Origin of the sequence: uncultured Ruegeria sp. (assembly GCF_947504215.1) — a bacterium.
Lineage (GTDB): Bacteria > Pseudomonadota > Alphaproteobacteria > Rhodobacterales > Rhodobacteraceae > Ruegeria.
Map to the genome: position 1 here is coordinate 1 of NZ_CANNGO010000001.1, position 229,131 is coordinate 229,131.

The 229,131-nt window shown below is 55.9% G+C and carries 216 protein-coding genes, 4 tRNA genes, 3 pseudogenes and 1 other annotated feature (1 of these 224 only partly in view); of the genes and pseudogenes, 118 read left to right on the plus strand and 105 right to left on the minus strand.

The genetic code is table 11. From position 1 onward, the window contains the following. Together Q1B21_RS00005 and Q1B21_RS00010 are read right to left on the minus strand one after the other, a co-directional pair. Nucleotides 1-77 (minus strand) — tRNA-Asp (locus tag Q1B21_RS00005). A 42-nt stretch (nt 78-119) separates the two neighbouring features. Beyond that, nucleotides 120-196: transfer RNA gene (locus Q1B21_RS00010), tRNA-Asp, on the minus strand. Between the two features lie 213 nt (nt 197-409). Between Q1B21_RS00010 and Q1B21_RS00015 the strand changes: the two genes are divergently transcribed. Then, nucleotides 410-484, plus strand: a tRNA-Val gene (locus Q1B21_RS00015). Between the two features lie 132 nt (nt 485-616). Here the strand turns inward: Q1B21_RS00015 and lon are convergent. From lon to Q1B21_RS00035, 4 genes are all read right to left on the minus strand, one after another. Further along, nucleotides 617-3,025 (minus strand): endopeptidase La, encoded by a 2,409-nt coding sequence (gene lon, locus Q1B21_RS00020; RefSeq protein WP_299884401.1) that lies wholly within the window; start codon nt 3,023-3,025, stop codon nt 617-619. Between the two features lie 223 nt (nt 3,026-3,248). Further along, entirely contained in the window at nt 3,249-3,656 is a 408-nt protein-coding gene (locus Q1B21_RS22325; protein ID WP_367277437.1) for a DUF6636 domain-containing protein, read from the minus strand. Between the two features lie 91 nt (nt 3,657-3,747). Then, the gene (tgt, locus tag Q1B21_RS00030; RefSeq protein WP_299884407.1) at nt 3,748-4,878 is read right to left on the minus strand and encodes a tRNA guanosine(34) transglycosylase Tgt; all 1,131 of its coding nucleotides are present in this window, start codon (nt 4,876-4,878) and stop codon (nt 3,748-3,750) included. 63 nt (nt 4,879-4,941) lie between these two features. Then, nucleotides 4,942-5,853, minus strand: a complete 912-nt coding sequence (locus Q1B21_RS00035) for a nucleoside hydrolase (protein ID WP_299884410.1) — start codon at nt 5,851-5,853, stop codon at nt 4,942-4,944. Nucleotides 5,854-6,028: 175 nt separating this feature from the next. On the opposite strand from Q1B21_RS00035, the gene Q1B21_RS00040 reads away from it, so the two are divergent. The 3 genes from Q1B21_RS00040 to Q1B21_RS00050 all read left to right on the plus strand — a co-directional run bounded on the left by Q1B21_RS00040 (nt 6,029) and on the right by Q1B21_RS00050 (nt 7,655). Next, nucleotides 6,029-6,919 carry an SPFH domain-containing protein gene (locus Q1B21_RS00040; protein ID WP_298932178.1) on the plus strand — a complete coding sequence of 297 codons (891 nt, stop codon included), beginning with the start codon at nt 6,029-6,031 and terminating at the stop codon, nt 6,917-6,919. Further along, a complete protein-coding gene (locus Q1B21_RS00045; protein WP_298932180.1) occupies nt 6,919-7,197 on the plus strand; it encodes a hypothetical protein in 279 nt (92 codons plus the stop codon). Before Q1B21_RS00040 ends, Q1B21_RS00045 begins: the two co-directional genes overlap by 1 nt. A gap of 95 nt (nt 7,198-7,292) precedes the next feature. Beyond that, nucleotides 7,293-7,655 carry an SUF system Fe-S cluster assembly protein gene (locus tag Q1B21_RS00050; protein ID WP_298932182.1) on the plus strand — a complete coding sequence of 121 codons (363 nt, stop codon included), beginning with the start codon at nt 7,293-7,295 and terminating at the stop codon, nt 7,653-7,655. A 247-nt stretch (nt 7,656-7,902) separates the two neighbouring features. Here the strand turns inward: Q1B21_RS00050 and Q1B21_RS00055 are convergent, their stop codons facing one another. After that, nucleotides 7,903-8,244 (minus strand): hypothetical protein, encoded by a 342-nt coding sequence (locus Q1B21_RS00055; RefSeq protein WP_299884415.1) that lies wholly within the window; start codon nt 8,242-8,244, stop codon nt 7,903-7,905. 219 nt (nt 8,245-8,463) lie between these two features. Between Q1B21_RS00055 and Q1B21_RS00060 the strand changes: the two genes are divergently transcribed. After that, the gene (locus tag Q1B21_RS00060) at nt 8,464-8,829 is read left to right on the plus strand and encodes an iron-sulfur cluster assembly accessory protein (RefSeq protein WP_298932186.1); all 366 of its coding nucleotides are present in this window, start codon (nt 8,464-8,466) and stop codon (nt 8,827-8,829) included. Nucleotides 8,830-8,967: 138 nt separating this feature from the next. Beyond that, nucleotides 8,968-9,717 (plus strand): triose-phosphate isomerase, encoded by a 750-nt coding sequence (gene tpiA, locus Q1B21_RS00065; RefSeq protein ID WP_299078780.1) that lies wholly within the window; start codon nt 8,968-8,970, stop codon nt 9,715-9,717. Nucleotides 9,718-9,740: 23 nt separating this feature from the next. Here tpiA and Q1B21_RS00070 read toward each other — a convergent pair whose 3' ends face one another. From Q1B21_RS00070 to Q1B21_RS00100, 7 genes are all read right to left on the minus strand, one after another. Beyond that, the gene (locus Q1B21_RS00070; RefSeq protein ID WP_298932190.1) at nt 9,741-10,187 is read right to left on the minus strand and encodes a nucleoside deaminase; all 447 of its coding nucleotides are present in this window, start codon (nt 10,185-10,187) and stop codon (nt 9,741-9,743) included. Nucleotides 10,188-10,263: 76 nt separating this feature from the next. Then, the gene (locus tag Q1B21_RS00075; protein ID WP_299884421.1) at nt 10,264-10,575 is read right to left on the minus strand and encodes a multidrug efflux SMR transporter; all 312 of its coding nucleotides are present in this window, start codon (nt 10,573-10,575) and stop codon (nt 10,264-10,266) included. Nucleotides 10,576-10,729: 154 nt separating this feature from the next. After that, nucleotides 10,730-12,106 carry a TRAP transporter large permease gene (locus Q1B21_RS00080; protein WP_298932193.1) on the minus strand — a complete coding sequence of 459 codons (1,377 nt, stop codon included), beginning with the start codon at nt 12,104-12,106 and terminating at the stop codon, nt 10,730-10,732. Further along, nucleotides 12,106-12,783: a TRAP transporter small permease gene (locus Q1B21_RS00085; RefSeq protein ID WP_299884425.1), complete on the minus strand. Its 678-nt coding sequence runs from the start codon at nt 12,781-12,783 to the stop codon at nt 12,106-12,108. Before Q1B21_RS00085 ends, Q1B21_RS00080 begins: the two co-directional genes overlap by 1 nt. A gap of 114 nt (nt 12,784-12,897) precedes the next feature. Continuing rightward, on the minus strand, nt 12,898-13,899 hold the full coding sequence (locus Q1B21_RS00090; RefSeq protein WP_299078774.1) for a DctP family TRAP transporter solute-binding subunit: 1,002 nt from the start codon (nt 13,897-13,899) through the stop codon (nt 12,898-12,900). A gap of 297 nt (nt 13,900-14,196) precedes the next feature. Continuing rightward, the gene (locus Q1B21_RS00095) at nt 14,197-15,426 is read right to left on the minus strand and encodes a sigma-54 dependent transcriptional regulator (RefSeq protein ID WP_299886708.1); all 1,230 of its coding nucleotides are present in this window, start codon (nt 15,424-15,426) and stop codon (nt 14,197-14,199) included. Then, a complete protein-coding gene (locus Q1B21_RS00100; RefSeq protein ID WP_299078771.1) occupies nt 15,423-17,156 on the minus strand; it encodes an ATP-binding protein in 1,734 nt (577 codons plus the stop codon). The genes Q1B21_RS00095 and Q1B21_RS00100 overlap by 4 nt, the downstream gene beginning before the upstream one ends. 47 nt (nt 17,157-17,203) lie before the next feature. Between Q1B21_RS00100 and Q1B21_RS00105 the strand changes: the two genes are divergently transcribed. Continuing rightward, nucleotides 17,204-18,385: a cytochrome P450 gene (locus tag Q1B21_RS00105; RefSeq protein WP_299886711.1), complete on the plus strand. Its 1,182-nt coding sequence runs from the start codon at nt 17,204-17,206 to the stop codon at nt 18,383-18,385. Nucleotides 18,386-18,390: 5 nt separating this feature from the next. Here the strand turns inward: Q1B21_RS00105 and Q1B21_RS00110 are convergent, their stop codons facing one another. Further along, complete coding sequence (locus tag Q1B21_RS00110; protein ID WP_298932198.1) at nt 18,391-18,870, minus strand: Lrp/AsnC family transcriptional regulator; 480 nt, start codon at nt 18,868-18,870, stop codon at nt 18,391-18,393. 144 nt (nt 18,871-19,014) lie between these two features. Here Q1B21_RS00110 and cobA point away from each other — a divergent pair, with 144 nt between their 5' ends. From cobA to infC, 7 genes are all read left to right on the plus strand, one after another. Beyond that, nucleotides 19,015-19,791, plus strand: a complete 777-nt coding sequence (gene cobA, locus Q1B21_RS00115) for a uroporphyrinogen-III C-methyltransferase (RefSeq protein WP_366525390.1) — start codon at nt 19,015-19,017, stop codon at nt 19,789-19,791. Continuing rightward, nucleotides 19,791-20,105, plus strand: a complete 315-nt coding sequence (locus Q1B21_RS00120; RefSeq protein WP_298932200.1) for a DUF2849 domain-containing protein — start codon at nt 19,791-19,793, stop codon at nt 20,103-20,105. The genes cobA and Q1B21_RS00120 overlap by 1 nt, the downstream gene beginning before the upstream one ends. Nucleotides 20,106-20,170: 65 nt before the next feature. Continuing rightward, nucleotides 20,171-21,835, plus strand: a complete 1,665-nt coding sequence (locus Q1B21_RS00125) for a nitrite/sulfite reductase (RefSeq protein WP_299884432.1) — start codon at nt 20,171-20,173, stop codon at nt 21,833-21,835. Continuing rightward, a complete protein-coding gene (locus Q1B21_RS00130) occupies nt 21,825-22,586 on the plus strand; it encodes a phosphoadenylyl-sulfate reductase (protein WP_299884435.1) in 762 nt (253 codons plus the stop codon). Before Q1B21_RS00125 ends, Q1B21_RS00130 begins: the two co-directional genes overlap by 11 nt. Continuing rightward, nucleotides 22,583-22,990: a DUF934 domain-containing protein gene (locus Q1B21_RS00135; RefSeq protein ID WP_299884438.1), complete on the plus strand. Its 408-nt coding sequence runs from the start codon at nt 22,583-22,585 to the stop codon at nt 22,988-22,990. Before Q1B21_RS00130 ends, Q1B21_RS00135 begins: the two co-directional genes overlap by 4 nt. A 106-nt stretch (nt 22,991-23,096) precedes the next feature. After that, the gene (locus Q1B21_RS00140; protein WP_299886714.1) at nt 23,097-23,930 is read left to right on the plus strand and encodes a ferredoxin--NADP reductase; all 834 of its coding nucleotides are present in this window, start codon (nt 23,097-23,099) and stop codon (nt 23,928-23,930) included. Nucleotides 23,931-24,087: 157 nt separating this feature from the next. After that, nucleotides 24,088-24,636 (plus strand): translation initiation factor IF-3, encoded by a 549-nt coding sequence (gene infC / locus Q1B21_RS00145; RefSeq protein WP_366140857.1) that lies wholly within the window; start codon nt 24,088-24,090, stop codon nt 24,634-24,636. Nucleotides 24,637-24,657: 21 nt separating this feature from the next. Here infC and Q1B21_RS00150 read toward each other — a convergent pair whose 3' ends face one another. From Q1B21_RS00150 to Q1B21_RS00160, 3 genes are all read right to left on the minus strand, one after another. Beyond that, nucleotides 24,658-25,065 (minus strand): hypothetical protein, encoded by a 408-nt coding sequence (locus tag Q1B21_RS00150; RefSeq protein WP_299884441.1) that lies wholly within the window; start codon nt 25,063-25,065, stop codon nt 24,658-24,660. Between the two features lie 77 nt (nt 25,066-25,142). Beyond that, a complete protein-coding gene (locus Q1B21_RS00155) occupies nt 25,143-26,459 on the minus strand; it encodes an aspartate aminotransferase family protein (protein WP_299884444.1) in 1,317 nt (438 codons plus the stop codon). Next, nucleotides 26,456-27,250: a 3-keto-5-aminohexanoate cleavage protein gene (locus tag Q1B21_RS00160; protein WP_299884447.1), complete on the minus strand. Its 795-nt coding sequence runs from the start codon at nt 27,248-27,250 to the stop codon at nt 26,456-26,458. Before Q1B21_RS00160 ends, Q1B21_RS00155 begins: the two co-directional genes overlap by 4 nt. A gap of 87 nt (nt 27,251-27,337) precedes the next feature. Between Q1B21_RS00160 and Q1B21_RS00165 the strand changes: the two genes are divergently transcribed. Beyond that, nucleotides 27,338-28,237, plus strand: a complete 900-nt coding sequence (locus Q1B21_RS00165; RefSeq protein ID WP_299884450.1) for a MurR/RpiR family transcriptional regulator — start codon at nt 27,338-27,340, stop codon at nt 28,235-28,237. 49 nt (nt 28,238-28,286) lie between these two features. Here Q1B21_RS00165 and Q1B21_RS00170 read toward each other — a convergent pair whose 3' ends face one another. The 6 genes from Q1B21_RS00170 to Q1B21_RS00195 all read right to left on the minus strand — a co-directional run bounded on the left by Q1B21_RS00170 (nt 28,287) and on the right by Q1B21_RS00195 (nt 34,984). Further along, nucleotides 28,287-29,078 carry a xanthine dehydrogenase family protein subunit M gene (locus Q1B21_RS00170; protein ID WP_299884453.1) on the minus strand — a complete coding sequence of 264 codons (792 nt, stop codon included), beginning with the start codon at nt 29,076-29,078 and terminating at the stop codon, nt 28,287-28,289. A gap of 94 nt (nt 29,079-29,172) precedes the next feature. After that, the gene (locus Q1B21_RS00175) at nt 29,173-31,533 is read right to left on the minus strand and encodes a xanthine dehydrogenase family protein molybdopterin-binding subunit (RefSeq protein ID WP_299884456.1); all 2,361 of its coding nucleotides are present in this window, start codon (nt 31,531-31,533) and stop codon (nt 29,173-29,175) included. Nucleotides 31,534-31,612: 79 nt separating this feature from the next. Beyond that, nucleotides 31,613-32,098: a (2Fe-2S)-binding protein gene (locus Q1B21_RS00180; RefSeq protein WP_299078741.1), complete on the minus strand. Its 486-nt coding sequence runs from the start codon at nt 32,096-32,098 to the stop codon at nt 31,613-31,615. Nucleotides 32,099-32,247: 149 nt separating this feature from the next. Next, nucleotides 32,248-33,249, minus strand: a complete 1,002-nt coding sequence (locus tag Q1B21_RS00185) for a molybdopterin-binding protein (protein WP_299884460.1) — start codon at nt 33,247-33,249, stop codon at nt 32,248-32,250. Further along, nucleotides 33,246-34,214, minus strand: a complete 969-nt coding sequence (locus Q1B21_RS00190) for an XdhC family protein (RefSeq protein WP_298932224.1) — start codon at nt 34,212-34,214, stop codon at nt 33,246-33,248. Before Q1B21_RS00190 ends, Q1B21_RS00185 begins: the two co-directional genes overlap by 4 nt. Nucleotides 34,215-34,438: 224 nt before the next feature. After that, entirely contained in the window at nt 34,439-34,984 is a 546-nt protein-coding gene (locus Q1B21_RS00195) for a hypothetical protein (protein ID WP_299884464.1), read from the minus strand. Nucleotides 34,985-35,025: 41 nt separating this feature from the next. On the opposite strand from Q1B21_RS00195, the gene Q1B21_RS00200 reads away from it, so the two are divergent. Further along, nucleotides 35,026-35,430 carry a hypothetical protein gene (locus tag Q1B21_RS00200; protein ID WP_299884467.1) on the plus strand — a complete coding sequence of 135 codons (405 nt, stop codon included), beginning with the start codon at nt 35,026-35,028 and terminating at the stop codon, nt 35,428-35,430. A 10-nt stretch (nt 35,431-35,440) separates the two neighbouring features. Here the strand turns inward: Q1B21_RS00200 and Q1B21_RS00205 are convergent. The 3 genes and pseudogenes from Q1B21_RS00205 to Q1B21_RS00215 form a co-directional block, all read right to left on the minus strand. Then, nucleotides 35,441-36,190 (minus strand): annotated as a pseudogene (locus tag Q1B21_RS00205) (DDE-type integrase/transposase/recombinase); the annotation flags it as partial. After that, nucleotides 35,890-36,006 (minus strand) — a sequence feature (AL1L pseudoknot). It overlaps the preceding pseudogene by 117 nt. A gap of 618 nt (nt 36,191-36,808) precedes the next feature. Beyond that, nucleotides 36,809-38,038, minus strand: coding sequence for an L-rhamnose isomerase (locus Q1B21_RS00210; RefSeq protein ID WP_299884470.1), 1,230 nt, complete (start codon nt 38,036-38,038; stop codon nt 36,809-36,811). 12 nt (nt 38,039-38,050) lie between these two features. Then, entirely contained in the window at nt 38,051-40,153 is a 2,103-nt protein-coding gene (locus Q1B21_RS00215; protein ID WP_299884473.1) for a bifunctional rhamnulose-1-phosphate aldolase/short-chain dehydrogenase, read from the minus strand. Nucleotides 40,154-40,340: 187 nt separating this feature from the next. Between Q1B21_RS00215 and Q1B21_RS00220 the strand changes: the two genes are divergently transcribed. The 9 genes from Q1B21_RS00220 (at nt 40,341) to Q1B21_RS00260 (ending at nt 48,952) form a co-directional block, all read left to right on the plus strand. Next, nucleotides 40,341-41,144, plus strand: a complete 804-nt coding sequence (locus tag Q1B21_RS00220; RefSeq protein WP_298934040.1) for a DeoR/GlpR family DNA-binding transcription regulator — start codon at nt 40,341-40,343, stop codon at nt 41,142-41,144. 46 nt (nt 41,145-41,190) lie between these two features. Beyond that, nucleotides 41,191-42,189, plus strand: a complete 999-nt coding sequence (gene rhaS / locus Q1B21_RS00225; protein ID WP_299884477.1) for a rhamnose ABC transporter substrate-binding protein — start codon at nt 41,191-41,193, stop codon at nt 42,187-42,189. Between the two features lie 74 nt (nt 42,190-42,263). Then, entirely contained in the window at nt 42,264-43,811 is a 1,548-nt protein-coding gene (locus tag Q1B21_RS00230; RefSeq protein ID WP_299884480.1) for a sugar ABC transporter ATP-binding protein, read from the plus strand. Further along, nucleotides 43,808-44,788, plus strand: coding sequence for an ABC transporter permease (locus Q1B21_RS00235; RefSeq protein WP_299884483.1), 981 nt, complete (start codon nt 43,808-43,810; stop codon nt 44,786-44,788). The genes Q1B21_RS00230 and Q1B21_RS00235 overlap by 4 nt, the downstream gene beginning before the upstream one ends. Beyond that, the gene (locus Q1B21_RS00240) at nt 44,785-45,768 is read left to right on the plus strand and encodes an ABC transporter permease (protein WP_299884486.1); all 984 of its coding nucleotides are present in this window, start codon (nt 44,785-44,787) and stop codon (nt 45,766-45,768) included. The genes Q1B21_RS00235 and Q1B21_RS00240 overlap by 4 nt, the downstream gene beginning before the upstream one ends. Then, nucleotides 45,768-46,082 carry an L-rhamnose mutarotase gene (rhaM, locus tag Q1B21_RS00245; protein ID WP_299884489.1) on the plus strand — a complete coding sequence of 105 codons (315 nt, stop codon included), beginning with the start codon at nt 45,768-45,770 and terminating at the stop codon, nt 46,080-46,082. The genes Q1B21_RS00240 and rhaM overlap by 1 nt, the downstream gene beginning before the upstream one ends. Next, nucleotides 46,079-47,455, plus strand: a complete 1,377-nt coding sequence (locus Q1B21_RS00250; RefSeq protein ID WP_299884492.1) for an FGGY-family carbohydrate kinase — start codon at nt 46,079-46,081, stop codon at nt 47,453-47,455. Before rhaM ends, Q1B21_RS00250 begins: the two co-directional genes overlap by 4 nt. A gap of 530 nt (nt 47,456-47,985) precedes the next feature. Beyond that, nucleotides 47,986-48,567, plus strand: coding sequence for a helix-turn-helix domain-containing protein (locus Q1B21_RS00255; RefSeq protein WP_299884495.1), 582 nt, complete (start codon nt 47,986-47,988; stop codon nt 48,565-48,567). Nucleotides 48,568-48,685: 118 nt separating this feature from the next. Then, nucleotides 48,686-48,952 (plus strand): hypothetical protein, encoded by a 267-nt coding sequence (locus Q1B21_RS00260; RefSeq protein ID WP_299884498.1) that lies wholly within the window; start codon nt 48,686-48,688, stop codon nt 48,950-48,952. A 168-nt stretch (nt 48,953-49,120) separates the two neighbouring features. On the opposite strand, the gene Q1B21_RS22330 is transcribed toward Q1B21_RS00260, so the two are convergent. Beyond that, nucleotides 49,121-49,243: an integrase core domain-containing protein gene (locus tag Q1B21_RS22330; RefSeq protein ID WP_366525392.1), complete on the minus strand. Its 123-nt coding sequence runs from the start codon at nt 49,241-49,243 to the stop codon at nt 49,121-49,123. Between the two features lie 97 nt (nt 49,244-49,340). Here Q1B21_RS22330 and Q1B21_RS00265 point away from each other — a divergent pair. The 3 genes and pseudogenes from Q1B21_RS00265 to Q1B21_RS00270 form a co-directional block, all read left to right on the plus strand. Then, nucleotides 49,341-49,579, plus strand: a pseudogene (locus Q1B21_RS00265) (IS3 family transposase); the annotation flags it as partial. Between the two features lie 103 nt (nt 49,580-49,682). Then, nucleotides 49,683-49,919 (plus strand): transposase, encoded by a 237-nt coding sequence (locus Q1B21_RS22335; RefSeq protein WP_366525389.1) that lies wholly within the window; start codon nt 49,683-49,685, stop codon nt 49,917-49,919. A gap of 601 nt (nt 49,920-50,520) precedes the next feature. Beyond that, complete coding sequence (locus Q1B21_RS00270; RefSeq protein ID WP_299884501.1) at nt 50,521-51,021, plus strand: hypothetical protein; 501 nt, start codon at nt 50,521-50,523, stop codon at nt 51,019-51,021. 4 nt (nt 51,022-51,025) lie between these two features. Here Q1B21_RS00270 and Q1B21_RS00275 read toward each other — a convergent pair whose 3' ends face one another. Next, entirely contained in the window at nt 51,026-52,282 is a 1,257-nt protein-coding gene (locus tag Q1B21_RS00275) for a VWA domain-containing protein (protein WP_299884504.1), read from the minus strand. A 58-nt stretch (nt 52,283-52,340) separates the two neighbouring features. Next, nucleotides 52,341-53,249, minus strand: coding sequence for a MoxR family ATPase (locus Q1B21_RS00280; RefSeq protein WP_299078726.1), 909 nt, complete (start codon nt 53,247-53,249; stop codon nt 52,341-52,343). 180 nt (nt 53,250-53,429) lie between these two features. Here Q1B21_RS00280 and pyrC point away from each other — a divergent pair, with 180 nt between their 5' ends. Continuing rightward, entirely contained in the window at nt 53,430-54,467 is a 1,038-nt protein-coding gene (pyrC, locus tag Q1B21_RS00285) for a dihydroorotase (RefSeq protein WP_299884508.1), read from the plus strand. Here pyrC and Q1B21_RS00290 read toward each other — a convergent pair. Together Q1B21_RS00290 and Q1B21_RS00295 are read right to left on the minus strand one after the other, a co-directional pair. Next, nucleotides 54,464-55,759, minus strand: a complete 1,296-nt coding sequence (locus Q1B21_RS00290) for an MmgE/PrpD family protein (protein WP_299884511.1) — start codon at nt 55,757-55,759, stop codon at nt 54,464-54,466. The two genes, pyrC and Q1B21_RS00290, sit on opposite strands and share 4 nt — an antisense overlap. A gap of 37 nt (nt 55,760-55,796) precedes the next feature. After that, nucleotides 55,797-56,243, minus strand: a complete 447-nt coding sequence (locus tag Q1B21_RS00295; RefSeq protein ID WP_299886718.1) for a type II toxin-antitoxin system RatA family toxin — start codon at nt 56,241-56,243, stop codon at nt 55,797-55,799. A gap of 72 nt (nt 56,244-56,315) precedes the next feature. On the opposite strand from Q1B21_RS00295, the gene hpt reads away from it, so the two are divergent. Both hpt and Q1B21_RS00305 read left to right on the plus strand, forming a co-directional pair. Then, entirely contained in the window at nt 56,316-56,858 is a 543-nt protein-coding gene (gene hpt / locus Q1B21_RS00300) for a hypoxanthine phosphoribosyltransferase (RefSeq protein WP_298932236.1), read from the plus strand. Then, nucleotides 56,859-57,032, plus strand: a complete 174-nt coding sequence (locus tag Q1B21_RS00305; protein ID WP_299884515.1) for a hypothetical protein — start codon at nt 56,859-56,861, stop codon at nt 57,030-57,032. It abuts the gene before it with no gap. A gap of 5 nt (nt 57,033-57,037) precedes the next feature. Here the strand turns inward: Q1B21_RS00305 and Q1B21_RS00310 are convergent, their stop codons facing one another. Together Q1B21_RS00310 and lipA are read right to left on the minus strand one after the other, a co-directional pair. After that, nucleotides 57,038-58,180, minus strand: coding sequence for an amidohydrolase (locus Q1B21_RS00310; protein WP_299884518.1), 1,143 nt, complete (start codon nt 58,178-58,180; stop codon nt 57,038-57,040). Next, the gene (gene lipA, locus Q1B21_RS00315; RefSeq protein ID WP_299078712.1) at nt 58,177-59,127 is read right to left on the minus strand and encodes a lipoyl synthase; all 951 of its coding nucleotides are present in this window, start codon (nt 59,125-59,127) and stop codon (nt 58,177-58,179) included. The genes Q1B21_RS00310 and lipA overlap by 4 nt, the downstream gene beginning before the upstream one ends. Before the next feature lie 262 nt (nt 59,128-59,389). On the opposite strand from lipA, the gene Q1B21_RS00320 reads away from it, so the two are divergent. Further along, nucleotides 59,390-59,938 carry a peroxiredoxin gene (locus Q1B21_RS00320; RefSeq protein WP_299884521.1) on the plus strand — a complete coding sequence of 183 codons (549 nt, stop codon included), beginning with the start codon at nt 59,390-59,392 and terminating at the stop codon, nt 59,936-59,938. Between the two features lie 45 nt (nt 59,939-59,983). Here Q1B21_RS00320 and Q1B21_RS00325 read toward each other — a convergent pair whose 3' ends face one another. Beyond that, nucleotides 59,984-60,907 carry a LysR substrate-binding domain-containing protein gene (locus Q1B21_RS00325; protein ID WP_299884524.1) on the minus strand — a complete coding sequence of 308 codons (924 nt, stop codon included), beginning with the start codon at nt 60,905-60,907 and terminating at the stop codon, nt 59,984-59,986. Between the two features lie 50 nt (nt 60,908-60,957). Further along, nucleotides 60,958-62,040 carry a DUF6456 domain-containing protein gene (locus Q1B21_RS00330; protein WP_299886722.1) on the minus strand — a complete coding sequence of 361 codons (1,083 nt, stop codon included), beginning with the start codon at nt 62,038-62,040 and terminating at the stop codon, nt 60,958-60,960. Nucleotides 62,041-62,280: 240 nt separating this feature from the next. Here Q1B21_RS00330 and Q1B21_RS00335 point away from each other — a divergent pair, with 240 nt between their 5' ends. Then, nucleotides 62,281-62,580: a DUF6477 family protein gene (locus tag Q1B21_RS00335; protein ID WP_299078700.1), complete on the plus strand. Its 300-nt coding sequence runs from the start codon at nt 62,281-62,283 to the stop codon at nt 62,578-62,580. On the opposite strand, the gene Q1B21_RS00340 is transcribed toward Q1B21_RS00335, so the two are convergent. Next, the gene (locus Q1B21_RS00340) at nt 62,581-64,125 is read right to left on the minus strand and encodes a trimethylamine methyltransferase family protein (protein WP_299884527.1); all 1,545 of its coding nucleotides are present in this window, start codon (nt 64,123-64,125) and stop codon (nt 62,581-62,583) included. 145 nt (nt 64,126-64,270) lie between these two features. Then, entirely contained in the window at nt 64,271-64,969 is a 699-nt protein-coding gene (locus tag Q1B21_RS00345) for an MgtC/SapB family protein (protein ID WP_299884530.1), read from the minus strand. A gap of 173 nt (nt 64,970-65,142) precedes the next feature. Between Q1B21_RS00345 and guaA the strand changes: the two genes are divergently transcribed. The 11 genes from guaA (at nt 65,143) to Q1B21_RS00400 (ending at nt 76,985) form a co-directional block, all read left to right on the plus strand. Beyond that, nucleotides 65,143-66,702: a glutamine-hydrolyzing GMP synthase gene (guaA, locus tag Q1B21_RS00350; RefSeq protein WP_299884533.1), complete on the plus strand. Its 1,560-nt coding sequence runs from the start codon at nt 65,143-65,145 to the stop codon at nt 66,700-66,702. Between the two features lie 538 nt (nt 66,703-67,240). Beyond that, nucleotides 67,241-68,071, plus strand: a complete 831-nt coding sequence (locus Q1B21_RS00355; protein ID WP_299884536.1) for a hypothetical protein — start codon at nt 67,241-67,243, stop codon at nt 68,069-68,071. A 130-nt stretch (nt 68,072-68,201) separates the two neighbouring features. Beyond that, a complete protein-coding gene (locus tag Q1B21_RS00360) occupies nt 68,202-69,107 on the plus strand; it encodes a DMT family transporter (protein ID WP_366525388.1) in 906 nt (301 codons plus the stop codon). Nucleotides 69,108-69,233: 126 nt separating this feature from the next. Then, on the plus strand, nt 69,234-70,358 hold the full coding sequence (locus tag Q1B21_RS00365; protein ID WP_299884539.1) for an OmpP1/FadL family transporter: 1,125 nt from the start codon (nt 69,234-69,236) through the stop codon (nt 70,356-70,358). 100 nt (nt 70,359-70,458) lie between these two features. Next, a complete protein-coding gene (locus tag Q1B21_RS00370; RefSeq protein WP_299884542.1) occupies nt 70,459-71,355 on the plus strand; it encodes a DMT family transporter in 897 nt (298 codons plus the stop codon). Between the two features lie 48 nt (nt 71,356-71,403). Continuing rightward, nucleotides 71,404-72,276, plus strand: a complete 873-nt coding sequence (locus tag Q1B21_RS00375) for an ATPase (protein WP_299884545.1) — start codon at nt 71,404-71,406, stop codon at nt 72,274-72,276. Nucleotides 72,277-72,314: 38 nt separating this feature from the next. Then, on the plus strand, nt 72,315-73,232 hold the full coding sequence (gene metA / locus Q1B21_RS00380; RefSeq protein ID WP_299078682.1) for a homoserine O-succinyltransferase: 918 nt from the start codon (nt 72,315-72,317) through the stop codon (nt 73,230-73,232). Then, on the plus strand, nt 73,222-74,175 hold the full coding sequence (locus tag Q1B21_RS00385; RefSeq protein ID WP_299078679.1) for an alpha/beta hydrolase: 954 nt from the start codon (nt 73,222-73,224) through the stop codon (nt 74,173-74,175). Before metA ends, Q1B21_RS00385 begins: the two co-directional genes overlap by 11 nt. Before the next feature lie 49 nt (nt 74,176-74,224). Further along, complete coding sequence (ppk2, locus tag Q1B21_RS00390) at nt 74,225-75,094, plus strand: polyphosphate kinase 2 (RefSeq protein WP_299884550.1); 870 nt, start codon at nt 74,225-74,227, stop codon at nt 75,092-75,094. A 130-nt stretch (nt 75,095-75,224) separates the two neighbouring features. Next, a complete protein-coding gene (locus tag Q1B21_RS00395) occupies nt 75,225-76,256 on the plus strand; it encodes a sterol desaturase family protein (protein WP_299884554.1) in 1,032 nt (343 codons plus the stop codon). Between the two features lie 114 nt (nt 76,257-76,370). Then, nucleotides 76,371-76,985 carry a TetR/AcrR family transcriptional regulator gene (locus Q1B21_RS00400; protein ID WP_299884557.1) on the plus strand — a complete coding sequence of 205 codons (615 nt, stop codon included), beginning with the start codon at nt 76,371-76,373 and terminating at the stop codon, nt 76,983-76,985. 304 nt (nt 76,986-77,289) lie between these two features. Here the strand turns inward: Q1B21_RS00400 and Q1B21_RS00405 are convergent, their stop codons facing one another. The 10 genes from Q1B21_RS00405 to pyrH all read right to left on the minus strand — a co-directional run bounded on the left by Q1B21_RS00405 (nt 77,290) and on the right by pyrH (nt 88,921). Continuing rightward, entirely contained in the window at nt 77,290-78,171 is an 882-nt protein-coding gene (locus Q1B21_RS00405; RefSeq protein ID WP_299884559.1) for a DUF1989 domain-containing protein, read from the minus strand. Between the two features lie 373 nt (nt 78,172-78,544). Beyond that, nucleotides 78,545-78,634: transfer RNA gene (locus Q1B21_RS00410), tRNA-Ser, on the minus strand. 158 nt (nt 78,635-78,792) lie between these two features. Next, entirely contained in the window at nt 78,793-81,228 is a 2,436-nt protein-coding gene (locus tag Q1B21_RS00415; RefSeq protein WP_299884562.1) for a DUF3772 domain-containing protein, read from the minus strand. Continuing rightward, nucleotides 81,228-82,262 carry a cysteine synthase A gene (locus tag Q1B21_RS00420; RefSeq protein ID WP_299884565.1) on the minus strand — a complete coding sequence of 345 codons (1,035 nt, stop codon included), beginning with the start codon at nt 82,260-82,262 and terminating at the stop codon, nt 81,228-81,230. The genes Q1B21_RS00415 and Q1B21_RS00420 overlap by 1 nt, the downstream gene beginning before the upstream one ends. A gap of 68 nt (nt 82,263-82,330) precedes the next feature. Further along, nucleotides 82,331-83,446: an NUDIX domain-containing protein gene (locus Q1B21_RS00425; RefSeq protein ID WP_299884568.1), complete on the minus strand. Its 1,116-nt coding sequence runs from the start codon at nt 83,444-83,446 to the stop codon at nt 82,331-82,333. 29 nt (nt 83,447-83,475) lie between these two features. Then, nucleotides 83,476-83,916: a TrgA family protein gene (locus tag Q1B21_RS00430; protein ID WP_299078662.1), complete on the minus strand. Its 441-nt coding sequence runs from the start codon at nt 83,914-83,916 to the stop codon at nt 83,476-83,478. Between the two features lie 15 nt (nt 83,917-83,931). Beyond that, the gene (locus Q1B21_RS00435; RefSeq protein WP_299884571.1) at nt 83,932-85,140 is read right to left on the minus strand and encodes a cyclopropane-fatty-acyl-phospholipid synthase family protein; all 1,209 of its coding nucleotides are present in this window, start codon (nt 85,138-85,140) and stop codon (nt 83,932-83,934) included. Nucleotides 85,141-85,209: 69 nt separating this feature from the next. Beyond that, nucleotides 85,210-86,634, minus strand: a complete 1,425-nt coding sequence (locus Q1B21_RS00440) for a deoxyribodipyrimidine photo-lyase (protein WP_299884574.1) — start codon at nt 86,632-86,634, stop codon at nt 85,210-85,212. Nucleotides 86,635-86,682: 48 nt separating this feature from the next. Further along, a complete protein-coding gene (locus tag Q1B21_RS00445) occupies nt 86,683-87,909 on the minus strand; it encodes an aminotransferase class V-fold PLP-dependent enzyme (RefSeq protein WP_299884577.1) in 1,227 nt (408 codons plus the stop codon). Nucleotides 87,910-88,168: 259 nt separating this feature from the next. Then, nucleotides 88,169-88,921 carry a UMP kinase gene (pyrH, locus tag Q1B21_RS00450; protein WP_299884582.1) on the minus strand — a complete coding sequence of 251 codons (753 nt, stop codon included), beginning with the start codon at nt 88,919-88,921 and terminating at the stop codon, nt 88,169-88,171. Between the two features lie 97 nt (nt 88,922-89,018). Between pyrH and miaA the strand changes: the two genes are divergently transcribed. From miaA to Q1B21_RS00475, 5 genes are all read left to right on the plus strand, one after another. Further along, a complete protein-coding gene (gene miaA, locus Q1B21_RS00455) occupies nt 89,019-89,912 on the plus strand; it encodes a tRNA (adenosine(37)-N6)-dimethylallyltransferase MiaA (protein WP_299884585.1) in 894 nt (297 codons plus the stop codon). A 347-nt stretch (nt 89,913-90,259) separates the two neighbouring features. Continuing rightward, nucleotides 90,260-91,930, plus strand: a complete 1,671-nt coding sequence (locus Q1B21_RS00460) for an ABC transporter substrate-binding protein (RefSeq protein ID WP_298932286.1) — start codon at nt 90,260-90,262, stop codon at nt 91,928-91,930. 137 nt (nt 91,931-92,067) lie between these two features. Next, nucleotides 92,068-93,114 carry an ABC transporter permease gene (locus Q1B21_RS00465; RefSeq protein WP_298932288.1) on the plus strand — a complete coding sequence of 349 codons (1,047 nt, stop codon included), beginning with the start codon at nt 92,068-92,070 and terminating at the stop codon, nt 93,112-93,114. A gap of 12 nt (nt 93,115-93,126) precedes the next feature. Continuing rightward, nucleotides 93,127-94,590, plus strand: coding sequence for an ABC transporter permease (locus Q1B21_RS00470; protein WP_299884589.1), 1,464 nt, complete (start codon nt 93,127-93,129; stop codon nt 94,588-94,590). A 92-nt stretch (nt 94,591-94,682) separates the two neighbouring features. Beyond that, entirely contained in the window at nt 94,683-96,770 is a 2,088-nt protein-coding gene (locus tag Q1B21_RS00475; protein WP_298932292.1) for an ABC transporter ATP-binding protein, read from the plus strand. Nucleotides 96,771-96,891: 121 nt separating this feature from the next. On the opposite strand, the gene Q1B21_RS00480 is transcribed toward Q1B21_RS00475, so the two are convergent. From Q1B21_RS00480 to Q1B21_RS00490, 3 genes are all read right to left on the minus strand, one after another. Further along, nucleotides 96,892-97,878: an MBL fold metallo-hydrolase gene (locus tag Q1B21_RS00480; RefSeq protein ID WP_299884592.1), complete on the minus strand. Its 987-nt coding sequence runs from the start codon at nt 97,876-97,878 to the stop codon at nt 96,892-96,894. A gap of 129 nt (nt 97,879-98,007) precedes the next feature. Next, nucleotides 98,008-98,970 carry a LuxR C-terminal-related transcriptional regulator gene (locus Q1B21_RS00485; protein ID WP_299884595.1) on the minus strand — a complete coding sequence of 321 codons (963 nt, stop codon included), beginning with the start codon at nt 98,968-98,970 and terminating at the stop codon, nt 98,008-98,010. Between the two features lie 98 nt (nt 98,971-99,068). After that, nucleotides 99,069-99,647 (minus strand): lytic transglycosylase domain-containing protein, encoded by a 579-nt coding sequence (locus Q1B21_RS00490; protein WP_299884598.1) that lies wholly within the window; start codon nt 99,645-99,647, stop codon nt 99,069-99,071. Between the two features lie 205 nt (nt 99,648-99,852). Between Q1B21_RS00490 and ssb the strand changes: the two genes are divergently transcribed. Then, a complete protein-coding gene (gene ssb, locus Q1B21_RS00495; protein ID WP_298932298.1) occupies nt 99,853-100,350 on the plus strand; it encodes a single-stranded DNA-binding protein in 498 nt (165 codons plus the stop codon). A gap of 18 nt (nt 100,351-100,368) precedes the next feature. Next, on the plus strand, nt 100,369-101,439 hold the full coding sequence (locus Q1B21_RS00500) for a site-2 protease family protein (protein ID WP_299884602.1): 1,071 nt from the start codon (nt 100,369-100,371) through the stop codon (nt 101,437-101,439). Nucleotides 101,440-101,451: 12 nt separating this feature from the next. Here Q1B21_RS00500 and aroB read toward each other — a convergent pair whose 3' ends face one another. Together aroB and Q1B21_RS00510 are read right to left on the minus strand one after the other, a co-directional pair. Continuing rightward, nucleotides 101,452-102,564, minus strand: coding sequence for a 3-dehydroquinate synthase (aroB, locus tag Q1B21_RS00505; RefSeq protein ID WP_299884605.1), 1,113 nt, complete (start codon nt 102,562-102,564; stop codon nt 101,452-101,454). Continuing rightward, a complete protein-coding gene (locus tag Q1B21_RS00510) occupies nt 102,565-103,152 on the minus strand; it encodes a shikimate kinase (RefSeq protein WP_299884608.1) in 588 nt (195 codons plus the stop codon). Nucleotides 103,153-103,231: 79 nt separating this feature from the next. Between Q1B21_RS00510 and Q1B21_RS00515 the strand changes: the two genes are divergently transcribed. The 9 genes from Q1B21_RS00515 to Q1B21_RS00555 all read left to right on the plus strand — a co-directional run bounded on the left by Q1B21_RS00515 (nt 103,232) and on the right by Q1B21_RS00555 (nt 114,823). Beyond that, the gene (locus Q1B21_RS00515) at nt 103,232-103,381 is read left to right on the plus strand and encodes a hypothetical protein (RefSeq protein WP_298932306.1); all 150 of its coding nucleotides are present in this window, start codon (nt 103,232-103,234) and stop codon (nt 103,379-103,381) included. Next, nucleotides 103,371-104,891 (plus strand): hypothetical protein, encoded by a 1,521-nt coding sequence (locus tag Q1B21_RS00520; protein WP_299884611.1) that lies wholly within the window; start codon nt 103,371-103,373, stop codon nt 104,889-104,891. The genes Q1B21_RS00515 and Q1B21_RS00520 overlap by 11 nt, the downstream gene beginning before the upstream one ends. Nucleotides 104,892-104,893: 2 nt before the next feature. Next, on the plus strand, nt 104,894-105,850 hold the full coding sequence (locus Q1B21_RS00525) for a site-specific tyrosine recombinase XerD (protein ID WP_299884614.1): 957 nt from the start codon (nt 104,894-104,896) through the stop codon (nt 105,848-105,850). Nucleotides 105,851-105,913: 63 nt separating this feature from the next. Next, nucleotides 105,914-107,221, plus strand: coding sequence for an HlyC/CorC family transporter (locus tag Q1B21_RS00530; protein WP_298932312.1), 1,308 nt, complete (start codon nt 105,914-105,916; stop codon nt 107,219-107,221). A 146-nt stretch (nt 107,222-107,367) separates the two neighbouring features. Beyond that, nucleotides 107,368-109,785, plus strand: a complete 2,418-nt coding sequence (locus Q1B21_RS00535; RefSeq protein WP_299884618.1) for an FAD-dependent oxidoreductase — start codon at nt 107,368-107,370, stop codon at nt 109,783-109,785. Between the two features lie 31 nt (nt 109,786-109,816). Then, on the plus strand, nt 109,817-110,416 hold the full coding sequence (locus tag Q1B21_RS00540; RefSeq protein ID WP_299884621.1) for a nucleotidyltransferase family protein: 600 nt from the start codon (nt 109,817-109,819) through the stop codon (nt 110,414-110,416). A gap of 748 nt (nt 110,417-111,164) precedes the next feature. Further along, complete coding sequence (locus tag Q1B21_RS00545) at nt 111,165-112,601, plus strand: Do family serine endopeptidase (protein ID WP_299884623.1); 1,437 nt, start codon at nt 111,165-111,167, stop codon at nt 112,599-112,601. Nucleotides 112,602-112,779: 178 nt separating this feature from the next. Continuing rightward, nucleotides 112,780-113,460, plus strand: coding sequence for a response regulator transcription factor (locus Q1B21_RS00550; protein ID WP_298932320.1), 681 nt, complete (start codon nt 112,780-112,782; stop codon nt 113,458-113,460). 49 nt (nt 113,461-113,509) lie between these two features. Next, complete coding sequence (locus tag Q1B21_RS00555; RefSeq protein ID WP_299884626.1) at nt 113,510-114,823, plus strand: ATP-binding protein; 1,314 nt, start codon at nt 113,510-113,512, stop codon at nt 114,821-114,823. Here the strand turns inward: Q1B21_RS00555 and Q1B21_RS00560 are convergent. The 3 genes from Q1B21_RS00560 to Q1B21_RS00570 are packed head-to-tail and all read right to left on the minus strand — an operon-like array spanning nt 114,820 to nt 117,563. Then, nucleotides 114,820-115,287 carry a CYTH domain-containing protein gene (locus Q1B21_RS00560; RefSeq protein ID WP_299884629.1) on the minus strand — a complete coding sequence of 156 codons (468 nt, stop codon included), beginning with the start codon at nt 115,285-115,287 and terminating at the stop codon, nt 114,820-114,822. The two genes, Q1B21_RS00555 and Q1B21_RS00560, sit on opposite strands and share 4 nt — an antisense overlap. Beyond that, complete coding sequence (locus Q1B21_RS00565) at nt 115,284-116,039, minus strand: ParA family protein (RefSeq protein ID WP_299884632.1); 756 nt, start codon at nt 116,037-116,039, stop codon at nt 115,284-115,286. The genes Q1B21_RS00560 and Q1B21_RS00565 overlap by 4 nt, the downstream gene beginning before the upstream one ends. Nucleotides 116,040-116,042: 3 nt before the next feature. After that, nucleotides 116,043-117,563 carry a CHAD domain-containing protein gene (locus tag Q1B21_RS00570; protein WP_299884634.1) on the minus strand — a complete coding sequence of 507 codons (1,521 nt, stop codon included), beginning with the start codon at nt 117,561-117,563 and terminating at the stop codon, nt 116,043-116,045. Nucleotides 117,564-117,709: 146 nt separating this feature from the next. Here Q1B21_RS00570 and Q1B21_RS00575 point away from each other — a divergent pair, with 146 nt between their 5' ends. After that, nucleotides 117,710-118,057: a TfoX/Sxy family protein gene (locus tag Q1B21_RS00575; protein WP_299884637.1), complete on the plus strand. Its 348-nt coding sequence runs from the start codon at nt 117,710-117,712 to the stop codon at nt 118,055-118,057. Nucleotides 118,058-118,121: 64 nt separating this feature from the next. On the opposite strand, the gene ndk is transcribed toward Q1B21_RS00575, so the two are convergent. Continuing rightward, nucleotides 118,122-118,544 carry a nucleoside-diphosphate kinase gene (ndk, locus tag Q1B21_RS00580; protein ID WP_058273797.1) on the minus strand — a complete coding sequence of 141 codons (423 nt, stop codon included), beginning with the start codon at nt 118,542-118,544 and terminating at the stop codon, nt 118,122-118,124. Nucleotides 118,545-118,659: 115 nt separating this feature from the next. Further along, entirely contained in the window at nt 118,660-119,862 is a 1,203-nt protein-coding gene (locus Q1B21_RS00585; protein ID WP_299884642.1) for a multidrug effflux MFS transporter, read from the minus strand. Between the two features lie 107 nt (nt 119,863-119,969). Here Q1B21_RS00585 and Q1B21_RS00590 point away from each other — a divergent pair, with 107 nt between their 5' ends. The 7 genes from Q1B21_RS00590 (at nt 119,970) to Q1B21_RS00620 (ending at nt 126,724) form a co-directional block, all read left to right on the plus strand. After that, a complete protein-coding gene (locus Q1B21_RS00590) occupies nt 119,970-121,823 on the plus strand; it encodes an ABC-F family ATP-binding cassette domain-containing protein (protein WP_299884645.1) in 1,854 nt (617 codons plus the stop codon). Beyond that, complete coding sequence (locus tag Q1B21_RS00595; RefSeq protein WP_299884648.1) at nt 121,820-122,215, plus strand: ACT domain-containing protein; 396 nt, start codon at nt 121,820-121,822, stop codon at nt 122,213-122,215. The genes Q1B21_RS00590 and Q1B21_RS00595 overlap by 4 nt, the downstream gene beginning before the upstream one ends. Then, nucleotides 122,212-122,832, plus strand: coding sequence for a MarC family protein (locus Q1B21_RS00600; protein ID WP_299078582.1), 621 nt, complete (start codon nt 122,212-122,214; stop codon nt 122,830-122,832). Before Q1B21_RS00595 ends, Q1B21_RS00600 begins: the two co-directional genes overlap by 4 nt. A gap of 42 nt (nt 122,833-122,874) precedes the next feature. Beyond that, nucleotides 122,875-123,456 (plus strand): TIGR02281 family clan AA aspartic protease, encoded by a 582-nt coding sequence (locus tag Q1B21_RS00605; RefSeq protein ID WP_298932344.1) that lies wholly within the window; start codon nt 122,875-122,877, stop codon nt 123,454-123,456. 153 nt (nt 123,457-123,609) lie between these two features. Then, nucleotides 123,610-124,824, plus strand: a complete 1,215-nt coding sequence (locus Q1B21_RS00610; protein ID WP_299884652.1) for a CynX/NimT family MFS transporter — start codon at nt 123,610-123,612, stop codon at nt 124,822-124,824. Continuing rightward, complete coding sequence (locus Q1B21_RS00615; protein WP_299884655.1) at nt 124,821-125,417, plus strand: YceI family protein; 597 nt, start codon at nt 124,821-124,823, stop codon at nt 125,415-125,417. Before Q1B21_RS00610 ends, Q1B21_RS00615 begins: the two co-directional genes overlap by 4 nt. Nucleotides 125,418-125,497: 80 nt before the next feature. Then, nucleotides 125,498-126,724 (plus strand): MFS transporter, encoded by a 1,227-nt coding sequence (locus Q1B21_RS00620; protein WP_298932349.1) that lies wholly within the window; start codon nt 125,498-125,500, stop codon nt 126,722-126,724. Here the strand turns inward: Q1B21_RS00620 and Q1B21_RS00625 are convergent. Next, the gene (locus tag Q1B21_RS00625) at nt 126,721-127,188 is read right to left on the minus strand and encodes a MarR family winged helix-turn-helix transcriptional regulator (RefSeq protein WP_299884659.1); all 468 of its coding nucleotides are present in this window, start codon (nt 127,186-127,188) and stop codon (nt 126,721-126,723) included. The genes Q1B21_RS00620 and Q1B21_RS00625 overlap by 4 nt on opposite strands. 74 nt (nt 127,189-127,262) lie before the next feature. On the opposite strand from Q1B21_RS00625, the gene Q1B21_RS00630 reads away from it, so the two are divergent. Continuing rightward, entirely contained in the window at nt 127,263-127,484 is a 222-nt protein-coding gene (locus tag Q1B21_RS00630; RefSeq protein ID WP_298932352.1) for a hexameric tyrosine-coordinated heme protein, read from the plus strand. Between the two features lie 65 nt (nt 127,485-127,549). Here the strand turns inward: Q1B21_RS00630 and Q1B21_RS00635 are convergent, their stop codons facing one another. Further along, nucleotides 127,550-129,220 carry a flotillin domain-containing protein gene (locus Q1B21_RS00635; protein ID WP_299884662.1) on the minus strand — a complete coding sequence of 557 codons (1,671 nt, stop codon included), beginning with the start codon at nt 129,218-129,220 and terminating at the stop codon, nt 127,550-127,552. A gap of 34 nt (nt 129,221-129,254) precedes the next feature. Beyond that, nucleotides 129,255-129,971, minus strand: a complete 717-nt coding sequence (locus Q1B21_RS00640) for an OB-fold-containig protein (RefSeq protein ID WP_299884665.1) — start codon at nt 129,969-129,971, stop codon at nt 129,255-129,257. Between the two features lie 255 nt (nt 129,972-130,226). Here Q1B21_RS00640 and metG point away from each other — a divergent pair, with 255 nt between their 5' ends. The 3 genes from metG (at nt 130,227) to Q1B21_RS00655 (ending at nt 136,536) form a co-directional block, all read left to right on the plus strand. Then, nucleotides 130,227-131,945 (plus strand): methionine--tRNA ligase, encoded by a 1,719-nt coding sequence (metG, locus tag Q1B21_RS00645; RefSeq protein ID WP_299884668.1) that lies wholly within the window; start codon nt 130,227-130,229, stop codon nt 131,943-131,945. Between the two features lie 268 nt (nt 131,946-132,213). Next, the gene (locus Q1B21_RS00650; protein ID WP_299884671.1) at nt 132,214-133,395 is read left to right on the plus strand and encodes an efflux RND transporter periplasmic adaptor subunit; all 1,182 of its coding nucleotides are present in this window, start codon (nt 132,214-132,216) and stop codon (nt 133,393-133,395) included. Between the two features lie 3 nt (nt 133,396-133,398). Beyond that, nucleotides 133,399-136,536: an efflux RND transporter permease subunit gene (locus Q1B21_RS00655; protein WP_299884674.1), complete on the plus strand. Its 3,138-nt coding sequence runs from the start codon at nt 133,399-133,401 to the stop codon at nt 136,534-136,536. A 99-nt stretch (nt 136,537-136,635) separates the two neighbouring features. Here Q1B21_RS00655 and Q1B21_RS22340 read toward each other — a convergent pair whose 3' ends face one another. The 3 genes and pseudogenes from Q1B21_RS22340 to glpD all read right to left on the minus strand — a co-directional run bounded on the left by Q1B21_RS22340 (nt 136,636) and on the right by glpD (nt 138,998). Continuing rightward, nucleotides 136,636-136,986 (minus strand): DUF2087 domain-containing protein, encoded by a 351-nt coding sequence (locus Q1B21_RS22340; protein ID WP_366525391.1) that lies wholly within the window; start codon nt 136,984-136,986, stop codon nt 136,636-136,638. Then, nucleotides 136,976-137,044, minus strand: a pseudogene (locus Q1B21_RS22345) (hypothetical protein); the annotation flags it as partial. The pseudogene Q1B21_RS22345 and the gene Q1B21_RS22340, both read right to left, overlap by 11 nt. A gap of 364 nt (nt 137,045-137,408) precedes the next feature. Then, a complete protein-coding gene (gene glpD / locus Q1B21_RS00665) occupies nt 137,409-138,998 on the minus strand; it encodes a glycerol-3-phosphate dehydrogenase (protein ID WP_299884680.1) in 1,590 nt (529 codons plus the stop codon). A 259-nt stretch (nt 138,999-139,257) separates the two neighbouring features. Between glpD and Q1B21_RS00670 the strand changes: the two genes are divergently transcribed. From Q1B21_RS00670 to Q1B21_RS00695, 6 genes are all read left to right on the plus strand, one after another. Continuing rightward, nucleotides 139,258-140,019 carry a DeoR/GlpR family DNA-binding transcription regulator gene (locus Q1B21_RS00670; protein WP_299884682.1) on the plus strand — a complete coding sequence of 254 codons (762 nt, stop codon included), beginning with the start codon at nt 139,258-139,260 and terminating at the stop codon, nt 140,017-140,019. 116 nt (nt 140,020-140,135) lie between these two features. Then, nucleotides 140,136-140,291: a DUF5993 family protein gene (locus tag Q1B21_RS00675; protein WP_298932371.1), complete on the plus strand. Its 156-nt coding sequence runs from the start codon at nt 140,136-140,138 to the stop codon at nt 140,289-140,291. A gap of 9 nt (nt 140,292-140,300) precedes the next feature. Next, nucleotides 140,301-140,870, plus strand: a complete 570-nt coding sequence (locus tag Q1B21_RS00680) for a disulfide bond formation protein B (RefSeq protein ID WP_298932372.1) — start codon at nt 140,301-140,303, stop codon at nt 140,868-140,870. Nucleotides 140,871-140,904: 34 nt separating this feature from the next. Then, a complete protein-coding gene (locus Q1B21_RS00685) occupies nt 140,905-141,261 on the plus strand; it encodes a DUF3302 domain-containing protein (protein ID WP_298932374.1) in 357 nt (118 codons plus the stop codon). A 21-nt stretch (nt 141,262-141,282) separates the two neighbouring features. Further along, nucleotides 141,283-142,428: an HlyD family secretion protein gene (locus tag Q1B21_RS00690; protein WP_299884686.1), complete on the plus strand. Its 1,146-nt coding sequence runs from the start codon at nt 141,283-141,285 to the stop codon at nt 142,426-142,428. 11 nt (nt 142,429-142,439) lie between these two features. After that, nucleotides 142,440-144,002: an efflux transporter outer membrane subunit gene (locus Q1B21_RS00695; RefSeq protein WP_298932377.1), complete on the plus strand. Its 1,563-nt coding sequence runs from the start codon at nt 142,440-142,442 to the stop codon at nt 144,000-144,002. 3 nt (nt 144,003-144,005) lie between these two features. On the opposite strand, the gene mprF is transcribed toward Q1B21_RS00695, so the two are convergent. Both mprF and Q1B21_RS00705 read right to left on the minus strand, forming a co-directional pair. Next, entirely contained in the window at nt 144,006-146,615 is a 2,610-nt protein-coding gene (gene mprF / locus Q1B21_RS00700; RefSeq protein ID WP_299884691.1) for a bifunctional lysylphosphatidylglycerol flippase/synthetase MprF, read from the minus strand. 142 nt (nt 146,616-146,757) lie between these two features. After that, the gene (locus Q1B21_RS00705) at nt 146,758-147,186 is read right to left on the minus strand and encodes an Lrp/AsnC family transcriptional regulator (RefSeq protein ID WP_298932381.1); all 429 of its coding nucleotides are present in this window, start codon (nt 147,184-147,186) and stop codon (nt 146,758-146,760) included. 86 nt (nt 147,187-147,272) lie between these two features. Here Q1B21_RS00705 and rocF point away from each other — a divergent pair, with 86 nt between their 5' ends. Genes rocF through Q1B21_RS00720 form a run of 3 tightly spaced genes read left to right on the plus strand, consistent with a single transcriptional unit; the run spans nt 147,273 to nt 150,163 of the window. Next, nucleotides 147,273-148,193 (plus strand): arginase, encoded by a 921-nt coding sequence (gene rocF, locus Q1B21_RS00710; protein ID WP_298932383.1) that lies wholly within the window; start codon nt 147,273-147,275, stop codon nt 148,191-148,193. Beyond that, nucleotides 148,193-149,113, plus strand: coding sequence for a citrulline utilization hydrolase CtlX (gene ctlX / locus Q1B21_RS00715; RefSeq protein ID WP_299884696.1), 921 nt, complete (start codon nt 148,193-148,195; stop codon nt 149,111-149,113). Before rocF ends, ctlX begins: the two co-directional genes overlap by 1 nt. A 9-nt stretch (nt 149,114-149,122) precedes the next feature. After that, nucleotides 149,123-150,163 (plus strand): ornithine cyclodeaminase, encoded by a 1,041-nt coding sequence (locus Q1B21_RS00720; RefSeq protein ID WP_299884699.1) that lies wholly within the window; start codon nt 149,123-149,125, stop codon nt 150,161-150,163. 49 nt (nt 150,164-150,212) lie between these two features. On the opposite strand, the gene Q1B21_RS00725 is transcribed toward Q1B21_RS00720, so the two are convergent. The 3 genes from Q1B21_RS00725 to Q1B21_RS00735 form a co-directional block, all read right to left on the minus strand. After that, the gene (locus Q1B21_RS00725) at nt 150,213-151,616 is read right to left on the minus strand and encodes a TRAP transporter large permease (RefSeq protein ID WP_299078529.1); all 1,404 of its coding nucleotides are present in this window, start codon (nt 151,614-151,616) and stop codon (nt 150,213-150,215) included. A 3-nt stretch (nt 151,617-151,619) separates the two neighbouring features. Beyond that, a complete protein-coding gene (locus tag Q1B21_RS00730) occupies nt 151,620-152,249 on the minus strand; it encodes a TRAP transporter small permease subunit (RefSeq protein WP_299884703.1) in 630 nt (209 codons plus the stop codon). Nucleotides 152,250-152,311: 62 nt separating this feature from the next. Next, complete coding sequence (locus Q1B21_RS00735) at nt 152,312-153,328, minus strand: C4-dicarboxylate TRAP transporter substrate-binding protein (protein ID WP_299884706.1); 1,017 nt, start codon at nt 153,326-153,328, stop codon at nt 152,312-152,314. A 429-nt stretch (nt 153,329-153,757) separates the two neighbouring features. Here Q1B21_RS00735 and acs point away from each other — a divergent pair, with 429 nt between their 5' ends. The 8 genes from acs to Q1B21_RS00775 all read left to right on the plus strand — a co-directional run bounded on the left by acs (nt 153,758) and on the right by Q1B21_RS00775 (nt 163,189). Beyond that, nucleotides 153,758-155,722, plus strand: coding sequence for an acetate--CoA ligase (acs, locus tag Q1B21_RS00740; RefSeq protein WP_299884709.1), 1,965 nt, complete (start codon nt 153,758-153,760; stop codon nt 155,720-155,722). A gap of 7 nt (nt 155,723-155,729) precedes the next feature. Continuing rightward, nucleotides 155,730-156,413 carry an adenylate kinase gene (locus tag Q1B21_RS00745; RefSeq protein WP_299884712.1) on the plus strand — a complete coding sequence of 228 codons (684 nt, stop codon included), beginning with the start codon at nt 155,730-155,732 and terminating at the stop codon, nt 156,411-156,413. 181 nt (nt 156,414-156,594) lie between these two features. Continuing rightward, a complete protein-coding gene (locus Q1B21_RS00750) occupies nt 156,595-156,876 on the plus strand; it encodes a DUF4212 domain-containing protein (protein ID WP_299078517.1) in 282 nt (93 codons plus the stop codon). 5 nt (nt 156,877-156,881) lie between these two features. Then, nucleotides 156,882-158,666 (plus strand): sodium:solute symporter family protein, encoded by a 1,785-nt coding sequence (locus tag Q1B21_RS00755; protein ID WP_298932401.1) that lies wholly within the window; start codon nt 156,882-156,884, stop codon nt 158,664-158,666. 109 nt (nt 158,667-158,775) lie between these two features. Continuing rightward, on the plus strand, nt 158,776-160,599 hold the full coding sequence (locus tag Q1B21_RS00760; protein WP_299884717.1) for a DUF294 nucleotidyltransferase-like domain-containing protein: 1,824 nt from the start codon (nt 158,776-158,778) through the stop codon (nt 160,597-160,599). Nucleotides 160,600-160,665: 66 nt separating this feature from the next. After that, nucleotides 160,666-161,184: a hypothetical protein gene (locus Q1B21_RS00765; protein WP_299884720.1), complete on the plus strand. Its 519-nt coding sequence runs from the start codon at nt 160,666-160,668 to the stop codon at nt 161,182-161,184. A gap of 2 nt (nt 161,185-161,186) precedes the next feature. Continuing rightward, nucleotides 161,187-162,599 (plus strand): 3'-5' exonuclease, encoded by a 1,413-nt coding sequence (locus Q1B21_RS00770; RefSeq protein WP_299884725.1) that lies wholly within the window; start codon nt 161,187-161,189, stop codon nt 162,597-162,599. Nucleotides 162,600-162,688: 89 nt separating this feature from the next. Next, nucleotides 162,689-163,189 (plus strand): flavin reductase family protein, encoded by a 501-nt coding sequence (locus tag Q1B21_RS00775; protein WP_298932409.1) that lies wholly within the window; start codon nt 162,689-162,691, stop codon nt 163,187-163,189. Here the strand turns inward: Q1B21_RS00775 and Q1B21_RS00780 are convergent. The 3 genes from Q1B21_RS00780 to Q1B21_RS00790 are packed head-to-tail and all read right to left on the minus strand — an operon-like array spanning nt 163,186 to nt 165,418. Next, complete coding sequence (locus tag Q1B21_RS00780; protein ID WP_299078509.1) at nt 163,186-163,665, minus strand: DUF6505 family protein; 480 nt, start codon at nt 163,663-163,665, stop codon at nt 163,186-163,188. The genes Q1B21_RS00775 and Q1B21_RS00780 overlap by 4 nt on opposite strands. Beyond that, nucleotides 163,662-164,360, minus strand: a complete 699-nt coding sequence (locus Q1B21_RS00785) for a biotin/lipoate--protein ligase family protein (RefSeq protein WP_298932413.1) — start codon at nt 164,358-164,360, stop codon at nt 163,662-163,664. Before Q1B21_RS00785 ends, Q1B21_RS00780 begins: the two co-directional genes overlap by 4 nt. Next, entirely contained in the window at nt 164,357-165,418 is a 1,062-nt protein-coding gene (locus Q1B21_RS00790) for an Mrp/NBP35 family ATP-binding protein (RefSeq protein ID WP_298932414.1), read from the minus strand. Before Q1B21_RS00790 ends, Q1B21_RS00785 begins: the two co-directional genes overlap by 4 nt. Nucleotides 165,419-165,526: 108 nt before the next feature. Between Q1B21_RS00790 and Q1B21_RS00795 the strand changes: the two genes are divergently transcribed. Then, a complete protein-coding gene (locus Q1B21_RS00795) occupies nt 165,527-166,255 on the plus strand; it encodes a cytochrome c (protein WP_299884729.1) in 729 nt (242 codons plus the stop codon). Here Q1B21_RS00795 and Q1B21_RS00800 read toward each other — a convergent pair. After that, nucleotides 166,249-168,204 carry a 4Fe-4S binding protein gene (locus Q1B21_RS00800; protein ID WP_299884731.1) on the minus strand — a complete coding sequence of 652 codons (1,956 nt, stop codon included), beginning with the start codon at nt 168,202-168,204 and terminating at the stop codon, nt 166,249-166,251. The genes Q1B21_RS00795 and Q1B21_RS00800 overlap by 7 nt on opposite strands. Nucleotides 168,205-168,464: 260 nt before the next feature. Here Q1B21_RS00800 and Q1B21_RS00805 point away from each other — a divergent pair, with 260 nt between their 5' ends. From Q1B21_RS00805 to Q1B21_RS00850, 10 genes are all read left to right on the plus strand, one after another. Beyond that, complete coding sequence (locus tag Q1B21_RS00805) at nt 168,465-169,019, plus strand: DUF3305 domain-containing protein (RefSeq protein ID WP_298932420.1); 555 nt, start codon at nt 168,465-168,467, stop codon at nt 169,017-169,019. Then, a complete protein-coding gene (locus Q1B21_RS00810) occupies nt 169,016-169,594 on the plus strand; it encodes a DUF3306 domain-containing protein (protein ID WP_299884733.1) in 579 nt (192 codons plus the stop codon). The genes Q1B21_RS00805 and Q1B21_RS00810 overlap by 4 nt, the downstream gene beginning before the upstream one ends. 4 nt (nt 169,595-169,598) lie before the next feature. Beyond that, nucleotides 169,599-170,210, plus strand: a complete 612-nt coding sequence (locus Q1B21_RS00815; protein ID WP_299884735.1) for a molecular chaperone — start codon at nt 169,599-169,601, stop codon at nt 170,208-170,210. Between the two features lie 57 nt (nt 170,211-170,267). Next, nucleotides 170,268-170,456, plus strand: a complete 189-nt coding sequence (locus Q1B21_RS00820; protein WP_299884739.1) for a ubiquinol-cytochrome c reductase iron-sulfur subunit N-terminal domain-containing protein — start codon at nt 170,268-170,270, stop codon at nt 170,454-170,456. A 105-nt stretch (nt 170,457-170,561) separates the two neighbouring features. Continuing rightward, nucleotides 170,562-173,456, plus strand: a complete 2,895-nt coding sequence (locus Q1B21_RS00825; protein WP_299884742.1) for a formate dehydrogenase subunit alpha — start codon at nt 170,562-170,564, stop codon at nt 173,454-173,456. Nucleotides 173,457-173,471: 15 nt separating this feature from the next. After that, nucleotides 173,472-174,068 (plus strand): formate dehydrogenase FDH3 subunit beta, encoded by a 597-nt coding sequence (gene fdh3B / locus Q1B21_RS00830; RefSeq protein ID WP_039530246.1) that lies wholly within the window; start codon nt 173,472-173,474, stop codon nt 174,066-174,068. Between the two features lie 73 nt (nt 174,069-174,141). Continuing rightward, nucleotides 174,142-175,350, plus strand: coding sequence for a formate dehydrogenase subunit gamma (locus tag Q1B21_RS00835; RefSeq protein WP_299884746.1), 1,209 nt, complete (start codon nt 174,142-174,144; stop codon nt 175,348-175,350). Then, on the plus strand, nt 175,351-176,607 hold the full coding sequence (locus tag Q1B21_RS00840; protein WP_299884749.1) for a c-type cytochrome: 1,257 nt from the start codon (nt 175,351-175,353) through the stop codon (nt 176,605-176,607). It abuts the gene before it with no gap. A 19-nt stretch (nt 176,608-176,626) separates the two neighbouring features. After that, a complete protein-coding gene (locus tag Q1B21_RS00845) occupies nt 176,627-176,752 on the plus strand; it encodes a hypothetical protein (protein ID WP_299884752.1) in 126 nt (41 codons plus the stop codon). Beyond that, the gene (locus tag Q1B21_RS00850; RefSeq protein WP_299884755.1) at nt 176,753-177,625 is read left to right on the plus strand and encodes a helix-turn-helix transcriptional regulator; all 873 of its coding nucleotides are present in this window, start codon (nt 176,753-176,755) and stop codon (nt 177,623-177,625) included. Nucleotides 177,626-177,637: 12 nt separating this feature from the next. Here Q1B21_RS00850 and Q1B21_RS00855 read toward each other — a convergent pair whose 3' ends face one another. The 10 genes from Q1B21_RS00855 to Q1B21_RS00900 form a co-directional block, all read right to left on the minus strand. Continuing rightward, nucleotides 177,638-178,456 (minus strand): substrate-binding domain-containing protein, encoded by an 819-nt coding sequence (locus Q1B21_RS00855; protein WP_299884758.1) that lies wholly within the window; start codon nt 178,454-178,456, stop codon nt 177,638-177,640. Between the two features lie 21 nt (nt 178,457-178,477). Beyond that, a complete protein-coding gene (locus tag Q1B21_RS00860) occupies nt 178,478-179,212 on the minus strand; it encodes an ATP-binding cassette domain-containing protein (protein WP_299884761.1) in 735 nt (244 codons plus the stop codon). Beyond that, nucleotides 179,205-179,918 carry an ABC transporter permease gene (locus Q1B21_RS00865; RefSeq protein ID WP_299884764.1) on the minus strand — a complete coding sequence of 238 codons (714 nt, stop codon included), beginning with the start codon at nt 179,916-179,918 and terminating at the stop codon, nt 179,205-179,207. The genes Q1B21_RS00860 and Q1B21_RS00865 overlap by 8 nt, the downstream gene beginning before the upstream one ends. A 154-nt stretch (nt 179,919-180,072) precedes the next feature. Continuing rightward, entirely contained in the window at nt 180,073-181,062 is a 990-nt protein-coding gene (locus Q1B21_RS00870) for an ABC transporter substrate-binding protein (protein ID WP_298932442.1), read from the minus strand. A gap of 62 nt (nt 181,063-181,124) precedes the next feature. Next, nucleotides 181,125-181,970, minus strand: coding sequence for an ABC transporter permease (locus Q1B21_RS00875; RefSeq protein WP_299884769.1), 846 nt, complete (start codon nt 181,968-181,970; stop codon nt 181,125-181,127). Beyond that, nucleotides 181,967-182,884, minus strand: a complete 918-nt coding sequence (locus Q1B21_RS00880; RefSeq protein ID WP_299884771.1) for an ABC transporter permease — start codon at nt 182,882-182,884, stop codon at nt 181,967-181,969. Before Q1B21_RS00880 ends, Q1B21_RS00875 begins: the two co-directional genes overlap by 4 nt. Next, on the minus strand, nt 182,881-183,312 hold the full coding sequence (locus tag Q1B21_RS00885) for a GNAT family N-acetyltransferase (RefSeq protein WP_299884774.1): 432 nt from the start codon (nt 183,310-183,312) through the stop codon (nt 182,881-182,883). The genes Q1B21_RS00880 and Q1B21_RS00885 overlap by 4 nt, the downstream gene beginning before the upstream one ends. Continuing rightward, the gene (locus Q1B21_RS00890; RefSeq protein WP_298932450.1) at nt 183,312-184,109 is read right to left on the minus strand and encodes an ABC transporter ATP-binding protein; all 798 of its coding nucleotides are present in this window, start codon (nt 184,107-184,109) and stop codon (nt 183,312-183,314) included. Before Q1B21_RS00890 ends, Q1B21_RS00885 begins: the two co-directional genes overlap by 1 nt. Nucleotides 184,110-184,164: 55 nt before the next feature. Then, a complete protein-coding gene (gene hydA / locus Q1B21_RS00895; protein ID WP_299884777.1) occupies nt 184,165-185,619 on the minus strand; it encodes a dihydropyrimidinase in 1,455 nt (484 codons plus the stop codon). Between the two features lie 93 nt (nt 185,620-185,712). Next, nucleotides 185,713-186,963: a Zn-dependent hydrolase gene (locus tag Q1B21_RS00900; RefSeq protein ID WP_299884780.1), complete on the minus strand. Its 1,251-nt coding sequence runs from the start codon at nt 186,961-186,963 to the stop codon at nt 185,713-185,715. A 170-nt stretch (nt 186,964-187,133) separates the two neighbouring features. On the opposite strand from Q1B21_RS00900, the gene Q1B21_RS00905 reads away from it, so the two are divergent. Then, nucleotides 187,134-187,742, plus strand: coding sequence for a TetR family transcriptional regulator C-terminal domain-containing protein (locus Q1B21_RS00905; protein ID WP_299884783.1), 609 nt, complete (start codon nt 187,134-187,136; stop codon nt 187,740-187,742). A 52-nt stretch (nt 187,743-187,794) separates the two neighbouring features. On the opposite strand, the gene preA is transcribed toward Q1B21_RS00905, so the two are convergent. The 4 genes from preA to Q1B21_RS00925 form a co-directional block, all read right to left on the minus strand. Next, nucleotides 187,795-189,099 carry an NAD-dependent dihydropyrimidine dehydrogenase subunit PreA gene (gene preA, locus Q1B21_RS00910; RefSeq protein ID WP_299884786.1) on the minus strand — a complete coding sequence of 435 codons (1,305 nt, stop codon included), beginning with the start codon at nt 189,097-189,099 and terminating at the stop codon, nt 187,795-187,797. Between the two features lie 20 nt (nt 189,100-189,119). Beyond that, nucleotides 189,120-189,956 (minus strand): methyltransferase domain-containing protein, encoded by an 837-nt coding sequence (locus tag Q1B21_RS00915; protein ID WP_299884789.1) that lies wholly within the window; start codon nt 189,954-189,956, stop codon nt 189,120-189,122. Nucleotides 189,957-189,999: 43 nt separating this feature from the next. Beyond that, the gene (locus Q1B21_RS00920; protein WP_299884792.1) at nt 190,000-191,334 is read right to left on the minus strand and encodes an NAD(P)-dependent oxidoreductase; all 1,335 of its coding nucleotides are present in this window, start codon (nt 191,332-191,334) and stop codon (nt 190,000-190,002) included. 158 nt (nt 191,335-191,492) lie between these two features. Beyond that, nucleotides 191,493-192,125 carry a cupin domain-containing protein gene (locus Q1B21_RS00925; protein ID WP_299884795.1) on the minus strand — a complete coding sequence of 211 codons (633 nt, stop codon included), beginning with the start codon at nt 192,123-192,125 and terminating at the stop codon, nt 191,493-191,495. Nucleotides 192,126-192,269: 144 nt separating this feature from the next. Here Q1B21_RS00925 and Q1B21_RS00930 point away from each other — a divergent pair, with 144 nt between their 5' ends. From Q1B21_RS00930 to Q1B21_RS00940, 3 genes are all read left to right on the plus strand, one after another. Beyond that, nucleotides 192,270-193,265 (plus strand): hypothetical protein, encoded by a 996-nt coding sequence (locus Q1B21_RS00930; RefSeq protein ID WP_299884797.1) that lies wholly within the window; start codon nt 192,270-192,272, stop codon nt 193,263-193,265. A 72-nt stretch (nt 193,266-193,337) separates the two neighbouring features. Continuing rightward, nucleotides 193,338-194,630: an O-acetylhomoserine aminocarboxypropyltransferase/cysteine synthase family protein gene (locus Q1B21_RS00935; protein WP_298932467.1), complete on the plus strand. Its 1,293-nt coding sequence runs from the start codon at nt 193,338-193,340 to the stop codon at nt 194,628-194,630. Between the two features lie 2 nt (nt 194,631-194,632). Continuing rightward, nucleotides 194,633-195,343: a GNAT family protein gene (locus Q1B21_RS00940; protein ID WP_299884801.1), complete on the plus strand. Its 711-nt coding sequence runs from the start codon at nt 194,633-194,635 to the stop codon at nt 195,341-195,343. Between the two features lie 2 nt (nt 195,344-195,345). On the opposite strand, the gene Q1B21_RS00945 is transcribed toward Q1B21_RS00940, so the two are convergent. Beyond that, nucleotides 195,346-196,047, minus strand: coding sequence for an SIMPL domain-containing protein (locus Q1B21_RS00945; protein WP_299884804.1), 702 nt, complete (start codon nt 196,045-196,047; stop codon nt 195,346-195,348). Nucleotides 196,048-196,205: 158 nt separating this feature from the next. Here Q1B21_RS00945 and Q1B21_RS00950 point away from each other — a divergent pair, with 158 nt between their 5' ends. Beyond that, the gene (locus Q1B21_RS00950; protein ID WP_299884807.1) at nt 196,206-198,314 is read left to right on the plus strand and encodes a hypothetical protein; all 2,109 of its coding nucleotides are present in this window, start codon (nt 196,206-196,208) and stop codon (nt 198,312-198,314) included. Continuing rightward, nucleotides 198,307-198,939, plus strand: a complete 633-nt coding sequence (locus Q1B21_RS00955; protein WP_299884810.1) for a bifunctional 2-polyprenyl-6-hydroxyphenol methylase/3-demethylubiquinol 3-O-methyltransferase UbiG — start codon at nt 198,307-198,309, stop codon at nt 198,937-198,939. Before Q1B21_RS00950 ends, Q1B21_RS00955 begins: the two co-directional genes overlap by 8 nt. Here Q1B21_RS00955 and hppD read toward each other — a convergent pair. After that, the gene (hppD, locus tag Q1B21_RS00960) at nt 198,936-200,033 is read right to left on the minus strand and encodes a 4-hydroxyphenylpyruvate dioxygenase (protein ID WP_299078419.1); all 1,098 of its coding nucleotides are present in this window, start codon (nt 200,031-200,033) and stop codon (nt 198,936-198,938) included. The two genes, Q1B21_RS00955 and hppD, sit on opposite strands and share 4 nt — an antisense overlap. Nucleotides 200,034-200,180: 147 nt before the next feature. On the opposite strand from hppD, the gene Q1B21_RS00965 reads away from it, so the two are divergent. Together Q1B21_RS00965 and Q1B21_RS00970 are read left to right on the plus strand one after the other, a co-directional pair. After that, nucleotides 200,181-200,636, plus strand: coding sequence for an Lrp/AsnC family transcriptional regulator (locus Q1B21_RS00965; protein WP_299884813.1), 456 nt, complete (start codon nt 200,181-200,183; stop codon nt 200,634-200,636). Between the two features lie 19 nt (nt 200,637-200,655). Continuing rightward, on the plus strand, nt 200,656-202,536 hold the full coding sequence (locus tag Q1B21_RS00970; protein WP_299884816.1) for a monovalent cation:proton antiporter-2 (CPA2) family protein: 1,881 nt from the start codon (nt 200,656-200,658) through the stop codon (nt 202,534-202,536). A 31-nt stretch (nt 202,537-202,567) separates the two neighbouring features. Here the strand turns inward: Q1B21_RS00970 and cobT are convergent, their stop codons facing one another. Next, a complete protein-coding gene (gene cobT, locus Q1B21_RS00975) occupies nt 202,568-203,578 on the minus strand; it encodes a nicotinate-nucleotide--dimethylbenzimidazole phosphoribosyltransferase (RefSeq protein ID WP_299884819.1) in 1,011 nt (336 codons plus the stop codon). A gap of 78 nt (nt 203,579-203,656) precedes the next feature. Here cobT and cobS point away from each other — a divergent pair, with 78 nt between their 5' ends. Further along, nucleotides 203,657-204,421 carry an adenosylcobinamide-GDP ribazoletransferase gene (cobS, locus tag Q1B21_RS00980; protein WP_299884822.1) on the plus strand — a complete coding sequence of 255 codons (765 nt, stop codon included), beginning with the start codon at nt 203,657-203,659 and terminating at the stop codon, nt 204,419-204,421. Nucleotides 204,422-204,518: 97 nt separating this feature from the next. Here cobS and Q1B21_RS00985 read toward each other — a convergent pair whose 3' ends face one another. The 5 genes from Q1B21_RS00985 to Q1B21_RS01005 form a co-directional block, all read right to left on the minus strand. Then, the gene (locus Q1B21_RS00985; protein WP_298932484.1) at nt 204,519-205,034 is read right to left on the minus strand and encodes a CarD family transcriptional regulator; all 516 of its coding nucleotides are present in this window, start codon (nt 205,032-205,034) and stop codon (nt 204,519-204,521) included. A gap of 285 nt (nt 205,035-205,319) precedes the next feature. Beyond that, nucleotides 205,320-205,658: a ferredoxin FdxA gene (gene fdxA, locus Q1B21_RS00990; protein WP_170608293.1), complete on the minus strand. Its 339-nt coding sequence runs from the start codon at nt 205,656-205,658 to the stop codon at nt 205,320-205,322. A gap of 65 nt (nt 205,659-205,723) precedes the next feature. Beyond that, nucleotides 205,724-206,095, minus strand: a complete 372-nt coding sequence (locus Q1B21_RS00995) for an RNA-binding S4 domain-containing protein (RefSeq protein ID WP_299884827.1) — start codon at nt 206,093-206,095, stop codon at nt 205,724-205,726. Between the two features lie 5 nt (nt 206,096-206,100). Next, nucleotides 206,101-208,941, minus strand: coding sequence for a helicase-related protein (locus Q1B21_RS01000; protein ID WP_299884830.1), 2,841 nt, complete (start codon nt 208,939-208,941; stop codon nt 206,101-206,103). A gap of 21 nt (nt 208,942-208,962) precedes the next feature. Further along, complete coding sequence (locus Q1B21_RS01005) at nt 208,963-209,571, minus strand: tetratricopeptide repeat protein (protein WP_299884833.1); 609 nt, start codon at nt 209,569-209,571, stop codon at nt 208,963-208,965. Between the two features lie 30 nt (nt 209,572-209,601). Here Q1B21_RS01005 and Q1B21_RS01010 point away from each other — a divergent pair, with 30 nt between their 5' ends. From Q1B21_RS01010 to ampC, 4 genes are all read left to right on the plus strand, one after another. Continuing rightward, nucleotides 209,602-209,892, plus strand: a complete 291-nt coding sequence (locus Q1B21_RS01010) for an SCP2 sterol-binding domain-containing protein (protein WP_298932496.1) — start codon at nt 209,602-209,604, stop codon at nt 209,890-209,892. Next, a complete protein-coding gene (locus tag Q1B21_RS01015; protein WP_299884836.1) occupies nt 209,892-210,869 on the plus strand; it encodes an alpha/beta hydrolase in 978 nt (325 codons plus the stop codon). The genes Q1B21_RS01010 and Q1B21_RS01015 overlap by 1 nt, the downstream gene beginning before the upstream one ends. Before the next feature lie 82 nt (nt 210,870-210,951). Continuing rightward, nucleotides 210,952-212,772 (plus strand): M3 family oligoendopeptidase, encoded by a 1,821-nt coding sequence (locus Q1B21_RS01020; protein WP_299884839.1) that lies wholly within the window; start codon nt 210,952-210,954, stop codon nt 212,770-212,772. 323 nt (nt 212,773-213,095) lie between these two features. Next, nucleotides 213,096-214,250: a class C beta-lactamase gene (ampC, locus tag Q1B21_RS01025; RefSeq protein ID WP_299884842.1), complete on the plus strand. Its 1,155-nt coding sequence runs from the start codon at nt 213,096-213,098 to the stop codon at nt 214,248-214,250. Between the two features lie 227 nt (nt 214,251-214,477). Here the strand turns inward: ampC and Q1B21_RS01030 are convergent, their stop codons facing one another. Together Q1B21_RS01030 and Q1B21_RS01035 are read right to left on the minus strand one after the other, a co-directional pair. After that, entirely contained in the window at nt 214,478-214,747 is a 270-nt protein-coding gene (locus Q1B21_RS01030; protein ID WP_298932504.1) for a DksA/TraR family C4-type zinc finger protein, read from the minus strand. Between the two features lie 57 nt (nt 214,748-214,804). Beyond that, on the minus strand, nt 214,805-215,779 hold the full coding sequence (locus Q1B21_RS01035) for a Gfo/Idh/MocA family oxidoreductase (RefSeq protein ID WP_299884846.1): 975 nt from the start codon (nt 215,777-215,779) through the stop codon (nt 214,805-214,807). Between the two features lie 146 nt (nt 215,780-215,925). Between Q1B21_RS01035 and Q1B21_RS01040 the strand changes: the two genes are divergently transcribed. Beyond that, complete coding sequence (locus tag Q1B21_RS01040; protein ID WP_299884849.1) at nt 215,926-217,104, plus strand: membrane dipeptidase; 1,179 nt, start codon at nt 215,926-215,928, stop codon at nt 217,102-217,104. Nucleotides 217,105-217,229: 125 nt separating this feature from the next. Here Q1B21_RS01040 and rpoH read toward each other — a convergent pair whose 3' ends face one another. Both rpoH and Q1B21_RS01050 read right to left on the minus strand, forming a co-directional pair. After that, on the minus strand, nt 217,230-218,126 hold the full coding sequence (gene rpoH / locus Q1B21_RS01045; protein WP_299078389.1) for an RNA polymerase sigma factor RpoH: 897 nt from the start codon (nt 218,124-218,126) through the stop codon (nt 217,230-217,232). A gap of 145 nt (nt 218,127-218,271) precedes the next feature. Beyond that, nucleotides 218,272-219,306 (minus strand): RluA family pseudouridine synthase, encoded by a 1,035-nt coding sequence (locus Q1B21_RS01050; protein WP_299884852.1) that lies wholly within the window; start codon nt 219,304-219,306, stop codon nt 218,272-218,274. Between Q1B21_RS01050 and Q1B21_RS01055 the strand changes: the two genes are divergently transcribed. After that, nucleotides 219,305-219,607 carry a DUF6476 family protein gene (locus Q1B21_RS01055; RefSeq protein ID WP_299884855.1) on the plus strand — a complete coding sequence of 101 codons (303 nt, stop codon included), beginning with the start codon at nt 219,305-219,307 and terminating at the stop codon, nt 219,605-219,607. The two genes, Q1B21_RS01050 and Q1B21_RS01055, sit on opposite strands and share 2 nt — an antisense overlap. A gap of 30 nt (nt 219,608-219,637) precedes the next feature. Here Q1B21_RS01055 and Q1B21_RS01060 read toward each other — a convergent pair whose 3' ends face one another. The 4 genes from Q1B21_RS01060 to Q1B21_RS01075 form a co-directional block, all read right to left on the minus strand. Beyond that, on the minus strand, nt 219,638-221,545 hold the full coding sequence (locus Q1B21_RS01060; RefSeq protein WP_299884858.1) for an ATP-grasp fold amidoligase family protein: 1,908 nt from the start codon (nt 221,543-221,545) through the stop codon (nt 219,638-219,640). A gap of 27 nt (nt 221,546-221,572) precedes the next feature. Further along, complete coding sequence (locus Q1B21_RS01065; protein ID WP_299884861.1) at nt 221,573-222,625, minus strand: glycosyltransferase family 2 protein; 1,053 nt, start codon at nt 222,623-222,625, stop codon at nt 221,573-221,575. 22 nt (nt 222,626-222,647) lie between these two features. Continuing rightward, entirely contained in the window at nt 222,648-223,319 is a 672-nt protein-coding gene (locus Q1B21_RS01070; protein ID WP_299884864.1) for a class I SAM-dependent methyltransferase, read from the minus strand. A 102-nt stretch (nt 223,320-223,421) separates the two neighbouring features. After that, a complete protein-coding gene (locus Q1B21_RS01075; protein ID WP_299884868.1) occupies nt 223,422-225,302 on the minus strand; it encodes a glycosyltransferase family 2 protein in 1,881 nt (626 codons plus the stop codon). Nucleotides 225,303-225,603: 301 nt separating this feature from the next. On the opposite strand from Q1B21_RS01075, the gene Q1B21_RS01080 reads away from it, so the two are divergent. The 3 genes from Q1B21_RS01080 to Q1B21_RS22350 all read left to right on the plus strand — a co-directional run bounded on the left by Q1B21_RS01080 (nt 225,604) and on the right by Q1B21_RS22350 (nt 228,234). Further along, complete coding sequence (locus Q1B21_RS01080) at nt 225,604-226,662, plus strand: glycosyltransferase family 4 protein (RefSeq protein WP_299884871.1); 1,059 nt, start codon at nt 225,604-225,606, stop codon at nt 226,660-226,662. 39 nt (nt 226,663-226,701) lie between these two features. After that, nucleotides 226,702-227,484 (plus strand): FkbM family methyltransferase, encoded by a 783-nt coding sequence (locus Q1B21_RS01085; RefSeq protein ID WP_299884874.1) that lies wholly within the window; start codon nt 226,702-226,704, stop codon nt 227,482-227,484. Between the two features lie 450 nt (nt 227,485-227,934). Beyond that, nucleotides 227,935-228,234 carry a DUF4156 domain-containing protein gene (locus Q1B21_RS22350; RefSeq protein WP_367277438.1) on the plus strand — a complete coding sequence of 100 codons (300 nt, stop codon included), beginning with the start codon at nt 227,935-227,937 and terminating at the stop codon, nt 228,232-228,234. Between the two features lie 261 nt (nt 228,235-228,495). On the opposite strand, the gene Q1B21_RS01090 is transcribed toward Q1B21_RS22350, so the two are convergent. Both Q1B21_RS01090 and Q1B21_RS01095 read right to left on the minus strand, forming a co-directional pair. Continuing rightward, complete coding sequence (locus Q1B21_RS01090) at nt 228,496-228,777, minus strand: hypothetical protein (protein ID WP_299884877.1); 282 nt, start codon at nt 228,775-228,777, stop codon at nt 228,496-228,498. Between the two features lie 100 nt (nt 228,778-228,877). Continuing rightward, nucleotides 228,878-229,131, minus strand: partial view of a hypothetical protein gene (locus tag Q1B21_RS01095; protein ID WP_299884880.1) — the 3' portion only. 67 nt of this gene lie beyond the right edge of the window; 254 of the gene's 321 nt are visible here — the last part of the coding sequence; its start codon lies beyond the right edge, outside the window; it ends in the stop codon at nt 228,878-228,880.

Consider the following 229,131-nt stretch of genomic DNA (forward strand, 5'->3'; position numbering starts at 1 on the left):
TGGCGCGGTTGACGGGGCTCGAACCCGCGACCCCCGGCGTGACAGGCCGGTACTCTAACCATCTGAGCTACAACCGCGCATTTTCGTGATCCCTAGGCCCGGATCCAGGCTGACAGCAGTGGCGCGGTTGACGGGGCTCGAACCCGCGACCCCCGGCGTGACAGGCCGGTACTCTAACCATCTGAGCTACAACCGCCCGCTGCCCGTTCATTGCTGAACGTTGGGGTGTATTATGGGTCCGCCCCGGTATCGTCAAGCGGCGTTTTGAAGTTTTTTGCGCTCAGCTGATTTTTTCCCAAGCTGTTAGTCGGAGGAACAAGATCAGGTTGAACTATTCCGCTCTGGTAGCGCAGTTGATCGCCCACCGGTCTTGCGCAATTCCCAAAGCCGCTGTAGAAGCGCGCCGCGCGGGTGATTAGCTCAGTGGTAGAGCGCTTCGTTCACATCGAAGATGTCAGGAGTTCAAATCTCTTATCACCCACCAAGCCTTCGCTGTTAAATCTCTGACTTTATTTACCTTTCCTCGATCAACTACCAGATGGCCGGTTAGATGTATCGTGAGAAACAAAAAAAGGCGCACCCATAAGATGCGCCCTTTCGATGGTCTGAGATTGATTTAATGGGCCGTAGCAGACGGGCTTGTACTTTCTGCTGCTTTGGCTGCAGCCGCGGCTGCTTCCTCAGCGGCTTCGTCCCACTCGATCGGCTCAGGTGCACACACCAAAGCTTGTTTCAGAACCTCCGAGACATGCGCCACCGGGATGATGTCCAGACCTTCCTTAACGTTGTCCGGAATCTCGGCCAGATCCTTTTCGTTTTCCTCGGGGATCAGAACGGTCTTGATACCGCCACGAAGCGCCGCCAACAGCTTTTCCTTCAAACCGCCGATCGGCATTGCGTTGCCGCGCAACGAGACCTCACCCGTCATGGCGATGTCCTTGCGCACCGGAATACCGGTCAGCACCGACACGATCGAGGTCACCATTGCCAGACCCGCACTTGGGCCATCTTTTGGCGTTGCGCCATCCGGCACGTGGACGTGGATGTCCAACTTATCGAACTTGGGTGGCTTCACCCCGATCTGAGGCGAGATGGAACGCACGTAGGAGGAGGCTGCGTCGATGGATTCCTTCATCACATCGCCCAGCTTACCTGTGGTCTTCATCCGACCTTTGCCGGGCAGTTTCAGAGCTTCGATATGAAGCAGATCACCGCCCACTGACGTCCAGGCCAGACCGGTGACAACACCGACCTGATCGTCCTGTTCAGCCAGACCGTAGCGGAACTTGGGAACTCCAAGGAACTCATCAAGATTATCCGGAGTCACCTTAACGGTTTCCGCCTCTTTCTTGATGATCTTGGTCAGCGATTTTCGAGCCACCTTGGCGATCTCACGCTCAAGATTCCGCACGCCCGCTTCACGGGTATATGTGCGGATCATCTTTTGCAGGGCCTCATCGGTCAGTTCAAATTCCTTGTCCTTAAGGCCATGGTTTTTGACCTGCTTGCCGATCAGGTGTTGCTTGGCGATCTCGCTTTTTTCGTCCTCGGTGTAGCCGGCCAGCGGAATGATCTCCATCCGGTCAAGCAAGGGCCCGGGCATGTTGTAGCTGTTGGACGTGGTCAGGAACATTACGTTCGACAGGTCGTATTCGACCTCAAGGTAGTGATCCATGAACGTGTTGTTCTGTTCCGGGTCCAAAACCTCAAGCATGGCCGAGGCCGGATCGCCACGAAAGTCCTGCCCCATCTTGTCGATTTCATCGAGCAGGATGAGCGGGTTCGTGGTCTTCGCCTTTTTCAGCGCCTGAATGATCTTGCCAGGCATTGAGCCAATGTATGTCCGACGGTGACCGCGGATCTCGGATTCGTCGCGCACCCCACCCAGCGAGATGCGAATGAACTCGCGCCCCGTCGCCTTGGCAACGGATTTACCCAAGCTGGTCTTACCCACGCCCGGAGGGCCAACAAGGCACATGATCGGGCCTTTTAGCTTTTTCGAACGCTGCTGAACTGCCAGATATTCGACGATCCGTTCTTTGACCTTCTCAAGGCCATAGTGATCGTCATCCAGGACTTTCTGCGCGCGACCCAGATCTTTCTTGACGCGAGACTTGGTGCCCCATGGCAGCGACAAAATCCAGTCCAGATAGTTGCGCACGACAGTGGCTTCAGCCGACATCGGGCTCATGTTGCGCAGCTTCTTCAGCTCACCTTCGGCCTTTTCGCGCGCCTCTTTCGACAGCTTGGTCTCGGCGATTTTCTCTTCCAGCTCAGCAACTTCGTTCGAGCCGTCTTCGCCATCACCAAGTTCCTTCTGAATGGCCTTCATCTGCTCATTCAGATAGTATTCGCGCTGCGTCTTCTCCATCTGGGATTTGACGCGGGTCTTGATCTTCTTCTCGACCTGCAGAACCGACATTTCGCCCTGCATCAGGCCATAGACTTTCTCAAGCCGCTCGCTGACGCTGAGCGTTTCAAGCAGCTCCTGCTTTTGCTCAACTTCGATCCCAAGATGGCCGGACACAAGATCCGCCAGCTTGGCGGGTTCAGTGGTTTCACCCACAGCGGTCAGCGCTTCTTCGGGGATGTTCTTGCGCACTTTTGCATAGCGCTCGAACTCATCTCCGACGGTGCGCAGCAGTGCCTGCGTCGTGGTCACGTCGCCGGGCATCTCTGTCAGGTATTCCGCGCGGGCTTCAAAGAAGTTGTCGTTTTCCAGAAATTCTGTGATCTGTACCCGCGCCTGACCTTCAACCAGCACCTTCACGGTGCCGTCGGGCAGCTTCAGCAGTTGCAGAACGTTGGCCAGAACACCGGACCGGTAAATACCATCAACATCCGGATCATCGACGCCTGGGTCGACTTGGCTGGACAACAGAATTTGCTTGTCATCCTGCATCACCTCTTCCAGCGCGCGGACCGACTTATCGCGGCCGACAAACAGCGGCACGATCATATGTGGGAACACCACGATGTCGCGCAGCGGCAGGACGGGGTATGAGGAATTCAGAGGCTCTTGCATGCTCTATCCTTATCGTTGGCAAGACGGCTCCGGTCCCTCATCGAGGCAACACTCGGCCATCTCCTGTCTTGGACGATAAAGGTGGGGCCGCATCGCCCTTTTTCAACCTTACCGCCATGTATCAAAATTCAGAATGACCCGAGGTGTTACCGACTGCAAGACGTCCGCGGGACATATCCACCGAAAACTGTCAAAACACGCGACTAAGTTATTCGCCCTGTCCTCAAAAGATCCGTTGAACCGCCCGGGACAAAAAGAACCCGTGACCATCCTGGTTTGTGCACTCCAGCCCCTTTTTTGATGAATGGCACACAAATCCGCCAAACTGGCCTGTTACGCCGTATTCAGCCCGGTGATACCCGTCGCGATGGCGGCTAAGGGCCGCGCATACCATCTGGACGTTGCCCGTGTTGTTCATCAAGAATTCATGCCCCCAATCAGCCTGACAGTTCGCGGGTCGCGGCAAGGCCGGTGGGCCATTGCGTTCAATGATCGTACATTGAATGTCGGAAAATCCCGCACTTTCACCAACTGAGCATTGTATGTTTTCTGACGGGGTTTCAAATGTCCAGATATCAGAAAACGCGGGCGTGGCGCATATAATCATCGCGCCGATCAGTGGGCGGAACATCAAAGCCTCCGGGGTCAAATCGCAAAAATACACTGTAACAATCTAGAAACAGTGTACCGTTTTTAAGCTGTATTGTCACCGAAAAGGATGGTCAAACTGGCGCGATATCGCCCTGCGCGCGCTGTGTGTGGAACTGCTCCTGCCACCGCTCAAACGTCCCTGCGGAAATCGCATCGCGCATATCCTGCATGATCTCCTGAAAGTAATGCAGGTTGTGCCATGTCAGCAGCATGCCCGATATCATCTCATTCGCGCGGAAGACGTGGTGCAGATAGGCACGTGAGTAGTTCGAGCATGCAGGACACGAACATGCCTCGTCCAAGGGACGCGGATCATCGGCGTGCCTTGCGTTTTTGATGTTCACAACGCCAAACCGCGTAAACACCTGGCCTGTGCGGCCAGACCGCGAAGGCAGCACGCAATCCATCATGTCAATGCCACGTGCAACCGCCCCAACGATATCATCAGGCTTTCCGACACCCATAAGGTATCGCGGCTTGTCTTCGGGCAGGAAACCGGGGGCGTAGTCGAGGCAGGAGAACATCGCCTCTTGCCCTTCACCTACGGCCAGACCGCCTATTGCATAGCCTTCAAACCCGATGTTTTTCAAAGCTTCGGCGCTTTCCTCGCGCAGATCACGCTCTAACCCGCCCTGCATGATGCCAAACAGCGCGTGCCCCGGACGGTCGCCGAACGCTTCACGGGACCGGTCCGCCCATCGCATCGACAGGCGCATAGATTCGGCAATGCGATCACGATCGGCTGGCAAGGCGGGGCATTCGTCGAAACACATGACAATGTCAGACCCCAGCAGGCGCTGAATCTCCATCGACCGTTCCGGTGACAATTCGTGTTTGGAGCCGTCAATATGCGATTTGAAGGTCACGCCCTTCTCGGTCAGCTTGCGCAGGCCCGCCAGTGACATGACCTGAAACCCGCCTGAGTCCGTCAGGATCGGTCGATCCCAGTTCATGAACTTGTGTAGCCCGCCCAAACGGTCGATCCGTTCCGCGGTTGGACGCAACATCAGGTGGTAGGTGTTACCCAGCAGGATATCCGCGCCCGTAGCACGCACGCTTTCGGGCATCATTGCCTTGACCGTCGCCGCTGTCCCAACGGGCATAAAGGCTGGTGTGCGCACGTCACCGCGCGGCGTCTTGATGACACCATTACGGGCCTTGCCATCCGTGGCTTTCAGTTCAAATGAAAATCGCTGGGTCATGTTATCAACTCGGAGCGCGGAACCGGGCAGCATTTGCCCGATCAACCCGCCCAATGCAACCCGTCAGGGCAATGAGGCGACGCGGTCCGTAAATAGTCGCACCACTCCTGCCCCGTCTACATTGCGGCAAACAGAGATCGACGGACGAGACGGATCCGGCCGCGTCGCCCCCAATTCAGGTCCGTGCGCGATGACTTGAAGGCCGATTGAAGCCATGTCGAACATCGGATCATGTGTGCAGGCGATCACTGCCGTTGAATCATGCAATCCGCACCCTTCTAACCCACCAATTTCCTTGTAGAATTTCAGATAGAACCGAGAGATATCGTGCAGGAACGCCCCCATATGAGGGGATCGACTGGCCAGCGCTTCGAAATCGGCGGCCTCGTACAAGGTTTTCAGCGTCACATCCAAACCAACCAACACGGTTTCCGGTGGGGTCGCAAAGACTTCGTTTGCGGCCGCAGCATCGTGATAGATATTCGCCTCTGCATGTTCAGTGATATTGCCAGGGCAGAAAACCGCACCGCCCATGATCACCAGCCGCTTCAGATTCGACGGAAATTCGGGATCAAGGCGGATTGCGTCCGCAATATTGGTCAAAGGCCCAATCGCACAGACTACCAGTTCGCCTTTGTGTACACGGGCCATTTCGGCAAGAAACTCAGCCGCAGGCAAAGCATGGTTGTAACCGATTTCCGGAATGTCTGTCAGATCACCAAATCCCTCGGGCCCATGAACATGTTCGGAGGGGGTATGACTGTCCGATCCGCGCGGGAAAGACGCGCCTTGCGCCACCGGGATAGATAATCCCAATTTATCCAGCAAATACCGTGCATTACGACTGGATTGGTGCACATGCGTATTGCCAAAAACGGTGGTCAGGCCAACCAGCTCAATTTCAGGCGCCGCAGCAGCATATGCGATGGCCATTGCATCATCGATGCCAGGGTCAGTGTCGATTATCAGTTTCATAGCGTCCCGATATCTTAGTCTGATATGGATGCAAAGCGGTCACAATGCATAAATTCGGCCAAAAATTATCCCATTTGAACGTTTGCATCCGTCTTGTTTCCATCCATACCAGAGTTGAAATCATGCGACTCAACCCTTAAATGTATACCATCGTACACAATAAAAGAGGACAGATATGACCGAAGACCAGATTATTGGGTTGCTATCGTCAAACATCATTTACGTCTTGGCCGCCGTTTTGGTGGTTATCGTTATCCTCAAGGGCATCAAGATCGTCCCGCAATCCGAAAAATTCGTGGTCGAACGCTTTGGTCGCCTGCACTCGGTCCTTGGCCCCGGCATCAACTTTATCGTGCCATTTCTGGATGTTGCGCGCCACAAGATTTCGATTCTGGAACGTCAGTTGCCGAACGCAACCCAGGATGCGATCACCAAAGACAACGTTCTGGTGCAAATCGACACTTCGGTCTTTTATCGAATTCTTGAACCGGAAAAGACCGTTTACCGTATTCGGGACGTCGACGGAGCAATCGCCACCACCGTAGCTGGCATCGTCCGTGCAGAAATCGGGAAAATGGATCTGGACGAAGTCCAGTCAAACCGCTCGCAACTGATTAATCGTATTCAGGAAAGTGTCGAAACGGCTGTGGACGACTGGGGCATACAGGTTACCCGCGCTGAGATTCTCGATGTGAATCTGGATCAGGCGACTCGGGACGCCATGTTGCAGCAGTTGAATGCCGAACGCGCACGCCGCGCCCAGGTGACTGAAGCTGAAGGTCTGAAGCGCTCGGTCGAGTTGCAAGCCGATGCCGAATTGTACGCGGCCGAGCAAACAGCCAAGGCCCGCCGTATCCAGGCTGACGCCGAAGCCTATGCCACAGGTGTCGTTGCCAAAGCCATTCAAGACAACGGTATCGAAGCGGCACAATATCAGGTTGCACTGAAGCAAGTTGAATCGCTGAACGCACTAGGCAACGGTTCTGGAAAACAGACGATCATCGTTCCTGCAAACGCAATTGAAGCCTTTGGAGATGCGTTCAAGATGCTTAAAGGAGGAAAGTGATGGCGGACCCCGTTTGGCTAACTTGGTGGATTTGGCTAGCCGCCGCACTTGCGCTTGCGATCCTTGAGGTCGCCCTGCCCGGTTTCATATTTCTGGGCTTTGCAATTGGTGCGGCGATCACGGGCCTTCTACTGGTCATTCCGGGGTTTGTACCGTCTTTATCCTTTCTGTTACTGATATTCGCGGTTCTTTCCTTGGTGGCCTGGCTTATCCTGCGTCGAATGTTCGCTCGACCGCACGGTCAGGTGAAAACCTTTGAACACGATATCAATGACTAAACAGCTTTGGCGCCAAACTTGGCGCCATTGCCCCACTGGACGCTGTGGCGGGCATTCCCTATATAATCACTCAGGCAACTGACCCCGAGGCACCAATGACCCACCCAAGCGAACAGTTTGAAGGCACACCGCTGATTGCGCCATCGACAATAGAACACCCTTTGTACGAGCTTGTGGTTGAAGCGTGCCGGACGGTCTTTGACCCGGAAATCCCCGTTAACATCTACGACCTTGGGCTGATCTATACGATCGATATCGCCAGCGACAACGCCGTGAAGGTGATCATGACCTTGACCGCACCCGGCTGCCCGGTTGCTGGTGAGATGCCTGGATGGATCGTTGAAGCCATTGAACCAGTCGCTGGCGTAAAAGAAGTAGATGTCGAACTGACCTGGGAACCTCCCTGGGGTATGGAAATGATGTCAGACGAGGCTCGACTGGAACTCGGCTTCATGTAAGTGGGCGGCATCTGCTCGCATTCCGAACACTTGTCACAAAACGGTTGTTTATCTGTTACTTAACTGTGCAGAGGCTGTCACATAGTTGCGAGACATATGTGGCGCGTTGACGCCGCAATGACCGTTTCGCGTTATATGCACGGGCCGACTGACCAACTGCCGCCCCCAAAAGACCCTGGCCCAGAATACGGACCGTTCTTGCCCGAGAACGGTCCTTTTTCATGGAAACGTCTCTTGCTGCCAGATGCTATTTCAGACCACAGGTCGATTTGATTTCGGCGGATCGTGCATTAAGCTGTGTAATGTAATCCCCTGACAACATTTTAAGCCTTTTGTTCTCAGTTCCCGTGACCAGACCCAGCAGCGCCCCAGCAGGTGTAATGGCCGCCACACTCTCAAGTTGCTTGTCCTCGGCATGCTTTTTTTCTGCATCAATGGCGCGCAAATCACCTTCAGCTGTTGCGCAGTTAACCGGATGCCTGTCGGTGTCCGAGGCGGCAAACGCTGGGCCGATTGCCATAACACCAGCAACACAGAACACAGGCACCAGCTTTGCCAATACACTCACCTTGATGTTTAGTGCGTTCATTCCATGTCACCTTTCTTGTCGGGTTGCGTTGCAGCTTTCAATGAAAGTGGGTCGTACATTGGCAAGCTAAGTCGATCAGTACGGCCAAAACAAGCCATCGTTTCAGAAACATCAGAAAAGTCATAATCGGTGTGAAAATCCGTTCTTTTCCACACACATACTTGAGCCTCACCTAAGTCGGCCCTAAATTGTAGGTAACGTGCGACGACGGAGACTCAGATGTTTGGCATTCCCGGCAAGCAGGCCGTGACCATAACGCCCAAAGCTGCAGAGCAGATTACCCGCCTGATGTCATCCGGCGGTCACGCGGGGTTGCGCATTGGCGTCAAAAAAGGCGGATGCGCAGGCATGGAATACACCATGGAATATGTTGATCAGCCTGACCCGCATGACGAAGTTGTCGAACATGACGGCGCGCGTGTGATGATCGCCCCAATGGCGCAGATGTTCCTGTTTGGCACTGAAATCGACTATGAGGTCTCGTTGCTGGAAGCTGGTTTCAAGTTTAAGAACCCGAATGTTGTCGATGCCTGCGGCTGCGGGGAATCGATCAAATTTGATGAAAACCTTGCATCGCAGGGCTGAATTCTTCTGCAATAGTCTTGCGTTTCGATTGGGCTGACCTTCAGGCGATACTCGTGCAATCTCCAACCGGAATTGTCAGGCCTTCCAGACGATGTTATCCGATCTATCAAATGACATAGCGTTACGAGAGGATTGGATATGCGGCGTAAGCTGGCGGCTGGAAACTGGAAAATGAACGGAACCAGCGCTGCGCTGAGCGAGCTTGAACGGCTTGCGGCCCTTCATCCCTCTCCTTCCCTCGATATCCTGATTTGTCCCCCCGCAACCCTGCTTCATCGCGCCGCCGCTGCGGTCGAAAATACCGACGTTTCGGTTGGCGGTCAGGATTGTCATGCGGACGCCTCGGGTGCTCATACAGGCGATGTCAGCGCTGACATGCTGAAGGACGCAGGAGCAAGCGCAGTGATCCTAGGTCATTCCGAACGTCGCGTGGATCACGGCGAACAAAACGAAGATGTGCGCGCAAAAGCACGGACAGTTATGGATGCCGGGTTGCAGGCGATCATCTGTGTCGGTGAAAGCCTGGAGCAGCGCGACGCGGCCAATACATTGGACATCATTGGCGGCCAATTGTCCGGGTCTGTCCCGGATCAGTCGACAGGTGAGAATCTGGTGGTTGCCTATGAGCCGATCTGGGCCATCGGCACCGGCAAGGTTCCGACACTGGAAGAGATTGGTGAGGTTCACGATTTCATCCGCGCCCGGTTGGAACGCCGATTTGGCGAAGGCGTCGGTCGATCGGTGCGCCTGCTGTACGGTGGGTCCGTCAAGCCAGGCAATGCCACCGAAATCTTCGGCGTTTCAAACGTCGATGGTGCTTTGGTAGGCGGCGCGAGCTTAAAGGCCGAAGATTTTTCGGGCATTATTCAGGCGCTGGAGAGCATCTGAACACTACTCAAAAGGCATACGCCTTATTCCGCAATGTCTTCAGCCCAAAGCTCGGGCTTTTCTTCGATGAACCGCTTCATCAGTGCAATGCAATCGGGGTCCTCCGCCAGGATGACCTCGACACCTCGTTCACGCAGGAAGTCTTCGTTACCCCCAAAATTCTGAGTGTCGCCGATAACAACCCGCGGAATGCCAAACTGAACGATGGTTCCGGAGCACATCATGCAAGGCGACAAAGACGTATAGAGCACGGTGTCCCGATAGGTTCGCTGACGCCCAGCTTTGCGCAGCGCGTCCATTTCGCCATGCGCAATCGGGTCGCCACGTTGAACGCGTTGGTTGCGCCCTTGTGAGACAACCCGCCCATTTCGGGCCAAAACCGATCCGATCGGGCAGCCACCTTCTTCAAACCCCGCCTTAGCTTCGTCAAAGGCGATACGCAGCAAACCAGCGTCGGTTTCGGTAAGCATGTCGGAGGTTCCTTGTTCGATCCCTGCGATCATCCTGCCGAAGGCGCCAGAATGCGTCAACGGCAGGATGATTCAGTTAGGATATCTTCATGACAACAAGACCTGAGACAATCAAAACCGCAGCCAGGATGCGAATTGGCGTTATGGCCTCACCCAAAAACATGATGCCAACCATAAACGCACCAACGGCGCCGATGCCGGTCCAGATGACATAAGCTGTGCCAAGCGGCAAAGTGCGCATCGCCAGCGCCAGCAGGCCAAATGATCCGATCATCGACACACCCATGATTGCTGTAGGCCACAAACGCGTAAACCCGGCTGATTGCTTCATGGCAACCGCCCAAACGATTTCCAGCAAGCCGGCGAACAAAAGAAAAATCCAGGACATAAGAACACCTCAGAACAGGTCGGGTCGTCCCGACTGATTTCCCGGTTTGGGGAGGTCGTCCTCTGACTGTTAGATAATATCTGAAAATACCGGTTCAAGACACAAGAAGACCGGGCGGTTTCAGACGCCCGGTCGATTGCTAAGCACGTACCGGCTAGTTGGTTATGATTTCGGGCCCCATGAAGGTGTTCGGCAGGAATGTCGAAATCCAAGGTATGTATGTCACCATGATTAGGAAAACGAACAACACGGCCAGAAACGGCAGTGCCGCTCTCACAACACTCATCATCGGCATTCCAGCGACGCCTGATGTGACAAACAGGTTCAACCCGACCGGAGGCGTGATCATCCCGATCTCCATGTTTACCACCATGATGATACCGAGATGGATTGGATCAATCCCCAGTTCGATAGCTATCGGAAAGACCAGTGGTGCAACAATCACCAACAGGCCCGAAGGTTCCATGAACTGACCCCCGATTAGCAGGATCACATTGACCACAATCAGGAAAGTGACAGGCCCAAGACCCGCAGACAACATGGCACTGGCGATATGCTGCGGGACCTGTTCATCTGTCAAAACATGCTTGAGGATCAGCGCGTTGGCGATGACGAACAACAAGGTTACTGTCAGCTTACCCGCCTCAAACAAAGTGTGCTTTGTATCCGGATGGAACAGCGCTGTTGCCAAAGCATAAGGCTTGGACAGCAGGGATCGGTTTGGCGTTCCGTCTTCGGTGCTCAGCGGGCCCATGTCCTTGTAGACGAAGCTTGCAATGAAGAAGGCATAAACCGCGGCCACCGCAGCAGCTTCGGTCGGCGTGAAGATACCGCCATAGATCCCGCCCAGAATGATCACGATCAGAAACAGGCCCCAACCGGCCTCGCGGGCCGAAACGAAAATCTCGCCCCACCCTTTCCAGTCGCCCTTGGGCAGGTTTTTAACCTTGGCCATGACGTAGATTGTGATCATCAGCATCAACCCGGCCAAAAGACCCGGAATCACGCCAGCCAGAAACATGCGACCGACCGAGACTTCGACAGCCGCCGCGTAAACAACCATCACGATTGAAGGCGGGATTAGGATGCCCAAAGTGCCCGCGTTACAGATCACACCAGCCGCGAATTCCTTGGAATACCCCACCTGCCGCATGCCCGCGATAACGATGGACCCGATGGCCACAACAGTCGCCGGAGAAGAGCCAGACAAAGCAGCAAACAGCATGCACGCAAATACACCCGCAATCGCCAACCCTCCGGGCAAATGCCCGACGCAAGCGATCGAAAAGCGGATAATCCGCCGCGCCACGCCGCCCGTAGTCATGAAGGACGACGCCAGAATGAAGAACGGGATCGCAAGCAAGGTAAAGTGGCCTTCGAACGCCTCAAAAAGCGTACCTGCGACCGAAGCCAGCGAACTGTCGGAATAAATCAGCAGGAACAGGGTCGAGCTGAGGCCCAATGCGACCGCAATCGGAACACCAATTAGCAGCAGACCGATGACCATCGAGAAAAGAAGAACAACATCCATCAGTCGTGTTCTCCCCGCTGGGCCCGAACTTCTTCGATCTCGTCCTCAACCTCGTGGCTGGCAACCAGGCGGTCGGTTTCGCCGCGCCAAATCTGCATTGCGACTTGAATAAAACGAATGACCAGCAAAAGCATCGACAGTGGAAGAATGAAGTAAGGCACAACCTTTGGCAGCTTTTCGTAGTATTCGCCGTAGTTGATCATCTCTTCCAGAAAACGCAGCGGTGCGATCATTGGGATGTCATCAACTTCATAAAAGCTTTGACTGCGGGCATCGAGATTGAACCCGGTCGGGAACCATCGCCCCGAGGTGGGCGGCAGATCCGCAAAGACGGCCCAGTAATCATAGGCGCCCTTCAGCATCAGCAGTGAAAACGCCAGACAGCACGCGACGGAAACCAGTGCAAGGATCCGCCTTGGCGCAGGTGCCAGCATGTTCAGGATCGCATCCACACCCAGATGGGCATGTTTTTTCACCGCATATGACGCACCCAGAAGAACCAGCCAACCGAATGCAAAAACGGTCAGCTCCAGCGCCCATAGGATGTTGGAATTAAAAACAAACCGCGCAATTACGTTGGCGAAGGTTATGGCCGTCATCAGGCCTAGCAACAACGCAATCAGGGTTTCTTCGATATGGTCGACCAGCCCGCCTTGGCCGGATTTCGCACCAGACATCTCTCTGTCCCCGCATTTTTTGTGATGAGAGTTAAAAATGGCGGGCCTAATCCGGCCCGCCCGACCTATGCGCCCATAACTCCCCAGTCCCCGGACGCGCGGTCTGTTCTGGGATCAGAACCCGGCGTTGATAGCTTGGGCCGCATCGATCTTGTCCTGACCGACGTCACCAGAGAACTGGTCCCAAACAGGCTTCATGGCATCAACCCATGCCTGACGCTGTTCCGGGTTCAGATCACGAATGATACCACCCGCATCGGTGATCGACGCTTTTGCGGCTTCGTTTACCGAGAATGCCTCTTTATTGCGGGTTTCAGTCACTTCGCTCAGGATCGTCAGGAACTGATCACGCACTTCCGGATCAAGGCTGTCCAGCCAGTCGACCGAGGTCACAACCAGATAGTCGATGATACCGTGGTTGGTTTCCGTGATGCCATCCTGCACCTCAAAGAACTTCTTCCCGTAGATGTTCGACCAGGTGTTTTCTTGGCCGTCTACAACACCCTGTTGCAGGGCACCGTATACTTCCGAGAACGCCATTTTCTGTGGGCTTCCCCCGATGGCTTCCATCTGAGCGACCAGAACGTCCGACGATTGAACACGGAACTTCAGGCCTTCCGCATCAGACGGATCCATCAGCGGCTTGTTCGCTGACATCTGCTTCATACCATTGTGCCAGAAGGCCAGCCCCTGAAGGCCGCGGCGCTGCATGCTGTCTTTCAGGGCTTGACCGTCATCCGACGCCTGGAACGCGTCGACCGCATCAATGTTCTTAAACATGAATGGCAAATCGAAAAGGCGGAACTGCTTGGTGAACTTTTCGAACTTTGACAGCGAAGGGGCAGCAAGCTGTACGTCGCCTTGCAGCATCGCCTCGAGCACTTTGTCATCGTTGTACAGTGTGGAGTTCGGATAGACCTCCACACACATCACGCCGTTCATCTCGTCGTTGACGCGCTGTTCCAGCAAGGACGCAGCGATGCCCTTAGGGTGTTTGTCGGTGTTCGTCACATGTGCGAACTTCACGACGATCTCGCCATCGTCGCAGGCTGCTATGCCGGCGGTCGCGGTCACAGTCAACACCAGCGCGGTTGCGGCTGTTGTCAGGATTTTCATCTGTTTTTCCTCCCAGACTTCTTTGAACCTTCCCATTGGCGCTTAGTCAGCACCAGACGGCGGAAGTGAAGCGAATCAAACCCGACCGCACAACGGTTCGATCTACCGAACTAGTACGTCGCTTTTTTATATATAAATCATAACGTTATAAGCAATTTTGCAATCGATCGCTTCGTTGACCGCTAACAGAGTGCGGAAAACCGCACACGCCAGAGCAGGTTTGTGCGGATTTCCGCACTCCTAACGAATCGCTTAGGCGAATCGCTGCGCAATAAATCTGCTGCAGCCACAGTCCGTTTACCTACGATAATCTTCTGGTCGAATCTGATAACGGGCCAGCTTGTCGTAAAACGTCTTGCGAGGAAGCTTGAGTGCCTTGGCCGCATCTGAGGCTTTACCATTATGTCGGCCCAGTGCCGCGATCAGCAAAGACCTCTCGACCTGCGCCATTTGCTCGCTCAACCCAAGGTCCCCGGCCTTTGCCACTTCTTCCGGCATACCAAGAACAAACCGCATCGCCGCTGACATCAGGGATCGCGCGTTGCCCGGCCAATCGCTGGCCATAAGGGCAGCCAGATGCTCGGATGTGATTTCAGGCTCAGCGATCCCCGCCTGTTCAGCAGCTTGTGACACATAGTGACGGAAGATGACCGGAATGTCCTCAGGACGTTCGGCAAGCGAAGGGATCAAAATGCGCATCACGTCCAGTCGGTAGAAAAGGTCTGCGTTGAACTGCCCCTCGGACGCCAGGGCCGACAAATCCGCCGTCGTCCCCGCGATGATCCGCGCATCAGTGCCCCGCTCGACCAACTCGAGCGCGGTGTATTGCGTGGCCTGCGGCATTGCCGAGACTTCATCGAGAAACAAGGACCCACCACTCGCGTCCTCACAGGCAAGGGCCAGATCTTCCGGGCTGAGACCCGAGGCCTGGCGTTTGACGAAAGGCCCCTGCCCAACAGCTGACATCAGGTGAACCACTTCGGCGACTTTGGATATCCCACTTCCGGGCGGGCCGTTGACCAGAACCTCGGCGCCGGTCAGAGCGACATTGCGTACCCGATCACGTAACGCTTCTGCTTGATCGGACAGCCCAAACAATAAGCGCGCCGCAGGGTCGCCGCGTTCAAGTTCGGATTTAATCACGCGTTGTTCGATAACATGTCTGCGGGCGGTGAATGCCCTCTCTAACACAGCCAACAAGTCAGATGCGGCGCAAGGTTTTTCCAGAAAATCAAACGCCCCCTGCCCCATGGCCTGAACGGCCATTGGAATATCGCCTTCTCCGGTCAAAAGGATAACTGGAAGATCCGGGTCGATGTCACGGGCGTATGACAATAGATGGAACCCGTCCCGCCCGGGCATTCGAATGTCCGAAACAATTACTCCGGGAAAGTCGGCACGGATGTGATCCTTGGCGGCGACAAAAGACCCGGCGGCGACAGGAGCGTAATCCGCCAGCTCTAGCGTCTGTGACAAAGCCTCACGTACAGCAGCATCATCATCAACCAACAAGACCTTCCGCATTATGCAGCATCTTCCTTCTCAAAAGGGTCCAGTTCCACCGTGAACTCGGCCCCGTCTGCGGTATTTGAACCACGAATATCGCCCCCAAAGCTTTGAACCAGACCGTAAGAGATTGACAGGCCCAGCCCCATCCCATCCGAAGAACCAACGCTTTTGGTCGTATAAAACGGCTCGAACACGCGATCCGGGTCGGCGATTCCGGGGCCAGTGTCGCGCACCGAGACGCGCAGCCGCGTTTGCCCGGACAAAGCGATCGTGACCTGTCTGCGCGAGCGATCCTCCATGGCATCCAACGCGTTGTTGATCAGGTTAACGAACACCTGCACCAGACGCACTTCGCCCCCCCAGACATAGACCGGATTGGCGGGCGGGTCCCAATCCAATGACGCGCCTTCCTCGCGCATGCGCGCTTCGGTCAGTTCAACGGCGGTATTGAGGATATGCACCAGATCGACCCGTCCCGCAGGCTCACTTTCGTTTCGGGCGAAAGCGCGCAGGTTCTTGATAATCCGCGCCATGCGCGACGCCATTTCTGAAATGCGCCCCAAATTCTCGCCGGCTTTCTCGCCTTGGCCACGGGTCATAAAGGCCGTTCCATTGTCGGCAAACTGCCTGATTGCCATTAGGGGTTGGTTAAGCTCATGACTGATACCAGCAGACATTTGTCCCAGAGCGCTTAGTTTGCCGGCCTGAACCAAATCAGCTTGCGCTTGTTTCAGCGCCGCTTCGGCCTCTTGCCGTTCCGCCACCTCGCGTCGCAGGGCACTGTTAGCAACCGTCAAATCCCGCGTGCGCTTGGCGACACGGCTTTCGAGAACGGTATTCGCCTCGGCCAAGGTGCGCCGCCGCTCGGTCGCCAGAAAAAGCAACGCTCCAAAGGCCAGGCAAATCGCGGCAACCGTAGCCGCCTGCAATCCCGCCAGTCGCCGCGCCGGAGCAACATCCACCAGAACCTCGGCCGTCATGCCGATCACCGGCAGATCAAGCGTATGATGCAGCGCGTGGCGCGGAAGGTATCGACCCCAGTTCAGCGTCCACAGCTCATATCCTCCGACCCAGGATGAGGCGAATTCAACCGCCTGATCATCAGGTGGCATCAGCCCCGGTTGTCCGCCAGCGCGACGCCAGAACAGAAGATCAGACCGGTTTGAGATAAAGACTACACCATCCGTATCGACAAAAAAGATCGCTTCGGTACTGCCGCGCCAGGTCTGCTCAACATCTTGCACATCAGCGACGACCATCAACGCCCCTTCTACCTGCCCTTCGGGACCAAAGGTCGGGGCCGCGTAGGTATAAATGCGTGCTCCGCTGAGGGGCTGAACACCGCGCGCGCTGCCCATTGCGCCTTGCAAAGCACGCTCAAACGCCGGATGCCCGGCCATACTGCGCTGAGCCACCGGTTGGGCCGAGGCCAGAATCTGGCCGTTCAGGTCCAGATACATCATGTTCACGGCAGCTGTTTTGTCAGCCACATCCAGAAGCACTTTTTCTGCGTCTTGACGCTGTTGGGGTGTTTCTATGCCGCGCAGGGTGGGATGGTTCGCCATCAGCACCGCAAGTTCCTGGTACACTTGCATCTGAGTGCTCAGCCGGTCCGCCGCCAGCTCAAGATCAGCCTCGGCCTTTTCACTCAATTGCGACACAGCCTGCCGGTAGCCATAGGACCAAACCGCCGCTGACAACAGCCCGACGGCAAACAGGAAACCGACAATGACCCAAATCCTTTGCATGACATAGGGTCTTGCATTCACAGCGACGCATGGCAAGTCTGCGCCGCATGAAGACTTTGTACCAATCTCCTACTGATCCCGGTTTCGTACAAGATCCATACCCGTTTTACGACGCGGCGCGGGATTGCGGAGATCTGGTGTACTGGAACGACTACAACATGGTCTCAGCCGTGTCTCATAATGCTGTTCATACGTTGTTTCGCGATCGCCGGTTTGGTCGTGAAGTTCCGCCCGAATTAGCGCGTATTGGTCCAGACCACCTCGCGCCGTGGCTTACAGTAGAGGCACATTCGCTGCTGGAAGCCGAACCACCCAGGCACACGCGTCTGCGCGCTTTGGTCATGCGGGCGTTCACGTCGCGCGCCATCACGGCGCTTACGCCATCCATCGAAGATCTTTGCAACACCCTTATCGATGCTTTCCCTGCTGGACCATTTGATCTGCTGGAAACCTACTGCACGCAGGTTCCGGTCATTACGATCTGCCGTCTGCTAGGCGTCCCCAAGGATATGGCGCCCAGCCTGCTTCGCTGGTCGCATGACATGGTCGCGATGTATCAGGCCAGCCGCACACGCAAGATCGAAGACAGGGCCGCGCAATCTGCGCAGGACTTCACCAGTTTTCTCGACGACTACATTCGAAGCCGGCGCAGTGATCCGCGAGACGACTTGATCACCCGACTAATCGCTGCCGAAGAGGAGGGCGAAAAGCTCTCTCGGGACGAGTTGGTGGCGACCTGCATACTTATTCTAAATGCGGGCCACGAAGCCACGGTCCATTCCCTTGGCAACGGGGTGAAAACGCTGTTGCAGACCGGAACCGGCCCGCAAGCGTTCGCGGCCGATGCCATCGACAAAACTGTCGAGGAAGTCCTGCGGTATGACCCGCCTTTGCACATGTTCACACGCTACGCTTACGAACAGGCCGAACTATTTGGGCACTCCTTCAAGCGGGGGGATCAGGTGGCTCTGCTGCTGGGCGGGGCGAATCGTGACCCTGCAATCTGGCCAGATCCAAACAGGTTCGATCCGGCGCGTGCGATTCAAACCAACACCAGCTTCGGCGGAGGATTGCATTTCTGCGTCGGTGCACCGCTTGCTAGGCTGGAAATGCGGATTGCTCTGCCGGTTCTGTTCCAAAGATGCCCAAATCTGCGGTTGTCGGAACAACCTGTTTATTCAAACAGCTATCACTTTCATGGCTTAGAACGCCTTTTGGTGCAGGCCTAAGCCTATCAAGCCTCAACCAACGCATTCAGCGGCAGCATTGTGGTCGACTTGATCTCCTCCATCGACAGCAACGCCGTTACGTTGTGGACCCGTACTTCTGAGATCAGAGACTGATAGAACTGATCGTAAGCACGGGCGTTTTTAACCCTGACCTTCAGGATGTAGTCGATGTCCCCTGCCAGCCGGTGCGCTTCTTGCACTTCCGGGTGATCCCGCAAGGCTTTCAGGAATTTGTGCTGCCATTCCGCCTCATGCTCGGACGTTCGGATCAACACGAAAAACGTCGCTTCGAATCCCAGCGCTTCGGCATCCAGCAAAACAGTCTGCTGACCGATGATCCCGGCCCCTTTCATTTTGCGAATGCGATTCCACACCGGTGTCTTGGAGCTGCCAACCTGGGCCGCGATTTCATCCAGTGACTGACTGGCATCACGCTGCAGTTCGGCCAGAATTTTCCGATCCATGTCGTCTATGCGCACCGACATTCCAAATTTCCTTCCGTTTCGAAACCAACGTCCCGATGCATCCGCAAGTTAGAACATATGTTCTTATTTCGACGGACATATGGCGCTTTGGTGGGAATATTTCCTATATTGAGAGGCAAGTCAAACCAAGCTCGAGACGATCCGATGCAGCATTCACATGAGACAAAAGACACAGGACATGTCGACTTTGTTGGCGCCGGCCCCGGTGATCCGGAATTGCTGACGCTCAAGGCCCTGTCTGCATTTGATCAGGCGGAGATTGTCCTGCATGACCGTTTGATCAGTGATGAGGTTCTTGCGCTGGCAGGCCAAAATGCGGCGCTGGTCGATGTTGGCAAAGCTGGGTTTGGACCGTCCTGGAAGCAAGAAGATATTGATCAGCTTCTGGTCGAACATGCCTTGCGGGGCAAGCGCATTGTGCGCCTGAAATCCGGGGACCCCACTGTATTTGGCCGCCTGGACGAAGAAATCGAAGCGGTTGAGGCTGCTGGTATCCCCTGGCGTATCATTCCCGGCATCACCGCTGCATCCGCAGCAGTTGCGGGAATAGGTCAGAGCCTAACCCGCCGTGGCCGCAACTCTTCTATCCGGTTCCTGACCGGGCATGACATGAAAGGTTTTGCCGATCACGACTGGGCCGCGCTAGCGCGCGCAGGTTCTGTTGCTGCCATCTACATGGGCAAGAAGTCTGCCCGTTTCATTCAGGGTCGCTTAATCATGCATGGCGCAGATCGCGCCACGCCGGTCACTCTGGTCGAAAACGCATCGCGCCCTGATCAACGCATTCTGCCCACTACGCTGGATCGACTACCGGCCGATCTGGCCGCCGCCGAAATGGACGGCCCCGCCCTGACATTTTATGGCCTTGCGCCGCGCGATGCGGCGCAGGCTGCCACCGAATTCAATAAGGAGCTTGCCTGATGGCCCGCGCTTTCACCCCCAAAGTCGTCACTGCAAACGATTTGCTAGAGGGCGATGTGATTTATCAGACCGAAGATGACCGCTGGTCGCGTGACCTGGCCGAAGCAGAGCTGATCACGGACGAAGCACACGCACAGGTTCGCCTGCTTGATGCGGCTCGTCAGGCCAGCAAGATCGTCGGGGCATACCTCGCCGACGCAGCAGCCGGTGAAAGCGGCCCTGAACCCACCCATTTCCGGGAAGACTTCCGCCGGACTGGCCCGTCCAACTATGCCCACGGCAAACAGGAAACTTCCCAGCAGCCCCGGACCTGACCTCAGGCCCCTCTCTCCCCTTTCAAGGCCCCCAGGTTTGGGGCTGCACCTAAGGACAGCTAGACATGTATCGCTACTCCGAATTCGACACCGCATTCCTGGCAGAGCGCAACGCACAGTTCCGCGCGCAGGTCGAGCGCCGCATTGACGGTTCGCTGACAGAGGATGAATTCAAACCGCTTCGCCTGATGAACGGTCTGTATCTGCAATTGCATGCTTACATGCTGCGGGTTGCCATTCCCTATGGCACACTGAACAGCGCGCAGATGCGTCAACTGGCCCTGCTGGCCGAGAAGTGGGACAAGGGCTATGGCCATTTCACCACGCGGCAAAACATCCAGTACAACTGGCCTAAATTGAACGACGTGCCAGATATGCTGGACGCGCTGTCCGAGGTTGGAATGCACGCCATTCAGACCTCAGGCAACACCATCCGCAACGTGACCGCCGACCACTTCGCCGGTGCCGCCGCAGATGAGGTCGCAGACCCGCGCCCCTATGCTGAATTGCTGCGCCAATGGTCCACCGACCACCCGGAATTCCAGTTCATGCCGCGTAAGTTCAAGATTGCCATCACGGGATCCGAAAACGACCGCGCGGTGATCAAAGCACATGATATCGGCCTGCAACTGGTTGAACGCGATGGCGTTCTGGGCGCGCGCGTTATCGTTGGCGGCGGCCTGGGCCGTACCCCGATGATTGGCAAGGAACTGTCGGACTTCGTCGCCTTTGACGATCTGCTGGCTTACCTTGAAGCAACCGTTTCGGTGTGGAACCAAATCGGTCGCCGCGACAATAAGTACAAAGCGCGCATCAAGATCACCGTGCACGAGCATGGCATCGATGCGATCCGCTCCAAAGTCAATGAGCGCTTCCTCCAGACCCGCCCCCAGTTCAAAGGTGCGGACATGAACCTGTTGGAAGAGATCAAAGGCCACTTTGCGCCGCCAACCTATCGTGACGGTTCGGTGGTCTCGTTTGAGAGCGCCTATACCAATGATCCGGTCTTCCGGTCTTGGGTCGACACCAACATCGCGCCGCACAAAAACGCGGACCATGCGATCATCACGATCTCGATCAAGAAGCACGGTGCTACACCCGGTGATGCGACGGCTGAACAGATGCGCGTGATGGCCGATCTGGCCGAAGAATTCGCCTATGACGAGTTGCGCATCAGTCATGAGCAGAACGTGATCCTGCCGCATGTCCACAAATCCGACCTGCCCGCGATCCACGCCAAGTTGAAGGAATACGAACTGGCAACCGCCAATATCGGCTTGATCAGCGACATCATCGCCTGCCCCGGTATGGACTACTGCGCGCTGGCGACAGCCCGTTCAATCCCGGTGGCACAGCAGATCGCAACCCGTTTCGACGAGTTGAAGCTCGAGCATGACATCGGACATCTGAAGATCAAGATCTCGGGCTGCATCAATGCCTGTGGTCACCATCACGTGGGTCATATCGGCATCCTGGGTCTGGATCGTGCAGGCGTTGAGAACTACCAGATTACTTTGGGTGGTGACGGGACTGACACCGCTGCAATCGGCGACCGCACAGGTCCGGGCTTTGCCTATGACGAAATCGTGCCCGCTGTCGAACGCATCGTCGAGGCTTATCTGGAACAACGTGAAAGCGCCGAGGAAACTTTCCTTGAAACCTACCGTCGGGTTGGAATGGCACCGTTCAAAGCGGCCCTCTACCCCGAGGCGCAGGCCAATGCCGCTTGACCTGATCCAGACGGAACTGGGCAAAGATCGCGCTGAGTTGACCGAAAGGGTCGACGCGCTGAACGCCCGGTTCCGCCATCACAGCGCCCATGACGTGATGCATGGTGCCATAGAAGAAATCGACGAGCTTGCCTTAGTTTCAAGCTTCGGCGCGGAATCGGTGGTGTTGCTTCATATGGCAGCGGTGGTCGACAAGATGACGCCGGTGCTGTTCATCGACACGCAGATGTTGTTCACCGAAACACTGGAGTACCAGCAAGTGGTCAGCGAGCGTCTGGGATTGCGAAACGTCAAGATCATCCGAGCGGATGATGAAGATGTGGAGCGCGAAGACCCCTATGGCGCGCTGCGGTTGCGGGATACGGATGCGTGCTGCAACCTGCGCAAGACCTTCCCGCTGCAACAGGCTTTGTCGGGCTATTGCGGTTGGATCACCGGGCGCAAACGGTTTCAGGCGGGCACACGCACAACGCTCGAGTTCTTTGAGGTCGAAGACGGCACCGGTCGGATCAAGGTCAACCCACTGGCGCATTGGGCGCCCGAAGATGTGCGCACCTATATGGACGAAAACAACCTACCCCGGCATCCGCTGGTGGCGAAAGGATACCCTTCGATCGGCTGTGCGCCCTGCACCTCGCCGGTCAAAGAAGGCGAAGACCCCCGCGCCGGACGCTGGCGCGATCAGAGCAAAGAAGAATGCGGCATCCACTTTGTTGACGGCAAAATGGTGCGCGCAGGAGAGAAAACATGACTGTAGTTGTAACCGATGAAGGGTTCACCCCCGATGACTGGACCAATGGCTATGTGACATTGGAAGACGCCGCAAATGACGTTGTGGCGCTGGATGTCGCCTCGGACACGGACCCCGATGAGTTGATCGACCGTCTGGGCAGCGCTGAAATGGTTCGGGTGGATTTTCCCTCTTTTGCGGATGGGCGTGGTTTTACCATTGCCCGCACATTGCGCCTGAAAGGATATACCGGACGGTTGCGTGCCAAAGGGCATGTGCTGGCTGATCAGTACGCGATGGCCCGCCGTAGCGGGTTTGACGAGGTCGAAATCGACCAGGATCTGGCCTCTCGCCAACCAGAAGATCAATGGCTTGCGCGCGCCAATTGGCTGGACAACAACTATCAGGCCCGCCTGCGCGGTTAACTCACCGCCCGCCAGCTTGTGACACAAGGGGGCAATCCGCCCCCTTTTCATGACCTGAATCAAAGCTTAAACGGAGATGTTGGTTTAACAGACCGACAGTGAAATGATGACAGAGATGATGCCCGTGACCGAAGCCACCGCCGTTAAGGCCCCTGTCCTGCCGGACGCCCAGACCGTGACCGATGTGAAGCATTGGACTGACAGTCTGTTTTCCTTCAAGGTGTCCCGCCCCGCCAGCTTGCGTTTTCGCTCGGGCGAGTTCGTGATGATTGGCCTGCTGGGCGACAACGGCAAGCCACTTCTGCGCGCCTACTCGATCGCCTCGCCATCCTGGGACGAAGAGCTGGAGTTCTACTCGATCAAAGTGCAGGACGGCCCGCTGACATCGAAGCTGCAGCACATCAAACCGGGTGACCAGATCATCCTGCGGCCCAAGCCTGTTGGTACGTTGGTGCATGATGCATTGCTGCCCGGCAAACGCCTGTGGTTCTTTGCCACCGGCACCGGATTTGCACCATTCGCCTCGCTGCTGCGCGAGCCGCAGACCTATGAAGATTATGACGAAATCATCATCACCCATACCTGCCGAGAAGTGGCCGAGCTGGAATATGGTCGTCAGTTGATCGAACACATCCGTCAGGACGAGTTGCTGGCCGAACTGATCGGCGAAGGATTTGCCGACAAGATCCGCTACTACCCGACCACCACCCGGGAACAGAGCCCAAAGATGGGACGTATCACCGAGTTGCTGAAAGACGGCACAGTGTTTTCGGATCTGGGTGTCGAAGGTGGCATCAAGCCCGAAACAGATCGTGCCATGGTCTGTGGATCACTGGCGTTCAACCTCGATATCAAAGCGATACTGGAAGAATTCGGGCTGCGTGAAGGTGCGAATTCTGACCCGAAGGAATTCGTTATCGAAAAGGCATTTGTCGGCTGATCTGCGTGGCTGGCCGGGAATTCCACACTCAGCCAGCCAAATCCCGCTATAAATCCCTGGATTTTCGTGTTTCCCGGCACTTATGTTGCTTGAAACAATGCGCGCACCAGTCTAAATTCCGGGCTCGAAATTCTGCAATAATCAAAGGAATGAACCAATAGCTCGCAGACCCCACAACGCGCCGCCGCAACGAGACACTGGCCCACGCGTAAACGACAAGATCCGGTCCCCCGAAATCCGCCTGATTGGCGCTGAAGGCGAAAATGTCGGGGTGGTTCATCCCGCCAAAGCTATGCAGATGGCCGACGAAGCCGGCCTTGATCTTGTAGAGATCTCTCCGAACGCAAATCCCCCGGTCTGCAAGATCATGGATTTCGGCAAGTTCAAGTATGAGACGCAAAAGCGGGAAGCCGAAGCGCGCAAAAAGCAGAAGATCATCGAGGTGAAAGAGGTAAAATTCCGGCCCAACACCGACACGCATGACTACGACGTCAAGATGCGCAATGTGTTCAAGTTTTTGGAAAACGGCGACAAGGTGAAAGTCACCTTGCGTTTTCGTGGCCGCGAGATGGCCCACCAGAATCTGGGTCGCGAATTGCTTGAACGCGTTGCGGAAGACACCAAGGACATTGGCAAGGTCGAGAACATGCCAAAGATGGAAGGTCGTCAGATGATCATGATGATCGGTCCACTGCCGCAGAAGTAACCTGCCGTCAGCTGTCGTTTTCTAAAGCTCTCGCCCATTGGCGGGGGCTTTTTTGTTTGCCAGCCACCGGGCCGCATCCCGAATATCAAAGGCAAGCGAAATGACATCTACAACAAACAGGATCACAAGAAACCCAAGATAAGTCGATCGCAATTCCGCGCCGCTCAGCAATAGGCCAATGACGATCACAACCATAGGTGTCCAGAAAACAATGTGTGGCAACGCCATCGCACCAGACATACTGCGGGTCACCAGCATGATCGGTATGTTGAACGCCATTCCTGCAATCGCAAGAACCGCGATCAGAATCCCCAGCGGCTGATCCAGAAACGCCAACGGTATCAAGTTCACTGGGACCAGAATGAATGACACCCAGATCTGAACCCACAAAGGCAAGTTCCGAAAACTCGTCCAGATATCTAGCAGCATGTCATAACCCCAAGTCAGTGAGCTGTGAGACACAACTATATGGTTCTTCCTGAACCGGAAGGCTGGTCACATCATTGTCAGATCACAGACGTCAGCGCACGCGCCAATTTTTCGACCAGTTCTTCAACCTGTTGATCCGCAATGATGAACGGCGGGGCCAAAAGAATATGATCCCCGTTCCTGCCGTCTCGGGTCCCTGACATAGGGTAACAAATCAACCCCTCGGCCATGGCAGCCTTTTTGATCTTTCCAGCGATCCCCAAGCCGGGATCGAACGGAGTTTTCGCCTCTCGGTCGGCGACCAACTCAATGCCTCGAAACAACCCTCGCCCCCGGATATCGCCGACATTCGCGTGCTGTCCGAAAGCGGCCTGCAACGCGGATTGCAATTGTTCTCCCATGACACCGGCGCGTGAGGGCAGATCGCGCGTTGTAAGTTCGGTCACAACCGCCAAAGCCGCCGCAGTCGCCACTGGATGGCCGATATACGTATGCCCATGCTGAAAGAACCCCGACCCATCCCGAATCGCGCCATAAATCTGACCCGAGCACAGCATGGCGCCAATTGGTTGATACCCTGCCCCTAACCCTTTGGCGATACACAGAATGTCTGGTGCGATACCGTCGTGATCGCAGGCAAACAAATGCCCGGTTCGCCCCATGCCGCACATGACTTCGTCTAGGATCAACAGCACACCGTATTGATCACAGATTTCACGCACACGCTTGAAATACCCCTCAACCGCCGGAACCGCGCCAAGTGTCGCCCCCACAACCGGTTCAGCCATGAAAGCCATAACCGTTTCGGGGCCCAACCGCAGGATTTCTTCCTCCAACTCATCGGCAACGCGCTGGCCATACTCAAAACTGCTCTCACCGTCGGGCTTTTCGGCATATTCATAACACGGGGCAATATGCGTCATCTCGATCAACATCGGGGCAAATTGCGCCCGCCGCCATGCGTTCCCGCCTGCCGACAAAGCCCCCAAAGTGTTTCCGTGATAGCTTTGGCGTCGGGCAATGACGTGGTGACGCGCGGGCTGACCGATTTCAAGGTAATACTGGCGCGCCAGCTTGATTGCCGCCTCAGTTGCCTCTGACCCTCCGGACACGAAATACACCCGATCCAGATCACCCGGCGCGTGTTGGATCAACAGATCAGCCAGTGCTTCTGCCGGCTCAGAGGTCATGAAACCACTATGCGCAAATGCGATCTGTTCCACTTGTTTCTGAACAGCTTCAATCACGGCCGGGTTGGAATGACCCAGACAAGACACAGCCGCGTCGCCACAGTCCAGATAGCGTTTGCCCTGCGTATCGATCAGATAACACCCATCACTGCCTGCAGCGACCGGCAGTTCGGCTTTGGTATGCCTTGGAAAAACGTGGCTCATACTAGCGTCCTTTCAATCCTGGAGATCAGCGCTGCAACAGACTCGGCGTTGTCGGCCCAGGGTCGACCGGTTGGATCGGTCAGGCTGTTTTCAAATCCTACGCGCACATCACCTCCACGCAAGGCGGCTTCTTGCAGACAAACATGTTCTTGAGACCCAAAGGCGCACACCATCCATGGTTCTGCGTCCTGAGGGAAAAGATCGATATCTTCCGGGGCTGACACCTGACGGGTCGCATACCGACCCAACACAAACAAGCGATCAGCCTGCCCGGCCCGAACGATCTTGTTGGCTTTCCAATGCTCTAACAGCTTCGCATCCTCCGCATCGTACAGGATGTGCTGAACCCGAGTGCCCTGTTCCTTGCAAAGACCATAAACACGCTCGGCCAATTGGGGCGCGCGCGCGATTTCGCGCACCGAAATCGACGCCCATGTCGGTTGAACCTCCAGAAGGCAATCCAATTGTGCCTTAACGTCAAAGACACCCGCAGCCTCAGTCGAAATCTGCACATCCATGTCTGGAACGATCGAATGAAGCGCAGCAATCGTCTCGCGGTATCGCCCGGCGTCCAGCGAATGCTGCCCCTGATCATCCCGAACATGCAAATGCAAACCTTGCGCACCTGCGTCAAAGCACGCGCGTGCAACGTCTACGATCTGGTCGACGGAAACCGGAAGCTGAGGATGGCCCAGCCGGTCCAACCGCGCCCCGTTTGGGGCAACCATTACATAGGGCCTTTCAACGGACGCCCAGGAGCTGACTTCTTGTCGTCGAAGCGGATTTGACATTGCTGGTTCTCCTGCCGCCCTTGTCATACAGCCACCTACCCGGCGTTTTCTATTTTCAAATTTCAAAACATATGTTTTTCTTTGGTAATGACGAATACATCCATACAATTGGTCAAACTCTTACGTCGCAATATCGATCAATTTCCACCGCAGCTTCAAGCGGCGGCCAAGTACATTATCGATCACCCCGCGGATTTCGGCATCGACCCCATTCGGGTCACTGCAGAAAAGATCGGCGCCAGTTCGAACGTTTTGGTCCGGCTGGCCCAACGGCTGGGCTTTGACGGTTTTGATGCTCTCCGACAGCCATTCCGACAAGCGCTCGTCACCGACAAAGAGGACAGCCTGCAACAGGATTGGTTGGCGGGCATGAGGTCAGCCGATCAACTAAGCCAAACTCAGGCATCCCTTGCTCAAAACGAGCTGAATGTGGTCACAAGATCGCTGCGCCTGATGGACCCCAAGAAGATCAGGCAAGCCACAGATTTCATTCTTGGTGCCCGCCGGTGTTTCGTCACGGCCACCCGCGCCAGCCATGCGTTGGCATACTATTTTCACTATGTCGGTCGTATGGCCCATCCGGATCTACACCTAATCCCACGCCACATGGGATCGGCGATTGACGATCTGTTGGACGCAGACAAAAACGATTGCCTGCTTGCCATGACCGTTCACCCCCATTCCGCGGATACAATCCGGTCGATGCGCTTTGCGCGGGACAAGGGCATGCGGATCATCCTGATCTCTGACAGTGATCTCATCGCTCCCGGTATCAAACCCGATGTGACTTTTCAGATCAGCACCCGGTCAATGCATCACTTCTCCAGTTTTTCCGGGGCAATGGCGGTTCTGGAATGCCTGCTGGGCCATCTCTTCGCTGCGGGCGGGGATGCCGCGCGCCAGAGGGTCGAAGATTACGAAAAAGCCCGAGAAGACACCAACGCCTATTGGCAACCATCAAAACTTCCCAAACTGCGCAGGCCTTAAAGCCCCGGTGTTTTGACCGGGGCTCTAACCTACTTTCTGAGATTCGTATTTAGATGGTCGCTTGTACGGCGCGTTTGGTCATGACCTTGACCAGATGTGCGCGGTAGTTTTTGCTACCGTGCAGATCGGCGATCATGTTGGCGGGGTTGATATTCAGATCCATCAGCGCGTCTTCGCGGAACTCTTTGCTCAGCGCCTGTTCGGCCTCGGACCAGCGGAACACGCCGTCTTCGCTGGCGCCGGTGACAGCAACACGCACACCGTCTGCAAACCGGGCCAGGTACACACCCACCAGCGCAAAGCGTGATGCCGGTTGCAGGAATTTCTGATAGCTGGCCGCCTGCGGCACCGGGAACCGGACACTGGTGATGATCTCACCCTCATCCAGCGCCGTGGTGAACATGCCCTGAAAGAAGTCATCTGCTGCGATCTGCCGGGTATTGGTGACAATCGTAGCCCCCGATCCCAACGCGCCCGCAGGGTAACAGGCCGCGGGATCATTATTGGCGATCGAACCGCCAATGGTGCCGCGATTACGCACCGCCGGATCGCCAATCTGACCGGCCAGCGCTGCCAGCGCCGGATAGCTGCCAGCCGCATCAGCGGCCACCGCCGCATGGGTCGTCGCGCCGCCAATTGCGACCGAGCCATCATCCTCGACGCAGACCCCTTGCATCTCAGCAATACTGCTCAGGGACACCAGCGACGACGGGGCTGCCAAGCGCTGTTTCAGCGTCGGGATCAGGGTTTGCCCACCTCCCAGCGCCTGCGCATCTTCGCTCCCCAGTGCCGCAACCGCATCAGCAATGGTCGAGGGCTTCTCAAACTCGAAATTGTACATTTCGTCTTCCTTTCCAAAGAGCACCCTTCCGCTCTTCATCTTTTTGGAAATACTCCGGGGGTCTGGGGGCGGCGCCCCCAGTCTTCCCCATAACTCACCCGTTCATCGCCGCCCAGACACGCGACGGGCTAACCGGCATGTCGATATGATCGACCGCCTTGCCACCCGAGTTCAGCGCATCCAGAACCGCGTTGACCACAGCCGGTGGCGAGCCGATTGCACCGGCCTCGCCACAACCCTTCACACCCAGCGGATTGTGGGTACAGGGCGTCTGGCTGGAATGGTCAACACCATAGAACGGCACGTCATCGGCACGCGGCATCGCGTAATCCATGAAGGATGCGCTTAGCAGTTGGCCATTCTCGTCGTAGGCGCAGTTCTCAAGCAACGCCTGACCAATGCCCTGACCGATGCCACCATGCACCTGACCGTCCACGATCATCGGATTGACGATATTGCCAAAGTCATCCGCCGCAGTGAACGCCTCGATGCTGACCTGCCCGGTCTCGGGGTCAACCTCGACTTCACAGGCATAAGCGCCAGCCGGGAAGGTAAAGTTGGCCGGGTCGTAAAACGCGGTCTCTTCCAGCCCTGGCTCAACTTCCAGAGGGTAGTTATGCGGCACATAGGCCGTCAGGGTTACATCCCCCCAGGCCACCGATTTGTCGGTGCCGGCCACGCTGAACTGACCATCCTTCAGCTCGATATCCGCCTCGGAGGCCTCCAGCAGGTGGGCGGCGATCTTCTTGGCCTTGTCGATCACCTTCTCGGTCGCCTTGACCATGGCCGAGCCGCAAACAGCCAGGCTGCGCGACCCATAGGTGCCCATGCCAAACGGGATCTTCGAGGTGTCGCCATGTACGATCTCAACCATCGACTCGTCGATGCCGATCATGTCAGCCACAACCTGCGGGAACGCAGTCTCGTGCCCCTGCCCGTGGCTGTGTGCACCAACCATCACGCTGATTGATCCGGTGGCATTCACCCGAACGGTTGCGGCATCATAAAGACCCGCACGGGCCCCCAGCATGCCAACGATGTTCGACGGCGCAATGCCGCAAGCCTCGATATAGCAGTTGATGCCCAGACCACGCAGCTTGCCGTTGGCCTCACTGGCCGAACGACGCGCGGCAAAGCCTGTCAGATCGGCAGCAGCTTCAAGCTTGTCCATGGTCCCGTTGTAGTCGCCGGTGTCGTAGGTCAGCGCGACCGGAGTGTCATATGGGAATTGGGTTACAAAATTCTGTCGCCGCAATGCAATCGGATCGACACCCAACTCGCGCGCGGCCTTATCGACGACGCGCTCCAACTGATAGGTCGCCTCGGGGCGGCCTGCGCCGCGATAGGCATCCACCGGCACCGTATTGGTGAACATCGCCTTCACATTCACCTGAATGACCGGGGTCTTGTAATTACCCGCCATCAGCGTGCCATGCAGCCAGGTCGGAACCGAGCTGGAGAAGGTCGACAGATAGGCACCCAGATTGGCGTAAGTGTTGGTACGCAGGCCGACAAAGTTGTTATCCGCATCCAGAGCCAGTTCGATCTTACTGACATGATCGCGGCCATGGGCATCCGACATGAACGCCTCGGATCGGCTGGACGTCCATTTGACCGGGCGGTTGCAGGCCTTGGCGGCGAATGTGCAGAACGCCTCTTCGGCATAGTGGAAGATCTTGGTGCCAAAACCTCCGCCCACATCGGGCGCCACCACACGCACCTTATGTTCCGGCAGACCCAGCACAAAGGCGCACATCAGCAAGCGGATCACATGCGGGTTCTGCGAAGTGGTATAGAGCGTATAGTCCTCGGTCGCGCGGGCATATTCCCCCACCGCCACACGGGGCTCCATCGGATTGGCGACAAGACGGTTGTTGACCAGATCCAGAGTTGTCACATGGGCCGCATTGGCGAACACCTCGTTAACCTTGGCGTCATCCGTCTCGCCCAGTTGCCAATCATAGCAAATGTTGTTCTTCAAATCGTCATGAACCAATGTCGCGCCATCCTGCGCAGCAGCCTTCATGTTCATGACCGCAGGCAGTTCCTCGATGTCCAAATCGATCGCCTCAGCGGCATCGCGCGCCTGTTCTAGGCTATCGGCCACTACGGCTGCGATGGGATCGCCTACATGACGCACTTTACCCTGCGCCAGAATTGGGTGCGGCGGTTCCTGCATCGGCGCGCCGTGCTTGTCGGTGACCTCCCAACCGCAGGGCATACCGCCCACGCCTTCGAAATCCTTGCCGGTGAAGACTTTGACGACACCGGGCATGCCCTCGGCCGCCGAAGTGTCCACTTTAGTGATCCGGCCATGTGCGATGTCGGACCGCAGGAAATACACATGGGCTTGACCATATACGTTGATGTCGTCGGTGTAGTTGCCTGCTCCGGTCAGAAAGCGCACGTCCTCGCGCCGCTTGGAACTGGCTCCGATGCCACTGTCTTTGGGCATTGCTTGTTCTCCTCCCATAAACGGATGCTATGCATCCTATGTCATCCCACGGGCGTCTCCCCTGACGCCCGCAGCGGCATCATTCGGCAGCGATGCTGCTGACGTCCTGACCGGATGCGGCCATGATCGCTTTGACGATATTGTGATATCCGGTACAGCGGCACAGATTGCCTTCCAGGTACTTGCGCACCTCTGCTTCGGTTGGGCGCGGATTGTCCTTCAGCAGCGCAGCCGCGCTCATCACCATGCCTGGCGTGCAAAAACCACACTGCAGGCCGTGATGATCTTGAAACGCCTGCTGGATCACATTCAAGGACCCATCTGCATTCGCCTGACCCTCAATCGTGCCAACATCAGCGCCATCCGCCTCAAGCGCCAGCATGTTGCAGGATTTAACCGCCTCACCATCCACGTGCACAACACACGCGCCGCATTGGGCCGTGTCACAACCGACATGCGTTCCGGTCAGTGACAAGTGATCACGCAGAAAGCTGGAAAGCAAAGTGCGGCCTTCGACGTCGCCGCTCACAGACTTACCGTTCACGGTCATAGAGACCTGTGTCATAGATTCCTCCCATTTTATATTTTTGCTTGTTTCGAGTTAAACACGGGAATTTTCGTTTGAGAACAAAAATCTTGTCGCAATACGCAAGACAAAAGTCGCAAAAGTTTCACGGGCAATCAACGCAAAGCCAGCGGTATACATCAGCCGCGTTACTTCTTCCGTTGTGCGCGCGGTTGCGGTCGGGTCGGGATTTCCTTGAGCAAACCGCCAACACCCATCCCGGCGATATCCGTTCCCGTCGTCTCAATTCCGCACGCGACCCGGGACAGAACCCAATCAGCGCCGTTCAATGCCGGAGACCGTGCACATCCCGGCAGTCCAATCACCGGACGTTTCCCAAGTGCGCCCAAAAACAGAAGGTTCCCAGGATCGACAGGCATGCCGAACCGATCTACCGCGCCCCCTGCGACGCGGACGGCCGCGGGCGCAACATCATCAAAATCCGAAGTAGCAGAGCCGGTCAGGATCAGCACCAATTGCCCATCTACGCCCGAGATCGCGGCCGCAAGCGCCTCAGTTTCATGCGGTACGATCTGGACATCACACAAATCCATGCCCAACGCCTCGACCCGCCCCCGGATCGCTGAAACGCCTTTCTCGTTTGGCGGGCCGCCGGGAATATCCGTGACAACCAAACCGGCGCTCTGATGCACCGGGCGGACAAGACGGATAACGTCCCGAGCCAAGTTCGCGGCACGCATTACGTCTGCTCTGGGCACGGCGTAAGAAATAACTTTTATGGTCGCCACCATGCCCGCCGCGCCCATTTGCTGGTACTGCGGAACAGTTGCGACTGTGATCATCGGATTGACCTGATTGAACTGCTCTAACGCTGCCACATCCAGCACGGCCACGCCGGGCCCATCCGCCAACAGGTTTACACGACCGGTGAACGCTTCGGTCACCCGAAGATTAGCAGATGCGGGGTCCGTCGCCAGCGCTTTTGCCAGGATACGTGCGGCTTCGTCCTCATGACAGTCGCCGGGCTCCAACCGGGCTACGATGACCTCTTCGACGCCCGCTTTGGCCAGTTGAGCCACATGTTCAGGCAAAAGGGACAGGCCCTTGCGAAGCTTCCGGCCAGCGGCTGTTACAGAATGCGCCAGGATTGCGCCTTCGGATTGTGCAACCGGGATCGGTCCAAATTTCATACCCTTCCTCTCAGCACGGCGGTCATCTGCGCCAGGATCGCTACCGCGATTTCTGCAGGGTCCGATGCGCCGATATCCAGCCCAACCGGCCCATAAATCCGTGAAATCTGCGCGTCGGTGATGCCCGCATTCTGCATTCGTTCGACGCGTTTTGCATGGGTTCGCTTGGACCCCAGCGCACCAATGTAAAACACACCTGCCCGCAGCGCGGCTTGCAGCGCCGGGTCATCTAGTTTCGGATCGTGGGTCAGAAGAACGACGGCCGTGCGCGAATCCAATCCCAATTTGGCGACGGCCTCATCCGGCCAGTCCGTCAGGATCGTTTCGCCGGGGAACCGGTCGTCAGAGGCAAACGCCTCGCGCGGGTCAACGATGGCCGGATCATACCCCGCAATTCGCGCCATCGGCACCAAGGCCTGCGCGATGTGAACCGCCCCAACGACGATCAAACGCAGCGGCGGGTTGTGCACGGCCACAAAAGTCCTGCCATCCTCTTCAAAACCAGAGCGATCCATGCGCAGCCTTTGGCTATAGCCAGTTCGGCGCAAAGCGCGGCGGCCGGTGTCAACATTGACCTCATAGGCCAGCGGTTCGCGTGCCGCCCGCGCCTCGACCAGTTCGGCCAGCATTGGTTCGGGCAAGACCTGACCAATGGGCTCAACCAAAACCCGAATGGTCCCTCCGCAAGCAAGCCCGACAGCGAAGGCATCTTCGTCGCTTACGCCGAACTCAAGCAGGCGGGCTTCGCCCTCGTCGATAGCTTCCAGCGCTTCAACGATTACGGCGCCTTCTACACAGCCGCCCGACACAGACCCTTCGATCCGACCGTCTCCGCCAATGGCAAGTTGCGCGCCAACACGGCGCGGCGCACTGCCCCAGGTTTCAACAACGGTGGCAAGGGCGGCGCCGCGGCCACTGCGAAACCATTCCAGCGCTGTCTCTGGACTGTTGTCGAATCGATCCATCGAACCCTCCCGGCGTGTTCCGATCCAACATAAGGCGCTTTGAGGCAATAAAAAGTAAGATCAACCCAAGAAAGTGAAGCGTCGAAACCGACTTCGCGGCAAAGTAGTGAAAGAACGCCGCCACATTCCCGGAGGCAGAGCATTGAATGTCAATACCCCAGGCTCTAGCCTGCCGGTAAAGCAGATATTGTGACTTTCCCTTTATGTCGGCGTCCGGTGAAATTTTAACCCACTGATAATGAGCAATTATTTGCATTTCTGCCATTTAGAGGCGAAATTTTATCCGGGCAAAACCTGACTCTGATCGACAATAGAGCAAAGAAAACGCTGCTCAACGCGGAGTGATTGTCGAGATGCGGCGCGGCGCTTGTCGCCGTTCGATGCTTGTCCATGGAACGACCCAGTACGTTCCAGCCCGTGACGGAACAATGCGGATGGCCCCGCGTTGAGAGGAAGCGCGGCTGCAAACGAAGTTGCCTGAGCGTCTTCAGTTCACCGAATGTCAGATCCAATTGTCTGACCAATTCGCGCGGACCGATGCCGTCATCAGTGAATATCTCCATTGCACCGCACAGTTCATCGCAGTCAAGCCGTACCGCAGCAAAATCTGATGATCCTAAAAGCTGAACCGAGCGTGTTACCTGGCCACCGATGAGCAACCTTGCGATCTTTGCTGTCGTGGTCGTCGGTTGGAAGCACGCCTCAGGAATTGAACAAAAATTTGCTGGCAAGGTCTCGACACGACTATTCGTAATGCGATCCAAGAGCATCCGAATATGATGGGGTCGGATGTCATGAACCGTCGTTTTTCGTGACTGAGGTTCCGCATTTTGAAGGCCGCACCACAATCAATCAAAGGCTCGAAGCCCCTAATGCCAATATTCAGCCTTGCAGCGCTCTTTGTTGCATCAAGGCTGTTGACGACGGCGTTGATCTACCTTCGGCGACGCTTCCTATCAGCCCTCGGGTCACGGGTCAGCGGCAAGCCGGTTTGAGCGAGCAAGCGTTCTCGCTGCAGCGCTTTGCGAACCCAGACCGCAAATCTATTGGTGTGCTGGGCAAGTTCGGCAATTTGATTGTTGGCGAAGTGCTCTTCTGTTCATGCCGATGCCAGGTTGACCAAGTGAAACCGTCCCTGTTTGAACATAGCTCTTTCATTGGTTGTCGAACGACCTTTCTTACTGACGGATTCGCGGATTTCGCAGCCCATCTTTGAACCTAGCGCGGCCTACAGACGGCTCGATCTCGGCTTCAGCCAAACGCTCTGTGTATCGTATGGAGAGGGATAGCCCGCCACGGCCCGAGTGGTGGAACAATCCATCTTTCTGAACAGGTCGTCGATCATGCAGGGCTTGTTCCAGAGCATCGAGAACAAGCTCTGTCTTGGCAGACCGCGAGACCCGCCATTCCACGATGCGGTCAGCGAATGTGTTGCTGACGAAGGCGACATAGACAATAGCTTGCCAGGTCGACGTACTGGTAAAATCATCAACCCACAACAAGTTTGGCGCTGGGGTCCGGAACACGCGGCTCACCTTATCACGTGGACAAGGCGCTGACGTGTCCAAGACCGTCCTTTTGACCACCGTTCCGCGAACGGCACCCCGGATGCCAATCTGTTTCATTCGGCGCTCTACCGTGCAGCGCGGCATGCAAGTTGATGATAGCAAGTTGACGGCGCAAACAGCAGCACCCTTCAGATCGCCTCGACACGGCAAACAACGCGTTAACCTTCATTGAAGGCGATCATCGCTTCAGTGGGCGGTCGAATTCCGCCTGCGCAGAATACGCGCTTGCCTTGCACAGGATCTCATTCGCTTGGCTTAGCTCGCGGAGTTCACGTTTGAGAGTTTTGATCCGCTCCCGTTCCCCGGTCGTGATACCGTCGCGCATACCGCTTTCTTTCTCGTCCTGCTTGACCCATCCGCTCAAGGTCTGAGGAACACAGTCGATCTTGGTGCGATAGCCACGATCGCGGTGCGGCTTCCTTCTAGAGCTTTTCAAATGTCCGCATTGACCAAGATGACATTGAAACTTTGCATCTGCAGCGAAGGGCTGCTTCCCTGAAGGTTTTCGGCAAGTGGTTGCGGCGCGACGTTTTCTTTTAACGCTGAGGGCGGCCCGCGTTGACAAACCTCTAAACGAGGAAGCCGCGAAGGTCTGGGACCTGGCTATTGGGAAAGCGCTCCAGCGGTTGACGTCGACGCTACCACACGCGCGTCGCGGGTGTGTTGGACGCACCGGTTTCAGCCGTTCTTCTCCACTTTGGTGGCGTGTATTCCGTGGACCGAGCTGGCGCGATGCACTCGTCGCTGTCATTTCGAGCGATGGCCGTAGGAGATTTCAACCGATCGACCAAAGATGACCGGTACATTTTGAGTTGGATTGGGTGAAGTTCTGCTCTGGCAGAAGTGGCAGACCATAGTGAGGTCAAAAAATTCAGCGAAAGCCTAGGAATATAAGAGGTGCGCGCGCCATAACCGGTCACATTAGGTTGGAACGATTGCGCACCATAGAGGACCGCAATTGCCCCAGTCCAAAAGAAAGAGTGCCGAGTTCATGGCTCATGTGACGTCGACTCTGGCGGGCGCAGGTTATCTGTCGGCAACCGAATTTTGATAGGCCTCGAGTCTCGCAATCAATTCTGTACCAACCGACACTTGGTTTCTTGCACAGAACTCTGCCCAAACGGCGCCATAAGGAAGGTCCTTGAGCTCCTCGGTTAGGGCCAGTCTGGCGGAGAAATCTAGCTTGTCCTCTGCTGCCCGTAAGGTCTCCCACGGTTTAAGAAGAGCTTGCAACAAGGCTTTTTGCATGTTGCGGGTCCCAATTACCCATGCGGCTGTACGGCTAATCGTGGCGTCAAAAAAGTCCAACCCGATGTGAGTGCGACCAAGAAGGTCTGCACTGACCAATTCGTGGGCCATTGCGAGTATGTCATCGTTCAGGAGGATTACGTGGTCACTGTCCCATCTCATGGGGCGCGACACGTGCAACAGGATCTCCGGCATTGAAAGCGATACTGCTGACAGCTTGTCGGCGATGTCTTCAGTGGGATGAAAGTGCCCCATGTCCAGACACAATAGCGTGCCCTTTCGGATCGCGTAGCCGAGATAGAATTCGTGGCTGCCCACCGTGCAGGCCTCGACACCAATGCCGAAGAGCTTGGATTCAACGGCGTCCAACATGTTGTCCTTCGCTTGCAACAGCATTGAATCCAACGAAGCCTCAAGCCGCGCCCTGGCCGCCATACGGTCGACTGGGATGTCCTTGTAGCCATCGGGCACCCAAATGTTGTTGACCGATGGCGACCCGAGTTCCTCGCCCATCTTTGAAGCGATGTCGCGTGTGCGACGACCGTGTTCGATCCAGAAGTCACGGATGCCCTCGTCAGGGTGAGATAGCGTAAGATTGTCGTCGGATTTGGCGTGCGCAAAGAAGGTTGGGTTAAAGTCCAGTCCGATGCCTTGGTTCTTCGCCCAGTCGACCCAAGGGGCGAAATGGCGGTATTCGATTTCGTCGCGATCAGGGGTCTCTTCTGTGTCCAGATACATGGCGTGCAGGTTGAGCCGGTGCTTGCCTGGAATTTGCGAATAGGCGAACTCCAAATCGGCTCGAAGTTCATCGGGATTGCGTGCCCGCCCGGGATGGTTTCCCGTCGCTTGTATGCCACCGCCGGACGAGCTGGTCTGGTTTTCAAATCCGACAACGTCGTCGCCTTGCCAGCAATGTACCGAAATCGGGATGTCCTTCAGGCGATCGATTGCGGCCTCGGTATGAACGCCCCAATCCGCAAACTGTTCTTTAGCGCTCTCGTAACCCATTCTCTTACCTCTTTACCGCGTGAACGCCTGAACATTACCTGAGTCGACGTTCAGGATATTTCCGGTTGACTTGGAGGAGGTTTCGGCTGCGAAGAAATAGCAAGCCTCCGCAATGTCCTCTGGCAAGACGGCGCGCTTTAGCATCGACCGGTTGCGATACATCTCCTCAAGGCCTTCCTTGTCGGTGCCATAGGTCGATGCACGCTGGTCCAACCAATCGCCTTCCCAGATCTTAGAACCTCGCAGAACAGCATCCGGGTTCACGACATTGACCCGGATCCCGGCTTCAGCGCCCTCAAGAGCAAGACAACGAGCGAGGTGGATTTCCGAGGCCTTAGCCGTGCAATAGGCCGACGCGTTAGGCGATGCCGCAAGCCCGTTTTTCGAGGCGACGAAGACAATCGACCCGCCCATGTCCTGCACTCGCATCACCTTGAAGGTCTCGCGGCTGACCAGGAAGTAACCGGTCGACAAAACATCCATGTTCCGGTTCCAAAGCTCCAGCGAGGTTTCCTCGACCGGAGCGGAAGACGCGATGCCTGCGTTCGAGACCAGGATGTCGATACCGCCGAATTCGACAGCTGTTTCGGCAATGGCGCATGCCACAGCAGCTTCGTCGGTCACATCCATTAGGGTAGAGCGCAGCACATCCTTACCGAATCTCTGCTTCAGAGCGTTTTCCGTGGATGCAAGACTGTCAGCGTTGATATCGGCGAGCATTACGCACGCGCCCTCTGCCAAGTAACGCTCCGCCGTTGCCGACCCAATCCCACCCGCGCCGCCCGTGACCATCGCCACGCGACCGGCAAGCGATTTGGGCTTGGGCATGCGTTGAAGCTTAGCTTCTTCCAAGAGCCAGTATTCGATGTCGAAGGCTTCCTGTTCGGGTAGCCCGCAGTATTCGCTCACCGCGCTTGCCCCGCGCATCACGTTGATTGCGTTGACATAGAACTCGGCAGATATCCGGGCGGTCGCTCTGTCCTTGGCAAAGGTGATCATGCCGACACCCGGAATCAGGTAGACAACCGCGTTAGGGTCTCGAAGTTTGGGCGAATTGTCGTGTTTGCAACGCTCATAATAAGCCGCGTAGTCGTCGCGATAGGCGGCGACTTGCGCCGGAAGGCCGGCCAGAACCGCGTCGATGTTTTTCTTTACAGGATCGAAGCCGACAACGAGGGGGCGGATTTTCGTCCTAAGAAAGTGATCAGGGCAAGAGGTGCCAAGCGCCGCGAGGGGTTCCATGTCCTTGGCATTTACAAACTCAAGCACGGCATCGCTGTCGCTGAAATGCCCAACCATATGCTGATTGTCGCTCACGAACCCGCGGATTGCAGGCATTAGGCGCGCAGCAATGGCGCGACGCTCAGATGGTGCAAGGCTCTCATGCTTTTCGCCACCAAAAGCTGGAACATCAGATGTGCGCTTTGCCAACCAACCGGTTGCGACATTGATCACGTCGATCGTACAATCGTAGCAGTCCTTGGCGGTATCAGCCCATGTGAAGAGACCATGGCTCTCCAGAACCACACCGTCGGCATCAGGGTTTTCAAGGCAGTATTTCTCCAGCCAAATGCCTAGCTCATAGCCGGGGCGCTTCCAGGGCAACCAGCCAATACGGGTTCCAAAAATTTCTTGGGTCAGTGCACGTGAGTTTCGTGATGCCGCAATTGCAATGATCGCGTCTGCGTGGACGTGATCAACATGTTTGCGTGGCACATAGGCATGCAGCGGGGTGTCGATGGATGCCGCCCGCGGATTTAGTTTGAAGGTGCAGTGCGGCAGGTAACCGACCATCTCGTCTTCAAACTCCACACCTCTGTAGAGCCCTTTTAAAGCAGTCAGCTTATCCATGTAGAGCGTCGCGAATCCATCAAGCTTCATCGAACCGATGTCACCCCCGGATCCTTTGACCCAAAGGACTTCGACATCCTTGCCACTCAACGGATCGGTCTCGATGATCTTCGCTGAAGTGTTCCCTCCGCCGTAGTTCGTCACGCGTTTGTCTGATCCAAGGATATTTGAGCGGTACAGCAGTAAGTCCGATTCGGACATTCCTGCCGCAACACTCTCATCCCACCGGTTCTCCAGAAGCTGATTCTCTACCGATTTCAACATGTTGCCCTCGCTGTTGCCTGGATTCGGCGGTGACTTTGTGTTCCGTTTAGCCTTGCCTTGATCCGGCAATATGTCAATCAATAACGATCAATATCGGTCATGCTGCGCCGCAGAATGATCGATATTGACTGAAAATGATTGACAGATGCACCGAATCTGCGCACCGTTCAAGACATGGGAGGCCTACTTGCACGAAAAAGAACGACATAGGATTATTCTCTCGGCGATTCAGGATCGGCCAGTCGTGACCGTCGTGGACTTGTGCAGCCTGACGGGCGTGTCTGAGGCGACCATTCGGCGCGATATCTCGACTTTACACATGCAAAAGAAGCTCCGCCGTGTTCGCGGAGGCGCTGAGGCTATCACACCACCGCAGTTCGTTGGACTTGCCGGTCGCCCGTTCTCGGTCAACGAGACTTTGAGAATAAACGAAAAGCGGGCCATCGCCCGGGCCGCAGTAGAGATGTGCGAAGATGGCGACAGCATAATCATCAACGGCGGTACAACGACATTCCAGATGGTGCACCCGCTTGCCAATCGGCGGCTGCAAGTTTTCACCAACTCGTTCCCGATAGCCGAACATCTCCTGAAGCACTCTAAGAACACAGTCATGCTGTCGGGCGGAACAATCTACCGTGAGCAGAACATTATTCTGTCCCCGTTCGACAACGACGTGACCCGCAACTTCTACGCCAAGCGAATGTTCATGGGCGCGCAGGGCCTGGGACCAATTGGCCTGATGGAGGCTGATCCTCTGCTGATCCAGGCCGAGCAGAAGCTAATCGGCCAAGCTGACGAACTCGTCGTTCTCGTCGACAGCTCGAAGTTCAGCCAGCGGTCCAGCCTGGTTCTTTGCCCGCTCGATCGCATCAGTACCGTCATTACGGATGATGGCGTTTCTGACAAAACGGCGGCCATGCTGGCGGCCGCAGACGTAAAACTCATCGTCGCTAATTCTGGCAGCATTCAAGAGAAAGGGGCGGCCTCCTGACCACCTCATCGACTAACCATAACAAGCCACCTTAAGGGAGAATCAAATGAAACGTCGAACTTTCACTTCAGTCGTTGCCGGGCTTAGCCTAGCGGCAAGCATGTTGGGATCAACGGCTATGGCGCAGGAAAACATGCGCATTGCGCTGGTTGTAAAAGCCCTGGGAATTGGATTCTTCGAGGCGGCCGCCGAAGGCGCTGAAGAGGCTGCTGGAGAGCTCGGCAATGTCGAGATCATTTATACCGGTCCGACCGACACTACGGCGGAAGGTCAAATCGAGGTAATCAACTCGCTCATCGCGCAAGGCGTTGATGCCATTGCGATTTCAGCAAATGACCCTGACGCGGTTGTACCTGCGCTCAAAAAAGCAATGGAGCGCGGCATCACTGTGATTTCGTGGGATTCGGGCGTCGCCCAAGAGGGACGCCAGATGCATCTGAACCCATCGTCGACACCGTTGATCGGCAATACCATCATCAAGCTTGCCGCTGACCATATGCCGGACGGCGGTGATGTTGCGATCCTTTCCGCGACTGCTACAGCGACTAACCAAAATGCTTGGATCGAAGCCGCAAAAGCGGTTATACCCGACTATGCAGGCGTGAACCTTGCCGCGACTGTCTACGGTGATGACCTGTCCGACAAATCCTACCGAGAGGCTCAAGGCCTTATGTCCACCTACCCGGACCTCAAGGCGATAATCGCACCAACGACTGTTGGGATTCTCGCGGCATGCCAGGCCGTTACAGACGCAGGCAAGATTGGTGAAATCAACGTTACTGGTCTGGGTTTGCCATCTGAAATGGCGGGCTGTGTAGACTCCGGCGCGACCAAGAGCTTCGCGATCTGGAATCCGATTGACCTAGGTTACTCCGCAACCATGTTGGCAGCGGCGATCGCCAACGGCGCTGAGGCTGCTCCGGGCGCTGAGATCCCGATGGGTCGGATGGGAGCCGTAACGTTGGACGATACCAATACAGCGGCCATGGCTGATCCGTTCACCTATGACAGTTCAAATATCGACCAGTTCAAATCGATCTTCTGATCTGAACGGTTTCCGGCGCGGGCTTTTGATCCGCGCCGGTACAATCACAATCTCTTAAAAACCCAATCGAGCCCATGCAGTTGGAGATCAGACCAAACGTGTCTAGCCGAACCGCCCCAGACATCGATCCCCTGCTGTCGCTTTCGGGGATTACGAAGACTTTCCCGGGTGTGCGGGCGCTGTCGGACGTGTCTCTGAAGCTTTTCCCAGGAAAAGTGACGGCATTGGTTGGCGAAAACGGCGCGGGCAAATCGACCGTCGTCAAGGTTCTGACGGGAATTTACCAGCCAGACGAGGGCGGCATCCGGATCGGCGGCCAACCGGTGCGCTTCCCGACTCCACAATCGGCAGAAAACGCCGGCGTAACAGCTATCCACCAAGAAACCGTTCTGTTTGATGAATTGTCGGTCGCCGAAAATATCTTCCTTGGGCACGCCCCGAGGAGCAAGTTCGGACTTATCGACAAAAAAGCAATGGTCGCGCGCGCCCGCGAGATACTGTCGGGCATCGGTGCCAAGATCGACCCTGGTGCAACGCTTAAGGATCTTGGAACTGCAAACAAACATTTAGTGGCCATAGCTCGTGCGCTCTCTATCGATGCTAGCGTCGTGATCATGGATGAGCCAACAGCAGCATTGAGCCAGAAGGAAATCGAAGAACTCTACGAGCTCGTTGAGAACCTGAAGCGTCAAGACAAGGCAATCATGTTCATAAGCCACAAGTTCGATGAGATCTTCCGTATAGCGGACTTCTACACTGTTTACCGCGACGGCCAGATGATCGGCGAAGGCGCCATCGAAGACGTCAATGAACCAGAACTTGTAAAGATGATGGTCGGGCGGGACGTAAGCCAGATTTACCCAGATCGAGATCATAACATTGGTGACGAGGTGCTTGCAGTCGAAGGCTACGAGCACCCGACGGAGTTCGCGAACATCGGGTTTACGCTCCGGCGAGGTGAGATCCTGGGGTTTTACGGGCTGGTTGGAGCGGGCCGTTCGGAGTTCATGCAGGCCCTCTTTGGTATCACCCGTCCCTCTGGCGGCAGTGTAGCAATCGACGGCGCGTCGATCACCATCCGCTCTCCAGCAGAAGCAGTGGCGAGCGGTATCGTTTATGTTCCTGAGGACAGGGGTAAGCAAGGTGCGATTGGCACTTTACCAATATTTCAAAACGTGACGTTGCCGTCGCTGGCACGCACGTCGCGCTATGGTTTCCTCAAACTTGCCGAAGAATTCAAACTAGCGCGCGAGTACACCGAACGCCTCGATCTGCGCGCTGCGTCTTTGGACACCAATGTGAACAATCTTTCGGGCGGAAATCAACAGAAAGTCGTGATCGCTAAATGGCTCGCCACTCAACCCAAGGTGATCATCCTGGATGAACCGACCAAAGGTATCGATGTTGGGTCAAAGGCGGCGGTGCATGAATTCATGGCAGAGCTTGCGGCTCAGGGCCTCGCGGTCATCATGGTCAGTTCGGAGATCCCAGAAATCGTTGGCATGTCCGACCGGGTTATCGTGATGCGCGAGGGACGGATTGAAGCCGAGCTGGATCGCAAGGATATCACTCCGGAAACGCTAGTTACTCACGCCGCCGGAATCAGTGAGGCAGTGCAATGAAGCAGATACTTGCCTCTCGTGAGCTTCTGCTACTTACCGCGATCGGATTGCTGCTCATGCTGATTGCGTGGCGCTTTCCGGGTTTCGTCGTCCCCTCAAATCTTGTTGTTGTCTTTAATGACACCTCGCCGCTGATCCTGCTGGCGATCGGCCAGATGATTGTCATTCTGACCAGGTGTATCGACCTTTCCATCGCTGCAAACCTTGCTTTGACAGGCATGGTCGTTTCGCTGGTCAACATTGCCGTGCCCAGTTTGCCAATCATCGTCATCGTATTGATCGCAATTGGGTCCGGCACAGTCTTGGGAATGTTGAATGGCATTTTGGTTTGGAAACTCGCCATCCCGCCAATCGTCGTGACGCTTGGCACACTGACCATTTTTCGTGGCATCATCTTCCTTCTTACCGAGGGCAAATGGGTCAATAGCCACGAGATGAGCGATGCCTTCAAGGCCGTTCCACGAACGGATATTTTCGGCTTACCGGTCTTGAGTTGGATCGCAATCGCCGCAGTGATTTTGTTTTCAGTCATAATGACGCGAACAACCCTAGGGCGCGCCTTCTACGCCGCAGGAGGCAATCCTCACGCCGCCACTTATGCCGGGATCAACGTTGGTCGAACACAGTTCTGGGCTTTCACGATATCGGGGGCCATAGCGGGCCTAACAGGATATCTCTGGGTCTCCCGGTTTGCCGTTGCCTATGTAGATGTCGCGGGCGGGTTTGAGCTAACTGTCGTTGCGGCCTGCGTTATTGGTGGAGTGTCCATCATGGGGGGCATAGGTACAGTGCAGGGTGCACTTTTGGGTGCGCTGTTTCTCGGGATCATCGCAAACGCGCTGCCGGTCGTGAACATTTCACCCTTCTGGCAAATGGCCATCTCAGGCGGTGCGATCATTATTGCCGTCGTCTTGAACGCGCAGGCCAACCGCACGCCCGGTCGCATCATCTTGAAACGCGCGGAGCATGCGACATGAGTTCCACTCGTAGCATCCCCGATCGCCTGCGATCGCCAATAGAACGAAACCTTAAGAGCTGGGAAAGCCTGCTGTTGCTAGTCGCCGTCGGCATATTTATCGCCAACTCGTTCGCGTCTCCTTATTTCCTGAACGCCTGGAACCTCTCCGATGCAACGTTCAACTTCACGGAAAAGGCGATGATCGCGTTTGCCATGGCTCTGCTCATCATTTCTGGCGAAATCGACCTTTCTGTCGCAGCTATCATTGCATTGGCATCAACGGCTATGGGGGCAGCGGTGCAAGTTGGCGTCGGGACCCCCGGTTTGATCTTTATTGGGATTGCTGTCGGCCTATTGTGCGGCGCGTTTAATGGTGTTTTAGTCACGGGTCTTGGGCTGCCGTCTATCGTCGTCACAATCGGTACCATGAGCCTGTTTCGTGGCCTCAGCTTCATTATACTTGGAGATCAGGCCTATCGGGGCTACCCGCCAGATTTCGCCTTCTTCGGGCAAGGGTACGTTTGGTGGGTGATCTCGTTTGAGTTGACGCTCTTCGCAATCATCGCGGTTATCTACGCAGTCCTTTTGCACATGACCAATTTCGGGCGTGCGGTTTATGCGATCGGCAACAATTCGACGGGCGCGCTGTTTTCCGGGATTCGCGTCGGCCGCATAAAGTTCATCTTGTTCCTGCTAACCGGCCTTATGTCCGGGGTCGCGGCGATTTGTTTGACGTCACGACTTGGCTCAACGCGGCCATCCATCGCCTTCGGGTGGGAACTTGAGATTGTGACCATGGTCGTTCTCGGCGGCGTTAGCATCCTCGGCGGCTCGGGATCTATCCCCGGCGTTGTCATTGCAGCATTTGTCATGGGGCTGGTGACTTTCGGGCTCGGCTTGCTGAATGTGCCAGGGATCGTAATGTCGATCGTAATCGGCGCGCTCTTGATTTCGGTTATCGCGCTGCCGAGGCTCTGGTCGATGTGGAGATCTGCCTAATGGAAAAATACGCCTTCAAGATGCATCTCAATCCGGGCTGCAAAGACGAGTACAAGACACGCCACGACGAGATCTGGCCCGAGCTTGTCACCTTGCTGAAGGATGCAGGTGTGTCAGATTATTCGATCCACCTGGACGAAGAGACCAACACCCTTTTCGGCGTTCTTTGGCGGACCGAGGAGCATACGATGGACGCCCTGCCCGGACACGAGGTCATGCAGCGCTGGTGGTTGCATATGGCAGACATCATGGAAACGAAACCCGACAATGAACCGGTAGCGGAGCCGCTAACGCCCGTGTTTCACATGCCATGACAGCCCGCCACGTCGCTGTCATCGACATCGGTAAGACCAATGCGAAGCTTGCTCTAGTAGACACATTTGATTTGTCCGAGATTGCCGTTGTCACTCTGCCAAACACTGTCCTTGATCGGCCTCCATATCCACATTTCGATGTCGAGGGAATCTGGGTATTCCTCCTCGACTCGCTTGCCGAGTTTCATAAAGAACAGGGTGTCGATGCGATCTCTATTACCACTCACGGCGCATCCGGTGCCCTGATTGCCGCCGACGGGAGCCTTGCAGCACCGATACTCGATTACGAGCATACAGGGCCCGACAGTGTGGCCGCGGACTACAACGCGCTTCGATCCGCCTTCGAGGAAACCGGATCGCCAAGGCTGCCGGTGGGACTTAATCTTGGCGCGCAAATCCACTGGCAATTCACCCGGGACACTTCGCTTCGCGACCGCACGAAAGCCATCATCACTTATCCGCAATACTGGGGTCATCGGTTGACCGGAGTTCTCGCCAGCGATGTGTCGTCCCTGGGCTGCCACACTGACCTCTGGAACCCCTACAAAGCGGAGTTTTCTTCACTCACCGACCATCTCGAAATCAGAGACAAGCTGGCTCCGGCGCGAAAATCCACCGATGTTCTCGGTTCTTTATTGCCGGATATTGCATCCAGAACCGGCCTCAGGCCCGACACACCTGTCCTTTGCGGTATTCACGACTCCAACGCATCGCTCCTAACTCATGTAATGCGGCGCAATCCTCCGTTTTCAGTGGTGTCGACAGGGACATGGGTCATAGTCATGTCCGTCGGAGGGCCCAAAGTGGTGTTGGACGCAACCCGCGACGCCTTAATCAATGTGAGCGGTCTGGGCGAACCAATTCCTTCCGCCCGCTTCATGGGCGGTCGAGAGTACGAAGTGATCCGGGCTGGCCAAAGCGCGACTTGTGATGCAGCTGTGCTGAGCGCAGTCGCGGAAAACGGCCCTCTACTTATGCCTGCTGTCGTACCTGAGAGCGGCCCTTTTCAAGGGCGCGTGCATCATTGGATTGGGTCAGAACCCGAGCAGGGTACGCCAGGACGCATCGCCGCACTTAGCTTCTATCTTGCATTGATGACGGCGGAATGCCTGTCGCTAACAGGGCATCGGGGCCCGATCGTCGTCGAAGGCCCTTTCGCCACAAACAACGGCTACTGTGAAATGCTCCGCGCAGCAACAAACTGGCCCATTTTTGTCTCCGAAAGCGCAACTGGGACAAGCCAAGGTGCTGCTCTGCTATCATTGAAATCGCACGCGCTTCCAGACAGCCTAGAGCCGAGTCCATTCAGGTCGGCCAACGACCCCGCTTATCGCGCATACGCGGAGAGGTGGCGGAGGGCCACAGTTATCTGAGGTGCTGTCGAGCGCTCTGTCCAAATCGGGGAAGCCATCGGCACCGCTTCGACACCTGAATTCTACGAGCTGATGAATGGCCATTGTCGGTCGGCGCGTATTTCATGCGCGCCCGCTGGTTCTTCTGGCTGCACAAGCGCTTCTTTCCAATATTCTACAGTGCAGCTAATGTCTGCCTTGGAAAAGCAGTATGGAAAGGCCAAGGACGCCGCGACGACCAGAAAGGACCATCGCGACGTATTGCGAGGACAACACTCTACTGATTCCAGATGGCCTATTCGACTTCGAAGATGCCCACCAGGTGATGGCCCAAAGAGGCGCAAGTATCTTCCAAAATTTATTCAAAAGAACGTGCTGGGTGTTGAGTTTTTCACAAACGCCCCGTGTCTGGCCTACGTAGTGCGTGGTCAAGAGACAATCTACGACTTTGATGGGGCGGAGATACGCGTCAGCGCTGGCGACATGCCGATGATGCCTCGTCACCACCATATGATCTCTGACTTCACAAACGCAGATGGACCCCTCGAAGCTTGGCTGTTCGTTTCAACGATCAGGTCATTGAAGAGTTCCTTCAGGTGACGTCCGCAACCGGCGCACAAACCGCCCCCTGTATGCCATCGCTTTTTGTCGGCAAACCTTGCCTAAAGGCCTATGAAGCGGCGCTGAAGGAGGTCTATGCTGGTCTGGACGCTCCTTTTGCGCTCATCAAAGCAAAGCTGCTCGAACTCCTTCTTTTGTTGGATTTGCACGACGATCAACACCAACTTAAACGATTTCTTCTAAATTCCGACCGCACAAAAGGACGACGCAACATCAAGCAGCTGATGCGCTGTCACGTCGACCACGGACTTACCGTCGCCGATTATGCGTGTTTGTCTGGACGCTCGCTGTCGTCGTTTCAACGGGATTTCAAAAGGACCTTTGGGATGGCGCCAGGGTCTTGGCTACGAGAAGCCAAGTTGGCCAAAGGCCGGGAATTGGTGGAAAGTTCGACGCTGTCCATCGAAGAGGTCGCCCATGACATTGGGTACGCTGACGCGTCACACTCCATTAAAGAAATCCGCCGTGATTTCGGCGAGACGCCAAAACAGATGCGCCTGAAACTCGCATAACCTTTTGACCGAATATCACGATTTTTGGGGTAAAGCTTACATCAATACCGCCCAATTCTGATCAGTCTCCACGCAACCAAAGCTGGAGACTAAAATAAGTATTTGGGTAACACTGGAAATGACCGTCAAAGTCGAAGCGTTCGACGCACTGTCGGTCTTCTTGCGAGAAAACTTGCCAAACGTTCGTGGCTTTGCGGGAGCGTTTCTTGTCAATCTGTTCTACGATCCCGAGACGCGCACGGTCCTGCTTCAAGAAGAATGGGCCAGCAAGGAACATCATATGGCTTATCTTAGCTTCATCCAAGACGCTGGTGCCATGGACGCGTTGCTTGGCTTCGTGGAGGGTGCCCCTGAGGTAACATACTATGAGCGGTTGGTGATGTGATGCTGCGAAGCTCAGAAAGAAGCATCTCGAGACGGCACGCTACTGGTGCCTTTGGGGGTGACCAGCATGCCTGCGCTCGGCTCATCCGTTCCAAGGCCGAGGGCGCATGTTTATGGCCTGATGCGGTCGGGCACGATTGTGCTGTCTGAGCCAGGTATTGATGACGACCTAGGCCTTTTTGGTCGTGTGGAACCACCCGGCATTGAGAACTTCCCGGCGCGATGTTCCATTGAAACGCTCATTGTTCCCATTCTCCCAGGGTGACCCGGGATAGATTTGGACCGGTTTGATTCCTACCTTTCTTGTCCGATATCGTCACCTGCGGGTCTGATTGGGGGATTTGCATAACGGAAGGCTTCTGGCTCATCAGAACCGTCAAGGAGTGAAAATGAGAGGGAAAGCGGGAACCAAAAAACCGACGGCCGGTCGGGTCGTCAAAGACATCCGCCGCAAGACGCGCAAGTATCGCTCGACGGACGGAAGATCCGCATTGTATTGGAGGGCCTGTGTAGCAAGGAGAGTATCGCTGCGTTGTGCTAGAGTGAGGGAATTGCCACGAAGCTCTACTATTCTTGGTCGAAGGAGTTGCTGGAGGCGGGAAAAAAGCGCCTTGCTGGTGACACCGCAAACACGCCGCATAATCAAACCAACAAGACGCGCCAAATTCTCAATTAGTTCGAGCAGCCATATGTTCGAAAATCTCTGATCGCGGACACAGAGAGATGAACTGATGCACGCTGCTAAGCAGAACACATTGGCACGTTGCCTTTTGACAGTGCCGGGAGTCGGTCCCATCGTCGCGCTCAACCTCTTTGCGACAGTCGATGATACAAGTAGGTTCCACAGGTTGACCGATATTGGTTCCTTTTTGGGTTTGACGCCAAGACGAAATCGAGCCGGTGAGATCAATAGATCGTGTCATATCTTCAAGTGTGAGTATGCCGAGATGCGACACCCGCTTGTGTAAACAGCCACATCCTCGATGACGCAGTTCAGGCGGTTCTTACCTTTCAAACCTTGGGCAATCCGGCTTAGCGCGCGCAAAATCGCCGTGTCCTCCGCGCCATCTGGCTCGACGGGACAGTGTTTGACTGGACAAAGGTGTCTCTCACCTGGCAAACAGACTACCCGGCTGAGGAAAGGGCGAGTTTGGCGTCCTCCGCGACGGGGGCAGACCGATCTCGGGAAAAACGGTCGAGGTGGCGCACCCAGCATCTACCTGGTGAAAGACACTCCAGACGATCAGTCCTGGATGCCATCACGAAGCAGCACCACCCGACTTCGGAATGAGCCAAGACCCCGGCGGGCAACAAGCCCAACGCTCTTGGCATTCCCGCGATCAGAGAACCGCTTCCCGCCCGAGGTGTCGACTTTAGTAGATCATAATCTCAACTTTTGGAGCGATTCCATGAAACCGAAAAGTGGGTAGCCTAGGTTGATCAATGGGGTGGAAAACCTTACCAATGTTGAGGGTTGCTTTCTTGGTCGACAAAAGTTGCGTTTGTCGCCAGACGACGTAGACCTTCAACCCGCTGTCCGCTTTGAACATTTTATATCGGAGACAATAGTTGAAACGCATTCTTACACTGGGAACGGCGATAGCTCTTTTGACCTCAACCGTCGCATGGGCTGATACATTTGAACGCTTTGGCGAAGTCGAGGGCTGGAAAGTTTTTATCGACGTTGAAAAGAAATCCTGCCTGATAGAAGCTGTCGACGATGCTGAAAACGTGGTCCAGATGGGTCTGACCGAGGACCGTGGCGTTGGTTACGTAGGTGTTTTCACCAAAGCCAAAACCAACATCAAACGCGGTGAGAAAGAGGCTGTGGCGATCCTGTTGGGTGACAACATCTATCTGGGCGAAGCGACCGGCATGAAAGGTAACATTACCAAAGGGTATTCCGGCGGTTACGTCCTTTCAGACGACCCCCAATTCGCCGATGATCTGGCCAAGAAAAAGGTCATGATCGTTTTCCCCGAGAAAGAGTTCGCTTTCACGGTAGATCTGATAGGCACCTATAAAGCCATCGAAATGGCGCGCGAGTGTAACGAAAAGCAGCTTGGATAAAAGTTCAGGCAGAAAGCGCGGACATCAACCGCGCTTTCTCACCCACGTCGTCAGGTTTTGAAATAACAGCCGCCAGATTTTCTAGCGAGGCGATTGAGTGTCCCGCGCGGAAACTATCCACATGCGGCAACATTGATACAATTCCCTGCGCCTTGGGCGCAAACTCATCCCAGCGCAGAAGCGGGTTGAGCCAGATCAGACGATGAGAGGACAGGTGTAACCGCTCCATCTCTTTCGCCAACGCATCGGGTTCGCCCCGGTCCAGACCATCCGAGATCAACAGAACCACAGCACCCTGCCCCATGACACGGCGTGACCAATCCCGGTTGAAGGCATGCAGACACTCCCCGATCCGTGTTCCGCCTTCCCAATCCTGAGCCTCTGAGCCCGCCGCAGCCAATGCAGCGTCCACATCACGTTGCCGCAGGTGACGGGTAATATTTGTCAGCCGAGTTCCGAACGTGAATGCGTGAACCTTGGCCCAGCCCGCGCCTTTGGTGTTCGAGACGGTATGCAAGAAGTGCAGAATAATGCGGCTGTACTGGCTCATCGAACCCGAGATATCACACAGAGCCACCAGATTGGGCCAGCGCGGCTTGGGTTTCATTCGGGCAATGTCGCGTAGCTCACCCCCCTGCCGCATGGCAGCGCGCAACGTGCGCCCCCGGTCTATGCGATGACCCAGATGACTGGCCTGCCCCCTGCGACTGGCAATAGGTTTGACGGGCAAATTCAATTGCGCCAGCAGACGTTTGGCCTGCGCAACTTCTGCGGTACTCATCTGTTCAAAATCAAGGCTGCGCAAACGTTCCTCGGATGACGCGGTTTGCGACGCATCGATTTCAAGCTCGGTCTCGCCTTCGTCTTCGCGGGACTCGGGAGGGTCGCGTTCCACACCATCCAACAAAGCTTCGGCCGCGCGCTTTTCTCCGGCATCGGCCTTGCGGTCCTTTTGCACCCCGCGAATTGCAGGCAGCATCATGGACATCATATGTTCAAGGTAACGTGGATCACGCCAGTAGAGGCGGAAAACCTGTGCGAAAACCGTACGATGCTCGGGGCGATTAACGAAACAGGCGTGAAGCGTCCAATAGAAATCCTGTTTCTCGGTGAAGCCCGCCACCTGAACCGCACGAATGGCGTCAACGACGCGACCTGTACCAATGGGCAATCCGGCCTTCCGCAAAGCCCGCGCAAAATGCGTTATATTCTGTGCCAGTTTCGGGTCGTCGGGGATATCGATTGGGAGTTGTTCTGCCATCATAAACCATGGGGGCGCTGCCCCCATACCCCCGGAGTATTTCGAAAAAGGTGAAGCATCATGCCGGTTCGAGCGTGGCTTTCGCCTGATCCAGAATTCGCTTCGCCTCGGACCCTTGCAGTTTTTGAATGTCGTCTTGGTATTTCAGGATCGCCCCCAAAGTGTCGCCGATGACTTCCGGGCTCAGATTAATGACATCCAAGGCCAGCAGGCATTTGGCCCAATCGATCGTTTCTGCCACGCCTGGTTTCTTGAACAGATCCTCGGTGCGCAGGCGTTGAACGAAGGCTACGACTTCGCGGCTGAGCGCATCTGCAGCTTCGGGCGCGCGCGCGTGAAGAATTTCGATTTCTCGTTCAAAATCGGGATAGTCGACCCAGTGATACAGGCAGCGACGCTTCAATGCATCATGCACTTCGCGGGTGCGGTTCGAGGTGACGATCACGATAGGCGGTTCCGGGGCTTTCACAGTTCCGAGTTCGGGGATGGTCACCTGAAAATCACTGAGCGCTTCCAGCAGGAAGGCCTCGAACGGTTCATCGGTTCTGTCGAGCTCGTCGATCAGCAAGATCGGCGCACCATTTTCGTCGGGCCGCATGGCCTGAAGTAACGGGCGTTCAATCAGATACTCATCCGAGAACAGTTCGGTCTGCAAACTGTTGCGATCTGCCCCGCCAGACGCCTCAGCCGTGCGAATTGCCACCATTTGTGCAGGGAAGTTCCATTCGTAAACGGCCGAGGACGCATCCAGACCCTCGTAGCACTGAAGGCGGATCAACCTGCGCCCGAGACCGCTGGCGAGTGCCTTTGCAATCTCGGTTTTTCCGACACCTGCCTCACCTTCCAGAAACAAAGGTCGGCCCAGTTTCAGGGCAAGAAACACCACCGTCGCCAAGGCCCGACCGCAGACATAGCCTTGGTCGCCGAGAACCTGCTGAACGGCATCAATTGATTGGGGTTGGTGCATGTGGTTTCTCCTTGGGCCTAACAGGTCACGACGCACGTCATGCGTCAAGTCACTGATCGATGAACCACTTACGACGATCCGATTGCTTGGCAAGTTTCAGGCATGCCCGCGCCTTGGCTAGGTCTATTTGCTGCAACGCGGCTCTTTAACGAGGCAAGCGGCTGTGTTAGCGGATGGCTCATGACCGATAGCATCACGATCCGCCGCCCCGACGACTGGCATCTGCACTTGCGCGATGGCGCTATGCTGCAGGCTGTCCTGCCCGAAACCGCGCGCCACTTTGCACGCGCGATCATCATGCCCAATCTTGTGCCCCCTGTCGTGACAGGCACACAAGCTGCCGCGTATCGGGAGCGTATACTGGCGGCACTTCCGGACGGCATGACATTTGAACCGCTGATGACCCTATATCTGACCGAAGATACAGATCCCACTGACGTCGAAGCTGCACATGCCAAGGATTTGATAAGTGCGATCAAACTGTATCCTGCCGGCGCGACAACAAACTCGGCCTCGGGCGTGCGGGATTTCGACAAAGTGCGCCCGGTGCTTGAGAAGATGGCCGAAATCGGCCTGCCCCTTTGTGTGCATGGCGAGGTCACAGATGCTGAGATCGACATTTTTGACCGCGAAGCGGTATTCATTGATCGTGTCCTGGACCCGATCCGCAAGTCGACGCCTGGCCTGCGAGTGGTCATGGAACACATTACGACCAAGGACGGTGTAGACTACGTCAAAGCCAATGATACCGATCTGGGCGCAACAATTACCGCGCACCACCTGATCATCAATCGCAACCACATTCTGGTTGGCGGGATCAAGCCGCATTACTACTGCCTGCCCGTTGCCAAACGCGAAGAGCACCGATTGGCGTTGCTCGCCGCGGCGACATCGGGCGATAGTCGATATTTTCTGGGCACCGACAGTGCACCTCATACCGATGACAATAAAGAAATGGCCTGCGGATGTGCCGGGTGCTTCACCGCGACCAATACCATGTCCTTGTTGGCGGAGATGTTCGAGCGTGAAGGCGCGTTGGACAAGTTAGAAGGGTTTGCGTCGCTTAATGGGCCAGCTTTTTACCGGTTACCCGCAAACGCAGACACGCTGACCCTAACCAAGGGCGGCCCGGTGGATTACCCGGCCAAAATCGAAACAGCTGACGGACCGGTAACCGTTTTTGATCCGGGCTTTCCTTTGCATTGGCGCGTCGATTAATCCGTCAGTCTTTCCGCCAGATCGCGGGCGCGTCCTCCGGTGCGCAGCATCGACCAAATCGCGTCCGCCTCGTCGCTGCCAATCAACTTGGCGGCCTTGCCGCGCACGCGGTCTTCGCGATCAACCAGCGACACTGGTGCCAATAGGTCATGCGTCGCTTCGCGGCGAACTCCGTCACGACGCAACAGCGAAAGATGGGCTTGGGTTTCGGAAAGAGTATCGTCGGCTTCGACTGTGATGCGATCCCCCAGGGACGTGATACGCGGATTGGCGCAGACCTTCTTGGAGTAATTGGTCGGTAAGGCTGTATCAAACCCCAAGGCTTGCATCGCGATAACGGTGCGGTAGGAGAATTTGGCGCCCAAACCAGTTGTCGGAGCGACCTGATTGCAGACGCTCATCCATCGTGGGTGCGTTTTGATCCTAATTTCAGCCACTTCCGGCTCGGCAATGTCGAGATCCCGCGCAGCCTCAAGCGCGGCATGCAAACCGTGGCAGCAGGCGTGCAGTTTGTGACTGACGGATTCGAACAGCCACTTTTCACCTAGGCCGTCTAGTGCCGCGTCCACATCGGATGCACCTTGATGGGTGGATCCAAACCCGTATTGACCTTCTAAAGCACCAGCATTTGCCTCAAAACCGCGTTGTACCAGAAGGGCAGCCTCGACCCCGGCAGAGGACGCAAGTCCCGCATTATATGGTTTGCCCATGGTCCCGAACTGCGTTTTCAATCCTGCTGCACGTGTTGCCGTCAGTCCCAGGACGTTCTGCATCTGCTTCTCATCGAACCCAAACACCCGCCCAACCGCAACAGCCGCGCCAAAAGCACCGGCCGTCGCAGTTTGATGGAACCCGACCTGATAGTGTCCACGTCCAAGCCACAGCCCAATTCGGATTGAGGTTTCCATCCCGATCAAAGCGGCTTCGAGAAGGTCCACCAATATGCGGTCATCCCATTCCGTAACCGCCAGCGCTGCGGGCAAAACAGCCACTGAAGGATGGCCGATATGGGCGAAATGCGTGTCGTCATAATCCAACGCGTGCGAAACAGTACCGTTAACTAAAGCCGCTGCCCGTAGCGGGGCAGCACCGCCGCCAAAAAGATGCGCCTGGGCTGCGCCTTCTTCACCCATAACCAAATCCCGAACAGTGCTTGAGACGGGTTCGGCCGCACCCGCACGCCCTACAGCGATCCAGTCAAGCGCTGACAAGGAGGTAACAATACGCGCCTGGGCGGATGTCGTTACAGGACCGGCAGCAAAGGCTGCCAAAGATGTGGTCAGATCACGCATGCGCACAGTCTAACGTGCGCGAAACATTGGTAAAGGCTTAGCTATAGAGTTCTTTGGCGCGGGCTTCGAACGCACGAACGATCCGCTGCATGGCTTCGTTGAAGACAACACCGATAATGCCTTGCAGGATGGCGTTTTTGAATTCGAAATCGACGTGGAACGAGATGTCACAGCCACCATCCGCTGCATCCGCGAACTGCCAGTCGGATTTCATGTATTTGAATGGGCCATCCAGATATTCAGTGTCGATTCTCTTTTGATCACCAAACAACGTAACCCGGCTGCCAAATCGTTCGCGAAACACTTTGAACGAAATGACCAGATCGGCCTCCAGCACATGGGACTCGCCGACTTCGTAGGTCTTCCGGATGCGCGCCGCAGCGCACCAGGGTAGAAACTCGGGGTATTTGGCCACGTCTGCGACCAGATCATACATCTGCTGAGAGGTATAAGGTAGGTGACGTGTTTCCGAATGGATAGGCATGGCGTCCGGTATTTTCAGATGACAATGGCGCGTCATGTCGTATGTTGCGCGCCAAAGATCAAGGGGGCTGGGATGAGTGACCGCGCATATGTGATAGATGAGATGATCTCGGCCAAGGCGATTGCCGCCCGGATTGAGGAGCTTTGCCGCGAAATAACGGATGAGTTTGGAGACACAGACAAGCTTGTTGTTGTCGGCCTTTTGCGCGGCAGTTTTGTCTTCATTGCCGATCTTGTGCGCGAACTGGACCTGCCGATCGAGGTGGACTTCCTTGAAGCTTCATCTTACGGCGACTCGATGGAGAGCAGCAGAGAGGTGCGTATTCTCAAGGACTTGAGAGGCGCAATTGAAGGGCGTGATGTGCTGGTGGTCGAAGATATTGTAGACACAGGCCACACCCTCAACCACGTCACGAATCTGTTGATCAGCCGCAGTCCGAAACGTCTGAAATCCATCGCACTTCTGGACAAACCCAGCCGACGAGAGGTTGATTTCCGCTCTGATTGGATCGGATTTGAAATCCCGGATGAATTTGTCGTGGGCTACGGGATCGACTACGCTCAGCGTAACCGCAACCTGCCCTTCATCGGCAAGGTCAGATTCACCGAGGCATAGATGAACCCGCGCCACTTCCTGCGCATGTCCCAATGGGCCAGAAACCCGCCGTCGAAACGACGAGTACAACTTGTATTCGGGATCATTCTGCTGTGCTTGCTAGTTTACGGGGTCGAATACATGGGCTGGTGGCCCGATTGGGCCATGGGTGAATGGACACGCGCCCCGCGCTGATCCGACTACCCCAGTATGCGACGGATCACGGCCAGAAATACCCCTGTGCCGATTGGAATGAGCGCGTCCGGAAAATCATAGTCCGGGTTGTGGAGCTGCGGGTGATCCGACCCCGAACCCAGCCAAAACATAGCCGTTTTTGCATTTTCGCCGAATTGCCCGAAGTCTTCCGAGAATCTTTGCGGTTCGTTCACAAGACGAACCGGTACATTTCGTTCCACGCACGCCTGATTCAGAAAGTTTACGGCGTCGGTATGATTTGCGCAGGCTTCAAAGACGTCATCATAGGTGACTTCTGAGCTCACACCTTCAGCCTGCGATGTCTTTGCAACCAACGCCTCTGCTTCGGCAATCAGCTCTGCCATACGCGTGTCCCTGACCGTGCGCAGGGTCACCCACAGTTCCGCTCGTCCGGGTGCGACGCCAAATGTCTGTTCCCCAAGGCTTGCATGGGTCACGGTGGTCAGCGCGTAGTTTTGATCCAGCGGCCCTCCCTGCCCCAGTTTTGTCAGAGCAGGCATAAGCTTCGACAGTGCAGCAGCCGGAGAAATCCCGTCCTGCGGCGCAGCGGCATGCGAAGTTTTGCCCGTCAAAACAATCCGCATCCCACGTGACGCGCAATTGGCGGGCCCATCACAGATTTCAACGATGCCAAGATCCAGCCCCGGCAGGTTGTGCAGGGCAAAAACATAGTCGGGGGCAATGTCTGAAAACCGAGGGTCACTGCGAACCGCAGCGGCGCCTTTGCCGGTCTCTTCCGATGGCTGGAAGATCAAAACCACGCGGCCTGTTTGTGGGCGTGCAATACCCAAAGCCTCAGCCGCGCCCACTACCATCGCCATATGCCCATCATGGCCGCACAGATGGCCCTTTCCAGGAATACACGATGTGTAAGGAAAATCGGATTCTTCTTGAATTGGCAACGCGTCCAACTCGCAACGAATTCCGATACCGGGTCCGTCTATGCCACTATCAAACACGGCCACAACGCCATGCCCGCCTAGCCCCGTCAGGACCAAATCAGCGCCCGCGTTCCGCATCAACTCAGCGATCCGCTCGGCTGTTTTTTGTTCCTGACCGGACACTTCAGGGGATTGGTGCAGCTCTCGGCGCAGGGCCGTAAGGCGCTTGACAGTTTCCGGCGTCACGCTTGTCCCAGTTTTGCCTGCCGTGCGGCCCGCAAACGGGCGAAATCATCGCCCGCGTGATATGAGGACCGGGTCAATGGTGTCGCCGATACCATCAGGAACCCTTTGCCATAGGCTGCTTTTTCGTACGATGCGAACTCTTCCGGTGTGACAAAGCGGTCCACCCCGTGATGCTTGGGCGTTGGCTGCAAATACTGGCCGATGGTCAGAAAATCGACATCAGCCGCACGCATGTCGTCCATCACCTGTCGTACCTGCTGTTCGGTCTCACCCAAACCAACCATGATGCCGGATTTGGTGAAGATCGACGGGTCCAGCTCCTTGACCCTTTGCAGCAGACGCAGCGAATGGAAATAGCGCGCGCCGGGTCGCACCTCGAGATATAGCCCCGGCACGGTTTCAAGATTATGGTTGAATACATCGGGCTTGGCTTCGACCACGGTCTCCAGAACCTTGGCGTCGCATTTTAGAAAATCGGGCGTCAGAATCTCGATCGTCGTTTTCGGAGACCGATGCCGTATGGCACGAATGGTCTGGCCAAAATGTTCCGCACCACCATCCTTGAGATCATCCCGATCGACCGAGGTAATCACAACGTGGTTCAAGCCCAGCTTTTCGACGGCATGAGCCACGCGCCCCGGTTCGAACACATCCAACGCATCCGGACGACCTGTTGCGATGTTGCAGAAGGTGCAACCGCGCGTACAGATTTCGCCCATGATCATCATAGTCGCGTGACCCTGGCTCCAACACTCTCCGACATTGGGGCAGCCGGCTTCCTCGCACACCGTGACAAGGTTATTGTCGCGCATTATACGGCGGGTATCGGCATAGCCTTTACCACCGGGGGCTTTGACGCGAATCCAGCTGGGTTTCTTAGGCTGTGAGTTATCCGGACGATGGGCTTTTTCCGGGTGACGTTGTTCGGGGATCTTCAGATCGCGCACGGGCAGTTTTCCTGACTTTGGGTCAACTTTGTGTACCTATAACATAAACCAGTCGTTGTGATTACACCAGCAGCGCATATCCGCTATGCAATCGTACTTTGCGCTTGCAGAAAACCTCTGACTACGAGGGTATTTATTCATATTTTTCAGCCAGTAATGAACGTATCCACAAATTTGCAAATGCGGCATTTCATCAATTGAAGGCAGTTTCGAACTGAACTAGGTCTCGGTCTAAACACATGTGAATCACAGGAGATTGAACATGAAATCCGGTGCCAAACTGCCCGATGTAACCTTTCATACCCGCGTTCGCGACATCTCGCTCGAAGGGCCCAATCCGTTTCGCTGGGAAGACATGACAACAGCAGATTTCTTTGCCGGCAAGCGTGTGATCCTGTTCTCGTTGCCCGGTGCGTTTACGCCAACATGTTCGACCTATCAATTGCCGGGATTTGAAAACGGGCACGCTGATTTTACGGCCAAGGGAATTGATGAGATCTACTGTATGTCCGTGAATGACAGTTTCGTCATGAACAAATGGGCAAAGGACCAAGGCTTGGAAAAGGTCAAGGTCATTCCCGATGGATCTGGTGAATTTACTCGCAAGATGGGGATGCTGGTCGACAAGGACAACCTTGGGTTCGGCATGCGGTCTTGGCGCTATGCAGCCATCATCAATGACGGTGTTGTTGAAGCGTGGTTTGAAGAGCCTGGTCTAATGGACAACTGCCCGGACGATCCATACGGCGCTTCATCCCCCGAAAACCTGATGGCACATCTGGAACGAGCCGCTGAACCAGCGCTGACTTAAGCAAAGACAACATGTTGATTTCAGGCCCGCTCTTGGCGGGCCTTCTTATGCGCGCGTGGCTGATACGATCTTTTCGCCCACATCCTGAATGACCTGCGCCAGTCGACCTGACCAATCCTCCTCAGACGTTGAATTGCGCAGCACCAACCCTACTGTGCGGGCCGGCTGCGGAGCGCCGAAGCGCAGCAGTTTCAAACCGGACACAGCCTCGGTTTCCGAGCGCGCGGCCAGTTCCGGCATCAACGTCAGGCCAAACCCTTCGGCGACAAGGCGCGACAGAGTCGCCAACGACGATGCCCCCATGTTGATCTGCCCACTACCGCGGTCCTGACCACAGACCTCCAGCGCTTGATCCGTCAAGCAATGCCCGTCTTCCAACAGCATCAATTGCGCCGCCTTTAGATCCAGGGGCCGCAACATCTCAGGGCTCGTGGTCACCCTTTCTAACCGCGCCGCACTTCCAGCTAGCAAAAACTGGTCCTGAAACAACGGAATCTCTTGAAACTCACGTCCACCTGCTGGCAATGCCAGAACTGCGGCGTCAATATCGCCACTGCGCAAAAGCGCCAGCAAACGGTCGGTCCGTGCCTCTCGAATCTGCACTCTGAGCGAGACGTCACCGGCCCGCAATCCCGCCAAAACACCGGGAAGCAGATAGGGCGCTATCGTTGGAATGATTCCGATCGAAAGCGATCGATGCCCGCCGGAATGGTCCCGGGCAAACTGATCCAACCGATCCGCAGCACCCAGAACCTGGCGCGCATGATCCAGCACATCGCGCCCCAGTGGGGTCAGCAAGATGTCCCTTGCCTGACGTTCAAACAGAATACCACCCAGAGTTTCCTCTAACGCTTTGATCTGCACAGATAGCGCTGGCTGTGATACATTACATAGCTGAGCCGCTCGACCAAAATTTCGTTGTTCGGCAACGGCTTGAAAGTACTGGAGCTGTCTTAGTGTGAAACCCATAATCCCTGATTATCAATCCAGCGCAAATTCGCAAGCGATCCAAATGGATTTCACCCGATCATGCAATCACGCTCGGCTTGATCCTCGTAGTGGCGCTTGAGACGTTGCAGTGCGATACGAAGCACGATTTTTCCGGATCTCGCAGACCATCCCATTCGCTTTTCTGCCAGCTCCAACCCTTCGAGATAACAGCAACACCTGAGGGCAACATCACTCAGACCCGGACCAAGATCACACAAGGCACGCGCGACCCGATCCCTTGCATCAGATGACCCTTGCCTGCCGTGAGAGGCACTGTCAAAGCTTCCTCGGGTACCCCCTGTCAGAAAGCTGTCCCAGTTTTGTGCGACCTGCGGGCCAATTTGCGCCAGCTCAAAATCTTCACGAAGACGTTCGCCAGCGCTGACCAAAGCCTCATCCAGAAAAGGTTTTCCATCGCGATCCCGGCGGCGAGACAAGGCGATCAGCGGGCTTTCAGCCGCACTGTAGCGCATGCGCCGGACACGGTCAGGTTGCGCACCCGACGTGTTCGCCTGAAATGGGCTTTGCACCTCGGCCATTCCGAATTCATTGCGCGCGCGCGCCTTGTTCTCTGCCTCGGCCACCAACAGACTCAACGCGGTTCGACCAGACGTTGATATGCGATATCGGGATATCCGCCCGGGATTGTCGCAGGAAATCCAATCCTTCAATGCCAGAGCCTGCGCAATCTTGCATTCTACAACGGCCGTTCTTGTCGCCCCCGCCTCACCGGTGTCGCGTACAACCACGGCCTTGTCCATATCCTCGGCCACCGCAAGAACCGACCCGGTTTCACACAAGCGTCGGAGAATACGCAAAGCCTCGCGTTCGAATTCTTCTTCTTCCCTGGTTTCGTTGATCTGGGGGGAAAGTGCGCGCCGGTCATTTGCCACAGAAAAATGCGTCTCGGCCAGCGATTGCAAGGCGGCATCTACCAACGGATCGTCTCGCCGCGTTTCAATACGACGGATTTGCCTGAGGATGGTTGATGCATGGCACCCTGCCGACCTCGCAATATCTCTAATAGACCGACCGGTTTCGGTATGAGCAAGGTATCTTTGTGCCCCTTCTGGTACCCATGCCGGAACGGCTAAAGCCACGTTGTTTTCCATAATCATTTACCCTCGTCGACAAAACAGACTGCCACTTTTCGCCCTCAGAGTTTGAGTTAACCAAATCTAACTAGAGATTCTTTCGTTACTCGTTCGTTAACCCCGATGAGCGGGAACCAGATTTGATTCAAAAAGATAAACAGTCGTGAAACCATCGTTCGGAGTGAGTTCAATCAAGGCAACGCCCGCTAAAGTTGTGTGACAAGCAAGGCGTCAAAACTTGAACAAGGGACACACGACATGCAGGACCTGATGACCATGATCGCAACTCTCCACCGCCCGCGCCTTTTGGCCCGGGCCGCGAAATTTGGGGCGCTGGATTATAATCGGGATCGGCATTTGCAACGCATTCTGGGCTATGGCTCACTCCCGGGAACAGGGTCGGCCCTTATGCGGTTGATGGAAATGGAGAAAGAAGTGAATGAGCAGCGAAAAGAAGAGGATGCAGCCTATTCTCTGGTCCGACATCTGGATCTTTTGATCGCGCTATTGGGCGAGGCGCAGCTGTATCAGGCCAGCCGCGCCTCGCACCTGAATTGATCAGGTGAAGGCATCCGGCATAGAGGCTTTCTTCTCAGCAACATAAGCCTCCAGCGCGGCATTTACGTCCGGATCGATTTGCGGCTGTTGATAGTTGGCCAACAAATGCTCGACCCGCGCAGTGGCGAGTTGACGAGTGTCACGGGACCCTTCTTCTTGCCAGGTCTCAAATGGCTTGTAGTCCAGCATTTCAGACTTCCAGAAGGCTTCCTTGAAGTTGGCCTGCGTGTGATCACACCCAAGATAGTGGCCACCCGGACCAACCTCGCGGATAGCGTCCATGGCTTGAGCGTTTTCGTCATACGTCACGCCCTTGGCCAACCCATGCAATACGCCCAGTTGATCGGCATCCATGACGAATTTTTCGAAATCCGCAACAAGACCACCTTCCAACCAACCGCAGGAATGCAGCATGAAGTTCACACCAGACAACAGACCCATATTCAGTGAGTTCGCCGTCTCATAGGCCGCCTGCGCGTCCGGCAGTTTCGATCCGCAGAATGACCCGGCTGACCTGTAGGGCAAGTTCAAACGCCGCGCCAACTGGCCCGCGCCGTACGTAATATGTGACGCCTCAGGCGTTCCAAATGTCGGCGCGCCCGAGTTCATGTCAATGGACGTCACCATGGCGCCAAAGATCGCCGGAGCGCCCGGACGGATGATCTGGCTATAGGCGACACCGGCCAGAACCTCGGCCAGCACCTGTGTCAGTGTACCTGCCACGGAAACCGGGGCCATCGCTCCGCCCACGATGAATGGCGAGATGATGCAGGCTTGGTTATTGCGCGCATAGACCTCAAGCGAGCCCATCATCACATCGTCGAAAGTCATCGGCGAGTTGATGTTGGTCAGTGAGGTCATCACTGTGTTTTCCCGAACGAATTCCTTGCCGAAGAGGATTTCGCACATTTCAACCGAATCCTGCGCGCGGCTTGGGTCGGTCACCGACCCCATGAAAGGCTTGTCCGATAGCGTCATATGCGCTTTCAGCATGTCCAGATGCCGCTTGTTCACCGGGACGTCGGTGGGTTCGCACACTGTACCGCCCGAGTGGTGCAGCCACTTGGACATATAGGCCAGTTTCACAAACTTGTTGAAATCGTCCATGGTCGCATAGCGACGTCCGCCTTCGGCATCACGCACAAAGGGCGGGCCATAGACAGGTGCCAAGACCAAAGTGCGCCCGCCGATCTCAACCGATTTCTCAGGATTGCGAGCGTGCTGTGTAAATTGACTGGGGGCCGTCTTGATTAGCTCACGCGCCAGACCACGCGGGATGCGCACACGTTCACCGTCGATGTCTGCACCTGCATCGCGCCACCGGTCCAGAGCGTCGGGGTTGTCAACAAAGTTGACACCGATCTCTTCCAGTACGGTCTCTGCATTGGTTTCGATGATCTCCAACGCTTCTTCGTTGAGAACTTCGAAATTGGGAATGTTGCGTTCGATGTATTTCGCTGTTTCGATCCGAACCGCGGTACGCTCCGCCCTGCGGGCGGCTCCGCCTCCACCGCGACCCCGGCGACGTGCTGCTGCTTCAGCCATGTTTTTTCCCCATGATCAGGATGTCTTGATTGAGCTCCTGTCTATCCCGCGGTCGATGACAACCGTTGGAAGATAACGGCGATTGGAACATAAAAGCGACATGCCAGCCGCTTTACCGCCAAACGCGACGCCTAGAATTTAAGCATCAAGTCTCGGGAACCATCTCCCAGTCGACACTGAGAATACCAGGTTCAAGGATAAGAGGCGCCGCAATCTTATGTTGAATATCTTCCAACTGTTCCTCACTGGACACCAGAATCTCGAGGGTTTGAATACCGTCGTGGTCTTCCGCCCCTTTTTCGAATCCAACAATTCGCACGCCATTTTGCGCCAGAGCTTGCAAAGCTGATGCTCGTGTTTGAGTCTGATCACTGGCAGCACACCGCACCAAAATGCGGAATTCCTGTGTAAGCGGCACACCGGCACGCGTTGTGCGCTTGAGCCATTTCACTAACGGCCTCAGTCCCAGGTTCACGAAGATAACGAACCCGGTCATCATCAGCGCAAAGATCCAGGCACCGCTGCCAGCCATCATTCCCACCGCTGCAGAACACCACAATGTCGCGGCCGTGTTCAGACCATGAATTGTGAAACCGTGCCGGAAGATGATACCAGCGCCTAGAAAACCGATCCCCGACACAACTTGGGCGGCCACCCGGGTCGGGCTGACTTCGTCCGGATAGAGCGCTGAAAACACCACAAAAGCAGCAGCGCTCAACGCCACCAAGGCATTCGTGCGCAGGCCTGCCATCCGTTGCCGAACCTGACGTTCCGACCCGATCAACGCACCGCAAAACAGTGCGAGGGCCAGATTCAGAGCGGCAATTTCAATAGCAATTGGCACGCGCACCTCCCAATTCGTTTTCGCCAACTCTCCCGGTTGGCCGAAGATCGTCATATTTCTGTTACAAATTATTTACAATAGGCCAGTCATTACTGTGCGCCCTATACCATCTGTGGTAGCTGGAAGATGACCTTGCTCTTGCGAAATCACCGTGCTTGGCCTATGGCGCGAACATGAGTGAAAAATCCCATGACCGCCTCCTGATCATCGACTTCGGCAGCCAGGTGACGCAGCTGATTGCTCGCCGTCTCCGCGAACTGAATGTCTACTGCGAAATTCATCCTTATCAGAACGTCACGATGGACTTCGTGCGGGAAATGTCCCCGCGCGCCGTGATATTTTCAGGTGGCCCGGACAGTGTGACTCGCGAAGGCTCTCCACGTGTTCCGCAAGAGATTTTCGACTATGGTGTGCCAATCCTGGGAATCTGCTATGGTCAGCAGGTGATGATGCATCAGCTTGGTGGCACGGTCGAAAGCGGCCATGGCACGGCCGAGTTCGGCCGCGCCTTCGTCACCCCGAACAAGACGGTGGATATTCTGGACGGCTGGTTCGCTGACGGTGATGAACAGGTCTGGATGAGCCACGGCGACCATGTCAGTGAAATCGCTCCGGGATTCGAGGTGTTTGGCACCTCGCCGAACGCACCATATGCCATCACGGCAGATCCGGATCGCCACTTTTATGCGGTGCAATTCCACCCCGAGGTACACCACACCCCGAAAGGCGCGAAACTCTACGAAAATTTCGTGAAATTGGCCGGGTTCAAAGGCGACTGGACCATGGGTGCCTATCGCGAAGAGATGATCCGCAAGATCCGCGATCAAGTGGGCGATAAGAAAGTCATTTGCGGCCTGTCGGGCGGCGTCGACAGCTCGGTCGCGGCAATCCTGATTCACGAGGCGATCGGCGATCAGTTGACCTGTGTGTTCGTCGACCACGGCCTGCTGCGCAAGAATGAAGCCACCGAAGTCGTTGGCATGTTCCGCGACAACTATAACATCCAGTTGATCCACGCCGATGAAAGCGATTTGTTCCTGGGCGAGTTGGACGGTCAGAGCGATCCTGAGACCAAGCGCAAAATCATCGGCAAACTGTTCATCGACGTGTTCCAGAAACATGCTGACACGATCAACGGCGCCGAGTTCCTGGCGCAGGGCACGCTGTACCCCGATGTCATCGAATCCGTTTCATTCTCGGGCGGCCCATCGGTCACGATCAAATCGCACCACAATGTGGGCGGCCTGCCAGAAAAGATGGGCCTGAAGCTGGTTGAACCTCTGCGCGAGCTGTTCAAAGACGAGGTTCGCGCACTGGGCCGCGAACTGGGCCTTCCGCCCAGCTTCATCGGACGCCATCCTTTTCCCGGACCCGGCCTTGCGATCCGCTGCCCCGGTGAAATCACCCGCGAAAAACTGGAAATCCTGCGAGAGGCCGACGCGATCTATATCGACCAGATTCGCAAGCACGGCCTATATGACGATATCTGGCAGGCCTTTGTCGCCATCCTTCCCGTGCGCACGGTTGGGGTCATGGGCGACGGCCGGACCTACGACTATGCCTGTGCCCTGCGCGCGGTGACTTCGGTCGACGGAATGACAGCCGACTATTATCCGTTCAGCCATGAATTCCTCGGTGAGACTGCCACGCGCATTATCAATGAGGTAAAGGGCATCAACCGCTGCACCTATGACATTACCTCAAAGCCTCCGGGCACGATTGAGTGGGAATAACCAAACAGATTCACGAACGCGTTGATCACGTTGCGCTCGGTGAAGTGCACCGCGTTCAGATCTGATAGAGCAGCCACCCTGCCCCAAGCTGATGCTGCACCACAGTTGCGAAGGCAGTCGCGAACAAATCAGGCACCGTTGGGCTATTAGCCGCCTTGTGACTCAAACTGGTCACAACGACGTTTGACTTGCATTCCGCATCCCGATCTCACAGCATGTTTTGCTAGAAGACCTCGAAGACAATACCGGACCTTTTTCAAATAGCAGTATCGCACCAAATTGTAACAAGTAGCGCCCAAGGTATTTTATGGCACTGATCAAGAACATTTTTTTCGTTTGTCTGTTAACTTTAACGATGTTGGTCGCGCTCGAAGTCATCCTGTTTGCCGCATTTTCAGTTCGGGACCTGGCAAGTGACGGCGGGACTTCAAAAAAGACCGGCAATCCGAACCAAAACGAAGAAACGTTTCAATTTCAAAACGACACCGAAAGCTTTCAAGGTTACCCCTACAAAGCCTTCGTTGGCTGGGAATCCCCCATGATTTCGAGCAAAACCCTGAACATCGACGAAGACCTGAGGCGCGTTACCACGAACCCTGAACCAGAAAGTGCGACGAAAGTTCACTTTTTCGGCGGGTCCACTATGTGGGGCCACAGCGTTTCTGACAAAAATACAATCCCCTCACAGTTTGCGGAATTGTCCGGGAAAACGTCTATCAACTACGGTGAGCAGGCATACAATTCACGACAAAGCCTCAACCGGCTTCTCAACAATCTGTCAGACATTCAAAGCGGAGACACTGTGGTGTTCTTCGACGGCGTGAATGACGTTTACCACAACTGCCTTGGCTTAAACTCCGCTAACGGCCATCCCCGCGAAGGCTTCATAAAGGCGGCTTTGGAAAACAAGTCACAATCTACCTCGGCGCTTTGGAGCATAATTCAATCCTCATCCATCAATCGCTTTGCCAGAGGCATCGGGCAGAAGTTGGATTCCAACTCAAACGACAAAAACTTCTCAGAGCTCAACCGTTGTGACGAAGAGGAATACGCGGAAGACGTCGCCAGTTTCCTTGTAGACAGTTGGGCCGCGACCGAAGCTATCGTCCGATCCAAAGGCGCGCGGTTTGTATGTGTACTTCAACCGAACCCTTACACGTTGAGCTCGGAACCCTTCAGCCATAACGCCAATTACGAAACTCAAATCCATCAAGTATACCCGAAGATACGGGCAAAAGCGCAAAGCCTTGGATGTTTCACAGACTATTCGGCACTTTTTCAAGAAGACCACTACATCGATCATTGCTGCCATGTGAACGCCAAGGGGAACCTGGAAATAGCCCGGCAATTCGCAAAAGACTTGAACTAGCGTTCTGAGCGCGCTGGTCTTTCTTCGAAAGGTCATCAACCCTGGAAAATACTGATTTTGGGTGACTTTCCGGTAAATCCAAGTCAGACAAACCTCTGACAGGCAAGATAACGCATACGGAGGCGTCAGGGTGGAAAGTTCGTCACCTCAGGTCGGTAAAGCGGCTGCTTGGATGATCGGGGCCATCGCGTCTTTCTCGTCAATGGCGGTCGCCGGGCGCGAGCTAAGTCTCTATCACGATACATTCGAAATTATGATGTACCGCAGTTTTGTGGGCTTTGTCGTCGTCGCGCTGGTCCTGACTGCAACTGGCAAATGGTATCAGGTCAAAACCAAACGTCTGGGCCTGCACGCTGTAAGAAACACACTGCATTTCACCGGGCAAAACCTTTGGTTCTATGCGGTCGGCGTAGCTCCTCTGGCGCAGGTGTTCGCGCTTGAGTTCACACAACCCATTTGGGTCATCCTGCTATCACCGCTTTTGCTAAAAGAACGCCTGACACTACTGAAAATGACGGCCGCTTTGATTGGGTTCGCAGGAATATTGGTTGTGACCCGACCTGGGGCCGCACCGCTAAGCCCCGGCATCTTGATGGCCGCCGCGTCAGCCATATTCTTCGCGTTTACAACCATCACGACCAAAAAGCTCACGAGATTTGCCAGTATCGGATGTATCGTGTTCTGGTTAACGGCCATGCAGGCGGTGCTGGGCACCGCGGCAGCTGGGTTTGACGGGCAGATCACCATTCCCAATGCACAAACGGCTCCGTTTTTGCTGCTTGTAGGACTGGCGGGGTTGTTGGCGCATTTTTGCATCACAAACGCTCTGGCCATCGCGCCGGCGACTGTCGTGATCCCTTTTGACTTCGCACGCCTGCCCACCATCGCTGTGGTCGGCATGATACTATATCGCGAGCCGATCGATCACTGGACGCTTTTGGGTGCGGCAATAATTTTTGGCGGTATCTTTTTGAACGTGTGGTCAGAGAATCGTAACAGTTTGGCAACAGTTCGTAACGTAACAACTCCCAAGTAACGCATGGTCACCAGTTGACGTTAAAATGGGTCACGAGTGAGTATCGGGCACCACAAATAATGGGCCCGGCGATGCACACTCTGGCACTGCCAATAAGGCCCACGAGAGACAGTATGGGAGGAATAAATGAAAAAGGCGCTTCTACAAGCTTGCGCCCTATGCGTAGGGGCAACGACAGTGCAGGCGGGTGGCTTGGATCGCAGTGGTCAGGGCATCAATCTTATTTTTGAAGAGGGCGCGGCCGTTCAGTTTCGACTTGGCTACACCAATCCTACAGTGTCAGGCACGCTAGGCGGAGTAGATTCTGGAAATATCGCGAAGGACTTCTTCACACCCCACCTGGGCTACAAAACTTCGCTGACCGAACAGCTCGATTTCGCGCTCGTGTATGATCAGCCCTTTGGCGCTGATGTGGCCTACGGTTCGAATTATCCATTGTCGCAGAACCCTACGTCAGTGGCAGGTGGCCGTACCGACGTTTTGCGTGCCTCAGCCGATACAGATGCGGTTACCGCATTGTTTCGGTACAAGTTTGACGGCGGCTTTAGCGCAATAGGTGGCTTACGCGCGCAGCGCCTGACAGGCAACGTGGCTGTTCCCGCTGCAGCGGGTTATGAAGTCGACATCGATCCGGAAATCGATTTTGGATACGTGGTCGGTGTAGCATGGGAAAAACCAGAAATTGCCGCCCGGGTCGCCCTAACGTACAACTCCAAAATCACGCACAACCTGTCGCAAACAGAATCTAACAATGTGGTGCCTCCAATTCCTGCGGGTCTTTCTGTCAACAACACAGAAACGGAAGTGGTAACACCGCAGTCGGTGAACCTCGACTTCCAGACGGGTGTGGCACCGAAGACGCTTTTGTTTGGATCAATACGTTGGGTTGATTGGCCGCAATCTATCTACGCCCCGCCTGTGTATGTTGGCATAACCGGAAACAACCTACTTGACTACGACGATGCTACGTTCACTTACACACTTGGCTTGGGCTATCAGTTCTCAGAGGAGTTTTCCGGAGCAGTTACAGTTGGGTATGAGACTTCTACCGGCTCCACTGTTTCAGACTTGGGTCCGACAGATGGTTTCTGGAGCGTCGGTTTGGGCGGCACTTATTCGATCGAGCAAGCGAAGATTTCCGGTGGAATTCGCTATACCGATATTGGGGATGCTACGACAAACCAAGGAGCGCGGTTCACTGGAAACAGCGCCTGGAGTGTCGGTGTTCAGGTCACCTACGCCCTAAACTAATCAGCGTTAGGTCATGGATGAAAAGCCCCGCTGTTAAGCGGGGCTTTTTTTTCGCAAGTTTCGGGTCGCTTCAGTAGTACCCAAATGAAAGAGTGGTGCCATGGAAACTCAGAAACACCTCTCTCCTCGCGCTTGGTCTGAACTTTTGTTGCTGGGCTTGATTTGGGGCGCGTCCTTTTTATCGATCCGGATCGCTTTGGATACAATTCCGGTAATGACATCGGTTTTGCACCGCACTTTCTGGGCTATGTTGGTGCTGTGGCTTGTCGTTCTAATTCAACGTCAGAATATACCAGAAAGCCCCAAGGTCTGGCTGGCTTTTCTGGTCATGGGCCTTCTGAACAACGCTATTCCCTTTACATTGATGGCATGGGGCCAGCTGTATATCGGCACTGGTCTGACGGCGATCCTGAACGCGGCCACGGCGGTTTTTGGCGTCTTGATCGCAGCCATGTTCTTCAAAGATGAGCGTCTGACAAAAGCCCGCCTAACAGGCGCCGGGCTAGGATTTCTGGGCGTGTCGATCGCGATCGGAATACAGAACTTCTCAAATTTCAGCCTACAAAGCACAGCCCAACTCGCGATAGTTGCCGGAACCATCTCATATGCGTTGGCTGCTGCATGGGCCCGCAAGTCATTGTCTGGCCTTTCGCCTATCGTCGCAGCAGCTGGGATGCTGACCGGATCGACGCTGCTGATCCTACCGGTCGCATTGATGGTCGACGGCATGCCCACCTTGACCCTGCCTTTTGTGACATGGGTTGCCATCGGCTACTACGCCATCATAGCGACCGCTGGCGCGTACCTGTTATACTACCGCGTGCTTGCCATGGCTGGCAGCGGCAATCTGATGCTGGTCACCCTGGTTATCCCGCCCGTTGCCATTGTTCTGGGCGCTGCGGTGCGGGACGAGGCCCTTGAACCGAGGGCTTTCGTCGGGTTCGCAGTCCTTGCGTTGGGCCTGTTGATCTTAAATCGTTCTGGTTCTCGCAATTGACGCCGCCTCCTGCCCGATTTAGCAAAGGCTAAAAAGGGACAGTGGCAAATGATCTACGGCTCGGCAAAAGACTGGCGCAACGCGCCGCGAAAAAAAGTGTTATTTTTCGGCATGTCGGGTCTGGGCAAAACCTATGTGTCAAACATCCTGAGGGATTCCGGCGGTTGGTTTCACTACTCGATCGACTACCGTATTGGCACCCGCTACATGGGCGAGTACATCACCGACAACGCCAAGGCCGAGGCGATGAAGGTCCCGTTTCTGCGCGATCTGTTGCTTTCGGATTCGATCTATATCGGCTCGAACATATCATTTGAGAACCTGACCCCGGTGGCGGCCTATCTGGGCAAGCCAGGGAACCCAGATCTCGGCGGGCTTGAAATGTCAGAATACCGCCGCCGGCAAGAGCAGTTCCGCCTGGCTGAAATTCACGCCCTGCTGGACACTGAGTATTTCATCGACCGTGCGCAGCGGTTGTACCAATACCCCCATTTCATCTGTGATACTGGCGGATCCATCTGCGAATGGGCAGACCCGGGCGACCCAGGCGATCAGTTGTTGACTGAATTGTCCCGACACACCCTTATGATATGGCTGAAGGGTGACGAAGATCATACCGCCGAGTTGATAAAACGCTTCGACAAAGCCCCTAAGCCGATGTCTTATCAGGGCGAATTTCTTACCCGCGTCTGGCAAGAATACTTGGACCAACACGGCTGCGCCGAGTCTGATGTTGATCCCGATGACTTCATCCGCTGGACCTATGCTCAAGCTCTCGCTCATCGTCAACCCAGATACGAAGCCATGGCGAAGAACTGGGGTGTCGCAGTCACTGCAGGCGATATCAGCAAGGTACGCGATGCCCCTGATTTCGATGAGTTGATCGAACGCACCCTTGAGACCAGGCGCAATTGCGCCTAACTACCAGCTTTCTATGACCTCTTTAAAAGCCTGAGCATATGCCCATAAAGATCCCTTCAGACCTGCCCGCTTATGACGTCCTGACCAAAGAGGGCGTTATGGTCATGGACGAAGATCAGGCAATGCGTCAGGATATTCGCCCCTTGCGGATCGGGTTGCTTAACCTGATGCCCAAGAAGATCCAGACCGAAAACCAGTTTGCCCGATTGATCGGCGCGACCCCTTTGCAGATCGATCTGTCACTAATCCGTATGACCGAGCACAGGACCAAGAATACCGCAGCGGTTCATATGGCTGAGTTTTATCGCCCCTTTCAGGAGGTGAAGGATCAGAAATTTGATGGTCTCGTCATAACCGGCGCGCCTATCGAGCATTTGGATTTTGTCGATGTGACTTACTGGGATGAAATCAGCGAAGTCTTCGATTGGACCCAAACCAACGTTCATTCGACATTTGGCGTCTGCTGGGGTGGGATGGCGATGATCAACCACTTTCATGGTGTAAAAAAACACATGCTGGACGCCAAGGCCTTTGGGTGTTTCAGGCATCGAAACCTGAACCAAGCCTCTCCGTTTTTGCGCGGGTTTTCCGACGATTGCGTTATTCCAGTCAGTCGCTGGACTGAAATGAAGCAGGCCGAGATTGATGGTGCACCCGGTTTGACCACGTTGCTGGGCAGCGATGATGTTGGCCCTTGTCTGGTCGAGGACAGATCGCATCGGGCGCTCTATATCTTCAACCACTTCGAATACGATAGTGATACGTTGAAACAGGAATATGACCGTGATGTGACCAATGGCACGCCGATCAACGTGCCGATCAACTATTACCCAGACGACGATCCGGCCCAGACTCCGCAGAACCGGTGGCGCAGTCATGCGCATCTTTTATATGGGAACTGGATCAATGAAATTTACCAGAGCACCCCTTTCGATATGAATGACATTGGCCGTTAAACTCCTGATATCTTTTGGCCTTGCAGTGTTGGGCCTGGCGCTATTCACCATCTGGCGCGCGACGCAGCAAGAAGCGCTGGCCGAAGCCGCCTTTCCGCCAGAAGGTGAAATGCTGGATATCGACGGTGTCGCGATTCATGCTGTTGTGATGGGCAAAGGCCCGGATGTCGTGTTGATCCACGGGTCCAGCGGAAACACCCGTGACATGACCTTCGCCCTCGCCCCGATCCTGGCCGAGCACTACCGTGTTATCGTTTTTGACCGGCCCGGTCTTGGCTATTCCGCCAGTTTCAACCCGGATGGTGAAACCATCATCGAACAGGCGGATGTATTACAGCGCGCTGCTGCACTGCTTGGGGCCGACAAACCGATCGTGGCCGGGCAAAGCTATGGTGGGTCAGTTTCGTTGGCCTGGGCCATCACGCGCCCTGACAACATCTCGGCACTGGTCCTGATGGCTCCGGCTGCGATACCGTGGGAAACACCTCTGGATGGGTTCAACCAGCTCGCCTCAACTTCGGCAGGGAGTTCACTCGCCCTGCCCTTCATTACGTCATATGTTCCTGATTGGTACGTAACGCAGGCTCTGGACACTGTCTTTGCCCCACAAAAAGCTCCTGATGGCTATGCCGAACATTTCGGACCTCAATTGACTGTTCGCCGCGCCTCAATGCACGCGAATGCCAAACAGCGCGCAAACCTTCTGCATGAGATCACCCAGTTACAACCCAGATATGGCGAGATTTCTGTTCCGACCGAAATCGTGCACGGCACGGCAGATGATACTGTCGGGCTGGATTGGCACTCCGAACGTCTGATCGAACAAATCCCGGGGGCGGAACTGATCGCACTGCAGGGCATTGGACATATGCCGCAGGTTGTCGCCGCACCCGAAGTTGCTGAAGCAATCGACCGCGCCGCCCGACGCGCAGGTTTGCGTTAAGACGACGCCTAATCCATAGTAAGATATGGATTTTATTGCGAGGTAGCACATGGCCCGGTCGGAAAAAGGCTCTATCGAAAAGTATTACCGCAAAGGCGCGCCCAAAAGCGTGCGCGAAGAAATTAAAAAGGCCAGCAAGGGCGATATTCTGAACCCCACCTATCCCTACGCCGAAAAAATGAAATCCAGCGACTACCAAGAACAGATGGACACGCTGCAGATCGAGTTGGTCAAGATGCAGTCTTGGGTAAAGGAGACCGGTCAGAGGGTTGCCATTATCTTTGAAGGCCGTGACGCGGCGGGCAAAGGCGGAACCATTAAACGCTTTCGCGAAAACCTGAACCCACGCGGTGCCCGTAACGTCGCATTGTCCAAACCGTCGGACACAGAACGCAGCCAATGGTACTTTCAACGTTATATCCCGCATTTGCCTGCGGCGGGGGAAATCGTGTTTTTTGATCGCAGTTGGTACAACAGAGGCGTTGTTGAAAACGTCTTTGGTTTTTGCACACCCAAAGAAAGAGAGCGGTTTTTCCGACAGGTTCTGCCGTTGGAGACAGGTTTGGCTAACGACGGCATTCATCTGTTCAAGTTTTGGCTGAACGTCGGGCGGGCCGAACAGTTGAACCGTTTTCTGGCACGCGAGACAGATCCGTTGAAACAATGGAAGTTGAGCCCGATTGATGTCGCGGGTCTGGACAAATGGGACGCGTATACGCAGTCCATTTCTGAAACGCTGACACGATCTCATACCGACAGCTGTCCATGGACGATCATACGATCTGATGACAAGAAACGCGCCCGGCTTGCGGCGATCCGAACCGTACTTCATACGCTTGATTACGAAGAGAAAAAGACCAAAGATCTCGGCGCAATTGATCCGAAAATCTGCGGCGGGCCGGAAATCTGGGACGCATAGACTTGCAGTCCTTAGCTAAAGCAGTTTCTCGCATGAAATGACACATCGCTGCCGCATTTCTGCCGCCGAGAAGCCGTCGACATGCATCAAAGTTCCTACTTAAAAAGCGAGATACAGACAGGTGCTCTCGATGGTTGAGGAAGTATTCGCCGCGCTGCGGCATCCCTTTGAGTTGTTCTTTGATCCGACAAACCGCTTGTCCTTGCTTCATTTGGGGACAGCGCTGGCGGCGGCCATTTTCGTTTTCTATCGAACCAGAAAGGCGCGGCAGGGCAAAACCTTCAAAGATCTGCTCAATTGGTTGCTTCCTTGGGATGTGCTGACTCATAAGTCAGCAAAAGCTGATTACGTCATGTTTTTCTTGAATAAATCCATCATTGGCGCAATCTATGCGTCGATCTTGTTGCAGGTTCCGTTCTGGTACAATGTCGTCGAGAAAATCTTGGGACCTGCAACCGAAGGACCATATGATTCCTCGCTCGCTGTGTCAGTATTCTATACAGCGGTGGCTGTCCTCGTATTCGATGGGGCTCTTTGGTTCGGGCACTACATTTTTCACAAAATCCCTTTCTTGTGGGAGTTCCACAAAGTCCATCACTCTGCCGAGGTCATGACACCGCTGACCGCGTCTCGTATGCATCCGGTCGAGGAGATCATTTCTTCACTCCTAAGTGGATTTTTTGTTGGGGTCGCGATCGCCTTGCTTGACCAGTACTTCGGAAGCAATGCACGGGCGTTTACACTGTTCGGCTTGAACATCATCGTCTTCGTATTTTTCATAGCTGCCTTCAACTTGCGTCACAGCCATGTCTGGCTGCAATATCCTGACTGGGTGCAGCATGTCTTCGTGAGCCCTGCACAGCATCAAATTCATCATTCCAAGGCCCGTAAGCATTGGGATAAGAACATGGGCTTTATCTTTGCGATATGGGACTGGAGTGCCGGAACACTTTACTCACCGAAATCGAAGGAAAATATTGAATACGGTTTGGGAAATGGCGAAGACGGAACATGGAACGATCCCGTCGTTTTATATCTGCGCCCGTTCCGAAACGCTTTTGCTCTCTTAAAAAAGGATCCCAGAGTTGCTCTTACAGGATCCAACGCCGAAGCCCGGTCGGAACAAGAAGCCACACATGCGAGCTCCGCCGAGAGCAACTAGTCCTCATGTTGTGAAATAATGGGTCTGCGACCTCTCAAGCGTTGGACGAACCTATCCTGATACACTATCTCTTTGGTCTCAATTGTCTTTAGCACAAAGGTGCCTGAGCCCGGGATGACGAAACGCGGTTATCACCATGGAAACCTGAAACAAGCCCTGATCGAGGCTGCTTTGTCTCTGATTGAAGAAAAGGGTCCAACGGGTTTCACACTTTCTGAGGCGGCCAAAACTGCGGGCGTGACACCAGCGGCTGTATATCGTCACTTTCAAGGCCGCGAAGATCTGATTGCGGAAGCGGCGCGGCAAGGCTTTGAGATGTTCGCCGATCTGATGCAATATGCCTATGACAAGGGGCAGCCATCAGCCCTGGCGGCCTTCGAAGCCACCGGCCGCGCCTATCTGGCTTTTGCGCGAAAACATCCCGGCCATTATATCTCGATGTTCGAAAGTGGGATTTCCCTGAACCGAACCCCGGAATTGTCGCTGGCGGCGAACCGTGCAAAAAGCGTGCTTGAAAAAGCTGCTGACGATTTGTCCCAGCATATTCCACCGCAAAAGCGCCCTCCTGCTGCGATGTTCAGCGCACATATCTGGGCAATGAGCCATGGCGTTGTTGAACTCTATGCCCGCAACACGGGTGCGACGTCCCCTTTTCCACCTGAAGACCTACTTGAAAGCGGTATTGGTATTTACCTCAGGGGATTGGGTTTGGTTCCTCAGGACAAGTGATCCTAAATCCAGGCCGGACCGAACCCAACGTGGATGCATTTCGGAAGGCCGACGACCGATCCCACGATGGATCGTGTCCCTAGATGCGATGAACTGCCTCGATCCGGTCATCGCTTAATGAGATCGGCTAGTCGTTTAGAAGCCACCGTATTTTTCATAAAGCGTCTGCTCCGCGCGACCACCCTGGCTTTACCCCACAGAGAACATCACGGCTTTATGTCAAAACGCTTATTTTGTTAGCTTTATTGATGTTTTTGGGACTACCGACTAGGAGTTCAGGCAGACGCTCGCGTTACTACCTTAGCTAGACCTTTGAATCATCTGCCTTGCCATGGGTTCGGTCGTAGGAAGATACCTTGGGCTGTTGATGCGCCGCGCGAACATCTTCTCCGGGATCATACACCTCAATCAGCAACGGATAGCAGGATGCAGCGTCGGACGAATGCTCGGATGAACAATCGCCGCCAGGACATGCTGAGATGCCAACCACAAGGTCAATTTCCGCGTGAAATTCTAGATAATCACCGGGGCGCACTGGGCTTGCTTTCATGAAGTACTGACCAGTATCGCGGGTAAAACCGGTGCACATGAAAACATTCAAAACGTCATGCACGTACACCTCCGCTTCGTGCAAGGGTAAATCACAATGACTTGCTAATGCGCGCGTCAGGTTGGAATGGCAGCAATGGTGATAGTCGTTGCCCGACAGCAACCGCCCGGTGTAGGGATCGCAACGCGTACCAATGACGTCATGCACTGATCCCCCAAACTCGTCAAAGCCATACCAGTCAAGGGTGTCTTCGACGATGGTCGCCATTGGGCGCATAGTTGGAAAACTTGACCACATTCGGTCGCCGGTCGACAGATGCGTGCCATGCAGTGCCCGTGTTTTTCCCGAGTAGAACCGCTCGGTCAGGTCATGTTTGTTCCAAAGGTTCAAATCACCAACCTGCGCGCCGTCGACCGAAACGATGCGAAAGAACGCTCCGGCAGGTACGTCTATGCAAGCCGCATCTCGTGGCAGCGCCGTAGTTTCTGCAGATTTCTTAGCCTTTTGCCTCAGGTCACTCAGCCCCTTCAAATCAGGTTGGTCGAGGCTGTCCGGCGGGTAACAGATCACCGGCTGAATACCCTTGCGGACATTCGCGTCCTGAGGCGGCGTGAAGCTTGGGTTTTCTGATTTCACGAGAGACTTCCAACTGTTTTGTGACAAGCGCTTAACGTCACCAGAGATAGGACAACTTCATACGAGATGCCATCCGGGTTGACAGATTCAAAATCGGCTCATCGCAATGCCTTGCCGCCGAACCATTTGGCCAGCCATCTCAGCAGCGCCATGCGTTGCGATCTGTGCCAATTGTGAGGACCAGCAATGAGCAGTCCTATTTGTGCACAAGAGCATTGAAAACCGTCATAGTGATTTATCCGACGTATTCACCCACCAGCAGCGTCGGTTTGCAATTCAAACAATCGCAGCTGCACCCATGCCTGTTTCATCCATCGCGGATACAAAAGCGCTATTTCGAGTTTGGAAAGACCACCAATGACCGTCAAGTAGATGGCGGAGAGACAGGGATTCGAACCCTGGAGACGGTCTCCCGCCTACACACTTTCCAGGCGTGCGCCTTCGACCACTCGGCCACCTCTCCGTAAAGGCGATATGTGAACCAACACAATCGGATTTGCAAGGCCCCAAATCGGGGAATTTGGTGCCGCCTGAGTAAATAAATCACGCAAATGAGTCAGCGGGTCACACAGAGAAAACAACCTCACTTTGTGATCGAGCGGATCGTCGTTGGACTACGGATCAGAACTCCTCACCACCATCGGGATCCAGATCCGACTCTTTCATTTCTATTGGGCTGGTCGAGTCTCTTCGGGATTGCACTTGCGCGCTGTCCGGCGTAGTTTCAGGTGCATTATCAGAAGATTGCAGAACCTCTGGGTTCCGTAGCCACAAATCGCGCTGGGCAAATGGAATCTCGATCCCAGCCTCGACGAAGCGGCGGTTAATCTCGTGGTTCATGTCGGATTTCACCGACAAAACCCAGTTCACGTCCCGCAAGATCGCCCGTATCTCGAAATCCAGAGAGTCGGCCCCGAAGCCCTGGAACACCACACTGGGCGCCGGGTTGGCCAGAACCATCGGGTGAGTGTTAGCAACCTCTCCCAATATCTCCTCGACCTGTTTTGTATCGGTCCCATAGGCCACGCCAACCGGCACGATCACCCGGCCAATCGTGTTCCCCCGCGTGTAGTTTGTCACCACTCCGCTGATCAGGTCCGAATTCGGGACAATCACATCCGTTCTGTCAAACGTCTCGATCCGGGTCGACCGCACCGAGATGTCGCGCACATAGCCCATCATCCCGTTAACGTCGATCCAGTCGCCCTTGGAAATCGGACGTTCGACCAAGAGGATAATGCCAGACACGAAATTCGAAACGATAGTTTGCAGACCAAAACCGATGCCCACGGACAACGCACCGGCAACGATGGCAAGCGACGACAGGTCAAAACCCGCCACCATGATGGCGACCAAAGCGGCCAGAAAGACGCCGACATATCCTGACCCGGAAACGATCGCATTCTGGCCCCCCGGGTCGATACTGGTTTTTGGCAGCAGTGAGTTTCGCAGCCCGCTTTGCAAAAGTCGCGTTAAGGCATAGCCAATCGCAAATACTGCAACAAATGTCAGAAAGTTGGTCGGTGAGATCGTCACGCCGCCGATATCGAAACCCTGCAACAGCCGAGACCACGCTTCGAGCAGATCCGCCTCGCGGGCTCCCCAATAGACTGCAAGGATCGGTAGCGCGATGATCGTCAGGGCGAATCCAATCAGCACCGCAAAAAGCGAATCTCCGGCACCTTCGCCCTGCCCGCTTACCCAACCATAGATTTGGCAGAAGAAACGCTGGAAGATGATTAATGCGGCAATCAAAACCAGTGTTTTGACGGCTGGAAAGACAATGGCTTCTGCAGCATTTGTATAGCCCAGAAGTGCTAGAAAGGGTGCGGCCATGCCCAGCATGAACAGCGCGCGGCGCAAAAACTCGACCAGTTGGCTGAAACCCGCTGCCCGGGACGAGGTGTTTTGTTCAGACCCCTCCTTCTGAACGTCATTTGTTCGTATGTGACGTGCACGCAGCAGCAACAGTGCAGTTGCCACAATAATTGGAAAACTGACCACGGCCCGTGTCGCATCCGAGATGTTTTCAATCTTCTCGAACAACTTTACCAACTCGTGCAGGATCAGCATGATCGCCAGCAAATCCAGGTAGATACGAAGCTCCGTGATTTTTCTGACCGAAAGGCGTTTGAAGTTGTTCGCCGCACCCATCAGATAAATTTGGCGACCGATCCAGTCGTAAGACAGCACAATTGCTGCCCAGTAGGGGATTTCATCAACCAACAGCGATCCGCGCAGGCCCAAAACATCGGTGAGGTAGAGCGCCACGACCACTGCCAACACACCGATCCATGGCAAGATAATCCGAAGCAGCGAAATGACAAAGGTCCAAACGCCACTGCCAGAACCGCCAAACTGCCGCAGATACTCACCACCCTTCTCTGACCAGTATTTGCCAAAGACCAGCAAGACCGTAGCGATGCCCAGCAATATGAAAATCACCAATCCACGTTCGCGAATTTGCTCGCGAACAATGTCGGTCTTCATATTCTTGACCGTCTCGTTGATCAGGCTGCGGGCCGCACTTTCGACATCCAACCATGCCGGGGCCCAATACGCCGGGTTTATTGGCGACGGGCCCTTCTCCAAAAGCTCCTTGGTTTGTCGATCACGGATAATCTGGTCGATTTCGCTGATCAGACCGTTGGCGCGGCTATACGCTTCTTCCGAGATGATGCGCGGAACGCGCAAGCTGTTCAGCTGGTTTTCAAGGTGCTGGCGCAGCTTGGCAATGTCTTCTGGTTCAGTTGCATCCCCTTCGGGCTTAGGCCCCAGGGCTTTAAGCTGCCCTTCCAGTGTCTCAATCCGCTCGGTATTTTCTCCGCGAGATTTGTTAAAGGTATCTCGATAACCGTTTATTTCTGAACGCAAATTTTCCAACGCCGCGCTCGACGCCCTGTTGACGTCGATCACGGCCTCGGCCCGATCCGCTGTTCTTATCCATGTCTGATAGTATTCGCTTTGCCGATCTGACAGCTGCGCATCTGCAATACTACCAAACCCGACAAGCGACAGGATAACGAGAGCAAGAAACAGGCGGACCTGTCGCAGCATCATACGTCCTCGAATACGCCCGGAATGCTACGCGGCGCTTCGGTCATCCAGTCAGGTACGGGCAACTCCTTTTCACGGAGGAATTCCGGGTTGAACAGCTTGGACTGATAGCGCGTGCCGTAATCACACAGAATGGTCACAATGGTATGGCCCGGTCCCATTTCCTTAGCCAAACGCACTGCGCCCGCCATGTTGATCGCAGTTGATCCGCCCATAACAAGGCCTTCTTCGCGCAAGAGGTTAAAGATGTAGGGCACCGCTTCATTGTCGGTGATTTGATAAGAATGGTCCGGTGTGAACCCTTCAAGGTTTTTGGTCACGCGGACCTGCCCGATGCCCTCGGCGATCGAGCTGCCTTCCATCGCGATCTCGCCGGTTGTGTAGTAGGAAAAGAGTCCTGCCCCCATCGGATCGGCGAGGCCAATTTTGACGCCTTTGGGCTGCAGGGCATCGGCCACGCCTGCCAACGTGCCGCCAGATCCGACGGCGCAGATGAACCCATCAACCTTGCCACCTGTCTGTTCCCAGATTTCCGGGCCGGTGGTTTCCACATGGGCTTGCCGGTTGGCGACATTGTCAAACTGATTGGCCCAGATTGCGCCATTTGGTTCGGTCTGCGCCAGTTCCTCGGCCAGACGGCGAGAGTAATGCACGAAGTTGTTCGGGTTGCGATAAGGTGCCGCTGGCACCTGCACAAGCTGCGCCCCCGCCAGGCGCAGCATGTCTTTTTTCTCTTCGGACTGAGTTTCCGGGATCACGATCACAGTCTTGAACCCCATCGAAGCACCCACAAGCGCGAGCCCGATGCCAGTGTTCCCCGCAGTGCCTTCGACAATCGTGCCTCTGGGCTTCAGATCGCCGCGGGCGATGGCATCGCGAATAATATAAAGCGCGGCACGGTCTTTAACGGACTGGCCCGGGTTCATGAACTCGGCCTTGCCGAGGATTTCGCACCCGGTTTCGTCACTGATGCGGCGCAGCCGGATCAACGGTGTTTTTCCTACTGCGTCAGCAAGATCTCGTGCAATGCGCATGGCACCCTCATGTCATTATGTCTCAACGAAGATTTACAGATGCAGTGTTCCAACCACAAGCGTCATAGTCATGCGCGCAGGCGGTCCCTGTGACGTGCCAACCAATGGGCGAGCGTCAACAAGGGCAAATCCTTGAAAACACTCTGATCAACAAGGTTCATGAATTCTTCGAACGGCAGAATCTGCGTGCGGATATCCTCACCCTCAGTTTCCACACCGCCTACCTCGGTGGTTTCAGTCAATTCGCCCACTCCAACGTAGAGATAGACATACTCAGTCGACGATCCGCTTGATGAATAAGCGCCGCCCGCATATTCAAGCTTTTCCAAGGTGATTTTCGCCTCTTCTGTCGCCTCGCGATACGCGGTTTGCTCGGGCGTTTCTCCGGGATCGATCATTCCGGCGACGGGTTCCCACATCCAGGGCTCAGGGTCATCGATCAAAAACAACGGCGTTCTGAACTGCTCGACCAACAGGACCGTGTCGCGCACCGGGTCATAAGGCAACACAACTACGGCACTGCCTTGCAACAGTGCATTGCGGCTTAGCACAGGACCCATCGAGCCGTCGTGCTGGCGATGCTGCAGTTCGATTTCTTCCAATCCGAGGTAATCAACATAGGCCCGGGTATGACGATGCACGACGACATCTTCGGCCACATTGCGTGGATCACCGGTTTTGCGTTGTCGCGCAAACAGCTTGGCCCATGCCCGTGTCTGGATCGCAGGCATGCTGCGCGACATCGCGCGGGCGTCGACCTTGCCGAAATAGGCCATTTCTTCTTCAGCGGCGAGCGTAGTTACCTCGCCCAGCCGATCGACCCAATTCTGCAAAGACCAGGGATCGCTAGGTATCCACGCACCAGGAGCTGGATAAAACACCTGCGCGGAAGCTTCGCTATCATCCTGCAGAACAACAGTGACCGGTTCTAGATCATAGTCGAAGCCGCCTTCGTAAAACGCCAGTCTCGCCAAATCCTCAGCCGTCAGTCCACGCACAAGGATACCTTGGGCATTTGCCCGGGCTTCCTGCAGGATCATTGGAAAGTCCTGCCCCTGAACTGCGTAAACCATATGGTCAGGAAGGATTGCAGCATACATGGACAGCGCGTTGGCGTCGCGCCCCAAAACACGGTGCAGCAAGGGCTCGTGCCGCAACGTGCCATATAAGAAAAGATCAGACACAATTCAGACTTTCACGCCGGACAAAGATATCAGCGCCAACGGCGACTTGCTTCTTCAGTTGCCAATCCAGCAACCACAGCACCAACGCCCAATGTCACTAGGATTTCGGGAACCAGCAACAGCTGACCATAGTCGAGCCCGATCTTGAAGATGGCCAATAATGCCTCGAAGGGGCCGTCGTAGCGGTGACGCATTGCCAGACGGAACATCTCGTAGCAGCCTTGTACAAACAGTGCCCAGAAGACCAACGAGGCAACACCCGTCAGGCCATTGTTTACCCCCGCTGTCCAGCCACGGCCTGCGCGCTTGCCCATGACCTTCCATCCACAGATCCAGCCCAACGCGATGTTTACAATGGTGAAATAGCCATAATCTTTGCCTTCTTCACCATTTTCTATGATCATGCTCGACACCAAGAAGGCTATTACCACCAGACAAATGGCGGCAACTAGACGTGAGGCACTGGGCATTCTGAATTCCGTTCCTTAACTGGGCTTTGCTACGGTGATCTGTGTCACATCACAATTGCCTGTGTCAAAGGCCGCTCCGCATGCGGTCAAATAATAATTCCACATGCGGCGAAAACGCTCATCAAAACCCAATTCTGATACCTGATCCCATTTGGCATTGAACGTCTCGTACCAACGCCGCAAGGTCAGGTCGTAGCTTTTACCAAATTCTTTGGATCGCACTAGTTTCAACCCCGCCTGATCAATTTGTTCACGCAAAACCGTCGGCGATGGCAGCATCCCACCCGGAAAGATGTATTTCTGAATGAAATCAACACCGTTCTTGTAGAATTCCCAGCGGTGGTCTCCGACGGTGATGATCTGAAAAGTGGCTTGCGCCCCGGGTTTCAGCCTTTCGCGAACCGTGTCAAAGTAAACCGGCCAGTATTTCTGGCCCACCGCTTCGAACATCTCGATCGAGGCAATCCCGTCATAGTGCCCACGCTCATCTCGGTAGTCTTGCAGCTTGAAATCGACAAGATCAGAAAGTCCTGCCTTTTCTATACGTTGAGAGGCGAATTTCAACTGTTCTTCACTGATCGTCAAACCTGTTACGCGAAGGCCACGCTCTTTCGCGGCATATTCGGCGAACCCACCCCAACCGCAACCAATCTCAAGGATGTGGTCACCGGGCTTTGCACCCATTTCGTCAACCAAGCTTTCGTATTTCGCGGCTTGCGCTTTTTCCAAGCTTTCCTGCCCTGTTTCAAACAGAGCGCTGGAATAGGTCATCGTGTCGTCCAGCCATAGACCGTAGAAGTCATTGCCCAGATCATAGTGGTAAGAAATGTTCTTTTTGGCCTGCGTCCGGTTGTTACGGTGCAGCCAGAAGCGCAACCGCTCGTAGGCCTGAACCAGAAACTTACCCGTGAAACCATCATACACTGTTTCAGTTCCCAGATGGACCAGATCCATAAAGGATCGCAAATCAGGCGTGCTCCAATGTCCGTCCAGGTACGCGTCGGAAAACCCCAGCTCTCCCTCGCGGATTAGTCGGGCAAAAACATCCGGGTCGTGGATATCTACCTGAGCAACGGGACCTGGTTTGGCGCCCTCAGTGCGAAACGTACGGCCATCTGGCAAGGTGATATCCAGACGGCCAGACTCCATCTTGCCCAGCATCTTGAAAACCTGCGCGAAATATCTAGGCAGTTTTTTTTGCCCCTCAGTCGTCATAAAGATCATCCGCTCTCCCCTTTGCGGTGCCTCTAGAAGGCTAGGCCGCGATTCTGTTTCTGGCAAGTTTTCAGTTCCTTACTGGCTTTTTCGGCATTCATACGCGGCCAGCGCACGGCGTCGCCCATCCGGCAATGCGACGACAGGTTTTGGGTAATCTGTGTCGGGCCGGATGTTCCACGATCTCGGAACGGCATCGAAATAGGCAAGTGCGGTATCGCTTGGATCGGCCTGACCCTCTGCAATCCACCGCCGTATGTAAGCGCCATCGGGATCAAACCGCTCCTGTTGTGTCTGTGGATTGAATATCCGGAAAAACGGCGACGCGTCGGGGCCTGATCCGGCCACCCATTGCCACCCCATTGCGTTAGCAGCCGGATCCCAATCGATCAGGCAGTCCGCGAACCAATCCATGCCAATCTTCCAGTGAGTCATGAGATGTTTGGTCAGGTAGCTGCCGACAATCATTCGCGCGCGGTTGTGCATACGCCCGGTGACATACATCTGCCGCAAACCCGCATCGACGACCGGAATGCCTGTTCTGGCCTGCTGCCAAGCCACCACATCAGGATGGTTTGGATCGATATTCCAGGGAAACCCATCCCATTCCGGTTTCCAATTGCCGGTCAAAAGGCGTGGCGTGTGATACATCAGGTGGTACGCAAACTCACGCCAAACAAGCTGGCGCAAGTACGCCTCAGTCCCGGACACGCCCATCATGGCGGCGCGCTGCACCCTGTGCCACGCGGTACGTGGCCCGATTTCACCTAATGAGAGGTACTCTGACAGGTTCGATGTCCCGTCCCGGTCTAACCTGTCCCGATGGTTGGAATACCCGCTGACGCGGTCCAGAAAACCGTCCAGATGATCAAGCGCCGCCTTTTCACCCGGCTGAACATACGGGCTGACGACAAAAAGCCCGCGGTTCATAGCCGTTCCTAACTTCCATGAAGCCAGATCATCAGAAGCAGGCCATTGCTTCGGCGCTGGCAGCCGCGTCGGCGCCGCATCTGGAACAGAAACCTCTCGCGACTGAACCGCCCGCCACATTGGCGTGAAAACACGAAACGGCTGTCCCGCTTTGGTTGCAACGGTCCAGGGTTCGAACAGAAGATGACCGGCAAACGACTTTGCCTGCACGCTTTGAGCGCTCAAAGTCGATTTGATCATTGTATCGCGTTCGATCGCTTCTGGATCGTAAGCACGAGACCAGTAAACGGACTTGGCCCCGGTTTCGGAGATCAAATGCTGCAATTGATCCAAGGCATTGCCGCGACGCAGGATCAGTCGACTCCCAATTTGCCTTAGCGACTGGTCAAACTCTTCCAACCCCAGCCCAAGGCGCCACTTTGGTGCTGCACCCAAATGCTGGGCCAGATCGTCCAATATGAAGACTGGGATGATGGGGCGGCCTGTTTCCACAGCCGCCGTAAGTGCCGGATGATCCGACAGGCGCAAATCCCGTCGGAACCACAAAATAATCGGAGACTGCCCCTGTGACATACATGTCCTGATGTTTTCTTCGTTATACGAGGCCGAGCAAAATTTGGATCACAAAACGCGTTCAAGTGCCCCTAAAAGTTGATCAATTTCATTTTTCGCGGTGTAATGCGTGAAACTGATCCGAAGAACGCCCTGCGCTGGATCGACACCCATAGCTTGCAACGGTCGCGACGCATAAAAGTCTCCGCCGCCAGCCATGATACCATGCTGCGCAAGTTCCGCCGCAACTGGTTCTGCTGGGCGATTCAACGACAACGCGACCGTCGGCGCCCGCATAGACGCATCTGACGGGCCAATCAAACGGACGGCATTTCGATCTTTCACAGCGTCCAGCACCGGTTGCAGCAAAGCAACCTCGAACGACCGCATCAGATCATGAACAAAGGCTCCTTGCTCGGCTGCGCCTGTCTTTGGCCCACTGTGATGGCCACACAGCTGTTCCACATAATCCGCCATCCCGGCGCTTGCTGCAATCTGAGCATGATCCGGGCCGGCCGGAGTGAATCGTTTGTACAAAACATCGCCGTTAAAATAATGCGCCTGGTTGGGCAGCAGCTCTCCAAGTGTACGGCGAATGACCATGCAGCCTTGATGCGGCCCATAGGTCTTGTAGGCAGAAAACAGGTAGATGTCCGGGCCTAAATCGCCGACATTCGGGAACCCATGCGGCGCGTATGATACGCCGTCCACGCATACAAACGCACCTGCAGCATGGGCGATTGCAGTGATCTCGGTAACCGGATTGATCTCACCCACCACGTTCGAACAATGGGGAAAGCAGACAAGACGCACTTTTTCATCCAGCAGGTTTTCCAGATCTTGTGGGTTCAGCGACCCGGTATCAGGATCGATCTGCCATTCCCGCACCTCGATTCCAGCGTCTGCCAGACGCCGCCACGGGCCGGAATTGGCCTCATGGTCCTGATCAGTCACAATTATGGCCTCGCCTGGTTTCATCCACTGCCGGAACGCCTGCGCCAGAACATACGTGTTTTGCGTGGTCGAAGGGCCAAAGCTCAACTCATCCGTATCTACGCCCAGAATGGCGGCCATCCGGCTGCGTGCCTCATCCATCTCTTGCCCGGCAAGCCGGCTGGCCTCGTACGCGGCGTAGGGTTGAACCTTGCGCTGAGTATAAAACCGCGTCAGCCGGTCAATAACCGGCTTGCAAGTATATGATCCGCCTGCATTTTCGAAAAACGCTTGCCCTGCCAGGCTGGGTTCGGAAAAAGCGGGAAACTGTGCCCGAACGAAATCGATATCCAGAGAGCTCATCGCATCTCACTCCTCAGTCATGCTGCACATCAAAGAGGAGCCGGCGCATGTTTCCGGACACCTCAGAAATCATGGCAGGTCTTCCAGCCTCGCCGAAACCTTGGTCACCACCACATGGCATCGGCAGTTCTATGGATTGAATGCGAACCCTAGGAACGAGGTTACGTTGCCGGTGGACCCTGCGCAGGTCAAGCGCGGCATTCAAACAAAAAGGCCGGCCCCTTGGATCCGGCCAATTGCAGATCTCTGGTCGAAATCGTCAGCCTTGAACCTTTGTATAGGTCCCCTCGCCCGCCAGAATGCCGCGGAACCCGCCGGGTTCATCCAAGCCGAATACGATCAAGGGTAGGTTGTTGTCCCGCGCCAATGCAATGGCCGAGGCGTCCATGACCCGCAGGCGTTTGGCCAGAACATCGTCATAGGTCACTGTGTCATAGCGCACCGCATCCGCATGTTCCTTAGGGTCCTTATCGTAAACACCGTCAACGCCATTCTTGCCCATAAAAATAGCCTCGCACGCCATTTCGTTGGCGCGCAGCGTGGCAGCGGTGTCCGTGGTGAAATACGGGTTGCCTGTTCCCGCGGCGAAAATGCAGACCCGCTTCTTTTCAAGGTGACGCACCGCGCGGCGGCGAATATAGGGCTCACACACTTCATCCATGCGAATGGCCGAGATTACACGGGTGAACACCCCAACCTCTTCCAATGCAGATTGCATCCCCAGCGCATTCATGACGGTGGCCAGCATCCCCATGTAATCCGCTGTCGTCCGTTCCATCCCCTGGGCCGAGCCGCTGAGGCCACGGAAAATGTTGCCACCGCCGATAACCATGCAAATCTCGACGCCCATATCATGCACTGATTTGACCTCTTGCGCGATGCGCTGGACCGTTGGCGGGTGCAAACCGAATCCCTGATCCCCCATCAAAGCCTCACCCGAAATCTTCAACATCACGCGTTTATACGTTGTTTTAGTGGCTTCTTCGGTGTCGATGGATGGGGAAAGGCTCATATTGCGCTCCGGGCTGGCACGGGTTTATTTTCCGGCGCAAAATGAAGCAAAAGCGCCGCAGGTTCAATGCGGTTGGTAAGGAATGAGGCAACCCCGAATGACCGGCCATTCAGCATCACAAATCCTAGACCGCCTGCCCCCGATCCCAGAGGGTAAACCGGTGCTGATCGCAGGCCCCACTGCGTCGGGAAAATCAGCGCTGGCCTTGCAGATTGCCGAGACCTTCGGCGGCGTCATCGTGAACGCCGATGCCAGTCAGGTCTATGATTGCTGGCGGGTCATCTCTGCCCGCCCGTCCGCCGAAGAAGAAGCCCGCGCCCCACACAAGCTTTATGGCCACATCCCCTTTGATCAGGAATATTCGACCGGGCACTGGCTGCGCGAGGTTGTTCCATTGCTGACAGGCGGTCAACGCCCGATAATCGTAGGCGGCACTGGCCTGTACTTTACCGCGTTGACCGAAGGCATGGCGGAAATTCCAACCACACCCGCGGATGTGAGGTCATTGGCCGACCAGATGTCGCTGACCGAACTAATGGCAGGCGTTGACGATCTGACACTTGAACGGCTGGACACCAACAATCGTGTCCGTGTTCAACGCGCCTGGGAGGTGCAGCAGGCGACCGGGCGCAGCCTGCTATCTTGGCAGTCTGAAACACCCGCCCCGGATCTGACTTTGTCGAATGCCGTTCCCATCGTCTTTGATGTCGACAAGGCCTGGCTGCTGGGTCGGATCACCCGGCGCTTTGATCAGATGCTGGAAATGGGCGCCTTGGACGAAGTAAAGGCCATGCGCGATCGATATGACCCGTCACTACCGGCTTATAAGGCGATAGGTGTTCCCGAACTGACCGCGTATCTTGACGGAGAGATGACGCTGGATCAGGCCCGAGAAAAAGCCACAATCTCGACCCGGCAATTTGCAAAGCGACAACGGACTTGGCTTCGCGCCCGGATGAAAGAATGGTATCATATTGATTTCTCAAGGTGATACTTTGGTAAGGCGTATTCTTTCCTGCGAGCCGCTCCGTGATCGTCGATGTTCGATAGTGGGAAGGATAACCCACGCTTGCTTATCTAGTGTCTCACTTTGATAAGTGGGCGAATCCCCATCGGATTGTTCTGGCATAGCCCTTTAAACTCGTATCAACGATGTCGTTTTTTTGCCATCTATGACGATTTCGAACATTGACCTGATGCAAATTCTGGTGCCGAATGCGCCCATGGGGATGCTGAGAATCCAAAAAAGAAAACCCATCGACCTACCTTGCGGCGCCTGCTGCGCCGGGTAGCTCTGATCTTCACAATAAAAAAACTGTGTCACAGGGAGATGCATTTATGACAAATCAAACAACCACCGGAGCACCGGTACACTGGGCGGCTGAGATGCACGCCCAGGAGTATCGGGACGGTAAGTTAAATCGCCGCGAGTTCCTAACTCGCACCACAGGGCTGGGCCTGACGGCCGCCGCAGCCTATGGGATGATCGGATTGGCTGCACCTGCCCGCGCGGAAGGTGAAGACGCTAAGCAGGAAGGCGGTACAATCCGCGTTCAGCAGGAAGTACGCGCTTTGAAAGACCCGCGTACCTATGACTGGTCTCAGATCGCAAACGTAACCCGTGGCACTATGGAATATCTGGTCGAGTATAACTCGGACGGTACATTCCGCGGCATGCTGCTGGAAGGCTGGGAAGTCAACGACGATGCGACCGTTTACACATTGAAAGTCCGTCCGGGCGTCAAATGGAACAACGGAGACGATTTCACCGCCGACGACGTTGCCCGCAATATCGCGCGCTGGTGTGACAAGAGCTCGGAAACCAACTCGATGGCGGGTCGTTTTGCGACCTTGATTGACGCTGACTCAGGTCAGGCAATTGACGGCGCGATCGAAGTTGTGGACGCAAATACGGTTAACCTTAACCTGCCCAACTCTGACATCTCGCTGATCGCAGGTATGGCCGACTATCCGGCCGCTATCGTGCACAGCTCGTTCAGCGAAACCGATCTGCTCAACAATGTAGGCACCGGTGCCTACCTGATTGAAGAGCTGGAAGTTGGTGTGAAAGCATCGCTGGTCCGCAACGAAGACCACACCTGGTGGGGCGAAGAAGTCTTTGGCCGTCCGGCGCTGGACCGCATCGAGTACATCGACTACGGCACCGATCCTTCCGCTTGGCTGGCTGCTTTAGAATCCGACGAAGTCGACATGCTGTACGAGTCGGTCGGTGAATTCATCGATGTGATGGACAGCCTCGGCTATGTGAAATCGGAAGTTGTCACGATGAACACCATCGTTGTTCGACCGAACCAGCTGGCCGAAATCGACGGCAAAAAGCCCTATGCGGACAAGCGTGTGCGCCAGGCTCTGCAGATGGCCGTGGACAACGCGGTTTGTCTCGAACTCGGATATGGTGGCCGTGGGTCGCCTGCTGAAAATCACCATGTTGGCCCGATTCACCCGGATTACTTCGAACTGCCTCCACAGAAAGTCGACCCGGAAGGGGCTCGCGCTCTGATGGAAGAAGCCGGAATGGCCGATTTCGAGCATGAGTTGATGTCAATCGATGATGACTGGCGCCGCAACACTACTGACGCCGTGGCCGCGCAGCTGCGTGACGCGGGCATCAAGGTCAAGCGGACGGTTCTGCCAGGCAACACCTTCTGGAACGACTGGGCCAAGTACCCATACAGCTCGACCAACTGGAACCACCGTCCTCTGGGTGTTCAAATCTGGGCGCTGGCCTATCGTTCGGGCGAGGCCTGGAACGAATTCGGCTGGGCCAACCCTGATTTCGATAACTTGCTGACCGAGGCACTGGCCATTGCCGACGCTGATAAGCGTCGCGAAGTTGTCGCCAAAGGCGAAGCGATGATCCAGGAAGAAGGCGTGACCGTTCAGCCGTACTGGCGGTCGCTCTATCGTCACATGAAGGATGGCCTGGTGGGCACCGACATGCATGTGTCGTTCGAACACCATCACTACAAGTGGGGTTGGGCTGCGTAAAACCCGCCTGCTCACCCTCCGGGGGCGCCTGACTTAGGCGCCCCCTTACAGCCGCAGACTTTCCGACACGGGATCGGACGTCCGAGGCCAGAAAATGGTCCACTGATCTGCGGAACACCCGAATAACAGGGGCCAACATGGGACTATTCATCCTCCGACGGTTCGGCGTCATGCTGTTAACAGCACTGTGCTTGACGTTCGTGGTTTTCTTTCTGACCAACCTCTATCCAAACCTTGAAAAACTCGCCAAGACGCAGGGAAACCAGCGTATGTCCGACGAACAGGTCGAGACATGGCTTGAAAACAGAGGATATCTGCAGCCGACCCTTATCAAGTATGGCCAGTGGCTGGGCGTAATGCCGGGTTACCAAAAGGTTCAGGAGGATGGGCAGGTTTTGGGCACCTGCACGCGCCCCGGGTCAACGGCTGACAACACCCCGAGGTTCTGCGGTGTTCTGCAAGGGGATTGGGGATACTCCAGTGTGTTTAAGGACGAGGTTGGCAGCATCGTCGCCAAACGTCTGGGCAACACCGGCTTTCTGATGCTCTGTGTTCTGGTGCTGATGGTTCCATCTGCCCTTATCGTCGGAGTACTGGCCGGGATGCGTGAGGGATCAGCGCTAGACCGGTCCTTGTCCACTTTCTCGATCATCACAACGGCAACACCGGAATATGTGTCGGGCGTGATTTTCATCGCGATCTTCACCTCATCCACTGTGGGCCTGAAATGGTTCAAGGGGACAGCGACGCAGGCGATGGACAATCCGACCTTCGAAAACTTCTTCCTGCCGGTTCTGACCATTGCACTTTATGGGATGGGGTACATCGCCCGAATGACCCGAGCGTCGATGACCGAAGTGATGACGGCCCAGTACATCCGAACCGCGCGCCTAAAAGGCGTGTCCTTCCCAAACATCGTGATGAAACACGCATTGCGCAATGCGTTGATCGCACCTTTCACCGTCATCATGCTGCAGTTCCCATGGCTGCTGAATGGTGTTGTGATCGTTGAGACCTTGTTCAACTACAAGGGCTTTGGCTGGGCGCTGGTTCAGGCTGCAGGGAACAATGACATTCAACTGCTGTTGGCGATTTCGGTCGTGTCGGTCTTTGTGGTTCTGGTGACGCAGCTGATCTCCGATATCGGCTATGTCTACCTCAACCCACGCATCCGTATTTCGTAAGGGAGATAGAACATGGAACCTCTTACCTGGACCGGCTCTATCGCCTTTCTAAACCCGCTTTTGATGGTTGCCCTTGCTGCATTGATCCTGTCGATTGTGATCTGGATTGTCGGAAGCATTGTCCTGCCGGAAGAACAAGTTACCGTAAACCCGGATGGAACGATAACATCCAGCAGCGGTGTACGAAACCTGACAAATCTGGCCTTGCGGTACAGCTTTTTAGCCTGTGTGGCATTGGCAGTTGGTTACTTGGTGCTGGGCATCCTCATGGGCACAAGCGCCGGCATTGTCGGGGCAATATCCCAACAATTCCTGCCCGTCTGGATGGCGCTGATCATCATGTTTGCCATGTCTATCGCCTATAAACGACGGTTGGGTCTTTATGGCAAACTGTATGACAGCCCAATCGGTATGATCGGGTTTGGCCTTGTGATGTTCTGGGTGTTCACCGGGATTTTTGGTGCACTCGACCTGATCGTGACGCAGGACCCTCTGGCACAGGTCTCGGGCATGAAGAACAAGGTCCCCGGGACGCCGTTGCCGAGCCCTGAAGATGGACAATACGCCTGGTATCTTCTGGGCGGCGACAACCTTGCCCGCGACGTCTTTAGCCGAATGGTCAAAGGGGCCTGGATTGTGGTGCAGATCGCACCTCTGGCAACCATGTTTGCCTTCATGGTCGGTATTACCCTTGGACTTCCGGCAGGGTATTATGGTGGTCGCCTCGACACGTTCCTGTCCTTCCTGGCCAACCTGATCCTGGCTTTCCCGGTCATCCTGCTGTTCTATCTTCTGGTCACACCGGAAATCGTGGCGACCGGCGTGCCGAACTATATGGCGGCCGTGTTGTTCGTGTTCCCGATCCTGTTTCTGACCGTTCTGCTGAATTCACGCTATTACACGAGACCAAGTTTCCGCACGCCTCTGTTGATCGGAGTGCTGGGGGTAACGGTCTGGCTGTACTTATCGCTGATTTCTACAAATGGGTACGTGATCAACACGGATGATTACAGCATCTGGGGCCTGCCGACCTATCTGGATCTTTTCGACGTTCCAGGCGGCATTCTGGTGGTGTTCGTTTCGGTGGTCTTCGTGAACTCACCCACCGTGTTTCGCATTGTCCGAGGTTTGGCATTGGACATCAAAACCCGCGACTATGTTGCTGCGGCACAGACCCGCGGCGAAGGCCCTTGGTACATCATGCTGTGGGAAATCCTGCCAAACGCGCGTGGGCCGCTGATTGTCGATTTCTGTCTGCGCATTGGCTACACCACCATCCTGCTGGGAACCTTGGGGTTCTTCGGATTGGGGCTGCCCCCGGAAAGCCCGGACTGGGGTTCTACGATCAACGAGGGGCGCAAGCTGCTGTCGATCTATCTGCACCCTGCCCTGCCGCCTGCCTTTGCGCTATTGTCTCTGGTTCTTGGATTGAACCTGCTGGCGGATGGCCTGCGTGAGGAAAGCCTGAAGGACTGATGTGATATCGGCCGGGGGCTTTGCCCCCGGACCCCCAGGATATTTTTAGCCAGATGAAGGGGTTCCCCCGGACTCTCGCGAGGAGATACTAGATGAGCAAAATGGCGGAATATGACGGCCCGATCCTTGAGATTGACAAGCTGTCGATCTCATTTTTCACACGTCTTCGGGAAATTCCCGCCGTGATGGATTTCTCGGTCAGCGTTCAACCCGGTGAGGCTGTTGGGCTGGTAGGGGAATCCGGGTGCGGTAAGTCTACTGTGGCACTTGGCGTAATGCAGGATCTCGGCAAAAACGGTCGGGTCGTGGGAGGCACGATCAAGTTCAAGGGCCGCGATCTGGCCGAGATGAGTTCGGAAGAACTACGCGACATCCGCGGCAATGAGATCGCCATGATCTATCAGGAACCGATGGCGTCGCTGAACCCGGCGATGAAAATCGGCAGACAGCTGATGGAAGTGCCGATGATCCACGAGGGTGTGGGCCAGGATGAGGCTTATGCCCGCGCGCTGGAAGTGGTCACCGATGTACGTCTGCCCGACCCCGAGCGGATGTTGAATTCTTTCCCGCATCAGCTGTCGGGCGGTCAGCAGCAACGTATCGTGATCGCGATGGCGCTGATGTCAAAGCCTGCGCTGTTGATCCTGGACGAGCCAACGACCGCGCTGGACGTGACAGTCGAGGCCGCCGTAGTCGAGCTGGTTAAGGATCTGGGCAAGAAATACGGCACCTCAATGCTATTTATTTCGCACAACCTGGGTCTGGTTTTGGAAACCTGCGACAGGCTTTGTGTGATGTATTCCGGTGAGGCGGTTGAACGCGGATCGATCAAAGACGTGTTTGACGAAATGCAGCACCCGTATACGCAAGCGTTGTTCCGGTCGATCCCTTTGCCGGGCGCCGACAAGAATTCTCGGCCACTGGTGGCCATTCCCGGCAACTTTCCCCTGCCCCACGAACGTCCGTCGGGATGCAACTTTGGCCCGCGATGTGACTATTTCGAAGAAGGGCGCTGCGATTCACAGAATATTCTGATGGAGGCTGTTCCGGGCAATGATCGGCATCACACGCGGTGTCTGAAATTCCAGGAAATCGACTGGAACGCCCCGATCACATTGGCCGAGCAGAAGGAAAAGGGTGAAATTGGCCGGACCGTCCTGAAAATGGACAACCTCAAGAAATACTATGAGGTGGCAGCAAATGCCCTTTTTGGAGGCGGTACAACGAAAGTTGTGAAAGCCAATGAAACCCTGAGTTTCGAAGCACATGAGTCCGAGACGCTGGCAATTGTGGGCGAATCCGGTTGCGGAAAATCCACGTTTGCCAAGGTTTTAATGGGTCTTGAAACCGCAACGGATGGTCAGATCCTTCTGGACAATCGCAATATCGAAGACGTGCCAATCGAAGACCGGGACGCCAAGACCGTGGGCGAGGTTCAGATGGTGTTCCAGAATCCGTTCGACACCCTGAACCCTTCGATGACGGTGGGCCGCCAGATCATCAGAGCGCTGGAGATCTTTGGGGTTGGCAATACCGAGGCTGAGCGCAAAAAGCGAATGCTCGAGTTGTTGGATCTGGTGAAACTGCCCCGCGCCTTCGCCGAGAGGATGCCAAGGCAATTGTCCGGCGGCCAGAAACAGCGCGTTGGTATCGCGCGGGCCTTTGCCGGGGATGCACGTATCGTTGTGGCAGATGAACCTGTCTCGGCGCTTGACGTGTCTGTTCAGGCCGCGGTGACCGATCTGTTGATGGAAATTCAGCGCGAGCACAAAACGACCCTGCTGTTCATCAGTCATGATTTGTCCATTGTGCGCTATCTCAGCGACCGGGTTATGGTGATGTATCTGGGTCATGTGGTCGAACTGGGGACAACGGATCAGGTCTTTTCACCGCCCTATCACCCATACACCGAGGCCTTGCTGAGCGCGGTTCCTATTGCCGATACGTCAATTGAGAAGGAACATATCGTTCTGGAAGGCGATATTCCATCCGCGATGGACCCTCCTCCGGGGTGTCCGTTCCAAACGCGGTGCCGCTGGAAATCCGAAGTGCCGGATGGTCGATGCGAGTCGGATGTGCCGCCAGTGAAAACACTGGCAGACGGGCACCAGGTCAAATGCCACCTGGCAGACGACGTGCTGGCCCGAATGCAGCCGGTCATAAAGATCGCCGCCGAGTGAATGAATTAAATTGACCCAAAAGGGCCGGTCAGTGACCGGCCCTTTCCTATTTCGCCCCATTTTCATCTTGGAAAGACGCATATGAGGCAGGTCGTGAGTGGTAATCCCGAGAGCTTGGTCTTTACCCTGTCTGCACGTTATTTCCGAAGTACATGAACTCCTGATTCATTCCCTTCACGTCACCAGCTTCCAGCTGCAAGCTGGCATTGTCCAGCATCTTGTAACTCGGCTGAACCTTGACCCATTCATCAGCAGATTGCAGCGTTGTCAGCGTGTAGGAAGTGACGTCGTTCAGGTAATGCGTCGGAATGATGATTTTTGGCTTTAGCTTGGCCACGATGTCGTTGCCTTGATCAAAGCTGAGGATATGCTCGGACCCGTCTACCGGCAAGGTCAGGACATCAACTTCACCAATCAAGTCCCAAAACTCCTGCGGCGGATTGTGGCGATTATCCCCCCAGATCAACGTGCGAATGCCGCCGGTTTCAACCAGATAGACGACCATATCCATGTGGCCAACATTGTTGGGCGGGCAAGCCTCGGCGCCAAACTCGGCCAACGCATTTGTCCAGTCATACCAACCCGGAGCGACGCAGGCATGCTTGTCGGCAAATCCGGTAATCTTCAGATCTGCAAATTCGAAATTGCCCGCCATTCGGTCCAACACCATGGTGGAACTTGGGCGCTCAATCGCATCGTGGTCGAAATGGGCATGGGTGGACATCGTAATATCAACCGGAATCTGCGGAAATTCGTTCCTGAACCACAATCCCCACGCGCCAGACGGATCATCCCGCCAGGGATCAAACAGAACTGTGGCCCCATTTGGGGATGTAATCTTGATGGCACAATGACCGTAGTAATCGATCCCAACGGTTCCCGTGCTGGCCTGACCCGTAGCGCCCTGCAGATCAATCACGTGGTTGTTGTTGCCAGGTTGCAGCCAAGCTTGAGATTGGGCTTGGGCAGGCTTTGCCTCAATCAGCGATGCCCCTGCACCAATACCGGCTGCACCGGCTGCCATGAAAAACGACCGCCGCGACAACCCGGGCGCAAGCGCATCCCTGTTCCCTTTCACAATCGTGGGCTTCAGATCTTTGCGATCCATGTTTGATCCTCTCTGCTGGGTTGGCGCGGCGTGTCCCGCGCTCTGCCAAAGAGGGTAACAAGTCATCTAACCTTGGCTCAGACCGGAAAAATCTGGGGGGAATATGGGGCCAATCCCCATATTTCCTGATCACGAAATCGCGAGCAGATGGCTCCGCAGGTTTTGCGACCGCCCATCAAGGCCAAGCTTGCGACGGATGTTATTGCGATGAAAATCAATGGTCGACGTTTCGCGCGACAGCGCTTTTGCGATGTCTTTTGTCGTCTTTCCAAACATGACCATTTGCGCAACTTCAATCTCAGTCGGCGTCATGACCGCAAAAGCGTCTGTCAGCTTATCCGACATTGATGAGGTAATTTCATTAAGATTGTTTTCCGCCAATTCCAGATACACATGCTGGGCTTCATCTCGCCCCAGATGGCTGCGAACCTTGTCGAGATAGGGCAAGACCCTGTTTCGAACTTGATCGACGATCTCATGGTCTCGGCTTTTGCGGTCATCATCCAAACTGGACAGCAAAACCCGCAACGCCGTGTTGGTTTCCTGCAATTCGCGCGTGCGCTCTGCAACGCGGTTTTCAAGCTGAGTCAGCGTTTCGTTAAGCTTTTCCTCCAACGCACGGCGCAGGTAAACCTCTTGCAACAAAGCCAAATCCGATTCGACGATGCGAGCGAATTGGCCCAAACCTTCCCGAAACAAAAGCGCCTGACGATTGCGTTTCCGATCCAAGACACAAATGGTGCCAAACACCGTTCCATCGGGCCACTTCAGCGGCAGACCGATATAGAATGACATCCCGTGTTCTAAATCGTCATTATCGGCCCAAGCCGGATCACAGCTCGCATCTTCGACGACAAGCTCTCCGTCGCGCTCAAAGACCCCCTGGCAATACAGCTTAGGGTTCAACCGGAAACTTAGCCCGACCGGATAGGGATTGTCTGGATGATCGGAGGTTATGAGAACCGCGTGTTCCGGCGCATCTGTTTTCATAATCAGGCTGGCAGGCACATCCGCCAGCTGCGCGACCAGATCGACTAGCTGCTGCCAGTTGACCAAAGTATCCTTGGGAATTTTCGGGCGATCACGTGGCATCCAGAGCCTCCCCTTTGCCGGGCAGTTCTCTTTCAGACTAGATTGCCAACCGGGCAGCAATCAAGAAACGGGCGCTCTGCACTGCGGCATGGCGGCGCTCAGCCACCCCAGATCACTTTCACGTAGTTCTGGGTTTCTTTGTAGGGTGGGATTCCACCATGTTTTTCAACCGCCTTCGGACCGGCATTGTAGGCGGCCAGCGCAAGGCGCCAGGACTTGAACTTACGATACTGCCACGACAGATACCGTGCGCCGCCTTCAAGGTTTTGCTTGGGGTCATGTGGGTTCACGCCCAACAGCTCTGCGGTCTGCGGCATAAGCTGCGCCAGCCCGAGCGCGCCCTTGTGAGACTTGGCGTGTGGGTTCCAGCCACTTTCCTGCTGCACAAGACGCAAAAAAAGCTCTTCCGGAATACTGTGCAGCCGGGCCGCGTCGCGGGCCATTGACAGGTATTGGTCGCGATAGTTGCCGGTGTAGCGTTTGTTGAATGTCCCTTGCGCCGCTTTGGGCTTCAAACGCTCGGACCCGCGGTACTGTGTCGCCGCACGGGAATCCAACACTTTGGCCTGCTTCAGAAAAATGTCCTTACGGCTTTTAGAGGACAGCGTCTGCGCTTCCAAAGAACCTGAAACCAAAGCAAGGCACAGGGCACACAAACCAACAACCAGAGAACGCATAAAAGCCTATCCCGCTCGTTCCAAAATCAGTCGGAGTATATGTATTCCAGTCAAAAATGAAAGCTTGGTAAATGGTGTCGAAAGAATTCTTGCCGACTGTTGTCGTGATCAACTGTGTTTTAACCATGATGCAGGCCGTATAGGGTCGCACAGACACGCAGCGCCAGATTCGGCGCATCTAAGTTAGAACAGAACGGGGAGTTTCATGGCGGGTTCAGTCAATAAGGTCATTTTGGTCGGCAATCTTGGCCGCGATCCCGAGGTCCGGTCATTCCAGAACGGCGGAAAAGTATGCAATCTGCGCATCGCCACATCAGAGAACTGGAAAGACCGCAATACTGGCGAACGGCGGGAACGTACGGAATGGCACTCGGTCGCCATTTTCTCGGAACCCTTGGCCCGTATTGCCGAGCAATATCTGCGCAAAGGCAGCAAGGTCTATATCGAAGGTCAGCTGGAAACGCGCAAATGGCAGGATCAGTCTGGTCAAGACCGGTATTCAACCGAGGTTGTTTTGCGCCCCTATCGCGGCGAGCTGACCCTGCTGGACAGCCGTGGTGGTGACAGCGGTGGCGGTCAATCTGGCGGTTATGGTGGCGGCCAGGCCGGTGGAGGCTATGGCGGCGGAGACCCATATGGGTCCCCATCCAGCGCACCTGCCCCGGCATCCGGCGGAATCGACGACGACGAGATTCCGTTCTAAGCGAAACGGAGACATCAAATGACATGGTCCTTCTCTCTCGGACGGTTACTCGGCTCGGAACTGAGGGTCCATGTCACCTTTTTCCTGCTGTTGGCCTGGATCGGATTCGCCGCCTATTCCAGCGGCGGATGGCCCGCAGCAATCGAAAATCTGGTTTTTGTGCTCGCTCTGTTTGCATGTGTAGTCGCGCATGAATTTGGTCATGCCCTTATGGCGCGACGCTATGGGATAAAGACCCCCGACATCACTCTGTTACCCATTGGCGGCCTTGCGCGATTAGAACGGATGCCAGAAAAACCGATGCAAGAGGTCTGGGTGGCGCTTGCCGGGCCTGCTGTCAACGTCGCGATCTGGGTCATACTTGTCATACTCGGCGCTGGGATGCCTTACGAGGCTATCACTCAGATCGAGTCCGCCAATGTCGGGCTTCTGGACAGGCTCGCCTACATCAATCTGCTTTTGGCTGCCTTCAACATGATCCCGGCATTCCCGATGGACGGCGGCCGCGTGTTCCGCGCCCTACTGTGCCTTCGGATGGACCGCGTCAAGGCTACGCGATTGGCGGCCCTAGGGGGTCAGGTTGTTGCGGTCGGGTTTGGCTTTCTGGGGTTAAGCTCTGGCAACCCAATCCTGATCCTGATCGCCGTCTTTGTTTTCGTCGCAGCCAACGCTGAAAGCCAGGACGTTGCCCTGAGGTCTGTCGCGCGACGCGTCTTGGCACGCGATGCCATGATTACCGAGTTTCACGCTCTGTCTCCCACTGACACACTTAGCACTGCGGCGCAGGCCGTTATTCATACCACTCAGCATGAGTTCCCAGTTTTGGATACAGACGGCTCGCTATTGGGGTTTGTGACCCGGGATCGGTTGTTTGCAGCGCTGGCAGGTGATCATCCCCGGTCGGACTTGGCAACGTCGATCATGGAGACCGACATTCCCCAGATTGGCTTAACCGCCGGCCTTGAGGCCGTGTTGGAAGAATTGCACAAAGGTGCCCCCGCCATCGCGGTTCTCGGTCGAACCGGGCGTATGATTGGCTACATCACACGCGAGAACATAGGTGAATTGATGGTGATTCGAGGGCGTTAAAGCTATTTCTTATCAAGCCGTTTGAAGCGCATCTTCAAGTACAGAAAAAACCGCCTCGCGCGGCACATCAGCGGTGACAAAGGCCTGCCCGATACCCCTGGCCAGAATAAACCGCAACTGCCCATCCACGACTTTCTTGTCCTGTGCCATCAATTCCACCAAAGGCGCGGCACCAGGCAATTCACCAGGAATGTCGGTCAGATCGGTCTTCATCCCCATAGCCCGCAAATGTGCCCGCACCCGGCTTGGATCTTCCTGTGAGCACAAGCCCAGACGCGACGACAGCTCAAAGGCCAAAGCGCAGCCAATGGCAACCCCTTCGCCATGAAGCAGCCTGTCAGAATAGCCGGTCGCAGCTTCCAGCGCATGGCAGAAAGTATGGCCCAAGTTTAGCAGCGCGCGGTCGCCTTGTTCCGTTTCGTCGCGGGCCACAATGTCTGCTTTCATCTGAACCGAACGAGTCACCGCGCGAACCCGAGACGCCATATCACCCGACGAAACTGCAGACCCGTTTGCTTCAAGCCACTCAAAGAAATCCGCATCGCCCAGCAGGCCATACTTCACAACTTCTCCATACCCAGACAGAAAATCCCTTTCTGTCATTGTGCCCAGCACCGATGTATCAGCCAGCACCAGCGACGGCTGGTGGAATGCCCCAATCAGGTTCTTACCTTGTGGTGCATTGATCCCCGTTTTCCCGCCGACGGAACTATCCACCTGCGCCAACAGAGAGGTGGGAATTTGCACAAAGCGGACGCCCCGTCGCAACACGGCAGCAGCAAAACCCACAAGATCGCCAATCACACCGCCGCCCAAGGCCACGACCACGTCCCGGCGCTCGACTTTTTCGGCCAGCAGCCATTCGACAGTGCGTTCAAAATGCGGCCAGCTTTTGGTGGCCTCCCCAGCTGGCAAGGCAAGTGCAGACATCTCGACACCCGCAGCGTTCAGCCCCTCGCGCAACGCGTCCAGATGCAGCGCTGCTACGTTCTCATCCGTGACAACCGCAACCTTTGGGCGTTGCAGCAGAGGTGAAATCCGCGCACCGGACTGGGCCAAAAGGTCAGGTCCGATCTCGACATTATACGAACGCTCGCCCAGCTCTACATTTACGGTCTGATGCATTTACTTCCGTTCCAAAACATCGGGACGCGTCATCAAAGCGACAATCACCCGATCCACCATTTTGTCGATTGAGACCTCACCGTCTGAGGTCACTGTCAGATCAGCCTCGGCATAAACCGGTACACGCGCCTCATACAAGGTTTTCAAGGTCGCATGCGGGTTCTTGGTGCGCAGCAATGGTCGCGTGTCTTTGTGACGAACCCGGTTCCACAACACATTCAAATCTGCCCGCAGCCAAACAGACGCCCCCTGTCGCGTGATCATTTCACGGTTTTCCTGAGACAGAAAAGCACCGCCACCAGTTGACAGGATGCCCTTTTCCTTGTCCAGCAAACGGCCGATGACCTGACTTTCCTTGGCGCGGAAAAACGGCTCTCCATCCCGTTCAAAAATTTCTGGAATGGTCATATTCGCTGCCGATTCGATCTCAGCATCGCTGTCGAGGAACGGAACGCCCAACCTGGCTGCCAGAGCGCGACCAACCGCGGTCTTCCCAGCACCCATCATCCCAACAAGGACCACAGTTTTGTGCAGATAAAAGTGCTGCCCTGTGTCCGCCGAGTGAGTGTTATGCTTTATTTCGCTCATTCTTCCGTGAATGACGTGATCTTGGAAAGAATGCCAGTTATAACTTGGCCAAAATCAAAATTTGAGGCAGCGTGACGCCATGAGCCGTGTGATCAAGTTCCTGATATATTTAGTTTGCCTGGGGTTCATCGGGCTGGTGGCCTATGCCTATATCGGCCCGTATTTTGGCGCGGATTTTTCGGCCCCGCAAAGTGAAATCCGAGAGCCGGTCGTCCTGGATGTCGACTAAGAAAACGTTTCTGGCATTGGTATTGGCGGGTTCTGTGCAGGCGCAAGAGCCGCTGTCAGTCATTGAATGGCTGACCGAACCACCAGAAAACCTGCCTGGCACCGTATTGCTTGAACCACCCGTGGCACAGAACGGAATTCAACCGAATATCGAAGTGACACCGCTTGAGGCATTGTCCCAGCCCTTGGGGCTTGTATCCTCGTCCGTGACCGGCCTGCCGGTCGATCTATGGCAAGGCAGCAATCCCGAGCGGTTGGCGGAGTTGATTTCGCGCGTTCCCGTCAAATACAACCCTTCAATGCAGCGCCTGCTGTTCACATTGCTGCTGTCCGAAGCCCGGGCCCCCGCTGGTCCCAGCGCGGAAGAAACCCTGTTACTCGCACGGCTGGACAGGCTGGTTCAGCTTGGCGCGGCGGATCCCGCGCAATCATTGGTGCAACTCGCTGGCCCAACGAACACGCGAATGCGGTTCCAACGCTGGTTTGACGCGACGCTGTTGACCGGAGATGAAGACCGCAGCTGCACGGCCTTGATTGCGCAACCGCATCTGTCGCAGAACTATGCCGCGCAGGTGTTCTGCAAGGCACGACGGGGCGATTGGGCTTCGGCGGCTCTAACGCTTGAGGCAGCCCATGCGTTGGAAATCCTGCCGCCCGAAGAGCTGGCGGTTCTGGATCGGTTCCTAAGCCCTGAATTGTTCGAAGGCGCAGCCTATCTTCCCCAACCGGACGACCCAGATCCGCTTAGTTTCCGTTTGTTCGAAGCGATTGGAGAGCGCTTGCCATCAGCTCCGCTGCCTCGGGCGTTTGCAAATGCGGACTTGCGCGATGTGGCCGGGTGGAAAGCACAGATCGAAGCAGCCGAACGTCTGACACGAATCGGGGCTTTGACGCCAAATCAGTTGCTGGGTCTTTATACCGAGCGTGATCCGGCGGCGTCTGGTGCGGTTTGGGATCGGGTTGCAGCGATTCAACGCTTTGAAAGCGCGCTGGAGAGCGGAAGTGCCGAAGCAATCGGCAAAACACTACCCCAAGTTTGGAAACAGATGCGCAGTGTTGGGCTCGAAGTTTCTTTTGCCGAGCTGTTCGCCGACCGTCTGGCAAGTTTCGCTTTGCCCGTGCCCGCGACAGAGAGCTTGCGCTGGCGCATTCTGATGTTGTCCGAGCTCTATGAAGAGGCTGCATTGGCAGCACCCGATCGCTCAACTGATACCCAGTTCCTGGTTGCTCTGGCTCAGGGTGATCCGGGACGTGCGGTTTCGCCATCCCCGCTGGCCGATGCTGTGTCACAGGGTTTCGAGTGGGCCGCGCCTGTTCCATCTGACATTGATGCTTTGTTGGCCAATGGTCAGCTGGGTGAGGCTATTCTGGAGGCCATGCATCTGTTTGCTCATGGCGCGCGCGGTAACTTAGTGGATCTGACTGCCGCGATCGCCGCCTTTCGACGCGTAGGCCTGGAAGACACGGCCCGACGCGCGGCCCTTAATCTACTGATCCTGCAAGATCGTTGACGATGGGCGCCCCGGCTTCACAGAATCTGTGGATTTCCACGTTTCTGCAGGCTCAGGCCGCCGAATTGGGCGCTGCTACGAATACATTGCTGGCCTATGGGCGAGACTTGAAAGACTTTGCAGCTTGGCTCGACCATCGGAAAGTGGGGTTCGATCAAGCGGATCGTGATCAAATCGAAGCTTATCTGATCGATTGTGATGCGCAGGGTCTGTCGCGATCCACCCGCGCCCGGCGGCTGTCGGCAATCAAGCAGCTATTTCGCTTTGCGTTCGAAGAAGGCTGGCGCGACGCGAATCCCGCCATTCAGATCAAGGGTCCGGGTCGGCAGAAACGCCTGCCAAAAACACTGGATGTACCCGAGGTGGATCGCCTGCTTGAGGCCGCAAGAACGACCGGACGCGGCAAGGCGGACCGGGTGCGCAATACCTGTATGATGGAAGTACTCTATGCCACGGGCATGCGTGTGACCGAGCTCGTGTCGCTGCCCGTCTCGTCGGCGCGCGGTGATCCCCGGATGCTATTGGTTCTGGGCAAGGGGGGAAAAGAACGCATGGTGCCCCTGTCGCCACCTGCCCGCGATGCACTTGCGGCATGGTTGAGCGTGCGCGATCAAGCTGAAGATCAGACTGTAGCAGATGGTGGTCAACAGTCTCGTTTCCTGTTTCCGTCACGTGGCAAATCCGGGCACCTGACACGGCATCGGTTTTTTCTGCTGGTCAAAGAATTGGCGGTTCAAGGCGGCGTTTCGCCGGAAAAAGTCACCCCTCACACCCTGCGGCACGCCTTTGCGACACACCTGCTGGCCAACGGCGCGGATTTGCGTTCAATCCAAACGCTTCTTGGCCATGCTGACGTTGCCACGACCGAGATTTACACCCATGTTCTGGATGAACGTCTGGCTGAACTGGTGTTGCAGCATCACCCGCTGACGAAAGACCCCGACGCTGAAAAGGGCTAACCCCTTGATCGGACGGGGCAGCATCCCCATAACGAATGCAGCAACACGAACAAACAAGGACCGATGGAACCTGATTCTTCCCTGATCGACAGCGCCTTTTGGGTAACCTCAGGCGCTATTGTGCTTTTGCTTTTCCTGTCGGGCTTTTTCTCGGGATCTGAAACCGCATTGACCGCGTCTTCACGCGGGAAACTGCGTGCGCAGGCCGACAAAGGCTCGCGTGGCGCACAAAAGGCTCTGAAACTGACCGACGACAATGAACGCCTGATCGGGTCGGTTCTGCTGGGCAACAACCTTGTCAACATTCTGGCGGCATCACTGGCCACTGCCCTGTTCACGCGACTTTTCGGTGAAAGCGGCGTGGCGCTGGCGACACTGGTCATGACCCTATTGGTTCTGATCTTTGCCGAAGTTTTGCCGAAGACCTATGCCATCACGAACTCGGAAAAAGCGGCCTCCGCTGTCGCACCAATTATCAGTGTCGTTGTGACCGTCTTCTCACCCATTGTGGCGGCGGTGCGTCTTTTGGTACGCGGTGTATTGCGCCTGTTTGGTGTGCAGATCGATCCCGACAGCAACATTCTTGCGGTGCGCGAGGAAATCGCAGGCGCGTTGCAACTGGGCCATTCAGAAGGCGTCGTTGAAAAAGAAGATCGGGACCGCATTCTGGGTGCGCTAGATCTGGGTGAGAGAGCTGTTGAAGAGATCATGTTGCACCGCTCGAATATCGAAATGATCGATGCGGACGCGGCACCCGAGGCGATCCTGAGACAATGCCTGGAAAGCCCGCACACGCGTTTGCCTGTGTTTCGGGACGAACCTGAGAACATCGTGGGGGTCGTCCATGCAAAAGACCTGTTTCGTGCGATGTATGCGCAAGCCGGGGGCACAGATGGAGACCCTAGCCGACTTAAATCGTTCGACATCTCCAAAGTGGCGAATGACCCGTACTTCGTCCCGGAAACAACAACGCTGGACGACCAGATGCGGGAATTCCTGCGCATGCACAGCCACTTTGCACTGGTCGTTGATGAGTATGGATCGCTTCGTGGCCTGATCACTTTGGAAGATATTCTTGAAGAGATCGTTGGTGAAATCGCTGATGAGTTTGACATCGATGAAGAAGTTCCTGTGACACGCACAGATGACGGCCAATTCCTTGTCGAAGGCGCCATGACAATCCGCGATGTCAACCGCGCGCTGGATTGGTCTCTGCCCGATGAAGAGGCCAATACACTGGCCGGGCTAGTCATTCACGAGGCGCAGATGATTCCGGTTGTGGGTCAGGTCTTCTCATTCCACGGGTTCCGGTTCGAAGTGACCGCGCGCGAAGGAAATCGCGTAACCGGCCTCAAGATCCGCCCTTTGTGATACTTTTACAGACAATCAGGATCGGCACGTAATTTAGTGCCGGTTTTGGCTTTGGCGTAATCTCCCTAAGCGACAGGTTTTGTCGTATTTGATATTGCGTCCTCGCCCCCTCCGATCAGACTGACAAAAATAGTTCGGAGAATTCCATGAAACTCGAAACCCGTGTGGCAGTCATAGGCGGCGGTGTCGTCGGTTGTTCTGTTCTGTATCACCTGACCAAACTGGGGTGGTCCGACGTGATGCTGTTGGAACGATCCGAGCTGACCTCAGGCTCGACCTGGCACGCGGCGGGTGGATTTCACACGCTGAACGGCGACACCAATATGGCGGCGCTGCAGGGCTACACAATCAGGCTGTATAAGGAGCTGGAGGAGATCACCGGCATGTCCTGCGGGCTTCACCATGTTGGTGGCGTAACGCTGGCCGACAACCAGGACCGGTTCGATATGCTTTTGGCGGAGCGGGCCAAGCACCGGTTCATGGGGCTTGAGACGGAAATAGTCGGCCCCGATGAAATCAAGAAGATCGCCCCAATCACCAATACGGACGGCATCATCGGCGCGCTTTACGATCCGCTGGACGGCCATCTTGACCCGTCCGGCACAACCCACGCCTATGCCAAAGCCGCGCGTATGGGCGGAGCCACGATTGAAACCCACTGTATGGTGCAAGAAACCAACCAGCGTCCTGATGGGACGTGGGATGTGGTCACCGACAAGGGCACGATCCACGCGGAACACGTCGTCAATGCAGGCGGACTGTGGGCCCGCGAGGTCGGTGCAATGGCCGGAGTCTACTTCCCGCTGCACCCGATGGAGCATCAGTATCTGGTCACTGATGCGATCCCACAAATCGAAACCATCATCGATGCCGGAGGTGAACACCCTCATGTGATGGATCCTGCTGGCGAGAGCTATTTGCGTCAGGAAGGCCGGGGCCTGTGTATCGGGTTCTACGAGCAACCCTGTAAACCGTGGGCGGTCGATGGCACACCGTGGGATTTCGGCCATGAGCTCCTGCCCGATAACTATGACAAGATCACCGACAGTATCGAATTTGCCTACAAGCGCTTTCCGGTGCTGGCCGAGGCGGGTGTCAAATCAGTGATCCACGGCCCGTTTACCTTTGCCCCTGACGGCAACCCTCTGGTCGGCCCGGTCCCCGGGACGCGAAACTATTGGTCGGCTTGTGGTGTGATGGCCGGATTCAGTCAGGGCGGTGGCGTTGGACTGACATTGGCACAGTGGATGATCGAGGGCGAACCAGAACGCGACGTCTTTGCCATGGATGTGGCCCGTTTTGGCGATTGGATCAGCCCGGGTTACACCCGCCCCAAGGTGATCGAAAACTATCAAAAACGGTTCAGCGTCGCCTACCCGAACGAGGAACTCCCCGCCGCACGCCCCAACCGCACCACGCCGATGTATGACATCTTCAGCGATCTGGGCGCCGTATGGGGTCAGCAATACGGGCTGGAGGTTCCAAACTACTTTGCCCAAGACGATGAGCCCGGGTACGAAACCCCATCCTTCCGCCGGTCAGACGCGTTCAAGGCAATAGGCCGCGAAGTGCTCGCGGTGCGTGAAGGCGTCGGGATCAACGAAGTCCACAATTTTGGCAAATACCGCATCAACGGACCTTCCGCGCGAAACTGGCTCGATCGGGTCATGGCCGGGCGTATCCCCCAGCCAGGCCGCGTATCCCTGACACCGATGCTGTCGCCCAAGGGCAAGTTGATTGGCGATTTCACGGTCTCTTGTCTGGATGAGGTCACGTTCCAACTGACCGCCTCTTATGGAAGTCAGGCTTTTCACATGCGCTGGTTCCAGCAGCATCAAGAGAACGGTGTCACAATTGAAAACATCAGCGATCGGTTGAACGGCTTTCAGATTGCCGGGCCAAAAGCCAATCGGGTTTTGGAAAGCTGTACGCGTGACGACGTGTCAGACCTCACATTTCTGGATGTGCGCCCGATGACCATCGGCATGACGGATTGCATCGTTCAAAGGGTCAGCTACACAGGTGATCTCGGTTATGAAATCTACTGTGACCCGATAGCTCAGCGGCAGCTGTGGTGGACGTTGTGGCAGGCGGGCGAACCGCATGGCATGGTGCCGTTTGGCATGCGTGCGATGATGTCCCTGCGTTTGGACAAGTTCTTTGGGTCATGGATGCGAGAGTTCTCACCCGACTACACAGCTGCGGAAACCGGTTTGGACCGGTTCATCTCGTTTTCCAAAAACACAGATTTCATTGGTCGCGCGGCGGCAGAAGCCGAAAAATCCACGGGTAGTGCACGCAAGTTGGTGGCATTTCAGGTTGATGCAGACGATGCCGACGTCAATGCGTATGAGCCGATTTGGCTGGATGGAACAGTTGTTGGGTTCTGCACATCGGGGGGATATTCCCATTTCGCGCAAACATCCGTCGCGCTGGGCTTTTTGCCAACAGAGCGCGCCACTGATGGGTTGGAAGTCGAAATTGAGATCCTGGGCAAGATGAGAAAAGCCCGTGTTATCTCAAGACCACTGTTTGATCCGGATGGTCGCCGCATGAGGGGATGACTTGTCGATCTACCAAAGGCATGGTGACGGGATGAACGACATTCCCGTCATACTGCTGGCCGCAGGACAATCCCGTCGCATGGGCGGTGCCGACAAGCTGATGAAAGAGGTCGATGGCGTACCATTGGTGCGACGATCGACCGAGATAGCAATGACTGCTGGTCCTGTCATTGTCGCCCTGCCTCCGCGCCCTCATCCTCGGTTTGATATTTTGGCAGATCTTGAAATCCTGCGCGTTCCAATCGCTGACGCGGCAGAGGGCATGAATGCCAGCCTGCGCGGGGCCTTGCGGCATGTAACCACTCAAGCCCTAGCCGTTTTGGTGATGTTGGCAGATCTACCTGAATTGACCGCTGTGGATTTGGCCACTGTGATCGGCGCGCGCAAAGCCCAGCCAGACTATCTGATCTGGCGCGGCGCGACTGACAAGGGCAAGCCCGGCCATCCCGTCCTGTTCGACCGCAGCCTGTTCACTCAACTCGGCAAACTGCAAGGAGACGAGGGAGCGCAATCAGTCGTGCAAGCACACAAAGGCAAAGTACATCTGGTGAGCTTGCCCGGACAGCACGCATTGCGAGATGTGGATACCGAGGAAGACTGGGACGCCTGGCAGGCAAACCGGACCCTTTAAATGAGCGCGGCCCGGTCATTTAAGACCGGGCCGGCTACCCAAATTAGGACTACCACTTTTCACCAATCAAATAAGCGCGACCAACTTGCCTTTGAAGACACATTGGTATGGAGCCGCAAAACCTAAACAAGACCCCCTCGTTAACATGCTGCTAGCGCTCATAAATGATCGAGCTAGCCTTCGGCACCCCCTAGCGCCTCAGGCCCTCCGTAATTGGGCAAGTTCATATTTGCCGATCCGATGCCTCGAAACAACGTAAAATTGGAAGAAACGGTTAATTTTGGCCAAACGCGGTTGGCTTTTGCGCAACATCTCGCCTGAGGCGATTCAGCTTTAAGTTGACTGCGTTTTCCGCCTCTGAGTGCAAACCCAATTAAGCATTAACGTATTGCTCATTATGCTAACTCTTCAGGTTATTTACTGGAAAAATTGACGGGTTTCGATCAATCCCTACAACCTTAAGTCGATGACCTATGATCAAGCAAAAACGACGTTTCAACTGTAAGCGAAACATAACCAATTCAACTTGTTTGAAAGTTTGACAGCTGTTTCGGCAACAATCCTCTGATTCGCGCAGCCTAAAACAGACGGATTTTTCGAATCCTCTGCCATCTTCGCCGGAAGTAGACACCGGATTTATGGCAAAATTAAGTTTTCTTAATTGATCGGTCAGGAACGGCAAAGGTTGGTCATCCATGTCTTGTTTCAACGCGCGGCCGACATCGTGCGCATCAAACAGGAGACCAAAATGAGCACCCGCAAATCCTCGCTTCTTTTACCGCGTGCATCCAACTGGATGGGCGTCAGCGCCCTGAGCGCCGCAATGCTTGCTACCACCGCCCTGCCCTCGTTGGCGGACGAAGCATTGGCCGATCTGGTCGAGGCTGTATCGCCATCGGTTGTGACAATCATTGCTGAACAAGACGCCACAACAACACCAACGCAGAGCCAGGACTTCGATTTAGAGGGCCACCCGTTCGGAGAGTTCTTCAAACGCTTCGGCGGACCCGAAGGGTTCAACACACCTGAACGCGGACCGTCACAGGGTTTGGGATCAGGTTTTGTCCTGGATGAGGAAGGTTACATTGTGACCAATCATCATGTCGTAGACAACGCGTCCACCGTCACCGTAAGGCTGAGCGACGATCGTGAATTTGAAGCCGAAGTGGTGGGAACAGACCCACTGACCGATCTTGCCGTACTTAAGATCGATGCGGGCGAAAGCCTTCAGGCCGTAGACCTGGGCGACAGCGATGTCATCCGCGTCGGTGAAGATGTCGTAGCGATTGGCAACCCCTTCGGGCTGAGCTCGACCGTCACTACGGGCATTGTTTCCGCAAAGGGTCGCAGCATCTCACAAGGACCTTATGCCGAGTTCATCCAAACGGACGCGGCCATCAACAAAGGCAACTCAGGCGGGCCCCTGTTCAACATGGAAGGCGAAGTGGTTGGCGTGAATTCGGCCATCTATTCGCCCAGCGGCGGCTCGGTCGGTCTTGGTTTTGCTGTCACGTCCAACATCGTCGACCATATCACAACCGATCTGCGTGACGATGGTGAGATCAGCCGCGGCTGGCTGGGCGTATCGATCCAGAATGTAAGCCCAGAGCTTGCCGCTGCCCTTGGTATTGAGGCGTCAAGCGGTGCGTTGGTTTCCGATGTTGTCTCTGGCAGCCCGGCGGATGGTGTATTGCTGCAAGGCGACGTGATTTTATCGTTCAATGACGACGCCGTTGATTCAAGCCGCGATCTGCCCATTCTGGTTGGAACCACCAAAGTCGGCACCAACAGTGTTCTGACCGTCCTGCGCGACGGCAAACAGGAACAGTTGGAACTGACAATCGGCCAATACCAGACTGCCGAGGCAGACGTGGACAGCACATTTGACACCAATGTGTCAGGCACCGCGTTAGGCGTAACCGTTGCACCGTTGACGGAAGCAGCCCGGGCTGAAATGGGCGTTGGAGACACCGTGGATGGTGTGGTTGTCACCGACCTGAAGCCCGATAGCCCGGCGGCCAAAGCGGGTCTGCAACGTGGCGATGTGATCGTAAAACTCGGGTCTCAAGACACCGCGACACCGGACGCGTTGAAGGCTGCGTTAGACAGCGAAAAAACCGACCCGGCGTTGGTGCTGATCAATCGGGGCGGCAGCCAAATCTTTGTCGCCGTCGAGATCGCCTGACCCGAGAGCCGCGCGCGCCACATGATGGGGAAATCTGGCGCGCGCCTCACCCCGGCGGATTTGATTTGTCCGCGATCCGTCGGGCTTGCCGGATGTGCACAGGGCGCATCCGGCAAGACCAAACCATGTGCTTTGTTCAAAAATTGTGTTTAAATCCCGATAGAAAGGATCCCCGATCATGAGCCGTCGCCTGCTAATTGTCGAAGACGATGAAGATACCCGTGAGTTTATCGCCAAAGGGTTTGGCGAAGAAGGGTATGTGGTCGAAGCTGCCGCCGACGGCCGCGAAGGATTGTATCACGCCACAGATGGTGGCTTTGATGCGGTCGTTCTGGACCGGATGTTGCCCGGGTTGGATGGGCTGTCCCTGATCAAATCCATGCGTGCGGCCGGTCTTAAGACGCCGGTTCTGATGCTGACCGCCATGAGCGCGGTGGACGAACGCGTCAAAGGGTTACGGTCCGGCGCAGATGACTATCTTGTCAAACCCTTCTCCTTTCAGGAGTTGCACGCCCGAATCGAAGCATTGTTGCGCCGCCCGCAAGAGGCCGAGGAGACGCCTACCCTCACCTGCAAAGACCTTGAGATGGATCTGCTGACCCGTAAGGTTACCCGCAACGGATATGAAATCACTCTGACCCCGCGCGAGTTCCAGATTCTTGAGTTTTTCCTACGCCGCAAAAACCGTGTGGTGTCACGCACCATGCTTCTGGAAGGGGTTTGGGATTATCATTTTGACCCCAACACCAATGTGGTCGACGTTCATATCTCTAAGCTTAGGCGTCAGCTTGACGAAGGCGGAGACATACCGTTGATTGAAACCGTCCGCGGAGCGGGTTACATGATGTCTGATGGCTAACCTACGGCTTTCCCTTAATAATTCGCGGACTCGTCTTGTTGCCGCCAGTATGGTTCTCAGCACCATTCTGACGGCAACAGTATTGGCTTTGGTCTATGTAACAGCCAATCGCAGCATTGAATCCGAAACACGATCGGTCGTGTCCGCAGAACTAACCGGGTTGGCTGATGAATACGAAAGGCGCGGGCTGATCGGCCTGATATCAGCCATCGAGCGGCGCTTGCCGAGCGCCTCGGAACGGGATGCATTGTATCTTTTGACGGACCGAAACGGCGTCAAACTTGTCGGAAACCTGAAGTACTGGCCCGCGGACATCACAGCTGGGAGTGGCTGGGTTGATCTGGAACTGCGCCGCGCTGACAACGATCAACTGGTGCCTGTCTCTGCAGCCTCCATTCGGTTACCTGGTCGCGAGCGTTTACTTGTCGGGCGGGACGCCGTTGCGCGCCAGCAATTCGACCGGGTCTTGTTGCGCTCAGTTGTTTTGGCCCTGGGAATTGCGCTGGTTCTGAGTGTTTTGACAGGCTGGCTTTTTACCCGTCTGGTGTTCTCTCGGCTGTCCGACATCGCCAATACGGCCGACAATATCGTTTCGGGCGATCTATCCAGACGCATGCCGCTGCGCGGAACCGGAGATGAGTTCGATCAAGTCGCCGGGACACTGAACAACATGCTCGACCGGATCGAAGAGCTGGTCAGCAACCTGCGCACAACGTCCAACTCGATTGCCCATGATCTGCGGTCCCCGTTGTCCCGACTGCGGCAGAGGGTCGAGGCCTTGGCAGACCCCAGCAAAAGCGATCAGGAACGAGAGATCGATATCGCCCGTGCAACCGGCGAAATTGACCATGTTCTGAGGGTGTTGGGACAATTGACCGAAATATCGCGCGCCGAGGCTGGTCTGGGCCGAGAGCAGTTCGAAGAGGTGGATCTGCAACAGTTGGTCAGCGACGTGGTCGAACTTTATGAGCCCGTCGCGGCAGATCAGGGCATCCGGCTAGAAATCACCGGTCAGGCCGCCCCTATTCAGGGACATCGCCCACTGTTGTCACAGGCTTTGTCCAACCTGCTTGAAAACGCTATGCGTTATGCCCCGGAAGAAACAGTCGTCGCGATCTCGATTGCAGAGGATGGTGGTTTCACACGTCTGAGTGTCCGCGACCGAGGACCCGGTGTTCCGGCGGAAGATCTACCCCGGCTACAATTGCCTTTTGTGACGCTTGATCCGGCACGCACCGAACGCAACGCGGGCCTGGGGCTGGCCCTGGTGGCGGCCATTTCTCACATGCATGGTGGTGGGTTCGTGGCGCGCAACTGTGAGCCCGGTCTTGAAACAACACTCAATCTGGCGCATCGACCCTAGGTCGGCACACCCTCAATTGCCATAGTCTTGTTTTTGTAGCGTTTGTCTTCTGTCACATCCGCACCGAACCAGGTTGGTGGGATATATGACAGCGCCTCGGCTTCTGTGGCAAACTCAACTTCGACCAATCGCAAAGGTGCCAGATCGCCGGAAAACACGTCCAGTTCAAAAATGTGGCCGTCAGGCAAGTGTCCGGTATAGCGCTCTTTTTCGACCCGCCGCCCTTTGGTTTCAGGCCAGAATGTCTCGAATTGCTCGGCCGAGATTTCGGCTTCACGCTCAACCCGCGCCAGGCTACCTCCGCCTTTGAGCGTCAGGAAATAGCTTTCATTTTTCTGGCGCAATCGCAGCTCGGTTGAATCGTCCGGTGACGTCAAATACCCCTGACGCACCACTGCTTTTTGCGTCCCGCTCAGATCTGGCAGCTCTCCGACAAGAAACTTGCGTTCGATTTCCATACTCATTTGGATGACACCACTCCGTTTTCCAACTCGTCATACAACGCTTGATACGCAGCACTGGCCGGGCTGCGCCCGGCATAGGTACTGACCGGTGCGCGATGCTGCCCCATTTTTTCGATGTCTGCCGCGAATGGTACAGAGTTCTGCAGGAACCGCTTACTATACGCCGTGCGCATATTCTCCATTGTCTCGTGGTGCAGAGTCTTGCGCAGTTGCACCATGGAAAAGAACGCTCGCAGCTTTTTCTTTCTCAGTTTGTTTTCGTCAAAAAAGCGTATCAGCTGATCGAATGTCCGCTCTGACAATGTCGTTGGGATAACGGGCACAATGATCTCATCTGCCGCCTTGAAGATGTTCTCGGACAGGGTCGAAAAATTCGGAGGGCAGTCCAACACAATCACGTCATAGTCGCTGCCAGCCGACGTCAGGGCCTTTTTCAGGCGCGAGCGTTTGTTCCGCATTCGAGACAAAAACACATCGAAGTCGCGAAAGGTCAGGTTGGCGGGCAGCACGTCCAACCCTTCGAAGTCGCTGGCCCTAATGGCGTTCGTGAACCGTTTGACGTCTTCGAAAAAACGGGCTTCGGTCAGTTTTTTCGAGGGTTTGACCCTAAAATAGAAGCTTGAGGCACCTTGCGGATCAAGATCGCACAGCAAGACCTGTTTGCCTGCCTGCGCATAGGCATGGGCCAAATTCACCGACGTCGCGGTTTTGCCGACGCCCCCTTTGTTGCTGTAGCAGGCAATGATCTTCATTCCTCACTCCTCTGTCTGATGAAACAAGCTGCGAAACAGATGTCGAATGTCCGGCCCATCGAATTGCTGAAAGCTAGACATAACCCGATCCCGCTCGGCTCGTTGGCGTTGATTCATCATGGCGATAAGGCCACCCACGGCCAGTCCGATCTGCGCATCAACGCGACCTTGTGTCGTACTGTAACGGGAAACAAAACTCAGCAAAGCCGCTTGCTGTACTGAGAAGTCGTTAAACAGGCCAAGGTTATCCTGCAGCCTTTTCAATGGCTTGATGATGGTTTTGAAGTCTTTGGCGTGGAACAGTGGCGCAAAGAACTCCATCAGATATCGCAATTTCTTGCAGTCGATCCGAAGATCATGCACCAGATCATCCGGTGTGTTTTCGCTGATGCTGCGCGCCAGTTTGCAGACCTTGCGATAGCGTTTCCAGATCAACGCGCAGGCGTATTCATAAGCCCCGCGCTGTGCATTTTTGCCCGGTTCCAATTGACTGGGGCCGTCAAATACTGCGTTCAGATCCTTCATTGTCTTGTCGTATGCGGCGCTTCGCAACCGCCGCTTCAAGCGAGTAAATTCCTGCCCGCGCTCTTCCTGAAATTGTTCAAACATTGCTTGCAATCCTGCATGAAGATTAGGCGGGATCAGTTTGAAATACATGTCTTTTTCTAAAAGATAGACATCGAGATCGCGCATGCGTCCCGTCGATGCCATGAGCTCTGAAAAGAGCTGCTTTAGTTCAACGGTCTGACTTTCAGAAAACACCCCTTTGAACAGACTAATGACCGAGCGGATTTTCCGTAGCGAGACGCGGTAGTCATGCAGGAATTCGGTATCGGTGTCCGCGATCACGCCTTCTTCGTTTTGCCGTGCGACCGCCAAGTATGTACGGATGATATCGGCAGCGACCTCGATTGAGGGTTCGTTTTTGCCAAGATGAATATCGGGCTTGGCATGATAGGGGCGCATATCGGGAAAAAGCCCCTGATACACCGCTTCGAACCGTTTACCTTGTGCCACTTTCTCCGCCAGAACTGCACAGACCTTGGCAAACACCCGTTCGTATCCGCGCAACTTTTCGATCCCGACAACGGTCACTTGGCCAACATCCGTCGACATCGACCAAACAGAACCGCGTACTTGTGTCTTTTGCAGATCATCCAGAATGGCCAACGAGTTGGTTTGGATTTCGCCCTGCCCAACTGCGATCAACGCCCGCAGAACCGGGAATCCTTTCAATGCACTGCTTACAGGACCAGCTGGCAGATCCTGGGCAAACTGGTCTTTAGCTTCGCAGTGTTGGATGAATGACTGCCCATCGCTTCGCAAAAGCTGCAACATCCCATCGCTCTGGATCAAAAACCGACCCTTGGCCCTTAGCGATTGATCATGACAGTCTAACAACGTGAAAGATCTTGGTGCGGAATTGGGTTCGATTTTGACCGAAAGATGTTCAGGCATCTGGTCGAGTGTTGTTTCATTAAACAGGAATGGCAGTACGAAAAACCCTGCATTTTTCATCTTCATGAATTGCCTCTCCGAGGTCTGCCATGATGCGTACTGACCTCAATGAAAGCATGAGAACGCAGTTCAATCTGCCTATCAACAATAATCTGGACTGAACTCATCAATACGCGGGTGACAGCTAAAGGCTGCGAGGCTAAGACAAGGAAATGACTGATCCTGTCTCAACCATTCGAAATCTTGGTCCGGCTTTTGAACAGGCCTGCGCAGAGGCTGGAATTCATTCAGCAGATGAATTGCGAGAGCTGGGCGCGGATGAGGCCTATAGCCGATTGCTGCAGTCTGGTACCAAGGCCCATTTCATTGGGTACTATGTGCTGGTCATGGGGTTGCAGGGTCGCCCTTGGAACGATTGCAAAGGTGACGAGAAAAAAGCCCTGCGGCAGAGGTTCGACGCGATCAAGGCCAGTGCGCGTCCAGGACCAGAAAACCAGATGATCTCAGAACTGGATGCGATCGGCGTCCGTGTTGCGGCCAACGATCTCAAGCTGGATTGATTGGCCACAAAAAAGGCCGCACCCAACAACGGATACGGCCCTCAAATTCTTTTAGAATGGCGGATTAGCCAACCAGTTCGATGCCCGAAAAGAAATAGGCGATCTCGACGGCCGCTGTTTCCGGTGCGTCCGACCCGTGAACCGAGTTTTCGCCAACAGATTCAGCGAATTCAGCGCGGATGGTGCCGGGCGCTGCGTCTGCGGGATTGGTTGCGCCCATGACTTCGCGGTTCTTTGCAATGGCGCCTTCGCCTTCCAGAACCTGAACAATGACCGGCTCGGACGACATGAATTCGCACAGTTCGTCGTAGAACGGACGCTCGGCATGCACGTCATAGAACTTGCCAGCCTGGGCTTTGGTCATGTGGATACGCTTTTGCGCGACGATGCGCAGACCTGCGTCTTCGAATTTGGCGTTGATCTTGCCTGTCAGGTTGCGGCGGGTTGCATCAGGTTTGATGATCGAAAATGTGCGTTCCAGTGCCATGTCGGCCTCTCCTTACGTGATGGCGCGGGGTTCGCGCCGAAATCCATCGCGCGCCGCGTAACATGGTATTGGCTTCGTGAAAAGTGGAATGATGGGCCGCCCAATTGATTGACCGTTAGATTGTATCCGGCAACGGGTCGCGAAGGTCGACCCAGCACACATAGAGCACCGCCAATAAACCAGCGAAGCTGCTGGCACACATCATTCCCAACACCAGAAACGGTCCGTTTTCTGCGCTGACCAGCGCGCCGGTTAGGGTCGTCAGCACAGCCCCCAACGCCACGATCATTGCGCCAGACAGGCCTGCTGCACTGCCCGCAAGCTTAGGGCGGACAGACATCAACCCGGCCGAGGCGTTGGCGTTTGTCAGGCCATTGCCGAAGCCCACAAAGATGGCCGAGCCGAAGAAAACCCAGACCGAACCAAGACCCGACAGAAAAAGCAGCAATCCGCAGAACGGCCCAACAGACGCAATCACCCGCCCAATCAAGATCATTGTTGTCAGTCTCGTCCTCGCCGCAATACGCCCGGTGATGAAGTTACCGACCATGAAACCTCCGGTGATGATTCCGATCCCCAATCCTAGCATCGCAGGGCTAAGATCGAACCACGCCGCCGCCACCAATGGCGCACCGGTGATGAAACTGTAAAATCCACCGATCGAAAACGCTGCACACAAGGCGTAGCCCCAAAACCTGCGTGCCCGGAACAGATGCGGATATTCACGAAGTTGCGCAGCAAAGGTTGATGATCGATCTGTATTGGTTTCTCCCATATCCGACCAAAGCAGCACCAGCATCCCTGCCCCCAGTGTCGAATACAGAACAAACCCGGCGCGCCATCCAAAGAGCGAATCCAACGCGCCGCCGAGCATTGGCCCAAGCATGGGTGCCAGTGCCATCGCCATTGCCACATAGCCCAGCTTGCTGGCGGCCTCGTTTGGGGGGTACATGTCGCGGATGGAGGCGCTGGATAACACAGGTCCAGCAACGACCGCAGCCTGCAGTAAACGAAACCCCAGGAATACCCAGATCGACTCGGCCATTACGCATCCGACGGACGCGCACGCAAATATCGCCATGCAGATCAACAACACAGGCCGCCGCCCATATCGGTCTGACAAAGGCCCCATGATCAGTTGCAGTACGGCGGATACCGCCAGATACCCTGCGATCGACAGATTCACCACGGCATAGTCGACCTGAAAATCTTCTCCCATCCGTGCGAGTGACGGCAGGAACATGTTCAGTGACAACACCGATAGGGCTGTTGCAAAGACCAGTGTGACCAGAGATGGGGGCGATTGAGCCGGGCGCATGACGAAAACCGTTGTAAAATGCCAACCGGAACAGCGCTAACACATCCCTTGCACCTTGAACATGGCAGGCTCTGGCGGCGCCATCAACGCTCTGTTAAGAGCGCCCTATGTTACGGATCGAAAATATCACTTATGCCGTCGAAGGCCGCCCCCTTATTGACGGGGCCAGTGCCACCATTCCTGATGGCCACAAGGTAGGTCTTGTGGGGCGTAACGGCACCGGGAAAACCACCTTGTTCCGGCTGATCCGGGGCGAATTGGCACTGGAATCGGGCGATATCGCGCTTCCAAAACGGGCGCGGATTGGCGGCGTGGCGCAAGAGGTTCCCTCCTCCGATGTCTCGCTGATCAACACGGTCCTGGCCGCGGATACCGAGCGCAGCGCTTTGATGGTCGAAGCGGACAGCGCGACTGACCCCAATCGCATCGCCGAAATCCAGACCCGGCTGGTGGATATCGACGCCTGGTCCGCCGAGGCGCGCGCGGCGTCGATCCTCAAGGGCCTCGGCTTTGATGACGAGGATCAACTGAAACCCTGCTCGGACTTTTCGGGCGGCTGGCGGATGCGTGTTGCATTGGCGGCGGTGCTGTTTTCGCAGCCAGATCTTTTGCTGCTGGACGAACCGACCAACTATCTGGATCTTGAAGGCGCGCTGTGGCTGGAAAGCTATCTGGCCAAGTATCCGCACACTGTCATCATCATCAGCCACGACCGCGGGTTGCTGAACCGCGCAGTTGGATCGATTCTGCATCTAGAAGACCGCAAGCTCACTTATTACGCGGTACCCTATGATAAGTTTGCGGAACGCCGTGCCGAACGGCTGGCGCAGGCGGAATCCGAGAATGCAAAGTCCAAGGCGCGTATCGCCCATTTGCAAAGCTTTGTGGATCGGTTTCGATATAAAGCCTCCAAAGCGGTACAGGCCCAATCGCGGCTGAAGATGATTGAACGCATTCAATTGGTCTCTACCCCGCAAGAAGCCGCGCTGCGCGCCTTTTCCTTCCCGGAGCCTGAGGAGCTTTCTCCGCCGATCATCCAATTGGAGAGCGGTGTAACCGGGTATGGCGACACCCAAGTGCTGCGCCATTTGAACCTGCGTATCGATCAAGATGACCGCATCGCCTTGCTGGGCAAAAACGGACAAGGCAAATCGACCCTGTCAAAACTGCTATCGGATCGCCTGCCCCTGATGGCGGGCAAAATGACCCGCAGCAGTAAGCTGCGCATCGGCTATTTCGCGCAGCATCAGGTGGATGAGTTGCATGTGGACGAAACACCGCTGGACCACCTGCGCCGCCTGCGCCCAGACGAAGCCCCCGGTAAGTGGCGCTCACGCCTGGCCGGGTTCGGCCTGGGGGCCGATCAGGCCATAACCGAGGTCGGTCGCCTGTCGGGTGGCCAAAAGGCGCGCCTGTCGCTGCTGATCGCCACCATCGACGCGCCGCATATGCTGATCCTTGATGAGCCGACCAACCATCTGGACATCGAAAGCCGCGAAGCCTTGGTCGAGGCGCTGACGGCCTATTCCGGTGCCGTCATTCTGGTCAGCCATGACATGCACTTGCTTGGATTGGTCGCTGATCGCCTTTGGCTAGTGTCGGATGGAACGGTCAATCCGTTCGAAGGTGATCTCGAAGCCTATCGCTCGCTGCTGCTGGGCCGTGACAAACCAGCCAAAACCAAGCAACCGACGGCAAAACCCAAACGTCAGTCCCGAGAAGCGGTTCTGGCCCTACGCGCCGATCTTCGCAAATGCGAGGACAGGATTGCGAAACTCGCAGAGATGCAGGACAAACTCTCGGCTAAGCTGGCCGATCCAGCGCTCTACGAAGACGATCGCGTCAGCGATCTGGAAGTATGGAACCGGAAGTTTGCCGAAGTCACAGATGCAATGGAAAAGGCCGAAACCCTTTGGGTCGCCGCCGCCGAGCGCTTGGAACGTGAAGAGGTGACAAGATGAGCCCAATTCCGGTTAAAGAGACGCAGGCGATGATCGCTGGCATGGAGCCAAAACTGCAACCCGGTTTATATGCCTTTACTCTATGGCCAGAGGGTAAAAAATGGCCAGTCGAAACTCGGGCCAGCTGTATGGAAGATGAAGGTCTTTCCCTTGTTGTACCGATCAATGCGGCGAACGGGGATGCAGTCGCAATGCGCTGCATCACTCTTCAGGTCCATTCTTCGCTTGAAGGCGTCGGATTGACGGCTGCAGTTTCCACTGCCCTGGCGCAGGCTGGCATTCCAGCCAATATGGTTGCAGGATTTCACCATGACCATGTCTACGTTCCGGGCGACTTGGCGACGAAAGCTGTTGATGTCTTGAAAAACCTTCAGAAAGCTGCCGATACATGATCGAAACAGCGTTCCTGATTACGTCATTCACCACATTGCTTGTGGTAATAGACCCTCCGGCTCAGACGCCGATCTTTGTGGCGTTGACGCAGGGCATGGATAAAAGCATGCGGCGAGCCATCGCTGTCCGGGCCTGCCTGACGGCGGCGGGTATTCTGGCCATGTTCGCAGCTTTTGGCGAGGCTGTGCTGGGCTTTGTCGGCATCTCGATGGAAGCGTTTCGCGTGGCGGGCGGCGTTCTGCTGTTCCTGACCGCGCTGGACATGTTGTTTGAACGTCGCACCAAACGACGAGAAAACAGCGCCGAAGAAGAAGAACACCCCGACCCGTCGGTCTTTCCGTTGGGTATCCCCCTGATCGCCGGACCCGGAGCCATTGCCACCATGATCCTTCTGGCGGGTCAGCAACCAGGCATCGAGGGGCTTGCCGTGGTCATCGGCATGATGATCATTGTCGTTGCCATGGTGTTTGTGACCTATCTTACCTCGGGCGCCGTGGCGCGACTGTTGGGAAAAACCGGTCTAAATGTCCTGACTCGTCTGCTTGGAATGCTGTTGGCCGCCCTTTCGGTTCAGTTCATTCTGGATGGCCTCAAGGCCTTTGGCTTTGCGTCGTGAGACCCCATATTAATATGAAGATGACTTATTCCGGGTGACGGTATGGATGGTTATGAAATCGGGCGTTTGACCTATTTGGTCTTGCTGGGCGCGGCCTTGCTGATGTGGTTCTTCACCCACAACCGACAGTCGCTGGGCAAGACCCTGCAGCAGGTTATGGCCTGGGTGTTTATTTTCATTGGCGTCGTCGCTTTGGTGGGGCTTTGGGACGATATCCGCTCGACCGTGGGCACCACGCCTCAGATGGCGGTGTCCGGCAACACCATCGAAGTTCCCCGTGCCTTTGACGGGCATTATTATCTGCCAATGCTGGTGAACGGAGAGCCCATCACCTTTCTGGTCGACACCGGCGCCAGTCAGATCGTCCTGAACGCGCAGGACGCCAAACGTGTGGGCATTGATCTGGACCAACTGAATTATCTGGGCCGCGCGTCGACCGCGAACGGTGTGGTGCGGACGGCCCCTGTGCAATTGGACAGTCTCGCGCTGGGACCGATCCTTGACAACGGCGTCTCAGCTTGGATCAACGAAGGCGACTTGGACAAGTCGTTGCTCGGCATGGATTACCTGCACCGTTTTTCCAACATTCAGTTTGCCGATGGTAAGTTAATCTTGTCGCGCTGAACGCTCGAATAGCTATGCCATGTGGCTGGCCGATCTGACGCAAATGCCGTGACGCGTGGCAGCGGACTGAACCAGAAGAACCCTCGGGTGAAAGCACGAAGATCACGCAACTTGTGACTGGTCAAAACCTGGCCCGCACCCTAGCGTCGCGGCATGAGCCATCCAATCCATGACAGCCGCTATTCCTGGCTTCGCCTTCTGATCACGCTCGCCATCGCAGCCGTGGCGAATGTCGGGATGTGGGCGGTGATCGTGGTCATGCCCGCCGTCGAAACACAATTCGGTGCCGGACGGGCCGAGGCGTCGATGCCCTATACGCTCGCCATGATCGGCTTTGCCCTGGGTAACATGTGGCTGGGGCAGTTGGTGGACCGGTTGGGGGTGACCAAAGCATTGATAGGCGCATCGATCCTGAGCGCCATCAGCTACCTGCTGGCAACACTGGCACCTAACATAGCCCTGCTGTCCGTCGCGCATTTGCTGCTGGGATTGGGCACTTCGATCGGCTTTGGACCCCTGATCGCCGATATCTCACACTGGTTCATGCGCAGACGCGGGATCGCCGTGGCGCTGGTGGCCAGTGGAAACTATCTGTCCGGGGCGATCTGGCCCACCATGCTGTCGGGTATCCTGGCGCGGGATGGCTGGCAGCAGGTCTATCTGACACTGGCGGTACTGACGCTGGTTGTTGTCATTCCCCTGTCCCTGCTGTTGCGCCGGCAGGTCCCGGCCGAGGCGCACACAACCGCCGCTGCCACTGCAAAGATCAATGCGCGCAGTGTCGGAATCTCACCAAGGGCGTTGCAATACATTCTTGGACTGGCAGGCATTGGATGCTGCGTGGCGATGTCGATGCCGCAGGTTCACATCGTGTCCTACTGCGTAGGTCTCGGCTATGGCCCCGCTGTCGGCGCAGAGATGCTGTCCCTGATGCTGCTGGGCGGCGTGGTGAGCCGCATCGTTTCCGGCCTGGTGGCTGACCGGTTGGGTGGCGTCCATACACTGCTCATCGGGTCGATCCTGCAATGCATCGCCCTGTTCCTGTTCTTACCTTATGACGGGATGGTCTCACTTTATGTCGTCAGCATGCTGTTTGGGCTGGCGCAAGGTGGAATCGTACCCAGCTATGCGCTGGTGGTCCGCGAATACATGCCTCCGCAAGAGGCTGGTGCGCGCGTGGGTTTTGTCATGATGATGACCATTCTGGGCATGGCCTTGGGTGGGTGGATGTCGGGGTGGATCTATGACGTCACAGGCAACTACCAATTGGCATTCGTGAACGGGATTTTATGGAACGGTCTTAACATTGCCATCATCGTGATGCTTCTCAAAAGGTCTCGGCCCCGCAGACAAGAGGCACTCGTATGACAACCCTATCGCGTCGCGGCGTTCTCGCAGGGCTCGCTGCCCTGCCCTTCGGCGATCCCGCGCGCGCAGCGCGAAAGCCTTACGCCCTTTCGCCAGACGGCACCCATGTCAGCTTCATGTTTGACCTCTCGGGGATCGCGCAAACGGGGTCTATGCCGATCCGGTCTGCTGACGTTCAGATCGACACGCACAATTTACAAAACAGCGAGGTGGATGTGGTCCTGGATGTTGCGAAGGCAAAAACCCGGCTGCCATTTGCCAGAACGCCCATGCTCAGCCCTGGTGTCCTGAATGCAGAGCAGCATCCAACTATCCGGTTCTCCTCGACAAGTGTACAATTAGGGCCAACTGGGCGGATATCGGACGGCGCCCGCATCACAGGAAACCTGACCGTGCGAGGTGTAACTCGGCCTATCACATTGAACGCCAGCCTGTATCGACAGGCGGGTACGGACGAGGATGATCTTGATCGTTTGTCCATCCGGCTGACAGGTGGGTTGAATCGCCACGACTTTGGGGCGTCCGGATACCCTGACCTGGTTCAGGAAACCGTAGGTCTGGACATTCATGCTGAAATCATGCGTGTAACGTGATGCCAAATGGGTAAAAAACGACGCAATTGAGTCGAATAGATGCGCGCATCTTGTGATGGCGTCGCCAATCTGGGACCACTATGCGCACGATCATTTCTTTTGCCGCCCTTTTTCTTTCCGTCATTCTGCTGCAGCTTTCGACAGGCGGCGTTGGGCCGCTGGATGCAATCTCGGGCATAACACTGAACTTCACGACCGAGCAGATAGGTATTCTGGGTTCGGCACATTTCCTAGGGTTTTTTATTGGATGCTGGTGGGCGCCCCGCCTGATGGGCAGTGTTGGGCATTCGCGCGCCTTTGCAGTCTGTACCGCGCTGGGCGCCATGGGGTTATTGGGCCACACCTTGACCGACAACCCGTATATCTGGGCCGCGCTGAGAATTGCGTCGGGTACATGTGTGGCCGGGTGTTACACGGTCATCGAGGCCTGGCTGAATGCCAAAGTCACTAATGAGACGCGCGGGCGCGCCATGGGCACCTATCGCATCGCGGATATGGGCGCGTCTTTGTGCGCACAGTTGATCATCGCTGTTCTGCCACCGGCCTCTTACGTTTCATACAACCTGTTAGCGATCCTGTGCTGCGCATCGCTTTTGCCACTTGCACTGACGCGGGCCAGCCAACCGAAAACACCCGACGCGCCTCGTCTGCGTCCGAAACTGGCCTGGCAAAGCTCTCCGTTGGCGGTTGCAGGCGTAATCGTGGCGGCGCTTAGCTCAGCCTCTTTCCGAATGGTTGGGCCGGTCTACGGACAAGGGGTCGGCCTGGGCGTGGATCAGATCGCCTTTTTCCTTGCTTCTTTCGTACTCGGCGGCGCGTTGGCGCAATACCCGTTGGGGTGGCTCGCAGACAAATACGACCGTCGCTGGGTTCTGATCTGGCTCTCTGCCGCCGCGGTGCTCAGTTGTGGTGTCACGATGGCGGCTAGCGGTGCTGGCACAATCGGAGTGATGCTGGCTGCCGGATTCTTTGGCTTGACGACATTCCCGATCTTTTCTGTCTCATCTGCGCATGCCAACGACTTTGCGACCACCGAGCAAAGGGTCGAGTTGTCTGCTGCATTGATGTTCTGGTACGCGTTAGGGGCAATCGCGTCGCCCTATGTCTCATCAACGTTGATCCAGCAATTCGGACCAAGCGCATTGTTTGCCTTTGTCGCGGTGGGTCATTTCGCACTGATCCTGTTCGGTTTGGCACGGATGCGATCACGCCCGACACCGGATGAACGCACAAATTATGTCTATGCCCCACGAACTTCGTTCACTATTGGGCGCCTGCTGAAACGGTCACGGGAACACGACGACTAGGCGCTTTGAAGCCCGTCCCTAAGCCGAAGCAGCAACTCTTGTAATCTCAATAGCTCAGCCTGGTCCAGTCCGGTGTCTTCAATCATGCAGGCGGTGATTCCAGGTGCTTCATTCCCAAGCGACGCCCCCTGATCTGTCAATGTAACATCAATCGCGCGCCCATCCGATTGGCTCCGCGTTCTAGTGACGTACCCCATGGTTTCCAACCGTTTGATCAAAGGGGTCATGGTGCTGGTTTCCATACCTAACTGTTGCGCCAGCTCATTTATGTTTTGCCCGTCCCTCTCCCATAGAAGGGTGAGCGTAATGTACTGAGGATAGGTCACCCCCAGCCGCTTCAGGTGCGGCGAGTAAGCACGATTGATCGCGTGCGACGCGGTGTAAACTCCAAAGCAGAATAGCTCGTTCGCTCGGGTCGGGATCTGGGTGATATCCAAATTCTTGGCTCCAAATATATCGTGCACGATATTATTCTTGACTTCCAATCTCGCCTCGTCAACTCTGCATTTAGGTCGCACACGATATAATGGAGGGCAAGATGTCCTGGCTACCCACACTCAAAACCGAAACACCTGAAGAGGGGTACGAGCTTGCCATCAAGCTTTCACGCATGGCCGTTAAACTGACGCAACCCGATGATGAGGCCCGAAACCGGATGCGCCCCGACTATGCAAACAACGCCGACAGCCTGATTGGCGCATCCCAGGTCGTAGCGGTTAATTTTCAGACAGTTTCAAAGGCCAATAACTTCTGGATGTGAGTTCGGGCATCTTTAGCAAGCCGCTGAATTGAAAAGGGCCGGGAAAACCCGGCCCTGTCTTCGTCTTAGTGATCTGTCCGCGGTTCTTCTTCGATCGCGTCCACGTTTTCGGGCTGATCTACAGTCGGCTCTAGTGCGCCGTTCACAACACCGCTGACACCATGCTCCATCGACAGACCCAGCTCTTCACCGAGCTTCTTGAGCGCGGGCATCTGAACGGCCATCCCCATGATGGAATCCAGCGCCTGATTGACCACTGGCTTGTCACCTGTTGACGCACTGCCCCCATTGGCGCCACCGATACCACCAACCTGATGGATCTTGATCGAGTCGATTTTCTCGGCAGGTTTGACCATCTCCGATATGATCGACGGCATGGCTTCAATCCGCGCCAGATCAACTTTCATGCGGATCTGATCCACTGACAGAGCATTTTCGGACTCGACAATCGCACGTTTACCTTCCGCTTCGGCTAACATGTCGTTCTTCTTGGCCTCAGCCCGAATGTTCAGCGCATCGGCTTCGGCCTGCGCCTCTTCGCGGCGGGCTTCGGCGCGGTCAACGGCGGCCTCTTTGTCGGCCTGCGCGGCCAGGCGGATCGCGGTCGCCTGACGTTCAGCTTCACGAGTTGCTTCAATCAGCACGATCTGCTTCTGACGCTCGGCTTCTGCCACCTGACGGGCGGTTGCCACTGCTTCGGTCGCTTTGGTCGCTTCGGCACGAGCCAAATCGGCAGAAGCACGCGCGCGGCTTTCCTCTTCGGATTTCTGCGCGATGATGATCTGGCGTTCCTGCTCGGCGACTTCCAACTCGCGCTCTTTCGAGATTTCGGCATCGCGGATCTTACGCTCACGCTCGATCTCTGCCGCACGGATGGCCTCTTCACGGGCGATGCGGGCGCGTTCGGTCTCACGCACCGAATCTTCGGTCCGGGCCGCTATCTCGGCCTCCTGCGCCACGCGCAGAGTCTCAACCTGCTGCGTCTGCTCAATGCGCGCCTGTTCTTCATCCTTTTCGATCAACAGCTTCTGACGCTGTGCTTCCATCGAAGCGCGGCGCACTTCAACCTCGGCATCGGCGTCAATCTGGGCGCGCTCTTTCTTCGAGGTCGCAATCACCTCGGCCAGCTTGCGCATACCAACTGCGTTAAAGGCGTTGTTCTCGTCGAGTGCTTCAAACGGTGTCTGGTCCAGGGCGGTGAGCGAGACGGATTCCAGCGACAGGCCGTTCTTCAGCAGGTCTTCGGACACTGCATTCTGCACCTCTTGCACAAAGTCAGCGCGGTTCTCGTGCAACCCGTCCATGGTCATCTGGGCAGCAACGGCACGCAGACCATCGATCAGCTTGCCTTCGATCATCTCGCGCAGTTGCTCGACATCAAATGTGCGATCACCCAACGTCTGGGCAGCGCGAGCGATACCCTCTTCGGTGGCCATCACGGAAACGTAGAACTCCACTCCTACATCGACACGCATCCGATCCTTGGTGATCAAGGCGGCCTCGTCACTGCGCTGCACTTCAAGGCGCAGGGTCTTCATGTTGACCGGGCTAACTTCATGCAGCAAAGGAACGATGATGACACCACCATCCATGATGACCTTCTTGCCGCCTGCGCCGGTTTTCACCAAGCTGACTTCGCGGGTGGCACGTCGATAGAGACGGCCAAGAACAAGGCCAATGAACAAGATTACCGCTAAAATAGTCACAACTGTGACGGCTAGGAATGTAAGTTCCATGCAAAATCCTCCAGGTTTGGGGTTTGAAATTTGGTTAGTCTGACAAGCCGACCAGAACGAACCGGTCGCGCCGTCGGTCGCGTAGAACCAGCACATCTGTGCCCTGATCCAGCGCATCCTTGTCCTGCAGCGGCTCGGCGCGCAGGTAGTGGGTATTGCCAAAGCGATCCATGACCCGAACCTCGGCCGGGCGGCCGCGTGACGCGGTGCCTTGGGTGATGACACCCCGGCGGCGGGCCAACATCCGCTCAGACATCGCCTCGGTCTCGGTCTTGGGCAGCAGGCGGGCAAAGACACCGCCAAAGCCACGGGCAAACCACAGGCCAAAGGCACCGGCTGGGATCACAGCCACCCAAGGCGGCAGATCAAAGCCCAGCACATCGCGCAGCGCCAGTTGCAGGCCAATACCCGACAGGCCGAAGCCCGCCAGCAGAACCACAAGCCAGATCATGATGGGTATCTTTCCAACACCCAACCACGCCATTGGACCCGCCGCAGAGGTATCGGGCACATCGCTTTCGACCTCTGCCAGTTCGAAATCGCCCAGATCGACATCCGGGTCGATATCCAGACCTAAATCACCAATGTCCAGATCGGGGGCATCCACCATATCCAGATCGATTTCCCCTTCGCCAGCTAGCAAGCTGCCACCCAAGACCAAAGCGATCAGTTCCACTGCCAAAAGGCCGAACAGAAGCGCAAGCGCCAGAGTAAAAGGCGCAAATGCACCCTCGAGTAGGAAGTCGAACATCAAGTATTAGCCCTCGCTTTTGTATACATTAGTATACATTCAATATGGGACGCCATAACGAGAATTCAAGAGGTTGTGAGGCGGCGCTCAACCTGCGGTTATTGAGAAGATCATGTCAGATACAATGCGAATTCCCGATTTTCCGTCTTTTTTCTGCTCGTAAGGTGCGAAAGTGACATCCATGCGACGGGCGGGCTTTTGCTGGCGGATTACATAAGGTAGACGGGCGCGCAGACAGATACGTGGAAACGCAATATGGCTCGGATTCTCATCACCTCGGCGATCCCTTACATCAACGGGATCAAACACCTCGGCAACCTGATCGGCTCGCAATTGCCGGCGGATCTGTATGCACGTTATCAGCGTGGCCGGGGGAATGAGGTGATGTTCCTGTGTGCCACAGATGAACACGGCACCCCGGCTGAGCTGGCCGCGGCCAAAGCCGAAAAGCCGATTGCTGAATACTGTGCCGAAATGCACGGCGTACAGTTGGACATCGCCAACCGCTTTGGGCTGAGCTTTGATCACTTTGGCCGCTCGTCCAGTGATCAGAACAAAAGGCTGACGCAACATTTCGCGGGAAAACTGGATGAAGCTGGTCTGATCCGCGAAGTAAGCGAAAAACAGGTCTACTCAAACACCGATGGGCGCTTTCTGCCCGACAGGTACATCGAAGGCACCTGCCCCAATTGCGGCTATGACCGCGCACGGGGCGATCAGTGCGAAAACTGCACCAAACAGTTGGACCCGACCGATTTGATCGATCCGCGTTCGGCCATTTCCGGCTCGACCGATCTTGAAGTGCGCGAGACCAAGCATCTGTACCTGCGCCAATCGGCGATGAAAGATCAGTTGGATGCTTGGATTGACAGCAAGGCCGATTGGCCGATCCTGACCACATCCATTGCCAAAAAGTGGCTGCATGACGGTGACGGGCTGCGGGACCGCGGCATCACCCGTGATCTGGACTGGGGTGTTCCGGTCAAAAAAGGAGATCAGGATTGGCCCGGGATGGAGGGCAAAGTCTTTTACGTCTGGTTCGATGCACCTATCGAATACATCGCCTGCGCCAAGGAATGGGCTGATTCCACTGGGAAACCCGACGCCGAGTGGGAACGCTGGTGGCGCACGGACAAAGGTGCCGACGACGTTCGCTATGTCCAGTTCATGGGCAAGGACAACGTACCGTTCCATACGCTTAGCTTCCCAGCCACCATTCTGGGGTCAGGCGAGCCTTGGAAGATGGTCGACCATCTGAAATCGTTCAACTACCTGAACTATGACGGCGGCCAGTTCTCGACCTCTCAGGGGCGCGGCGTGTTCATGGATCAAGCGTTGGAACTCCTGCCCGCTGACTACTGGCGCTGGTGGTTGCTGAGCCATGCGCCCGAAAGCAGCGATAGTGAATTCACCTGGGAGAACTTCCAGCAATCGGTGAACAAGGATTTGGCGGATGTTTTGGGCAACTTTGTCAGCCGCATCACCAAGTTCTGCCGATCCAAGTTTGGCGAAGCCGTGCCCGAGGGTGGCGTATATGGCGAGCGGGAAAATGCGCTGATTTTAGAATTGACGCGCCGCATCCGCGCCTATGAAGGCTTTATGGAGGCAATGGAAGTTCGCAAGTCGGCGCAAGAGCTGCGCGCTATTTGGGTGGCCGGAAACGAATACCTACAAGCCGCAGCTCCCTGGTCGACGTTTAAGGAAAACCCGGAACAAGCGGCAGCGCAGGTGCGTCTGGGTCTGAATCTAATCCGGCTATACGCTGTACTGAGCGCGCCGTTTATTCCAAACGCGTCTGCCCGGATGCTGAGTGCCATGAACACGCTCGCGACTGATTGGCCGGATGACGTTGAGGCTGCACTGAACGCGCTGCCTGCGGGTCACGCATTCACAGTGCCGGACGTACTGTTCGCCAAAATAACGGATGACCAACGCGAAGATTGGCAGGCCCGATTTGCAGGCACGCGCGGTTAAAATCCCGCCAAGTTGCGTCATGACAACGGAGGCCAAATCGGCCTCCGTTTTTTAGTTTGTTTTGCAGCATCCCCGCCCGTTGCTCAAAGCGCATCGACCTAAGTCAGCGAACTGACGAGATAATTTAGACTGCGCACCAGAAGCACTCGTACTCAAGAAGCTTGAGATATGGCAACAAAACCGCCATCCTGAGTCGGAATTCTATCGACTCGCCGCGGTGTCAGGTGTGCCCGGTCACTTAATCCTTAGTTTGAACGAGGCATTTTCCATGGCCCTTACACTTAAATCCGTTGACCTCAGCAATTGCGGACCCGCTTGGGCGATAGGCAAACAGTTTGCTTTGGTTTTCTGTCTGGCCATAGCGCAACCGTCTCTGGCGCAAGAAGGGCAAGGCGATGCAACGCCCCCCAAGGTTTCAATCGCGGCGGCCTATACGCAGGAAATCACGGATGAGGCGGTTTTCATTGGCCGTGCCGAAGCAATCGACAAGGTCGACATCGTCGCGCGGGTCAATGGGTTTCTGGATAGCCAGGATGTGGAAGACGGCGCTTTGGTCCAAAAGGACGACCTGTTGTTTACGATTGAGCCTGACCTCTACGAAGCCACGCTAGAGGCCCGCAAGGCTGATCTGGACCGCGCCGAAGCCAACCTTGAGCTGGCCAGGGTCGATTTGGCGCGAAAGGAAGAACTGTACAAACGCGATGCCACTCCAGAATCAGAACGTGACATCGCCCGTGCCAATGAGCTTGTCGCCGAGGCCGAAGTTAAAGCTGCCAAGGCTGCTATTCAACAGGCAGAGTTGGACCTGAGCTATACGCGAATTCAGGCACCATTCGCCGGGCGCATTGGTCGCGTGACCACGAGCGTTGGCGATGTTGTAGGGCCCAACAATCCCGCATTGGTCAATCTCGTCAGCGAAGCACCGATCTACGTCAACTTTTCCCTGAATGAAAAACAGTTCACATCGATCCTCGAAACTTTTAACGAGAATGCGGCGTCGCTGTCGGAAAGCGAACAAAGCCCCAACGTGCACGTAACACTGCCTAACGGAACCGATCTGGATGAAACCGGAAAAATAGTGTTTGTGGACAACCGCATCGATCCTTTAACCGGCGCGATAACCATGCGGGCCGAGTTCGACAATACCAAACGCCTGATCCTGGATGGTGCATTCCTGAGTGTTCACATCGAAGCGTTGGAGCCAACGCTGCAGGTTCTCATCCCGCAGGCGGCTTTACAGCGGGATCAACGGGGTGAATTCGTGCTGGTTGTCAATGACAAGCAGATGGTCGAACAGCGCTACATCACCACTGGCGACACAGTCGGCACGGCAATCATCGTTTTGGATGGGTTGCGCGAAGGTGAGAGTATCATTGTCGAGGGTCTGCAACGGGTACGCCCGGGCGTCGCCGTAGATGCGGTCGTCGCCTCTGAACAGCCGGGAGAATAACTGATGTTCTCAGCCCTGTTCATCAGCCGGCCCAAGCTGGCGCTTGTCATCTCGCTTGTCCTGACAATTTTGGGCGGTATCGGATATATGGTCCTTCCGGTGGCGCAGTTCCCGGACATTACCCCCCCGGTGGTCAGTGTAACGGCCACCTATACCGGCGCCAATGCCGAAACCGTTGAAAACACCGTTGCCGCCCCGATTGAGGCGCAGGTCAACGGTGTGGACGACATGATTTACATGACGTCCACGTCATCAGATAACGGGTCCTACTCGCTGAACGTCACCTTTGAGGTCGGCACAGATCCTGATATCGCTTCCGTAAACGTGCAAAACCGCGTCGCGCAAGCGACCTCCTCCCTGCCGACCGAAGTTACGTCCTCCGGTGTTGTCACGCAGAAATCTTCGACCAACATGCTGATGTTGGTCACACTGACCTCGCCCGAAGGCACCTATGACAGCGTTTTTCTATCGAACTACGCGTCGATCAATCTGCGCGATGCGCTGGCCCGTGTTCAGGGCGTTGGTAAGGCCGACGTTCTGACCAACTTGGAATACGCCATGCGGATCTGGATGGATCCCGATAAGATGGCGGCCCTGTCCATTACGCCCGGCGACGTAATCAACGCCATTCGCGAACAGAATATCGAGGTGTCCGCCGGCTCCATTGGGTCCCCCCCGGTGCCCGAGGGGCAAACATTTCAATACACGATCAAATCCAAAGGCCGCCTGACGTCGGCCGAAGAGTTTTCCAATATTGTGATCCGCACCGGCGAAGCCGGTGCTATCGTTCGCGTCAAGGACATCGCCAGAACCGAGTTAGGGGCCCAGTTCTATTCGGCGTCCGGATATTTTCAGGCCGTTCCGGCCACCGTGATCGGCATCTATCAGGCCCCTGGTGCCAATGCGCTGGCCGTGTCCGAGCGGGTTCAGACTGAGTTGGAGCGCCTGTCACGCTCTTTCCCTACTGATGTGGAATACGATGTGCCCTTCAACACCACGGACTTCGTCGAAGCCTCTTTGAACGATGTGGTGTCAACGCTGATCCTGACTTTCATTCTGGTGATCTCGGTCGTGTTTGTGTTCCTAGGCAGTTGGAGAGCGACAATCATTCCGGCAGTCGCAATCCCGGTCTCCCTGATCGGAACGTTCGCGTTCTTGCTGATGTTTGGCATGTCGTTGAACACGATTTCTCTGTTCGCGTTGGTGTTGGCTATCGGGATCGTGGTGGACGATGCCATCGTTGTTGTTGAAAACGTGGAACGCATCATTGCAGATGAAGGCCTTCCCCCGGCCGAGGCGACCCGAAAGGCAATGGGTCAGATCACAGGCCCCGTCATTGCAACCACCCTGGTTCTGCTGGCTGTGTTCGTTCCAGTGACCTTCATGCCCGGCATCACGGGGCGGCTTTATTCGCAGTTTGCCGTCACAATCTCGACCGCTGTCGTAATCTCGTCGATCAACGCGCTTACCCTTTCGCCTGCGCTCTGCGGCCTCGTGCTGCGCGCCCGGTCCGGCCCCCCCAAAGGAATTCTGGCCCTGTTCGAAAGGCTGATCGGCACGGTGCGCAGCGGCTATGTCGCCATTGTGCGCAAGCTGCTGATCATGCCAGTGATCGCACTGGGACTGATTGTGGCGCTGGGTATGGGCACCGGGACGATCATGTCCAACACATCAGCGGGTTTCATTCCGCTTGAGGACAACGGCTATCTGTTCGTGGATGTGCAGCTGCCTGACGCAGCGACCCTGGAACGCACGGAAACAGTTACCAAACGTGTGGACGAACAAATTCGCGAAATCCCCGGGGTCGCCAGCACCGTTCTGGTTAACGGCTTTTCGATGCTCAATGGCACCATCACCAACGGCGCAGCGATTTTCGTCAATCTCGACAACTGGAGCGAACGGCAGGAAGATGACCTGAGTGCCGACGCCATCCTTGCCAAGATCCTCGCCATCGCCAACGGCGAGTCAGCAGCGTCTATACTGGCCTTTAACCCGCCACCCATTCAGGGATTGGGCATGTCGGCTGGCGTTGAGATGGAGGTTCAGCAAACCGGTGGTGGAACGCCGCAAGATCTGGCCTCAGCGGTCGGGTCCTTTGTGTATGCGGCCAATCAACGACCTGAAATCGCACAGTCTTACACGACATTCCGCGCAAACGTTCCGCAGCTGTTCGTTGATCTGGACAGGGAAAAAGCCAAAACTCTGCAAGTGTCCGTCTCAGAGGTTTTCCAGACGATGCAGGCTCAGTTGGGATCGTATTATGTGAACGATTTCAACCTGTTTGGTCGGGTCTATCGCGTGATGATTCAGGCAGACGGGACATATCGCGACAATGTCGAAGACATCTCGAACCTCTATGTGCGATCCACCCAAGGTGACATGGTGCCGCTGGGCACGCTGATTGATGTAGAAAACGTGTTGGGGCCGGTTTTGCTGAAGCGCCACAACCTTTTCCGATCCGCCACGGTGACGGCGGTTCCGGCGCCAGGACTATCCAGCGGGGACGCGATCAATGTGATGACCGAGGAATCCGCGACCGCCCTGCCCCCGGGCTACGCGTTTGAGTGGACCGGAACGGCGCAGCAACAATTGGCATCGGGCAGCATTGTGATCGTGATTCTGGGGCTCGCCATTCTGTTCGGCTATTTGTTCCTGGTTGGCCAATATGAAAGCTGGTCGCTACCGGTGTCTATCCTGCTATCGGTCGTCGTCGCCTTGTTCGGCGCGGTTGCTGCGGTGGCGATCGTGGGCAGCGATATCAACCTGTATACTCAGATCGGGATGATCATGCTTGTGGGCCTTGCGTCCAAGAACGGCATTTTGATTGTCGAATTTGCGATGGAACAACGCGCCAAAGGCCTTTCTATCAAAGAGGCAGCGGCAGAAGCTGCCCAACAACGGTTCCGGGCCGTGATGATGACAGCATTGTCCTTCCTGCTGGGCGTTGTCCCGCTGTTGGCGGCAAACGGTGCTGGCGCGGCCAGTCAAAAAGCCATCGGTGTCGCCGTGTTTGGTGGCATGCTCGCGGCAACTCTGGTTGGCGTTATCCTAGTGCCGGTCCTGTACGCCCTTATGCAGGGGCTCAGAGAATGGCTGAAGGGCAACAAAAACGACCCGGGCACGCCAGAAGAAGCAACCTGATCACTATAGTGATCGAACAAAAAAAGCCCCGCAGATACTGCGGGGCTTTTTTACTTCTCAGAAACTGATTGGAAAGTTCTGGACCGCTAAGTGCGCGCCCTATGTAAGAACTGCGCCTTCGGTTCGGGCCCGTCGAAGGGACGTTACCGTGTGGATCAACATTTCCGCTTCTGCGGGCGGGGCTTGCTCAACTCGTTTGTAGTCGGTTCCGTCGTTTTTCCGTGTCAGAAGGCCGCAAGAAATCATGCTCCGCCGCAAGATCGCCGGATCGCCGAACATGTGTTCACGGTTAAGATGCGCATTCACATCGCGCTCGCGAAGCGCCTCACCGGCAGGCAAAGCGGCCCACAGCGCCCAGAGCGCAAGCGTTTGCACGGACCGTTTCGATGGCCACTGGCGTAGACGCCCATGTTTGTCGAACTGCAACAATGCACGTTCGACAGAACGCATGTCGACAGGGGGTTTGTGTCTTTGCACCTCCAACCGCCGTTGGGCTGCATTTGCAGATCGCATATGCTGAACATTTTGAAACCCGGCTGCCCGAGCGATCATATTCATCAGCGTCAGATGCGGCGGGCTCGCTTCGGCAAGTTGCCCGGACAAGGACTTGGTAAACGCCGTCAGATCATCTGCGTGCAGGGGTAAAGAAGTTTTGGTCATCGTGCATCCATCGCGGGCGCTTTGCTCAATCGTCGGTCGCTGGCTTAACGAAACAACGCCCTGGTAATTGCGATGCCGTTTGAGAATGAAGAGCAGGTTTAGCACTCTGGTTAAGAGCAGCGACGCCTCGGTGTCTGCCGACCGTGCCCGTTGGGTAGCACGACCGGAGACGAATTCAAAGCACCATTCAAACAGGACCTACAAAGCCCACGCTAAGCGGCGCTTTGGGTGTTTTGCCGTTCACCCATCCACTGGTCCAACCGGGCGATTTGATCCGCGGACAGGCGAAGCCCCAGCTTATTGCGACGCCAGACTACATCTTCCGCGTTGTGCGCATATTCCTTGTCCATCAGCCAAGTCACTTCGCGGGCACTCAGGGTCGCACCAAAATCCTCGCCCAGATCCGAAGCCTGATTGGCATCACCAAGCACCGCCCTGGCCTCGGTGCCATAGGCCCGGATCAGGCGTGCGGCCCAAGGTTGGCCGAGAAACGGGTAGTCAATCATCAGCCGAGCGATCTGATCCTGCACACCGGTCACCGGGAATTCACCGCCCGGCAGGGCAACGCCTGCCGTCCAGGGACCTGGCAAATTCGGGAAATGCTCGGCAACTTTCTCCAGCGCGCTTTCGGCCAAACGACGATAAGTTGTGATCTTGCCACCAAACACGTTCAGCACGGGCGCTCCGCCCTGCGCATCAACTTTCAAAGTATAGTCCCGCGTTGCCGCGGTGGCACTGCTGGCCCCGTCATCATACAGTGGGCGCACACCGGAATAGGTCCATACGACATCGTCTCGGGTCACCGGCTTCTGAAAGTACTTTGAGGCAAAGGCACACAGATAATCTTGCTCGGCTACCGTGCACAAAGGAGGAACAGATGGATCGGAATGATCCTGATCAGTCGTGCCAATCAGGGTAAAATCCTGCTCATACGGGATCGCGAAAATGATGCGGCCGTCTTCGCCCTGAAAGAAATAGCACTTGTCATGATCATAAAGCTTGGGCGTAACGATATGGCTGCCGCGCACCAAACGCACACCTTCACGAGAGTTCACGCGGATCTTGGTCTGAATGATGTCGCCCACCCATGGGCCACCCGCGTTGATCAACATCTTTGCCCGGATCAACCGGGTTTCGTCACTGTCTTTGTTCCGGATCGTGATATGCCACAGGTCGTCTACCCGCTCGGCCGAGCTGACCTCGGTCCGCACCATGATCTCTGCGCCCCGGGATTCCGCGTCCCGCGCGTTTAGAACAACCAGTCGCGAATCCTCGATCCAGCAATCGGAATACTCGTATGCTGTCTCAAACTTCTCCTGAAGGGGTTCGCCTTCGGGCGCTGTATCCAAGGTCAGTGAGGTCGTGCCCGGCAGGATCTTACGACCACCCAGGTGGTCATATAGGAACAATCCCAACCGGATCAGCCAAGCCGGACGACGCCCGCGCATCCACGGCATAACCGTGCTTAGCAGTTTTGACGTCGGCGTTTCAGCATCAAACCGCATGTCTTCGTGATAGGGCAGCACAAAGCGCATCGGCCAACTTATGTGGGGCATCGCGCGCAGTAGGGTTTCACGCTCGATCAGAGCCTCGCGCACAAGGCGGATTTCGAAGTATTCAAGGTACCGCAATCCGCCGTGGAACAGTTTGGTCGACGCGGACGACGTAGCGGACGCGAGGTCGTTCATTTCGGCCAGCATGACCGATAATCCGCGACCGGCTGCGTCCCTTGCGATACCGCACCCGTTAATCCCACCGCCGATGATGAACAGGTCTGTGATCTGGCTGTCTCGCTTGTCCATGGCAGGATGATCCTTTGTGTTTAAACTCGAGCGTGTTCGTTTAATGAACTTTTTCTTTCGTTTATATTCGTTCGCCAGCGAAGACAACACCAAAGCAGGGCATCCTTTGCAATATCAGATCAGGAAACGATTAAGTCATAGGTCGGGCCGACTAACGCGAGCATAGAAGACACTCACACTCACATCGAACAACGCGAGCCCTTGCAAATTTACCGAAAAAGAACAAAAACGAACAAATCGAAGATCACCGGAGCCGCTCATGTCGCTTTCTTTTCGCCAGTCCGACATTCTGAATATGGCCAAACAAAACGGCCGCGTGGCGGTCGACGATTTGGCCGCGAAGTTCGGCGTAACGGTCCAGACCATCCGCAGGGATCTGTCCGAACTGTCCGATATGGGCGAACTGGATCGGGTGCATGGCGGCGCGGTTCTGCGGTCAGGCGTTTCGAACATCGGGTATGAAGACCGCCGCAGCCTAAACGAAGGCGCCAAAACCCAGATTGCACGAATCTGTGCCGCGGAGATTCCGGACGGTGCATCGGTGTTCATGAATATAGGAACGTCGACAGAGGCTGTTGCACGCCAGCTATTGACCCACAAGAACCTCATGGTGGTGACCAACAACATGAATGTCGCCAATATTCTGGTCGAAAACCCAGAATGTGAGATCGTTGTCGCAGGTGGAATTCTACGCCGTTCGGATGGTGGACTGATCGGCAACCTAACCGTTTCGACCATCAGGCAGTTCAAATTCGACTATGCAATTGTAGGATGTTCCGCGCTGGATACTGATGGCGATCTCTTAGATTTCGATTTCCAGGAGGTCCTTGTCAGCCAAACCATTATCGAACAGGCGCGACGAACTTTGTTGGTTGCGGATCACTCAAAGTTCCAGCGCTCTGCCCCGGCGCGCATCGCGTCACTGCGTGACATCGACTTCTTCTACACAGATTCTCCACTGCCTGAGGATCTGGCCCGAAAGTTGGTGGAGTGGGATACAGCACTCCGCGTGTGTACATAAGCCTCATCACATTTCGCTAAAAACGCGAATTCCTCTCGGTATCCTTGCAAGACAAGGTCGAGCCTGACAGTATCCCTAAACATTGCGATCGTAGCACGGAATGGGAGAACCGGGCCATGATAGCGCTTTTATTTGCGTTACTTACAGCCACCATGGGGCTGAACTATTTCAAGATGACAACGGCTGCCAACACGCTGTTTTTCATCACGCTGGCGTTGAGTGTTTACTGGCTGAAGTTCCACGCGACCAGCCAACTGACCATACAGCTTTAGGTGGCCGTGATGACATCTGAATTGTCCAGAACCCTGAATGCCTTTGGAATGCTGGCTGTCAGCTTAGTACTGGTATTGGCATTTTTCTATCAATTGAAACTCTATGAATTGCCCTGCCCGCTTTGCCTGTTGCAGCGTGTTGGCTTCGTTGCCGTCGGTGTTGGTCTGGGCCTCAACCTGTTATACGGGCCACGCCCTCAGCATTATGCGATCATGTTGATCGCGGCGCTATATGGCGGCAGCGTTTCTGTGCGCCAGATTTTGCTGCATATCGTGCCGGGTACAGGGCACTATGGCTCACCCGTATTGGGCCTGCACTACTATACTTGGGCCGCGATCTGCTTTTTCCTGATCCTTCTGGGCACGTCAATCATGTTGATGTTTGATCGCCAATACGCAGACCGCACAGACGCAACGGAAAGGTTTGGCGGCAGCTTACTTGCAAAGGTGGCTTTCTTCATCATGCTGGGCCTGGCGGCACTGAACGCCGTCTCGACATTGATTGAATGCGGGCCTGGCATCTGCGCCGATCCACCGACCAGCTACAAATTGATTGACGAATTAGGCACCAACAACTGAGGATGGGACAACCGTCCTGAAACGAGGAACGCGCATGGGACTTTTGGGCCAGCCGCTGGGCTACTACGACTATCTGACATTTGTCGCACTGATCCTGCTTTTGGCGGCCGTGATGGGGCTGTTTCTGTTCATCATGGGTCTGCCCGGACGGATCGCGATCAAGCGCAACCACCCGCATGCCGAGGCCGTAAAGATAATGGGTTGGATGGGCTTTTTGGCCGTCGTGCCTTGGGTACATGCCTTTATGTGGGCGTTCCACGACGGCATGACCGTCGACATTCGCCGCCTGCCCGAGGACGAACGGGACGCCATCCGGAAAGAGATCGAACGGTTAGGCGGCACGGTCAAAGAAGAGTATCAGTCCCAGACCGACGAGACGCAGAAAAGCTAAGGCCGAAGGAAACAAAACACTATGTTCGTCGCACTCGGCATTACGCTTTTTTACATCATTTTCGTCTGGTTCATTTTCTTCAAGGCGCAATGGCTGAAATTCAACATCACCTGGGGGATTGTTTCGTTCTGGGTCGGCGCGCATTTGCTGCTGATCTTTCTGGTCGCGCTGCGGTTTTTCCAGCCCTTCTCCGTCGACAGCCATGTGGTGCGCTCAACAATCCAGATCGTGCCAAAATTGACCCAGCCGACAATTCTGACCGAAGTGCTGGTGGAACCAAACACACAAGTCACCAAGGGCGATCCACTGTATCGCTTTGACGACACGATCTTCTCGCTTGCGGTCGACAACGCCAATGCCCAGTTGGTTGCGGCGGAACAAAATGCCAAGATTCTTGAACAGGACGTGATCGCCTCGACAGAATCGGTCGAACGGGCAAATGCGCAGCTTGCTTACGCCCTGACGCAAAAAGCGCGTTACGAAAACCTGGTCCCTGCGGGCGGTGCGCGGCAGGACGAACTGGATCGCTGGAATGAGCAAGTCACCGAGGATCAGGCATCGGTCAAACAAGCCGAAGCAAATCTTCAGAAAGCACAGCTGGCTTTGGAATCGCAAATTGACGGAGTCAACACAGGTATCCTTCAGGCACAAGCCCAGTTGGCCGAGGCCGAGTACTTCCTGGAAAATACGACCATCTATGCCCCCGAGAACGGCATGATCGTTTCGCAACAGGCACGCCCCGGATTGGTTGTAGGAGACGTCCGGTTGGGTGCCATTGCCAGCTTTGTGACCGAAGACAGCCCCTATATTCTGGCGACGTTTCGACAGCAGAACCTAAAATTTGTTGAACCGGGGCAAGAGGTTGAGGTGGCTTTGGACCTATACCCGGGCGAAATTCTGCCCGGCAAGGTCGAGGCGATCTGGTGGGCCACCCGCCAGGGGCAGTATCTGCCATCAGGCCGCCTGCCCGGTTTTGAGCTGCCAAAGCTGCCTGGCCGGATCGCGGTTCAGATCACCGTAGATGTCCCCGAAGAACACACATTCCCTGCAGGTGGCCATGCGGCGGTCGCGATTTACACCGGCCAGGGTAAAACCTTTGAGTTTCTGCGACGCATCAACATCCGCCTCTACTCATTCGCCAACTTCATCCGACCGCTGGATATTTAAGGACACGCATCATGACACGGGCCAAATCCTTTCGCAGATTGATGGGGACTGCCCTTTGCGCCGCCGCGCTTGTTGCGTGCACCCCTGTCGGCCCCGATTTCGTCCAGCCGAATTCGCCCGTCGTCAAACAGTGGATCGAGGTGAACAGCCCCAGTGTCGGCCAAAGCGGGCTGACTTCGCGCAGTGCACCGGTAGTCAAATGGTGGGAGACGTTCAACGATCCGACCCTGAACAAGCTGATCGCCGAAGCTTATGCGCAAAACCTGACTTTGCAGGTGGCTGGTGCCCGTGTGCTGCAGGCGCGCGCGCAACTGGGCATCGCATTCGGAGAGCTCTACCCTCAGTCACAAGCGATCGGCGGATCGCTGGAACGGCGACAGATCAGCGATAACCTTGCCCCTGTCGCAGACATCAACCGGATCATCCCATTGGATACCGAGTTTTCCACGTCGCAGGTTGGATTTGATGCGCAGTGGGAACTGGATGTCTGGGGCGCACAGCGGCGCGGTGTTCAAGCTGCCCGGTCGAACCTGGCCTTGCAGGTAGCCAATTATGACGACGCGCTGGTCACACTGACCGGCGATGTAGCAGCCCTGTACGTCAATATAAGGGCCTTGCAGGAGTCGCTGTTCGTTGCCCGCGACAACATCAAGCTGCAACAGGAATCCGCAGACCTGACCCAGCTTCGTTTTGACAATGGTGTCACGACCGAGCTGGACGTGCAGGAATCCAAGGCGCTGTTGAACAATACCAAAGCTCTGGTGCCCGAGTTGGAAAGCGATTTGCAGCAAACCAAGAACGCATTGGCAGTTCTGCTGGGTGCCACCCCATCACGTATGACCAGTTTGCTGGGCAACTCGGGACGGATTCCATCGGCCCGGTCCAATGTCTCGGTGGGTGTTCCAGCCGAGTTGCTGCGCCGGCGTCCAGATGTGCGCGCGGCTGAGTTGGCCGCTGCCACGCAATCGGCACAGGTCGGGATCGCCATGGCGGACCTGTATCCGCAGTTTGTGCTGTCTGGATCTATCGGCTTGCAGGCCTCGGGCGGACGCGACCTGTTCAGCTCAAACAGCACCACCGGGCTAGCAAGCGCGGGCGTTGTTTGGAACGTGTTGAACTACGGGCGGATCAAGAACAATGTGCGCGCGCAAGACGCCGCCTATCAAGCGCTGATCGCCAATTACCAGAACACCGTTCTAACAGCCTATTCCGAGGTTGAAAGCGCCATGGTTGCCTATGCCCAAGCGCTCAAACAGGTCGGATTCTATCAACAGAGCGTGGACGCGTCGCGTAAGGCCGCTGACATTGCCGTCAGTCAGTACAGGGATGGGATCGCCAGCTATTCGCGCATCCTGAACACACAAACTGCTCTTTTGCGGTCGCAGGCCAATCTGATCCAGGCGCGCCAACAGGTCTCGAGCAATCTGGTCGCAGTTTACAAAGGCTTGGGTGGCGGCTGGCAGATCCGTCAAAATCAGGAATTCCTGCCCGAAACGGTGTTGGCTGAAATGGCATATCGGACCGACTGGGGGGACCTGCTGGAACAGGCCCCAACACGCGCCAGCCTGAACTGACAGCTATTTCGTCAGTCCGCGCAACCCGCCCGAGATCAGAATGTTTACCTCATACAGAATCCGCGGTGCCGCAAGACCGCCGGGGCTGGCTAAGTAATTTGGGCTCCATTCCGGGTCGAATTTTTGCTTGAACGATCGCAGCCCTTCGAAGTGATAGAACTGCTCACCATGTTCATAGACGAACCCACCGATCTTGTTCCAAATCGACGCAAGCTGACGGTTTTCGATCCCCGAGAAAGGCGCCGCGCCCAATGAGAACCAGTGAAATCCCTGCTCGGCCCCCCATGCCATCATTTCTGCAAAAAGCGCATCCATGACAAAGCTGGGGCTGTCAGGCTCATACCGCATAAGATCCAGCGAAAGCTCGGATTTATTGCCGCCCTGGAACAGATTGGCAAAGGCCATGATCTTGCCTGTTTCGCCATCTCTCAGCACTGCATGGTCGAAGTAAGACAGGTAATCGTCGTCGAACCCGCCTAGGGCGAACCCCTTCTCGGCCCCGGCCTTCTTTTCCAACCAGCGATCTGAAATCTGACGCAGTTCCGGCAGCACAGGCGCAAGTTCTTCCTTGGGTATAATCTCGAACACATACCCTTCTCGCTCGGCCCGGTTCTTGGCTTGCCTAAACCGCTTGCGGGGCTTTCCATCCAACGAGAAATCTTCCAATGGCACGCGCGCGACCTCTCCGATTTTCAGGATCGAAAGGCCAAGATCCAGAAACGTGGGCAGGTACTTGGTCGAAACACTGTAGAATGCACAGAGCTTCCCTTCACGGTCTGCCATCTCACGCAATTGCCAGATCAGCTGCTGTCCAGCCGTTTCATCTCCAACAGGTTCACCTTTTGAGATAATGGCGTTTCCAGTATCGGCATATGCGATAAAGGCAGACTCGTCCGGCGATATCAGAAACTGCTTGTCACCCGTCAGGGAAATTTGGGACTCGGTGTCCTCACTTTCCATAGCAAGCTTTTCAACCGCCTCGGGGATGCCGACGCGCGCTGGCGCAGGGATTTCACGACCAAAGAGTGAGGTCACCGCGACGACGCCAAGGATGACAGCCACCACAAGGCTGGACCGCAGAAAGCGTGATGCATCGCCGTTCCACGCAAACTCCCACCACAAGGCGTTTTGATACTGAACATGAGAATAGGCAAACAGGCCGACCCAGAAGATGACCGCCAGCAAGGCGATAACGCTGACCAGCCACGGGACGTTCAGCCTAAAGATCGACGCACCGCTGACGCGGTAAAATGCACCTCGGAACGTGGCAAGTAGCGCAATCGTACCCAACATGCTGATCGCTTCGTGAGTGTCCAAACCTTTGGCCAAGGAGGCCACGAAGCCCGCCACCATCAGCAGCATGGCGACAGCCCATGCGCGATAGAGTTTGCGGAACAAGCCGCGCGACACCAGGATGAGCAAAACGCCCACGACGCTGCCGGCCAGATGCGACGCCTCGACAAAGGACAGGGGCAGAAACTCGCGCAAGACGCCCAGGTTCTGGCTATCGGATGGTAATGCACCCGAGACCAGCAGGATCACACCGGCGATAGCCGCCACGCCTGCTGCAACCATTGGCACGATCGGTCGGATAACGCGATAGACCCATGTCGCCGCCCCGCCGATCCGGCGGCGTTGGGTCAGGGCCGAAGCCACACCGATGGACACGCTGGCAATTCCAAAGGGTAGGAAGGTGTAAACTACACGGTACAGCAGTAGCGCAGCGATCACGTCAGACCGGCCCGACGCACCGAGACCGGCAATCAGTGTCGCCTCGAATACACCTATACCGCCGGGTGCATGGCTTAGGATTCCGACAGCAATCGCCGCCACGTAGACTGTAAAGAAATACGGAAATCCGACGCCCAGATCATCTGGCATCAGAACGTACAGCGCCATGGATGCACCAAACAGGTCACCAAGCGCGGCCAGTGTCAGTAGGCTGGCTAGTCTGCCTCCGGGTAGATCAAACCCGACCCCGGCAAAAGCCAACCGGCGCCCACCGCTGGATAACCAGATGAACAAAACCACCAAGCCGGCCAGCATGGAAAGCCCGATGATAGTTTCGGTCGTTTCGCTGATTGGCATCACCTTGGAAATTCCTTCAGGGTGCAGCGTCAGCAGCACACCCAAAATCAGAACCAATCCCATCCAGAAGGCGACCCAGGACGTGGCAATCACCCCGGCCACACGCCCCAGATCCAGCCCTAGCGATGCGTAGATCCGATACCGTATCGCAGTTCCAGTGATGTACGAAAACCCGAGGCAGTTGGAGACTGCGTACCCACTTGCACCCGCCATACCGGCTACAGGCAATGGCACCTTGCCACCTGCAACGCTTTGAACCGCAAAGACGTCATAAAAAGACAGAGAAACAAAGCTGAATGCGGTCCAGCAAAGGGCGAAGAACATCAACTTCCATGAGGTTGCCGCAATGTCGGTTTGCACATCTGACCATTTCACATGCGCAGACAGATCATGCAAAATCGTCAACGCCATGAGTGTGACAAAAACCGGTATCGCGATCCGTACCCAAGGCTTTTCAATAAGCGCCGCGAGCTTTTCCGCCCAGTTCTTAGCGTTGGAGTCTGCGCCTTGATCTTGCGTCGTCATGCTTAAACCACCCACTCGAACCTTTGTCGCCCGTAACATTCGCGCCTGCCGATCTGCAGACGAGGCTTACGTCACCCTCATTGAAATTCTGTCACGATTTCCTTCAAACTCAAAGCATTACAAGAACCCTGAGCGACCAGGTCTAAAACCGGCCCTTGCGTGTTGAAAGCAACAGGTTCGTTTCGGATCGGTTTATGCCTTCCATCCGTCGGATTTGAAACAGCACTTCGTCAAGCTCTGCCAGAGTTTCCGTGCCGATCTCGGCGATAAGATCCCAGCTTCCGTTTGTCGAATGCACCGCGCGGACCTGCCGCATAGCTGCAATTCTGGCCATGGTTCTTTCCGTGCCTCGACCTTCGATTTCCAACATCATCAGACCACGCACAGGGCTTTGCGCCACATCACGGCGGGTCAGAACGGTAAAGCCAACAATCTCACCCGATTGCTTCAATCGTTGCAGCCTGCTGCGCACCGTCGTCCGGGTCACACCAAGGATTTCGGCAAGCTCGGACAAAGATGCCCGGGCATCTCTGTGTAGGGCGCTCAGCAAGCGAGTGTCCAAATCGTCCATATTTCGTTCCCATTTCGGATTTCTTGTTTTCATTTTGAACAATTTGCTTTCTTCACGCAAGACGCATCGACAGGCTAAATGAGCACATGGATATGAAAGACATAATACTGATCGGCGCACCCATGGACGCCGGGAAACGCCGACAAGGTTGCCGTATGGGCCCGGACGCTTACCGCGTCGCCGGTCTGCAAAACGCACTAACGGACCTTGGTCATACCGTAGCCGACCGAGGGAACGTTCACCCCGAAGACGTCGATGTGCCCGAACACTCACACTTGTACTCGCTACCCGAATGCATCGGCTGGACACGGGCCTTGAGCAAGGCGGCACAGGACGCAGCACCCAACGGCGTTCCGATTTTTATGGGCGGCGATCACGCCTTGTCGATGGGCACTGTTGCCGGGATGGCCGCCCACGCCAAGCAGATCAGACGCCCGTTATTCGTGCTCTGGCTTGATGCGCACAGCGATTTTCATACACCCAACAGCACAGGCAGTGGCAACTTGCACGGCACGCCTGTCGCCTATTTCACCGGCCAATCCGGTTTTGATGCTTTCCCGCCCCTGCCCGATGTCGTCCCGACAGACCGGGTTGGCATGATCGGGTTACGTTCGGTCGATCCGGCAGAACGCGCCGAGCTTGAGCAAGAGCGCGCCATGCTGGCCGACATGCGCAGCATCGACGAGAACGGCATCAAGGCCCCGCTCATGGCGTTTTTGGACCGTGTAAAGGCTGAGAATGGTATCCTGCATGTCTCACTGGACGTCGACTTTCTTGACCCTGCCGTCGCCCCTGCTGTCGGCACCACCGTTCCCGGCGGTGCAACCGAGCGTGAGGCGCATCTGGCCATGGAATTGCTACATGAAAGCGGATTGGTCTGCTCGTTGGATCTGGTCGAACTGAATCCGTTCCTGGATGAGCGTGGACGGACCGCCAAACTGATGGTCGACCTGGCCGCCTCGTTGATGGGCCGCCGTATCTTTGACCGTCCGACGCGGAGCTTTTAATGCTATCCCTGCAAGCCCCTTCTGCGGTCGTTATGATCCGCCCTCATGCCTTTGCCTCTAACCCAGAGACACGGGATGACAACGCCTTTCAAACTTTGGCCAACCGGTCAGCGGCGGCAACATCCGCCGCCGCGCGGAACGAGCATGACAAGGCTGTCGCGCAATTGCAGACCGCCGGGGTCACTGTTCATGTCTTTGATGACCATGGCGATCTGGACACCCCGGACAGTGTTTTTCCGAACAATTGGTTTTCCACCCATCCTGGTGGTCACGTGGCGATCTATCCGATGTTTGTGCCGTCCCGTCGGCGCGAACGCCGCGCGGATGTGATCGAATTGCTGAAGCAGGAATACCGGGTTCAGGACGTTATCGACTACTCTGGTCTTGAACAGGACAACCTCGCGCTCGAGGGGACCGGGGCGATGGTTCTCGACCATGTCGGTCGCATTGCCTACACCGTCAAATCCAACCGCGCCGATCCTGTTCTGTTGGAAAGGTTTTGCACCCACTTCAACTATGAACCGATTGCATTCGAAGCCCGCGACGCAGCCGGTCGGGACGTGTATCATACCAACGTATTGATGGGGATCGGCACGCATTACGCGTTGATCTGCTTGGACATGATCCCGGACGCCGAACGGCGCGCCACAGTCCGGGCGCGACTGGAAGAATCCGGGCGGGCGGTCATTGATCTGTCTCATGGCCAGATCGCTGAATTCGCCGGCAACGCAATCGAACTCTTGGGAGACGACGGCTTGGTTCTGGCCTTATCCAGCAGGGCGCTCGCCTCTCTGACGCCCGACCAAATCAAGAAAATCGAAGCCAGCGCAAAGCCGCTACCGCTGTCGGTTCCCACAATTGAAACAGCCGGTGGATCGGTGCGCTGCATGATTGCTGGCGTTCACCTGTCCCGCCGATAGGAGCGCGATATGAAACCTTCTGATAAGGCCCTGGTGCCCTTTGTTTCTGTCGACAACATGATGCGGCTTGTTCACCACATCGGTGTCGAACAGATGATCACGCAGATTGCTGCGCAGATCGAATCCGATTTCAAGCGATGGGAGAGTTTTGACAAAACCCCCCGCATTCCAGCGCATTCCCCCCATGGTGTGATCGAACTGATGCCAACCTCGGATGGTGAGGCCTATGGTTTCAAATACGTCAACGGCCACCCCAAAAACACCTCCGAAGGGCTGCAAACCGTCACGGCGTTTGGGTTGTTGGCAGATGTTTACACCGGTTACCCCACCCTTTTGACCGAAATGACAATGCTGACGGCGCTTCGCACGGCCGCAACATCCGCTCTGGTTGGAAAATACCTGGCACCCAAGAATGCATCCACTATGGCAATGATCGGCAATGGCGCTCAGTCTGAGTTTCAATGCTTGGCCTTCAAGGCCATGTGCGGGATCGACACCGTTCGACTATATGACGTTGATCAGAACGCCACAGCCAAATGTGCAGCGAACCTTCAGAACAAAGGTTTGACCGTGGTGGCGTGCAAAACGCCCGAGAACGCGATCGAAGGTGCACAGATCATCACCACCTGCACGGCAGACAAAAAATATGCAACGATCCTGACCGATAACATGGTTGGCCCCGGCGTTCACATCAACGCCATCGGCGGCGACTGCCCGGGCAAAACCGAATTGCATCGGGACATTCTTCTGCGGTCAGAGATTTTCGTCGAATACCCCGAACAAACCCGCGTCGAGGGGGAAATTCAGGCGCTGGACGCAGATCATCCGGTAACCGAGATGTGGCAGGTGATGACCGGGCAAGCGAAGGGTCGCAACGATGACCGCCAGATCACTCTGTTCGATAGTGTCGGGTTCGCGATCGAGGATTTTTCGGCGCTTCGTTACATCAAGAATGCCATTGAGAGCACTGATTACTTTGAACCTTTAGACATGCTCGCAGATCCAGATGACCCTCGCGATCTGTTCGGAATGTTGATGCGGGCACAATAAAGAACCCGCAACATCACCCTACTCACCCCGGTTTTCGCCGGGGTGTTTTTTATCCGGCCAATGACGGCAAGTAGAGCACGATGCCTGGAAACGCCACCAACAAGGCAATCGTCACTGCATCAGCGATGAAAAAGGGCGTCACGCCTTTAAATACATCCTGCACACTAAGATCCGGACGCACCCCGGCCACCACAAAACAGTTCAGACCAATGGGCGGCGTGATCAGACAGAACTCGGCCATTTTCACGACCAGAATGCCGAACCAGATGGCACACATGGGGCCAGACATGCCAAATGCGCTTTCGGCAGCGCTGACGGCCTCTCCTCCGTTCAAAGCCATTACGGCAGGATAAACCACCGGCAGTGTCAGAAGAAGCATACCGATCGCGTCCATAAACATGCCCAGAACGGCATAGGCCAACAGGATACAGATCAGGATCAGCATGGGCGACATTTCCAACGACGTGATCCAGTCTGAAAATGCACCAGGCAAGTCCGCAAACCCCAGGAAACGCACGTAAATCAGGACACCCCAGATGATCGAGAAGATCATGGCCGTCAGTTTAGCGGTTTCCAGCAGGGCTGATTTGAATTCGGGCCACCGCATCCCGTGGAACAGGGCGAAACAGAACACGATGAACGCGCCAATCGCACCGCCTTCTGTCGGAGTGCCCCAGGCTTTGTCTCCAAACGGGTTATAGACAAAGCATATGATGATCAGAATGACCGCCACGATGGGCAGCGCACCAGGAAGCGCGGTGAAACGTTCCTTCCATGTAAACCCCGTCACAGGGGGGCCGACATTCTTGAAAACAACGGCGATGCCAACAATCAGCAATCCGTAAACAAGTGCGGAAAACGCGCCCGGTATGAACCCAGCCAGCAGTAGCTTGCCGACATCCTGTTCAACGATAATGGCGTAGATCACCAGAATCGCGGATGGCGGGATCAGCGAGGCCAACGTGCCCCCTGCCGCCACAACCCCTGCAGCAAAACGTTTGTTATACCCGACGCTCAACATCTCGGGGATCGCGATGCGGGCGAAGACGGCTGATGTTGCTACCGACGCTCCGGACACAGCTGCAAACCCAGCCGTTGCGAAAATCGTGGAAACGGCCAACCCGCCAGGAACCCAGGCGATCCAACGTTTGGCTGCCTCAAACAACGCTCGGGTCAGACCGGCGTAGTAGGCAAGATACCCGATCAGGATAAACGTTGGGATCAGGCTGAGCGTATGTGAGGCAACCTTGGAGTGCGGCACCTGTCCGGCTGTTTTCACGGCAACGGTCAGAGCCTTGCCAAAACGATCAGGGTCATAGCCGAACTTTGCCCAGAAAATCCAGACGAGCCCGATCAGCCCGGTCAGAGCGGCTGCAAAGGCCACGCGCATGCCTGTAAGCACCAGAACAAGCAGACCGCCTGTCACCCACAGGCCAATTTCAATCGTGTCCATGTGCTAGTCCTGCCCTTCGAACTGCTCGGCCTCGGCAGCCGCTAAGGCTGCGGCATCCTGAATCAAAGGGACGGCGACTGGCGTTGTCAGCCCCAGCACAAAAGCCCGCCCATAGCCCCAAACCTGCAGGGCCAGCCGTAGACACAAAACCGCGAATGCGACCGGTGCCAACAATTTGGCAGGCCAAAGAGGGATACCGATGTCAATGGAGCTATCCCTGCTCCACAGCGGGGCACCAAAATCAAAGGACCGGTCGAAATGGGACCAACTGCCCCAAACCAGCGCGAGCATCAGGACAAGGATCAGGATCACCGAAATCAGCTCGAACAACCACAACGCCCTGCCACGCAGGCGCGAGATGACGATATCCATCCGAATATGCCCACCGTCGCGCTGAACGTATGAGATGCCCAAGAAAGCGATCAACGGCATGGCTTGTTCGATCCAGTCAACATAGCCGGGCAAAGGCGCGTTTAAGGCGTTGCGTCCACCGACGGACACAACGGCCAACACCATCAATCCAAAGACCGCCATCCCGCTGATCAGCGCCAGAAATTTTTCTGCGCGCAGCAAATGCTGATCCAACTGGCTGAGGCGACTGCCGTCTTCCAGCACCGTGGCTTGTCCTGCCATTCCGGTGATCCCCTATTCTTGAAAAAATCCGGGCGCCCTATAGAGACGCCCGGTCGCTGAGATCAGTTGCCGCCGCGCTGCTGCTTCAGCGTCAACTGCACCAGATCGTATAGGTCCTGCCCAGGCAGACCTTGTGCGGTCATGTCTGCAATCCACTGCTCACGGATCGGATCAGCAGCTGTGGTGCGGAATTCATCGATCACGGAATCGTCGATCATGACCTTCTGAACACCCTTCTCTTCCAGAACACTGTCCCATTGTTCAAGCAGGCCGCCATAGTTCGCCAAATAGTGATCAATGGCCTCATCGATGGAGCTGTTCAGCGCTTCGCGATGTTCAGCAGGCAGCGCTTCGTAAGCGTCGATGTTCACCACAACCGGGCAATTGACCGTTCCGGGGTTCAGGTTGGCGGTCCACCAATCGGCTTCGTTGATTGTGCCAAAGGACAGATGCGCGTGCTGGGCAAAGGCCACAGTATCGACGACACCGGATTCCATTGCGTTATAGGCTTCGGTCGCCGGAACGGATGTCGGCACACCACCAACGGCCTCGAAAGCCTGGCCAAGACCACCTGTGGCCCGGACGCGCATTCCGTCGAAATCAGCCAACTCATCACGTGGCTCGCCCGTTCCGACGATATTATACTGAGGCATGGGCGACGTCATGATGATGCGCGCATTCCATTGTGCCATCTCGTCCTTAACGGCAGGATGATCATAGACGGCGTGGCTAACTGCGACTTCTTCGTTCAGGTTGTTGACGCCAAGGAACGGCAATTCCAGAACAGTAATCGCACGGTTTTTGTCCCGGTGATAACCCGCACAGAACTGAGCCATCTCGAAGGCACCAATTTCGATGCCATCCAAGTTTTCCTTGGGTTTGGACAATCCGCCGTAGCTGACGTTGATCGTAAAATCTCCGCCGGTTTTTTCGCTGACCAACTCGGCCAGTTTCTCGACATGCTCGGTAAAGGCGCGGCGTTTGCCCCAAACGGACGCGTTCCATTCGGTGGCTGCGGCTTCGGATGCGAAGGCAACGCCAAGGGCGGCGACAGCTGCACCGCTCAACATCTTTTTCATCGTAAGTTCTCCCATTGGTGCGCCCCTTCCCGAGGCGCTTGCAAAAGAAGCTAGCGCCAACATTCGGATGTGCCAACCCTGGATAAAGGCGGGCAGATCAAGGACCGGTTCGGTCAGGTGTTCTTTTCCAGACTGGTCAGGTCTGATGAGAAACCGCTTCCAGGTGCTGCCTGCACATTCACACGCAAAGACTCGTTACATTCAAACATTTGTATTATTTGTAAATTTTCCACGCCTGAAAAATTTATTAACAGCGACTGTCAACGACGAGAAATTTATTTACAAACAAATCCAAGGATTCCTGCTATTTATTTATTTCTTTTCTGAACCCCGTATTATTCCGATCGGGGAGGAACGGGATCGACATTGCCCGATCGATTGGCAACAAAGATCCTAATTTAGTCCAGTCCAGAGGGAGGAGCCTCAAAAATGACAACCGCTGCCCAGGCAGATGCCAAGACATATCCGCCATCCGCAGAAACTGCTGCCCGCGCACATGTTGACGCTGACAAGTATGCCGACATGTATGCCGCCTCGATCAAAGATCCTGATGCTTTCTGGGGTGAGCAAGGCAAACGCATTGACTGGATCAAACCGTTTTCCCAGGTCAAAGACGTCAGTTACGATTTTGGCGCCGTCAAAATCAACTGGTATGCAGATGGCACGTTGAACGTGTCGGCCAATTGTCTGGACCGCCACTTGAAAACGCGTGGCGACCAAACCGCCATTATTTGGGAACCGGACGATCCAAACGAGGCTGCACAGCATATCACCTATGCCGAGCTGCATCGCCGTACCTGCCGGATGGCCAATATTCTGGAATCTCTGGGCGTACGTAAGGGCGATCGCGTTGTCATCTACATGCCGATGATTCCCGAAGCTGCCTATGCCATGCTGGCTTGCGCGCGGATTGGCGCAATTCATTCGATCGTGTTTGCTGGCTTCTCACCCGATGCTTTGTCGGCACGGATCAACGGCTGCGACGCAAAAGTCGTCATTACCGCTGACGAGGCCCCGCGCGGAGGTCGCAAGACTCCGCTGAAGTCCAACGCGGATGCAGCCCTGCTGCACTGTAAAGACACGGTGAAATGCCTGGTGGTCAAACGCACTGGCGGCCAGACCACTTGGATCGACGGTCGCGATTTCGACTATAACGAAATGGCGCTGGAGGCCGATGACTACTGCGCCCCTGCTGAAATGAGCGCCGAAGATCCGTTGTTCATTTTGTATACGTCCGGTTCAACCGGTCAGCCAAAAGGCGTCGTACACACAACTGGCGGCTATCTGGTCTACGCCGCGATGACCCATGAAATTACATTCGATTACCATGAAGGTGATGTGTATTGGTGTACCGCTGACGTGGGCTGGGTCACCGGGCACAGCTATATCGTATACGGTCCGCTGGCCAATGGGGCGACCACGCTGATGTTCGAGGGCGTTCCAACCTATCCGGATGCGTCCCGCTTTTGGCAGGTCTGCGAAAAGCACAAGGTCAACCAGTTCTATACGGCCCCCACAGCTTTGCGCGCCCTGATGGGGCAAGGCAACGAATGGGTCGAGAAATGCGACCTAAGCGATCTGCGAACCCTTGGCACCGTCGGCGAGCCGATCAACCCTGAGGCCTGGAACTGGTACAATGAGGTTGTCGGCGGTGGACGCTGCCCCATCGTAGATACTTGGTGGCAGACTGAGACCGGCGGTCACCTGATGACCCCACTGCCTGGCGCACACGCGATGAAGCCCGGCTCGGCCATGAAGCCCTTCTTCGGCATTGAACCGGTAGTTCTGGATCCGCAATCGGGCGTCGAAATCAATGGCAATGGTGTCGAAGGCGTTTTGTGCATCAAGGACAGCTGGCCCGGTCAGATGCGGACCGTCTGGGGCGATCATGAGCGGTTCGAGAAGACCTATTTCTCGGATTACAAAGGTTACTACTTTACCGGTGACGGTTGTCGCCGCGACGAAGACGGCGACTATTGGATAACCGGCCGTGTCGACGACGTGATCAACGTCTCGGGTCACCGCATGGGCACCGCCGAGGTCGAAAGCGCGCTGGTAGCGCATTCCGCCGTGGCAGAGGCCGCAGTGGTTGGCTATCCCCACGACATCAAAGGGCAAGGCATATACTGCTACGTCACGCTGATGAACGATCGTGAACCCAGTGATGAGCTTATGAAAGAGCTGCGCACCTGGGTCCGGACCGAGATTGGCCCGATTGCATCCCCGGATGTGATTCAGTGGGCCCCCGGCCTGCCTAAGACACGGTCTGGCAAGATCATGCGCCGTATCCTGCGCAAAATTGCCGAGAACGACTTTGGATCACTAGGTGATACTTCCACCCTTGCGGATCCGTCGGTGGTTGAAGACTTGATCGAAAACCGGGCGAGCAAGTGAGGGTGTGATGGATACAGCCACGACTACCTCACCCGCCGTTCTTATCCTTCTCGGCCCTCCGGGCGCCGGGAAGGGAACGCAAGCCCGCATGCTGGAAGACAAATTCAGCCTGATTCAGCTGAGCACGGGCGACCTGTTGCGGGCGGCTGTTGCTGCCGGAACCAAAGCTGGCAAAGCTGCGAAGGCCGTGATGGAGGCTGGCGATCTGGTCAGCGACGAGATCGTCATTGCAATCCTGCGCGACCGTATGGCCGAGCCGGATTGTGCCAAGGGCGTTATTCTGGATGGCTTTCCGCGCACAACGGTTCAGGCCGAGGCGCTGGATGGGTTGCTGTCTGAAAACGATCAAAAGATCAGCGCAGCTATCAGTCTTGAAGTTGAAGACGCAGAAATGGTGATCCGCATCTCAGGCCGCTACACCTGCGCAGGTTGTGGCGAAGGGTTCCATGATCAGTTCAAGCAACCAGCTGTTAAAGGCAAATGTGACAAATGCGGTCACACCGAATTCAATCGACGTGCCGATGACAACGCCGAAACTGTGGCTTCGCGGCTTGAGGCATATCACGCCCAAACCGCACCGCTGATCAATTACTACGAAACACACGGCGTCCTGCAACGCACGGATGCCATGGGGAAAATCGATGACATCGCCAGTGATCTGGAAGGGATCGTCAGCGACGCAATGAGCTAAGGGGGAGGAGACAAGCCCAAGGGCTTTGATCCTGAAACAGAATACTTCAATGGACCCGCCTTGGCGGACCAGAGAGGTTTTGCCTGACACCAGCCGGTGCTTGGCACAATCGAGATGCGGCCCCCGGCGCTAGAGGTGTTGGGCACGGGTCGCCCAACGAGCAAGCGAAGGAGGAACCGCAATGGCGGATCAATCATCTAACTCCGCGCAGACTGCCGAGTCCGATAAGGGCTATTGGCAGGCCAACCTGCGCCTCATCTACATCAGCCTCGCGATTTGGGCGCTGGTGTCGTTTGGATTCGGCATCCTGCTGCGTCCGATGCTGTCGGGGATCGCCGTTGGCGGTACCGATCTGGGCTTTTGGTTCGCGCAGCAGGGATCGATCCTGGTCTTTCTGGTGCTGATCTTCAACTACGCCTGGCGCATGAATAAGCTGGACGCCGAATACGGCGTTGAGGAGTAAACCCCATGGATCAGTTTACCATCAACCTGCTGTTTGTTGGCGCGTCCTTTGCGCTTTACATCGGCATCGCGATCTGGGCCCGTGCGGGTTCCACATCGGAATTCTACGCCGCTGGTCGCGGCATTCACCCAGTCACCAACGGTATGGCGACGGCGGCTGACTGGATGTCAGCGGCTTCGTTCATCTCGATGGCGGGCCTGATTGCCTTTACCGGCTATGACAACTCGACCTTCCTGATGGGGTGGACCGGTGGCTACGTGCTACTGGCACTGCTGCTGGCGCCGTACTTGCGCAAGTTCGGCAAATACACCGTGTCGGAGTTCATCGGCGACCGCTTCTACAGCCAGACAGCCCGTATCGTTGCGGTGATCTGTCTGATCGTTGCGTCGGTGACTTACGTGATCGGTCAGATGACCGGTGTGGGCGTGGCCTTTGGCCGCTTCCTTGAAGTGTCAAACACCACCGGTCTGCTGATCGGCGCGGGCGTTGTGTTTGCCTACGCGGTGTTTGGTGGGATGAAAGGCGTGACCTACACGCAGGTCGCTCAATACTGCGTGCTGATCACCGCCTACACCATCCCGGCGATCTTCATCTCGCTGCAGCTGACCGGCACACCTGTTCCGGCGCTGGGTCTTTTTGGCGACACTGCAAGTGGTGAGCCACTGTTGACCAAGTTGGATGCGATCGTGACCGAGCTGGGCTTTAACGAGTATACAGCCCACCACTCGAACACGTTGAACATGGTATTGTTCACGCTGTCGCTGATGATCGGTACGGCCGGCCTACCGCACGTCATCATGCGATTCTTCACAGTACCGAAAGTATCTGACGCGCGCTGGTCCGCCGGTTGGGCGCTGGTGTTCATCGCACTGCTGTACCTGACCGCCCCTGCGGTTGGCGCCATGGCACGCCTGAACATCAGTGACATGATGTGGCCAAATGGTGGCATCGAAGGTGGCGCAGTTTCGGTCGAAGAAATCGACAACGATCCACGCTATGACTGGATGGCAACTTGGCAGAAAACCGGTCTGCTGGACTGGGAAGACAAGAACGGCGACGGCAAGATCCAGTACTACAATGACAAGTCCGAAGCCATGACTGCCATCGCGGAAGAAAAGGGCTGGGTCGGTAACGAACTGACCAACTTCAACCGTGACATCCTGGTTCTGGCCAACCCAGAGATCGCCAACCTGCCCGGTTGGGTGATCGGTCTGGTCGCTGCTGGTGGTCTTGCAGCTGCTCTATCAACCGCTGCGGGCCTGCTGTTGGCGATCTCGTCAGCTGTGTCCCACGACCTTGTCAAAGGGGCCATCAACCCGCAAATCTCGGAAAAAGGAGAGCTGCTGGCGGCGCGGATCGCAATGGCCGTTGCCATCGTCGTGGCTACCTATCTTGGTCTGAATCCACCGGGCTTTGCGGCGCAAACCGTGGCCTTGGCGTTTGGTCTGGCAGCAGCCTCGATCTTCCCGGCGCTGATGATGGGGATCTTCTCGACCCGCATCAACAACACCGGCGCGGTTGCTGGTATGCTGGCAGGTCTGACCGTTACGCTGGTCTACATCTTCCTTCACAAGGGCTGGCTGTTCATTCCGGGCACCAACTCATTCACCGATGCTGATCCGCTTCTGGGTCCGATCAAGTCGACGTCGTTCGGTGCCATCGGTGCAATGATCAACTTTGGGACTGCCTACGTTGTCGCAGGCATGACCAAAGAGACCCCGCAGGAGATCAAAGATCTGGTCGAAAGCGTTCGCATTCCCCGTGGTGCGGGTGCAGCTCAGGATCATTGAGCCTGATGCGGTCGTTGGATAACCTCTAAAGGCCGCGTCTTTCGACTTACTGTTCCCGCCCGGCATACCACCGGGCGGGATTTTTCTAAAAGAAACCCGGAGGCAACTGATGACATTGTCGCAAAGTCGGATCATCCGGTTTCTGAAATCCGTTCACCCCTATGACGCCCTGCCCGACCCTGAGATGAACGATCTCGCACAAAAGATCCAAGTGCATGAGATCGAAGAGAACTCTGCCGTTTACGAACTGGGCCAGGAATTGCCCGGGGTGTACATCATCTACGAAGGACAGGTCGAAATCACGGATGAGAACGGCGCCGTCGTATCTCATCTGGGATTGCGGAACTCCTTTGGCGAGCGTGGTCTTCTGAAAGACGGGATCGCCCTTACCAACGCCCGCGCGCATATACCAACTGTGCTTTTCGTCGTGCCGACCGGGATGTTTTATTCTTTGGTCAAAGAATATGACATTGTATCCCGGTTCTTTAACCGAAAACGGGCCAGCCGTACGGGCCCTCAAAGCCTTGCCACCACGGCAATCGACGTGCTGATGGCGCCTGCCCCAGAAACATGTGACGCATCCATCCCTGTGCAGAAGGCCGCGCAGATCATGCGGGACAAGCGTATATCTTCCCTTTGCGTGACAGAGGGCGACAGCCTGGTGGGCATCGCGACCCTGCGCGATATCTCAAGCAAGTTCGTGGCCAACGCCATGCCCGACACCACCACGATTTCCAAGATTATGACGCCCGATCCCATCACCTTGTCACCTAGCGACATCGGCTCGGATGTTCTCCACGTAATGATGGAACGCGGGATCGGCCATATCCCGATCTGCGAAGGTGGGCATCTGATTGGCATTGTGACGCAAACAGACCTAACCCACTATCAGGCCGTCAATTCCGCTGAGATGGTGCGCCGGATCGCCCGCGCAAAATCGGCCGAAGAGATGGCCCTGGTCACCGCAGAGATCCCGCAGCTATTGGTACAGCTCGTGGCCGGCGGAAACCGGCATGAGATCGTCACGCGCTTAATCACTGATATCGCCGACACAGCCACCCGTCGCCTTTTGGCCCTGGCCGAACAGAAACTAGGGTCAGCGCCTGCCCCTTATCTGTGGCTGGCCTGTGGCTCTCAAGGTCGGCAGGAACAGACCGGTGTGTCGGATCAAGACAACTGCCTGATGCTGGATGACAGTGTGACGGATGCCGACCTACCCTATTTTCATGAACTGGCCAGATTTGTCTCAGACGGGTTGGATACGTGCGGATACTTCTATTGCCCCGGTGACATGATGGCGACCAATCCGCGCTGGTGTCAGCCCGTTCGGGTCTGGCGCGATTACTTCCGAGGGTGGATCGCAAAACCAAATCCCGAAGCACAAATGCTGGCCTCAGTCATGTTCGACCTGCGGCCCATCGGTGGCCAGTTCGAGCTTTTCGAAGACCTGCAGGCTGATACGCTGAGTGCCGCCAACGCGAACTCGATCTTTGTGGCCCATATGATTTCCAATTCTTTGAAACACACGCCGCCGCTTGGGCTGCTGCGGGGATTTGCGACGATCCGATCCGGTGAACATCGCAACACGTTGGATCTAAAACACAATGGCGTTGTACCGATCGTTGATCTGGCCCGGATCTACAGCCTTCAGGGACAATTGACCGAAGCGAACACCCGAGCCCGCCTGAAAGCTGCAGAATCCACGGGCCTCCTCAGCCCATCTGGTGCCCGGGATCTGCTGGATGCCTATGATCTGATCGCAGAAACGCGGCTGGAACATCAGGTCAGGCTGGTCAAATCCGGCGAAAAGCCAGACAACTACCTACCGCCGTCGGATTTGTCCGACTTTGAGCGAAGTCATCTGCGAGATGCGTTTGTTGTCGTAAAAACGATGCAATCGGCGGTTGGTCATGGCAAGGGAATGCTGAGCTGATCGCAGCGCGATCGGCTGAGGTTCAGAACACTGCGGGCGGCATTGTCCGAAGAACGGAGAGACGAGATGTTTCTGGAATTGATCGGCACAGTCTTTGCAGGCATTGCGTTTGCGGGCGTTGTGATGGCGCTCAACAAACTCAGCGGCGGCCGTCTGCCCCGCTGGGCGGCACCGGTTGCTGCGGGTGTGGGCATGATCGGGGTAACCGTCGCCAGCGAGTACTCGTGGTACAACCGACAGCTCGAAAGCCTGCCCGAGGAATTGGCGATCATTCAGGAAGTGGAAAGCCGCGCCTTCTATCGTCCGTGGACCTATGCGGTGCCCTTCGTGGATCGTTTCGCCGCCATCGACACAGTGTCCGTGCGCACCAATGATCAAGTGCCGGACCAACGTCTGGTCGATCTGTATTTCTTTGGCCGCTGGGCTCCGGTCTCGAAAATGCCCGTGGCTGTAAACTGCGCCGAAAACCGCCGCGCCAATCTGGCGGATGGTGCCGAATTCGCCGATGATGGGCGCCTGTTGAACGCAGATTGGTTCACCGCCGGATCAAGCGACCCCATCATCGAGGCCACTTGCGGAGTGTAGTTATGCTGACCCGTCTGAGCCTACGGATCAGAATTTTCTTGTTCTTCTGCTTGCTTGCCTTGGGCGGGTTGGTTGTCAGTTCCGTCGCGCTTTGGGTCAGTTATGTCCGGTTGGACAATCCTGAACTGCTGACCGCCTTTGTGTTTGCTGAAATTCTGATCGGATTCGGAATGCTGGCAATGGTTGCCGGGGTTTGGCTTTTGTTTGACGACAACATAGCCAAGCCTATTGAACGACTTTCCGCCGAACTGCGTGCCCGGGCGCATGCCGGGGTTAGTACGGATATGGACCTGCAAGCCGCCAGATATCTGGGCGATCTGGCCCCCGCTGCGGCAGGTCTGGCTGATCAGCTTTCTGACAAGACCCTCAACATCGCCGAGGCGGTCGCCGTTGAAACCGCACATTTAGCAGCTGAAAAGCAGCGATTGACGGCCCTTTTGACCGAGATCCCGGTGGCCATGTTGCTGGCCAGCCCGACCCATAAGATCGTCCTGTATGATGCGCAGGCTGCCGAAGTTCTGGCTCAGATCTGCCACCCCCGCCTAAACGCTTCGCTGTTTGAGTACCTGAAACCGGGACCGTTAGAGGACGCCTATTCCAAACTGGTGAAAACCGGGATGGACGTGGAATGCAAGCTTATCAGCATTGACGAAAACCAGAGCTATTCGGCACGCATGAAACCACTGGGTGATGCGCCAGGATACATGTTGATTTTCGAAGACAGCACCGCGCGCATCTCGCCCGATGCCGCGCGCCCACTGGTTTATGATTTTGAGCTTCTGCACACGGCAGCAGAGGACGCGTTAGAAAACCGCGCCTTGCCCGATTTGTGTTTTGTTGTCTTCGACACCGAAACCACCGGCTTGCTACCGCACAAAGACGAAGTTGTCCAAATCGGCGCGGTGCGGGTCATCAAGGGTCGGATCGTTGACTCGGAACAGCTGAATATGCTGGTTAACCCGGGCATTCCGATCCCGGCCGCCTCGACCAAAGTACATAAAATCAATGATCGGATGGTACAGGGTGCACCAGATATTGCCAAAGCCGGAAAGGTGTTTCATCAGTTTGCACGCGACGCGGTGATCGTCGCGCATAATGCACCTTTTGATATGGCTTTTCTGCGGCGGCACGCCGATGACATGGGCGTCGAATGGACCCATCCCATTCTGGATACGGTCTTGCTATCGGCGGTTTTGTTTGGCGCCAGCGACACGCATACGCTGGATGCGCTATGCGAACGGCTGGACATCACCATTCCTGACGCGTTGCGCCACACAGCGCTGGGGGATGCCCTTGCGACGGCCGAAGCTTTGGTCAAGATGCTGCCCATTCTGCAAGCCCGAGGCATGACCACATTTGGCGCTGTCTTAGTTGAAACGCGCAAGCATGGACGGTTGCTGGAAGACCTGAACTGATCCCGGCGACTTTGCGGACGCTGTCAGCTTTCCATGGACAATCTCTTCGGGTCATGGCACCTGATGCGCGAGCACAGAACGAGCGCGTCATGACCGAAAGAACCTTCTCACCCGGCCCGGATCAAAGCGGCGCGTTCCGCGAGGCATTGGGATGTTTCGGCACCGGCGTAACCGTTATCACGACAGATACCGGAAACGGCCCGCGCGCGATTACCGCAAACTCGTTTTCGTCGGTGTCGCTTGATCCGCCTTTGGTCTTGTGGTGTCTCGCCAAAGACTCCAACCGCTTTAATGCGTTCAGTAAGTGCCAACACTATTCCATCCATGTCATGGCGCAGGATCAACAGGATCGCGCCTTGAAATTCGCCCGCGACGGAACAGATTTCTCGCACGCTGAATGGCGAACGGATGACGCCGGACGTCCGCAATTGACCAATTGCCTGGCGCGGTTTGATTGTCACCTGCACGCCCGACACGAGGCAGGTGACCACCTGATTGTGGTCGGCCATGTGGACCAGGTGATGTATCGCACCGGCAAAGGTCTGATCTTCAAGCGCGGCCAGTTCGGTGGCTTTGTCGACTTGATCTAATCGTCCAGCGAGCCGTGAACGGCCAACGCCTCCAATTCGGCCTCTTGCGGGGTGATCACCCGAAACGCTTCGCGTACACCTGTGTCCGTCAACTCACGTGCAACTGTCAGCAATGTATTTGGATCGTGGTCATCGCAAAGCTCTGACATATGGTCAATTTCAGCTTGCGCGACGCCCATTGCGGCCTCGGCTGACGGTGCGCCATAGAATTGCACAAAATGCTCGGCCAGGTTCTGTTTTGCCCGTTCGATTTCCGCTGGTTCAATCTGTGTCACGGCCACGAAGGTGACGCGCCCGAAAGTGTCCAGACCCAGCCAGCCGTTGGCGAAAGCCTGACGTGGCTTTCCTTCCAGATCCCCCGGGCCCCAGTTGGAAAACTCGAACCCGCCCGAGATGCACCATTCACCCGTGCGTGCAGGAGAGTGAAAGACGTTCATATCACTTTCATCAAAGTGAATAGCACGGGCCAATTTCATCGGTCAGTCTCCAGCAATTGTGTGAGAGGGCGCAGATGCGTGTCTGATCCATTCCGGATGAGCATTCCAAACCGCTCATCCGTTCCTAGAAAGACACCCTCTTCTCCCAGCGGTTCTCCGACGCCTTGCAGCAATCCCAGCCATTCGCTGTGCAAAGGTGCATTGCCATCCTGTTGCCAGCGGTTCAGCCAGGTCAGCATGTGGCGTGACCAGCTTTCGACCAGCTGTGAGGCCGACACATCTGCGCATCCCTCGTCATAAAGCGCTGTGACGTCCGGCGTATCTCCGGGGGCATCACTGGTCTGCAACAAGGACAGTTCCCACCCCACAACAAGCCAATCGGGAAAATCTGTCGGCTCGGTCGTGGACGCTGCAACATCGAACTGCCCACATTTGGCACCGTTCACGCAGATCAGCCCGTCCCACCCAAGATGCACTGCAACTTCGGGTGGGGCCAAAGCGCCCAGCGCGTTCTGAAACCCTACTGCGCATAAGGGCAACATCGCCATCGCATCCTGCAAGGAAACCTCGGGGGCGAACACGATGGCTACACGCAGCCTGTCAGCCTGGATGTTGTAAACAACGGCCCCTGCATCGCACCCGAGTGCGGCCATTGACTGCGCGCGCTCAAAGGGGTCTTCCCCTCCCTGCACAGGGTGGCCTGACAGCAATGGCGGGAAGACGAGCTCGCTCATGCAACGCCTTTTGTGATCAGATCGCGCGCAATTTTTCGGAACGCTTCGGCCTGTTGGCTGTCAGGCTTGCTGACCACGATTGGTGCGCCACCGTCCGCGGCAACGCGGATATCCAGATGCAGTGGGATCTCTCCCAATAACGGAACGCCCAGCGTTTCGGCCTCTGATGCAACGCCGCCATGGCCGAACACATGCTCTTCGTGCCCACAGTTCGAGCATATGTGCGTGGACATGTTCTCGATCATTCCGACGATTGGTGTCTTGAGCTGGTTGAACATGTCGATCCCCTTACGAGCGTCGATCAACGCTACATCCTGCGGGGTTGAAACCACAATGGCACCATCCACTTTGAACTTTTGGCTCAGCGTCAGTTGCACGTCGCCGGTCCCGGGCGGCAGGTCCACGATCAGAACGTCCAACGCGCCCCACTGGACCTGGCTCATCATTTGTTGCAAAGCGCCCATCAACATAGGTCCCCGCCAGACAACGGCCTGCCCTTCGTTGGTCATCAGCCCCATCGACATCATTGTGACGCCATGATTGCGCAGCGGCAGGATTGTCTTGCCATCCGGGCTGGCTGGACGACCAGAAACCCCCAACATCCGGGGTTGCGACGGGCCATACACGTCAGCATCCAACAGACCGACACGACGTCCTTCTGCGGCCAGTGCACAGGCGAGGTTGGCTGAGACAGTAGACTTGCCCACACCACCCTTGCCAGAAGCTACGGCAATGATCCGATCTACGCCGGGCACGGCTTGCGGACCAGTTTCCGACGGCCGAGGCTTGGGCTTCAATTCAGGCGGCGCCTTGTCCGAATGCGCCGTCATCATCGCCGACACGTTACCAACACCCTCAACCATCTGTGCGGCCTGTTCGGCGGCAGCACGCACTGGCTCCATCCGTTCGGCCTGCTTGGGATCGACCTCAAGCACAAAGCGGACGGTATCGCCTTCAACATTCAACGCGCGCACCACGCCAGCGCTGACAATATCCTGCCCGGATACGGGGTCGGTGATCTTTTTCAGGTTCGCAAGAACCGCATCGCGGACACTCATGCCTCAATCCCTTTGAACTGCGCCACCGTGTGGTTGCTTTTCATTGCATGTGTCTCCGTCTTTAACCGTTCATTTGACGCATTTGCCCCTTGCCCGTTAGGCTTGGTCATGCGCTTTGTCCTTTTGTGCCTGAGCCTGACGCTCACCGCCAGCCCCTCTTGGTCGCAAGAGGCAATTGGCCTCGCCGCCCCGGCCGAGGTTTCGGGATCTGGCCTGTTGCAACATATTCTGCCCCGCTTCTCTCTCAAGACCGGCATACGCGTGATCGCAGATGAATCCGGTACAATGTCCATTACGACTACACCATCCGGAAACCCTGTCTTTGCCCGTGACGGGATTATCTACCACCTGAACATTGACGACGATCCCCGTCAGGATCGGTTCCGCGAGTGGATGCTGTCCGATATCGGCAAGCGTACAATCGAAAGCTATGCGCCCCCTCAGGGCTCGGCGTTCAGCGCGAGTTTTGAAATCATTGCAACAGAAGAAACCACGACCTTGGATGGTGACGCTGTATTGGGCGAGAAGCTGTCGATGACCCATTGCGGGCGATGCCATGTGATCGGACCCAAAAACCGAATGAACGGTTTGGGTTCGACCCCGTCTTTTGCCGTGTTGCGCGCCATGCCGGATTGGTCGGATCGATTTGAAGCGTTCTTTGCATTGAACCCCCACCCGGCGTTTACGCAAATCGACGGGATCACGCCTCCTTTTGACCCGGAACGTCCCTCGCCCATTTATCCGGTTGAAATGTCGGTGGACGATCTTGAGGCGATCCTCGCCTTTGTCTCGGTCATCAGCGCAGCCGATCTGGGCGCGCCTTTGCAGCATCAGTGATCTTTCCGTTTTGAAAGATAATCGTCTGTCGTGACGACACGTGGCTTTGGTTTGGATTGAAACGGATTATCCTTAAGCTGAAACTGCGCATTCACCCTGCAATCATCGCACATCTGGATCATGCGCGCCTGCTCGGACGTGGCAAACATCGGGTGTGTTCCTGACAGCTTGTCCATAATGCGCTCGACCGTCGACTTGACCCCAAACAAAGCGCCGCATTCGACACAGGCAAATGGTTCCTCTTCATTCAGCACTTGCTGTGACAAGGCCGCATCACTCAGATCAAATTGGGGAACCAGGGTTATGGCAGTCTCGGGGCAAATCGTCCGGCACAGCCCACATTGCAGGCACGCGTCTTGCTGAAAGTTCAGCTGCGGCGTGTCCGGATTATCGATCAACGCACCCGAAGGGCACAGCGATACACAGCTGAGGCACAATGTGCAGGCGTCAGTATCTACCGCAACGGCCCCATAGGGCGCATCTTTCGGCAGTGGCAGCGGGGCCTCGGCCTGTGGGTTCAACGCTTGTGCAGCAAGCCGTGCGATCTGTCTGCGATTGCCCAGCGGTAACACCGGATCGGCCAACGGGGCCGGAACCATTTGGTCATAAAGACGGTCAGACATTGCATCGGGATCGGCGTCATCAATCAGGCCCAATCCAGCGTCTCCGGCGATGGCCTGCGCCAGCTCAAGCTCACGATCCAACGCATCCCGTTCGGTTGTTGGCGACAACAGGACATCGACCCGCGCAAACCCATGCGCTAAAGCGGCGAGCATCTCGGCATGGCCAAATCCTGAAATCACGCCAAGCTCCAAGGGGATGACATCCGCTGGCAAGCCCCGTCCAAAGCGGGCGGCCAGGCGGATCTTCTCGGCCCCATTTGCATCATGCACCAACAAACGCGGTGCGACACCGCCCGCGTGGCGGTAACTGCGGGCCAGAATGTGCATCCGTGACAGCAGCGCCGATACCGGAGGATCTTCATATGTGATTGCGGTTGAAGGGCAAATCGCAGCGCACGCTCCGCACCCGGCGCAAACCATTGGATCGATTGAGACATGTTCACCCGCGGGTGTGATCGCCCCAGTTGGACAGATATCCAGACAGTTCGTGCAAGCAACCTGTTCGGCCCGGGAATGAGCGCACAAGGTTTCTTCCATGCGGACGTATAAGGGTTTCTCAAAAGTTCCGACCAGTTGCGCCGCTTCAAACGCCAAACGTTCAACTGCAATTGTATCTCGGGGGTCGGCGCGCAAATAGCCTTCGCGTTTGGCCGGGGCCGACACAAAAGCCTTTCCCCCGGTTAGGTCTATCAGGATGTCACAAGACGACCGTGCACCGTCCCTAGGGTCGGTCCAGCCAAACGGGCCACGCCCACCAGGTTCAAGTTGTTGCAACGCATCCAGATTGATCAAAAAACCACCCAATGCGCCTTGGACCGCCCGAACCTGGCCGCGGACCACGTCATAAACGCGCGAAACAGGCTGAGAGTCATCTGAAACCACGACCGTGACAGCCAGCGTTGCAGACAGCCGCTCTGCCAGGTCAAACGCCACATCTCCAGGACCGATAATACAACAGGTGCCTTCGCTCATCACATCTACGCTTTGTGTGACCGGCAGCGGTAAAAGGGCCTCGGCAGCCAGGGCGGCCATCTTCGCGGACGCATCCTGCCCTTGTTCCGACCATCCCGCGCGGTCGCGCAGATCGACAAAAGCTGGGGTTTCCATGTCCAGATCTGCAGCGAGATCGCAAAACACATCCTGTTCCTGACCACAGGCGATCAGAACGGCTTCGCCATCTTTCATAAGCTCAGCAGCGGTGCTCATTTCGCGAGTACACAAAGCGGTATGGACCTTCGAGCAAGCGACATCACAGGCTAAAGCGATCTGGTCCGCATCCAGTGATTGCGTCCCCTCGCAATCACAGAGCAATAGTTTGGTTACCATATCCCTCCCCCGGACAGCTTCCATTCTAACAGGACATTAGGCTGTACCCCCCCAGACGCAATGTAAACCCTGCGGGCCACGTCGTTTTCAACAACCCGACACATCGTTAACACCTAAAAACAGGGGCGTCCGACAACAAGATCACGAATACGTAACCACTTCTAAGACTAAGGTCGTACACTGCGGGCTTGGCACGAGGCCATTTTGTGTACCATAGTGGACGCAGGGGAAGGCTGGGGAGAGCCTTCCGGGGAGGACGCGTGGCAAAAGCCGCAAGCCAAATCGAAATGCCTGTTGGCGTAATCGTGCGCAAGACACCCGGCGTGACCCGTTGGGCAAAATGGTGCTGGCGCGCGGTTGCCGCCTTGCCCGGTGCCGGACCCGCCGATTGGCAGGAGTTGCGGCGCGAAGGCGACGCCATCGAATACCATGCCGCCACACTGCCCCTGGTGCTTTGGGCTGACGAGGCTGAGGCCTATATGGTCAACCTTTCTGACGGGCAGCCTTCGATCTATCTGGTCCTGCGGGATGAGATAAATGGTGAGCGACCGATGGACGCTGTTTTGATCACAGCCTCTCCGTTCGAAGGTCAGGATTATGCTGATACCGGCGAAGAGATTGTAGAGAAGATCCCGATGTCCGAAGGCCTGATCGCCTGGGTTCGGGATTTCGCCTTGGAACATCATCGTGATGAGGTTTTCGTCAAGCGCCGTCGCGACAAGAAACGGACGGACCTTGTTGAAGACGGCAAAGGCGACGCACGCATCCGGCAAGACTCGGACGTGTACCGCGCCCCGCGGAGGGTCGTGCAATGAGCGAAGCCCGCGATTTCTGGTCCCGCCGCAAAGCCGCCGTTCAGGCCGAGGTTGACGCCGAGCACGCAGCTGTCGAGGCACAGGTTGTCGCCGCGCAGCAGGCTGAGCTTGAAGAAAAGACCGATGCCGAGATACTGGCAGAGCTCGACCTGCCCGATCCGGACGAGTTGCAAGCAGGTGACGATGTCTCAGGCTTTATGGCCAAAGCAGTGCCTGACCGCCTGCGTCGCCGCGCATTACGCCGGTTGTGGCGGCTAAACCCTGTTCTGGCCAATGTGGACGGGCTGGTGGATTACGGTGAAGATTACACTGACGCCGCCTGCGTAGTCGAAAACCTGCAGACCGCCTACCAGGTTGGCAAGGGAATGCTGGCTCATATCGAAGCTTTGGCTGCCGCCGAAGACAAAAGCGAACCCGAGGTGGAAGCTGAACCCGAGCCGCTGGAGCCAGAAGAAGAGACGACCCCAGACCCTGCGCCACCTGCGCAGACCGTCGAATTGGCGCACGCGGACGAGGTTGAAGAAGCCGAAATTGCCCCTGCTCCGCGTCGTATGACATTTGAATTTGAAGGATAACGAAATGGCCGCAAACAACGCACAAAATCTGGAGGTTTCGGCCGAGGATCGCCTGCGCGCGGATTTCTACAATTTTCTCGGATTGCTGCTCTCAGGTCCGCCCGATCAGATGTTGCTAGATCAGATGCGCGGGCTGTCGGGGGATGAAACAGATTTGGGACAGGCCATCCAGGCGATGGCCCGTGTTGCCAAGGTGACCAAACCGCCAGCGGCTGACCGCGAGTTCAACGCCCTTTTCATCGGCCTTGGACGCGGAGAGCTTCTGCCTTACGCCAGCTTCTACCTGACAGGGTTCCTGAACGAAAAGCCATTGGCGCAGTTGCGCAACGATATGGCCGCGCGCGGCGTGACGCGCGCCCAGAATGTGTTCGAACCCGAGGATAACATCGCCTCGCTGATGGAGATGATGGCCGGAATGATCGTGGGCCGATTTGGCGCTCCCGCTTCGTTGGATGAGCAAAAAGAGTTCTGGAACAAGCACATCGGCCCGTGGGCCGCGCATTTCTATTCGGATTTGGAAGCCGCTGAAAACTCGGTTCTCTATGCCTCGGTCGGTACGGCCGGTCGGGTCTTTATGGAGATCGAACGTGAAGCGTTTCGAATGACGGCGGCCTAGCCCGCCATTCACCGGTACCCGACGGGTGCCACACCGCAAATGGGAAAGGAGACCCCCATGAGCAAGACCAAGGAAGAAGGTGCCACGCGCCGCGACTTCCTCAAACTGGCCGGAACCGCAGCGCCCGCTGCCGTTGCCGCAGTCAGCCTGAGCGGAGAGGCCGAAGCAGCAGAGCTGCCGACGGATGAGACCCGCATGCAGGACACCGCGCACACGCGCGCATACCTGGACAGCGCCCGGTTCTAAACCGGACGGCGTCATACCCGACAGACGGTTGCGATTGGCCCTGACGTCGGTTTCGAGAAGTACCAAGCCAGCCATGGCTTACATGGCCAGCAAGGGAGGAAAGAAATGCTTAGGAAAAAGACCAACGGGGTTGCGAGACGCCCCCAGCGGACAAGTATCCTGTCCCAGGTCGGCGAGAAAACCGTCGATCGCCGCGCGTTCCTGCGTGGCTCGGGCCTGACGATCGGCGGCCTTGCCGCGATCAGCGCTACGGGTGGAACCGTGACGCCGGCCAGCGCCCAGACAGCGGCCAATCAGGCCGTCGAAAACATCAAATCAGTCTGCACCCACTGCTCAGTGGGCTGTACCGTCGTTGCCGAAGTGCAGAACGGCGTCTGGATCGGGCAGGAACCCGGCTGGGACAGCCCCTTCAACCTGGGTGCGCACTGCGCCAAGGGGGCCTCGGTCCGCGAGCACGCCCATGGCGAACGCCGTCTGAAGTATCCGATGAAAAAGGAAGGCGGCGAGTGGAAGCGCATCAGCTGGGAAGAGGCGATCAACGAGATCGGCGACGGCATGATGTCTATTCGTGAAGAATCCGGCCCTGACAGTGTCTATTGGCTAGGATCCGCGAAGCATAACAACGAACAGGCTTATCTGTTCCGCAAATTCGCCGCCTATTGGGGCACGAACAACGTGGATCATCAGGCCCGTATCTGCCACTCGACCACCGTTGCGGGTGTTGCGAACACATGGGGCTACGGCGCCATGACCAATTCGTACAACGACATCCATAACTCCAAAGCCATCTTCATCATCGGCGGCAACCCGGCCGAGGCGCATCCGGTCTCACTGCTGCACGTTCTGCGCGCGAAAGAGCAGAACAATGCACCGCTGATCGTCTGCGACCCGCGCTTTACCCGCACCGCAGCGCATGCAGATGAATATGTCCGCTTCCGCCCCGGCACCGATGTGGCGCTGATTTGGGGGATGCTGTGGCATATCTTCGACAACGGCTGGGAGGACAAAGAGTTCATCCGCACCCGTGTCTGGGGCATGGATCAGATCCGTGAAGAGGTCGCCAACTGGACGCCGGAAGAGACCGAGCGCGTCACCGGCGTACCGGGTTCACAGCTGAAACGCGTGGCGCGGACTATGGTCAACAACCGCCCCGGCACCGTGATCTGGTGTATGGGTGGCACCCAGCATACCAATGGCAATAACAACACCCGCGCCTATTGCGTGCTGCAGCTTGCGCTTGGCAACATGGGCACCTCGGGTGGTGGCACCAACATCTTCCGCGGCCATGACAACGTGCAGGGCGCGACAGATCTTGGTGTTCTGTCCCATACCCTGCCCGGGTATTACGGCCTGTCGAAGGGCGCATGGGGCCATTGGGCACGCGTTTGGGGCGAAGAACCCGATTGGCTGGCTGGTCAGTTCGCCACGATCAAGGACAAGGAGGGCAAGGACAAACCGCTGCAAAATGAGCGCGGCATCCCGGTCTCTCGCTGGATCGATGGTGTTCTGGAAGACCCCGGAAATATGGATCAGGACAACAATGTCCGCGCCATGGTTCTTTGGGGGCACGCACCGAACTCGCAAACGCGCGGGACGGAAATGAAGACGGCGATGGAAAAGCTGGACATGCTGGTCGTTATCGACCCGTACCCGACTGTTTCTGCCGTTATGCATGACCGCACCGATGGCGTTTATCTGCTGCCGGCCTGTACGCAGTTCGAAACCCGTGGCTCGGTCACGGCCTCGAACCGCTCGCTGCAGTGGCGCGATAAGGTGGTCGATCCGCTGTTCGAAAGCCTGCCGGACGAGGTCATCATGGCCAAGTTCGCCAACAAGTTTGGCTGGGCCGACCGCTTCTTCCGCAATATCGAGATGGAAGACGCCGAGACCCCGAATGTCGAGAGCATCACGCGCGAGTTCAACTCGGGCCTCTGGACCATCGGCTATACCGGTCAGTCGCCGGAGCGTTTGAAAAGCCATATGGCCAACCAGCACACGTTTGACAGAACCACGCTGCAGGCGATTGGTGGCCCGAACGACGGCGAATACTACGGCCTCCCCTGGCCTTGCTGGGGTACGGCAGAGATGGGTCATACAGGGACACCAAACCTCTATGACATGTCGAAACCGGTGGCCGAAGGTGGTCTGACCTTCCGCGCCCGTTTTGGCGTGGAACGGGACGGTGACAACCTGCTGGCTGAAGGGGTCTATAGCGTCGGATCGGAAATTCAGGATGGTTATCCCGAATTCACGATGCAGATGCTGATGGACCTTGGCTGGGACGGAGGCCTAACGTCCGAGGAACGCGCGGCAATCGACGCCGTTGCGGGGCCGGAAACCAACTGGAAAACCGACCTGTCCGGCGGCATCCAGCGGGTTGCAATCGAGCATGGCTGTGCGCCCTTCGGGAACGCCAAGGCCCGCGCGGTTGTCTGGACCTTCCCGGATCCAATCCCACTGCATCGCGAACCGCTCTACACGAACCGGCGCGATCTGGTTGAGGACTATCCGACCTACGAGGACCGTCAGGCCTATCGCCTACCCACGCTTTACGCATCGATTCAAAAGAACGACTTTTCAAAGGATTATCCAATAATCCTCACGTCTGGTCGTCTGGTCGAGTATGAGGGCGGCGGCGATGAGACACGGTCAAACCCGTGGCTGGCTGAACTGCAACAGGACATGTTCGTCGAGATCAACCCGCGCGATGCCAACAATCTGGGCATTCGTGACGGGGCACAGGTCTGGGTCGAAGGTCCCGAGGGCGGCAAGGTCAAGGTAATGGCGATGCTGACCAACAGGGTCGGTGCCGGCGTGGCCTTCATGCCGTTCCACTTTGGCGGCCATTTCCAGGGCGAGGACCTACGGGACAAGTACCCCAAAGGCGCCGACCCCTATGTACTGGGTGAAGCTAGCAACACCGCCCAGACCTATGGCTATGATTCAGTGACCCAGATGCAGGAGACCAAAGCCACTCTCTGCAAGATCTGGTCAGCGTAAGGAGGAATAGAGAAAATGGCAGCAAGAGCAAAATTTCTCTGCGACGCCGAACGCTGCATCGAGTGCAATGCCTGCGTCACCGCGTGTAAGAACGAGCACGAGGTGCCGTGGGGCGTGAACCGCCGCAGGGTGGTGACGATCAATGACGGTGACCCGGGCGAACGCTCGATCTCGGTGGCCTGTATGCATTGCTCGGACGCGCCTTGCATGGCGGTGTGCCCGGTCGACTGCTTCTATCAGAACGAGGAAGGGGTCGTCCTGCATTCCAAGGACCTGTGCATTGGCTGTGGTTATTGCTTCTATGCGTGCCCGTTTGGCGCGCCGCAATACCCACAGGCGGGCAACTTCGGATCACGCGGCAAGATGGACAAATGTACCTTCTGCGCCGGCGGCCCTGAAGAAACGCACTCGACCGCAGAGTTCGCCAAATATGGTCGCAACCGGATCGCCGAGGGCAAACTGCCCATCTGCGCCGAGATGTGTTCCACCAAGGCCCTGCTCGCCGGTGACGGCGATGTTGTCTCGGCAATCTACCGCGAGCGCGTCGTCGCGCGCGGGTTTGGTTCGGGCGCTTGGGGCTGGGGCACCGCCTACGATCAGAAAGACGGCTAAGACCGCTTTCATTGACCAAACAGGCGACCCGCAAACGTGGGTCGCCTGATCTGGAATTTTGACCGAGGTTCAGATGTTCCGCTTACTCATCGCATTTCTGTTCACCGTTGGATTGACTCAGAGCGCTATTGCGCAATCGAGCGACAATGAAGTCGTCACACAGACCGACGAACGCACCTCGACCGGAGGCGCGACGACGTTGGAAGACATTCTCGCGCGGCAACGTGGCGAGAAGGTGGACAACAGTTACCGTTCCGAGAACACCGGGCAAGGCAATGTCGAAGGCCTTATGGGTCAGTTTGGCGCCCGTGGTGTGGCGTCGGACAGCGATGTCTATCGGGCGCTTCGTTATGGATCGGCTGATGTAACCGTGTCATCCCGAGGGCCCGCCGATAGCGTTTTGATTCAGGATGGCGGTATGTGGTGGCTGAGCTTTCGCACTGGCCCCTTGCGTGACTACGGAACTTATATTCTCGGCGGTATGCTCGTTGTCTTGCTGTTGTTTTTCCTGATCCGTGGGAAAATCAGAATTGATGGCGAGAAAACGGGGCGGACCGTGACCCGCTTTAACGGCTTCGAACGGTTCGGCCACTGGCTGTTCGCCGGGTCGTTTCTTGTATTGGGCGTTACCGGCCTGCTGACACTTTATGGCCGCGACTTCCTGATCCCTATCTTCGGAAAAGAAGCCTTCGCGATGATCGCCCAAGGGTGCAAGTGGCTGCACAACAACCTTGCCTGGGCATTCATGCTGGGCCTGGTGATTGTCACCGTGAACTGGATTGCGCATAACATACCCAACCGCACAGACCTGAAATGGCTGGCCGCCGGCGGCGGGTTGTTCACCAAGAACAGCCATCCCCCAGCCAAGAAATTCAATGCCGGGCAAAAGATCATTTTCTGGCTTTGCATTCTTCTGGGCGTATCGATCAGCCTGTCGGGCCTCTCGCTGCTGTTTCCGTTCGAGATGCCGCTGTTTGCTAAGACGTTCTCAATTGCCAACTCAACCGGCCTGCCCCAGATGCTGGGCCTGAGCCTTCCCGCGCAGATGTCACCTCAGGAAGAAATGCAGTATGCCCAGCTCTGGCACGTGATCGTGGCCTATGCGTTCATCGCGATCATCCTTGCACACATCTATCTTGGATCAGTGGGCATGGAAGGTGCGTTTGATGCCATGGGCACCGGCGAAGTCGAAGAACAATGGGCCCGCGAACATCATTCGCTATGGCTTGAAGAAGTTCAGGAAAAAGAGGCCAGCAAGGCATCGGCCTCACCCGCCGAATAGATGCGGGGATTGGTGCTGGTCCTGGCGCTGCTGCCCCTGCCCTCCTGGGCAGAGTTCTTTACTCTGAAAGGGCATGGCGGACCGATCATGGGGATCGCCACTGCACCTGATGGACGCATTGCAACTGCCAGTTTTGACAATTCCGTCGGACTGTGGACCGGGCAGACCCCGGAATGGCTGGAAGGGCATGAGGCCGCGGTGAACTCGGTCGCCTTCAACGGCACCGCGATCTACTCTGCAGGGGACGATTTCACCCTGCGCCGTTGGCCCGGTGGTGGGATCGTCGGTCAACATAAGGGCAAGATTGTCGGTTTGGCCGCCTCGAAAACCCATGTCGCCACTGCAAGCTGGGATGGAACGATTGGTCTTTGGCCGGTGGATGGGTCCGATCCACAAACGCTTGGCCCAACCGGCAGTGGCGTCAACGCTGTGGTGTTTTCGCCCGATGGGTCAGAACTCTATTCAGCGGGAATGGACGGAGCCTTGCGCATTTGGGATGTGTCCAACGGACAGGAAACAAACCGATTGGTGGAACATGGATTCGGCATCAATGAGCTTATTTTAAACGCGCAAGACAATTGGATCGCGTATGGCGCAGTCGATGGCGTGACCCGCATTCTAGACCTGGAAACCGGGGAAGAGCGCGACTTCACATTGGACCGACGCCCGATCCTGGCGCTTGCCCTCAGCCCTGACCGAAGTCTTTTGGCCGTTGGGGATGGCGAAGGCTACATCATGGTCATCGACACCGCCGAATGGCGCATCGCTCAGGATTTCCGGGCAACCTTGCGTGGACCGGTTTGGGCGCTGGCTTTTTCGGTCAATGGCGAGAATCTTCATGCAGGCGGCATTGATGAGGCTATGTACAGCTGGCCGGTTACCGCCTTATCAGATCAGAAACAAATGGCGGCAGCGGAACCAAGCTTTCTGAAAAACCCTGAAAAAATGGGGAATGGGGAACGGCAGTTTTCCCGAAAATGCTCGATCTGTCATAGTCTAACGCCAGATAGTGTGCGACGCGCTGGCCCAACCCTTCATGGCATCTTTGGGCGATCTGCTGGAACGCTGCCGGGATATTTGTACTCGGATACGCTGCAAGACTCTGATATCATTTGGAATGACGAGACGATAAATGCCCTTTTCGACGAGGGCCCAGACCACTACATTCCGGGATCGAAAATGCCGATGCAAAGGATTGCCCAACCGCAGGACCGAGCCGATCTGATCGCCTTTCTGCGCCGTGCAACGGCAGACTAAAACTGAACCGGAGGAGATCATGAAAGCCTATCTCACCGCAATCGCGGCGATGGTCGTCATCACAGTTGCAGCACCGTTTGTGCTGGATCAGATCGGGTTTAGTGCCGCAGATGCGGGCTCTGGCTCTGCCGTGCGTCTCGACTGAATGTCCGAATATCTGACCACCCGGGAACTGGCCGATCTTCTGCGCATTGGCGAGCGGAAGGCCTATGACCTTGCTTCATCCGGCGAGGTCCCTTGTGTCCGCGCCATGGGGAAGCTGCTGTTTCCCAGAGCCGAAGTCATCGCCTGGCTCAATGCCTCACGCTCGGGTCCGCAGGTGGCGGAACCGCCTCTGCCCCCGATCGTCGCAGGCAGCCACGACCCTTTGCTGGACTGGGCGCTGCGAGAAAGCGGATCAGGTTTGGCCACCTATTATGACGGCTCATTCGACGGGCTAAGCCGCCTTGGCGCCCGCACGGCTCAGGCTGCCGCCCTGCATATCCACGAGGAACACGGGTTCAACACGCAATCCTTGCGCGATGCGCTCGGCGAAGCGCCGGTGGTTCTGTACGAAGTGTCCCGAAGAGAACGCGGATTGCTGCTGGCACCCGGTATCTCGGATATCGCGGGGTTCGACGACCTCAAAGCCCGTCGGGTCGTCTTGCGCCAAAACAGCGCCGCCAGCCAGCGGCTGTTTGATGCGCAGCTTGAGGCGCATGGAATGACCAGAGACGATCTGGAGACCCTACCCACCTGCGCCCGTACCGAAGAAGAACTTGCCGTCGCCCTTTACGACAGCAAAGCTGATGCTGGATTTGGCTTGGGTGCGTTAGCGGGGCTGTACGGGTTGGGCTTTGTGCCCACCCACACTGAACGGCTTGACCTGGCGATCTGGCGACGCGCCTATTTTGATCCGCCGATGCAGAAGCTGTTACGCTTCATGCAGTCTGATCGGTTTGCACAAAGATCCGCTGAATTTGGCGGCTATGATCTGGCGCAGATGGGAAGCGTTCACCACAATGGCGCCAGCGGATGAGCACAGCGCTGTTCATTCACCGGCGTTTGGGAAGAAAACCTGCTGCCCATCCAACATGTAGGACGCGATCGCCGCTTGCCCGTCCGGTCCGATCAGCCAATCAATAAACCGCTGCCCGGCATTTGCCCGCACGTGCGGGTGAGTTGTTGGGTTGACCAGGATGACGCCATATTGGTTGAACAGGCGCGTGTCTCCTTCGACGAGTACCTCAAGGCTGCCTTTGTTGCCGAAGGACAGCCATGTTGCCCTGTCGGTCAGGGCATACGCATCCATTCCGCTGGCAACATTCAACGTGGCACCCATGCCGGATCCGGTTTCCCGGTACCACGTGCCTGATGCGTCTGTTGGGTCAACACCAGCAGCGCTCCAATGGCCCATCTCGGCCTTGTGCGTTCCGCTGTCGTCCCCGCGCGAAACAAACGGCGCTTCGGCTGCTTCGATGGCGGTCAATGCAGTCAATATGTCAGCCCCTCCCCCAACCGCAGCCGGATCGGACTTAGGTCCAACCAGAATGAAGTCGTTGTACATGAGGTCAAACCGCTCGACCCCCCAGCCGTCGGCGACAAACTTTTCTTCATCAGGCTTGGAATGGACCATCAAGACATCACCGTCACCGTTGACGGCATTTCTGATGGCCTGACCCGTTCCCACTGCGACTACACGCACTTCGATCCCGGTTTCCGCCTCAAACCCTGGCAGAATGAAATCCAACAGGCCCGAGTTCTGGGTCGAGGTTGTGGATTGAACCACTATGAAAGGCTCCTCGGCCCAAGCGGGTCCAACCACCAGCCCAAGGGTCACCAATGCCGCCAGAATGCAATCCCGGAACATCAAATTCTCCGTCTCTTTGTTTTAAGTAATCAATCCGCCTGCCAAATAACGGCGCGATGCTTCGGTTTTTGGCGCAGTCAATACCTGTCTCGCTGGGCCATGTTCAACGACATTCCCGGCCTGCATCATCACCACATCCGACGCCAAACGGCGTGCCTGTCCGATATCATGAGTCACCATCACGATCCGCACACCCTTTTTCGACGCGCGCAGAACCATCCGTTCGATCATTTGCGTGGCACCCGGATCAAGCGCACTTGTGGGCTCGTCCAGCAGCAGAGTTTCCGGGTTCAGAGCCAGTGCGCGTAATATAGCAAGTCGCTGCGCTTCACCGCCAGAAAGAGACCGGGCAGACTGTCGCGATTTGCCTTCCAGGCCACCCTCGCCCAACAGCTCAACAATCCGTCGCTTGCGGTTCGTCCAACCAACCCCCTGCCGCCTGAGAACAAAGTCCAGATTGGCCGCCACCGACCGCCGCAACAACACCGGCTGTTGAAATACCATGGCCTGACGGGCCTTGTGATCCGAATTCAGCGAGGTGCCATCCTGCGTCACTTGCCCCCGGTTCGGAGTGATCAACCCATGCAGACAGCGCAACAAAAGGCTTTTTCCAGATCCGTTGGGACCCAAAATCAGAGTGGGGCCCGGACCGTCCAGTATCAGTTCGGGAACATCCAGCAGCGTTTTTCCGTTGCTCTGAACTTGTAACTCTCGCGCTTTCAGACACGTTGTCATTTCCGACACCAGGTCACGCATGACGCAATCCTTCCTGCTCGGCCCGCAGGCTCAGCGTGCTGACCATGGCGTTCACGGCCACGGCAATGCCAATCAGGATCGCACCTAGGGCCAACGCGAGCGCCAGATTGCCCTTCGAGGTCTCCAACGCAATGGTCGTGGTCATGACACGCGTGACGTGGTTGATATTGCCGCCGACGATGATCACCGCTCCGACTTCGGCAATAGCGCGTCCGAAACCAGCCAATAGAGCCGTTACCAGCGCAACGCGTGCGTCCCATAACAACACAGGGACAGAGGACAATCGGGACACTCCCAAAGACCTGAGTTGCTCGGAATATTCCTCGGCCAACATCTCGGTCACTTGTCGCGTTAACGCAGCGATGATGGGCGTGACCAGAACCACTTGAGCGAGGATCATAGCGTTTGGTGTGTATAACAGTTCAAGCACACCCAACGGCCCAGAACGCGACAGCATAAGATATACCAGCAGGCCCACAACCACGGGCGGGAGCCCCATCAGAGCGTTCATCAACACAATCATCACCCGTCGGCCCGGAAACCGTGCAACAGCCAACGCCGCCCCAACAGGCATACCGATAATCGCAGCGATCAACACGGCAAACATAGAAACACGCAGAGACAAGAGCACGATTGCCCAAAGCTCTGAGTCTCCTTCGAAGATCAAAGAAAGGGCCTTGCTGAATTCTGATGCAAAATCATGCATTTTCTACGCGCTGAACCTCATATCGTATGAAATGCTTGTAATTTCACTGAAATACTACCGCAATTCCCACTCAAGTACAGTTACGAATCCGACATCGTGAACGAAAAACGCGGCCCGGATTGGACCGCGTTCATCTACGTTACTAAGGGGTGCTTTAGTTCAGGGCCGCATCCGTGATTTGATGGGTCCAGGCACCGTCGGGCTGCTGGGTGATCACCGGATCCGAACCACCTGCAAGCAATGTGCCTACCGTGCGCTCAAAATCTGCAGGATCCAATGCACCGTTTGAGCCTGCCGTCAGCTTAGCAATTTCACCCATCATGCGTTTCTGATGCTCTTCGGTCTGTGCGCCGGTTTCGTCATTCTCCAGCACAATATCAGCCGCTTCATCCGGGTTTTCTTCGGCGTATTTCCACCCCTTCATCGAGGCACGGACGAAGCGCTCCATCTTGTCGACAAAGGCTGCATCGCTCAGGTTTTCCTCAAGCACATACAAGCCATCTTCCAGTGTCGCCACGCCCTGGTCCTCGTATTTGAAGGTCACCAGTTCTTCCGGAGCAACACCCGCGTCGATGACCTGCCAGTATTCGTTATAGGTCATGGTACTGATGCAATCGGCCTGACGCTGTAACAGTGGGTCAACGTTAAAGCCCTGCTTCAGTACCTCGACACCGCTTTCACTCTTGCCGCCGGTGTCGATGCCCAACTGGCTCATCCAACTCATGAACGGGAATTCATTGCCGAAGAACCAAACGCCCAGCGTGCGGTTCTTGAGGTCCGCAGGTTCGGCAATGCCAGCATCTTTCCAGCAGGTCAGCATCATACCCGAGCTTTTGAACGGCTGCGCGATGTTAACCAAAGGCAGGCCTTTTTCCCGTGCGGCCAAGGCTGCTGGCATCCATTCGACAGTCACGTCGGCCCCGCCCCCCGCGATCACCTGTGTCGGTGCGATGTCGGGACCGCCGGGCAGAATCGTGACATCCAGACCCTCTTCTTCGTAAAAGCCTTTGTCCTTGGCCACGTAGTAGCCTGCGAACTGCGCTTGTGTGACCCACTTGAGCTGTAACGTCACCTCATCCGCAGCAAGCGCTGCGCTGGCGGCCAGGCTAAAGGCGGCAACCGCCCCGCTGAGTAGCTTATTCATCTTCATTTCTCCTAGTTGCTAATTGCGCCCCGTTCACGGGGTCTGTTGAAGTATTTCCTTTGTTATCCGCGTTGCGATGGGTGCCAGAACGTCACCGCTTTTTCGATCATCGCGACCAATCCGTAAAACGCTGTACCAGCCAGCGCGGCCACAACGATCTCGGCCCAGACCATATCGAGCGACAATTGCCCGACGCTGGTCGATATCCGAAACCCCATGCCCAAAGTGGGCGAGCCAAAGAACTCTGCCACGATAGCGCCGATCAACGCCAGAGTGGTGGAAATCTTCAACCCGTTGAAAATGAATGGCATCGCGGCAGGCAGACGTAGCTTCAGGAAGCTTTGCCAATAACTCGCCGCGTAGGTCTCCATAAGATCACGCTGCATGGCTGTGGCCTCGCGCAGCCCGGCGACGGTGTTCACCAACATGGGAAAAAAGACCATAACCACCACGACGGCCGCCTTGGAATGCCAGTCAAACCCGAACCACATCACCAGAATGGGCGCGGTCCCAACAATCGGCAAAGCCGCCACGAAATTGCCAACCGGCAACAGACCAAGGCGCAGAAAATCCCAGCGATCCACCGCAATCGCCATCAGGAAAGCCGCGCCACACCCAAGGATGTACCCGCTGAGTGCCCCCTTGATGATGGTCTGAACAAAATCTGCCCACAGGATGGGTAAGCTGTCGGCAAAACGCACAGCGATCACAGATGGCGCGGGCAGAATGACCAAAGGCACTTCGAGCCCGCGCACCAACAACTCCCATATCCCAATGATTGTCAGACCAAAGATCAACGGGGCCAGAAACCGGACCATACGCGTGTCGGCTTGCGGTCCGCTGGCCAGACGACTGTTCAACCACCAGCCAAGAAGCCAAAGACCGAATGCAAATAGCACCAACATCATTGCGCCATCCCCATCCTCTTAAGCACTGATCGCTCCATCAGGCCAAGTAGCCCGACGAGACACGCAGCCAGAATGGCAGCCGCAAACAGAGCCGACCAGATCTGGACCGTTTGACCGTAATAGCTGCCCGCCAACAGTCGCGCACCCAATCCAGCGACCGCGCCAGTTGGCAACTCTCCGACAATTGCGCCGACCAGCGACGCGGCGATACCGATCTTGAGCGACGTAAACAAGTAAGGCATCGATGCAGGCAGACGCAGTTTCCAAAACCCCTGCCCCCTGGTTGCGTTGTAGCTCTGTAGAAGGTCAAGCTGCATCGCATCTGGGCTGCGCAGGCCTTTGACCATCCCAACGACGACAGGGAAAAAACTCAGATAGGCCGAGATCACTGCCTTGGGAATAATCCCCTGAATGCCCACCGAATACAGAACTACAATGATCATCGGTGCCAACGCGATGATCGGAATGGTCTGACTGACGATGGCCCAGGGCATGACCGACAGATCCATCACCCGGCTATGCACAATCCCAACGGCCAACAGAATGCCCAGCCCTGTGCCAATCGCAAATCCCAGCATTGTCGCGCTGAGCGTGACCCAGGCGTGATAGATCAAGGACCGTTTTGAGGTGATCTTTTTGAGAACAGTCGTTTCCCACAGCTCTACCGCGACCTGATGTGGCGCGGGCAGACGAGGACGGTCCTGTGCCCATGTGGCCGGAATGGCAAAGCTGTTGTCCAGTGTCAGGCCGATCTCGCTCATATCCCGACGGTCTTTGGCCGACGGGGGCTGTACTTCGGCCCCGGCGCGTTCCTGTTCGGTCAGAACGCCTTTGATGTTCATTGGAACACAGGCGGCGTACCAAAGCACGACAATCGCGGCGATCACGGTCAGGATTGCAAAAACCTGCTTCATGCCCGCCACTCCATCCGGATTACCGGCAAAGTCTCGGGCGGTGTCGGCGGTTCCATTCCCGTTGCCTCAAACCCTTCGCGCCGATAGAATTTTTGTGCGGATTTGTTTGGCTCATGCGTCGTCAGCCAAAGGTAGTCGCGACCTGTCTTGGCTTTGTCTAACAATTGCTTCCCGATCCCTTGTCCGGTTCGCAGACAGTACAGGGCACCGACTTTGTTTTCTTTAGGGTCAACGGACATGTAACAATCCACCGGGTCGCCGGCGACCCAGATTTCCCGGCTTGGGAAAGCTTCGCGGATCAAGGCCGTCATCACTTCTTCCGGCAGCTCGTCCGGCATCCAATCAGTCTGGGTCGCCCATGTCGAAATGACATGCCCACAGGCCGAAATGTCATCCTGCGTTGCTCTTCTTATGTCGGCGCCCGCCATCAGACGTCATCTCCGTGCCCGGCCCGCAAACCCTCGCGGACGCGGTGAGCGACTTCGATAAACTCTGGCGTATCACGGATGTCCAGCGGTCTTTCCTTGGGCAACGGGCTGTCAATCACATCGGTGATCCGCCCGGGCCTGGGGCTCATCACCACAATCTTGGTGCTCAGATAGACCGCCTCTGGGATCGAGTGCGTTACAAAGCCAATGGTCTTTTCCGTGCGCGCCCAAAGGGCCAACAGTTGTTCATTCAGATGATCCCTTACGATCTCATCCAGCGCACCAAACGGCTCGTCCATGAGAAGAATGTCTGCATCAAATGCAAGTGCTCGCGCGATGCTTGCACGTTGCTGCATACCCCCCGAAAGCTGCCAAGGGAATTTCCCACCGAACCCTTCGAGATCAACGAGTTCCAGGACGTTTCTGACCCGCTCCGCTTGCTCTGCAGCCGAGTAGCCCATGATCTCAAGCGGCAGTTTGACGTTTTTTGCAATGGTCCGCCACGGGTAGAGACCCGCAGCCTGAAACACATAGCCATAAGCGCGGTTCCGACGCGCTTCATCAGGGGTCATACCATTTACGGTAAGTGTCCCCCCGGTCGGCGCTTCAAGCGCCGCGATACAGCGCAAAAAAGTGGTTTTGCCACAGCCCGAGGGCCCGATGAAACTAACGAACTCACCCTTGTTGATCGTCAGGCCTACATCTTTGAGCGCATGAATAGGTCCGTCATTTGTCTGGAAAGTGAGGTCCAGCTGCCTTGCCTCGATAACGGGCTGGGTCGTGCTTTCAGTATTCATTCCATTGCCTTGAAAAGAGTTGGCATTGGGCCGCAAGATAGGCGACCCGTGCACGTCATACGCCCGTCGCCGGTATACCCGACCGCTCAACCGGCCGCGGCGCTGTCAGCTCTTTCCACGTACTCAGCGCTTTGTTGACATGGCTGTTCGGTTTCCGCGCAACAAAGTCGCCATGACCTTCCTGCGTTCGGATTTCGCCGTCATGCACCGCTACCTGACCTCGTGTGAGTGTGAAGCGCGGCAACCCTCTGACCTCTTTCCCCTCAAACACATTATAGTCGATGGCAGATTGCTGGCTGTCAGCGCTGATCGTCTTGGATTTCTCCGGATCCCAGACAACGATGTCCGCATCCGCACCAACCAAAATTGCCCCCTTTTTAGGATAGCAATTCAATATCTTGGCAATGTTTGTTGAAGTGACCGCAACGAACTCGTTCGGAGTTAAACGTCCAGTGCCCACACCGTTGGTCCATAACATCGGCATCCGGTCTTCCAGCCCCCCTGTACCGTTGGGAATCTTGGTGAAATCCCCAACGCCATAGCGTTTTTGCTCGGTCGTAAAGGCACAGTGGTCAGTCGCCACAACGCTTAGTGAGCCTGATTGTAGACCAGCCCACAGGCTGTCTTGATGCTGCTTGTTACGGAAGGGCGGGCTCATGACACGGCGCGCAGAATGGTCCCAGTCAGGGTTGAAATACTCGCTCTCATCCAGCGTCAGGTGCTGGATCAAAGGTTCGCCCCAGACCCGCTTGCCCTGCATCTTGGCGCGACGGATCGCCTCGTGCGCCTCTTCGCAGGACGTGTGGACGACATAAAGCGGTACACCCGCCATATCGGCGATCATGATCGCGCGATTCGTGGCCTCTCCTTCAACTTGCGGTGGACGGGAATAGGCGTGTGCCTCCGGCCCAGTATTGCCCTCAGCCAGCAGCTTGGCGCTTAGTTCGGCGACCACATCACCATTTTCGGCATGCACCATTGCGACACCACCAAGTTCGGCCAACCGCTTGAACGAGGAAAACAACTCGTCATCATTCACCATCAGCGCGCCCTTGTAGGCCATGAAGTGCTTGAATGTGTTGATGCCGCGTGTTTCGATCACCGTCTTGATGTCGTCAAACACCTGTTCGCCCCACCAAGTGACAGCCATGTGAAACGAATAATCGCAATTCGCACGCGTCGATTTGTTGTCCCAGCGCTTCAGCGCGTCCAGCAGGCTTTCACCCGGGTTCGGCAAAGCGAAATCGACCACCATCGTGGTCCCGCCCGCCAGCGCTGCTCGCGTACCGCTTTCGAAATCATCACTGGAATAAGTGCCCATAAACGGCATTTCCAGATGCGTATGCGGGTCGATCCCGCCGGGCATCACGTAACAGCCGGTGGCATCCAGTTCCTTGTCGCCTTTAAGATCCAGACCGATCTCGGTGATGACACCGCCTTCGACCACAACATCCGCCTTGTATGTCAGATCAGCGGTAACGACTGTTCCGTTCTTGATCACAGTGCTCATTTTCAACTCCCTGATGCGGTCTTCGCCGCTTGCTTCATCTGGCCAGAAATATCCCGGGGGAGTCGCCCAACGGGCGACGGGGGCAGCGCCCCCCTATCCCACAATCTCTGCCGTTTCGACAACGGCATGCAACAGAACATCCGCCCCTGCTGTGGCCCAGTCTTTGCTGATCTCTTCAGCTTCGTTGTGACTGAGCCCATCAACACAGGGGCACATGACCATGGCCGTCGGCGCCACCCGGTTGATCCAGCAGGCATCATGCCCTGCGCCCGAGATGATGTCGGTATGGGAATAACCCAACCGCTCGGCAGCGCTGCGCACTGCAGCAACGCAGGCCACGTCGAATGTTACAGGATCAAACCCGCCAACTTTCTCGAACTCGATCTGCAGACCCATTTCTTCGACAATGTCTTCCGCTGCAACACGCAGGCGGTTTTCCATATCCGTGATCACGTCCAGATCAGGTGATCGCAGATCGACCGTGAACACCACCTTGCCGGGGATGACGTTGCGAGAGTTCGGATAGACATCGATATGCCCCGCCGCACCAACCGCATGTGGCGCGTGGGACCATGCGATTTCATCCACTTTTTCCAAGACCCGCGCCATCGCCAGCCCGGCGTTCTTGCGCATCGGCATCGGGGTTGACCCGGTATGCGCATCCTTGCCGGTTATGGTGATTTGCGTCCAGCTTAGGCCCTGCCCGTGCGTGACGACGCCGATATCCTTTTCTTCGGCTTCAAGGATTGGTCCCTGTTCAATGTGCAGCTCGAAAAAAGCGTGCATTTTGCGTGCGCCAACCTCTTCATCGCCGCGCCAGCCGATCCGGTTTAACTCATCGCCGAACTTTTTCCCCTCGGCATCCTCGCGGTCATAGGCCCAATCCTGCGTGTGCATGCCGGCAAAGACACCCGAGGACAACATGGCCGGGGCGTAGCGCGTGCCTTCTTCATTGGTCCAGTTGGTCGCTATTATCGGGTGTTTCGTTTTGATGCCCAAATCATTCAGGGTACGGATAATTTCCAATCCGCCTAACACCCCCAGCACACCATCGTATTTGCCGCCGGTCGGCTGCGTATCCAGATGCGATCCGACATAGACCGGCAAGGCCTCAGGCTCGGTGCCCTCGCGCCGGGCAAACATGTTGCCCATCTGGTCCAGTCCCATTGTGCATCCAGCATCCTCGCACCACTTTTGAAATAGGGCACGCCCCTCGGCGTCATCATCCGTCAAGGTCTGGCGATTGTTGCCACCCGCAACACCAGGACCGATCTTGGCCATCTCCATCAGACTATCCCATAGCCTATCGCCATTAGTCCTGAGATTTTGCGCCGGAGCTGCCATAGTCTTTCCCCTGTTGCTTGCGATTTGGCTCGCTTTTGGTGTCTTGATTTGACCATCTGGTCAAACTCACGCTATCACGGGTTCGACATCAGTCAAGAAATTGCGCGACACAGCCGAGATTTTCGGCGTATTTCGCACCTGCTTGACGGAAAAAGAGACACGCTGGAAACATGCCCAAAGACCGCGCACCGACCCGAATACAGAAAAAGAATCGCGCTGCGATTATCGAGGCCGCCCTGAACGTGTTTTCAGCGCATGGATTTCGCGGTGCAACCGTGGATCAGATTGCGGCCGAGGCAGGCCTGAGCAAGCCAAACCTTTTGTATTACTTTCCGTCGAAAGAGGCGATCCACACGGCATTGCTGTCCGGCTTGCTCGACGTCTGGCTTGCCCCGCTACATGATCTGGACGAAACCGGAGACCCCCTGCAGGAAATCCTGTCCTATGTTCATCGCAAGCTTCAGATGAGCCGCGAGTTACCAAGGGAAAGCCGCCTGTTCGCCAACGAGTTGGTGCAGGGCGCGCCGCGCATTCACCAGGCATTGTCGAATGACCTGAGGGTTTTGGTCGATGAGAAGTCCGAAATTTTAACACAATGGATGGACCAGGGAAAGATTGCGCGTCTTCATCCCCACCACCTGATCTTCTCGATCTGGGCGTTGACGCAGCATTACGCTGATTTTGACGTGCAAGTTCGGGCAATCCTAGGGGATGAAGATCCCTTTGAAGGTGCTGAACCATTCATTGATACGCTGTATCGGAAGCTTCTTACTCCATAAAAAAGGGCCATGAACCGGCCCCTTTTTTGCGAGTTATCTAACCTGTATTCCGCTATTCAGCCGCTTTGGCCATTGGGTTGTTGGGATGTGTTGTCCAGTTGGCATATTCTTTCTGCACAACGGTGCCCGTTCGCGGATCCACTTCACCGGCGTCCATCGGCACCATCGAGATGCACCCCTCAACCGGGCACACATCTACGCAGAGGTTACAGGCGACGCATTCTTCGTCGATCACTTCGAATACACGGTCAGGCGTCATTGAAATTGCCTGATGGCTGGTGTCCTCGCAGGCGGCATAGCACCGGCCGCATTTGATGCACTGATCCTGATCGATCTTCGCCTTGGCGATGTAGTTGAGGTTCAGATACTGCCAGTCCGTCACATTCGGAACCGCGCGGCCAACAACTTCAGAGACGTTGGAATATCCTTTTTCATCCATCCATTCAGACAGCCCGGCAGTCAGTTCATCAATGATCTTAAAACCGTATGTCATGGCCGCCGTGCAGACCTGAACATTGCCGCATCCCAAAGATATGAATTCCGCTGCATCGCGCCAGGTGGTCACGCCTCCGATGCCCGAAATTGGTAGACCATGCGTATCAGGATCGCGGGCAATCTCAGACACCATCGACAAAGCAATCGGCTTGACCGCCGGCCCGCAATATCCGCCATGGCTGCCCTTACCATCGATCGAGGGTTCAGGGCTGAACGTGTCCAGATTGACGCTGGTGATCGAATTAATCGTGTTGATCAGCGACACCGCGTCCGCACCGCCATTTTTGGCTGCAGCGGCAGGCTTGCGAACATCAGTGATGTTTGGCGTCAGCTTCACGATGACCGGCCGATCATAGTATTTTTTGCACCACCGGGTTACCATCTCGATATATTCAGGTACTTGCCCAACGGCGGCGCCCATACCGCGTTCGCTCATCCCATGGGGACAGCCAAAGTTCAGTTCAATTCCATCTGCCCCGGTTTCTTCGACGCGCGGCAGAATAGCTTTCCAGGCCTCTTCCTCGCACGGCACCATGATCGAGGCGATCAAGGCGCGGTCCGGGTAGTCAGCTTTCACGCGGGCCATTTCTTCAAGGTTCACTTCAAGCGGTCGGTCCGTGATCAGTTCGATGTTGTTGAGACCCAACAACCGACGATCTGCGCCGTAAATGGCGCCATAACGCGGTCCGTTCACGTTCACGACCGGCGGCCCTTCGGACCCCAGAGTTTTCCAAACGACACCACCCCATCCGGCCTCAAAGGCGCGGCGGACGTTGTATTCCTTGTCGGTTGGCGGTGCTGAGGCCAGCCAATATGGGTTAGGGCTGGAAATTCCCAGAAAGTCAGTTGTCAGATTGGCCATGGGTACTCCTTCCCGGCTCCTCAGCCGGTTTTCTTGAAAATCATTTCCGTCGGGCGAATGCGCCGGGCTTCAAGGTTTGCGACATAGTTTTGGAATTTTTCAGGTGCCGTCTCGCCCATCATCAGGTGAATCCCCAGCGGCGCTGGTCCGCTTTCGGCAACACGTTCAAAGACCTCTTGGAAAAATGCGATCGCGAATTCCGTGCGATCGTTTTCCGCGACCAGTTCCATGCCCGCAGCCGCCGCCGCATTCTTGTAAACATCAGGCGAGTCGACAAACGATGTCTCGGGCAGCGTCGACCATGGCAATGGGAACGCCAAAGGTTCGTCAATGGACCCACCCATAACATCGAACAACGCGAAGGTTCCGCCCGTGGCCAGAGCGCGCGCCACTTCAGAAAACAGCCCGGCCTTGTCATCGATATTCATGCCAACATGCAACATCACGGCCAGATCGAAACCAGCATCCGGTACCGGTAAATCCAACGCACTACCTACCTGAAAGCTCATCTTCTGCGACAGGCCGACAAGGTCGCTAAGCGCAATCGCCGTCTCGACAAACTCCGGTGTCAGATCAACTCCGGTGACGTTCGAGTCGTAATGATCCACGACGTACCGCGAAGTGCCACCAATGCCGCAGCCAATATCCAAGACGCGCGTGGCATGGGTTGGTGCAAGCTGGGCAAACAAATGATCTGTCGCCGCAACTCCGCCCGTGTGGAACTCATCACCAGCCTTCAGGTCCGCGACCGTCGCCGCATCAGGATCAACGCCACTGGCCTGCAAGGCGTCGCGCACCCGTTCTGTCAGGGCACCGGTTGTGTAATGTTGAGCAACTGCATCTTCGATCTGGGACATGAGGATACCTCAGCGATATAGGAGAGTTGGATGTCTCACCCTATCACGAAACAAGCGTTGCGTGGATGTCCATCGCGGCATCCCGACCTTCGGCAACCGCTGTCACGGTCAGGTCTTCCCCGCCTGTGGCGCAGTCTCCGCCCGCCCAGACACCGGAAATCGACGTCCGCCCGGCACCGCTGACAGCGATCTTGTTTCCGTCCAAGGTCAACCCTTCCGGTGCGCCTTCCAAGGTTTGCCCAATTGCCTTGAGAACCTGATCCGCCTGCACCCGGATAGTTTCTCCGGTCCCGGACAGTTTTCCGTCTTGGCTGGCGGTGTATTCCAACTCAATCTCTGCTGCCGCGCCATTTCCATGGATTGCAACCGGCTGGACATTGGTCATGATCCGCACCCCGTGCGAGGCTGCAAGGTCCTGCTCGTACCGGCTGGCCCCCATTGCATCGCGACCGCGACGATATGCTATCGTCACATGTTCCGCGCCCAGCAGCTTGGATTTCACAGCCGCGTCTACGGCCGTCATTCCGCCGCCAATCACCACGACATTGCGCCCGACGGGCAGATGCGCCAGATCTGACGCCTGCCGTACGTCCGATATGAAATCGACCGCATGTCGCACGCCCTCTTTCTCGGCACCTTGCGACCGCAGAGCGTTCACGCCGGCAAGGCCAATGGACAAGAAGACGGCGTCATAGTTTTCCTGCAGCCCTTGCAATGAGATCGTCTCACCAAGAACCGAGCCCGTTTCGATTGCGATGCCGCCAATCTTCAGCAGCCAATCAACCTCGGCCTGCGCAAAATCATTAGTCGATTTGTAGGCTGCGATTCCGTATTCGTTCAGGCCGCCCGGCTTGGGTTTGGTTTCGTGGATCACCACGTCATGGCCCAACATCGCCAAACGGTGCGCACAGGCCAGACCCGCAGGCCCTGCCCCGATCACCGCGACTGTCTTTCCGGTCACCGGCGCGCGTTCAAAAGGATGTTCGCCTGTGGCCATCAGGTCGTCGGTGGCAAAGCGCTGCAAGCGTCCGATCTCAACCGGTTTACCCTCGGCCGCTTCGCGCACGCAGGCTTCTTCACACAGTGTCTCGGTCGGGCACACGCGGGCGCACATGCCACCCAGAATGTTCTGTTCCAAGATCGTTCGCCCGGCCGCCTGCGGCTGACCTGCCTGAATCTGGCGAATGAAAAGCGGTATATCGATATCCGTCGGACAGGCCGTGATACATGGCGCGTCGTAGCAAAAATAACAACGATCAGCCGCAACCGCAGCTTCGTGCGGCGCCAATGGCGCATGCAGATCGCTGAAATTCGAGGTCAGCTCATCGCTGGAAAGCCGCCCGGAGACAATGCCGGGTGCCATCTGGCCCTGTGCCATCACTCTACTCCCTGTAGATATGTTCGTTATGGCACCAGCTTGCCACATTCTCATTTTTTATCAATTGGTAAAATTTGCCAAATGGTCAAAAAATGAAAAATCCGGGCCACAGACCCGGATTCCAGCGAAAATCGCCTCAATTTCGTGCAGGTTTTAACTCAGACCATGCTGCTTAGGTGACCGGATTTGGTCCAAACACGTGCTCCGCCCTCTCCTGCGATAGCCTGAGATTGCGTTCCCGGCGGCAGGCGCAGCCAATCCCAAGCCGAGAATTCTTCGCCCCCTTCGGCAAAACTGCCGTCCACGACAAAGACCTCCAGCCCCTGATCAGAATCCAATTGGACGACCTCACCGGCGCGCCAAGTTTGAACCCGCACATCCTCATGCGCGTCCTGAAACAGCTGCAGGTCATCATCACCGCTGATCGAGCGATGAACTTCTGTTCGGTCTTGCGGATCAAACTGATGCAACTTGACCAGAATTGTCGCGCCTGCCATCGCTGATGGCGTATGCGACGTGGTCGGCGGGTTGCGCACATAACTACCCACAGGGAAATCTCCGCTTTCATCCTGAAACACGCCGTCCAGAACCAGATACTCCTCACCACCATCATGCGTATGCGCGGCAAAGGCGCTGCCGGGGACAAATCGTACGATCGTGGTCGCACGCGCAACTTCGTCTCCGATCCGGTCCAGCATCTTGCGGTCTACCCCGGTTGCTGGGGACGCCACCCAATCGGTCTCATCAAAATGGACCGCAACACGTTTGGTGAAGTCTGCATTGACCCGCATCATCTCTCTCCTGAACAGCCGTCATGTCCCAAAATGGATTGGTTTGATCGAAATTCAAACCAACATCTTTTGACGCCCCTTGTCGCTTACTGTAATTCCGATGAGAGGGGCCGAAAAACAGACCCCCAACAGGATCGGGCAGGAATGCAGGCACCTACGCAGAAATTCAACATCGTCGTCATTGGGCAAAACAATCGCCTTCAATACGAAGCCGTGTTGTTCGCCGCATCCCTGCGGCATTCGTCGCCCGGCTTCGAAGGGAAACTGTATGTCGCCACCCCCAAACCGGGGCCGCGTTGGAGCCAGAACCCAAGCCTCCAAAACGAAGACGTTCTAAAGGTGTTTGGTCAGTTGGATGCCGAGATACTGCCGTTTGACTCGCACGTTTTCGGTGAAAGCTACCCTTATGGCAACAAGATCGAAGCACTTCTTGCCATGCCCGAAGGAGAGCCGTTTGTGTTCTTTGATACCGACACTCTGATAACAGGTGATTTGAACGGCGTGCCGTTCGACTTTGACCGACCCGGCGCGTCGCTGAAGGTCGAAGGTACCTGGCCAAAGCCGACACTCTATGGACCCGGATTTGACGGGATTTGGCGCGCGCTCTACGACCGTTTTGGGCTGGATTTCAAAAGCTCGGTGGATGACAGCCAGCCGCATGATCACTGGCGTCGTTACCTGTACTTCAATGCAGGGTTTTTCTTCTACAAATGCCCGCGTCAGTTCGGCGAACGGTTTCTTGAATACGCCCTGGCCATCCGCAATGAAGCCATACCCGAGTTAGTCGGACAAAACCTGGATCCATGGTTGGATCAGGCAGCTTTGCCCCTGGTGATCCATTCCTTTGGTGGCGGGCGAGATGCCTTGCCGGACGGTTTGCTGGATGGTCCGGTCAGCTGTCACTATCGCCTGTTCCCGTTGCTCTATGCCCGCGAAAGCGATCATGTGATCGAGGTTCTGGAAACGGTTGTGGCGCCGAATAGGGTGAAAAAAGTTCTGAAAAACTACGACCCATTGAAAAAACTGGTGGTTCAAGGCAAAGGCAAGAAAATTCGCGAGATGTTCGATCAGGACAACCTGCCGAAACGCGAGCAGGTGTTTCGCAACCGGATCAAAAGCAAAGGCCTGTGGATGCGCTGACAGGATCGTTGTGCGCAGGCGGGCAATGCCCTACAGATTCGACCAAACGAATTCCAATAGGAGATGTTCAAGATGTCTGATGGCCCGACCTACGGTTTCGACACATTGCAAATTCACGCGGGCGCCCGCCCTGACCCCGCCACCGGAGCACGTCAGACACCGATCTATCAAACGACGGCTTACGTGTTCCGGGATGCGGACCATGCCGCAGCTTTGTTCAATCTTCAAGAAGTCGGGTACATCTATTCCCGCCTTACAAACCCAACCGTCGCCGTATTGCAGGAGCGTGTTGCAACGCTGGAAGGTGGCGTTGGCGCAGTTTGCTGTTCATCCGGCCACGCAGCCCAGATCATGGCGCTGTTTCCGCTGATGGGGCCAGGCTGCAACGTCGTCGCCTCAACCCGCTTGTACGGCGGCACGGTCACGCAGTTCAGCCAGACGATCAAACGCTTTGGATGGTCGGCGAAGTTCGTGGACACTGACGATCTGGACGCAGTCAAGGCTGCCATCGATGACAACACCCGCGCGGTGTTCTGCGAATCCATCGCCAACCCTGGCGGCTATGTTACAGACATCCGCGCTTTGGCGGATGTGGCAGATGGTGCTGGCATTCCGCTGATCGTCGACAACACTTCGGCCACGCCATACCTCTGTCGTCCTATTGAACATGGCGCGACACTGGTGGTGCACTCGACCACGAAATACCTGACCGGCAATGGCACTGTAACGGGTGGTTGCATCGTGGATTCAGGCAAGTTCGACTGGTCGGCAAATGACAAATTCCCTTCGCTCAGCCAACCGGAACAGGCCTATCACGGGTTGAAGTTCCACGAGACTTTCGGGCCGTTGGCCTTCACCTTCCACGGCATTGCCATCGGCCTGCGCGATCTGGGCATGACAATGAACCCACAGGCGGCGCATTATACGCTGATGGGGATCGAAACCTTGTCACTGCGGATGGAGCGTCACGTCGAGAACGCACAAAAGCTCGCCGCATGGCTGGAGGCGGATGACCGGGTGGAGTACGTGACCTATGCGGGTCTGCCGTCGTCACCTTATCAGGACAGGGTTAAAAAGCATTACCCACGGGGTGCAGGCGCGCTGTTCACATTCGCGGTTAAGGGTGGGTATGACGCCTGTATCAAGTTGGTCAACGCGCTGGAGATATTCAGTCACGTGGCCAACCTGGGCGATGCGCGGTCGCTGATCATCCACTCAGCCTCGACCACCCACCGTCAATTGACACCAGAGCAGCAAGAGGCTGCGGGCGCAGGTCCAAATGTGGTCCGTGTGTCCATCGGGATCGAGGACGTAAACGACCTGATTGCCGATCTGGATCAAGCACTGTCCAAAGCCAGCGCCTGACCATGACAAGGCACGAAACGAACGACCTTGGACAACCCATCGGATGGCCGGTAGAGGGCGACTTTCCGCGCCCGACACCGCCCTACACACCGATGGAGGGCCGTTACTGTTCAGTCGTGCCACTGGATGTGAATCGGCATGCGCCCGGACTGTTTCGGGCGTTTGCCAACGATACGGACGGGCGTAACTGGACCTATCTGCCGTATGGCCCGTTTGAACGCGAAAACGACTTTTTTGAGTGGGCGCAGGCCAATTGCATGGACGCTGACCCAATGTTCCATACGATTCTGGATCAGGACGATATCCCGGTCGGAATGGCATCTTTTCTAAGAATTGAACCCGCAGCCGGCGCTATCGAGGTCGGACACATCCATTTCTCGCCCCTTCTGCAGCGCAAACCACAATCAACCGAGACCATGTATCTGATGATGCGCCGCGTGTTCGACGAGCTGGGGTATCGCCGCTACGAATGGAAATGCGATGCGCTAAACGCGCCATCCTGCCATGCGGCCAAACGGCTGGGCTTTACCTTTGAAGGTGTGTTTCGTCAGGCGACCCATTACAAAGCGCGCAACAGGGATACTGCCTGGTATTCAATTGTAGATAGTGAATGGCCACGTATTCGCTCAGCCTTTGAGACCTGGCTATCCGCGGACAATTTTGACGACGCGGGCCAACAACGCCAACCGCTGAAAGCCCGCGCAGACGCTTAGGTTTACTCGGAAATCTCGAATTCCATCGAGACAGTGACAGAGACCGAAATCTCGCCTCCTGCAACGGGCACACCGCCTGTATCCGCCATGGCCATCTCACGCATTGCCATCATCGGGCGAACGCCCCCGGATTGTTCCGAAATCGACTGAACAGCGCCCAGCGTTACACTGGCTGCTTGCGCCAGTTGTTCGGCCTTCGCCATGGCTTCACCAACGGCCTTTGCACGGGCCTGCGCCTCGACAGGCTTGGGATCTTGAACACCAAAACTCAGCCCTCCGAAATCATTGGCGCCGTCCTGAATGACCGCGTCCATGATTTGTCCGAGATTGTTCAGATCGCGCACACGCACAAAAACCCGGTTGGATGCCACAAACCCGGTGATCTCGGGCTTGTCAGCGTTCTCCCCTAGACGGCCAGACCAAACCGGCGACAGCGACAGGTCACGGGTCTGAACGTCCCGATCCTCAATTCCCATCTCGTCGAGGCGCGCCAATACCTGCGACACCGCGTCCGATGTGGCCTGCATTGCCGCCGACGCTTCGGCGTTTTCGTTCGTCACACCCAGCGTAATCGTTGCCATATCGGGTGCAACCTGCACGGTCCCAGTGGCATCAACGGTGATGCGACGTTCTTCCGCATGGGCGATTCCCGCAGCCGCGACAGCCAATAATGCGGCCAGAAAAACGAATGTCTTCAATGTCATCCCTCCAATTGTCTTTGTCCAAACATGGGTCGGCAGGGCATTGCCATACAAGAGGTGAGTATGCCTTTTTCTTTCCCTCGGCGGGTTCCTGCTTTAATATCGGTCTGCAGACATAAAGTCGTTTGCATTGACGATGACAATTATGGTTCCTCCGGATTATGAAACCCGCCTTTGCGCTGTCTTTTTCGGCCACCGGAATTTCCCTTAAGCACCAATCGGATGACGATTGGTTCGATATTGGCGTTGTCCCGTTGGATGCGCCTGACCTGACCGAGCAGGTGCAGGCCTTGCGGGACAAAGGGTTTGCGCTGGAAAACGACCTGAGTTGCAAGGTGATCATTCCCGCCGATCAGGTTCGGTATCTGACGATCTCGACCGAGGGTATGACCGCGGAAGACATCGAGCAAAAAGTGCACGACGCGCTGACCGAGGCTACGCCCTACGAGATTTCTGAGCTGTCCTTTGATACAGAAACTCGGGGACCGACAACATATGTGGCGGCAGTTGCGCACCAGACTTTGGCAGAGGCACGGAGCTTTACTACCGATCATGGGTTTATCCCTGTTCGCTTTAGCGCGGAACCAGGTGAAGACGAGTTCCCTGAGGAGCCTTACTTCGACCTGGTCATGGATGCGGTCACGGAACCGACTGAAACAGCTGTTGTGTCCTTGCCGGAACTCGATGAACAGCCTTCAGCACCGGAACCAGTCCTTTCTGATGTTGCCGCGGAACAGCCCGAAACAACCGTTGCGCCCCCCCCCGAAACCGATGAAGAGCCGAAGACACTGAAACCGGCACTCTCTGAAAATGACGATGAGCCCGAACCAACTGTACATGCAATTGCACATGCAGCCGCGCCAGACATGTTTCGGTCTCCCGAACCTGCCGATACGCCCGCAAGTGATAGTCGTGCGATGATACCGGCAGAGGCGAAGCGCTTTGTCTTGCCCGCTATTGTTGCGATGATCTTTATCGGCGTTGCTATCGGTGCATGGTCTTTGCTGGGGTCGCGCACTGACAGCGATCTGGCTGAAACCGAAACAGCGGCACCAGATACAACGCCCCCGGAACCCGAAGTCACTGCAGAGGTGACGCCAGAAGAAGCCGAGCCAAATACTCAGGTCGCCGTAGCTGCACAGCCCGAAGTCGCAGGTCCGGAACCTTCGACAGAACAGAGTGTTGCAACCCCTGAAGACAGCGAAACGGTGATGGGTGTTCCCACTGTTGAACAGCCGGAACTCACACCCACAGACGCAGCCATTCTGGAAGCCTTGAAGGTTCAGCCAACCCCCGTCGAGGAGATCGAGCGCGACCCGGAAGCGCAGGAAGACCTGGAAACACTCACAGGGTTGAACCTGTCACCACCGGCGCCCCTTATCGAGCCAACTCAGGTCGAGCCTGACGATCTGTATCTGGCGTCCATCGACAAATCTGACCTGTCCAGCGATGCGATTGCCCTGCCCCCAGCTGAAAGCTTCGACACGGATCAGCCATTTGACCAAGCTGCGCTACCCAGCATCGCCGGTACACGTTTTGATCTGGACGAACGCGGCCTTGTCACGCCAACGCCGGACGGCACTCTCAACCCGGACGGAATCTTGGTTTATGAGGGCCGCCCATCGTTGGTCCCCCCCGAAATTCCAGTCCGGTTCGAAGAAGAACCGGTTGTTGAAGACACTGAATCGCGCCTGGCCCGGCTGCGCCCGCAGCCACGTCCCAATGATCTGGTTGAACAGTTTGAGCGGGAACAACTCGGTGGTCGATCTTTGGAAGAACTTGCGGTTTTAAGGCCTAAACTCAGGCCTAAGTCGTTGCAGGATGAAATCCAGGTGGATCAGACACCCACCGCATTGGCCGTTGTTCGTGTGCCTAGGCCGAAAACACGTCCCGCTGGAATTGCGGCAATCGTTGCCAGCGCGACAAAGCCCAGCACGTCCAACCTTGGCTCAACAGCTGCGGTTGATCAAAGCAACGAAACCACCGAAACGGTTCAGCCAAGAACAGTCTCGCCTAAGATTCCGACCACCGCATCGGTTGCGAGACAGGCCACGATAGATCGAGCGATCAACCTGCGCAGACTGAATCTGATTGGTGTCTACGGTACACCCGCAAACCGCCGCGCGTTGGTGCGTCTGCCAAGTGGTCGATACAAAAAGCTGAAGGTCGGGGACAGGATCGACGGCGGTCGTGTGGTTGCGATTGGGGACAGTGAGTTGAGGTACCAGAAAAAGGGCCGCAACGTCACCATAACGATGCCACGTGGCTGAGCCGAGCCAGCGGAAGACTATCGAAGGTTATGAACAGGCCGCGGCTGAGCTGATAACAGTTTACGAAAACCTGTCGCCTGAAGCCGTCCTGGCGCCCGTACTCGACTATCTGCCCGAAACAGGGGCCGAAGTTTTGGATGTCGGCGCAGGCCCCGGTACAATTGCGGGCTGGCTCGCGTCACGTGGAAATCACGTGACGGCGGTCGAGCCGGTCTCGAAGTTTCGGACGTATGGTCAGGAGACGTACCAACATCTGAGTATTTCGTGGTGCAATTCACACCTACCCGAGCTCACCCATTCTCGTCCATGGCGCTGTTGTTTCGACATCGCGTTGGTCATCGGTGTTTTACATCACCTAAACCCGCCAGACCAAGATCGCGCTATTCACATCCTTGCGTCCTGTCTCAAACCTTCCGGGCGAATGATTCTGTCGCTGCGCCATGGCCCCTGCCCTGATGATCGGCCCGGTTTTGAGATATCCGTCGAAAAGGTCCTGCACAGCGCTGACTCCGCAGGGATGCAAGTTCAGTACACTTCCCACCGCGCATCCATTCAAGATGGCAACCGGCGCGCCGGGGTCACTTGGACCTGGTTGGTTCTGGGCGCACCGGGAGTAGAGTCTTAAGCCGCAGAAATCTCACCGCTTTCGATCTGCTCGCGTTCGATGGATTCAAACAACGCTTTGAAATTCCCTTCACCAAAACCATCATCGCCTTTGCGCTGAATGAACTCGAAGAAAATCGGGCCGATGACTGTTTTTGAGAATATCTGCAACAGGATGCGTGTTTCACCACCATCCACGACACCCTCGCCATCAATCAGGATGCCGTGCTTCATCATACGGTCCAACGGTTCGGCATGGTCCGTCACACGTTCTGTGGACAGCTCATAATAGGCTTTGTTTGGCCCGGGCATGAATTTCAGCCCGTTTTCGGCAATCGCATCGGTGGATGCGTAGATATCCTCGCTGCCAACTGCGATATGTTGAATCCCTTCGCCTTTATACTTCTTGAGGTAGGCCACGATCTGGCCTGTCTCGCCGCGATCCTCGTTGATCGGAATGCGGATACGACCACATGGTGACGTCAGAGCGCGGCTGAAAAGCCCGGTGAACTTACCCTGAATGTCGAAGAAACGGATTTCACGAAAGTTGAACAGGTCGCCGTAGAATTTGAACCACTTGTCCATGTTTCCCTTGAAAACGTTATGCGTCAGGTGATCGAGGTAATAAAAACCCTCGCCGCGTGGTTTTGACTGCTGGATCCACTCGAACTCATGATTGTAAGGCGATGTGTCGTAATACTGATCAATGAAATACAGCAGCGATCCGCCGATCCCTTTGATCGCAGGAACATCCATTGTCTTATCTGCCCCTTCATAAGGTTCTGCACCTTTGGAAACGGCGTGTTCAAATGCCTTTTGTGCGTCCACAACCCGCCAGCCCATCGACGGAGCGCAGGGCCCATGCTCTGCAACAAACTTGTCAGCAAAGCTGTCGGGGTCGGCATTCAGGATGTAGGTGATATCGCCTTGCTGCCAAAGCTCGACTGCAGGTTTGTCCTTGTGGCGGGCAACCAGTTCGAACCCCATTTTTGCAAACAGATCGCGCAACTCTTGCGGCTCGGGGTGGGCAAATTCGACGAATTCAAACCCGTCGGTTCCAGCCGGGTTTTCTTCGCTGATGACAGATTTCGGGGCATTGTGTGGGAAAGGACCCATGGTGTGTCTCCTCGGGAAACAGGAATTTCTTTGCTGATTCAAAAATACCACTTATACAACGCTGTTTCTGCGCATAGTTTTCGTGTAACCTATAAGTAAATGCGTGAATTACGCATAAAGTAAGAAAAATTTGGGATAATTCCGCATATGCTGGATGCCACAGATACGCACCTTCTGTCTGCCCTTCAAAAAGATGCTCATCTGACCGCCCATCAACTGGGCGAGATGTTGAACCTGTCACCCAGCCAGGCAGGCCGCCGCAGGCAACGGCTGGAAGCAGAAGGGTACATCACAGGCTATGCCGCCCGACTGGATCCGCTGAAACTGGGGTTACAGGTGCAAGGTTTCATTCGGGTCCACCTGGGTACCCATGGGCCGGAACAATCCGCAAGTTTCGCCCGTATGATCGAAACCCGCCCAGAAATAACAAGCGCCTGGACGATGACGGGTGAGGCAGATTACCTGCTGCACGTCTATTGCGACGATCTATCCGGCCTGAACAGCTTGCTTCATCAGGTTATCCTGCCGCATCCTGCGGTTGCACGGGTTCAAAGCCAGATCGTAATGGACCAACTCAAACGCGACGCGCCCCTGCCGACCTGAGCGGGGCAAGAGGAAGAATATGGACGATTTCCTTTACCAGGCTTCAATCTATCTGGCTGCAGCTGTAATCGCTGTCCCCTTGTCTGCCCGTTTGGGTTTGGGGTCCGTTTTGGGTTACTTGGCTGCTGGTATCATCATTGGCCCTGTGTTCGGCCTGGTCGGCGCCGAAACCGAAAACCTGCAACATGTCGCAGAATTCGGCGTTGTGATGATGCTGTTCCTGATCGGATTGGAACTGGAACCACGCGCCCTTTGGGATATGCGCGACCGGTTGCTGGGCCTTGGCGGGTTACAAGTGTTGCTGTCCACCGCCGTTATTGCAGGGGTGGCAATCTATGCCAATCACCCCTGGTCCGTCGCGCTTGCGGTAGGCTTAACTCTTTCCCTATCGTCAACAGCCATCGTCCTCCAAACCTTGTCCGAAAAAGGCCTGATGCAAACCAATGGCGGCAGGGCCACATTTTCCGTTTTGCTAACACAGGACATCGCGGTCATTCCAATACTGGCCATGCTGCCATTGCTGGCCCTGCCCGCAATGCCGCATATCGAGGCCGATGGATCGATTGATCGTGGGGCGGACGATCTGCACGCCGCAGGCCACCACAGCCTGTCACTTGTCGAAGGCCTGCCGGGTTGGGCGGTAACTCTGGTAACGATCGGCGCCATTGCTTTCATCATACTGGCTGGCATCTACCTGACTCGGCCTTTGTTCCGCTTTATCCATGCAACGCGTCTGCGCGAGATGTACACAGCGCTGGCCCTTATGATCGTGGTCGGCATTTCGTTTCTGATGACGCTTGTCGGGCTGTCACCCGCTTTAGGGGCCTTCCTGGCTGGGGTCGTGCTGGCGAGTTCGGAATTCAGGCACGAGATGGAAAGCGACCTTGAGCCGTTCAAAGGCTTGTTCCTGGGTCTTTTCTTTATCACCGTCGGGGCCGGGATAGATGTGGCATACTTCTTTAACGATCCACTCGATTTGATTGGCCTGGCGCTGCTGGTCATTCTGGCCAAGGGGATCATCCTCTATGTCGTGGGCAAGGCCTTCAAGTTGAAAGGACGAGATCACTGGCTGTTCACGCTGGGTCTGGCGCAGGCAGGGGAATTCGGATTTGTGTTGCTGGCCTTTTCCTCCCAGCAGAACGTCATCCCACCTGATTTGTCACAAAAGCTGTTGATGATCATCGCCTTGACGATGCTGATCACGCCGCTTCTGTTCATCATCTACGACCTTCTTTCCCGCAAAATCGGCGATACAAAAGCGGAAATGGAACCTGATGAGATTGATGAGAAAGGGCCCGTCATCATTGCCGGCATCGGACGGTTTGGGCAAATCGTCAACCGGTTGGTGCGCGCCAGTGGCTTCAAGACAGTTGTTCTGGATCACGACATCGAAACCATCCAGCTGATGCGCCGGTTCGGCGTCAAAGGCTTTCTGGGCGATCCAACGCGGCCCGAGCTGTTGCGTGCTGCAGGGCTGGAAAAGGCATCAGTTCTGGTTGCCGCGATGGATGATCGCAAAGAAACCACGCGGCTTGTCGCCTATGCAAGGCGCCAGCGTCCGGATCTGCACATCATTGCTCGGGCACGCGATCGCACGCATGTATATGAGCTGTATCAGGCCGGAGCCAGCGACATCGTGCGCGAGATGTTCGATAGTTCCCTACGCGCGGGTCGCTATGTGCTCGAGAATATCGGCCTCAGCGAATACGAAGCGGCACAGGCCGAGCAGACGTTTTATCACCACGACCGGTTGTCCGTGCGTGATCTGGCTGAACTCTGGATCCCCGGCAAACCTACGGCTGAGAACAAACCGTATATTGAGCGCGCGCAGCAGTTGGAGAAAGACCTTGAGACTGCGCTGCTTGAACTGGCCGAAGAACACGCCAAAAAATCTGCCTGACCCGGCGCCGGGCTGTAGTCAGGCGCTTTCCTCACCCGTCAGAGACGCCTGCTTCGGCGAAGGTCGCCATACCAGAATGGCACGCCACGGCGCTTTTCAGGATGTTGATGGCCAAGGCACCACCTGACCCCTCACCTAAACGCAGACCAAGGCTTAGCAAGGGGTCTTTGCCAATTTGCTCCAAAACTGCCCCATGCGCGCTTTCCGCACTCTGATGGCCTGCTACAGCATGATCCAGGGCGCTCGGAGACATCTGTGCCAGACACGCAGCTGCGGCCGAGCAGATAAACCCGTCCAGAATGACCGGAATGCGTAGAACACGAGCGGCGGCAATGGCCCCGGCCATCGCTGCGATCTCACGCCCGCCCAGGCAACGCAGGACTTCCAGCCCGTCATCGGTTGCATGCAGGGCCACGCCTTCGGCGACGACACGCGTTTTGTTCGCGAGGCCCGCGTCATCGACACCGGTACCACGCCCGGTCCAATCCGCAGCGTCGCCACCAAACAAGGCGCAGGCAATCGCGGCGGCTGGTGTAGTGTTCCCGATGCCCATTTCGCCCACAACCAGCAAATCGGCCTTGGGGTCGACTGCCTGCCAGCCCGTTTGCAGGGCCCGCAAAACTTCTGCTTCGGTCATAGCTGGTGATTGGGTGAAATCCGCCGTCGGGTGCTCCAGATCCAGCGCATGTACGTCCATTTTTGCGCCTGCTGACTTAGCCAGCTGATTGATCGCGGCACCGCCATGTTCAAAATTCATCACCATCTGCACAGTGACTTCGGGCGGAAACGCCGAAACACCCTGTGCCGTGACGCCGTGGTTGCCCGCAAAAACGATGACTTGTGGTGCAGTGATTTGCGGTTGGGCATTCCCGCGCCAACCTGCATACCAGATCGCCAGATCTTCGAGCCGCCCCAACGCGCCCGGCGGTTTCGTCAATTGTCCATTACGCTCGCTTGCGCCCTGTACGGCAGCACTATCGGGAGCCGGCGCACTGGTCAGCGCATCGCGGAAAGTCTTCAAATCGTTAAGTTCGGGCAGCATCAAAGCCTCATTGCATCAGAGTGGTCCTGCGTGTTTAACCGAAGCATTCAATCCAACAAGACCCTGAAAGGCGCGGGAGTGCATAAAAACGACACCAAACCCTTCTTACTGTGGGATGTTCCGCTGGCGCTGGTGCTTTTGACACGCCTGCCCCTGCCCCGTTTGCCTGACGCCGTCTTTGCAAGGCAGGCACAAGCTGCATGGGCCTTCCCCTTGGTCGGTTTGGTGGTCGGTCTGCTGGCGTGTTGCGCTGGCTGGGTAGCACTGTCAGCAGGCCTGCCACCACTCGCCAGCGCCGGGTTTGTTGTCGCTGTTCTGATCTGCACCACCGGAGCAATGCACGAAGATGGGCTGGCAGACACGTTTGATGGGCTCTGGGGCGGTTTCACGACTGAACGGCGACTAGAGATCATGAAAGACAGCCACATCGGAGCCTATGGCGTGCTGGCCTTGTTGATTTCCCAGCTTATTCGAGTCTCCGCGATTGCCGCATTGCTGACGTCTGGTGACATTTGGACAATTCTCGCCGCATGTGCGTTTTCACGCGCCACCATGCCAGTATTGATGAAGATTCTACCAAACGCGCGGCAATCAGGTTTGAGCCACTCAGTTGGCGTACCCGGCGTCCGATCAGTTGTCGCTTCATTGGGTTTGGCGGCTTTGATTGCGCTTTTGTTGATCGGGGCGCAGGCGCTAGTTCCAGCCATTTGCGCGGGACTAGTTGTCGGCGTTCTGGCCTTAGTAGCAAAGGCAAAGATAGGCGGCCAAACCGGAGATATCCTGGGCGCCGCGCAGCAATTGGCCGAGATCGCGTTCTTGCTGGCACTGACTGCGCAACTCTAACTCTGCCAAAGCCAGAGAAATCACACCGCCTTAAGGCACACCACGAAAAAGACCGCCCCAATCAGGAGCGGCCTTTTTTACCGTAATTGCCAAAAAGTCAGGCAGCGGCGGCACGTGATGTCAAAACTTCATCCACTTGTTTGGCAGCAGAAATCTCACCTGCGCCCGAAACGGCGGCCACTTCGCGGGTCAGACGCTCTAAGGCGGCTTCGTACAGCTGACGCTCGGAATAGCTTTGTTCGCGCTGATCGTCAGTGCGATGCAGATCGCGGACCACCTCGGCAATCGAGATCAGATCACCCGAGTTGATTTTCTGCTCGTATTCCTGGGCGCGGCGCGACCACATGGCACGTTTGACTTTGGCCTTGCCTTTCAGTGTCTTCATCGCCTGACTGATCACATCCGGTGAGCTGAGTGAACGCAGTCCGGATTCGGTGGCCTTGTTTGTAGGCACCCGCAGGGTCATTTTGTCTTTCTCAAATGAGATGACGAACAGCTCGAGCGAGAAACCCGCGACATCCTGTTCTTCGATCGAAATGATCTGGCCCACACCATGAGCGGGGTAGACAACATAGTCGTTCGGGCGGAACTCAAGCTTTTTCGACTTTGTCATTCAGTTTTTTTCCTTGGTTGCAGATCAGGATACAGGCGACAAAAAGACCACATGCGGGGACTGTTTCAGCCCCGACAGGCGGCAATAGTGTCATAAATTCAAGACTCCAAAGCGAGCATACTTACGGAGTTCATCCCAATCTCAGTCATCATGTAAGGACAGAGTATATCACAGAATTGCGACACCCGAAAGTTGACCTGAGGACAATTGTCAGCATTTACCCTGTTTTCAACAGGATAGGTCGCATTTCAGTCGGTTTCGGACCGCGCGGGTGCTGCGAATCGTTTATCCGCCTTCACCCGGCGCTTCAGAGAAATACTTCTCCATCTTACCTTCTTCGCCATCGCGTTCTTCAGCGTCTGGCAATGGATCTTTCTTGGTCACGATCACCGGCCACTGTTCCGAGAATTTGCGGTTGAACTCGACCCATTGTTCCATACCAGGTTCGGTATCCGGGCGGATCGCATCCGCAGGGCATTCAGGTTCGCATACACCGCAATCAATGCATTCGTCTGGGTGAATGACCAGTGCATTCTCGCCTTCATAGAAACAGTCCACCGGGCACACTTCAACACAGTCGGTGTATTTGCAGGCGATGCAATTCTCGGTGACAACATAAGTCATGGTCGGTTTCCTGTTAGCGGCTTGACGTGTAGCTAGTTCAGTCTGAGGCCGTCTTCAAGATCAGATCAGCTGTCAGGCATACGAGAAAGATCAATTGCCCGTCGATCTTTCTTGGTCGGGCGACCTTTTCCCTCAAAACCAGGGTTTTTGGGCTGCGCGTCCTGTTTTTCGGTTAGATCCGTATACAGCATTTGCGCCTCGGGCGCCGGACCACGCCGGGTGCCTAAGGCCTCGATATGCACAACCCGAACAATGCGGCCCTGAGGAAATGTCAGAACGTCCCCGGGTGACACGGATTGCGCCGGTTTCAGCACCCGGTTTCCGTTCAGGCGCACGTGGCCGCCGCTGACCTGTTTGGCGGCCAGGCTACGGGTCTTGAAGAACCGTGCCTGCCACAGCCATTTATCGATCCGCAGTTTGGCCTGAGCCTGGGACATTCGGATTAGTTGCCGTCCTTCAAACCCATCAACGCAGCCGCGAAGGGGTTGTCGGGATCAATGGCCTTCTCCTTTTTCGCAGGCCGCGAAGAGAAGGTTTTGGCACCTTGCGGTTTGCCACCCTTCTTGCTCTGCGGTTTACCACGGCCGTCCTGAGGTTTGCCGCGCGGCTTGCCTTTACCCTGCCCTTGCCGTTGATCACGACGCGGGGCCCGGTTGGCCGGACGCTGACGCCCCCAAGTGAAGGTGTAGAACAGTTCGACCTCGGGTTCGCCCGCTGCAGGTGCCTCGGCTACCGCCGCGGTGCTTTCGGCGGCCTCAGCTGACGCTTCGGCGGGTTCAACAACCGGTTCCGGTTCGGCCTCAGATGACTTGATTTCTGCGACGGCGGATTGCTCGGGCGTTTCAGCCGCAGGCTCGGCAGAGGTGGCCTCCGTCGCTTCCGGCGTAGTTTCGGCGGGCGCTGGTTTTACCTTTGCCCGTTCACCTCTTTCGGCATTGTAGCCAAGGCCCTGCATAAGGTCGGCAAACTGCTCAAGCGTCATACCGGTGATCGACAACATATCGGGTTTGGCTTCAAACCCGCCACGGCTGTCTTCGGCGCGTAGCATATCAGCCAGGCGTTCCAGCATGTCGATGCGGATCGAGCGCTCGCCTGCATCGCGGTAGCCGCACATGGTATCGTAACCTTCGGGCGCACCTTTGGCGACGGGCACGGTGACCAAACCCGGAGGTGGTGCTTCCGGAAACTCCTGCAATCCCCCCGCCAAAGCCCAAAGAACCAGACGCAACCGCGTCGGTGCCGGCTTCAACAGCAATGGCATGAAGATGGTGAACTGACCAAAGCGGATACCGTGCTTGCGCAGCGCACCACGGGCATCCTGATCCAGATCTTTGACCTCTTGCGCGACACCGGCCCGGGGCAGAACGCCCAGACCTTCGACCATGCGGAAGGCAAAACCCTTGGCAAGACCCGACAGTTCTTCATCGCGCGACAGGTTCAGCAACGGCTCGAACAGAGCTGCGACCTTGCGATCAATAAAATGCTGCAGGCGGCGCTGGACCTTTTGTTCGACATCCGGGCCTGCGGCGTCATCCACAAAGACCTCGACAACCGGCTTTAGAGGCTCGGCACCGGCGACCAGCTTGCCGACCGCGTATTCGCCCCACATCAGGCCACCCTGTTCCGTGAAATCAATTTCTGTATCGGGCGCATTGTAGAAGCGATCGGCACGCAGATGGAATTGCGGCGCGAGAGCTTGCAGAGAGGCTGACTTGAGGGCTTTCGCCTCAGCTCCCTGCGCGCTTTTGTCCGGGCTGAACCGGAACCCTTCCAGACGACCAACGAATTCGCCTTCGACGGTCACTTCACCCTTATCATTTACTTCGGCCAAAAGGGCCTCCTTCTGTTTGAGCCGGCGCAATAATACGGATGTGCGCCGATCCACAAATCTTTGAGTCAAACGTTCGTGAAGAACGTCCGACACCCTGTCTTCTACAGCGCGCGTTTCGGCACGCCAATGGGATTCGTCACGCACCCAACTGTTTCGCTGCGCAACATAAGTCCAGGTGCGGATATACGCCAATCTTTTGGACAATGCATCGATATCACCGTCGGTCCGATCAATCCGGCGGATTTGCCGCGCCATGAAGTCATCAGGTATCGCGCCGCCTTCGTGCAGGTGGACAAAAATCACCTCAAGCAAGCTGGCATGTTCGGCATGGCTGATCCCGCGAAAATCCGGGATTCGGCACACATCCCATAGAAGACGGACGGATGGACCATCGCTGGCACGGGCCGCAACCTCGATCTCGGCCGACAAGGATTTCAGTACGTTCAGGTCATCGGCTGGGCGGGCTTTGATCAGGTGCTCGCTGTCAGGGGCGACCTCAAGCGAGTTAATCAAGGCGTCGACAGACCCGAACCGCAAAGCAGCATTTCGCCAGTTCAGCTTTTTGATCGGCGTGAATCGGCCGTCCGTGATGGACTGCGCGACGCCTTCATCCAAGGGCGGCGCCTCACCCGTGACCCCGAATGTGCCGTCTGACATGCCGCGGCCTGCCCGCCCGGCGATCTGAGCCAACTCGTTCGGTGCCAGTGGCCGCATCCGCCGCCCGTCAAACTTCGACAAGGCTGAAAACGCAACATGGTACACATCCAGATTCAGTCCCATTCCGATGGCGTCGGTGGCCACCAGATAGTCGACCTCGCCGTTTTGATACAGGTCCACCTGCGCGTTCCGTGTACGCGGGCTGAGTGCGCCCATGACCACGGCCGCCCCGCCCTTTTGGCGCCGCAACAACTCGGCAATCGCGTACACATTCTCGACCGAGAATCCGACAATTGCGCTGCGTGATGGCATGCGGCTGATTTTCTTCGAGCCGGAGTAAACCAACTGGGACATCCGTTCACGGCGGTGGAACTGCGCCTCTGGCACAAGTGCCGCGATGGGGCCGCGCATGGAATCAGCGCCCAGAAAGAGCGTTTCGTTGGTTCCGCGTGCGCGTAGAAGACGGTCGGTGAAAACATGTCCCCGCTCAGGGTCGGCGCATAGCTGAATTTCATCAATCGCTACGAAATCTGCACCCATGCCATCGGGCATCGCCTCGACGGTGCAAACCCAGTATTGGGCGCGAGGAGGAACAATGCGCTCTTCCCCAGTGACCAATGCCACAACGGAGGGTCCGCGAATCGCTACGATCTTGTCATAGACCTCGCGCGCAAGCAGCCGCAGCGGCAGACCGATCACACCGGTACGGTAGCCGAGCATCCGCTCAATCGCATAGTGGGTTTTACCTGTGTTTGTCGGGCCGAGCACGGCCACGATTCGGGATGACCCGTTCACCTTTGCCCCCTGCCCTGGACTTTAAAGTGCCTTGCCTTCGATCTGAGGCTTTAGCCGATTCACGGCATTGGTTACTTTTTCATGATGGGGATGTATAGCCAAAGCACGCGAGTACGCCTCAAAGGCTTTTTCAGGTTGATCCAGAACCTCAAAAATAAGGCCAAGGCCATAGATGGCCTGGTAGTTGTTGGGGTTTAGTGTCAACGCATACTCCAGATCGGCAGCCGCCATTCCAAACCGTTCGATCCCAAAAAAGGCCGATGCGCGCAGATGCCAGCCTTCGGCGAACTCAGGTGCATGATCAGTCAACGCCGTCAGATGTTCGATGGCAATGTCCACATCGCCGTTGTCTAGCGCTTCACGCCCACGCTCCAATAGTAGATCGGCCGATGACGACCCCGATTGCGACCACAGCGCCTGTAACTGTCGATCGATTCCATGGGCCTGTTCCGGCGTTGCCTCGATCAATTGCTGCAACAACGCGTCCTCGTCCCGCGAATCGGATTGTTGCGCAATGCAACTGGTGGAAAACATGACTAGGACGCCAAGTGCCGCAACGGTACCTTTGAGATTGTTGATTGCAATGCCCATAACAATGTTCAGTGTAGCGTTGCGGCCGAAGATGTCCATTCACGGCGCATAAACAATATGAGGAAGATCATGAGCGACATTCTGGAAAAAGCCGCAGAGGTTCTGAACGAGAAACTCTCGGGTGGTGACTTTGATGCGTCCGCAAAATTTGCCATCGCCGATCAGGGCTCTATCGTTCTAGATGCAAGCGGTGCTCGGGTGAGCGATGATGACGCAGACGTAACCCTCAGCGCTGATGCTGATACGTTTGAACAAATCCTCAGCGGCGAACTGAACCCAACTGGTGCGTTCATGTCTGGAAAGCTGAGTGTCGACGGAGACATGGGGATTGCCATGAAACTTGCTTCGGTGCTGGCCTGATGGAATTTACGCCGGCCCCTTTATTTGAAGACGTGGCCGGCGGTCCAGCCGGTGGTGTTGCCCATTGGCTTAAAACTACGGATGGCAAGCGCATTCGGGTGGGCCACTGGTTACCCGATGGCGAAGCCACCGGAACCGTGATGATGTTTCCCGGTCGTACGGAATATGTCGAAAAATACGGCAGCACTGCCCGTGAGTTCGTCGAGCGTGGCTTTGCCATGCTTGCGGTAGACTGGCGTGGTCAGGGATTGGCTGATCGGCTTTTGGACGACCGGCGGGTGGGTCACATTGATCACTTCCCGGATTACCAACATGATGTGCAAGCGACACTTGATCTGGCCACCGAGCTCAATCTGCCGCAGCCATGGTACGTCATTGGCCATTCGATGGGCGGGGCTATCGGACTGAGGGCGGCAATCGAGCACAAGTGCTTTGCTGCTTGCGCCTTTACCGGGCCCATGTGGGGGATTTTCTTCACACCTATCATGAAACCACTCAGCCGGGTGACAGCCTATTGGGGAACGCGCCTGGGATTGGGGGAAAAGACACCTCCAACGACAACGCTCGAAAGCTATGTCCTGTCGCAACCTTTCGAGGGGAACGTTCTGACCCGCGACCCTGACACATTCAAGATGATGCAAGACCAGTTGAAAGCACATCCTGAACTGGCCCTGGGTGCGCCATCCAACCTTTGGCTGCGGGAAGCACTGACCGAATGCGAATGGCTTATGGAACAACCTGCTCCGGCGATACCCTGCCTGACATTCATGGGCGCACACGAGCAGATTGTGGACCGCAAAGCCATCCGCGCCCGCATCGCCAACTGGCCCGATGGCAAGTTGGTTGAAATTCCAAATGGAGAGCATGAGGTGCTCATGGAAGCGCCGGACGTCCGGGGGCCTGTCCTTGATCAGCTCGCCGCGCATTTTGTGGCAGCTCAATCAACACGCGCACCAGAAGCGGCATTGTCGCGCTGATCAACCAACCAAGAACTGCTTGCTTGTGATCCAGGCGCGCCATCCCTAGATGTTGCGCAAAGCAGTTTTCAATAGGTGATCCATGCGCGACCTTCCCTTTCCCGTCCGTGATGCAAACGCAGGTGGCGGCGCTGATAATCTGGGCAACCTTCCTGAATGGGATCTGAGTGATCTTTACACCTCGGAAGATGCGCCTGAACTGTCCCGCGATCTGGATTGGCTTGAAGGGGAATGCGCATCTTTTGCAGCGGATTATGAAGGCAAACTGGCCGATCTGGACGCCGGGGGTCTGCTGAATTGCGTGCTGCGCAACGAAAAGATCAACGCAATCGCAGGCCGGATCATGTCTTTTGCGGGCCTGCGGTATTATCAACTGACCACCGATGCCGAACGCGCGAAATTCCTGTCAGACATGCAGGAGAAGGTTACGATCTTCACCACGCCGCTTGTGTTCTTCACGCTTGAGATCAATCGGATCGACGATGATGCGTTAAAGGCGCATTTCAGCGCCAACACGGATTTGGCCCGATATGAGCCGGTCTTTCGGCGTATCCGTGCCATGAAGCCATACCAACTGTCGGATGAGTTGGAAAAATTCCTCCACGATCTGGGTGTCGTTGGCGACGCGTGGGAGCGTTTGTTTGACGAAACCATTGCGGGTCTCACCTTCACGGTTGACGGCGATGATCTGAACATCGAGGGCACCCTGAACCTGCTGACCGAACAGGATCGCACCAAGCGCGAGGCCGCGTCGCGGGAACTGGCATCTGTGTTTCAGAGCAACATCAAGACCTTTGCCCGCGTTCACAACACGCAGGCCAAGGAAAAGGAAATCCTTGATCGCTGGCGCAATATGCCGACCGCGCAAACAGGGCGCCACCTATCCAACGACGTTGAACCCGAAGTGGTCGAAGCGCTGCGCGAGGCGGTCGTTGCCGCGTACCCGAAGCTGAGCCATCGTTACTATGAGCTAAAGCGCAAATGGCTGGGTTTGGACGTCATGCAGGTCTGGGATCGCAACGCGCCCCTGCCGATGGAAGACACACGGATTGTCGACTGGGCCGAGGCCGAGACGATGGTGATGGACGCGTATAATGCCTTTGATCCACGGATGGGTGAAATTGCAGCGCCGTTCTTCTCAAAAGGCTGGATCGACGCCGCCGTAAAGCCCGGCAAAGCCCCGGGCGCTTTCGCACATCCCACGGTTACCGATGTGCACCCCTACGTGATGCTCAATTATCTTGGAAAACCGCGCGATGTGATGACCTTGGCGCATGAGCTTGGTCATGGCGTACATCAGGTTCTGGCCGCCGATCAGGGTGAGATGTTGTCATCCACCCCGCTGACGCTGGCCGAGACAGCGTCAGTGTTTGGTGAGATGCTGACCTTCCGCACAATGCTGGATCAGGCCGAAACACCCGAACAGCGCAAAATTCTGCTGGCCGGTAAGGTTGAGGACATGATCAACACCGTGGTCCGCCAGATCGCGTTTTACGACTTTGAATGCAAACTCCACGCTGCCCGCCGCGAAGGTGAGCTAACCCCGGACGACATCAACGCCTTGTGGATGAGCGTTCAGGCAGAAAGCCTTGGACCGGCATTCGAATTCATGGACGGGTACGAAACCTTCTGGGCCTACATCCCGCATTTCGTCCACTCGCCCTTCTACGTCTACGCCTACGCGTTCGGAGATGGCTTGGTCAACGCGCTCTACTCGGTCTACGAGAGCGGCGCGGAAGGATTCGAGGACAAGTATTTCGAGATGCTGCGCGCCGGTGGATCAAAACACCATTCGGAGCTGCTGGCCCCATTTGGGCTCGACGCCAGCGACCCAAAGTTCTGGGACAAAGGCCTGTCGATGATTTCCGGTTTCATTGATGAACTGGAAGACATGGAGAGATGAGGATTGCCCAAGTCTGTAAGGGCCTTGGAGACTGTCCGCTTTGCGAAATTCTTTGCCCATTCGATTGAAAGGGTCTGATCACCTCTCTTGTCCTGGTGCGGCGCGCCTTGCCGGAATTCCGAGAATCGAAACCTTGGCCGGAGTTTGGTATCGGATGACTAAAGTACAAGGCTTTTGGGATATTGCTGGCGCCCCTTAAGACACCCAAACTGGCGCTTTAAATCAGTACTGATACTAATATCAAAATCTCGAAATTTAGTATCCCAGCGCATTTTGCGCAGGCCTTTTAAACCCTGCGCACCAATTCAGAAATTGAGGCAGATATGAACAAATTCATTCTTACGTCACTACTGCTGCTTTGGGTTCCTACCATGCTTCGGGCACAGGTTATCAACGAGGACAAGTTTACAGCTTTGGTTGAACAGAGCTTCTCATCCACGATCGTTGACTACGAAATTCCCGGACTGGTCGTTGGCGTAACCATGAAGGGCCAACATTACTTTTTCGCCACCGGCCTTGCATCGCGTGAAGAAAACATAACGGCCTCGCCTGATACAATCTTCGAACTCGGCTCCATCAGCAAGATCTTCAACGTCAGCCTCGCCGCATTAGCTGAGCAAAGGGGGCTTCTGGATCTCAATGCGCCGGTATCCGACAGGCTCGCTGAATTGCGTGGCACGGCCTTTGATGACATCAGTCTTATGGACTTGGCCACGCATACGACCGGAGGTCTACCTCTTCAGGTGCCAGGAGCCGTCCAGAGCGTTCCCCACATGATCGAATGGCTGGCTGACTGGCAACCCAGGCAAGAGGGTACTCGCAGCTATTCAAATGTTGGTACCGGTCTTCTAGGTCATATCACGTCTGATGCCCTAGGCATGGGATATGCAGAGGCGATGGAGCAAATCCTGTTTCCAGCCATGGGTCTCGAAAGCACATGGATAGAAGTCCCGGCCCAGTCGATGAACCGCTACGCCTTCGGTTACGACAAAAGGACGAACACGCCGATCCGGGTCAACCCAGGCGTGTTCGATGCAGAATCTTACAGCGTGAAATCGACTGCACGAGATATGCTCCGTCTTCTGGATCTTGAGCTGGGTCTGGCAACGAGCACTCCGGAGCTTACCGCAGCGCTGGAGAGAACACGTCAAGGGCAGACGAAGACACCCTACTATGTGCAAGGAATGGTCTGGGAACAATACCCCTGGCCCGTTAATCTTGAAGTCATGGCCAAGGGTTCCGGATATAATTTCGACCTGAAATCAAAGCCTGTCGAGCGGATCGACCCACCTATGCGACCCCAACGCGACGTCATCCTGAACAAGACAGGATCGACCAATGGGTTTGGCGGGTATGTGGCAATCCTGCCAGGTGAACGTCTTGGGATAGTGGTACTGGCTAATCGCAACTACCCAAACAAAGCCCGAGTGCGCGCTACTTATGATTTGATCGAAAGCCTGTCGTCTGCCGACGATTGACTAACGTAGCTCCCAGCCCCGCCACATAGAGTCGGCAGGGCCAGAATTCTTAAGCCAAAATCAATCAATAAAGAGCATTGATTAGTCTGCCGATCTTGTAGATTGGCCTCTTTGGCTTTCAAAATCACCGTTAAAGCTATTTCTCACCGGTTAGGTCACTCGCCGAAGCGGACTTTGGCCACACTGCAGAAACTTGGGGATGGGGCTCAAACCGGACACAAAAAACATCACTTCAACTGACTGTCCTTTGATCCCCGGCGGTTGATCCCGCCTCGGGACTGAAACGAACTGTCGCGCTCCTGTTGGCAATCCATGCACAATTTGACGCCGGGCAGTGCAAGACGTCGCTTTTCCGGGATCGGTTCTTCGCATTCTGCACAGTGGGTCAGGCTGTCACCGACGGGTCGCTTTTGCGACCGCATCCGCGCCAGCTCATCAGATATAGACGCCTCGATCTGTTCGCTTACCGCACCATCGCGTGCCCAGCCTCCGGCCATGGGTCCTCTCCTGAATAGTGGATGTCAGAATAACCAAGCGACGAGTGGCATGGCAAGCTACAGTGATACTGCCCCGTCGAAGATCTGGTCGATCATGTCTTGTGTTCCGCGCGAAAACTCCAACGGGCATGGGTATTCAGCACCACCTCGCACCGACCGACAGAAGGCTTCAACCTGAAGTTTGTAGTGATCGTCCCCGGGAAAGCGTGTGACCTGCACCTCAAGCCCAGGCCGGTGTAGTTCAACCCGAGCTTCGCCGAACACCCGCGCATTGAAGGGGGCGGTCAGCCGGATTACGCCGCCCTCTCCGTGAAACACCATCTCTTGATGGGGGTGCATGCGGATTGAGACATAGCTTGAATAGGTAAAGTCGGGAAACTGAGCGCGAATTTCGGTGAAACTGTCGATACCGTTTTCCCACCGGATCGCCGACTGGACCGTCACCGGTTCTTGGCCGGTGGCGTATCGCGCGCTGCCAATCACATAGACGCCAATGTCCCGCAGACCTCCCCCACCGGTTTCTGCGCGATTGCGGATATTCGTGGTATCCGTGCGGTTGTCAAAACTGAACGCGCCCGTCACATGCGCAAGTTTGCCGATCGCCCCATCAGCGATGAGCTTCCGGACCATCTGCCATTGGGGATGGTGCACGATCATATACGCCTCAGCCGCAAGCAGGCCGGTATCATCGCGTTTCTTGATCAAAGCGTCAAATTCGCGGGCCCGCATCGTCATTGGCTTTTCACACAAAATATGCTTACCCGCATCCAGCGCCTTCAAGCTCCATTCCACATGCAGGTGATTGGGCAGTGGGATATAGACGGCGTCGATGTTTGGGTCGCCAAGCAGGGCGTCGTAGTCATCATAGACGTTTAGATCAGGGCAGAATTCCAGGAACGGCGCGGCCTTTGCCGGATCAGACGTCGCCAGACCAGACAGTCGTGCGCCGTTTGCGGCATGGATGGCAGGCGCCATGTATTGACGTGCAAATTTGGCCGCACCCAGCACACCCCACTGAACTGGTTTTTCCATCATACTCTCCATCAAATAGACGCCGAAGCCTTGGGACCCTCAGGAACTCTGCTGGCCCAACATCTTTATCAAGCAACCGACGCCAAGTCAGGCTTTTCTCAGTCGCGTGGCATCGTAATCTGCTGATGCATGTTGGGAGAGAGCAAATGAGCAGATTTTTGAAATGGGTCGGCGGCTTGATCATGTTGGCCCTGATCGCCGGAGCGTTGATTTTCTTCGTGTTCTTGCCTCCATATGTCGAAAATGCGCGCAATAGCGTGATCGATCACGATCCTTACCCGGTTTCAGATGGCGCCGCCGAATTGCATGAAACACTGATCATCGGGGATCTGCATGCTGACCCTCTGCTTTGGAGCAGAGATCTGACGGAGCGTGGCACGCGTGGACAAGTTGACATCCCGCGCCTGCTTGAGGGCAACGTCGCGTTGCAAGTCTTTGCCGCCGTGACCAAATCACCAGCCGGTCAAAATTATGAGGCGAACTCTGCCGAGGCATTCGACAACATCACCTTGCTGGCCGTCGGGCAATTGTGGCCGCTGCGCACGTGGGATAGTTTGCAAGAACGGGCGATCTATCAGGCCGAAAAGCTACACCGGTTCGAGGCGGCATCGAACGGGCACCTTAAGGTAATCAAGACGCGCGCTGATCTGGACAGCGTCCTGAACGCCCGCTCCAACGGAGAACAGATTGTCGGCGGCATTCTCGGGATCGAAGGGTCCCATCCCCTGGAAGGCGATCTTGCCAATCTGGATGCGATCTTCGACGCGGGGCACCGGGTGTTTGGATTACACCACTTCTTCGACAATGAACTGGGCGGGTCCTTGCACGGGCAGGCAAATACCGGCTTGTCCGATTTCGGCCGTCAGGTCGTCCAAGAACTGGCGCAACGTCCTGTCGTCATTGATCTGGCCCATTCAAGCCCGCAGGTTGCACGTGACGTGATCGGGATGACGGATGTTCCGTTGATCGTCAGCCATGGCGGGCTGCACGGGTTTTGTCCGGTAAAGCGCAACTATCCCGATGAACTGATGCAAGAGATTGCAGCGACCGGCGGCGTCATAGGTATGGGATACTGGGCTGATGTTACCTGTGGGGATACCGCACCGTCAGGCATTGCCAAGATGATCAAGGCCGCGATCGAAACCGTAGGGGAAGATCACGTCTCGCTCGGGTCGGATTACGATGGGTCGGTCGAAACGGCGTTCGATACATCCGAACTTGCGGCATTGACGTCTACACTATTGGAAGAAGGTGTGACTGAGGTTCAAATCCGCAAAGTCATGGGTGAAAACATGGTTCGTGTTTTCAGGGATCGCTTGAACTAGATTAAAAACGGCTACTACGATTTTGAATTCAATTTGAATTCCTGCACCAGCTCTGGGTCTGGCTTCGCATTTTTCTCAGAAAGCGACCTCAGCCCGCATATCCTGCGGGCTGAGGTCACTACTGATCAGGCTGTCGCCAACATTCCCTTTTCACGCGCCAATTCGCGCATTTTCTTTTGCAGCTTTTCAAAGGCGCGTACTTCGATCTGACGAATACGTTCGCGGCTGACATTGTATTGCGTGCTGAGTTCTTCCAGCGTCACCGCTTGGTCCATCAGACGGCGCTGCGTCAGAATATCCTTCTCGCGGTCATTCAGGACGTCCAGCGCGGCGGCAAGCAGCTCACGACGTGCTTCCAACTCGTCCCGGGCTTCGTAGTCACCGGCCTGGTCGGCATCCTCATCCTCCAGCCAATCCTGCCACTGCATGGTTCCTTCGCCTTCGGAGCCGACCGTCGCATTCAGCGATGCATCGCCACCGGACATCCGGCGGTTCATGCTGATCACTTCCTCTTCGGTCACGCCCAGATCGGTCGCGATCCTTGCGACGTTTTCTGGACGCAGATCGCCCTCTTCCAAGGCGCCAATACGGGCTTTGGCTTTGCGCAGGTTAAAGAACAGCTTTTTCTGAGCTGAGGTTGTTCCCAGTTTGACCATCGACCACGATCTCAGGACGTATTCCTGAATCGATGCGCGAATCCACCACATCGCATAGGTCGCAAGCCGGAAACCTTTCTCTGGGTCAAATTTCTTGACGGCCTGCATCAGGCCCACATTCGCTTCGGAAATCACCTCGGCTTGCGGCAAACCATAGCCGCGATAGCCCATCGCGATCTTTGCTGCCAGACGAAGATGCGACGTGACCATTTTATGTGCGGCTTCAGTGTCTTGCTCTTCGACCCAGCGTTTGGCCAGCATATATTCTTCTTCCGGCTCCAGCAGAGGAAACTTGCGAATTTCCTGCATATAGCGGTTCAGGCCGCCCTCAGGCGTCGGCGCGGGGAGATTTGCGTAGTTTGCCATTTTGATGTCCCTCCGACAAATGTTTACGTCTTTAACATAGGATATGGGTAAGGAACCCAGCCCTTTCAAGAGGTACCGTTAACAGTTTGAAATTAAGCTTCGGTAAAGGAAAGCTAAGAACGTCTTACTCACAATGGTTTGCTAATTATGTCAGCGGATCGTACAGCCTTGCAATCAAGTTTTTCATGTCAGCCGGCAGTTCTGCCTCGAAGCGCAAGATTTCACCGCTGACAGGGTGCTCAAAGCCCAAAATAGCAGCATGAAGCGCTTGACGCGGAAAGGCCTTAACGGCATCGGCGGTTTTATCCCCAAAGGGCCGCCCGGCCAACTTACGCCTGCCGCCATAAATCGGATCGCCAACCAAACCATGCCCTGCATGTGCCATATGGACCCGAATCTGATGCGTCCGCCCAGTCTCAAGCCAACATTCAATCAGTGCCAGCCCGGCGGGCTTTCCAAAAGTCTCAACCACGCGTGCGCGCGTCACTGCGTGGCGACCGCCGTGAAACAGAACCGCCTGTTTCTGGCGATCCGCCTTGTGCCGTGCCAGTTGCGTGGTCAGACGCATGATGTTCCCTGGCTCGAAACTCACCCCTTTAACACCGCGCAAACGCGGGTCATTGGCATCCGGTACACCGTAACAAATGGCGCGGTAGTAACGTTCGACGCTATGTGCCTCGAACTGTGCCGCCAAACCGTGATGGGCGGCATCCGATTTAGCGACCACCAGCAGACCGCTGGTTTCCTTGTCGATCCGATGCACGATACCGGGACGTTTGACGCCGCCCACGCCAGACAGATCGTCTCCGCAATGATGCAACAACGCATTCACCAACGTTCCGTTGGGTGAACCCGGCGCGGGATGGACCACCATACCTGCCGGTTTATTCACGACAATCAGGTCTGCGTCCTCGTAGACAACGTCGAGCGGGATATCTTCCGGGCCAATATGGCTGTCCTCGGCTTCGGCCACAACGATCTTCACCATCGCGCCCTCGGACACCTTGAACTTCGGATCATGCACGTCGACACCGTCGATTTGAACAGCGCCGCTTTCGATCAACCGGGTCAGGCGTGTACGCGACAGGTTCTCCTCGACTGGCACATCCCGCGAAAGCGCCTTATCAAGGCGAGGCGGCGGAGCGGCCGCAATCTGAAACTCTATCTGGCGGGTGCCCATGAATGTCCCTTCCGAACCCCAAGAACCGCTGGAAACGCCGCAGCTGCGACTGTTAAGGCGTATGGTCATGTTGCTGACCGCGGTGATGATTGGCGGGGTTCTAGTGACATTCGCGCTGATTGTCATCCGGCTATCGGACAGAACGCCTACCCTGCCCGATCAGATCGAGCTGCCTGACGGCGCGCAGGCGCAAGCGCTGACTATCGGCAACAACTGGTACGCTGTGGTAACCGATGACAATCGCATCCTGATCTTTGACAAAACGACCGGAAAACTGCGCCAGGACATCCCGGTCGAGTAACCTTGCCATGTCAGTTGATGCACCGGCGCTCTAGTTTGGGAACAACCGGGTCCCAGTCCATGCATCGCCCAATTGCTTATCCAATTCGGGCGTTCGCATTTTCCGCTTCCCACCAAATGGGCACAGCGTGATTTCACCAAGATAAATCTTGTCACCAATGGCATAGAGATCCACCCGCGCGAATTCCACGCGTTGTCCAATAGCTTCCGCAATCTGGACCATGTCGTCATATCGTTTGGGTCGCGGTTCTGTATCTTCACTAGTCTTAAAGTACAGTTCCTTGGGAATAAAATTGAAGTCCCGGTCATGGATCATCTGGACATGCCCGCGTGAGCGGTCCCGATCCACTTGCACCATTTGCAACTTGCCCGCCACAACCCAGAACTTCCAGTCGATGATGTCCTCACCTTCCGCAGCTAGGTTTTCTTCGATGAAAAAGCGCGTGTCGATCGTGGAATACCACCACTCGGCCGCCCAATATCCGTGTGGAATTGGCTTCTTGCTCCAGCTGGTCAGCTTCTCGTTAGCCAGTTCGCTTTCTTCCTTGCTCATTGGCCAGTTCAAACGGTGATTTTGCCCCTGCCCGTTGTTGCATTTGAGCCAGTATGAACCCGGCTCAAGCTCCAGCTCTTCCGGCAGAACTGGAGAAGAAGAATCCCAGTATCGTTGCACCGGAGTAAGAAGGTTTCCAGAAGGTTGCGGAACAAAGCTTTCCGCGGTCAGCTTGTCGGCGGCCGAAACTTTTGGCATATCGCCAAACAGCTTCATAACAAGAAGCTTTTCAGTGATTGTCTTAGGGTCCGAGAGATCCGGCAGATACCGCTGATTGTTGGCAAAGCGCGACAATGACATCGAAAGGGCGTTCAACCGGGCTGCGTCGTTCTCGTAGTGATCCCAGCCCCGCTGATGACCAGGACGCGCGGCTTCGTTCACACCGTACAACTCACCCGACTTGATTTTATCCAGTTCGAACTGCGCAACCTTTAGAAATTGCTCTGAAGTGGAAATTTGAGCAACCGACATGATCCCGTTTGTTGCCTGGCTGATCGTCTCTTTGCTTAGCCGCAATTCAGGAAGATTGCTTGGAAACTCTATCTTCTTGGGAGCTTCTTTGCCCTTTCGCGGCAACGGTGCGTCGGCTGGACTGACACCAAGACCACGTAATCTGCGATCCAGGAAAGAGTGCCGCTTGATACCCTTGTTGACCCACCATCGCATCCGGCGTCCCCAAAGGTGCACGGCAAGCGTGTCATCGGTCAGGTACTTGCGGCGGAATTCTCGTGCAGGAATATCATTTGCCTGTCCTGTGTGCCTGAAGGGAAGCGGATAAAATACAGACACTGGACTGGCGTGGTCGATTTCGCCGTGATGACGCAGGAACCATGTCAAAACACCGGGGCCATAAACGCTGTGGGCCTGATCCGAAGCATGAGGCAATTCACCGGCGGCTTTCTGGCGTTCAAGTTCGTGCCTTTCATCGCCCTCAATCCATGGACGGATCGGAAAAGGATCTAGGCTGTAATCGGTATAGGCCTGCAACGCCGGGCTGTCGGCGGGCAGGCGCATGATCGCGTTGCAGATTGTTGTATTGTTGAAATATCCGAAGATGTGATCTGCTTTTGGAATGGGCGCCAAAGAAATCACATCGGTATCGCACCACAGAAAATCGGTTTTCTTCATAAGCTGTAGTCGGAAGATGTCCGATTGGGGGACAGGCGTTTTAAACTGACTGTTTACAATGAACTGTTTCGGTTCGTGAATCTCATTTGCGGACACCAGTTCGATACCTTCCGGAACGTTCTCGACCTCACCGTAGTGGAACAGCACCACTTTGTGCCCGTTCGACACGAAAGACAAAAGGCACATCTGTTCCAGAAAGCTGAGCGGCCCTTCGAGCCAGAGCATCCCAATCGTTGGAAGATTGTTTTCAGCAACCATTAACACACTTCTCCGGGGGCAATTTTGTCAGGGGTCAGGTTGATCTGCATCGGAGGAGCCAACCACAACGGCTGAAATCCGTCCTTGTACACCGCGATCCTGTGCGACAAAGCTTACAGCGGGTTTTTCGACGAGGATCTGATAAAGGTCCTTGTATTCAGGTATTTCCATCAGATTGGTGATCAGGTCTTTGTGCCATCGAAAGGCTTTTCTATGCAGCCGGTGCAAAACCTCGTCGGACTTGAACTCTTCCAACAAAGCGTCCACTTCATTCCTGTACCTTAAAATCGTGGTGTCAGGCGAACCGCCGCGGTTCCAGCGATCCCAGTATTCGGTCCCCAAGGTTTGCGAGGAATGGTTCGCACGGCCCCGGCTGCGCTTGGCCATATAGGCCTGCGTCGAGCGCACCGCATAGTGATTTATCTGTGCCACTTCAAAACCGAAGGGTGGTGCAACATGGTTTCCGAAGGGCGCGGGCTCTTTCGCGTGGCCACCCGGCACGGACCGGAACATGCCAGCCTGAAAATCGGGTTTGGGGTGCGGGTTGTGCAAGCCAAACCGGGTGTAAAACTCACCCTGTCGGAACAGAGATTTCACAAATCTCCGCCCGGCTCCTCCTTGCTCAAAGTCCAGTTCACAGTCGGAAAACTGACCTGTGACAGACTGGTCTCGCAATACGTGCCGACCGTTGTTTGAGAATATTTTCCACGGGATGGATATGACATCGACATCAGGCGTCGCCTCGATAAGGTCGTCGACCTTGTGTTCTCCGACGTGGATGTTCAGAAACTCATCGGCGTCACAGACGTAGACCCACTTTGCCTCTTTCACAAAAGGCAGCCGCCGCGCCTGTCGCAGGGCTGACCGATGGATGCCACCAACCCCAACCCGATTTCGGCGAAACTCCACATGTCCCAAATCCTGCAAACGTCTCAAGATCCGATTTGTACCGTCAGAGCAGTCGTTGGTGTACACAACAATCTTGTCAAAGCCGAGAACCTTGTGATGCGCGACCCATTCGAGGATGTACGGCCCCTCATTCTTCATTGCTGAGATGAGGACTTTTTCAGGTTTGTCCATCGTTTTAACTCAGCCTAAACGCCTAGCTGTCCTTCCCTTTACCCTTGTCTAGAGGGGCAATCTTTTCAATCGCGATCTGAGCGCCGGCTATGGCGCGAATACGCAATTCTCTCGGGTAGCGGCCCAGAAATTCGTTAACTGCGCGGATCACGCCATCGCCCCACCAACCGCGGCGGTGATAGTCATCAAACGCCATGATACCGCCCAGCTTTATCTTTGGAAAAAGCGCCGCCAAATCCGCAGACACACCTTCGTAAGAGTGATCGCCATCGACATAGGCAAATGAGATGCTCTCATCATCAAAAAGCTTCAATGCAGGAACCGAGAAATCGCGGATGATACCAACCTTGCCGTCGTCGATTTCTTTTTTGAATGACTTGACCACTTTCTGAAAAATGGCCTCCATCTTTTCGTCTTCCGTCCGACCAACAAAGGCGGTCGTGTGCGAATCTTCACCAATGTGTTTCCAGGGGTCGATCAGGAACAACTGGCTGGGCTCGATAAGCTTCAGGATTGTCGGAGAAAACTCACCTTGCCAAACGCCAATTTCCACGGCCATGCCCCCTTTGGGCAGCCGAGACAGGAATGTACGGCGAATGGCTTCCTTGGAATTCTTGCGCTTGTTGGCCTTGTCCGATTTCGGCTTTTCCTTGTGTCCGGGCATTGCGCCGATGACCTTAGGTTCGTTTGGCATCTCGACCTCACTGTGCTGTCGGGCTTTTGTCAGGATACACAAAACCTGCCCGTCTCGTTAGTTGAGGAACGGGTACCATGCGATGGCTGCAAGGGCCAGAAACTATGTGTCTTCTTTATTTAAAGGCGGCAGTTTGTCGATCCCAAGCCACGGTGGCTGCAAACTGGTGATCCGATATCTGCTGGCATTGCGCCCCAAAAAACTGTGAATGGCGGCAGCCATGCCTTTGTACGGTGCACCGCCACGGCGATAGGATGTAAAGGCTATACTGCCCCCTGGTGCCAAAACCCGGTCAATTCGTTTCAACAGTTGGTTCGTAACCCGTTCGGCCCGAACGCCCCGAATGATGACAACGCCAACGCTTTCGTCTTCGAAAAGCTTCAGCATCAATGGCGGTAGCGCCCTGAAAACGCGCAGGCGCCCTTTGATGATTGGTTCGCGAAAGTGTTCTAGGAATGCATAAAACGCTAGATCCAAAGCTTGGAGGTCGGGATCCTGTGTGGTGTCTGGACAAGCAAAACGGTCCCAGGACAGGCCCCATGGGGCAATGATCGTCAATTGCGAAACCGCTCCAAGCGCCAGAACTTCCTCAACAATTTCAGTCTCAACCTGGCCGATCAGAACCCATGATTTCTTACCGCTGATCGATTTCAGAAAATCGCCGCGCTGCTTTTTGGTCCTCTCGATCTCGGGCGAGGCTGGCGGCAGCAGCGTTGGGTCCTTTGGGTCAAACGGTAAAGATATCTGCTTTGGGTCAGTAATCGTGGCATGTTGCGCCGAAGCCTCTTCATGCTCTAGTGGCGTTCCAAGAGCATCGAGTCTGACAAACCAAGGATAGTTGTTTGGCTTAGCGTTGGACCTCTCTGCCATTTGGCCAAGGCGATTCCATTTTGCGACTTGGGCAAAACTGATCTCGGGATCTCCATAAGTCTCCGGATCGAAAGATGCATTGGCTTCTTCAACGACTCCAAACTTTAGTGCCTTTACATATTGCCCGCTACGGAAGCTCTTATTTTTCTTAATAAAACCCTTGGCAGCATCTGTCTCGCGAATAGCGGCGATGCGATCCTTGTGAAACACTACTGCTTTTTCATGCAGCTCCCCCAAAACTGGATCTGCCCGCAACTGAGAATAGACATCGCGCAGACGGCCTACTTTCGAGAGGATCGAGGATTCCTCGACGGCATTGTAGCAATGCAGGTTCCAATATGCCTGCCCCGTTTCCTCCATCTTAGGATGAAATGACGTGGTTTTTACGTCCCCGCGCAAACGTTTCATCAGGTAACTTTCAATGGATCTGACCGCATAGTGATTCATCCGAAACAACTGCCGGCCAAACGCAGCGCCTGTGGTGGAAAAAGCCCAACCGCGCCGACGCATTGCAGGCGGCAAAGGGTCCCCATCGCCGTCCACCCAAGCGAAGTGTTCGGCTTTACCCTGAACAGGTCCTCGCGGCCTATGGGTATTTATCAAACGGTATGATCCATTGTTGCGGATTAAGGACTTATACGCGCGCAGGTTTTGCGGAATGACCGCACCCAGCTCACCAGCCTTTGTAAACTGTTCGACCACGAAACGATCTTCGAAATCAACAACACCGTTATGTCCAAAAAGCTGCCAAAGCGCCGCAAATCCATCTGCGTGCGGCAAGGCGAGGAACAGATCATCCAATGTTCCTTCGCCTACGCGGATATCTAAAAACTCGTCGACATCGCAAACCAAAATCCAGTCTGCCTGTTTGTACCAGGTTTGCTGCATTGCATTGGCATAGGCCGACGCCTGTGGCCCCATCTTCCACGGACCCGGGTTATCAATGTGCTTCAGAAAACCCAGCTCTTCGCAGCGTATCAGTATCTTTTCTGTGCCATCCGAACAATCGTTCGAACTCACGATGAAATGCGTAAATCCAATCGAAAGATAGTAGGCAATCCATTCCAGGATAAACGGGCCTTCGTCTTTCATTGTGGAAATGACAAGTCTCATTGACATAAACCCGTAACCATTGTGCCAGCTCAAATATCTTCTGCAAAACAACGTCGTCGCTGCGCATAGGGTCTTTAAGCACGTGACTTTGTTACGTTTCCCCCAACGGCATTGCAAGGGAACAGACGTGATCCAAGAGCCACGGTACTAGATGCTTTGGCATGCCCTGCCGAGTTTGAACTTGCGTGCCGACCAGCGCTTCGTACACCACGGATCGAAACATTGCCCCTGTAACGGTGAACAAGAGGGCGGAACCCGCGCAAAGTTGGTGTTGTTTGTTCTGTAACGGAGGATTGGATGCATGCCGACCATTTATTCCAATGCACCATTGGGCAACAATCCCTACCAACGCATGATTTACAGCCGTTTTGACGACTACGAAGTTCGGGTCGTCCGGTTGAACGCTTTCTATGCAGGCGAACTGCCCGCAGTTCGAGAAGGCGACATCTACTGGATCCACTGGGAAACTGTGGAATTTGGCAGTCCGAAGAACGAAGTCCCTATCGCCGAACGTTTTCAAAAGATCGATGCCGGACTGTCAGAGCTCAAACAGCAAGGTGTGAAGATCGTCTGGACAGTGCATAACTTCCATCCCCACAACTCGGCCAGAGACATGGAGGCAATTCATGAAGGCCGTAAAATACTGGTTCAGCTCGCTGACAAAATTCACGTTCACACACCTTATGCCGAAGACTTGTTGGCAAAGACCTACGGAATACCCGCGCACAAATTTGTTCACGTGGCGCATCCCAGCTATCTCGGGGTTTATGAACCACTGGACGCTACAATGGCGCGGCGCGATGTCCTGCCGTCCGCCGAAAACCGAAGGTTCGTGCATATCGGGAAAGTGCAGGAAAACCGTGGCGGACAATTCATGTGGAAGGCACTAAAGTCTTTGCATCTCCGAGATCAGTCTTGGGAACTCGATATCTCGGGGGCGGTCATCGCAGGTGAACGCCGCGGTCAGCAAGCAATACGTGAGATGTCGAATGTTCGGTTCCATGATAGGTACCTGCCGGATGATGAACTGCGTGACATCGTTGCGTCATGTCATATTTGCGTGGCGCCCTTTAGTAGAATTCTAACATCCGGGTCGGTCAATCTTGCGCTGACATTCGGGTTGCCGGTTATCGGCCCCAACACACAAGCCCTGGTCGATCATCTGCCAGAACAAGTGCGGCACTTCCTTTATGTTGATGGGAATCCGCGTGGTATGATGTTCCAGATGCGAAAGGCCATAGATTTGGATGACGAAGACTTGCTGGCAATGAAAGCGACTTGCATAAACCACGCCTATGAAATCAGGCCCGAAGTGCAGAGTGAAGCGTTGAAGACAGCGCTTGACGTGCGCGTTTCATAGATAACGATTGCAACAGGTATTAGACCAAGGACCCTTCGAATGCCTAAGATAGACGCGTTTACCTTTCGTAAGAAACTTCGTTCTGCCGGGCTGAAGGTTGTCGAATTTGAAAATGGCGAATTCGTTGGGCCCAGGCCAGTGATGAGGCGGCTTAACCAGACCGGACTTTCCGTGATCAGCGGTGGCGTGACAGCGTCGAACCTGCAAAGCTATGGGTTTGAAGTGGATACCGTTCTGGATGTGGGCGTGGACGCAGGTACCCCATTTCTCTATGACGCCTTCCCGGACAAAAAGTTTGTGCTGTTCGATCCAATCGAGGAAACCGCAACGCGCGTTGCCCCGTGGCGCGATAAGATCGACTACGATCTGCACATTGTCGCACTCGACTCCGAAGACGGTGAAGCCGAACTGGTCATTCCCACAACCGACCGCAAAAGGCGCTCACTGGCAACGGTTGCAGGGTTTTCCGATGACTATGAAAACCGGATTGTCGATATGGAGAAACGCGTCGTGGAAAAGCGTCGCCTCGATTCCTACTCGGCAGGTATACCAGGTCGGTTTGGCTTAAAAATCGACACGGAAGGGAATGAGCTGGCTGTCATCCGTGGTGGGTTGGAAACACTGAAGCGCACGGAATTCGTCCTTGCCGAAGTTTCCGTAAAGCGGCGTTTCAAGGATGGCTACCGGTTCAGTGAGTTTGTCGCAGAAATGGGCAAACACGGGTTCGAACTGATCGAAGCCCTGCGCCCGGTCGATCGCGCCTCGCCGGACTGCGACCTTCTATTCGTTCCATGGAACTCAAGCTGGTTTGATTTAGACTGAGAAATACGCCCACCAAAGTCGAAATGTGCTGCGTTAACCACTGATATTCACGTGGGTCACAACAAAGCGTATTTGACCTTCAGAAAAATGGTGCGGTCGAGAAGCATCCGATGATATCGAACTAACTTCCAGAGCCCCTTATTTTTATGGGCGATACGCCCTAGGGCAGCCATCAAGTTTCCCCAAATGTGTGCTGTCCTAGGACGTATTGTGTGTTGTCACGCCTGTCAAGCGGCCATGGCCTTCTTATCCAGATCGCTGTCTACATCACGCCAGTCTAAACTTCTTCCTGCATCTGATTGTTCTTCCTGTGCATTCATTGGGTTGGGGTAAAAACTTTCCACCCCAGCTAGTGACCCAACCAACACACTGGGTACTTCTCGCGCAGGTCTGGGTTCAAAGCCTGTGGTGACTATGCTTCCTATAATATTGAAACATATGGAGTTTGAGATGCGTGGACTTGGAATATCGGTTTGTCTTGTATCGGTCGCAGCGTGTAGCGCCGAACTAACACCACAAGGCCAGCAAGTTAGACAACTATCCCCTGCGACAGTTCAGAACTGCCAGTTTTTGGGTCCTGTAAGCGGCACTGAACTTTTTGGATTGGGTACGACCATGGATGCGCAGAGTGCGCAGAACAAGATGCGTAACGCTGTTGGGGCTTTGAGTGGCAACGCTTTCGTACTGACACAGACTTCGACAAGTGACGATGGGACCTTCGTTTCAGGCGATGCGTACAGGTGCCCTTAGTTCGCAAAAGGTTAAGACGCAGAAGCGGTGCTTGATCGCAAATGAAACTTGCTAAAATCATATTGAACGGGCCTCGGTTAACGGCGTAGGGCTCTTGGGCTGTCTGATGCAACGCCTCAGCGTCAATAATTCCGACAGCATCAGTTACATGATGTTGCCACCTACGTATTGCGCTTGTGCTGTGTGCATCTCAGCCGCGTAGATGTCACGCAATATTCGGTTTTCTGCGGGCGTGTGTTCGCTAAGAAGAACAATTGTGTTTCACCTTTCAAATACTGGAACCCCTGTCCGCAACAGGACAAGGTAAGAACGGTTAAACTCGTCACGGGCTGCGGCCTTTATGCGCTCAGCAACATCGAGGGTGGCTTTGGCTTCAACGTAGTCCAGAGCAGTCACTTTGGCGTCCGTCTCAGAACCGTCGAACTCAGCCATACCGTGCGCCACGGCCTCAATCTCGACGCGGGCATCAGCAACCCTCAGGCCAGCCTCTCGGAGTTCCTTATGGGCTGCCCCTAAGGCGGTGATCATATCGGTGTAAGTCATTTGATTTCTTTCTCGGACACAGAACGCAGAAAGGCCCTGAGCATTCACCACGGGGAAACCGCAGCAGCCGCTCAGGGCTTCTTCAGGGGCGTGTTAGGGGTTAGTTGATGGTGGATGAAAGAGGTGTTGTTTCCTCATCCTCAGGGAACTCAGGCAGTTCATCTAGGGCGTCTTGCAGGGCGTTACTCCGCTGCGCCTTTACTTTGGCATCGGCCTCTTCGGCTTCGCGCTTCTTATCTTCTGAGTTTAGGAAGCGGTGCGCTTCTGCCAACCAGCTAGCCTTAGGTTCAGCGCGCGCGATGACCTCACCTGTCGCGGGGTCAATCTCAGGGACACCGTAGGTCAGGCCGTCGA

What these genes read in the sequence shown, in the direction of transcription:
- lon (WP_299884401.1), bottom strand. Translation starts at nt 3,025, where the DNA reads ATGCAAGAGCCTCTGAATTCCTCATACCCCGTCCTGCCGCTGCGCGAC.
- Q1B21_RS22325 (WP_367277437.1), bottom strand. Translation starts at nt 3,656, where the DNA reads ATGTTCCGCCCACTGATCGGCGCGATGATTATATGCGCCACGCCCGCG.
- tgt (WP_299884407.1), bottom strand. Translation starts at nt 4,878, where the DNA reads ATGACCCAGCGATTTTCATTTGAACTGAAAGCCACGGATGGCAAGGCC.
- Q1B21_RS00035 (WP_299884410.1), bottom strand. Translation starts at nt 5,853, where the DNA reads ATGAAACTGATAATCGACACTGACCCTGGCATCGATGATGCAATGGCC.
- Q1B21_RS00040 (WP_298932178.1), top strand. Translation starts at nt 6,029, where the DNA reads ATGACCGAAGACCAGATTATTGGGTTGCTATCGTCAAACATCATTTAC.
- Q1B21_RS00045 (WP_298932180.1), top strand. Translation starts at nt 6,919, where the DNA reads ATGGCGGACCCCGTTTGGCTAACTTGGTGGATTTGGCTAGCCGCCGCA.
- Q1B21_RS00050 (WP_298932182.1), top strand. Translation starts at nt 7,293, where the DNA reads ATGACCCACCCAAGCGAACAGTTTGAAGGCACACCGCTGATTGCGCCA.
- Q1B21_RS00055 (WP_299884415.1), bottom strand. Translation starts at nt 8,244, where the DNA reads ATGAACGCACTAAACATCAAGGTGAGTGTATTGGCAAAGCTGGTGCCT.
- Q1B21_RS00060 (WP_298932186.1), top strand. Translation starts at nt 8,464, where the DNA reads ATGTTTGGCATTCCCGGCAAGCAGGCCGTGACCATAACGCCCAAAGCT.
- tpiA (WP_299078780.1), top strand. Translation starts at nt 8,968, where the DNA reads ATGCGGCGTAAGCTGGCGGCTGGAAACTGGAAAATGAACGGAACCAGC.
- Q1B21_RS00070 (WP_298932190.1), bottom strand. Translation starts at nt 10,187, where the DNA reads ATGCTTACCGAAACCGACGCTGGTTTGCTGCGTATCGCCTTTGACGAA.
- Q1B21_RS00075 (WP_299884421.1), bottom strand. Translation starts at nt 10,575, where the DNA reads ATGTCCTGGATTTTTCTTTTGTTCGCCGGCTTGCTGGAAATCGTTTGG.
- Q1B21_RS00080 (WP_298932193.1), bottom strand. Translation starts at nt 12,106, where the DNA reads ATGGATGTTGTTCTTCTTTTCTCGATGGTCATCGGTCTGCTGCTAATT.
- Q1B21_RS00085 (WP_299884425.1), bottom strand. Translation starts at nt 12,783, where the DNA reads ATGTCTGGTGCGAAATCCGGCCAAGGCGGGCTGGTCGACCATATCGAA.
- Q1B21_RS00090 (WP_299078774.1), bottom strand. Translation starts at nt 13,899, where the DNA reads ATGAAAATCCTGACAACAGCCGCAACCGCGCTGGTGTTGACTGTGACC.
- Q1B21_RS00100 (WP_299078771.1), bottom strand. Translation starts at nt 17,156, where the DNA reads ATGCAAAGGATTTGGGTCATTGTCGGTTTCCTGTTTGCCGTCGGGCTG.
- Q1B21_RS00105 (WP_299886711.1), top strand. Translation starts at nt 17,204, where the DNA reads ATGAAGACTTTGTACCAATCTCCTACTGATCCCGGTTTCGTACAAGAT.
- Q1B21_RS00110 (WP_298932198.1), bottom strand. Translation starts at nt 18,870, where the DNA reads ATGTCGGTGCGCATAGACGACATGGATCGGAAAATTCTGGCCGAACTG.
- cobA (WP_366525390.1), top strand. Translation starts at nt 19,015, where the DNA reads ATGCAGCATTCACATGAGACAAAAGACACAGGACATGTCGACTTTGTT.
- Q1B21_RS00120 (WP_298932200.1), top strand. Translation starts at nt 19,791, where the DNA reads ATGGCCCGCGCTTTCACCCCCAAAGTCGTCACTGCAAACGATTTGCTA.
- Q1B21_RS00125 (WP_299884432.1), top strand. Translation starts at nt 20,171, where the DNA reads ATGTATCGCTACTCCGAATTCGACACCGCATTCCTGGCAGAGCGCAAC.
- Q1B21_RS00130 (WP_299884435.1), top strand. Translation starts at nt 21,825, where the DNA reads ATGCCGCTTGACCTGATCCAGACGGAACTGGGCAAAGATCGCGCTGAG.
- Q1B21_RS00135 (WP_299884438.1), top strand. Translation starts at nt 22,583, where the DNA reads ATGACTGTAGTTGTAACCGATGAAGGGTTCACCCCCGATGACTGGACC.
- Q1B21_RS00140 (WP_299886714.1), top strand. Translation starts at nt 23,097, where the DNA reads ATGACAGAGATGATGCCCGTGACCGAAGCCACCGCCGTTAAGGCCCCT.
- Q1B21_RS00150 (WP_299884441.1), bottom strand. Translation starts at nt 25,065, where the DNA reads ATGCTGCTAGATATCTGGACGAGTTTTCGGAACTTGCCTTTGTGGGTT.
- Q1B21_RS00155 (WP_299884444.1), bottom strand. Translation starts at nt 26,459, where the DNA reads ATGAGCCACGTTTTTCCAAGGCATACCAAAGCCGAACTGCCGGTCGCT.
- Q1B21_RS00160 (WP_299884447.1), bottom strand. Translation starts at nt 27,250, where the DNA reads ATGTCAAATCCGCTTCGACGACAAGAAGTCAGCTCCTGGGCGTCCGTT.
- Q1B21_RS00165 (WP_299884450.1), top strand. Translation starts at nt 27,338, where the DNA reads ATGACGAATACATCCATACAATTGGTCAAACTCTTACGTCGCAATATC.
- Q1B21_RS00170 (WP_299884453.1), bottom strand. Translation starts at nt 29,078, where the DNA reads ATGTACAATTTCGAGTTTGAGAAGCCCTCGACCATTGCTGATGCGGTT.
- Q1B21_RS00175 (WP_299884456.1), bottom strand. Translation starts at nt 31,533, where the DNA reads ATGCCCAAAGACAGTGGCATCGGAGCCAGTTCCAAGCGGCGCGAGGAC.
- Q1B21_RS00180 (WP_299078741.1), bottom strand. Translation starts at nt 32,098, where the DNA reads ATGACACAGGTCTCTATGACCGTGAACGGTAAGTCTGTGAGCGGCGAC.
- Q1B21_RS00185 (WP_299884460.1), bottom strand. Translation starts at nt 33,249, where the DNA reads ATGAAATTTGGACCGATCCCGGTTGCACAATCCGAAGGCGCAATCCTG.
- Q1B21_RS00190 (WP_298932224.1), bottom strand. Translation starts at nt 34,214, where the DNA reads ATGGATCGATTCGACAACAGTCCAGAGACAGCGCTGGAATGGTTTCGC.
- Q1B21_RS00195 (WP_299884464.1), bottom strand. Translation starts at nt 34,984, where the DNA reads ATGCTCTTGGATCGCATTACGAATAGTCGTGTCGAGACCTTGCCAGCA.
- Q1B21_RS00210 (WP_299884470.1), bottom strand. Translation starts at nt 38,038, where the DNA reads ATGGGTTACGAGAGCGCTAAAGAACAGTTTGCGGATTGGGGCGTTCAT.
- Q1B21_RS00215 (WP_299884473.1), bottom strand. Translation starts at nt 40,153, where the DNA reads ATGTTGAAATCGGTAGAGAATCAGCTTCTGGAGAACCGGTGGGATGAG.
- rhaS (WP_299884477.1), top strand. Translation starts at nt 41,191, where the DNA reads ATGAAACGTCGAACTTTCACTTCAGTCGTTGCCGGGCTTAGCCTAGCG.
- Q1B21_RS00230 (WP_299884480.1), top strand. Translation starts at nt 42,264, where the DNA reads ATGCAGTTGGAGATCAGACCAAACGTGTCTAGCCGAACCGCCCCAGAC.
- Q1B21_RS00235 (WP_299884483.1), top strand. Translation starts at nt 43,808, where the DNA reads ATGAAGCAGATACTTGCCTCTCGTGAGCTTCTGCTACTTACCGCGATC.
- Q1B21_RS00240 (WP_299884486.1), top strand. Translation starts at nt 44,785, where the DNA reads ATGAGTTCCACTCGTAGCATCCCCGATCGCCTGCGATCGCCAATAGAA.
- rhaM (WP_299884489.1), top strand. Translation starts at nt 45,768, where the DNA reads ATGGAAAAATACGCCTTCAAGATGCATCTCAATCCGGGCTGCAAAGAC.
- Q1B21_RS00250 (WP_299884492.1), top strand. Translation starts at nt 46,079, where the DNA reads ATGACAGCCCGCCACGTCGCTGTCATCGACATCGGTAAGACCAATGCG.
- Q1B21_RS00260 (WP_299884498.1), top strand. Translation starts at nt 48,686, where the DNA reads ATGACCGTCAAAGTCGAAGCGTTCGACGCACTGTCGGTCTTCTTGCGA.
- Q1B21_RS22335 (WP_366525389.1), top strand. Translation starts at nt 49,683, where the DNA reads ATGCACGCTGCTAAGCAGAACACATTGGCACGTTGCCTTTTGACAGTG.
- Q1B21_RS00275 (WP_299884504.1), bottom strand. Translation starts at nt 52,282, where the DNA reads ATGGCAGAACAACTCCCAATCGATATCCCCGACGACCCGAAACTGGCA.
- Q1B21_RS00280 (WP_299078726.1), bottom strand. Translation starts at nt 53,249, where the DNA reads ATGCACCAACCCCAATCAATTGATGCCGTTCAGCAGGTTCTCGGCGAC.
- pyrC (WP_299884508.1), top strand. Translation starts at nt 53,430, where the DNA reads ATGACCGATAGCATCACGATCCGCCGCCCCGACGACTGGCATCTGCAC.
- Q1B21_RS00290 (WP_299884511.1), bottom strand. Translation starts at nt 55,759, where the DNA reads ATGCGTGATCTGACCACATCTTTGGCAGCCTTTGCTGCCGGTCCTGTA.
- Q1B21_RS00295 (WP_299886718.1), bottom strand. Translation starts at nt 56,243, where the DNA reads ATGCCTATCCATTCGGAAACACGTCACCTACCTTATACCTCTCAGCAG.
- hpt (WP_298932236.1), top strand. Translation starts at nt 56,316, where the DNA reads ATGAGTGACCGCGCATATGTGATAGATGAGATGATCTCGGCCAAGGCG.
- Q1B21_RS00305 (WP_299884515.1), top strand. Translation starts at nt 56,859, where the DNA reads ATGAACCCGCGCCACTTCCTGCGCATGTCCCAATGGGCCAGAAACCCG.
- Q1B21_RS00320 (WP_299884521.1), top strand. Translation starts at nt 59,390, where the DNA reads ATGAAATCCGGTGCCAAACTGCCCGATGTAACCTTTCATACCCGCGTT.
- Q1B21_RS00325 (WP_299884524.1), bottom strand. Translation starts at nt 60,907, where the DNA reads ATGGGTTTCACACTAAGACAGCTCCAGTACTTTCAAGCCGTTGCCGAA.
- Q1B21_RS00330 (WP_299886722.1), bottom strand. Translation starts at nt 62,040, where the DNA reads ATGGAAAACAACGTGGCTTTAGCCGTTCCGGCATGGGTACCAGAAGGG.
- Q1B21_RS00335 (WP_299078700.1), top strand. Translation starts at nt 62,281, where the DNA reads ATGCAGGACCTGATGACCATGATCGCAACTCTCCACCGCCCGCGCCTT.
- Q1B21_RS00340 (WP_299884527.1), bottom strand. Translation starts at nt 64,125, where the DNA reads ATGGCTGAAGCAGCAGCACGTCGCCGGGGTCGCGGTGGAGGCGGAGCC.
- guaA (WP_299884533.1), top strand. Translation starts at nt 65,143, where the DNA reads ATGAGTGAAAAATCCCATGACCGCCTCCTGATCATCGACTTCGGCAGC.
- Q1B21_RS00355 (WP_299884536.1), top strand. Translation starts at nt 67,241, where the DNA reads ATGATTTCGAGCAAAACCCTGAACATCGACGAAGACCTGAGGCGCGTT.
- Q1B21_RS00365 (WP_299884539.1), top strand. Translation starts at nt 69,234, where the DNA reads ATGAAAAAGGCGCTTCTACAAGCTTGCGCCCTATGCGTAGGGGCAACG.
- Q1B21_RS00370 (WP_299884542.1), top strand. Translation starts at nt 70,459, where the DNA reads ATGGAAACTCAGAAACACCTCTCTCCTCGCGCTTGGTCTGAACTTTTG.
- Q1B21_RS00375 (WP_299884545.1), top strand. Translation starts at nt 71,404, where the DNA reads ATGATCTACGGCTCGGCAAAAGACTGGCGCAACGCGCCGCGAAAAAAA.
- metA (WP_299078682.1), top strand. Translation starts at nt 72,315, where the DNA reads ATGCCCATAAAGATCCCTTCAGACCTGCCCGCTTATGACGTCCTGACC.
- ppk2 (WP_299884550.1), top strand. Translation starts at nt 74,225, where the DNA reads ATGGCCCGGTCGGAAAAAGGCTCTATCGAAAAGTATTACCGCAAAGGC.
- Q1B21_RS00395 (WP_299884554.1), top strand. Translation starts at nt 75,225, where the DNA reads ATGGTTGAGGAAGTATTCGCCGCGCTGCGGCATCCCTTTGAGTTGTTC.
- Q1B21_RS00400 (WP_299884557.1), top strand. Translation starts at nt 76,371, where the DNA reads ATGACGAAACGCGGTTATCACCATGGAAACCTGAAACAAGCCCTGATC.
- Q1B21_RS00415 (WP_299884562.1), bottom strand. Translation starts at nt 81,228, where the DNA reads ATGCTGCGACAGGTCCGCCTGTTTCTTGCTCTCGTTATCCTGTCGCTT.
- Q1B21_RS00420 (WP_299884565.1), bottom strand. Translation starts at nt 82,262, where the DNA reads ATGCGCATTGCACGAGATCTTGCTGACGCAGTAGGAAAAACACCGTTG.
- Q1B21_RS00430 (WP_299078662.1), bottom strand. Translation starts at nt 83,916, where the DNA reads ATGCCCAGTGCCTCACGTCTAGTTGCCGCCATTTGTCTGGTGGTAATA.
- Q1B21_RS00435 (WP_299884571.1), bottom strand. Translation starts at nt 85,140, where the DNA reads ATGATCTTTATGACGACTGAGGGGCAAAAAAAACTGCCTAGATATTTC.
- Q1B21_RS00440 (WP_299884574.1), bottom strand. Translation starts at nt 86,634, where the DNA reads ATGTCACAGGGGCAGTCTCCGATTATTTTGTGGTTCCGACGGGATTTG.
- Q1B21_RS00445 (WP_299884577.1), bottom strand. Translation starts at nt 87,909, where the DNA reads ATGAGCTCTCTGGATATCGATTTCGTTCGGGCACAGTTTCCCGCTTTT.
- pyrH (WP_299884582.1), bottom strand. Translation starts at nt 88,921, where the DNA reads ATGAGCCTTTCCCCATCCATCGACACCGAAGAAGCCACTAAAACAACG.
- miaA (WP_299884585.1), top strand. Translation starts at nt 89,019, where the DNA reads ATGACCGGCCATTCAGCATCACAAATCCTAGACCGCCTGCCCCCGATC.
- Q1B21_RS00460 (WP_298932286.1), top strand. Translation starts at nt 90,260, where the DNA reads ATGACAAATCAAACAACCACCGGAGCACCGGTACACTGGGCGGCTGAG.
- Q1B21_RS00465 (WP_298932288.1), top strand. Translation starts at nt 92,068, where the DNA reads ATGGGACTATTCATCCTCCGACGGTTCGGCGTCATGCTGTTAACAGCA.
- Q1B21_RS00470 (WP_299884589.1), top strand. Translation starts at nt 93,127, where the DNA reads ATGGAACCTCTTACCTGGACCGGCTCTATCGCCTTTCTAAACCCGCTT.
- Q1B21_RS00475 (WP_298932292.1), top strand. Translation starts at nt 94,683, where the DNA reads ATGAGCAAAATGGCGGAATATGACGGCCCGATCCTTGAGATTGACAAG.
- Q1B21_RS00480 (WP_299884592.1), bottom strand. Translation starts at nt 97,878, where the DNA reads ATGGATCGCAAAGATCTGAAGCCCACGATTGTGAAAGGGAACAGGGAT.
- Q1B21_RS00485 (WP_299884595.1), bottom strand. Translation starts at nt 98,970, where the DNA reads ATGCCACGTGATCGCCCGAAAATTCCCAAGGATACTTTGGTCAACTGG.
- Q1B21_RS00490 (WP_299884598.1), bottom strand. Translation starts at nt 99,647, where the DNA reads ATGCGTTCTCTGGTTGTTGGTTTGTGTGCCCTGTGCCTTGCTTTGGTT.
- ssb (WP_298932298.1), top strand. Translation starts at nt 99,853, where the DNA reads ATGGCGGGTTCAGTCAATAAGGTCATTTTGGTCGGCAATCTTGGCCGC.
- Q1B21_RS00500 (WP_299884602.1), top strand. Translation starts at nt 100,369, where the DNA reads ATGACATGGTCCTTCTCTCTCGGACGGTTACTCGGCTCGGAACTGAGG.
- aroB (WP_299884605.1), bottom strand. Translation starts at nt 102,564, where the DNA reads ATGCATCAGACCGTAAATGTAGAGCTGGGCGAGCGTTCGTATAATGTC.
- Q1B21_RS00510 (WP_299884608.1), bottom strand. Translation starts at nt 103,152, where the DNA reads ATGAGCGAAATAAAGCATAACACTCACTCGGCGGACACAGGGCAGCAC.
- Q1B21_RS00515 (WP_298932306.1), top strand. Translation starts at nt 103,232, where the DNA reads ATGAGCCGTGTGATCAAGTTCCTGATATATTTAGTTTGCCTGGGGTTC.
- Q1B21_RS00520 (WP_299884611.1), top strand. Translation starts at nt 103,371, where the DNA reads ATGTCGACTAAGAAAACGTTTCTGGCATTGGTATTGGCGGGTTCTGTG.
- Q1B21_RS00525 (WP_299884614.1), top strand. Translation starts at nt 104,894, where the DNA reads ATGGGCGCCCCGGCTTCACAGAATCTGTGGATTTCCACGTTTCTGCAG.
- Q1B21_RS00530 (WP_298932312.1), top strand. Translation starts at nt 105,914, where the DNA reads ATGGAACCTGATTCTTCCCTGATCGACAGCGCCTTTTGGGTAACCTCA.
- Q1B21_RS00535 (WP_299884618.1), top strand. Translation starts at nt 107,368, where the DNA reads ATGAAACTCGAAACCCGTGTGGCAGTCATAGGCGGCGGTGTCGTCGGT.
- Q1B21_RS00540 (WP_299884621.1), top strand. Translation starts at nt 109,817, where the DNA reads ATGAACGACATTCCCGTCATACTGCTGGCCGCAGGACAATCCCGTCGC.
- Q1B21_RS00545 (WP_299884623.1), top strand. Translation starts at nt 111,165, where the DNA reads ATGAGCACCCGCAAATCCTCGCTTCTTTTACCGCGTGCATCCAACTGG.
- Q1B21_RS00550 (WP_298932320.1), top strand. Translation starts at nt 112,780, where the DNA reads ATGAGCCGTCGCCTGCTAATTGTCGAAGACGATGAAGATACCCGTGAG.
- Q1B21_RS00555 (WP_299884626.1), top strand. Translation starts at nt 113,510, where the DNA reads ATGGTTCTCAGCACCATTCTGACGGCAACAGTATTGGCTTTGGTCTAT.
- Q1B21_RS00560 (WP_299884629.1), bottom strand. Translation starts at nt 115,287, where the DNA reads ATGAGTATGGAAATCGAACGCAAGTTTCTTGTCGGAGAGCTGCCAGAT.
- Q1B21_RS00565 (WP_299884632.1), bottom strand. Translation starts at nt 116,039, where the DNA reads ATGAAGATCATTGCCTGCTACAGCAACAAAGGGGGCGTCGGCAAAACC.
- Q1B21_RS00570 (WP_299884634.1), bottom strand. Translation starts at nt 117,563, where the DNA reads ATGAAGATGAAAAATGCAGGGTTTTTCGTACTGCCATTCCTGTTTAAT.
- Q1B21_RS00575 (WP_299884637.1), top strand. Translation starts at nt 117,710, where the DNA reads ATGACTGATCCTGTCTCAACCATTCGAAATCTTGGTCCGGCTTTTGAA.
- ndk (WP_058273797.1), bottom strand. Translation starts at nt 118,544, where the DNA reads ATGGCACTGGAACGCACATTTTCGATCATCAAACCTGATGCAACCCGC.
- Q1B21_RS00585 (WP_299884642.1), bottom strand. Translation starts at nt 119,862, where the DNA reads ATGCGCCCGGCTCAATCGCCCCCATCTCTGGTCACACTGGTCTTTGCA.
- Q1B21_RS00590 (WP_299884645.1), top strand. Translation starts at nt 119,970, where the DNA reads ATGTTACGGATCGAAAATATCACTTATGCCGTCGAAGGCCGCCCCCTT.
- Q1B21_RS00595 (WP_299884648.1), top strand. Translation starts at nt 121,820, where the DNA reads ATGAGCCCAATTCCGGTTAAAGAGACGCAGGCGATGATCGCTGGCATG.
- Q1B21_RS00600 (WP_299078582.1), top strand. Translation starts at nt 122,212, where the DNA reads ATGATCGAAACAGCGTTCCTGATTACGTCATTCACCACATTGCTTGTG.
- Q1B21_RS00605 (WP_298932344.1), top strand. Translation starts at nt 122,875, where the DNA reads ATGGATGGTTATGAAATCGGGCGTTTGACCTATTTGGTCTTGCTGGGC.
- Q1B21_RS00610 (WP_299884652.1), top strand. Translation starts at nt 123,610, where the DNA reads ATGAGCCATCCAATCCATGACAGCCGCTATTCCTGGCTTCGCCTTCTG.
- Q1B21_RS00615 (WP_299884655.1), top strand. Translation starts at nt 124,821, where the DNA reads ATGACAACCCTATCGCGTCGCGGCGTTCTCGCAGGGCTCGCTGCCCTG.
- Q1B21_RS00620 (WP_298932349.1), top strand. Translation starts at nt 125,498, where the DNA reads ATGCGCACGATCATTTCTTTTGCCGCCCTTTTTCTTTCCGTCATTCTG.
- Q1B21_RS00630 (WP_298932352.1), top strand. Translation starts at nt 127,263, where the DNA reads ATGTCCTGGCTACCCACACTCAAAACCGAAACACCTGAAGAGGGGTAC.
- Q1B21_RS00635 (WP_299884662.1), bottom strand. Translation starts at nt 129,220, where the DNA reads ATGGAACTTACATTCCTAGCCGTCACAGTTGTGACTATTTTAGCGGTA.
- Q1B21_RS00640 (WP_299884665.1), bottom strand. Translation starts at nt 129,971, where the DNA reads ATGTTCGACTTCCTACTCGAGGGTGCATTTGCGCCTTTTACTCTGGCG.
- metG (WP_299884668.1), top strand. Translation starts at nt 130,227, where the DNA reads ATGGCTCGGATTCTCATCACCTCGGCGATCCCTTACATCAACGGGATC.
- Q1B21_RS00650 (WP_299884671.1), top strand. Translation starts at nt 132,214, where the DNA reads ATGGCCCTTACACTTAAATCCGTTGACCTCAGCAATTGCGGACCCGCT.
- Q1B21_RS00655 (WP_299884674.1), top strand. Translation starts at nt 133,399, where the DNA reads ATGTTCTCAGCCCTGTTCATCAGCCGGCCCAAGCTGGCGCTTGTCATC.
- Q1B21_RS22340 (WP_366525391.1), bottom strand. Translation starts at nt 136,986, where the DNA reads ATGCGTTCTGTCGAACGTGCATTGTTGCAGTTCGACAAACATGGGCGT.
- glpD (WP_299884680.1), bottom strand. Translation starts at nt 138,998, where the DNA reads ATGGACAAGCGAGACAGCCAGATCACAGACCTGTTCATCATCGGCGGT.
- Q1B21_RS00670 (WP_299884682.1), top strand. Translation starts at nt 139,258, where the DNA reads ATGTCGCTTTCTTTTCGCCAGTCCGACATTCTGAATATGGCCAAACAA.
- Q1B21_RS00675 (WP_298932371.1), top strand. Translation starts at nt 140,136, where the DNA reads ATGATAGCGCTTTTATTTGCGTTACTTACAGCCACCATGGGGCTGAAC.
- Q1B21_RS00680 (WP_298932372.1), top strand. Translation starts at nt 140,301, where the DNA reads ATGACATCTGAATTGTCCAGAACCCTGAATGCCTTTGGAATGCTGGCT.
- Q1B21_RS00685 (WP_298932374.1), top strand. Translation starts at nt 140,905, where the DNA reads ATGGGACTTTTGGGCCAGCCGCTGGGCTACTACGACTATCTGACATTT.
- Q1B21_RS00690 (WP_299884686.1), top strand. Translation starts at nt 141,283, where the DNA reads ATGTTCGTCGCACTCGGCATTACGCTTTTTTACATCATTTTCGTCTGG.
- Q1B21_RS00695 (WP_298932377.1), top strand. Translation starts at nt 142,440, where the DNA reads ATGACACGGGCCAAATCCTTTCGCAGATTGATGGGGACTGCCCTTTGC.
- mprF (WP_299884691.1), bottom strand. Translation starts at nt 146,615, where the DNA reads ATGACGACGCAAGATCAAGGCGCAGACTCCAACGCTAAGAACTGGGCG.
- Q1B21_RS00705 (WP_298932381.1), bottom strand. Translation starts at nt 147,186, where the DNA reads ATGGACGATTTGGACACTCGCTTGCTGAGCGCCCTACACAGAGATGCC.
- rocF (WP_298932383.1), top strand. Translation starts at nt 147,273, where the DNA reads ATGGATATGAAAGACATAATACTGATCGGCGCACCCATGGACGCCGGG.
- ctlX (WP_299884696.1), top strand. Translation starts at nt 148,193, where the DNA reads ATGCTATCCCTGCAAGCCCCTTCTGCGGTCGTTATGATCCGCCCTCAT.
- Q1B21_RS00720 (WP_299884699.1), top strand. Translation starts at nt 149,123, where the DNA reads ATGAAACCTTCTGATAAGGCCCTGGTGCCCTTTGTTTCTGTCGACAAC.
- Q1B21_RS00725 (WP_299078529.1), bottom strand. Translation starts at nt 151,616, where the DNA reads ATGGACACGATTGAAATTGGCCTGTGGGTGACAGGCGGTCTGCTTGTT.
- Q1B21_RS00730 (WP_299884703.1), bottom strand. Translation starts at nt 152,249, where the DNA reads ATGGCAGGACAAGCCACGGTGCTGGAAGACGGCAGTCGCCTCAGCCAG.
- Q1B21_RS00735 (WP_299884706.1), bottom strand. Translation starts at nt 153,328, where the DNA reads ATGAAAAAGATGTTGAGCGGTGCAGCTGTCGCCGCCCTTGGCGTTGCC.
- acs (WP_299884709.1), top strand. Translation starts at nt 153,758, where the DNA reads ATGACAACCGCTGCCCAGGCAGATGCCAAGACATATCCGCCATCCGCA.
- Q1B21_RS00745 (WP_299884712.1), top strand. Translation starts at nt 155,730, where the DNA reads ATGGATACAGCCACGACTACCTCACCCGCCGTTCTTATCCTTCTCGGC.
- Q1B21_RS00750 (WP_299078517.1), top strand. Translation starts at nt 156,595, where the DNA reads ATGGCGGATCAATCATCTAACTCCGCGCAGACTGCCGAGTCCGATAAG.
- Q1B21_RS00755 (WP_298932401.1), top strand. Translation starts at nt 156,882, where the DNA reads ATGGATCAGTTTACCATCAACCTGCTGTTTGTTGGCGCGTCCTTTGCG.
- Q1B21_RS00760 (WP_299884717.1), top strand. Translation starts at nt 158,776, where the DNA reads ATGACATTGTCGCAAAGTCGGATCATCCGGTTTCTGAAATCCGTTCAC.
- Q1B21_RS00765 (WP_299884720.1), top strand. Translation starts at nt 160,666, where the DNA reads ATGTTTCTGGAATTGATCGGCACAGTCTTTGCAGGCATTGCGTTTGCG.
- Q1B21_RS00770 (WP_299884725.1), top strand. Translation starts at nt 161,187, where the DNA reads ATGCTGACCCGTCTGAGCCTACGGATCAGAATTTTCTTGTTCTTCTGC.
- Q1B21_RS00775 (WP_298932409.1), top strand. Translation starts at nt 162,689, where the DNA reads ATGACCGAAAGAACCTTCTCACCCGGCCCGGATCAAAGCGGCGCGTTC.
- Q1B21_RS00780 (WP_299078509.1), bottom strand. Translation starts at nt 163,665, where the DNA reads ATGAAATTGGCCCGTGCTATTCACTTTGATGAAAGTGATATGAACGTC.
- Q1B21_RS00785 (WP_298932413.1), bottom strand. Translation starts at nt 164,360, where the DNA reads ATGAGCGAGCTCGTCTTCCCGCCATTGCTGTCAGGCCACCCTGTGCAG.
- Q1B21_RS00790 (WP_298932414.1), bottom strand. Translation starts at nt 165,418, where the DNA reads ATGAGTGTCCGCGATGCGGTTCTTGCGAACCTGAAAAAGATCACCGAC.
- Q1B21_RS00795 (WP_299884729.1), top strand. Translation starts at nt 165,527, where the DNA reads ATGCGCTTTGTCCTTTTGTGCCTGAGCCTGACGCTCACCGCCAGCCCC.
- Q1B21_RS00800 (WP_299884731.1), bottom strand. Translation starts at nt 168,204, where the DNA reads ATGGTAACCAAACTATTGCTCTGTGATTGCGAGGGGACGCAATCACTG.
- Q1B21_RS00810 (WP_299884733.1), top strand. Translation starts at nt 169,016, where the DNA reads ATGAGCGAAGCCCGCGATTTCTGGTCCCGCCGCAAAGCCGCCGTTCAG.
- Q1B21_RS00815 (WP_299884735.1), top strand. Translation starts at nt 169,599, where the DNA reads ATGGCCGCAAACAACGCACAAAATCTGGAGGTTTCGGCCGAGGATCGC.
- Q1B21_RS00820 (WP_299884739.1), top strand. Translation starts at nt 170,268, where the DNA reads ATGAGCAAGACCAAGGAAGAAGGTGCCACGCGCCGCGACTTCCTCAAA.
- Q1B21_RS00825 (WP_299884742.1), top strand. Translation starts at nt 170,562, where the DNA reads ATGCTTAGGAAAAAGACCAACGGGGTTGCGAGACGCCCCCAGCGGACA.
- fdh3B (WP_039530246.1), top strand. Translation starts at nt 173,472, where the DNA reads ATGGCAGCAAGAGCAAAATTTCTCTGCGACGCCGAACGCTGCATCGAG.
- Q1B21_RS00835 (WP_299884746.1), top strand. Translation starts at nt 174,142, where the DNA reads ATGTTCCGCTTACTCATCGCATTTCTGTTCACCGTTGGATTGACTCAG.
- Q1B21_RS00840 (WP_299884749.1), top strand. Translation starts at nt 175,351, where the DNA reads ATGCGGGGATTGGTGCTGGTCCTGGCGCTGCTGCCCCTGCCCTCCTGG.
- Q1B21_RS00845 (WP_299884752.1), top strand. Translation starts at nt 176,627, where the DNA reads ATGAAAGCCTATCTCACCGCAATCGCGGCGATGGTCGTCATCACAGTT.
- Q1B21_RS00850 (WP_299884755.1), top strand. Translation starts at nt 176,753, where the DNA reads ATGTCCGAATATCTGACCACCCGGGAACTGGCCGATCTTCTGCGCATT.
- Q1B21_RS00855 (WP_299884758.1), bottom strand. Translation starts at nt 178,456, where the DNA reads ATGTTCCGGGATTGCATTCTGGCGGCATTGGTGACCCTTGGGCTGGTG.
- Q1B21_RS00860 (WP_299884761.1), bottom strand. Translation starts at nt 179,212, where the DNA reads ATGCGTGACCTGGTGTCGGAAATGACAACGTGTCTGAAAGCGCGAGAG.
- Q1B21_RS00865 (WP_299884764.1), bottom strand. Translation starts at nt 179,918, where the DNA reads ATGCATGATTTTGCATCAGAATTCAGCAAGGCCCTTTCTTTGATCTTC.
- Q1B21_RS00870 (WP_298932442.1), bottom strand. Translation starts at nt 181,062, where the DNA reads ATGAATAAGCTACTCAGCGGGGCGGTTGCCGCCTTTAGCCTGGCCGCC.
- Q1B21_RS00875 (WP_299884769.1), bottom strand. Translation starts at nt 181,970, where the DNA reads ATGATGTTGGTGCTATTTGCATTCGGTCTTTGGCTTCTTGGCTGGTGG.
- Q1B21_RS00880 (WP_299884771.1), bottom strand. Translation starts at nt 182,884, where the DNA reads ATGAAGCAGGTTTTTGCAATCCTGACCGTGATCGCCGCGATTGTCGTG.
- Q1B21_RS00885 (WP_299884774.1), bottom strand. Translation starts at nt 183,312, where the DNA reads ATGGCGGGCGCCGACATAAGAAGAGCAACGCAGGATGACATTTCGGCC.
- Q1B21_RS00890 (WP_298932450.1), bottom strand. Translation starts at nt 184,109, where the DNA reads ATGAATACTGAAAGCACGACCCAGCCCGTTATCGAGGCAAGGCAGCTG.
- hydA (WP_299884777.1), bottom strand. Translation starts at nt 185,619, where the DNA reads ATGAGCACTGTGATCAAGAACGGAACAGTCGTTACCGCTGATCTGACA.
- Q1B21_RS00900 (WP_299884780.1), bottom strand. Translation starts at nt 186,963, where the DNA reads ATGGCAGCTCCGGCGCAAAATCTCAGGACTAATGGCGATAGGCTATGG.
- Q1B21_RS00905 (WP_299884783.1), top strand. Translation starts at nt 187,134, where the DNA reads ATGCCCAAAGACCGCGCACCGACCCGAATACAGAAAAAGAATCGCGCT.
- preA (WP_299884786.1), bottom strand. Translation starts at nt 189,099, where the DNA reads ATGGCCAATCTGACAACTGACTTTCTGGGAATTTCCAGCCCTAACCCA.
- Q1B21_RS00915 (WP_299884789.1), bottom strand. Translation starts at nt 189,956, where the DNA reads ATGTCCCAGATCGAAGATGCAGTTGCTCAACATTACACAACCGGTGCC.
- Q1B21_RS00920 (WP_299884792.1), bottom strand. Translation starts at nt 191,334, where the DNA reads ATGGCACAGGGCCAGATGGCACCCGGCATTGTCTCCGGGCGGCTTTCC.
- Q1B21_RS00925 (WP_299884795.1), bottom strand. Translation starts at nt 192,125, where the DNA reads ATGCGGGTCAATGCAGACTTCACCAAACGTGTTGCGGTCCATTTTGAT.
- Q1B21_RS00930 (WP_299884797.1), top strand. Translation starts at nt 192,270, where the DNA reads ATGCAGGCACCTACGCAGAAATTCAACATCGTCGTCATTGGGCAAAAC.
- Q1B21_RS00935 (WP_298932467.1), top strand. Translation starts at nt 193,338, where the DNA reads ATGTCTGATGGCCCGACCTACGGTTTCGACACATTGCAAATTCACGCG.
- Q1B21_RS00940 (WP_299884801.1), top strand. Translation starts at nt 194,633, where the DNA reads ATGACAAGGCACGAAACGAACGACCTTGGACAACCCATCGGATGGCCG.
- Q1B21_RS00945 (WP_299884804.1), bottom strand. Translation starts at nt 196,047, where the DNA reads ATGACATTGAAGACATTCGTTTTTCTGGCCGCATTATTGGCTGTCGCG.
- Q1B21_RS00950 (WP_299884807.1), top strand. Translation starts at nt 196,206, where the DNA reads ATGAAACCCGCCTTTGCGCTGTCTTTTTCGGCCACCGGAATTTCCCTT.
- hppD (WP_299078419.1), bottom strand. Translation starts at nt 200,033, where the DNA reads ATGGGTCCTTTCCCACACAATGCCCCGAAATCTGTCATCAGCGAAGAA.
- Q1B21_RS00965 (WP_299884813.1), top strand. Translation starts at nt 200,181, where the DNA reads ATGCTGGATGCCACAGATACGCACCTTCTGTCTGCCCTTCAAAAAGAT.
- Q1B21_RS00970 (WP_299884816.1), top strand. Translation starts at nt 200,656, where the DNA reads ATGGACGATTTCCTTTACCAGGCTTCAATCTATCTGGCTGCAGCTGTA.
- cobT (WP_299884819.1), bottom strand. Translation starts at nt 203,578, where the DNA reads ATGCTGCCCGAACTTAACGATTTGAAGACTTTCCGCGATGCGCTGACC.
- Q1B21_RS00985 (WP_298932484.1), bottom strand. Translation starts at nt 205,034, where the DNA reads ATGACAAAGTCGAAAAAGCTTGAGTTCCGCCCGAACGACTATGTTGTC.
- fdxA (WP_170608293.1), bottom strand. Translation starts at nt 205,658, where the DNA reads ATGACTTATGTTGTCACCGAGAATTGCATCGCCTGCAAATACACCGAC.
- Q1B21_RS00995 (WP_299884827.1), bottom strand. Translation starts at nt 206,095, where the DNA reads ATGTCCCAGGCTCAGGCCAAACTGCGGATCGATAAATGGCTGTGGCAG.
- Q1B21_RS01005 (WP_299884833.1), bottom strand. Translation starts at nt 209,571, where the DNA reads ATGGACATCTTCGGCCGCAACGCTACACTGAACATTGTTATGGGCATT.
- Q1B21_RS01010 (WP_298932496.1), top strand. Translation starts at nt 209,602, where the DNA reads ATGAGCGACATTCTGGAAAAAGCCGCAGAGGTTCTGAACGAGAAACTC.
- Q1B21_RS01015 (WP_299884836.1), top strand. Translation starts at nt 209,892, where the DNA reads ATGGAATTTACGCCGGCCCCTTTATTTGAAGACGTGGCCGGCGGTCCA.
- Q1B21_RS01020 (WP_299884839.1), top strand. Translation starts at nt 210,952, where the DNA reads ATGCGCGACCTTCCCTTTCCCGTCCGTGATGCAAACGCAGGTGGCGGC.
- ampC (WP_299884842.1), top strand. Translation starts at nt 213,096, where the DNA reads ATGAACAAATTCATTCTTACGTCACTACTGCTGCTTTGGGTTCCTACC.
- Q1B21_RS01030 (WP_298932504.1), bottom strand. Translation starts at nt 214,747, where the DNA reads ATGGCCGGAGGCTGGGCACGCGATGGTGCGGTAAGCGAACAGATCGAG.
- Q1B21_RS01035 (WP_299884846.1), bottom strand. Translation starts at nt 215,779, where the DNA reads ATGGAAAAACCAGTTCAGTGGGGTGTGCTGGGTGCGGCCAAATTTGCA.
- Q1B21_RS01040 (WP_299884849.1), top strand. Translation starts at nt 215,926, where the DNA reads ATGAGCAGATTTTTGAAATGGGTCGGCGGCTTGATCATGTTGGCCCTG.
- rpoH (WP_299078389.1), bottom strand. Translation starts at nt 218,126, where the DNA reads ATGGCAAACTACGCAAATCTCCCCGCGCCGACGCCTGAGGGCGGCCTG.
- Q1B21_RS01055 (WP_299884855.1), top strand. Translation starts at nt 219,305, where the DNA reads ATGAATGTCCCTTCCGAACCCCAAGAACCGCTGGAAACGCCGCAGCTG.
- Q1B21_RS01050 (WP_299884852.1), bottom strand. Translation starts at nt 219,306, where the DNA reads ATGGGCACCCGCCAGATAGAGTTTCAGATTGCGGCCGCTCCGCCGCCT.
- Q1B21_RS01060 (WP_299884858.1), bottom strand. Translation starts at nt 221,545, where the DNA reads ATGGTTGCTGAAAACAATCTTCCAACGATTGGGATGCTCTGGCTCGAA.
- Q1B21_RS01065 (WP_299884861.1), bottom strand. Translation starts at nt 222,625, where the DNA reads ATGGACAAACCTGAAAAAGTCCTCATCTCAGCAATGAAGAATGAGGGG.
- Q1B21_RS01070 (WP_299884864.1), bottom strand. Translation starts at nt 223,319, where the DNA reads ATGCCAAACGAACCTAAGGTCATCGGCGCAATGCCCGGACACAAGGAA.
- Q1B21_RS01075 (WP_299884868.1), bottom strand. Translation starts at nt 225,302, where the DNA reads ATGAGACTTGTCATTTCCACAATGAAAGACGAAGGCCCGTTTATCCTG.
- Q1B21_RS01080 (WP_299884871.1), top strand. Translation starts at nt 225,604, where the DNA reads ATGCCGACCATTTATTCCAATGCACCATTGGGCAACAATCCCTACCAA.
- Q1B21_RS01085 (WP_299884874.1), top strand. Translation starts at nt 226,702, where the DNA reads ATGCCTAAGATAGACGCGTTTACCTTTCGTAAGAAACTTCGTTCTGCC.
- Q1B21_RS22350 (WP_367277438.1), top strand. Translation starts at nt 227,935, where the DNA reads ATGCGTGGACTTGGAATATCGGTTTGTCTTGTATCGGTCGCAGCGTGT.
- Q1B21_RS01090 (WP_299884877.1), bottom strand. Translation starts at nt 228,777, where the DNA reads ATGACTTACACCGATATGATCACCGCCTTAGGGGCAGCCCATAAGGAA.